General features: G+C 63.4%; 177 protein-coding genes, 1 tRNA gene, 2 other RNA genes, 2 pseudogenes and 1 riboswitch (2 of these 183 only partly in view). Of the genes and pseudogenes, 59 read left to right on the plus strand and 123 right to left on the minus strand.

The window, feature by feature from the left end; translation table 11 throughout:
- From H3T92_RS04690 to hisS, 7 genes are all read right to left on the minus strand, one after another.
- Nucleotides 1–1,184: the 5' portion of a DEAD/DEAH box helicase gene (locus H3T92_RS04690; protein ID WP_232342001.1), read on the minus strand. It extends 1,420 nt beyond the left edge of the window; 1,184 of the gene's 2,604 nt are visible here — the first part of the coding sequence; the start codon lies at nucleotides 1,182–1,184; its stop codon lies beyond the left edge, outside the window.
- 83 nt (nucleotides 1,185–1,267) lie between these two features.
- Nucleotides 1,268–2,458 (minus strand): amino acid ABC transporter permease, encoded by a 1,191-nt coding sequence (locus H3T92_RS04695; protein ID WP_198189447.1) that lies wholly within the window; start codon nucleotides 2,456–2,458, stop codon nucleotides 1,268–1,270.
- A gap of 6 nt (nucleotides 2,459–2,464) precedes the next feature.
- Nucleotides 2,465–3,142 (minus strand): amino acid ABC transporter permease, encoded by a 678-nt coding sequence (locus H3T92_RS04700; RefSeq protein WP_024627819.1) that lies wholly within the window; start codon nucleotides 3,140–3,142, stop codon nucleotides 2,465–2,467.
- Nucleotide 3,143: 1 nt separating this feature from the next.
- A complete protein-coding gene (locus H3T92_RS04705) occupies nucleotides 3,144–3,974 on the minus strand; it encodes a glutamate ABC transporter substrate-binding protein (RefSeq protein ID WP_186279459.1) in 831 nt (276 codons plus the stop codon).
- Between the two features lie 43 nt (nucleotides 3,975–4,017).
- A complete protein-coding gene (locus H3T92_RS04710; RefSeq protein ID WP_269748547.1) occupies nucleotides 4,018–4,833 on the minus strand; it encodes an amino acid ABC transporter ATP-binding protein in 816 nt (271 codons plus the stop codon).
- A 183-nt stretch (nucleotides 4,834–5,016) separates the two neighbouring features.
- On the minus strand, nucleotides 5,017–6,819 hold the full coding sequence (gene aspS / locus H3T92_RS04715) for an aspartate--tRNA ligase (RefSeq protein ID WP_144086050.1): 1,803 nt from the start codon (nucleotides 6,817–6,819) through the stop codon (nucleotides 5,017–5,019).
- A 39-nt stretch (nucleotides 6,820–6,858) separates the two neighbouring features.
- Complete coding sequence (gene hisS, locus H3T92_RS04720) at nucleotides 6,859–8,244, minus strand: histidine--tRNA ligase (RefSeq protein ID WP_198189448.1); 1,386 nt, start codon at nucleotides 8,242–8,244, stop codon at nucleotides 6,859–6,861.
- A gap of 84 nt (nucleotides 8,245–8,328) precedes the next feature.
- Here hisS and H3T92_RS04725 point away from each other — a divergent pair, with 84 nt between their 5' ends.
- On the plus strand, nucleotides 8,329–9,828 hold the full coding sequence (locus tag H3T92_RS04725) for a DUF349 domain-containing protein (protein ID WP_198189449.1): 1,500 nt from the start codon (nucleotides 8,329–8,331) through the stop codon (nucleotides 9,826–9,828).
- A gap of 185 nt (nucleotides 9,829–10,013) precedes the next feature.
- Here H3T92_RS04725 and H3T92_RS04730 read toward each other — a convergent pair whose 3' ends face one another.
- The 3 genes from H3T92_RS04730 to H3T92_RS04740 all read right to left on the minus strand — a co-directional run bounded on the left by H3T92_RS04730 (nucleotide 10,014) and on the right by H3T92_RS04740 (nucleotide 13,215).
- Nucleotides 10,014–12,374: a RelA/SpoT family protein gene (locus H3T92_RS04730; protein ID WP_232342002.1), complete on the minus strand. Its 2,361-nt coding sequence runs from the start codon at nucleotides 12,372–12,374 to the stop codon at nucleotides 10,014–10,016.
- Nucleotides 12,375–12,457: 83 nt separating this feature from the next.
- On the minus strand, nucleotides 12,458–12,922 hold the full coding sequence (gene dut / locus H3T92_RS04735) for a dUTP diphosphatase (RefSeq protein WP_144086008.1): 465 nt from the start codon (nucleotides 12,920–12,922) through the stop codon (nucleotides 12,458–12,460).
- Complete coding sequence (locus tag H3T92_RS04740) at nucleotides 12,922–13,215, minus strand: DUF4193 domain-containing protein (protein ID WP_101432216.1); 294 nt, start codon at nucleotides 13,213–13,215, stop codon at nucleotides 12,922–12,924. The genes dut and H3T92_RS04740 overlap by 1 nt, the downstream gene beginning before the upstream one ends.
- 167 nt (nucleotides 13,216–13,382) lie before the next feature.
- Between H3T92_RS04740 and sepH the strand changes: the two genes are divergently transcribed.
- Complete coding sequence (gene sepH, locus H3T92_RS04745) at nucleotides 13,383–14,417, plus strand: septation protein SepH (RefSeq protein ID WP_144086007.1); 1,035 nt, start codon at nucleotides 13,383–13,385, stop codon at nucleotides 14,415–14,417.
- On the opposite strand, the gene H3T92_RS04750 is transcribed toward sepH, so the two are convergent.
- On the minus strand, nucleotides 14,418–15,641 hold the full coding sequence (locus H3T92_RS04750) for an alkaline phosphatase family protein (protein ID WP_144086006.1): 1,224 nt from the start codon (nucleotides 15,639–15,641) through the stop codon (nucleotides 14,418–14,420).
- Nucleotides 15,642–15,755: 114 nt separating this feature from the next.
- Between H3T92_RS04750 and H3T92_RS04755 the strand changes: the two genes are divergently transcribed.
- Nucleotides 15,756–18,392: a DNA gyrase/topoisomerase IV subunit A gene (locus H3T92_RS04755; RefSeq protein WP_198189672.1), complete on the plus strand. Its 2,637-nt coding sequence runs from the start codon at nucleotides 15,756–15,758 to the stop codon at nucleotides 18,390–18,392.
- 17 nt (nucleotides 18,393–18,409) lie between these two features.
- Here the strand turns inward: H3T92_RS04755 and H3T92_RS04760 are convergent, their stop codons facing one another.
- From H3T92_RS04760 to H3T92_RS04775, 4 genes are all read right to left on the minus strand, one after another.
- Nucleotides 18,410–23,338 carry an ATP-dependent helicase gene (locus H3T92_RS04760; protein ID WP_198189450.1) on the minus strand — a complete coding sequence of 1,643 codons (4,929 nt, stop codon included), beginning with the start codon at nucleotides 23,336–23,338 and terminating at the stop codon, nucleotides 18,410–18,412.
- 39 nt (nucleotides 23,339–23,377) lie between these two features.
- Entirely contained in the window at nucleotides 23,378–25,726 is a 2,349-nt protein-coding gene (locus H3T92_RS04765) for a DNA gyrase/topoisomerase IV subunit B (RefSeq protein WP_198189451.1), read from the minus strand.
- A 131-nt stretch (nucleotides 25,727–25,857) separates the two neighbouring features.
- The gene (locus H3T92_RS04770) at nucleotides 25,858–27,258 is read right to left on the minus strand and encodes an RNA polymerase sigma factor (RefSeq protein WP_415873705.1); all 1,401 of its coding nucleotides are present in this window, start codon (nucleotides 27,256–27,258) and stop codon (nucleotides 25,858–25,860) included.
- Nucleotides 27,259–27,372: 114 nt separating this feature from the next.
- Complete coding sequence (locus tag H3T92_RS04775) at nucleotides 27,373–27,996, minus strand: DUF4192 family protein (protein WP_198189453.1); 624 nt, start codon at nucleotides 27,994–27,996, stop codon at nucleotides 27,373–27,375.
- A gap of 166 nt (nucleotides 27,997–28,162) precedes the next feature.
- Here H3T92_RS04775 and H3T92_RS04780 point away from each other — a divergent pair, with 166 nt between their 5' ends.
- Entirely contained in the window at nucleotides 28,163–29,389 is a 1,227-nt protein-coding gene (locus H3T92_RS04780; protein WP_198189454.1) for a polyprenyl synthetase family protein, read from the plus strand.
- On the plus strand, nucleotides 29,382–31,577 hold the full coding sequence (locus H3T92_RS04785) for a Stk1 family PASTA domain-containing Ser/Thr kinase (protein ID WP_198189455.1): 2,196 nt from the start codon (nucleotides 29,382–29,384) through the stop codon (nucleotides 31,575–31,577). Before H3T92_RS04780 ends, H3T92_RS04785 begins: the two co-directional genes overlap by 8 nt.
- A 12-nt stretch (nucleotides 31,578–31,589) precedes the next feature.
- Here the strand turns inward: H3T92_RS04785 and H3T92_RS04790 are convergent, their stop codons facing one another.
- A complete protein-coding gene (locus H3T92_RS04790) occupies nucleotides 31,590–32,288 on the minus strand; it encodes a lysophospholipid acyltransferase family protein (protein WP_101432207.1) in 699 nt (232 codons plus the stop codon).
- A 48-nt stretch (nucleotides 32,289–32,336) separates the two neighbouring features.
- Here H3T92_RS04790 and H3T92_RS04795 point away from each other — a divergent pair, with 48 nt between their 5' ends.
- Complete coding sequence (locus tag H3T92_RS04795) at nucleotides 32,337–32,882, plus strand: hypothetical protein (protein WP_198189456.1); 546 nt, start codon at nucleotides 32,337–32,339, stop codon at nucleotides 32,880–32,882.
- Nucleotides 32,883–32,978: 96 nt separating this feature from the next.
- On the opposite strand, the gene trpD is transcribed toward H3T92_RS04795, so the two are convergent.
- The 4 genes and pseudogenes from trpD to hpf all read right to left on the minus strand — a co-directional run bounded on the left by trpD (nucleotide 32,979) and on the right by hpf (nucleotide 38,192).
- Nucleotides 32,979–34,079, minus strand: coding sequence for an anthranilate phosphoribosyltransferase (trpD, locus tag H3T92_RS04800; protein ID WP_198189457.1), 1,101 nt, complete (start codon nucleotides 34,077–34,079; stop codon nucleotides 32,979–32,981).
- Between the two features lie 230 nt (nucleotides 34,080–34,309).
- Nucleotides 34,310–34,504: pseudogene (locus H3T92_RS08375) on the minus strand (SEC-C metal-binding domain-containing protein); the annotation flags it as partial.
- 206 nt (nucleotides 34,505–34,710) lie between these two features.
- Nucleotides 34,711–37,270: pseudogene (gene secA, locus H3T92_RS04805) on the minus strand (preprotein translocase subunit SecA); the annotation flags it as partial.
- 238 nt (nucleotides 37,271–37,508) lie between these two features.
- A complete protein-coding gene (gene hpf, locus H3T92_RS04810; RefSeq protein ID WP_045924169.1) occupies nucleotides 37,509–38,192 on the minus strand; it encodes a ribosome hibernation-promoting factor, HPF/YfiA family in 684 nt (227 codons plus the stop codon).
- Between the two features lie 177 nt (nucleotides 38,193–38,369).
- Here hpf and rnpB point away from each other — a divergent pair.
- An RNA gene (gene rnpB / locus H3T92_RS04815) (RNase P RNA component class A) lies at nucleotides 38,370–38,746 on the plus strand.
- Nucleotides 38,747–38,795: 49 nt separating this feature from the next.
- Here the strand turns inward: rnpB and H3T92_RS04820 are convergent.
- From H3T92_RS04820 to H3T92_RS04855, 8 genes are all read right to left on the minus strand, one after another.
- Nucleotides 38,796–39,848 carry a DNA-processing protein DprA gene (locus H3T92_RS04820; RefSeq protein ID WP_198189459.1) on the minus strand — a complete coding sequence of 351 codons (1,053 nt, stop codon included), beginning with the start codon at nucleotides 39,846–39,848 and terminating at the stop codon, nucleotides 38,796–38,798.
- A gap of 117 nt (nucleotides 39,849–39,965) precedes the next feature.
- Nucleotides 39,966–40,880, minus strand: a complete 915-nt coding sequence (locus H3T92_RS04825) for a regulatory protein RecX (protein WP_198189460.1) — start codon at nucleotides 40,878–40,880, stop codon at nucleotides 39,966–39,968.
- 4 nt (nucleotides 40,881–40,884) lie between these two features.
- A complete protein-coding gene (recA, locus tag H3T92_RS04830; protein ID WP_198189461.1) occupies nucleotides 40,885–42,039 on the minus strand; it encodes a recombinase RecA in 1,155 nt (384 codons plus the stop codon).
- A 228-nt stretch (nucleotides 42,040–42,267) separates the two neighbouring features.
- Nucleotides 42,268–42,501 carry a DUF3046 domain-containing protein gene (locus H3T92_RS04835; RefSeq protein WP_024627845.1) on the minus strand — a complete coding sequence of 78 codons (234 nt, stop codon included), beginning with the start codon at nucleotides 42,499–42,501 and terminating at the stop codon, nucleotides 42,268–42,270.
- 145 nt (nucleotides 42,502–42,646) lie between these two features.
- On the minus strand, nucleotides 42,647–43,165 hold the full coding sequence (locus tag H3T92_RS04840; RefSeq protein WP_415873706.1) for a helix-turn-helix domain-containing protein: 519 nt from the start codon (nucleotides 43,163–43,165) through the stop codon (nucleotides 42,647–42,649).
- Nucleotides 43,166–43,331: 166 nt separating this feature from the next.
- Nucleotides 43,332–43,901 (minus strand): CinA family protein, encoded by a 570-nt coding sequence (locus tag H3T92_RS04845; RefSeq protein ID WP_198189462.1) that lies wholly within the window; start codon nucleotides 43,899–43,901, stop codon nucleotides 43,332–43,334.
- A complete protein-coding gene (pgsA, locus tag H3T92_RS04850; protein ID WP_198189463.1) occupies nucleotides 43,898–44,503 on the minus strand; it encodes a CDP-diacylglycerol--glycerol-3-phosphate 3-phosphatidyltransferase in 606 nt (201 codons plus the stop codon). The genes H3T92_RS04845 and pgsA overlap by 4 nt, the downstream gene beginning before the upstream one ends.
- A gap of 107 nt (nucleotides 44,504–44,610) precedes the next feature.
- On the minus strand, nucleotides 44,611–47,301 hold the full coding sequence (locus tag H3T92_RS04855) for an FtsK/SpoIIIE family DNA translocase (RefSeq protein ID WP_198189464.1): 2,691 nt from the start codon (nucleotides 47,299–47,301) through the stop codon (nucleotides 44,611–44,613).
- A 101-nt stretch (nucleotides 47,302–47,402) separates the two neighbouring features.
- On the opposite strand from H3T92_RS04855, the gene H3T92_RS04860 reads away from it, so the two are divergent.
- Nucleotides 47,403–48,113, plus strand: coding sequence for a Fic family protein (locus tag H3T92_RS04860; RefSeq protein ID WP_198189465.1), 711 nt, complete (start codon nucleotides 47,403–47,405; stop codon nucleotides 48,111–48,113).
- A gap of 24 nt (nucleotides 48,114–48,137) precedes the next feature.
- On the opposite strand, the gene H3T92_RS04865 is transcribed toward H3T92_RS04860, so the two are convergent.
- From H3T92_RS04865 to miaB, 3 genes are read right to left on the minus strand one after another with little or no spacing between them, the layout of a single operon-like run.
- Nucleotides 48,138–48,659, minus strand: a complete 522-nt coding sequence (locus H3T92_RS04865; protein WP_198189466.1) for a MerR family transcriptional regulator — start codon at nucleotides 48,657–48,659, stop codon at nucleotides 48,138–48,140.
- A 34-nt stretch (nucleotides 48,660–48,693) separates the two neighbouring features.
- Nucleotides 48,694–49,698, minus strand: coding sequence for a tRNA (adenosine(37)-N6)-dimethylallyltransferase MiaA (gene miaA / locus H3T92_RS04870; RefSeq protein ID WP_198189467.1), 1,005 nt, complete (start codon nucleotides 49,696–49,698; stop codon nucleotides 48,694–48,696).
- Entirely contained in the window at nucleotides 49,685–51,103 is a 1,419-nt protein-coding gene (gene miaB, locus H3T92_RS04875; protein ID WP_232342004.1) for a tRNA (N6-isopentenyl adenosine(37)-C2)-methylthiotransferase MiaB, read from the minus strand. The genes miaA and miaB overlap by 14 nt, the downstream gene beginning before the upstream one ends.
- Nucleotides 51,104–51,236: 133 nt before the next feature.
- Between miaB and H3T92_RS04880 the strand changes: the two genes are divergently transcribed.
- Nucleotides 51,237–51,947, plus strand: coding sequence for a GTP pyrophosphokinase (locus tag H3T92_RS04880; RefSeq protein ID WP_045924161.1), 711 nt, complete (start codon nucleotides 51,237–51,239; stop codon nucleotides 51,945–51,947).
- A 120-nt stretch (nucleotides 51,948–52,067) separates the two neighbouring features.
- Here the strand turns inward: H3T92_RS04880 and H3T92_RS04885 are convergent, their stop codons facing one another.
- Nucleotides 52,068–52,907, minus strand: a complete 840-nt coding sequence (locus H3T92_RS04885; protein WP_024627855.1) for an aldo/keto reductase — start codon at nucleotides 52,905–52,907, stop codon at nucleotides 52,068–52,070.
- Between the two features lie 307 nt (nucleotides 52,908–53,214).
- On the opposite strand from H3T92_RS04885, the gene H3T92_RS08190 reads away from it, so the two are divergent.
- The 4 genes from H3T92_RS08190 (at nucleotide 53,215) to H3T92_RS04900 (ending at nucleotide 60,741) form a co-directional block, all read left to right on the plus strand.
- Complete coding sequence (locus H3T92_RS08190; RefSeq protein WP_229132988.1) at nucleotides 53,215–53,361, plus strand: hypothetical protein; 147 nt, start codon at nucleotides 53,215–53,217, stop codon at nucleotides 53,359–53,361.
- A 193-nt stretch (nucleotides 53,362–53,554) separates the two neighbouring features.
- Nucleotides 53,555–56,623 carry an InlB B-repeat-containing protein gene (locus H3T92_RS08315; RefSeq protein ID WP_332460643.1) on the plus strand — a complete coding sequence of 1,023 codons (3,069 nt, stop codon included), beginning with the start codon at nucleotides 53,555–53,557 and terminating at the stop codon, nucleotides 56,621–56,623.
- 514 nt (nucleotides 56,624–57,137) lie between these two features.
- On the plus strand, nucleotides 57,138–57,287 hold the full coding sequence (locus H3T92_RS04895; RefSeq protein WP_198189469.1) for a hypothetical protein: 150 nt from the start codon (nucleotides 57,138–57,140) through the stop codon (nucleotides 57,285–57,287).
- 238 nt (nucleotides 57,288–57,525) lie between these two features.
- Nucleotides 57,526–60,741 carry an RCC1 domain-containing protein gene (locus H3T92_RS04900; protein ID WP_332460644.1) on the plus strand — a complete coding sequence of 1,072 codons (3,216 nt, stop codon included), beginning with the start codon at nucleotides 57,526–57,528 and terminating at the stop codon, nucleotides 60,739–60,741.
- Between the two features lie 290 nt (nucleotides 60,742–61,031).
- Here the strand turns inward: H3T92_RS04900 and H3T92_RS04905 are convergent, their stop codons facing one another.
- On the minus strand, nucleotides 61,032–61,271 hold the full coding sequence (locus H3T92_RS04905; protein ID WP_198189471.1) for a hypothetical protein: 240 nt from the start codon (nucleotides 61,269–61,271) through the stop codon (nucleotides 61,032–61,034).
- Between H3T92_RS04905 and H3T92_RS04910 the strand changes: the two genes are divergently transcribed.
- The 7 genes from H3T92_RS04910 (at nucleotide 61,266) to H3T92_RS04935 (ending at nucleotide 73,741) form a co-directional block, all read left to right on the plus strand.
- Entirely contained in the window at nucleotides 61,266–61,412 is a 147-nt protein-coding gene (locus tag H3T92_RS04910; protein ID WP_198189472.1) for a hypothetical protein, read from the plus strand. The genes H3T92_RS04905 and H3T92_RS04910 overlap by 6 nt on opposite strands.
- 112 nt (nucleotides 61,413–61,524) lie before the next feature.
- The gene (locus H3T92_RS04915; protein WP_232350340.1) at nucleotides 61,525–64,482 is read left to right on the plus strand and encodes an InlB B-repeat-containing protein; all 2,958 of its coding nucleotides are present in this window, start codon (nucleotides 61,525–61,527) and stop codon (nucleotides 64,480–64,482) included.
- Between the two features lie 490 nt (nucleotides 64,483–64,972).
- The gene (locus tag H3T92_RS08205; RefSeq protein WP_232350341.1) at nucleotides 64,973–65,119 is read left to right on the plus strand and encodes a hypothetical protein; all 147 of its coding nucleotides are present in this window, start codon (nucleotides 64,973–64,975) and stop codon (nucleotides 65,117–65,119) included.
- A gap of 181 nt (nucleotides 65,120–65,300) precedes the next feature.
- Nucleotides 65,301–68,549 carry an RCC1 domain-containing protein gene (locus H3T92_RS04920; protein ID WP_232341933.1) on the plus strand — a complete coding sequence of 1,083 codons (3,249 nt, stop codon included), beginning with the start codon at nucleotides 65,301–65,303 and terminating at the stop codon, nucleotides 68,547–68,549.
- Nucleotides 68,550–69,064: 515 nt separating this feature from the next.
- On the plus strand, nucleotides 69,065–69,208 hold the full coding sequence (locus H3T92_RS04925; protein ID WP_198189473.1) for a hypothetical protein: 144 nt from the start codon (nucleotides 69,065–69,067) through the stop codon (nucleotides 69,206–69,208).
- A gap of 236 nt (nucleotides 69,209–69,444) precedes the next feature.
- A complete protein-coding gene (locus H3T92_RS08320; RefSeq protein ID WP_332460633.1) occupies nucleotides 69,445–72,609 on the plus strand; it encodes an RCC1 domain-containing protein in 3,165 nt (1,054 codons plus the stop codon).
- Between the two features lie 328 nt (nucleotides 72,610–72,937).
- Entirely contained in the window at nucleotides 72,938–73,741 is an 804-nt protein-coding gene (locus tag H3T92_RS04935) for a Bax inhibitor-1/YccA family protein (RefSeq protein WP_198189475.1), read from the plus strand.
- Between the two features lie 50 nt (nucleotides 73,742–73,791).
- Here the strand turns inward: H3T92_RS04935 and acnA are convergent, their stop codons facing one another.
- The 12 genes from acnA to H3T92_RS04995 all read right to left on the minus strand — a co-directional run bounded on the left by acnA (nucleotide 73,792) and on the right by H3T92_RS04995 (nucleotide 91,208).
- Nucleotides 73,792–76,521, minus strand: coding sequence for an aconitate hydratase AcnA (acnA, locus tag H3T92_RS04940; protein WP_198189476.1), 2,730 nt, complete (start codon nucleotides 76,519–76,521; stop codon nucleotides 73,792–73,794).
- A 110-nt stretch (nucleotides 76,522–76,631) separates the two neighbouring features.
- Entirely contained in the window at nucleotides 76,632–79,100 is a 2,469-nt protein-coding gene (locus tag H3T92_RS04945; RefSeq protein ID WP_198189477.1) for an HAD-IC family P-type ATPase, read from the minus strand.
- Between the two features lie 14 nt (nucleotides 79,101–79,114).
- The gene (locus tag H3T92_RS04950) at nucleotides 79,115–79,729 is read right to left on the minus strand and encodes a substrate-binding domain-containing protein (protein ID WP_198189478.1); all 615 of its coding nucleotides are present in this window, start codon (nucleotides 79,727–79,729) and stop codon (nucleotides 79,115–79,117) included.
- 1 nt (nucleotide 79,730) lies between these two features.
- Nucleotides 79,731–81,017 carry a class I SAM-dependent RNA methyltransferase gene (locus H3T92_RS04955; protein ID WP_198189479.1) on the minus strand — a complete coding sequence of 429 codons (1,287 nt, stop codon included), beginning with the start codon at nucleotides 81,015–81,017 and terminating at the stop codon, nucleotides 79,731–79,733.
- A complete protein-coding gene (locus tag H3T92_RS04960; protein ID WP_198189480.1) occupies nucleotides 81,010–81,711 on the minus strand; it encodes a DUF3159 domain-containing protein in 702 nt (233 codons plus the stop codon). The genes H3T92_RS04955 and H3T92_RS04960 overlap by 8 nt, the downstream gene beginning before the upstream one ends.
- Nucleotides 81,712–81,715: 4 nt before the next feature.
- On the minus strand, nucleotides 81,716–82,534 hold the full coding sequence (locus H3T92_RS04965) for a DUF3710 domain-containing protein (RefSeq protein ID WP_198189481.1): 819 nt from the start codon (nucleotides 82,532–82,534) through the stop codon (nucleotides 81,716–81,718).
- Nucleotides 82,535–82,571: 37 nt separating this feature from the next.
- The gene (locus H3T92_RS04970; RefSeq protein WP_198189482.1) at nucleotides 82,572–84,569 is read right to left on the minus strand and encodes a dipeptide ABC transporter ATP-binding protein; all 1,998 of its coding nucleotides are present in this window, start codon (nucleotides 84,567–84,569) and stop codon (nucleotides 82,572–82,574) included.
- Between the two features lie 11 nt (nucleotides 84,570–84,580).
- Nucleotides 84,581–85,570: an ABC transporter permease gene (locus tag H3T92_RS04975; protein ID WP_034524826.1), complete on the minus strand. Its 990-nt coding sequence runs from the start codon at nucleotides 85,568–85,570 to the stop codon at nucleotides 84,581–84,583.
- A 31-nt stretch (nucleotides 85,571–85,601) separates the two neighbouring features.
- Entirely contained in the window at nucleotides 85,602–86,528 is a 927-nt protein-coding gene (locus H3T92_RS04980; protein WP_024627150.1) for an ABC transporter permease, read from the minus strand.
- A 190-nt stretch (nucleotides 86,529–86,718) separates the two neighbouring features.
- Nucleotides 86,719–88,380, minus strand: a complete 1,662-nt coding sequence (locus tag H3T92_RS04985) for a peptide ABC transporter substrate-binding protein (RefSeq protein WP_198189483.1) — start codon at nucleotides 88,378–88,380, stop codon at nucleotides 86,719–86,721.
- A gap of 78 nt (nucleotides 88,381–88,458) precedes the next feature.
- Complete coding sequence (locus H3T92_RS04990; RefSeq protein WP_198189484.1) at nucleotides 88,459–90,138, minus strand: peptide ABC transporter substrate-binding protein; 1,680 nt, start codon at nucleotides 90,136–90,138, stop codon at nucleotides 88,459–88,461.
- A gap of 137 nt (nucleotides 90,139–90,275) precedes the next feature.
- Complete coding sequence (locus H3T92_RS04995; RefSeq protein ID WP_144085531.1) at nucleotides 90,276–91,208, minus strand: tyrosine recombinase XerC; 933 nt, start codon at nucleotides 91,206–91,208, stop codon at nucleotides 90,276–90,278.
- A 103-nt stretch (nucleotides 91,209–91,311) separates the two neighbouring features.
- Here H3T92_RS04995 and H3T92_RS05000 point away from each other — a divergent pair, with 103 nt between their 5' ends.
- Nucleotides 91,312–91,584, plus strand: a complete 273-nt coding sequence (locus tag H3T92_RS05000; RefSeq protein WP_144085577.1) for a DUF6725 family protein — start codon at nucleotides 91,312–91,314, stop codon at nucleotides 91,582–91,584.
- On the opposite strand, the gene H3T92_RS05005 is transcribed toward H3T92_RS05000, so the two are convergent.
- The 14 genes from H3T92_RS05005 to msrB form a co-directional block, all read right to left on the minus strand.
- Nucleotides 91,574–92,611, minus strand: a complete 1,038-nt coding sequence (locus H3T92_RS05005) for a prephenate dehydrogenase (protein WP_186279402.1) — start codon at nucleotides 92,609–92,611, stop codon at nucleotides 91,574–91,576. The two genes, H3T92_RS05000 and H3T92_RS05005, sit on opposite strands and share 11 nt — an antisense overlap.
- A gap of 65 nt (nucleotides 92,612–92,676) precedes the next feature.
- Nucleotides 92,677–93,663, minus strand: coding sequence for a prephenate dehydratase domain-containing protein (locus tag H3T92_RS05010; RefSeq protein WP_144085529.1), 987 nt, complete (start codon nucleotides 93,661–93,663; stop codon nucleotides 92,677–92,679).
- Nucleotides 93,660–94,124, minus strand: coding sequence for an alcohol dehydrogenase (locus H3T92_RS05015; protein WP_198189485.1), 465 nt, complete (start codon nucleotides 94,122–94,124; stop codon nucleotides 93,660–93,662). Before H3T92_RS05015 ends, H3T92_RS05010 begins: the two co-directional genes overlap by 4 nt.
- A 71-nt stretch (nucleotides 94,125–94,195) precedes the next feature.
- A complete protein-coding gene (gene typA, locus H3T92_RS05020) occupies nucleotides 94,196–96,115 on the minus strand; it encodes a translational GTPase TypA (RefSeq protein ID WP_024627158.1) in 1,920 nt (639 codons plus the stop codon).
- Between the two features lie 77 nt (nucleotides 96,116–96,192).
- Nucleotides 96,193–96,855: an SMC-Scp complex subunit ScpB gene (gene scpB, locus H3T92_RS05025; RefSeq protein WP_144085527.1), complete on the minus strand. Its 663-nt coding sequence runs from the start codon at nucleotides 96,853–96,855 to the stop codon at nucleotides 96,193–96,195.
- Complete coding sequence (locus H3T92_RS05030; RefSeq protein ID WP_144085526.1) at nucleotides 96,852–97,655, minus strand: segregation and condensation protein A; 804 nt, start codon at nucleotides 97,653–97,655, stop codon at nucleotides 96,852–96,854. Before H3T92_RS05030 ends, scpB begins: the two co-directional genes overlap by 4 nt.
- Nucleotides 97,652–98,491 (minus strand): ParA family protein, encoded by an 840-nt coding sequence (locus H3T92_RS05035; protein WP_101432174.1) that lies wholly within the window; start codon nucleotides 98,489–98,491, stop codon nucleotides 97,652–97,654. Before H3T92_RS05035 ends, H3T92_RS05030 begins: the two co-directional genes overlap by 4 nt.
- 45 nt (nucleotides 98,492–98,536) lie before the next feature.
- On the minus strand, nucleotides 98,537–99,466 hold the full coding sequence (xerD, locus tag H3T92_RS05040; RefSeq protein WP_198189486.1) for a site-specific tyrosine recombinase XerD: 930 nt from the start codon (nucleotides 99,464–99,466) through the stop codon (nucleotides 98,537–98,539).
- A 103-nt stretch (nucleotides 99,467–99,569) separates the two neighbouring features.
- Complete coding sequence (locus tag H3T92_RS05045) at nucleotides 99,570–101,195, minus strand: spermidine synthase (protein WP_332460632.1); 1,626 nt, start codon at nucleotides 101,193–101,195, stop codon at nucleotides 99,570–99,572.
- A 261-nt stretch (nucleotides 101,196–101,456) separates the two neighbouring features.
- The gene (gene rplT / locus H3T92_RS05050) at nucleotides 101,457–101,840 is read right to left on the minus strand and encodes a 50S ribosomal protein L20 (protein WP_015021618.1); all 384 of its coding nucleotides are present in this window, start codon (nucleotides 101,838–101,840) and stop codon (nucleotides 101,457–101,459) included.
- A 48-nt stretch (nucleotides 101,841–101,888) separates the two neighbouring features.
- Nucleotides 101,889–102,083 carry a 50S ribosomal protein L35 gene (gene rpmI, locus H3T92_RS05055; RefSeq protein WP_015021617.1) on the minus strand — a complete coding sequence of 65 codons (195 nt, stop codon included), beginning with the start codon at nucleotides 102,081–102,083 and terminating at the stop codon, nucleotides 101,889–101,891.
- Nucleotides 102,064–102,735, minus strand: coding sequence for a translation initiation factor IF-3 (infC, locus tag H3T92_RS05060; RefSeq protein ID WP_029676114.1), 672 nt, complete (start codon nucleotides 102,733–102,735; stop codon nucleotides 102,064–102,066). Before infC ends, rpmI begins: the two co-directional genes overlap by 20 nt.
- A gap of 236 nt (nucleotides 102,736–102,971) precedes the next feature.
- Nucleotides 102,972–104,861, minus strand: a complete 1,890-nt coding sequence (asnB, locus tag H3T92_RS05065) for an asparagine synthase (glutamine-hydrolyzing) (RefSeq protein WP_198189487.1) — start codon at nucleotides 104,859–104,861, stop codon at nucleotides 102,972–102,974.
- 136 nt (nucleotides 104,862–104,997) lie between these two features.
- On the minus strand, nucleotides 104,998–105,975 hold the full coding sequence (gene msrB / locus H3T92_RS05070; RefSeq protein WP_198189488.1) for a peptide-methionine (R)-S-oxide reductase MsrB: 978 nt from the start codon (nucleotides 105,973–105,975) through the stop codon (nucleotides 104,998–105,000).
- A 175-nt stretch (nucleotides 105,976–106,150) separates the two neighbouring features.
- Here msrB and H3T92_RS05075 point away from each other — a divergent pair, with 175 nt between their 5' ends.
- The 5 genes from H3T92_RS05075 to gap all read left to right on the plus strand — a co-directional run bounded on the left by H3T92_RS05075 (nucleotide 106,151) and on the right by gap (nucleotide 109,732).
- Nucleotides 106,151–106,888, plus strand: a complete 738-nt coding sequence (locus tag H3T92_RS05075) for an AzlC family ABC transporter permease (protein ID WP_198189489.1) — start codon at nucleotides 106,151–106,153, stop codon at nucleotides 106,886–106,888.
- On the plus strand, nucleotides 106,885–107,241 hold the full coding sequence (locus H3T92_RS05080; protein WP_198189490.1) for a branched-chain amino acid transporter permease: 357 nt from the start codon (nucleotides 106,885–106,887) through the stop codon (nucleotides 107,239–107,241). The genes H3T92_RS05075 and H3T92_RS05080 overlap by 4 nt, the downstream gene beginning before the upstream one ends.
- Before the next feature lie 41 nt (nucleotides 107,242–107,282).
- Nucleotides 107,283–108,041, plus strand: a complete 759-nt coding sequence (locus H3T92_RS05085) for a thiamine diphosphokinase (protein WP_198189491.1) — start codon at nucleotides 107,283–107,285, stop codon at nucleotides 108,039–108,041.
- 41 nt (nucleotides 108,042–108,082) lie between these two features.
- The gene (locus H3T92_RS05090; protein ID WP_198189492.1) at nucleotides 108,083–108,487 is read left to right on the plus strand and encodes an arsenate reductase family protein; all 405 of its coding nucleotides are present in this window, start codon (nucleotides 108,083–108,085) and stop codon (nucleotides 108,485–108,487) included.
- A gap of 189 nt (nucleotides 108,488–108,676) precedes the next feature.
- Nucleotides 108,677–109,732 carry a type I glyceraldehyde-3-phosphate dehydrogenase gene (gene gap, locus H3T92_RS05095; protein ID WP_198189493.1) on the plus strand — a complete coding sequence of 352 codons (1,056 nt, stop codon included), beginning with the start codon at nucleotides 108,677–108,679 and terminating at the stop codon, nucleotides 109,730–109,732.
- 71 nt (nucleotides 109,733–109,803) lie between these two features.
- On the opposite strand, the gene H3T92_RS05100 is transcribed toward gap, so the two are convergent.
- Complete coding sequence (locus tag H3T92_RS05100) at nucleotides 109,804–110,403, minus strand: DedA family protein (protein WP_198189494.1); 600 nt, start codon at nucleotides 110,401–110,403, stop codon at nucleotides 109,804–109,806.
- A gap of 76 nt (nucleotides 110,404–110,479) precedes the next feature.
- On the opposite strand from H3T92_RS05100, the gene ybaK reads away from it, so the two are divergent.
- Nucleotides 110,480–110,986, plus strand: a complete 507-nt coding sequence (gene ybaK / locus H3T92_RS05105; protein ID WP_101432160.1) for a Cys-tRNA(Pro) deacylase — start codon at nucleotides 110,480–110,482, stop codon at nucleotides 110,984–110,986.
- 20 nt (nucleotides 110,987–111,006) lie between these two features.
- On the opposite strand, the gene H3T92_RS05110 is transcribed toward ybaK, so the two are convergent.
- Nucleotides 111,007–112,074 (minus strand): 4-hydroxy-3-methylbut-2-enyl diphosphate reductase, encoded by a 1,068-nt coding sequence (locus H3T92_RS05110; RefSeq protein WP_198189495.1) that lies wholly within the window; start codon nucleotides 112,072–112,074, stop codon nucleotides 111,007–111,009.
- A gap of 172 nt (nucleotides 112,075–112,246) precedes the next feature.
- Here H3T92_RS05110 and H3T92_RS05115 point away from each other — a divergent pair, with 172 nt between their 5' ends.
- Nucleotides 112,247–113,215 carry an aldose 1-epimerase family protein gene (locus H3T92_RS05115; RefSeq protein ID WP_198189496.1) on the plus strand — a complete coding sequence of 323 codons (969 nt, stop codon included), beginning with the start codon at nucleotides 112,247–112,249 and terminating at the stop codon, nucleotides 113,213–113,215.
- A gap of 85 nt (nucleotides 113,216–113,300) precedes the next feature.
- A complete protein-coding gene (locus H3T92_RS08380) occupies nucleotides 113,301–113,375 on the plus strand; it encodes a 50S ribosomal protein bL37 (RefSeq protein ID WP_099327425.1) in 75 nt (24 codons plus the stop codon).
- A 155-nt stretch (nucleotides 113,376–113,530) separates the two neighbouring features.
- Here H3T92_RS08380 and H3T92_RS05120 read toward each other — a convergent pair whose 3' ends face one another.
- Both H3T92_RS05120 and H3T92_RS05125 read right to left on the minus strand, forming a co-directional pair.
- A complete protein-coding gene (locus tag H3T92_RS05120) occupies nucleotides 113,531–113,818 on the minus strand; it encodes a hypothetical protein (RefSeq protein WP_198189497.1) in 288 nt (95 codons plus the stop codon).
- Between the two features lie 39 nt (nucleotides 113,819–113,857).
- A complete protein-coding gene (locus tag H3T92_RS05125) occupies nucleotides 113,858–114,478 on the minus strand; it encodes a sigma-70 family RNA polymerase sigma factor (protein WP_198189676.1) in 621 nt (206 codons plus the stop codon).
- Between the two features lie 153 nt (nucleotides 114,479–114,631).
- Between H3T92_RS05125 and H3T92_RS05130 the strand changes: the two genes are divergently transcribed.
- The 4 genes from H3T92_RS05130 to H3T92_RS05145 all read left to right on the plus strand — a co-directional run bounded on the left by H3T92_RS05130 (nucleotide 114,632) and on the right by H3T92_RS05145 (nucleotide 119,205).
- Nucleotides 114,632–115,390 (plus strand): exonuclease domain-containing protein, encoded by a 759-nt coding sequence (locus tag H3T92_RS05130; protein ID WP_198189498.1) that lies wholly within the window; start codon nucleotides 114,632–114,634, stop codon nucleotides 115,388–115,390.
- A gap of 175 nt (nucleotides 115,391–115,565) precedes the next feature.
- Nucleotides 115,566–117,134: a Mur ligase family protein gene (locus H3T92_RS05135; RefSeq protein ID WP_198189499.1), complete on the plus strand. Its 1,569-nt coding sequence runs from the start codon at nucleotides 115,566–115,568 to the stop codon at nucleotides 117,132–117,134.
- A gap of 86 nt (nucleotides 117,135–117,220) precedes the next feature.
- Entirely contained in the window at nucleotides 117,221–118,465 is a 1,245-nt protein-coding gene (locus H3T92_RS05140; RefSeq protein WP_198189500.1) for a carboxylate--amine ligase, read from the plus strand.
- A complete protein-coding gene (locus H3T92_RS05145; RefSeq protein ID WP_198189501.1) occupies nucleotides 118,462–119,205 on the plus strand; it encodes an aspartate/glutamate racemase family protein in 744 nt (247 codons plus the stop codon). The genes H3T92_RS05140 and H3T92_RS05145 overlap by 4 nt, the downstream gene beginning before the upstream one ends.
- Here the strand turns inward: H3T92_RS05145 and smc are convergent.
- Both smc and H3T92_RS05155 read right to left on the minus strand, forming a co-directional pair.
- Nucleotides 119,138–122,776 carry a chromosome segregation protein SMC gene (gene smc / locus H3T92_RS05150; protein ID WP_198189502.1) on the minus strand — a complete coding sequence of 1,213 codons (3,639 nt, stop codon included), beginning with the start codon at nucleotides 122,774–122,776 and terminating at the stop codon, nucleotides 119,138–119,140. The genes H3T92_RS05145 and smc overlap by 68 nt on opposite strands.
- Entirely contained in the window at nucleotides 122,776–124,197 is a 1,422-nt protein-coding gene (locus H3T92_RS05155) for a bifunctional folylpolyglutamate synthase/dihydrofolate synthase (RefSeq protein ID WP_198189503.1), read from the minus strand. Before H3T92_RS05155 ends, smc begins: the two co-directional genes overlap by 1 nt.
- A gap of 206 nt (nucleotides 124,198–124,403) precedes the next feature.
- Between H3T92_RS05155 and H3T92_RS05160 the strand changes: the two genes are divergently transcribed.
- On the plus strand, nucleotides 124,404–125,954 hold the full coding sequence (locus H3T92_RS05160; protein ID WP_332460638.1) for an aminopeptidase P family protein: 1,551 nt from the start codon (nucleotides 124,404–124,406) through the stop codon (nucleotides 125,952–125,954).
- A gap of 2 nt (nucleotides 125,955–125,956) precedes the next feature.
- Complete coding sequence (locus H3T92_RS05165) at nucleotides 125,957–126,493, plus strand: NUDIX hydrolase (protein WP_144085508.1); 537 nt, start codon at nucleotides 125,957–125,959, stop codon at nucleotides 126,491–126,493.
- Between the two features lie 46 nt (nucleotides 126,494–126,539).
- Here H3T92_RS05165 and H3T92_RS05170 read toward each other — a convergent pair whose 3' ends face one another.
- The gene (locus H3T92_RS05170; protein ID WP_144085507.1) at nucleotides 126,540–127,775 is read right to left on the minus strand and encodes an ROK family protein; all 1,236 of its coding nucleotides are present in this window, start codon (nucleotides 127,773–127,775) and stop codon (nucleotides 126,540–126,542) included.
- 195 nt (nucleotides 127,776–127,970) lie between these two features.
- Here H3T92_RS05170 and H3T92_RS05175 point away from each other — a divergent pair, with 195 nt between their 5' ends.
- Nucleotides 127,971–129,476 (plus strand): xylulokinase, encoded by a 1,506-nt coding sequence (locus H3T92_RS05175; protein ID WP_144085506.1) that lies wholly within the window; start codon nucleotides 127,971–127,973, stop codon nucleotides 129,474–129,476.
- A gap of 19 nt (nucleotides 129,477–129,495) precedes the next feature.
- Here H3T92_RS05175 and H3T92_RS05180 read toward each other — a convergent pair whose 3' ends face one another.
- The 9 genes from H3T92_RS05180 to H3T92_RS05220 form a co-directional block, all read right to left on the minus strand.
- Complete coding sequence (locus tag H3T92_RS05180; protein WP_420809428.1) at nucleotides 129,496–132,792, minus strand: glycoside hydrolase family 2 TIM barrel-domain containing protein; 3,297 nt, start codon at nucleotides 132,790–132,792, stop codon at nucleotides 129,496–129,498.
- 55 nt (nucleotides 132,793–132,847) lie between these two features.
- Nucleotides 132,848–133,924 carry a LacI family DNA-binding transcriptional regulator gene (locus H3T92_RS05185; protein WP_144085572.1) on the minus strand — a complete coding sequence of 359 codons (1,077 nt, stop codon included), beginning with the start codon at nucleotides 133,922–133,924 and terminating at the stop codon, nucleotides 132,848–132,850.
- Nucleotides 133,925–134,247: 323 nt separating this feature from the next.
- Nucleotides 134,248–135,540, minus strand: a complete 1,293-nt coding sequence (locus tag H3T92_RS05190) for a glycoside hydrolase 5 family protein (RefSeq protein WP_144085505.1) — start codon at nucleotides 135,538–135,540, stop codon at nucleotides 134,248–134,250.
- A 7-nt stretch (nucleotides 135,541–135,547) separates the two neighbouring features.
- Entirely contained in the window at nucleotides 135,548–136,387 is an 840-nt protein-coding gene (locus H3T92_RS05195; RefSeq protein ID WP_101432146.1) for a carbohydrate ABC transporter permease, read from the minus strand.
- A complete protein-coding gene (locus H3T92_RS05200) occupies nucleotides 136,384–137,331 on the minus strand; it encodes a carbohydrate ABC transporter permease (RefSeq protein WP_144085504.1) in 948 nt (315 codons plus the stop codon). The genes H3T92_RS05195 and H3T92_RS05200 overlap by 4 nt, the downstream gene beginning before the upstream one ends.
- Nucleotides 137,332–137,333: 2 nt before the next feature.
- Complete coding sequence (locus H3T92_RS05205) at nucleotides 137,334–138,635, minus strand: ABC transporter substrate-binding protein (RefSeq protein ID WP_101432144.1); 1,302 nt, start codon at nucleotides 138,633–138,635, stop codon at nucleotides 137,334–137,336.
- 101 nt (nucleotides 138,636–138,736) lie between these two features.
- Nucleotides 138,737–141,886 carry an alpha-mannosidase gene (locus H3T92_RS05210; RefSeq protein WP_144085503.1) on the minus strand — a complete coding sequence of 1,050 codons (3,150 nt, stop codon included), beginning with the start codon at nucleotides 141,884–141,886 and terminating at the stop codon, nucleotides 138,737–138,739.
- Between the two features lie 200 nt (nucleotides 141,887–142,086).
- Entirely contained in the window at nucleotides 142,087–143,430 is a 1,344-nt protein-coding gene (gene xylA / locus H3T92_RS05215; protein ID WP_144085502.1) for a xylose isomerase, read from the minus strand.
- 134 nt (nucleotides 143,431–143,564) lie between these two features.
- Nucleotides 143,565–146,027, minus strand: a complete 2,463-nt coding sequence (locus H3T92_RS05220; RefSeq protein WP_144085501.1) for a glycoside hydrolase family 2 TIM barrel-domain containing protein — start codon at nucleotides 146,025–146,027, stop codon at nucleotides 143,565–143,567.
- 297 nt (nucleotides 146,028–146,324) lie between these two features.
- Between H3T92_RS05220 and H3T92_RS05225 the strand changes: the two genes are divergently transcribed.
- Together H3T92_RS05225 and H3T92_RS05230 are read left to right on the plus strand one after the other, a co-directional pair.
- Nucleotides 146,325–147,602, plus strand: a complete 1,278-nt coding sequence (locus tag H3T92_RS05225; protein ID WP_144085571.1) for an ROK family transcriptional regulator — start codon at nucleotides 146,325–146,327, stop codon at nucleotides 147,600–147,602.
- Nucleotides 147,592–148,491, plus strand: coding sequence for a carbohydrate kinase family protein (locus H3T92_RS05230; protein ID WP_144085500.1), 900 nt, complete (start codon nucleotides 147,592–147,594; stop codon nucleotides 148,489–148,491). The genes H3T92_RS05225 and H3T92_RS05230 overlap by 11 nt, the downstream gene beginning before the upstream one ends.
- Nucleotides 148,492–148,581: 90 nt before the next feature.
- Here the strand turns inward: H3T92_RS05230 and H3T92_RS05235 are convergent, their stop codons facing one another.
- Nucleotides 148,582–150,057 (minus strand): DASS family sodium-coupled anion symporter, encoded by a 1,476-nt coding sequence (locus H3T92_RS05235; protein WP_144085499.1) that lies wholly within the window; start codon nucleotides 150,055–150,057, stop codon nucleotides 148,582–148,584.
- A gap of 302 nt (nucleotides 150,058–150,359) precedes the next feature.
- Between H3T92_RS05235 and H3T92_RS05240 the strand changes: the two genes are divergently transcribed.
- The 5 genes from H3T92_RS05240 to H3T92_RS05260 all read left to right on the plus strand — a co-directional run bounded on the left by H3T92_RS05240 (nucleotide 150,360) and on the right by H3T92_RS05260 (nucleotide 154,440).
- Entirely contained in the window at nucleotides 150,360–151,982 is a 1,623-nt protein-coding gene (locus tag H3T92_RS05240) for an NAD-dependent malic enzyme (RefSeq protein WP_144085498.1), read from the plus strand.
- Nucleotides 151,983–152,215: 233 nt separating this feature from the next.
- A complete protein-coding gene (locus tag H3T92_RS05245) occupies nucleotides 152,216–153,160 on the plus strand; it encodes a LysR family transcriptional regulator (RefSeq protein ID WP_144085497.1) in 945 nt (314 codons plus the stop codon).
- A 113-nt stretch (nucleotides 153,161–153,273) separates the two neighbouring features.
- Nucleotides 153,274–153,672, plus strand: a transfer-messenger RNA (tmRNA) gene (gene ssrA, locus H3T92_RS05250).
- Between the two features lie 242 nt (nucleotides 153,673–153,914).
- Entirely contained in the window at nucleotides 153,915–154,169 is a 255-nt protein-coding gene (locus tag H3T92_RS05255) for a type II toxin-antitoxin system RelB/DinJ family antitoxin (protein WP_101432134.1), read from the plus strand.
- On the plus strand, nucleotides 154,162–154,440 hold the full coding sequence (locus H3T92_RS05260; RefSeq protein ID WP_045924101.1) for a type II toxin-antitoxin system RelE/ParE family toxin: 279 nt from the start codon (nucleotides 154,162–154,164) through the stop codon (nucleotides 154,438–154,440). Before H3T92_RS05255 ends, H3T92_RS05260 begins: the two co-directional genes overlap by 8 nt.
- A 319-nt stretch (nucleotides 154,441–154,759) precedes the next feature.
- On the opposite strand, the gene H3T92_RS05265 is transcribed toward H3T92_RS05260, so the two are convergent.
- Nucleotides 154,760–156,286 (minus strand): FtsX-like permease family protein, encoded by a 1,527-nt coding sequence (locus tag H3T92_RS05265; protein ID WP_144085496.1) that lies wholly within the window; start codon nucleotides 156,284–156,286, stop codon nucleotides 154,760–154,762.
- Nucleotides 156,287–156,552: 266 nt separating this feature from the next.
- Here H3T92_RS05265 and H3T92_RS05270 point away from each other — a divergent pair, with 266 nt between their 5' ends.
- From H3T92_RS05270 to dtd, 3 genes are all read left to right on the plus strand, one after another.
- Entirely contained in the window at nucleotides 156,553–158,160 is a 1,608-nt protein-coding gene (locus H3T92_RS05270; RefSeq protein WP_144085495.1) for a hypothetical protein, read from the plus strand.
- A gap of 221 nt (nucleotides 158,161–158,381) precedes the next feature.
- Nucleotides 158,382–158,445, plus strand: a riboswitch (guanidine-III (ykkC-III) riboswitch).
- 8 nt (nucleotides 158,446–158,453) lie between these two features.
- Entirely contained in the window at nucleotides 158,454–158,771 is a 318-nt protein-coding gene (locus H3T92_RS05275; RefSeq protein WP_198189505.1) for a DMT family transporter, read from the plus strand.
- A gap of 163 nt (nucleotides 158,772–158,934) precedes the next feature.
- Entirely contained in the window at nucleotides 158,935–159,435 is a 501-nt protein-coding gene (gene dtd, locus H3T92_RS05280) for a D-aminoacyl-tRNA deacylase (RefSeq protein WP_198189506.1), read from the plus strand.
- Here dtd and H3T92_RS08325 read toward each other — a convergent pair.
- The 12 genes from H3T92_RS08325 to mraZ form a co-directional block, all read right to left on the minus strand.
- Nucleotides 159,428–160,690, minus strand: a complete 1,263-nt coding sequence (locus H3T92_RS08325; protein ID WP_332460631.1) for a cell division protein FtsQ/DivIB — start codon at nucleotides 160,688–160,690, stop codon at nucleotides 159,428–159,430. The genes dtd and H3T92_RS08325 overlap by 8 nt on opposite strands.
- Nucleotides 160,687–162,297, minus strand: a complete 1,611-nt coding sequence (murC, locus tag H3T92_RS05290; RefSeq protein ID WP_415873701.1) for a UDP-N-acetylmuramate--L-alanine ligase — start codon at nucleotides 162,295–162,297, stop codon at nucleotides 160,687–160,689. The genes H3T92_RS08325 and murC overlap by 4 nt, the downstream gene beginning before the upstream one ends.
- A 99-nt stretch (nucleotides 162,298–162,396) precedes the next feature.
- On the minus strand, nucleotides 162,397–163,629 hold the full coding sequence (locus H3T92_RS05295) for a UDP-N-acetylglucosamine--N-acetylmuramyl-(pentapeptide) pyrophosphoryl-undecaprenol N-acetylglucosamine transferase (RefSeq protein WP_198189678.1): 1,233 nt from the start codon (nucleotides 163,627–163,629) through the stop codon (nucleotides 162,397–162,399).
- Between the two features lie 70 nt (nucleotides 163,630–163,699).
- On the minus strand, nucleotides 163,700–164,923 hold the full coding sequence (locus H3T92_RS05300; RefSeq protein ID WP_198189508.1) for a peptidoglycan glycosyltransferase FtsW: 1,224 nt from the start codon (nucleotides 164,921–164,923) through the stop codon (nucleotides 163,700–163,702).
- The gene (murD, locus tag H3T92_RS05305) at nucleotides 164,907–166,346 is read right to left on the minus strand and encodes a UDP-N-acetylmuramoyl-L-alanine--D-glutamate ligase (RefSeq protein WP_198189509.1); all 1,440 of its coding nucleotides are present in this window, start codon (nucleotides 166,344–166,346) and stop codon (nucleotides 164,907–164,909) included. The genes H3T92_RS05300 and murD overlap by 17 nt, the downstream gene beginning before the upstream one ends.
- Nucleotides 166,347–166,425: 79 nt before the next feature.
- Nucleotides 166,426–167,529, minus strand: coding sequence for a phospho-N-acetylmuramoyl-pentapeptide-transferase (gene mraY, locus H3T92_RS05310; protein ID WP_101432127.1), 1,104 nt, complete (start codon nucleotides 167,527–167,529; stop codon nucleotides 166,426–166,428).
- Between the two features lie 74 nt (nucleotides 167,530–167,603).
- Nucleotides 167,604–169,130, minus strand: coding sequence for a UDP-N-acetylmuramoyl-tripeptide--D-alanyl-D-alanine ligase (locus H3T92_RS05315; protein ID WP_198189510.1), 1,527 nt, complete (start codon nucleotides 169,128–169,130; stop codon nucleotides 167,604–167,606).
- Nucleotides 169,131–169,139: 9 nt separating this feature from the next.
- Nucleotides 169,140–170,021: a UDP-N-acetylmuramyl peptide synthase gene (locus tag H3T92_RS05320; protein WP_101432126.1), complete on the minus strand. Its 882-nt coding sequence runs from the start codon at nucleotides 170,019–170,021 to the stop codon at nucleotides 169,140–169,142.
- 46 nt (nucleotides 170,022–170,067) lie between these two features.
- Complete coding sequence (locus H3T92_RS05325) at nucleotides 170,068–171,849, minus strand: peptidoglycan D,D-transpeptidase FtsI family protein (protein WP_198189511.1); 1,782 nt, start codon at nucleotides 171,847–171,849, stop codon at nucleotides 170,068–170,070.
- Entirely contained in the window at nucleotides 171,846–172,337 is a 492-nt protein-coding gene (locus H3T92_RS05330; RefSeq protein WP_198189512.1) for a hypothetical protein, read from the minus strand. The genes H3T92_RS05325 and H3T92_RS05330 overlap by 4 nt, the downstream gene beginning before the upstream one ends.
- Nucleotides 172,334–173,425 carry a 16S rRNA (cytosine(1402)-N(4))-methyltransferase RsmH gene (gene rsmH / locus H3T92_RS05335; RefSeq protein WP_198189513.1) on the minus strand — a complete coding sequence of 364 codons (1,092 nt, stop codon included), beginning with the start codon at nucleotides 173,423–173,425 and terminating at the stop codon, nucleotides 172,334–172,336. The genes H3T92_RS05330 and rsmH overlap by 4 nt, the downstream gene beginning before the upstream one ends.
- A gap of 11 nt (nucleotides 173,426–173,436) precedes the next feature.
- The gene (gene mraZ / locus H3T92_RS05340; RefSeq protein WP_198189514.1) at nucleotides 173,437–173,919 is read right to left on the minus strand and encodes a division/cell wall cluster transcriptional repressor MraZ; all 483 of its coding nucleotides are present in this window, start codon (nucleotides 173,917–173,919) and stop codon (nucleotides 173,437–173,439) included.
- 277 nt (nucleotides 173,920–174,196) lie between these two features.
- Between mraZ and H3T92_RS05345 the strand changes: the two genes are divergently transcribed.
- Entirely contained in the window at nucleotides 174,197–176,431 is a 2,235-nt protein-coding gene (locus H3T92_RS05345; protein WP_198189515.1) for a HelD family protein, read from the plus strand.
- Nucleotides 176,432–176,535: 104 nt separating this feature from the next.
- Here the strand turns inward: H3T92_RS05345 and nrdR are convergent, their stop codons facing one another.
- On the minus strand, nucleotides 176,536–177,018 hold the full coding sequence (gene nrdR, locus H3T92_RS05350; RefSeq protein ID WP_024627226.1) for a transcriptional regulator NrdR: 483 nt from the start codon (nucleotides 177,016–177,018) through the stop codon (nucleotides 176,536–176,538).
- Nucleotides 177,019–177,175: 157 nt separating this feature from the next.
- Nucleotides 177,176–177,604 (minus strand): LysM peptidoglycan-binding domain-containing protein, encoded by a 429-nt coding sequence (locus H3T92_RS05355; protein ID WP_198189516.1) that lies wholly within the window; start codon nucleotides 177,602–177,604, stop codon nucleotides 177,176–177,178.
- A gap of 88 nt (nucleotides 177,605–177,692) precedes the next feature.
- On the opposite strand from H3T92_RS05355, the gene lexA reads away from it, so the two are divergent.
- Nucleotides 177,693–178,535, plus strand: a complete 843-nt coding sequence (gene lexA, locus H3T92_RS05360; RefSeq protein WP_415873698.1) for a transcriptional repressor LexA — start codon at nucleotides 177,693–177,695, stop codon at nucleotides 178,533–178,535.
- Between the two features lie 3 nt (nucleotides 178,536–178,538).
- On the opposite strand, the gene H3T92_RS05365 is transcribed toward lexA, so the two are convergent.
- From H3T92_RS05365 to hflX, 3 genes are all read right to left on the minus strand, one after another.
- Nucleotides 178,539–179,468 (minus strand): cation diffusion facilitator family transporter, encoded by a 930-nt coding sequence (locus H3T92_RS05365; RefSeq protein WP_198189517.1) that lies wholly within the window; start codon nucleotides 179,466–179,468, stop codon nucleotides 178,539–178,541.
- Between the two features lie 71 nt (nucleotides 179,469–179,539).
- Nucleotides 179,540–180,502, minus strand: a complete 963-nt coding sequence (locus H3T92_RS05370) for an L-lactate dehydrogenase (RefSeq protein ID WP_024627229.1) — start codon at nucleotides 180,500–180,502, stop codon at nucleotides 179,540–179,542.
- A gap of 99 nt (nucleotides 180,503–180,601) precedes the next feature.
- On the minus strand, nucleotides 180,602–182,068 hold the full coding sequence (gene hflX, locus H3T92_RS05375; protein ID WP_332460636.1) for a GTPase HflX: 1,467 nt from the start codon (nucleotides 182,066–182,068) through the stop codon (nucleotides 180,602–180,604).
- A 222-nt stretch (nucleotides 182,069–182,290) separates the two neighbouring features.
- On the opposite strand from hflX, the gene H3T92_RS05380 reads away from it, so the two are divergent.
- Genes H3T92_RS05380 through H3T92_RS05390 form a run of 3 tightly spaced genes read left to right on the plus strand, consistent with a single transcriptional unit; the run spans nucleotide 182,291 to nucleotide 187,901 of the window.
- Entirely contained in the window at nucleotides 182,291–182,953 is a 663-nt protein-coding gene (locus H3T92_RS05380; RefSeq protein WP_232341931.1) for a class I SAM-dependent methyltransferase, read from the plus strand.
- Entirely contained in the window at nucleotides 182,950–187,017 is a 4,068-nt protein-coding gene (gene hrpA, locus H3T92_RS05385; RefSeq protein WP_198189519.1) for an ATP-dependent RNA helicase HrpA, read from the plus strand. Before H3T92_RS05380 ends, hrpA begins: the two co-directional genes overlap by 4 nt.
- Nucleotides 187,014–187,901, plus strand: coding sequence for a hemagglutinin (locus H3T92_RS05390; protein WP_198189520.1), 888 nt, complete (start codon nucleotides 187,014–187,016; stop codon nucleotides 187,899–187,901). The genes hrpA and H3T92_RS05390 overlap by 4 nt, the downstream gene beginning before the upstream one ends.
- A gap of 9 nt (nucleotides 187,902–187,910) precedes the next feature.
- Here H3T92_RS05390 and glnA read toward each other — a convergent pair whose 3' ends face one another.
- The 16 genes from glnA to H3T92_RS05470 all read right to left on the minus strand — a co-directional run bounded on the left by glnA (nucleotide 187,911) and on the right by H3T92_RS05470 (nucleotide 206,251).
- Nucleotides 187,911–189,248, minus strand: a complete 1,338-nt coding sequence (gene glnA / locus H3T92_RS05395; RefSeq protein ID WP_121914009.1) for a type I glutamate--ammonia ligase — start codon at nucleotides 189,246–189,248, stop codon at nucleotides 187,911–187,913.
- Nucleotides 189,249–189,294: 46 nt separating this feature from the next.
- Nucleotides 189,295–190,026 (minus strand): bifunctional 1-(5-phosphoribosyl)-5-((5-phosphoribosylamino)methylideneamino)imidazole-4-carboxamide isomerase/phosphoribosylanthranilate isomerase PriA, encoded by a 732-nt coding sequence (priA, locus tag H3T92_RS05400; protein WP_198189521.1) that lies wholly within the window; start codon nucleotides 190,024–190,026, stop codon nucleotides 189,295–189,297.
- A gap of 1 nt (nucleotide 190,027) precedes the next feature.
- On the minus strand, nucleotides 190,028–190,777 hold the full coding sequence (gene hisH, locus H3T92_RS05405; protein ID WP_198189522.1) for an imidazole glycerol phosphate synthase subunit HisH: 750 nt from the start codon (nucleotides 190,775–190,777) through the stop codon (nucleotides 190,028–190,030).
- A 31-nt stretch (nucleotides 190,778–190,808) separates the two neighbouring features.
- Entirely contained in the window at nucleotides 190,809–191,561 is a 753-nt protein-coding gene (locus tag H3T92_RS05410; protein WP_198189523.1) for a hypothetical protein, read from the minus strand.
- On the minus strand, nucleotides 191,558–192,160 hold the full coding sequence (gene hisB, locus H3T92_RS05415) for an imidazoleglycerol-phosphate dehydratase HisB (RefSeq protein WP_024627238.1): 603 nt from the start codon (nucleotides 192,158–192,160) through the stop codon (nucleotides 191,558–191,560). The genes H3T92_RS05410 and hisB overlap by 4 nt, the downstream gene beginning before the upstream one ends.
- Before the next feature lie 98 nt (nucleotides 192,161–192,258).
- Nucleotides 192,259–193,407, minus strand: a complete 1,149-nt coding sequence (locus H3T92_RS05420; RefSeq protein ID WP_198189524.1) for a histidinol-phosphate transaminase — start codon at nucleotides 193,405–193,407, stop codon at nucleotides 192,259–192,261.
- Entirely contained in the window at nucleotides 193,404–194,801 is a 1,398-nt protein-coding gene (hisD, locus tag H3T92_RS05425) for a histidinol dehydrogenase (RefSeq protein ID WP_198189525.1), read from the minus strand. Before hisD ends, H3T92_RS05420 begins: the two co-directional genes overlap by 4 nt.
- 82 nt (nucleotides 194,802–194,883) lie before the next feature.
- Nucleotides 194,884–198,441 (minus strand): DNA polymerase III subunit alpha, encoded by a 3,558-nt coding sequence (gene dnaE, locus H3T92_RS05430; RefSeq protein ID WP_101432112.1) that lies wholly within the window; start codon nucleotides 198,439–198,441, stop codon nucleotides 194,884–194,886.
- A gap of 43 nt (nucleotides 198,442–198,484) precedes the next feature.
- Nucleotides 198,485–199,414 (minus strand): RluA family pseudouridine synthase, encoded by a 930-nt coding sequence (locus H3T92_RS05435; RefSeq protein WP_198189526.1) that lies wholly within the window; start codon nucleotides 199,412–199,414, stop codon nucleotides 198,485–198,487.
- The gene (locus H3T92_RS05440) at nucleotides 199,411–199,941 is read right to left on the minus strand and encodes a signal peptidase II (RefSeq protein WP_198189527.1); all 531 of its coding nucleotides are present in this window, start codon (nucleotides 199,939–199,941) and stop codon (nucleotides 199,411–199,413) included. Before H3T92_RS05440 ends, H3T92_RS05435 begins: the two co-directional genes overlap by 4 nt.
- A 12-nt stretch (nucleotides 199,942–199,953) precedes the next feature.
- Nucleotides 199,954–201,261 carry a DivIVA domain-containing protein gene (locus H3T92_RS05445; protein ID WP_198189528.1) on the minus strand — a complete coding sequence of 436 codons (1,308 nt, stop codon included), beginning with the start codon at nucleotides 201,259–201,261 and terminating at the stop codon, nucleotides 199,954–199,956.
- Nucleotides 201,262–201,352: 91 nt separating this feature from the next.
- Complete coding sequence (locus H3T92_RS05450; protein ID WP_198189529.1) at nucleotides 201,353–201,637, minus strand: YggT family protein; 285 nt, start codon at nucleotides 201,635–201,637, stop codon at nucleotides 201,353–201,355.
- A gap of 41 nt (nucleotides 201,638–201,678) precedes the next feature.
- Nucleotides 201,679–202,146 (minus strand): cell division protein SepF, encoded by a 468-nt coding sequence (locus H3T92_RS05455; protein ID WP_029677902.1) that lies wholly within the window; start codon nucleotides 202,144–202,146, stop codon nucleotides 201,679–201,681.
- Between the two features lie 18 nt (nucleotides 202,147–202,164).
- Entirely contained in the window at nucleotides 202,165–203,337 is a 1,173-nt protein-coding gene (ftsZ, locus tag H3T92_RS05460; protein WP_045924073.1) for a cell division protein FtsZ, read from the minus strand.
- 231 nt (nucleotides 203,338–203,568) lie between these two features.
- Nucleotides 203,569–204,747, minus strand: a complete 1,179-nt coding sequence (dusB, locus tag H3T92_RS05465; protein ID WP_198189530.1) for a tRNA dihydrouridine synthase DusB — start codon at nucleotides 204,745–204,747, stop codon at nucleotides 203,569–203,571.
- Nucleotides 204,734–206,251, minus strand: a complete 1,518-nt coding sequence (locus H3T92_RS05470; RefSeq protein WP_198189531.1) for a glycine--tRNA ligase — start codon at nucleotides 206,249–206,251, stop codon at nucleotides 204,734–204,736. The genes dusB and H3T92_RS05470 overlap by 14 nt, the downstream gene beginning before the upstream one ends.
- A 198-nt stretch (nucleotides 206,252–206,449) precedes the next feature.
- Between H3T92_RS05470 and H3T92_RS05475 the strand changes: the two genes are divergently transcribed.
- The 4 genes from H3T92_RS05475 (at nucleotide 206,450) to H3T92_RS05490 (ending at nucleotide 210,993) form a co-directional block, all read left to right on the plus strand.
- Nucleotides 206,450–206,785, plus strand: coding sequence for an MTH1187 family thiamine-binding protein (locus H3T92_RS05475; RefSeq protein WP_101432104.1), 336 nt, complete (start codon nucleotides 206,450–206,452; stop codon nucleotides 206,783–206,785).
- Between the two features lie 61 nt (nucleotides 206,786–206,846).
- Nucleotides 206,847–207,920: a LacI family DNA-binding transcriptional regulator gene (locus H3T92_RS05480; protein ID WP_198189532.1), complete on the plus strand. Its 1,074-nt coding sequence runs from the start codon at nucleotides 206,847–206,849 to the stop codon at nucleotides 207,918–207,920.
- Nucleotides 207,921–208,126: 206 nt separating this feature from the next.
- A complete protein-coding gene (locus tag H3T92_RS05485; RefSeq protein WP_101432102.1) occupies nucleotides 208,127–209,419 on the plus strand; it encodes an MFS transporter in 1,293 nt (430 codons plus the stop codon).
- Between the two features lie 50 nt (nucleotides 209,420–209,469).
- A complete protein-coding gene (locus tag H3T92_RS05490; protein WP_198189533.1) occupies nucleotides 209,470–210,993 on the plus strand; it encodes a glycoside hydrolase family 32 protein in 1,524 nt (507 codons plus the stop codon).
- 241 nt (nucleotides 210,994–211,234) lie between these two features.
- On the opposite strand, the gene H3T92_RS05495 is transcribed toward H3T92_RS05490, so the two are convergent.
- The 9 genes from H3T92_RS05495 to H3T92_RS05535 form a co-directional block, all read right to left on the minus strand.
- Nucleotides 211,235–212,431, minus strand: a complete 1,197-nt coding sequence (locus H3T92_RS05495; RefSeq protein ID WP_198189534.1) for an MFS transporter — start codon at nucleotides 212,429–212,431, stop codon at nucleotides 211,235–211,237.
- Nucleotides 212,432–212,522: 91 nt separating this feature from the next.
- Nucleotides 212,523–213,953 (minus strand): amidohydrolase, encoded by a 1,431-nt coding sequence (locus tag H3T92_RS05500; RefSeq protein ID WP_198189535.1) that lies wholly within the window; start codon nucleotides 213,951–213,953, stop codon nucleotides 212,523–212,525.
- Nucleotides 213,954–214,119: 166 nt separating this feature from the next.
- Entirely contained in the window at nucleotides 214,120–214,914 is a 795-nt protein-coding gene (locus H3T92_RS05505; RefSeq protein WP_198189536.1) for an isoprenyl transferase, read from the minus strand.
- A gap of 3 nt (nucleotides 214,915–214,917) precedes the next feature.
- Nucleotides 214,918–215,640, minus strand: coding sequence for a DNA repair protein RecO (gene recO / locus H3T92_RS05510; RefSeq protein WP_198189537.1), 723 nt, complete (start codon nucleotides 215,638–215,640; stop codon nucleotides 214,918–214,920).
- A gap of 15 nt (nucleotides 215,641–215,655) precedes the next feature.
- Entirely contained in the window at nucleotides 215,656–217,308 is a 1,653-nt protein-coding gene (locus tag H3T92_RS05515; RefSeq protein WP_198189538.1) for an alpha/beta hydrolase family protein, read from the minus strand.
- Between the two features lie 101 nt (nucleotides 217,309–217,409).
- Complete coding sequence (ispG, locus tag H3T92_RS05520) at nucleotides 217,410–218,639, minus strand: flavodoxin-dependent (E)-4-hydroxy-3-methylbut-2-enyl-diphosphate synthase (RefSeq protein ID WP_180335377.1); 1,230 nt, start codon at nucleotides 218,637–218,639, stop codon at nucleotides 217,410–217,412.
- Nucleotides 218,636–219,910 (minus strand): 1-deoxy-D-xylulose-5-phosphate reductoisomerase, encoded by a 1,275-nt coding sequence (dxr, locus tag H3T92_RS05525; protein ID WP_232341930.1) that lies wholly within the window; start codon nucleotides 219,908–219,910, stop codon nucleotides 218,636–218,638. Before dxr ends, ispG begins: the two co-directional genes overlap by 4 nt.
- Nucleotides 219,907–221,580: a DivIVA domain-containing protein gene (locus H3T92_RS05530; protein ID WP_198189539.1), complete on the minus strand. Its 1,674-nt coding sequence runs from the start codon at nucleotides 221,578–221,580 to the stop codon at nucleotides 219,907–219,909. The genes dxr and H3T92_RS05530 overlap by 4 nt, the downstream gene beginning before the upstream one ends.
- 100 nt (nucleotides 221,581–221,680) lie before the next feature.
- Nucleotides 221,681–221,754: transfer RNA gene (locus H3T92_RS05535), tRNA-Val, on the minus strand.
- Nucleotides 221,755–221,885: 131 nt separating this feature from the next.
- On the opposite strand from H3T92_RS05535, the gene H3T92_RS05540 reads away from it, so the two are divergent.
- On the plus strand, nucleotides 221,886–223,430 hold the full coding sequence (locus H3T92_RS05540) for an MDR family MFS transporter (RefSeq protein ID WP_198189540.1): 1,545 nt from the start codon (nucleotides 221,886–221,888) through the stop codon (nucleotides 223,428–223,430).
- A 118-nt stretch (nucleotides 223,431–223,548) separates the two neighbouring features.
- Here H3T92_RS05540 and H3T92_RS05545 read toward each other — a convergent pair whose 3' ends face one another.
- Together H3T92_RS05545 and H3T92_RS05550 are read right to left on the minus strand one after the other, a co-directional pair.
- A complete protein-coding gene (locus H3T92_RS05545; protein ID WP_024627263.1) occupies nucleotides 223,549–223,965 on the minus strand; it encodes a DUF3052 domain-containing protein in 417 nt (138 codons plus the stop codon).
- A 51-nt stretch (nucleotides 223,966–224,016) separates the two neighbouring features.
- Nucleotides 224,017–224,883 carry a S16 family serine protease gene (locus H3T92_RS05550; RefSeq protein ID WP_198189541.1) on the minus strand — a complete coding sequence of 289 codons (867 nt, stop codon included), beginning with the start codon at nucleotides 224,881–224,883 and terminating at the stop codon, nucleotides 224,017–224,019.
- Between the two features lie 94 nt (nucleotides 224,884–224,977).
- Here H3T92_RS05550 and H3T92_RS05555 point away from each other — a divergent pair, with 94 nt between their 5' ends.
- A complete protein-coding gene (locus H3T92_RS05555; RefSeq protein ID WP_198189542.1) occupies nucleotides 224,978–226,615 on the plus strand; it encodes a zinc-dependent metalloprotease in 1,638 nt (545 codons plus the stop codon).
- 45 nt (nucleotides 226,616–226,660) lie between these two features.
- On the opposite strand, the gene H3T92_RS05560 is transcribed toward H3T92_RS05555, so the two are convergent.
- Nucleotides 226,661–228,151 (minus strand): ATP-dependent helicase, encoded by a 1,491-nt coding sequence (locus tag H3T92_RS05560; RefSeq protein WP_198189543.1) that lies wholly within the window; start codon nucleotides 228,149–228,151, stop codon nucleotides 226,661–226,663.
- A gap of 103 nt (nucleotides 228,152–228,254) precedes the next feature.
- Between H3T92_RS05560 and H3T92_RS05565 the strand changes: the two genes are divergently transcribed.
- Nucleotides 228,255–229,889 carry a phosphotransferase gene (locus H3T92_RS05565; RefSeq protein WP_198189544.1) on the plus strand — a complete coding sequence of 545 codons (1,635 nt, stop codon included), beginning with the start codon at nucleotides 228,255–228,257 and terminating at the stop codon, nucleotides 229,887–229,889.
- Between the two features lie 89 nt (nucleotides 229,890–229,978).
- Nucleotides 229,979–230,218, plus strand: a complete 240-nt coding sequence (locus H3T92_RS05570) for a DUF3107 domain-containing protein (protein WP_144085453.1) — start codon at nucleotides 229,979–229,981, stop codon at nucleotides 230,216–230,218.
- Nucleotides 230,219–230,282: 64 nt separating this feature from the next.
- Here H3T92_RS05570 and H3T92_RS05575 read toward each other — a convergent pair whose 3' ends face one another.
- Nucleotides 230,283–230,686 carry the 3' end of a PHP domain-containing protein gene (locus tag H3T92_RS05575; protein WP_198189545.1) on the minus strand. The gene runs 484 nt beyond the window's last position, so only the last 404 of its 888 coding nucleotides appear in the window; the start codon falls outside the window, past its right edge; the stop codon is at nucleotides 230,283–230,285.

The raw sequence follows: 230,686 nt of genomic DNA on the forward strand, positions 1-230,686 counted from the left end.
GCCTCGGCCACGACCAGCCCGCTGGTATCGAAGCCCATGCGCCCGGCCCTGCCAGCAATCTGGTGGAATTCCCGAGCCCTCAGGCGACGCATCCTGTAGCCGTCGAACTTGGTCAGCCCGGTCAGCAGGACCGTGTGGATGGGCACATTGATGCCGACCCCCAGGGTGTCCGTGCCACAGATGACCGGCAGAAGGCCATCCTGGGCCAGCTGCTCCACCAGACGCCGATACCGGGGCAGCATGCCCGCATGGTGGACCCCGACCCCGGTGCGCAACAAGCGCTGCAGAATCCTACCGAAGGCCGTGGTGAAGCGGGTGCCGGCCATGGCCTCCTTGATCCGGTCCCGCTGTCCCCGGTCGGAGACCCCCGTGCTGGACAGGGCCTGGGCCGTCTCCAGGGCGGCATCCTGGGAGAAGTGAACAATGTAGACCGGCGAATCCCCATCGGCCAGCAAGGACTCCACAGTGTTGGGCAATGGGGTGTCCACATACCGGTAGTCCAGAGGCACCGGTCGTGGGGCATCGGCGACGATGTCCACACCCACCCCGGTTTTGCGCTCCAGGTCCACGGCGATCTGATCCACGTCGCCCAGGGTGGCCGACATGAGCAGGAACTGCACATCGGGCAGGGTCAGCAGGGGCACCTGCCAGGCCCAGCCTCGGTCCGGGTCCCCGTAATAGTGGAACTCATCCATGGCCACGCAGCCGATATCGGCATGGCGACCCTCCCTGAGCGCCTGGTTGGCCAGGATCTCGGCAGTGCAGCAGATGACCGGGGCATCCGTGTTGATATGGGTGTCGCCGGTGATCATGCCTACCCGGTCGCGGCCCAGAACCGAGACCAGGTCGAAGAACTTCTCGGAGACCAAGGCCTTGATGGGGGCCGTGTAATAGGAGCGCCGCCCTGTGCACAGGGCGATGAAATGCATGGCCAGGGCCACCATGGACTTTCCCGAGCCGGTCGGGGTCGACAGAATCACATGGTCGCCAGAAACCAGGGAGAGGACGGCCTCCTCCTGGTGCGGCCAGGGGGTGATGCCCCGGGAAGCCACCCAGGAGAAGAAGCGGTCGTAGATCTGATCCTCGGTCAGGTTGCGGGGGCCTCCCGCCTCGGGGACCAGGTCGCCCAGGGAGGGAGGCTGGTCGGTTGGGGCGGTTGAGGAATCAGCATGTTCTTGGACCATGTCCACCAGTCTATCCGGCAAGGCACACAAGTCCGGCCGGAGGCCGGCTCCGTCCAGGCAACAAAGCGGCCGGGAGCTCTTCGTCAGCTCCTGTTCCTGCTGTCTTTGTCGCTACCGCCTTTCCCGTCCTTCCCGGTCTTGTCTTCGGCTTTCTGCTCGCCACCGGAGCGGTTGCCGCGTCCGGGCTTGAGGAAGTCCGGAATCTCCAGGCTCGCCTTGTGCGGATCGACCAGCGTGTCGGGCTGGGTCCGGTCATAGCCCTGGATGTAGCGGGTCTTCCTCCAGTGCTGGATGGAGGCGTTCGATCCACGGTGATGGGCGTGGTACTGCAGCGGGGCGCCGCCGTACCGGTCCTCGTCAACCTCCTTGGCCACGGCTATCTGGTTGACGTTGGAGGGATCCATGATGGCCACCGGCGCCGCCGGCTCCACAAAGTCGGCTGGGGCGGCAGTGCGCTCCTGCATCTTCGTGGGCAGCCAGCGGGCGAAGTGGGACAGCAGGAAGCAGACGAAGAAGTAGACCACCGAGGCCACCACCAGGGTCTGCAGGATGTTGAAGTACATGGAACCCAGACGACGGGATTCCTGCAGCAGATCCGTGTACATGATGATGGAACCCAGTGCCGTATCCTTGAGGACCACGACCAGCTGGGTCACAGCCGCGGGCAGCATGGCGTAGACGGCCTGGGGAACCTCGATCTGCATCAGCGACTGGGTCCTGGTCAGCCCCAGAGCCAGGGAGGCCTCGCGCTGGCCGTTGGGCAGGTTGCCCACGCCCGAACGGATCAGCTCAGCCACCACGGAGCCGTTGTAGAGAATCAGGCCCAACACGACGGCCCAGTAGGAGGCCTGGCTGATTCCGGCAAAGGCAAACCAGCGCCAGAAGAAGATCATCATCATCAACACCGGAACGGCCCGGCAGAACTCCACTATGATGCCTGAGACTGCCCTGACCAACCCGTTGGGCAGCAGACGGCCGATGCCGAAGATGAACCCGAAGATGACCGAGCCGATCACTGCAACGACCGAGGCCTTGATGGTCAGCCAGAGCCCGGGCAGGTAGAAGTCCGACCAGGCTTCATAGTCCAGGGCCGGGCGCCAGAGCTCCCAGCTCAACTGGTTCTCCCCGTCCGGGGGGTTGTGCAGCCGCATCAGCACCAGGATGACCACTACGGCAAAGATGATGGCGGCTATCCAGTTGGCGATTCGTATGGTGCGCCGGCCCTTGGGACCGGGCTGATCGAAGAGCAGCGAGCTCTCATTGTCCTGTGCCATGGCCGCTCACCTCCTCACTGCCAGCTTGTTGGACAGGTACGTGGTCAAAGCCCCGATGGGCAGAACCAGAATCACGTATCCCAAGGCGAAAATCAGGAAGATGGCCACGATGGCGTTGGCGTGGAACTCGATCATCTCACTCATCAGGGAGGAGCTCTCGGAGGCCACGGAGGCCGCTGCGGCAACGGTTGAGTTCTTCAACAGGGCGATGAAGGTGTTGCCCAGGGGCGCCACCGAACCGCGGAAGGCCTGGGGCAGAATGATCTGTGAGGCCGACTGGAAGAAGCTCAGCCCCAGGGCACGGGCCGCCTCGGCCTGGCCCAGAGGCACCGTGTTGATGCCCGAGCGCAGGGACTCGCAGACAAAGGCCGCCGTGTACAGGGACAGGCCCGTCACCGCCAGCCAGAAGAAGTTGACGGAGAATTCCGGCGAGAAGCTGATCTTGAGCTGGGCGAAGGCCCCCAGGACCATGAAGACCATGATGATGGTCAACGGCATGTTCTGGAAGAACTCCACGTACCCCCGACCGACGGCCCGCAGGGAGGAGATGGGCGAGATGCGCATGATGACCAGGATGATGCCCAGGATCAGCGAGAAGAGGGCCGACCAGAGGGTCAACTGGATGTTGACCCAGAAAGCTGCCGGGATGTCGTAGTCGGAAAACAGTTCGATGATGGTTGACATCTCACTCCCCTTCCGTGGGCTTGGGCGGATTGAACCGCGGGTCGGGTTTGTAGTGGGTGCCCCGGGTGTTGTTTTCCAGCGCCCGCTGCCAGGAGCCGTTGGCCTCCATGTCGGCCAGGGCCGCGTTGATCTTGTGGGCCAGCTGGGTATTGCCCTTCTTGATGCCCACGCCGTAGTACTCCTGGGTGAAGGGCTTGCCCACCAGCCGCAGCCTTCCCCGGGAGGCGGAGGCCAGCCCGGCCAGGATGATGTCGTCAGTGGTGACCGCATCGACGATGCCGGAGAAGAGGGCTGTGGCGCATTCGGCGTAGCCGGGCTGCTCCATCAGCTGGACCTCCTTGGCAAACTTTTTCTTGACGGTGACGGCCGAGGTGGATCCGGTCACTGAGCACAGCCGCTTGCCGTTGAGGTCCTCGGGGCCGCGGATATGGTGGTCCTCCTTGCGCACCAGCAGGTCCTGGCCGGCCACGATGTAGGGCCCAGCGAAGGAGACCGCCCGCTTGCGCTCGTCCGTTATGGAGTAGGATGCCAGGATCATGTCCACGTCGCCGTTCTGGAGCATGGCCTCCCGCTGCTTGGAGGGGGCCTCCTTCCAGACGATGTCGTCGGCGCTGTAGCCCAGCTTGTCGGCGATGTAGGTGGCCACGTCCACGTCGAAGCCCACATAGGTCCCGGCCTTCTTGAAGCCCAGACCGGGCTGGTCGAACTTGATGCCTACCCGGATCTTGCCTGCCTCCTTGTCGGAGCCGCAGGCCGCCAGGGAGACCAGGCAACCCAGAGCGCACAGGATCGCGGTCAGATTCCTGGCCAGCCGTTTCAGCGGCCGGCCCATGCCATGCATGCTTGCATTCATGCGGATACGCTTCCCTCCTGCTTCAGTGGGTCAGAATTTTGGACAGGAAGTCAGCGGCCCGCTGGGTCTTGGGATGGTCGAAGAAATCGTCGGGATCGTCCTTTTCCAGGATCCGCCCATCGGCCATGAAAACGATATGGTCGGCCGCCTGACGGGCAAAGCCCATCTCATGGGTCACGCAGATCATGGTCATGCCCTCCTTGGCCAGCTGGATCATGACATCCAGCACCTCGTTGACCATCTCAGGATCCAGCGCTGATGTGGGCTCGTCGAAGAGCATGATCTTGGGCTGCATGGCCAGGGCGCGGGCGATGGCCACACGCTGCTGCTGCCCGCCGGAGAGCTGGGAGGGCATCTTGGAGGCTTGGGATTCCACGCCCACCCGGGCCAAGAGGTCCATGGCCAGGTCCTCGGCATCCTTCTTGGGCATGTGGCGCACCTTGATGGGCGCCAGGGTCATGTTCTCCAGGATGGTCTTGTTGGCGAACAAATTGAAGGACTGGAAGACCATGCCCACCTCGGCCCTGAGCCGAGCCAGGTCGCGTCCCTCCTGGGGCAGGGGCTCCCCCTCGATCCTGATGACGCCGGAGTCGATGGACTCCAGACGGTTGATGGTCCGACACATGGTGGACTTGCCGGAGCCTGAGGGTCCGACCACCACCAGCACCTCGCCGGTGTCGACCTGCAGGTTGATGTCCTTGAGGACGTGCAGGCTGCCAAAATGCTTCTCGACGTGGGCCAGCTCGACCAGCGGCCCGGACTTGTCCTTGACGGGGCGATCCGAGGCGGGTTTCTCCGGCAGAATCCGCTCCGACGGCTGTTTGGTTGTTTCGCTCATATTGGGCAGTTTACTCATCCTTTGTTGCAGAACGGCCATAGAAACGGTTCTCATGAAAAGCTGAGCCTTGGCCAAGCGCGACCGATTGACCCGATAATGCATAGAAGGGCAGAAACAATAAGGGCCGGTCTCCCGCAGGATTCCAGCCCTTTACGACTCTCGTCGATCAGCGGCGGGATGCGCTCAATCGGCATCCTCCTGGTCTGGCTCCCAGTCTACGCCGGTCTCGGCGCGTTGCTGGTCGGAGATGGGCGCCGGAGCCCCGGTCATGGGATCCTGGCCGCCGCCGGACTTGGGGAAGGCGATGACATCGCGGATGGAGTCGGCTCCCGTCAGGATCTGTGCGGTCCGGTCCCAGCCGAAGGCGATGCCCGCGTGGGGCGGAGCGCCGTACTTGAAGGCATCCAGCAGGAAGCCGAACTTCTCCTGGGCCTCCTCGGGGCCGATGCCCAGCACCTTGAAGACCCGGTCCTGGATGTCGTCGCGGTGGATACGCACCGAGCCGCCGCCCATCTCCTCGCCGTTGCAGACGATGTCGTAGGAGTCGCTCATGGCATGCTCGGGATCCTTGTCGAAGCGGTCGATCCAGTCGGCCGAGGGCATGGTGAATGGGTGGTGCATGGAGGTCCACTTGGAATGACCCACAGCCACATCGTCGTCATCCGGGTCGTCGGTGGGCTTGAAGAGCGGGAAGTCCACCACCCAGGTCAGGGCGAATTCGTCGGGCTTGAGCAGCCCCTGGCGGCGGGCGATCTCCACGCGGGCCGCACCCAGCAGGGTCTGCGAAGCCTCACGGGGACCGGCTGCGAAGAAGACGGCATCGCCATCCGAGGCACCCACGGCCTCCTTGAGGCCTTGGCGCTCGGCATCAGACAGGTTCTTGGCCACAGGGCCCTTGAGGGTGCCGTCGCCGGTGAACTGGACGTAGGCCAGACCCTTGGCACCCCGCTGGCGGGCCCATTCCTGCCAGGCATCGAACTGCCTGCGGGGCAGGTTGGCCGCACCCTGGTAGACCACGGCGCCCACGTAGGGAGCCTGGAAGACGCGGAAGGGGGTGTCCTTGAAGTACTCGGTCAGCTCGACGATGGGGTTGCCGAAGCGCAGGTCTGGCTTGTCTGAGCCATACTTGTCCATGGCCTCCTGCCAGCTGATCCTGGGGATGGGCAGGGCGACCTCGAATCCTGCAGCCTTCCAGACCTCGGCGATGACCTGTTCGGCCATGGCCATGACGTCCTCCTGGGAGGCGAAGCTCATCTCGATGTCCAGCTGGGTGAACTCGGGCTGCCTGTCGGCACGGAAGTCCTCGTCCCGGTAGCAGCGGGCGATCTGGTAGTAGCGCTCGAAGCCGCCCACCATCAGCAGCTGCTTGAGCAGCTGGGGGGACTGCGGCAGGGCATACCAGGATCCGGGCACCAGACGGGCCGGCACCAGGAAGTCACGGGCACCCTCGGGGGTGGACTTGATCAGGGTCGGCGTCTCGATCTCGCAGAAGTCCATCCTGTCCAAGGCGGCACGGGCGGCACGGTTCATGGCGGCCCTCAGGCGGATGTTGCGCTGCATGGAGGGGCGGCGCAGGTCCAGATAACGGTAGCGCAGCCGCACATCCTCGCCGGGCAGCTTGTTCTCGGCCTCGTTCTCCAGGGCGGTGGACACCTGGAAGGGCAGGGCGGCCGACTTGGCCAAAACCTCGATCTTGTCGGCCACGATCTCGATGTGCCCGGTGGACAGATGCTCGTTGTCATTGCCCTCGGGGCGTTCGCGGACCTTGCCGGTGACCTGGATCACGTACTCGCTGCGCAGGGGGCGGGCCTCTTCCTCGTCGTAGATGACGATCTGCACCAGACCGGAGCGGTCACGCAGATCGATGAAGGCCACGCCTCCGTGATCCCGGCGACGATCCACCCATCCGGCCACCGTCACCTGGCGACCGACCATATCCTGCGTGACATCCGTGGCGTAGCTGGTTCTGTAAGCCGACTGGCCCATGCTTTCCTGTACCTCCATAATGCTCGGCCTGCCCCTGCGTCAGGCCTGGTATTCCACACTCTGCCGGGCATACAGGCTATCCGGCGTCCACGACACCAGGTCGGCCGGAACCTGTTCGCCGGTAATGATGTTCTTGACCTGGTCGCCCTCCTGCTGGCCCTCCTTGGCCGGGAACCAGACATAGGGGATGCCCAGGTGGTCGGCATAGCGGATCTGCTTGCCGATCTTGGCTGCGGTCGGAGCCACATCGGCAGCGATCCCCCTGGCCCTCAGGTCCTGGGCGATGTGGTTGCTGGCGGTGCGATCCTCCTCATCCCAGACGGCGACCATGACCGCCGCTGGGGAGACCCGGGAGGCCTGGGCCCCCTGGGCCAGCAGGTAGGAGAGCAGGCGCGAAAGTCCGATGGACAGCCCCACACCCGGGTAGGTGCGGTTGCCCTGGCTGGCCAGGTTGTCGTAACGGCCGCCTGAGCAGATGGACCCCAGGGATTGCGCCCCCTCCAGGAAGGTCTCGTAGACCGAGCCGGTGTAGTAGTCCAACCCGCGGGCGATCTTCAGGTCGGCGATGACCGAGCCCGGCCGGATGCGCGCGGCCTCGTCGATGATCATGGCCAGCGTCTCCAGACCCTCAATGGCCAGGGCATACGCAGGAGACTCCTTGTCGATGCCAACCTTGTCGACCAGGGCGTCGAAGCGCTGGCGCAGCTGCTCGCCATCGTCGGCGGTCAGCTCGGCTAGCTCCAGGCAGGCCCTGGCCTGGTCCTGGTTGGCGCCGCACTCACTGACCAGCAGACTGGCCACCTCGTCAGGGCCGATCTTGTCCAGCTTGTCGATCTCGCGCAGAACGCCTTCGATGTCCTCCAGGCCCAGACCCCGGTAGAACCCCTCGGAGAGCTTGCGGTTGTTGGCGTGCACGGTGGGCTTGGGCAGGCCGAAGGCCCGCAGCTCCTCCAGGGCGCTCAGCATGACCAGGGGCACCTCGACCTCGTAGTGGTCGGGCAGCTCCCCGTTGCCGATCACATCAATATCAGCCTGGACGAACTCCCTGAACCGTCCCTCCTGGGGGCGCTCCCCTCGCCAGACCTTCTGAATCTGCCAGCGCTTGAAGGGGAAGGTCAAGTCGTTGCTGTGCTCCACCACGTAGCGGCTGAGCGGCACAGTCAGGTCGAAATGCAGACCCAGCCGGCGCTCCACCGGCACATCCTTTTCCTGGCCCAGATCCTGCAGCCGGGAGAGCAGGTAGATCTCCTTGCTGGTCTCCCCCTTCTTGAGCAGGCTGGAGCCCTCTTCGACGGCCCTGGTCTCAATGCCGATGTAGCCGTTCAATTCGAAGACCTTGCGGAGCGTGTCGATGATGCGCTGCTCCACCACTCGTTGTGAAGGAAGCCATTCAGGGAAACCGGATAGAGATGTGCCTTTTGCCATAAGAACCTATACTATAGGAGGTCAAGGAAAATGGTATTGCCATATTTTGCGATCTCTCCAACACACAAGCCTAAGGAGCTGGCCATGGCCGACAACACCGCCATCACACCCGAGAACACCTCGACACCGCAGGAGGACCACACCGTGGATGCGGCTGGCCAGGTCGCCGCTGCGCCGGCACCAGAGGCCGCACAGGAACAACCTGCTCCCACTGAGGATGCACCGACCCAGAGTGCACCGGTAGCGCCTAAGCCGGCAAAGCCCAAGGCAGTCCCCTCCCCTGCGGCTCTGGCCCACAAGGCCCCTCACGTCAAGGCCGCTCCGGCCGCTCCCACCTACAGCCAGGAGGAGATCGACAAGGCCGAAGCCTTCGGACGGGTGGACGAGCAGGGCAACGTCTTCGTCCGCGAGGACGACCAGGAGCGCCAGGTGGGTCAGTTCCCCAACGCTGAGGCCAAGGAGGCACTGAACCTCTATGCCCGCCGATACCTGGACCTCAAGGAAAAGCTGAACCTCTTCGCCTCCAGGCTGCGCAGCCCCAAGATCAAGGCCCACGAGATCGACGAGTCCCTCACCTCACTCAAAGAGGAGACCAAGCAGCCCGAGGCCGTCGGCGACCTCGCCGCCCTGCGCACACAGCTGGATCAGCTGGCTGAGCAGGGGCAGGCGCGCAAGGCCGAGTTGGCGCAGGCCCGCAAGGACGCCATGGCCAAGGCCATCAAGGAGCGGACTGCCATCGTGGAGAAGGCCGAAGAACTGGCCGCATCCCTGGGCGACTCCACCAACTGGCGTTCCACAGCGGACAAGTTCCGTTCCCTCTTCGAGCAGTGGCAGCAGCACCAGCGCACCACCATCCGCATCGACAAGGCCGACGCGGACGCCCTCTGGAAGCGCTTCTCATCCGCCCGCACCACTTTCAACCAGGCCCGCCGCAAGTGGGCCCAGCAGCGTGATGCCCAACGGTCCGAGACCAAGCGGATCAAGGAGGAGATTATCGCCGAGGCTGACCAGATCAAGGACTCCACCGACTGGGGACCCACCTCCCACCAGTTCAACGAGCTCATGGACCGTTGGAAGCAGGCCGGAAGGGCAGGGCGTCAGGATGACGATGCCCTCTGGGCCCGGTTCCGTCAGGCCGCGGATGTCTTCTTCAACGCCCGTCAGGCAGACCGGGACAAGACCTCGGTCAACGAGCGCGAGAACCTGACCAAGAAAGAAGCCCTGGTGGCCAAGGCCGAGGCTCTGCTGCCCGTCAAGGATGCCAAGGCCGCCAAGCAGGCGCGGCAGGAGCTGGCCAAGATTCAGGAGGAATGGGACGGCATCGGCTTTGTCCCCCGTGACGACGTGCGCCGGATCGAGGGCAGGATGGATGCTGTGGACCGGCAGATCAAGGCGGTGGAGGATGCGGCCTGGAACCAGTCGGACCCCGAGGCCGATGCCCGCGTCTCCAGCTTCGAGCAGCAGCTGGCCGCCCAGCTTGAGGACCTGGACCGTCGGATCGCCGCCGAGCAGGATCCGGCCAAGAAGCAGGAGTTGGAGGCCGAGAAGGCCACCAAGGAGCAGTGGATGAACGCCGTGCGCTGATCGCATCTGTTCCACCAGGACCCCCGACCTGGTCATCGACCACCGGGGGTCCTTTCGTATCCATCCATGAGACCTTGTTCCAGCAGGACTTCCAGACAGACAGCCACCGACTGGAACAGCATGCAGAGATCACAAGCCGGAAAAGCAGGTCAGGGAAAGGGCTCTAAGCCTGGTTGCAGAGGAGGTCAGATGGCCCGCATATGGGGGCTGGCCGAACCCTTGGCTCCGGTCAGACGGTAGGCATCGAAGACCCCGTCAATCTTCCTGACGGCCGACAAGAGGGTGTTCAGATGCTGGGGATCGCCCATCTCGAAGACGAACTGGCTGACGGCTACCCGGTCACGGCCTGTGGACTGGCTGCCCGACAGGATGTTGACGCCGTGGTCGGACAGCACCTGGGTGATGTCAGAGAGCAGGTGGGGCCGGTCCAGGGCCTCCACCTGGATCTGGACCATGAAGGTGCCCTGTTTGCCCGTCCAGGAGACCTCGATGATCCGTTCGGGCTGCTTCTTGCGCAGGTCCAGAAGGTTCTGACAGTCGGACCGATGGACCGAGACGCCCTGGTTGCGGGTGATGAACCCGGTGATGGGATCTCCCGGCACTGGGGTGCAGCAACGGGCCAGCTTGACCCAGACATCGTCCACACCCTTGACCGAGATCCCCTGGGAGGTCTCCGGACGGCTGGATTTGGCCACCCGCTGCAGAGGTATGGCCTCCTGCTCCACTTCGTCCTCGAGGGCTGACCGGCCGGCGTCATGAACCAGCCGGGAGATCACGTTCTGGGTGGAGACCTGTCCGTCGCCAATGGCAGCGTAGACGGCCTTCTCATTGGGATAGTTGAGCTCGTCGGCGGCCCCCACCATGGCTTCGGGGGTCAGCAGGGTGGCCACTGGCAGGTTCCGCTTGCGCATGGCGCGGATCAGCTCGTCCTTGCCCTCCTCGATGGTCTCCGAACGGCGCTCCTTGCTGAACCACTGACGGATCTTGCTGCGGGCGCGGGGGCTCTTGGCGAAGCTGAGCCAGTCGCGCGAGGGCCCATCGGTGTCCGACTTGCTGGTCAGAATCTCCACCGTGTCCCCGTTGCGCAGCTTGGTGTCCAGGGGGACCAGACGGCCATTCACCCTGGCGCCCATGGTTCTGTGCCCCACCTCGGTGTGGACGGCGTAGGCGAAGTCCACGGGGGTGGATTCGGCCGGCAGGGAGATGATCTTGCCCTTGGGGGTGAACACATAGACCTCGGCCGAACCCAGATCGTCCTTGAGGGAGCCCAGGAACTCATTGGAGTCAGGGGTCTCGCTGGTCCAGTCAGCCAGCTGCTGGATCCAGGTCAGGTTGTCCTCCTGGCTCAGCTCCCCCTCCTGGCGCTCGCGCTTGACGTCAGCCTTGTCAGGCTGGGAGAGTTCGCGGCCGGCAGACCCGTTCTCCTTGTACTTCCAGTGGGCGGCGATGCCGAACTCAGCACGACGGTGCATCTGCCAGGTGCGGATCTGGATCTCCACCGGCTTGCCGCCCGGGCCCACCACCGTGGTGTGCAAGGACTGGTAGCGGTTGGTCTTGGGCATGGCGATGTAGTCCTTGAATCGCCCAGGCACCGGGCTCCAGCGTGCATGGACGGCGCCCAGGGCCGCATAGCAGTCGCGGATGGTGTCCACGATGATGCGCACCCCGACCAGATCGTAAATGTTAGCGAAATCGTGTCCGCGCACGATCATCTTCTGGTAGATGCTGAAGTAGTCCTTGGGCCGTCCGGTCACCTGGGCCTTGATGCCCTGGGCATCCAGATCCTCGTGGATCTCGTCCAGGATCTGCTTCAGGTAGACCTCCCGCTGGCCCGCCCTGCGGGAGACCAGCACTACGATTTCGTTGTAGATCTTGGGATAGAGCGTCTTGAAGCTGAGCTCCTCCAGCTCGGTCTTGATGGCGTTCATGCCCAGACGGTTGGCAAGAGGGGCGTAGACATCGAGGGTCTCGCGGGCCTTACGCTGGGCTGATGAAGCCTTGACGTAGCGCCAGGTGCGGGCGTTGTGGACCCGGTCGGCCAGCTTGACCACCAGGACGCGCACATCCCGGCTCATGGCCACGATCATCTTGCGGATGGTCTCGGCCTGGGCCGAATCGCCGTAGTCCATCTTGGATATTTTGGTGACCCCATCCACCAGGCCGGCCACGGTATCGCCGAAGTCATTTCTGCACTGCTCCAGGGTGTAGTCGGTATCCTCCACCGTGTCGTGCAGCAGACCGGCCGAAACCACCGTAGGACCCATGCCCAGGTCGGCCAGAATCTGAGCGACAGCCAGTGGATGAATGATGTAGGGCTCGCCGGACTTGCGCCTTTGGTTGGCATGCTGGACTACAGCCCGGTCATAGGCGCGCTGGAGCATGGACAGGTCCTCGCCGGGATGGTGGGCGGCGCAGATCTCCCGGATGGGCATCAGGGGGTTGAGCGGATCGTCGCTGATTTCGCAGCCCAAGGCTCTGGAGGACAGGCCGGACGGGGCCTGCTCGCCGACATCATTGCTGCAGACGCTGCCCTCCGGAGTGACCATTCAAGCCTCCAATGTCCTGATATAATGCACCAATCCTACACTTGCGCCTGACCCATTCAGGCCGTCCGTGTCCGAAGGATGCCTCAGCGGCCAGTCGAGCCGAATCCGGCATCCGAACGCACCGAGCCAGGCAGACGTTCTGCGGGCACGAAACGGGCCTGTACGTAACGCTGGATGACCAGCTGGGCAATGCGCTCCCCAGGCTCGAAGTGAACCGACTCATGCGGATCCAAGTTGATCAGCGGCACCTTGATCTCGCCCCGGTACCCGGCATCGATGGTTCCGGGCGCGTTGAGCACGGTCACCCCCATCTTGACTGCCAGCCCTGAGCGTGGGTGAACCAGGCCGACGTACCCGTTGGGCAGAGCCAGAGCGACACCAGTGGGAACCAGGGCCCGCTGGAAGGGGGCCAGGTCCACGGCCACCCTGGCTCGCAGATCAGCCCCCGCATCGCCAGGCATGGCGTATTCCGGCACCTCGGCCCCATCCAAGGATTTGAACAGGACCTCGACCGTTTCCGGCTCGTTGTAGGACTCGTCGTAGGCCATCAGGCGGCGCACTCCTTGCAGACGGGCTTGCCGTCGGGAGTCATATAGGCCAGCTGGCTCCGGTGTTTGACCAGGAAGCAGTTGGAGCAGATGAATTCATCGCCCTGCATGGGGATGACGGTCACCGAAGAGTCCTCATTGCTCAGGTCAGCGCCCGGCAGCTCATAGTCCTCGGCGATGGCGTTCTCGTCGTCGTCCAGGTCGGCCCCGGCATCCTGGCCGCTTTTGCCCAGCTCCTGCAGGGATTCCTCGTCTTCGTCCTTGTCTCGCGGGGTATCGTAATCCTGTGCCATCGTGTACCCTTTCCTTGTTCGACCAGCCACCTCGTATGCCGGTCATTTCACACGATATGTACTGCGCATAGGATACACGATTTCAAAAGCACGTAAAATACGAACCATAGGGCACAATGGAAATACCTGAGGCCGTGTAAAGGAACCGTAAGAGGATAGGGGCGTGCATGTCTGAGAATGGGACCAGGGTGGCCAGCTTTGACCATGTCGACGACAGGGGCGATCTGGTCTTCGTCTGTGACCACCGGCACTTCGCCGTAAGAGTCGACGATGCGCTTGATCGCGCCATTCTTGAGGCCAAGCAGGTCAAGGAGGAAGAGGACGTGGACCCCCAGACCGGCAAGTCCAAGCCCCTGCCCGTCTCAGCGATTCAGGCCGCTGTGCGCGCCGGCGCCCGCCCCGAGCAGGTGGCTCAGCAATACGCTGTCAACGAAGCGCTGGTACGGCGTTTCGCGGCTCCTGTGGAAACCGAGAAGAAGTACGCCATCGAGCAGTTCCTGACCATGCCGGCACCCAAGGGGTCGGGGGGACGAAACTATCAGGAACTGATCGGCAAGGTGCTGGCCCGTGCGGGGGTCAGCCTGACCCAGGTTTCCTGGCAGGCCACCAGACGAGGGTACGAACCCTGGAACATCAACGGCGTGTTTACGCTGGACAAGCGGATTTTCAACGCCCGCTGGGCCTGGAACATGCATGACAACACCGTGACCTGTTTGAACGGGGCGGCAAGGATGCTGCTGGACGATTCCACAGACGACCACGGACAGGAGCGACCCGCTGGAGACCAGGGACCCGCCGAAGAAATCGACGATCAGACCGACAGGCGGCCCCCAAGCCAGCAGGATACCGTTGCCCCAATCGAAGAAGAAAACGGTGAACGCCAGGCGGCACTCACGGCCTGGCTTTATGGCAAGCCCAAGGAAGGCCAGGAGCGGACAGCCGACCGAGAGCCCAGTCAACCCCGTGCCGAGCTGAGCGAGGATCCCGATACGGCCGAGCATCCTCCCATCAGAGACAACGAATCCACCATGGTCCTGCCCGTGCAGAACCATGGGCAGCACCAGCAACAGGATCAAGGCGATGATGCCGGGCAGGACGAGCAGGAGGATCAGCCCAAGGAGGGCCGCCGCAGCAAGCGGGCCAAAAAGCACTCCGGGCGGTCGGCCGTACCCAGCTGGGATGAGATCCTCTTCGGCAAGTAGTCAGACCAGATCGATCAGGCAGGGGATCTGCGTCTCCAGACGGGTCCAGGAGCCATGGACGCCAGGCAGCCTGGTCGCTGCATCGGTCTGATCAGCCGAATTCACTAAGGTGATCCGATCGCCGGCCAGCACCAGAAGGTCGCCGATCATGGGTCGAATCCGGGCATCCACAGGACCGAAGATTCCCCGTTCGATGGCCTGGTCCCGGGTCAGCACCCAGGCTCGCTCCCCCAGACGCCCCCGCCAACGGGCGGCCACGACCTGGGGATCCGCCCTCTGGTCCAGATAGAGCATGACCGCCCTAGGCTCGCCGCCCACCAGTCGCACATCCCGGCTCAGCTCCGGGTCCTGGGCGATGTCAATGCGCTGGTTCGGATCGGACTCAACCATGCCATGATCGGCCACGATCACCGTCAGCGTCCCGGCGGGCAGGCGGCGATGAAGCTCGGCCAGCTGTGCATCGGTCGCTTCCAGAGCGGCCACCCATTCCTCGCCCTCCCAGCCGCTGTGGTGGCCCACCTTGTCCACATCGCGGATATAGAGGTAGGTCAGCCCCGGCTGGCGGGCAGCCTGGCAGGCAGCCAGAAGACGCTGACGGGAGTGATTGTGGGCCAGGTACTCCCCGCCGCGCAGAGCCGCACGGGTCAGGGCTGAGTCGCGAAAACGCGGCAGGCCCGAGGAGGTCACCCGGACCCCCTGCGCCTGGAGAGTCTCGAAGACCGTGGGACGGCGTTGCAGACGCTCGGGATCCTGAGCCCCCCTGAATTGGATCATCTGACCCAGCTGGCCGGTGTCCGGGTTCAGCTGGGTGTAGCCGGTCATGCCGGTCAGCCCCGGGCTGGTTCCGGTGCCGAAGACTCCCATGGCCGCCACGGTCGTCGAGGGCAGACTGGTGTAGAGGGGACGCTGGTTGATGGGTTCGGACAGCAGCGAGCGCAGGTAGGGCACATGGCCCTGCCGGCTGACCAGATTCCAGAATCCCAGCCCATCCACCAGGACGACGACCGCCGACCGTGCCTCCGGCAGTCCCAGGGCCTCCTGGAGGGCCTTGGCGGACGGATGGACATCAGTGGCCACAGGCGTTCCCAGACAGGCGCTCAGGGCCGGCAGGACGGCGGACAGATGCCTGGCCCCGCCAACATGGTTATTCCCCGCCTGGTCCCCGTATTGGATAGGCAGACTCGGCTGCAGCAGTTCCTTCATGTCAGGTGTATCCAGACCCATGCCTTCCATTCAAGCACGGTCAGACCCCAGGCCGACACCGCATGCCTGCTGCGAATGCTTTGGCGGACCGTCCGGTTATCATAAGGCGGAACGTGAAGGAGCAGGAGCTTGAGCATGGCAACTCATCGCAGGAGCAAGGCGGCGGGATACGACCCCCGGCAGGTCAAGGAGCACATCGTCGAAACCCCTCTGAACGAGGAGATGAGCAAGTCCTTCCTGGAATATGCCTACTCGGTCATCTACGCACGGGCCCTGCCCGATGCCCGCGACGGACTCAAGCCTGTTCAGCGGCGGATCATCTACCAGATGGGCCAGATGAACCTCAACCCCGACCGCCCCTATATGAAGTCCGCCAGGGCGGTGGGCGAGGTCATGGGCAAGCTGCACCCCCATGGCGACTCTTCCATCTACGAGGCCATGGTCCGGCTGGCCCAGCCCTTTGCCATGCGCCTGCCCCTGGTCGACGGCCACGGCAACTTCGGCTCCCTGGACGACGGACCTGCCGCCTCCCGCTACACCGAGGCCAGGCTGGCTCCTGCGGCCCTGGGCATGAACGCCGACATCGACCAGGACACGGTGGACTTCTCCCCCAACTACGACAACAAGCTCAAGGAGCCCCAGGTCCTGCCCTCGGCCATCCCCAACCTGCTGGTCAACGGGGCCTCGGGCATCGCCGTGGGCATGGCCACCAACATGATCACCCACAACCTGGGCGAGGTGGTGGCCGCCGCCAAGTATCTGATGGCTCACCCGGACGCAGGGCTGGACGAGCTCATGCGCTACGTGCCCGGCCCGGATCTGCCCGGCGGCGGAGTCATCGTGGGACGGGACGGCATCCGCAAGGCCTACGAGCACGGCCGAGGGGCCTTCGTGACCAGGTCCGTCACCCACCTGGAGAACGTGACCGCCCGCAAGAAGGCCATCGTGGTCACCGAGCTGCCCTTCATGGTGGGCCCTGAGCGGGTTCTGGAACGCATCTCGGATGGGGTGCGCAACCACAAGCTGGAGGGCATCTCCAGCGCCATCGACCTGACCGACCGGCACAACGGGACCCGCCTGGTCATCGAGATCAAGACGGGATTCGACCCGGGCAAGGTGCTGGGCAAGCTCTTCAAGTACACGCCCCTGGAGGACTCCTTCACCATCAACAACGTGGCCCTGGTCCATGGACGGCCCAGAACCATGGGGCTCAAGGAGCTGCTGGAGGTCTGGGTGGAGCACCGACGCACGGTCATCCATCGGCGCAGCGAGTTCCGCCGCAAGAAGGCCCTGGAGCGTCTGCACCTGGTCGAGGGGCTCCTGCTGGCCCTGGTCGACATCGACGAGGTCATCCAGGTCATCCGCAGCTCGGACGACGCGGATGCGGCCAAGACCAGGCTGATGGCGGTCTTCGATCTGGATCAGACCCAGGCCCAGTACATTCTTGACCTGCGGCTGCGGCGGCTGACCAAGATGAGCCGGATCGAGCTGGAGGGCGAGCGTGACGAGCTCAACAAGCAGCTGGAGGAGCTGGAGCGGATTCTGGGCTCCTCGGCCGAGCTGGACCGGGTGGTCATCCAGGAGATGGATCAGGCGGTGGCCCAGTGGGGCACGCCCAGGCGCACGGTCATCCTGGACCAGGAGCCTTCCGGCGACCTGGCCCCCGTGCAGTCAGCAGCAGCTGGCGATCAGCAGACCACTCAGCAGACCTCCGGCAAAGTGGGCGCTGGGTCGCAGGCTGCGCTGGTAGCCAGCGGAGGAACCAGCCGCGGCAGTGGCGACGGCGACCTGCACATGGAGGACAAGCCCTGCACGGTCATGATGAGCGCCACCGGCCTGCTGGCACGCAGCACCCCGGGCGCCCTGGATGCCTGGCGGTCGCGCCCGCGCAACCAGGACCGGGGGCATGACGACCAGATCATCGCCATATTCGCCACCACCACCCTGGCCACCTACGGCCTGGTCACCACGGCCGGACGGCTGATCACCGCTCCTGTGGCCGACCTGCCGCTGATCCCGGCCACCGCCAACCCCAACCTGGGCGGGGGCATCGTGGCCGACGAGCTTCTGGGCGGGACCGCCAGCACCGAGCCTCAGGCCGACGAGCACGCCGTCACCGTCATCGACATGGCCGACACCCGCCCCTTGGCCCTGGGCACCCGACAGGGCACGGTCAAGCGCTGGAACCGCGAATCCCCGACCACCATGGACTCATGGCTAGTCATCGACCTGAAGGACGGCGACCAGGTGGTCTTCGCGGCCCCCTGCCAGGACGGGGACCGCATGGTGCTCATCTCCTCGGATGCCAGCCTCTTGACCTTCACCGGGGACAAGGTTCGACCCCAGGGCCGCAATGCGGCCGGCATGGCCGGCATCCGTCTGGCCCAGGGCTGCCAGGTCGCCGCCTTCGCGGTCGTGCCGGCCGGGGAGATCGGCTGGACCTACCAGGAGACCGGCGAGGATGGCATGAGCACCCAGGCCGGGGCCGTGGTCCTGACCGTGGCCGGCGACTCAGAGGCCCTGCCCGGCACTGAGAACGGATCCGCCAAGCTGACCCCGCTGGAGATGTATCCAGTCAAGGGCCGTGGAACGAAAGGCGTGCGCTCCCAGCGCTTCCTCAAGGGCCAGGACAGCCTGCTGCTGGCCCGGGTGGGCGCCTGGCCCCTGCACGCCAGCACCGCTGCCGGTTCTCCGGTCGAACTGCCCGATGTGGACATGCGCCGGGATGCCTCCGGCCAGGAGCTGGCAGCGCCCATCGCCTTCGTGGCCTGAGGGCGCTCAACAAAGACTCAGTAGAGGGCCATGCCGCCCGGCCCAGCCGTGAATCCGGCGGCGGCCAGGGCCATGCCCACCGGTTCGCGCATGGTCAGGGGCCGGCCATTGGAGTCACTGAAGAGGATGCGTCCCTGTCCGCCCCGCCTCAGCCAAGAGGCCAGCTGGGCGAAGGCGGCCTCCAGCAATCCACGCTCGGGCTCACCGAAGACCAGCAGATGATGCCCCTTGGGCGCCGCGTAGACCAGGGCGCGGCCTCGATTCTGCACCAGGAGGTTCCCCATGCGCCGAATGGGACGACCGCTGCCGTCCCCTGATGCGGCCGGCCATGCTAGGGCCGTGCCATAGAGGTTGGCAGGATCCGTCACATCCATGACCACGGGCTCGGGCGGCCGCTGCTTCGATCCGCCTTCGCCATCGTCATTGCGCTCATCCTCTTGGAAGCCTCTGAGCTGGTCAATCACCTCCCGGGGGGCGAACTGGGCGCCGCCGAAACCGTCGACGATGACCCCACGCGTCAGCTGGCCGGCCTCCTCCATGCGTCTGCAGACCTGATAAAGGGCCGAGAATCCGCCGGGCAGGGATCGCACTTCTGGCAGGACCGGGGCCAGGAGCCCATAGCGGCCCAGAATGGCCTGCTCGTCGTGGACCAGGCGGACGGTCCGCTGCCGGTCATCATCCTGGCCACCGCTGAGCTTGTGGTTTGCATCAGCCATGCCAGTCCCCGCTGCACCTCTCGCTGCTCCGCGCTCTTCCGCAACCAGGGTCCAGAATCCCTCCGTCGCCGCTGACAGCGCTGACGAGCCGGCCGCCCGAGCCAAGGCAGCGCGCGCCAAGGACCTGCCGTGTCCACGCAGACCATGGGGCAACCGGCGCGTCCTACCCGAGGTCGGTGAGCCTGATCCTCGAACCAGGCGCCGAACCGGAGCCAGGGAGGCATTGGTGACCAGCCCACGCCTGACCAGGCCCCAGAGCGACCGGGCCATGGCCTCCTGGTCGGGGGCTTCAGAGACAGGGGACTCGATGTCATCCCCGCCCCGACTGGCGCAGGCGCGCAGAAGGCGATCGAAGCGGTAGGCTCCCCCATCGGCCAGCACACCCAGCAGGACCTTTTCCAGATCGCCCGCCTTGCCCGGGTGGCTCGGGTTGCCGGTCCCATTTGTGGCTGACGGAGGGCCGGCGGATTGTGCTGGAAGCTCCTCGTCCAGGTCCTCGGCCAGATAAAAGGTCATGGCGCCCAGCGGGCCCTCCCCTTGGTCGGACCCCACCCAGACCACCTGGCCCGAGGCCAACAGGTCGTCCATCAATGCCGGGCCGTAATCACGCACCCTGGCCGGGAAGATGGCCGACTCCCAGAGTTCGGGCGGCAGAGCCAGCCCCTCCAGCTGCCCGATCACCTCCAGCAGTCCTTCGGTGCCCATCAAGGGCTCCTGGCCCAGGGGCGCCAGACCCTGCCGGTGAAGAAGAAAGTCGCTGTAGACATGGCCGGGGACGGGACTGGCGGCCTTGCTGGCCTTGGCCAGGGACCGCGAGCGCAGCCGACGGAAGACCTCGGGATCCAGCCATCCTCGGCGGGGTTCGCCTCCCTCCCATCCGGGCTCGCCATAGGCGCTCAGGTCGGGACGGGGGAAGACCCCGGTCATGAGCAACTCGCGTGCGACCAGGGAACGCAGCCTGTCCTCCAATAGAGCACCGCCCAGACCCAGGTGGCCGGCCAGGTCCTCGGTGGTGAACGGCCCATGGACTGCGGCGTATTGCCTGACCAGCTGGTCGAAGGCCTCGCTGTCTGATTCCGATTCCTTTGTCGGCTGGGCGGATGGCTGGATGACGCCTGGGCCCAGGACCGCCGTCAGCCGTCCTGCCTGGCCGGCCCATACCCAGCAGTCGCGAGTGCCTAACCTGACCGGAACCACCCTGGACTGGGCCTGCAGCCCCTCCAGCATGGCCCGGACCTGTGCCTGCGTCACCGGTTCGTCCTCCTGACCGCGCATGCGCCGACCAATGCCGGCCAGGTCCATGGGACCCAGGGTGCGCAGCAGGTCGGCCAGTCCTTCGGCCCCCCTGGCCCGGGTCTTGGGCGAAAGCCGCTGCAGGTCAGCAGTCACCTGATCGACGGTCTCCTGGTCCAGGAGGTCAGCCATGTCCACTTGGCCGACCATCTGCTCCAGCAGGTCGGAGTCGATGGCCAGCATGGCGGCGTCGCGCTCGGCCTTGGGCATGTCGTACTGGTACATGAAGGTCCCCAGGTAGCCGAAGAGCAGTCCTGAGGCCATGGGCGAGGGGGTCTTGGTGGAGGCCGGGACCAGACGGACGCTCCCCTGCTCCAGGTCGGTCATGAGCTCGCGCAGGGCAGGCATGTCGTAGACATCCTGCAAGCATTCGCGCATGGTCTCCAGAACCAGGGGGAAGTCGTCCTCCTTCAGGGCCGCGTCCAGCAGACGGGAGGCCCGCAGACGCTGCTGCCAGAGCGGAACCCTGCGGCCCGGCTCCATCCTGGGCATGTAGAGCGAGCGGGCTGCGCACTGGCGGAAGCGGGCCTGGAAGAGCGCCGAGCCGACCAGATGCCGGCGGACCTCACGCTCCGCCTGATCGGGGGTGAATCCGAATATTCGCTGGTCTTCCAGGAAGGCATCGGTACCCGGAATCTGCACGACGATGCCGTCCTCCCCCGCCCAGACGGATCCGTCATAGCCGCGCTCACGGGAGAGCCGGGCGGCGATGGCCAGGGCCCAGGGCTCGTTGACCCTGCGGCCGTATGGCGAATGGAGGATCAGCCTCAGATCGCCCTCCTCGTTGGGGCAGCGCTCGACCACCAGGTGACGGTCGTCGGGCACCCGGCCGGTGGAGGCCTGCTGTTCGGCCAGAAAGGCGGCCAGATTGTTGATGGCAGGACGGTCCAGCCCGTCCCCCAGCAGACGAGCACAGACGGGTTGCGTGAAGCCCGGCCGACCGGAGGCAGTCTGGACTGCCGGTATCAGGCCCTGGGACAGTTCCCTGGCCAGCCTGCCCAGACGACGGCCGAAGACAGGGTCACGGCCGGTGCCCTCCCCGTGCCAGAAAGGCAGTCTGGCGGAGCGTCCCGGAGCGGGCACCACCACCACACGGTCGCGGGTGATCTGCTGGATCCTCCAGGAGGTGGTGCCCAGGGTGATCACGTCCCCCTTGCGGGACTCGTAGACCATCTCCTCGTCCAGCTCCCCCACTCGTCGTGGCTTGCCGCCGGCGGCCTCGGAGGGCATGACCACGCTGTAGGAGCCACGGTCGGGAATGGTGCCCCCGGAGGTCACCGCCAGTCGTTGCGCGCCGGGGCGGGCCGTCAGGATGCCGGTCTGGTGGTCCCAGACCAAGATGGGGCGGAAAGCGGTGAAATCCTGGGAGGTGTAGGCGCCGCTGAGCATGCCCAGCACCGCCCGGTAGACCTGCTGATCCAGGTGGGCGAAGGGCGCGGCCCGTCTGACCGTGGTCAGCCAGTCCTGCTCCTTGAGCGGCCCCATGGCGGCTGCGGCCACCGTCTGCTGGGCCAGAACATCCAAGGGACTGCTGGGCATGATGGTCGGTTCGATGTCGCCCTGGACCATGCTTTCCATGCTGGCTGTGCACTCCAGGATCTGCTCGCGGGTCAGCGGGAACAGCCTGGCCTGCGATACCCGACCGACCTGGTGATCGGCCCGGCCCACCCGCTGCAGTCCCGAGGCGGTCGACAGCGGGGCGTTGACCTGGATGACCAGATCGACCGAGCCCATATCGATGCCCAGCTCCAGGCTGGAGGTGGCCACCACACAGCGCAGTCTGCCGGCCTTGAGGTCATCCTCCACCTGGCGCCGGCGTTCCTTGGACACCGATCCATGGTGGGCCATGGCAATGGGTTGGTCGACAGTTTGGCCAGAGGTTCTCTCGGAGGTGGACCCGGTGGCCGAATCGTAGTGGGCGGGCTCCCTGGCCGGCTCGGACTTGTCAGAGGGACCTGACCGGTCACGCCCGTTCCAATACCGGCCGCCCTGGCTTACATCGGCTTGATGCAGGTCGTTCAGCCGGGCGGTCAGGCGTTCGGCGAGCCCTCGGGAGTTTACGAAGACCAGGGTGGTGCGGTGGGACAGCACCTGATCCAGAATGGCCCGCTCGATGGCTGGCCAGATGGATCCGCTTCTTTGGTCGCCCTCCTGACCCTCCTGACCGGGCTCGCCGGGCGGCGCCGCCAGATCGGCCATGTCCTCCAGGGGCTCGATCAGGCGCAGGTCCATGGCTGTGGACGACTTGGGCTGGATCAGACTGACCGGACGGCTGCCACCCAGGAAACGTGCCACCTGCTCGGGCGGGCGGACCGTAGCCGACAGGCCTATCCGCTGCACAGGCCCTCCGACCAGGTCGTCCAGGCGCTCCAGGCTCAGGGCCAGATGAGCCCCGCGCTTATTGCCCGCCAAAACGTGGATTTCGTCCACAATAACGGTTTGCACGTTCTTCAGCGTGCTGGCCGTCTTGGAGGTCAGCATCAGATAGAGGGATTCAGGGGTGGTGACCAGAATGTCCGGCGGATGGGCGGCCAGGGCCCTGCGGCCGCGGGCATCGGTGTCTCCGGTGCGGATGCCCGTCCGGACCTTGGGTGCTTGGCGTCCCTGCTGTTCAAACCGCTCGGCGATGCCTTCCAGCGGAGCCTGCAGGTTGCGGGCCACATCCGTCCCCAGGGCCTTCATGGGCGAGATGTAGAGCACGGCGACCCCAGGCTTCCGGGAGCGCCGGGGCTTGGTCATAAGCTCGTCGATGGCCCAAAGAAAGGCGGCCAGGGTCTTGCCCGAACCGGTGGGCGAAATGATCAGCGCATCGCCGCCTGCGCGGATGGCCGGCCAGGCCTGCACCTGGGTCGGCGTGGGCCCCTCAGGAAAGGTCTGGCGAAACCAGTCGGCCGTCTGCGGGGAAAAATTGTCCAAGGGATCGCCCATATGCGTCATACTCCCCTCCCCGCCCTTCTGGGCCTTGCTGAAAGTCGATCAGGTGTCGATCTTGCTCCGGTCGAAGTCGTCGGCATTGTCCACGATGAACTGCTTGCGCGGCGGCACGTCGTCCCCCATGAGCAGGGGGAAGATGCCGGCCGCCTGTGCGGCATCCTCCATGCGGATGCGGCGCAGCATGCGGGTCCTGGGATCCATGGTGGTGTCGGCCAGCTGGTCGGCGTCCATCTCGCCCAGACCCTTGTAGCGCTGCACATCGGGATTGTAGTCGATGTGCTTGGCCTGCAGGTCGGCCAGCTTGCCCTCCAGCTCATCGTCCGAATAGGTGTAGATGAACTTCCCCTTGTTCTTGCCTGCCAGGGCGATTCGATGCAGGGGCGGCACGGCTGCGTAGACCCGCCCGTTCTCGATCAGGGGCCGCATGTAGCGGTAGAAGAGGGTCAGCAGGAGGATGCGGATGTGGGCGCCGTCCACGTCGGCATCGGTCATCATGATGACCTTGTTGTAGCGGGCCTGGTCGATGTCGAAGCTGGCTCCCGAGCCGGCGCCGACCACCTGGATGATGGAGGCGCACTCCTTGTTGGTCAGCATCTGGGACAGGGAGGCCTTCTGCACGTTGAGGATCTTGCCGCGGATGGGCAGCAGGGCCTGGAACATGGAGTTTCGTGCCGCCTTGGCCGTGCCCAAGGCGGAGTCGCCCTCGACGATGAACAGCTCGGCGATATCGTCGTTGCCGGGCATGGAATCCGAGAGCTTGGAGGGCATGGAAGCCGATTCCAGGGCGTTCTTGCGCCTGGTGACCTCCTTGGTCTTGCGTGCCTGGACGCGGGCGTGCATCTCGCCCACGATCTTCTCCAGCACCTGGCCGGACTGCTCCTTGAAGCCGCGCTTGGAGCCGCTGATCATCTGGCCGAACTGGTCGTCGGTCATCCGGGTGACGATGGGTTTGACCTGGGCCGTACCCAGCACGTCCTTGGTCTGGCCCTGGAACTGCGGCTCGGCGATGCGCACGGTGACCACGGCCACCAGCCCGGCCAGGACGTCGTCGCGCTCCACCTTGGTATGGGAGTCCTTGAGGTTGACCTTGAGGCGGCGGGCGTTGGCCTCCACGGCCTTGCGCACCTGGCGGGTCATGGCGTTCATGAACCCGTCCACGTGCATGCCTCCGCCAGGCGTCTCCACCACATTGACGAAGCTGCGGACGACAGAATCGTAGTCGTTGACCCAGCGCAGGGCGATATCCACACCGCAGACCCGTTCCACCTGCTCGGCATGCAGCTCCCCGTCCGAGCCCACACGCTGGGTCTCCTCCTGGTAGGTGTCCTGGCCGCTGATCCGCCAGATGTCGCTGACCGGCTCGCCCTTGGACAGGAAGTCCACGAAATCCGTCACCCCGCCAGTGTGCAGGAACTCCTCCACCCGTTGATGGCCAGACTCGTCCTCCGGCTGCAGCATGGCCCGGTCGGCCTGCTCGGTGGCCGAAAGGCTGACATCGTCCGCCTGCGCGTCTTCGGCACCTTCTTCTACGGCATCTTCTTCAGGGAGGTCGCCGCTGCCAAGCGATTCGCGAAGGCTCCCGTGATCGTCCTGGCCGCTCGACTCCGCAGCGGGTTCGCCGTCAACCTCCAGGCGCAGATCCTGCTCGGCGCTTCCTGTGGCGGGGATGCGGTCGTCGACCACGGTGATCTTGAGGCCGGGCACCAGGAAGCTGGTCTGACGCACCCGGTCGATCAGCTGAGCGTAGCTGAACCGGGCCGTTGAGTTGAAAATTTCCGGGTCGGCCCAGTAACGCACCCTGGTGCCGGTCCGGGACTTGGGCACGCTGCCCACCACCTCCAGGGGCGTAGGCCGGTTCTTCCTGGTGCGTTTGAAGGGCGAATCAGGCGAGGGATGCTCCGGATCAGGGTCCTGATAGGTGCCGGGATGGCCCTGGTGGAAGCGCATCCGGTGGGTCTTGCCGTCCCTGTCCACCTCCACGTCCAGTCGGGAGCTCAAGGCGTTGACCACCGAAGAGCCCACGCCGTGCAGGCCGCCAACAGCCGTGTATGAAGAGTTGCCGAACTTGGCGCCGGCATGAAGCTTGGTCAGAACCACCTCCACGCCGGTCAGCCCGGTCCGCGGCTCAGTATCGACGGGGATGCCTCGGCCGTTGTCGTCCACCTCGATGGAGCCGTCCCTGTGCAGGATGACCTTGATGTGGTCGCACTGGCCGGCCAGGGCCTCGTCCACGGCGTTGTCGATGATCTCCCAAAGGCAGTGCATGAGCCCCTGGCTGTCCGTGGTTCCGATGTACATGCCTGGACGCTTGCGCACTGCGTCCAAGCCATCCAGAACCGTCAGACTGCCGGCACCATAGGACTTTCCCGTATCAGGCTTTTTCGCCACCATTTACCTCGCCGTTCACCTCATGGCGCCCAAGGGGGACAGGGATCCCCGCATGGGCGGTCGCTTACGCACCGATGACCATTTCTAGCAAGGAGGCCTCGACAGCATCAGGGCTTCCCCGTCGGGCGCAGAGGTCACTGGTCCAGGAAGTCGCGCAGGGTCTGCGAGCGCGAGGGATGCCGCAGCTTGGACATGGTCTTGGACTCGATCTGGCGGATGCGCTCACGGGTGACCCCGTAGACGCGGCCGATGTCGTCCAGGGTCTTGGGCTGTCCATCCTCCAGGCCGTAGCGCATCTTGATGACGCCGGCCTCGCGGGGGCTCAGGGTCTCGAGAACCTGCTGGAACTGCTCCTGCAGCAGGGAGAAGGCCACAGCATCCGAGGGGGCGATGGCGTCGGTGTCCTCAATAAGGTCGCCGAACTCCGAGTCGCCGTCTTCACCCAGTGGGGTGTGCAGGGAGATGGGCTCGCGGCCGTACTTCTGGACCTCCTGGACCTTCTCGACCGGCATGTCCAGTTCCCTGGCCAGCTCGTCGGGGGTGGGTTCGCGGCCCAGGTCCTGCAGCATCTGACGCTGGACGCGGGAAAGCTTGTTGATGACCTCGACCATGTGGACGGGCACGCGGATGGTGCGGGCCTGGTCGGCCATGGCGCGGGTAATGGCCTGACGAATCCACCAGGTGGCGTAGGTGGAGAACTTGTAGCCCTTGGTGTAGTCGAACTTCTCCACGGCGCGAATCAGACCCAGATTGCCTTCCTGGATCAGATCCAGGAAGAGCATGCCCCTGCCGGTGTAGCGCTTGGCCAGGGAGACCACCAATCGCAGGTTGGCCTCCAACAGATGGTCCTTGGCCTTCTTCCCGTCGTTGGCGGCCCACTTGAGCTCGCGGCGACGCTTGAAGTCCATGTCCTCGCCCTCGGTATCCAGCAGATGCTGGGCGTAGAGGCCGGCCTCGATGCGCTCCGAGAGATCCACCTCCTGCTCGGCGTTCAGCAGGCTGACGCGGCCGATCTGCTTGAGGTAGTCCTTGACAGGATCGGCAGTGGCGCCGGCGGTGACCACCCGACGCTTGGGATTGCCTGAGGGGGTGACATTCTCATCGTCGTCGGAGTCGTCGACGACGAAAGCGCCCTTGACCTTGGCTGCTAGGGCATGGGCGGCCTTGCGGTCCTCCTCGGCCTCATCCTGGACCTGGGAGGCCTCGTCCTCCTCCTGATCGTCCTCGTCGGGCTCGTCCTCCAGCTGGTCGTCGTCCTCCTGATCGTCAAGCAGATCCTCGTCGGGCTCCTGCTCATCCTGCTGCAGGATGGGCTTCTCTTCGACCTTCTTGGCGGTCTTGGAGGCCGGACGGCGGTTCGTCTTGGTCGCCGAGGTGCTCGTAGTGGCGCTCTTGCGGGACGCGGTCTTGCGGGACGCCTTGCTGCTGGTCTTGGACCTGGTGGCGGTCTTGGTCTTGCCGGCAGTTGAACTGGTCCGGCCCTTTGCGGTATCCACTGCGGCTGTCTTGGCTGACTTGGTGTCCTTCGTGGCCAAATTCTCCTCCTGGATCATCCCACCCGCCGACACTGCTTTTAGGGCACAGCTCTGGCAAGGTCAAATCGTAGACTCATTAAAGTGAACCACCCCAGGGGGACGATTATTCCCGATTCAGCTCAATTGCCTCCAGGCCGGGTCGATGCCGCGGCCTATCAAGGCCAGGACGATGGCGGCCAAGGTGCAGGAACGGTCCTCTGCCAAGGCTTCCTCGGCAAACCCCGATGCTCGGGATCCCCCACTCCACCAGTCGACATAAGCCGCGACCGCCAACGGCTGGGACCGAAACCCCGGCGGAACCTGATCTGCCAGCGCTTCGAGCATGGCCAACCCAGCATGGCAACGGGGCTGGTCCGGCCGCGTCGCAGGATCCTTGAAGACCGCATCCAGGATGCTGCAGAGCGCCGTCACATTCGATGGATCGTTGGGACGAACACACAGGTCCATCAGCCGATCGCTGTCCAGACCAGGCTCAGGTGCCAGAATCGACAAAATAAGCCCGTCGCGTATGGCCAGTGTCTCCTTAATGGCCACGGCCAGGCTGTCGGCCGAGTCGGCGTCCAACTGCTGGTGCGTCTGCGGCCCTTGCAAGCCAGCAGTCCAATCTGTCAGAGGTTGCTGGAGCCATCGTCTGTCGGCCTCTTCCACGCCCCATCGTCGCCGGCCCTCTCGGTAGTGCTCCACCAGTTCTTTCATGCCGTCTTCATGCGCATCGTCCATGCCGTCATCGCCTCCCATCCGCTCCCGGTATGAGGACCGGGAGCCTTGGTACCATCCTGATCCAGCGGGAACCGTGAGGAAGGCCGCAACCGATCATGTGGTCAAATGAGGCCATCCATCCACCATGGTCCTGGCAGCCTGTCCGCTGGGCAGATATGCGGATAGGCTCTAAGGCATGAAAAGCGTGACTGCAGCACGGGTCGAACAGCGCATGGAGGAACTGCTCCAGCGCCGTTGCGACCACCTGACTGCTCCAGAGCCCGGAGCGGACTCACCCCTGGATCAAGACCCCTCCCGGGAGGCTTTGCAGGAGGTCATCCTGCAGGCAATCGAGGCTGGCCGCGGCGGCAAACGCCTGCGTGCCCTGCTGCTCTGCGACGTCTGGCGGGCTCTGGAGTCCGAGCAGCATCCTGACCGTGAACAGGCGGTAGTGGATCTTGCCTGCGCCTTGGAGGTCTATCAGACCAGTGCGCTGGTCCATGACGACATCATCGACGGCTCCCCCCGTCGTCGGGGCCGCCCTGCCGCCCATCTGGCCCTGAGCCGGTCGGTTGCCGGCAACGGTTCGAGCGGCCGGGCACCCGCAAAACCTGATGCCCGCGGCACCGGCCTAGGCATCCTCCTTGGCGACCTGCTGGCTTCGCTGAGCACGGACATGGCCCTCCAGGCGGCTGCCAAACTGCCTCAGGGGCCGGCCATCGGCAGAACCTTTCAAGCCATGCAGACGGCTGTGGTCACCGGCCAGGTCCTGGACATGGGCATGGAGGAGGCCTGTCTGGACGATCCGGAACGCCTGCGCCGCCAGGCCCTGCACACCATGGCCTGGAAGACCGCCTCCTACACCACCCTGGCCCCGCTGGCTCTGGGCCTGCTGGCCTCTGGAGCAGACCTGGAAGAGCATAAAGCATCAGTGCGCGCCCTGGGCCTGGACCTGGGGCTGGCCTACCAGCTGGCGGATGATCTGCTGGATGTGACAGGCGACGACCGACGCACCGGCAAACCTGTGGGTGGCGATATCCGCGAGGGCAAGCGGACCGTCCTCCTGGCCGACACCCTGGCCATGGCCGATCCTGATCAGGCCAAGGAAATCCGCCGACTGTACGGTTCCCCCTCCCAAGGCCGCAACGACACCCAGGTGAATATGGTCCGCGACCTGATGCAGTCCTGCGGGGCCGTAGAAGCCAGCCGCCAACGCATGGCCGACCTGTCCGTCCGGGCCCAGGCCCAGGCCCAGGCCCTGGCCGATCATCTGCATCTGTCGACAGGGGGCCGAACCATATTCCTCAAGGCCTGTCGACGCTTCCTGCCGCTTGCCACCACCGCCGGGTATCATGAACGTGTATCTTCCATTGATGCTGAGGCCGGTCAGGCCTCCGAGGTGCAGAGGGCCGGACAAGACGAGCATGAGTGAAGCGGACGAGAGGACCAGCGACCGGATCATCGACGGGCGCTACCGCATTCTGCGTGAGATCGCGCAGGGTGGCATGGCCACGGTCTACGAGGCCTTGGACCAGCGGCTGTCCAGGCATGTGGCGGTCAAGATCATGCACACCATGCTGGCCCAGGGGCCGCACAGGGCCCAGTTCGAGGAGCGCTTCCGCCGGGAGGCCAGGTCCGCGGCCGCCATCGCCAACCCCCACATCGTCCAGGTCTACGACACGGGCGTCGATCAGGGGCTGGATTACCTGGTCATGGAGTATGTCCACGGCATCAGCCTGCGGCGGGACATGGCCCGGCAGGGCGTCTATCCCCTGAAGGAGACCCTGCGCATCGTGGGCGAGATCCTGGACGGCCTGGCCTCCGCCCACCGAGCCGGCGTCATCCACCGCGACATCAAGCCGGAAAACATCCTCATCAACGACCGCGGCCACGTGGAGATCACCGACTTCGGCCTGGCCCGCGCCGCCGCCCAGGCCACCCTGTCCTCGACAGGCATGCTCATGGGCACGGCCGCCTACCTGGCCCCCGAGACCATCGAGAACAATGAGGCCTCCCCACAGAGCGACCTCTACGCCGTGGGCATCATCGCCTACGAGATGCTGACCGGCACGGTCCCCTTCGCCAGTGACAATCCGGTGACCATCGTCTTCAAGCACGTCCACGAGGATGTCCCCTCCCTGGCCAGGGTCTGCCCGGGAATCGACCCGTCTGTGGCCGCCTTGGTCTCCGAGATGACCGACCGCTCCCCCGAGCATCGCCCGGATGACGCCGGCAAGGCCCAGGAGAGCCTGAGGAAGGTGGTCAAGGGACTGGACCGACAGGCCATGGACTATGTGCTGCCCGCAGGGGCCGCAGCGGCCGCAGCCGGCGGACAGCCCGAATCCGCCATCGCCGGAACCGCTGGGCACGACCCTGAGGTGACCGGGTCGCCAAGGCAGACGGCGGCAGCTGCCAATGACGACGAGGAGGCGGCCAGAGACCCGGAGAATTCGGACACGGTTCTGTCTGTGCCCGTCCCGCCCGAAACCGATGCGAGCGCAGCGACCAGACGCTATCAGCTCAACGACGTGGACACCCCCTCCCGAGCCGAGACCACGACCGTTCTGCAGCCTCAGGATCCGGCAGCATCTTCCGCCGATGCAACGACCATGCAGCAAGGCGCTGAAGCGGCTCAACCCAAGCACCGGCATCGTGGCTTGATCATTGTGCTGGCGGTTCTGCTGGTGCTGGCCCTGGCCGGAGGCGGCGGTGGCGCCTGGTGGTACTTCCTGGGTCCGGGCAGCTATGTCGCGCTGCCCAAGCCGGATGACATCTCCTGCGCCGAGAACCAGGAGTGCAAGGTCATCGGCGCCGACTTCGCCAAGTACGTCCGTACACTCAAGGTCGCCGGCATCGAGGTCGACACGGCCTATGACTTCAGCGACCAGGTGGCCAAGGGAGCCGTCATGGCCGCGGATCCCGATACCGTCGGAGCCCATATCAGCAAGAGGGGCGGCAGGCTCAAATTGACCGTCTCCAAAGGGGTGCGCCAGGCCACGGTGCCCAAGGACATCCTCACGCCGGACACACCCAACGGCAAGGATCCGGTGCAGGCTCTGAAAGCAGCCGGGTTCGACAGGATCGACCACGACGCGTCCAAGGACCAATACTCCATGAACATCCCCGAAGGAGCGGCCATTTCAGTGGATCCGGCCCCAGGGACCAAGACCCGTCATGATGCCAAGGTCAGCCTGGTCCTGTCCAAGGGTCGAATGCCCGTGGCCATGCCCGATATCGTCGGCAAGGCGAGGGATGAGGCTCAGGCGGCCCTGGAAGCCCTGCGACTCAAGGTCAGCTACAGCGAGGACTGGTCCGACAAGGTGCCGCGCAACCAGGTGATCTCCGCCTCCCACCAGGCCCAGGAGCAGCTGCATTGGGGCGACGCCGTCAACGTGGTGATCTCCAAGGGGCCGCAATCCATCACCATGCCCGACGTGAAAGGCAAGAGCCAGGACGAGGCCACCCGGATTCTGGAGGGATACGGGCTCAAGGTCAACATCTCCGCTCCCTTGGGCAATCTGACCCACACGGTGCGCATCCAGGACCCCAATCCTGGCAGTCAGGTCAAGGTGCTCAACGATGACGGCTCTCCGGCCGTCGTGACCCTGACCGTGGTCTGAACCCCTGGGAAGTCAGTCCAGCTCCTGGTTGTTCTCATGGTTTTCATGCGCCTTGATGACCTGGGCATACACGTCCACGTATCGTTGCCCGCTCATTTCCTGGATCTCCTGCATGATCCGGTCGGTCAGATTGCGGATCTCCTCGTGGGTGAGGCTGTTGACCGGAACGCAGGGCACGGTGATGGGCTTGCCGTAGATGACCTTGGTCCGGCCCTTATGCGGAATCACATGGCCGGGCTCCTGAAGCTGCCTGGTGCCGATGATGGCTGCCGGCACCACCGTCGTCCCGGTCTCGAAGGCCAGCCGCGCCGCCCCGGTATGCCCCCGGTAAAGCCTGCCGTCAGGGCTGCGCGTGCCCTCAGGATGGATGCCGAAGATGTGCCCGTGCTCAAGGATGGAACGAGCCGTTTCCATGGCGCCCAGCGACTTGGAGCCGCCTGACCTGTCCACGGGGAAGACACCGACCGAGCTGAACCACCACTTTTTGAACTTGCCCTTGATCCCCTTGCCGTTGAAGTACTCGGCCTTGCCCATGAAGTGGATCATCCTAGGGCAGGTGATGGGCAGGAGGGCGTCGTCGATGACGGCCAGATGGTTGGAGGCGATGATGGCAGCCCCCTGCTTGGGAATGTTCTCCGTGCCCTCAACGGTCGGTTTGAACCAGGTACGCGCCAACGGACCGAGCAGTTTGACGAAGAACCAGTACAGCACAGAGACTCCTTGGTAGCGAATGCGTGCGGCCGAGGTTACGATGGTTCTATGACCGAGCACAAGCATAACGACGCCGGGAAACAGTATAACAGCGAGGCGGGAACCGGGTCCCCACAGGGGGACGAGGAATGGGCGGACTTCCTGAACTCGCACGCTGACGAGCTGGGTTCCCTGGAATCGTCCAGGACGGCCAAGGAATTCGAGAAGAAGGCTCGAAAGTCCGAGAAGAAGGCGGCGCTGAGGGCCGAGGACTTGAAGCGCGACTCTTTCGTCGGCGGCTCCGGACCGCGCGATTTCCAAGGCAGCAGCTGGCTGGACACCGACGAGGTCATGGACCGGTCGTCGAACTTTGTGCCGCCCAACCCCGATCTGAGCGACCTGGGCGGAAGGCGGGTGGCCTTCATGATCATGACGGTGCTGGGCCTGGTCTGCTTCTTCCTGACCATCTTCCTTCCCCGCTGGTCCGGCTTGACCGGCCTGCTGGCGGGACTGCTCCTGCTGATAGGCATCGCAGGACTGATCATCGACCGGAAGAATTTCCGCGACGATTCAAGCGGACTCTTCGATGACGACGAACGGCACTACCGGCGATAATGCCATGTGCCGCCATTGGTGAGCCGCCAAAAGAGTCGGGCCTCGCTGGCAGAAACATCAGTCAGCGAGGCCCGAACAGGTTTGGCAGCGGCGAACTTACACCAAGACCGGACGGCGTGTCCGATGCTCTTGCTGGCAGCGGGACTGCGCTTCCTGGGCTCCGTGGATCCAGGCTGCCAGCAGGTCGGCGGCCCTGCCCTGATCCACAACCTCGGTGGCCAGTTGATAGGCCTGGGCAAACCGCACGTTCAGATCAGCCTCGGGACCGGCGTCGATCTGCGTGCCGTCGGCCACGATGGCCGAGGCCGCATTGAGCAGGGCCGTGGAGCGGGAGGGAACCGACTTTCCAGCCAGGAAGTCCCTGACGACGCTGGCGTTGAAGGCGGGGTCGCCGCCGCGCAGGTCATCCAAATCCACCGGGTCGATGCCCAGTTCACGAGTCGGGTCGAAGGAGCGTTCCTCCACCTTGCCCTGGTGGATCTCCCAGATGGAGACCGGCCCGGTCGGGGCCATCTCGTCAAGGCCTTCGGCCGAGGTGTAGACCATGCCCTCCTGGCCGCGTGAGGCATAGACCTGGGCCAACATGGGACTCAGCTGGCGCTGGGCGCATCCGATGGCCACATAGCGGGGGTTGACCGGATTGGTCAGGGGTCCCAGGAGGTTGAAGACGGTCGGAATCCCCAGCGACGAGCGGACAGGCCCGGCGAACCGCATGGCGGGGTGGAAGGTCTTGGCGAAGACGAAGGTGATGCCGTAGCGGTCAGCCATGGCAGCCACCTCCTGCGGCGGCAGATCCAAGGGCAGGCCCAGCTGCTCCAGGCAGTCGGCGGTGCCGCTCTTGCTGGATGCGGCCCGGTTGCCGTGCTTGACGATCCTGACCCCTGCAGCTGCAGCTACGATGGCGCCCATGGTCGACAGGTTGACCGTCGCTGCCCCGTCGCCGCCGGTGCCGACGATGTCGGTCACGTCACCGCTGACCTTCAGCGGTACCGCATGGCCCACCATGGCCTTGGCGGCCCCTTCGACCTCCGGGCTGGTCAGCCCCAGGGTGGATTGCATGGACAGGGCGGCGCCCACCTGCACCGGGTCGGCATTCCCATCCATCAGGTCGTTCATGCACCACTCGGCCTCATCCGCGCTCAGGTGCCGACCGGACACCAAGGAGTTCAGGACGGATTTCCAGCTAAGTGGCCGCATGATGACTCTTTTCCTTTGAAGAAGCGGGGCCGGATGCCCCGCTGTTTGCTCTAGGTTTACTGCCCTGCCCCTCCCCTGCACAAGGCCATCCCATATTTTGGTCATTTTGCTACCAATATATGAAAGAAGGCAATCCACTATATGGAAACGGCCACCGCCCTGGTGAGCGATGGCCGTCAATCAGATCAGCAACCCTATCTGCAAAAGCCGCTACTGATTACGCGTACCTGTCATTTCTTCTCGTTCTGACCGTGGCACATCTTGTACTTGCGCCCAGAACCGCAGGGGCAAGGCGCGTTGCGAGGCGTGCCCGGGAAGGTGCGGCCGTCGGCCCAGGGCGAGTGGTCCTCTACGGCCTTGGGCCTCTTATTGGCAGGAACCTTGCCCTCGGCATGGCTGATGGGCGCAGGCCCCACCGGAGCCGGACTCGAAGCGTCGGGAGCTTCCGAGTCCTCGGCGGACGTGCTCAGACCCGACTGGGCGTCATCGGCTTCCTCGTCGGAGTCCTCCTGGACGCTGCCCGCCGGAGCATCCTCATCACGCTCCTCGGCCGTCTCGTCGATGTCGGTGGTCTCATCCTCGGCGTCAGGCTCTTCAGGCGCCTGGTAGTTGACCTCTTCGGACTGGCTGGCCTCGTTTTCTTCGCGTTCTTCGCGGGCCCGCCGCTCGTTCTCCTGGCTGGCCGCAATTTGCTTGAGGTCCACGTTGAAGAGCAGCTGCACGGTCTGCTCCTTGATGGCGTCGATCATGGAGTTGTACATCTGGTAGCCCTCGCGCTGGTACTCGACCAGGGGGTCGCGCTGACCCATGCCGCGCAGGCCGATGCCGTCCTTGAGGTAGTCCATCTCGTAGAGGTGCTCGCGCCACTTGCTGTCCAGGACGGAGAGGACCACCTGGCGCTCCAGCTGCCTTGAGCCCTTCTCGCCCAGTTCATCCTCGCGCTCCTGGTAGATGGACTCGGCGTCCTCCACGATCTTGTCCGCCAGGGCCTTGACGGCCTTGTCACCCTTCAGAGACTCCAGGGAGTCCATGCTCTCGTCCTGGTCGAGACTGATCGGATAGACGGAGGCCAGCGCCTTCCAGAGCCCGTCAGCATCCCAATCCTGAGGCTTGTCCGAGCCGTTCTGCGCCCCACGAATGTATGAAGTCACGGTCTCACGGATGAAGCGGAGGATGTCCTGGTGGATATCCTCGCCCTTGAGCACGGCTTGACGCTCGCCGTAGATGACCTGACGCTGCTTGTTCATCACGTCGTCGTACTTGAGCACGTTCTTGCGGATCTCGTAGTTGCGGGATTCAACGGACTTCTGCGCATTGCGCACACCCTTGGAGACGCTCTTGGTGCCGATGGGCTGACCTTCGGGCAGGCTCTTGGAGGACATCATTCGGGCCACCAGCTGGGTGTTGAACAGGCGCATCAGGTCATCCTCCAGGCTCAGGTAGAACCTGGACTCACCGGGGTCGCCCTGACGGCCGGAACGGCCGCGCAGCTGGTTGTCGATGCGGCGGGACTCGTGCCGTTCGGTGCCCAGCACGTAGAGGCCGCCCAGCTTGACGACTTCCTCATGCTCATCCTTGACCTGTTCCTTGACGGAATCCAGCATCTTGGGCCAGCGCTTCTCATACTCCTCAGGGGTGTCGTCGGGCGAGTAGCCCTGCTCCTTGAGCTTCTGATCGGCGAGGAACTCCACGTTGCCGCCCAGCATGATGTCGGTGCCGCGCCCGGCCATGTTGGTGGCCACGGTCACGGCCCCCTTGCGCCCTGCCACGGCTACGACAGCAGCCTCGCGCGCATGCTGCTTGGCGTTGAGCACCTGGTGGTCGATGCCGGCCACATCCAGCAGGGAGGAGACCACCTCGGAGGACTCCACGGATGCAGTGCCCAGCAGGATGGGCTGGCCCTTGGCATGCCGCTTGGCTACGTCCCGGACGATGGCGGCCAGCTTCTCCTTCTTGGAGCGGTAGATCAGATCGTCCTGATCCTTGCGGATCATGGGCTTGTTGGTGGGGATGGGCAGCACACCCAGCTTGTAGGTGTTCATGAACTCGGCGGCCTCGGTCTCGGCCGTTCCGGTCATGCCCGCCAGCTTGTCGTACATGCGGAAGTAGTTCTGCAGGGTGATGGTGGCGAAGGTCTGGTTCTCGGCCTTGACCTCCACGCCCTCCTTGGCCTCGATGGCCTGGTGGAGGCCCTCGTTGTAGCGGCGGCCCTTGAGCAGACGGCCGGTGTGCTCGTCCACGATCAGGACCTCGCCGTTCTGGACCACGTAGTCGCGGTCGCGCAGGAAGAGCTCCTTGGCCTTGATGGCGTTGTTCAGGTACCCGATCAGGGCGGTGTTGGCGGGCTCGTAGAGGTTGTCGATGCCCAGGTAGTCCTCAACCTTGGTGATGCCGGGGTCCAGAATGCCGACGACCTTCTTCTTCTCGTCGACCTCGTAGTCCTCGTCCCTGGTCAGCTTGGGGACCAGCTTGGCGAACTGCCGGTACCATCGGGTCACGTCGCCCTCGGCGGGTCCGGAGATGATCAGAGGAGTTCGTGCCTCGTCGATCAGGATGGAATCCACCTCGTCCACGATGGCGAAATGGTGGCCGCGCTGGACCAGCTCGTCCTTGTCCCAGGCCATGTTGTCGCGCAGGTAGTCGAAGCCGAATTCGTTGTTGGTGCCGTAGGTGATGTCCGCCTGGTACTGCTTGCGGCGCTCGTTGGGGCGCTGGTCGGTGATGATGCAGCCCACGCTCATACCCAGGAAGCGGAAGATGCGCCCCATGAGCTCGCTCTGATAGGAGGCCAGGTAGTCGTTGACCGTGACCACGTGCACGCCCTTGCCCTCCAGAGCATTCAGATAGCTGGGCAGGGTGGCCACCAGGGTCTTGCCCTCGCCGGTCTTCATCTCGGCGATGTTGCCCCAGTGCAGGGCCGCGCCGCCCATCAGCTGGACGTCGAAGTGCCTCTGGCCCAGGGTGCGCTTGGAAACCTCGCGAACCGTGGCGAAAGCTTCGGGCATCAGTGAATCGAGGGATTCGCCGTTCTCCAGTCGCTGCTTGAACTTGGGCGTCTGCGCCTTGAGCTCCTCATCGCTCATGGCCGAGATCTGATCCTCGAAGGCGTTGGTCGCCTTGGCCACCCCCTGAAGCTTGCGAATCTGACGACCCTCGCCCATACGGAGGACCTTGTCCAAGACTGCTACCACGTTGCGCTCCCTACCGTTCTTTTATGGCCTTCGCACGCCCTCAGCTGACGTAGGCCCAGACCTTGATTATCTTACGCGAATGCACCGATTTTCTCGAAACCGATTATTCCATAAACCCAACTGCGGCCTTGGCAGCCGGACAGGGCATTGAAGAAGGGCGATTCTCCGCACGTCAGGCCAATTTGCCGCCGGGGAATCGCCCCACAGTTCAATATCCGCTCGTCTATCCGTTTTGCTGTTACTTCTTCTGGCCTACATGCTCAGGCGTATCGATCTCGAAGACGCCGTAGCTCCATCCGTGCCGGCGATAGACCACCGACGGCCGTTGGGTCTCCTTGTTGACGAAGAGGAAGAAGTCGTGGCCGATCAGCTCCATCTCGTAGAGGGCCTCGTCGATGCTCATGGGCTCGGCGATGTGCAGCTTGCGGCGGATGACGATGGGGGTGTCCCCCACCTGCACCTCGACCGACTGGCCCGGAGCCAGGTCCGAGGCCACGGCGCTCTGGGCGCTGTTGTCGGGGTTGGACTCCTGGCCCTGGTCTCCCTGATCGCCCTCATCGCCTGTCTGGTCATCCACGGGCAGGTCGGCGGGCAGGGGCGGATGCTCAAGTCCCCGGCGGTGGTCCTTGCGGCGGTCGCGGACCCGGCGCAGACGCTGGGTCAGCTTGTCCAGGGCCATGTCCAGTGCGCTGAACTCGTCGGCGCTGGAGGCCTCGGCGCGGATCACGGTCTTGCCGGCCTGGACCGTGAGCTCCACCCTCTTGGCGCTGTCAGCCTGGCGGGGATTGCCTTCATGTGTCAGAACGACCTGGATGCGCTGGGCATCGGGGGCGATGGCCGTCACCCTGTTCATCTTGCTGTCCACAACATCGCGGAACCGCTGCTTGATTTGGGTATGTCGACCGGTAATGACGATCTCCATGGGAATCTCCTTGCACTTGTGAGCGGACGAACCGCTGGTGCGATGGCGGACTTGGTCACCATCGACTGTGCTTCCGATTGTATCCGAAGAGCGGGGCTGACTCACTGATTGAGCTTGAGGCCAGAGCGGGATCCTGGCCGTTGGTCCGGTCGTTCAGTTCCGCTATGCTGAATCCCCGAGACCTCTCGGATGGCCGCGGCCCCTCCTCCTGGGAGGGGCTGAGGAACTTCCGGGCTCCACAGAGCACGATGGCGGATAACGTCCGCCCAGGGCGACCTGAGAGATAGCGCAACAGAGAACAGACCGCTCGCCTGGCAAAGGCGGGCAAGGGTGAAACGGCGGTGTAAGAGACCACCGGGTCGACGGTAACGCCGACCGCATGGCAAGCCTCATCGGGAGCAAGGCCAAGCAGAAGGCATTCAGGGGCTGCTCGTCCCGCCTTCGGGTAGGCCGCTAGAGCCTGGCGGCAACGTCAGGTCGAGATGGATGGCCATCCGTCGTCCGGATTTTATCCGGTCGATGACAGAACCCGGGGTATATGAGAGGTCTCATTTTCTTCCCCTCAGCAACTTGATGCTTGCGATCATTAAAGGTCGGCTGTAGTCAGACCAATAAGACACGTTTGGCATAGGCACTGGCTTGGGCAATTAGACCGTTGATTGCGTCTCGTAACTCACCATTGACCCTCTGTATCGAGTTGATGGCCCTGGCCACATCATCCACGTTGGATACGACGTAAACATTGGGCTTATGGGCCAAACGATTGCCCCATTCCGTATGGTCAACTACAACGTCGCGAATTATGATCGGCCGGCCATGATGCTGAGCCTTCCGAGCCTGAACACGGGTGCCGGAATACTCATGGGCTTCAACAATGACCGTAGCGATACCGTAGCCGCTCATGGTGGCATTACGCGCAGGAAAGGTCCACTTTGCGGGCCCCTGCCAGGGCCAGAACTGCGAAAACACCTGCCCTTTACGTTCGATAAGATCCTGCAATTGGCGATTTTTTGCAGGGTAGTACTTCCCTATGCCCGTACCGATGAAAGCCACCGTACGGCCATGCTCCTGAAGAGCACGATGATGGGCCTCAGCATCCACACCCAGGGCCAAGCCGGCGATGACAGTCAGGCCTTTGCTCACGAGCATTGTTGCGACATCAGAAGCGAAATGCAAAGCCTCCGATCCTGCATTGCGCGAACCGACCACGCTGACACCCATATCCTGTTGATTGGGGCTGAGGAAACACCCCTTGGAAAACAGGAACGGAGGCATATCGACAACTTCACGCAGGCTCAACGGATACCGTTCGTCGAGGACCGACACCATATCCAAACCCTGCTTATGCCAATCGTGAACCAAGGCTTCTGCCTCTTTGCGGGCCTGCAGGAGCTGTACACGACGTTGTGTGGTAATCGGTATGTCATCCTCTCCCAACAGGGTCGACTGAATACGGTATTCATATTCGTCATCCTCATCGGGGTCATCCAGCCGATGGTGCTGCGGGTCAAGCTCATGTTCAAAAACTTGAATAGCGCTACCCCGGCGTACAACCTTCTCAGCGATGGAGCTCCAGGTGTCATGAGATTTGCCAATGGTTCTAAGAAGGGCTACCAGTGCTGCATTTTCCTGCAGAAGTTCACTCTTTTTGAGCATCCGACACTTTCACCTTCTAACCGATCTAGAACAAGAGCAGCAGTTCAGGGAAACGGCCATAGCCGCATATTGCTTTGCCTTCCTTCACTGTGAAAACCGATAAGTTAATGACACACCTCAATCGAGAGGGTCGTCAGAGATGAAAAGGTCGGCTGCCACCTGGTTGAGGAGACCGGGAGAGTGGCCCTTGCGGGATCCAGCACTCCAGAATCGCCGTTTGCGCACCTTGAGATCAAGTCCGGCTGTCTTGCGGGCCACCTTGCGACCGAGCTCGTAGGCGGAGTCGACGAAGAGCCCCTCACGGGAGGCCTGGGCCACCACCTGCGCAGCCAGTCCCGGATCCAGACCCTTGCGGGTCATCTCCGAGAGCACGCCGCGCTCCCCCATGGTGCGATGCAGACAGGAGCGCAGAAGATCCTGGGCATAGGCCTGGTCATCCAACAGGCCCAGCTTGGTCAGCCGGTCGATCACTTGATCGACCACGTTCGTATCAAACCCCTTGTCGACCAGGCGACGGGCCAGAGCCCCGCTTGAACGCGCTGCCGCATCCAAAAGGGTCAGAGCAGCCTCCCGGCAAGCATCCGCATCTTCAGCATCCGCTCGCGGAGCTGCAGGCGGGGAACCTCCGCCGAAGCCGCCTGCGCGTGGACGACGGCCACGGCGGCGGGTCCTTCTGTCGGAACCCCGGGCGGAGCGGTGCCCACGGGAATGGTGACCTGCCAGAGATTCAGCATCAATATCCGGATTGGCAGCACTGTCTGTATCTTCCAGACTGCCTCCGAATCGGGCGCCATGCCCAAGACCCAGGACAGGAGACTGCACCAGGCGGCTGTCCTCCTTGAAGCTGTCATCCTTCTGCTCAAGGGCAGGATCAAGGACTGACACCGACTTTGCTGGAGCAGGCGCACCCGCAGAGTCTGGCTGCAACTGGTCCGACCGAGGATTCTTCGACTCTGTGCTGGAGTCGGCAGGATCCCCGGTCTGCGCCAGTCGGACCGGATTTTCCTTGAGGAAGTCCTCGGCCGAGATCATCGGGTCATGCAGCCTGGGCCGTGGGCACAGTGCTGTTGATGTCGACAGGAGCCGAGTCGTCTTCCTTGCTGTCTTGGTCAGCATCAGCCTGATCGGCCTTGTCGTCCTCGGAAGGAGCAGGGATAAGGCCGAAGGCGACCTTGACCTTATCTTCGATCTCCTTGGTCAGGCCGGGGTTGTCCTTGAGGAACTGACGGACGTTCTCCCTGCCCTGACCCAGCTGATCGCCCTCGTAGGTGAACCAGGAGCCCGACTTCTTGACAATGTTGGTCTGCAGGGCCATGTCCAGAACCGAACCCTCCTTGGAGATGCCCTCTCCGTAGAGAATGTCGAACTCAGCCACCTTGAAGGGCGGGGCCATCTTGTTCTTGACCACCTTGACCTTGGTGCGGTTGCCCACTGCCTCGTCGCCGTTCTTCAGGGTCTGGATGCGGCGGATGTCCAAGCGGACCGAGGCGTAGAACTTCAGGGCCTTGCCGCCGGTGGTGGTCTCCGGGCTGCCGAAGAAGACGCCGATCTTCTCCCTGAGCTGGTTGATGAAGATGGCCGTGGTGTTGGCCTGGGACAGGGCGCCGGTCATCTTGCGCAGGGCCTGGCTCATCAGCCTGGCCTGCAGACCCACGTGGCTGTCGCCCATGTCGCCCTCGATCTCGGCCTTGGGCACCAGGGCGGCCACCGAGTCGATGACGATGACATCCAGGGCGCCCGACCGGATCAGCATGTCGGCGATCTCCAGCGCCTGCTCGCCGTTGTCCGGCTGGGAGACGATCAGGGAGTCCGTGTCCACGCCCAGCTTCTTGGCATACTCAGGATCCAGAGCGTGCTCAGCATCGATGAAAGCGGCCACTCCACCGCCGGCCTGTGCATTGGCCACCGCGTGCAGGGCCAGGGTGGTCTTGCCCGAGGATTCGGGACCATAGATCTCGACGATGCGGCCGCGGGGCAGTCCGCCGATGCCCAGGGCCATGTCCAAGGCCAGGGACCCGGTGGGAATGACCTCCACATCCTGGGCGGGCTTGTCGCCCAGGCGCATGGCCGAACCCTTGCCGAAGCTCTTCTCCACCTGCGCGAGGGCCGTGTTCAAGGCTGCCTGGCGACGGGGGTCGATCCCGCCCTCCTCTTCCTTCTTCGCCTTGCCACTGTTGCTCTGACGTGCCATATGGCTCTCCTTCTTCGTAACCGACCTCACGATGACGACATCCTGATTGACGACCTCACGATTGACAGCCTATCCGCCGTCGGAACCTGTCTGCGGTCCCGGCGCCCGATGTGGTCAAACGTGCCGATGGTCACCGGACCATGGGTATCAGTATACCCGACTATGCGAACAAATGTTCGAAAATCACCTGGAATGGGCAATAAATTCGCGGAGGATAAAACCCGCCGATCAGGCTGCCGGCAGGGGCGGCGCATTGTGGTCCTTCCCCCAGCGCCGGGAGTCGGGAATCTCCATCTGATCGCAGAGCACATTCCAGACCACGCGCGGCTCCACGCCCGCATCCAGGGCCTCTATTACGGTCATGGCATCCAGGGCGGTCAGCCTCTGGTCACGGGCCAGACTGCGTCCGTAGACCCGGCCGAAGACCTCCTCCAGCAGCTGCCAGAATTCCCGTTCACGCACCCGACATCACCTTTCGTCCAAGACCCACCCTGTCACACCCCTTCTACGGTAGCAACCGACAGTCAGCAGAAGAGGGCGCCTGGTTCCTCAGAACCGGACGCCCTCAAGAACGGTCCGCCGATTCAACCGGCGGAACCTGACATGCTTACTCCTGAGTGGACTCCAGGTAGTCCGCCACCATCCGCAGGGTCTGCGGCACACCCAGGCCCAGCGCATCGGCGATGGAGCTCAGCAGTTCGGAGCTGGCCTCCTTCTGGCCGCGTTCCACCTCGGACAGGTAGCCCAGGGACACGCCGGCCTTCTCGCTGACCTCACGCAGGGTCTTGTGATCGTTGGTCCTCAGCTCGCGCAGCACGTGGCCCAGGGCCTCGCGCAGGGAGACGCTATGAGTGACGGCCCGGCCGTCGTTGTTGGAGGCTGCCCGCTGACGGCTGGCTTCCATGCCGTCCTCCTCCATCCACATCTTGTTCAGGTTGGCCTGGCGCTCCTCCTTGGCCTTCTTGGCGGCCTTGGCACGGATCACCTGCTGCTGGGCGAAGACGACGGCACGACGCTGGGCGGGCGTCAGATCACGAACCCGCGCATTGCGCTCCACTCCGGGTGCGGCCGGCTTGACATCATAGGTATCGTTGGTTCGAGTCATCACGGTCTCGGTGCTGGCCATAGCAGCCCCTTTCGCCATTATCGTGTTCAACTTCTTACACAGTGACCAACAGACGAGCCAGTGGATTATTCCAGGGGAGGAACCCGAAAGGCCCGCTTTGTGACCAAGGTCACGTATGCACAAGGTCCGGCAGCGGTCAGTGAAAGCGACTCACCGCATCAGGCCGTCAGCCGCGCGAGTGCAGGGCCCGATCCAGCTGGTCCAGAATCCGCATTACCGTGCCCCGGCGCACCTGTTCGCGGTCGCCATCCAGGTGCAGCTCGTAGGCATAGGTCCGGTAGGCGTGGGACTGCAGGCCGGTCTCAATACGCCGACCCATCACCCGGACGGGCAGGGCCAGACCGATGTAGACCAGCCCGGCGGGATCATCCCCGTCAGGCCCCGGACCGGCCACACCTGTAGTGGCCATGCCGATGACCGTGTCCTCATGACCCGGCCTGGTGTAGAGCCTGGCCGTGCCCTCGGCCATCTCCTGGGCGACCCGTGGATGGACCGCACCCTGGGTGGCCAGCAGGTCCTGGTCCACCTTGAGAATGGCGGCCTTGGCGGCGATGTCGTAGGTGACGGCCGAGCCAAGAAAGACGTCTGACGCACCGGGAATCCTGACGAAGGCATCGGCCAGCAGCCCACCGGTCAGCGATTCGGCGGCGGCCAGCAGCAGGCCCGAGTCACGGCAGGTGTCGATGATCCGTCCAGCCAGGTCGTCGCAACGGCCCTGCACGCTCTTGCCGATCATCGCCGCATCCCTATCACGTATTCCGCTCCCGAGTAGAGGCAGAGGGCCAGGGCCACCAGGATGACCACACGAGTGGCCACCAGGTACCAGGGCCAGACCGTCGACAAAGGCACCATGAGCATGCCCAGGCCGATGCACTCAAACAAGGTCTTGTACTTGCCAGCCTGGGAGGCGGCGATGACCCGCCCTTGCTTGTTGATGACCAGGACCCGCAGCAGGGTGATGCCCAGTTCCCGCACCAGGAAGAGCAGGGTGACCCACCACCAGAGCTCGCCGAAGACGGAGGCCACAATCAGCGCCGAGCAGATCAGCAGCTTGTCGGCGATGGGATCCATGAGCTTGCCCAGCTCGGTCACCTGGTTGTACCGGCGGGCCAGCCACCCGTCCAGCTTGTCGGTCGAGGCGGCGAGGATGAAGAGCACAGCGGCGGTCCAGCGCATGCCAGGCCTGCGTTCGCCCCAGGGACCGGCCATCAGATCCAAGGCGATGAAGACCAGGACCAGGAGGATACGGGTGTAGGTGACCAGGTTTGGGGGTGAATTCCATCCTTCGAGAAGCCTGCGCCTCTCACGACCGGTCTCTGACTCGGCATGCTCCTGCATTGCCACTCCTTATACGCGATACTCGTGCGCTCGGGCCGTCCAGCAAGAGATGCCGGGCGGCAGTTTCATCATAACGGTAGACCAGGCCCAGCTTTTTGGGCCGATGTTCAGCCCTGCGCTTGCTCATCCGGGGCGGGATCCATGGAGGAGGCGTCGCCTCGGATGAAGGCCAGGGCCTGCTGCAGCTGCGGCGGCTGGATGAGCACCTCGCGGGCCTTGGAACCCTCCGACGGCCCAACGATCCCCCTCGACTCCAGCAGGTCCATCAGCCTCCCTGCCCTGGCGAAGCCCACACGCAGCTTGCGCTGGAGCATGGAGGTGGATCCGAACTGGGTGGTCACCACCAGCTCGGCCGCCTGGAGCAGCTCGTCCATGTCGTCGCCGATCTCCTCCTGGATCTCGTTCTTGTGGTCGGCCTTGTCGGCCATCTGCTCGATGTCCTCACGGTAGTGGGGCTTGCGCTGGGTGCGCACATAATCCACCGCCTTGCGGATCTCGGACTCGGAGACCCAGGCCCCCTGGACGCGGGTGGGTTTGGCCTGGCCCATGGGCAGGAAGAGGGCGTCGCCCTGGCCGATCAGGGTCTCGGCGCCGGTGGCATCCAGAATGACCCGGGAATCGGTTGAGGAGGATGTGGCAAAGGCCAGCCTGGAGGGGATGTTGGCCTTGATCAGGCCGGTGACCACATCCACCGAGGGCCGCTGGGTGGCCAGGACCAGGTGGACGCCGGCGGCACGCGCCAGCTGGGTGATCCGCTGGATGGAGCTCTCCACGTCATTCTTGGCCACCATCATCAGGTCGGCCATCTCGTCGACCACCACGACCAGGTAGGGATACGGGGCCACCTTGCGGTTGGAGCCGGCGGGGGCGTGGACCTTGCCCTCGCGCACGGCCTTGTTGAAGTCCTTGATGTGCCGGAATCCGAAGAACTGCAGGTCGTCGTAGCGGGCGTCCATCTCCTTGACCACCCATTCCAGGGCCTGGGCGGCCTTCTTGGGCTCGGTGATGATGGGCGTGAGCAGGTGGGGAATGCCGGCGTAGGCGCTCAGCTCCACGCGCTTGGGGTCCACCATGATCAGGCGGACCTGTTCCGGCGTGGCCCGCATGATCAGCGAAACCAGCATGGAGTTGATGAAGCTGGACTTGCCCGAACCCGTGGCGCCGGCCACCAGCAGGTGGGGCATCTTGGTCAGGTCGGCGGTCACATAGTGGCCCTCCACATCCTTGCCCACGGCGGTCATCATGGGGTTGTCGTCCTGCTGGGCCTTGTCGGAGCGCAGCACGTCGCCCAGGTGGACGATCTCGCGGTCCACGTTGGGAATTTCGATGCCGATGGCCGACTTGCCAGGGATAGGCGACAGGATGCGCACGTCCGAGCTGGCCACCGCGTAGGCGATGTTGCGCTGGAGGTTGGTGACCTTCTCCACCTTGACGCCCGGGCCCAGCTCCACCTCGTATTGGGTGACCGAGGGGCCGCGCAGGAAGCCGACCACCTTGGCATCCACGTCGAACTGCTGGAAGGTCGATTGCAGGGCCTTGATGACCGCATCGTTGGCCGAGGTCCTGACCGCGTGGGGCTTGCCCTTGACCAGCAGGTCCGTGCTGGGCAGCACATAGGGCCGGCTCTCGTCCACCTGGCGGTCGTCGGAGGAACCTGACGCTTCTGCAGCCTGGGTTCCGGCAGCCTGGTTCCCTGCGGCCGGAGCGGGCTGGGCATCCATCTGCACGGTGTCGGCAGCGGCTGCAGCAGCGGCCCAGGGGTCCGAGGCCCCCACGCCGGACAGGGCAGCCGGATCCACCTTGGGTTGCCCCTGCTCCCTGGCATCCACGAGGGCGGCAGTGGCAGGGGCCTCCACCGCGGGCATGTTCTGCGTGGGCACCTGGTCACCCTGGTCGGCCTGGTCAGCCCCCTCCAGCGAGGCCGCCTGGGAGAAGGGCTCGTCAGCCTCGTAACGCTCAAGATGGGTGTCCGTGTCCTTGCCGATGCGGCCATGCAGCAAGCGACTGAACCAGCCGGCCACCCCGCCTCGGCCGGAATCCCTGGCATCCTCCTGGTCCGACTCCTGGTGGGCGGGCACGCCGGGCGCCAGAGGCAGGGTGTCATCCCCCAGCCTGACCTCGTTGGGAGCGGTCTGCGCCTGAGCCGAGCCGGAGGCATGAGTCCTCTTGCCGCGCAGCAAGGCGACCAGGTCGCTCATATGGAATCTGAAGGTGATGAAGAGGCCGAAAATCGCCACGAGGACGAAGATGATGACGGCGAAGACCTTGGACAGCCCCCAGGCCAGAGGCGACCCCAGGAAGAACCCCAGAAGGCCGCCTGAGCCGCTGATGGCCCTCATGTCGAAACCACGATGGTCCGAAGCCATGAGCACGTCCAGAATGGAGCAGACCGACCAGAGCACTACCATGAGGCCGCCCACCACAGGCAGGTTGCCGGCCTCGCGCCCGGTGTAGCAGACCAGCCGGAAGGCCGCGAAGAGCAGGACCACCGGCAGGATGATGCTGCAGAGCCCCAGAACGCCCGCAGCCAGGGCATGCAGCCCCCGCCCCAGGAAACCGTTCACGCGGAACCATTCGCTGGCACTGAAGAGCACGGCCAGGATGACCAGCACGAAGCAGAGCCCGTCCTTGCGGTAGGCGGAGTTGTCGCCGTTCTTGCCGGCCACGGCGCGCACCAGGGACCCCAGGCCCCGGGGCAGGGCCAGCAAGGCCTTGTGCCAGAAGGGTTCCGGGTCTTGGCTGTCCTTGGCTGCGGTCCGGCCGCGACCGCGTGCGTCTGCTTGCTGCTTACGTGTCATAACCCTTTCAGCCTACCCAGAACCCCGGTCCGCGCCGGGCCCGCCGGGTCAGTGTGCACAACTCTTTCAGACGGTGGGCCGCCAGGGCTAGCATCGTTGGCATGACACCAGCCGAACGTCAGAGCGCCGTGGCCTTCGCCCTGCGCAACCTGCTTCTGGATGACCGTCATCCCAGTCCTTCGGCCCTGCAGGCAGCCAGCGACTTTACGGCGGGCAGGAAGCAGACTGAGGCTCTGGCCGACCAGGCCCGGCGCTTGGAGGCCAAGGCGGATGCCCTGACGGATGCCCTCTTTCTGCGGACCATCCTGGTCTGTCAGCGGCCTTGGGCGACCGAGGGCGATCTTGCAGAGCTGCGGGCCATCCACCGCCGGCTGCTGCCCAGCCTGCCGGAAGAGCAAGCGCTGCGCCGACCTCAACCAGACGACAACACCAGCCTGTACCCGGCGGCCATGCTGGAGCAGGGAGCTGCGGCCATCGGCCAGGAGCTGGCGGCCGAACGCAACCTGGCCAGCCTGGACCGTCCGGTCTTCGTGGAGCGCCTGGCCCATTACTACGACGAGCTCTCCTGCCTGCACCCCTTCGCCGACTGCGACGGCATGACCCTGCGCATCTTCCTCTCACGCCTGTCCCACGATGCAGGCTGGGACCTGGACTGGGGACGGGCTGATCCGACCGCCCACCGCCGGGCCCTCCAGCGGGCGCTCCGGGGCAACACCGACGGCCTGCAGGCCCTGATCGCAGGCATGGTCCGCCCGGTCAACCCAACCAGGATATTTCTGATCGCCGGATGGGACCAGGGCCCAGCCCACTGAGCCGACACCCTCAGCCCGGCAGCCTCAGCCTGCCAGCCGCTCGTTGCCGCTGCGCTTGGCGGCCTCGATGATCTGGGCACTCTGGTTGATCAGTTCTGTCGCCCCGGCCTGGTCGTGGTCGCGGACGTGACCCCAGTATTGTATTTTGAGCTGCACATAGCGCTTCCGCGCCTGCAGGTCGGCCATCCGCTGGTCCAGCCGCCGTCCCTGCTCGTCCAGGAGTTCGATCTGCCGTCCGGCGGCCTGGGCTCCCCCAGCGCGGTTGCCCAGATACTCCCGCATGTGCTCCAGGGACATGCCCGTGGCGCTCAGGCAGGAGATGGTCTCCAGCAGATCCAGATCCTCCTGGCTGTAGCAGCGGTGGCCGCTCGAGGGATCCCTGGCGATGGGCGGAATGATGCCGATGGTCTCGTAATAGCGCAGGGTGGTCTCCGGCATCCCCGACATGAGCGAGGCCTGGCGGATGGTGTACCAGGGCCCTGATTCCTGGTCGGGCTGGCTTTGGGCGGTCTGGGTTTCAGCCTGGGGCTGCGTGATGGTGGTCATACCCGTCCAGCCTAGGAACTTCAAGTACTTGAAGTCAAAGCGCGCCCAGATGGTGTCGGGTCACCCTCCCCTGGTCCGACTGGTCGGCCTGGGCGTCCGCCTGGTCGAAGCAGCCTTGGTCGGCCTGGTCCACCAGGTCCAGGGCCTGCCGGGCCAGGTCCGGGGCCAGGGCATTCAGCCAGTGGATGCGCGGATCCCGGCCGAACCAGCCCATCTGCTTGCGGGCCAGGCGCTTGGTCTTCTGCGCTATCAGCTCGAAGGCGGCATCCAGGTCGGTGCGGCCGTCCAAATAGTCCAGAATCTGCTGATAGCCCAGGGCGCGTGAGGCCGTGGTTCCCAGGCGGTTGCGCAGCCCGCTCACCTCATCGACCAGCCCCTGGTCCCGCATGGCCTGGGTGCGTCGGTCGATCCTGCGGTCCAGCTCCTCCCGGGGCAGGTCCAGCCCCAGCTGCAGGGCGGGCAGCAGGTAGCGGTACCGGGGCAGACTGGCCGAATAGGGCCGTCCGGTGATCTCCATGACCTCCAGAGCCCGCACGGTCCGCCGCACATTCCGAGGGTCCATCCTGGCCGCAGCCTCCGGGTCCCGCTCCTCCAGCTGGCGGAAGAGCAGCCCGGGGCCCTCCTTTTGGGCCCGCTCCTCCAGCCTGGCCCTGACCGCCGGGTCGGTGCCGGGGAAGGACAGATCGTCGATGACCGCCCGGGTATAGAGCCCGGAGCCGCCGACGAGAATGGGCCGGATTCCCTGCGCCCGCAGGTCGGCTATCAAGGACCGGGCCATGGCCTGGAAGCGGGCCACGCTCATGGCCTCCTCCGGCTCGATGATGTCGATCAGGTGGTGGACCACCGCCTGCCGCTCCCCTGCCGAAGGCTTGGCCGTGCCCACATCCATCCCCCGGTACATCTGGTAGGCATCGGCATTGACGATATGAGCCTCCTGCCCGCGCGCCTGGAGAGCCTGTGCCAGGGCCACGCCCAGGGCCGTCTTGCCCGAGGCTGTGGGACCCACGATGGAGACGATGCGGGGTTCAGCGGATGACATAGACCTGCCCCGCCCGGGGATCCGGGTCAGCGATCAAATAGTGGGGCCCGGCCTGGGTGACGGTGCAGGTGACCAGGTCCCCGGGCTTAGGCGCAGGCATCCCCTGGGGCACGCCGACGTGGACCAGCACCCCAGTGCGCTCATGCCCGGTCACCCGATGGGTGCTGCCGTCGTGCCGACCGTGCCCGTCGCCGATCAGCACTTCCACCTCTTTGCCCAGAAAGTCCTGCATGTGCTCCATGGTGATGGACTCCTGCAGGGCCTGCAGCCGCTCGAACCGGTCCTGGACCACGGCCTTGGGCAGCTGGGACATGCGGGCGGCCGGCGTGCCGGGCCTGGGCGAATACTCAAAGATGAAGGCCGACGAGAAGCGCGCCCGGCGCACTACATCCATGGTGGCCTGGAAGTCCTCTTCGGTTTCCCCGGGGAAGCCCACGATGATGTCGGTGGTGATCAGGGCATCGGGCATGGCAGCCCGCACCTTGTCCAGGATCTGCAGAAAGCGCTGGGACCGGTAGGAGCGCCGCATAGCCCGCAGAATCCGGTCTGAGCCCGACTGCAGGGGCATGTGCAGCTGGTGCATGACCGTGGGCGTCTCGGCCATGGCGGCGATCACATCGTCGGTGAAGGCCGCCGGATGGGGCGAGGTGAAGCGGATCCGCTCCAGCCCGGGCACCTGTCCGCAGGCCCGCAGGAGCCGGGCGAAGGCGTAGCGGTCCCCCGTGGACCAGCCGTAGGAGTTGACGTTCTGCCCCAGCAGCGTCACCTGGCGGGCACCGGAGCGCACGCAGTCCTCAACCTCCTGCAGGATGTCGTCCATGGACCGGTCCCGCTCCCGCCCGCGCACCGAGGGCACGATGCAGAAGGTGCAGGTGTTGTTGCAGCCGACCGATATGGACACCCAGGCCTGCGAGCGCGAGGCCCTGACCGCCGGCAGCCGCCCGGGCAGATCCCGCAGTTCCTGCGTAACCCCCACCTGGGGCCGCCCGTCCTTGCGGGCCTTGTCCAAAAGCCCGGGCAGTGAGCCGATGTCCCTGGTGCCGAAGACCGCATCCACCCAGGGCGCCGCCTTCACAATCCGCTCCCGGTCCTTCTGGGCCATGCAGCCGCCCACGGCGATGCGCGTGTCGGGCTTGTGCTGCTTGAACCTGTGCCAGCGCCCGATGGTCCCGTACATGCGCTGGGTGGCGTTGTCGCGCACGGCGCAGGTGTTGAGCACCATCACGTCCACCTCGCGCGCGCGTACCTGCTCGGGCGTGGCCTGCTGGTAGCCCTGGGCCCGGAGCACCCCGGCGATCCGCTCGGAATCGTGCTCGTTCATCTGGCAGCCCAGGGTCCGCACATAGTAGACGCCCCTGCTGTCCTTACGCTGAGCGGTCACGCTCATGCCCTCGCCTGCTTCCATAAGCCCTGATTGTATGCGCAGGTCGGGTCCCGCGGCCATCGGGGCCTGTGCGTACCATGAGTCATGGTTACGAACGGCAGCATGGGAGGTTCATGTGATACTCGACCGTAACAGTGCCATGAGCGCATCCGAAATGAAGCAGCGACTGTCGGACTTGGACGAAAAGGACCGTCCCAAGCTGGACATCGACGAGATAACGGAATTCGTCAATCTCATGCAGACCTACGAGGGGGCCATGTACGAGATTTCGACCAAGCTGGACGTACTGGACACGGAATTCCAGGTCCGTTTCAGCCACAACCCCATCCACCACATGGAGCGCCGGCTCAAGAGCGTGGACTCCCTGATCGGCAAGCTGCACCGCAAGAACCTGCCCGTCACCATCCCCTCGGTGCGCGATCACATCTTCGACGTGGCCGGCGTGCGCGTCATCTGCAACTACCGGGACGACGTCTACTCGGTCTCCCGCTACCTCTCCGACCAGTCGGACATCCAGGTGCTGAGGGTCAAGGACTACATCCGCAACCCCAAGATGAACGGCTACCGCAGCCTGCACGTCATCTACGCCGTGCCGGTCTTCCTGACCTCGGGCCCCCACTACACGCCGGTCGAGGTGCAGTTCCGCACCATCGCCATGGATTACTGGGCCTCCCTGGAGCACCAGCTGCGCTACAAGTCCGACCTGCCCGACGCCCGCCTGGCCGAGCATTCGCAGACCCTGCTGGACTGCGCCCGCTCCCTGCAGAACATCGAGGTGCAGATGCAGTCCATCCACCGCGACATCTCAGGTTCGCCCCAGGAGCAGGAGGCCGACGACGAAGCCATCAGCGGCAATGCCGATTAGCTGAATCGTCACAAATCCTTTACCATAGAAACCAGGCCAGGTGGAAGGGTTGGGGCTTCCGCCGGGTCCCAGGAGGAGGCCCCGCCTGCAAGGTCGGGTCTCCTCCTGTACCACCATCCTTCAGAAGTCGAAGTTGTCGGGATCCGCACCGGTGCGCTCGTCCCTGTTCATGGCGGTGATGGCCTTCATATCCTCATCGCTCAGCTCGAAGTCGAAGACCTGCGCGTTCTGCTCGATCCGCTCCTTGTGGGTGGACTTGGGGATGACGATGACCCCGCGCTGCAGGTGCCAGCGAAGCACGATCTGCGCCGGGGAACGGTCGTAACGCTCGGCCATGGCCTTGAGCCTGGGGTCGGCCAGCAGGTTGCCGCCGGTGCCGCCCAGGGGGCTGTAGGCCTCCACATCCACGCGCAGGGTGCCATGGCAGTAGTCGATCAGGTCGTCGTTGACGAACTGGGGCGAGGACTCGATCTGGTCGACCGCCGGCTTGGTGCCGCTGATGGTGTGCAGCTCGTCCAGGTGGTGCTTCTGGAAGTTGCAGACCCCGATGGCCCGCACCCGCCGCTGGGTGTAGAGCTCCTCCATGTCCTCCCAGGCCTGCTGCCAGCCCTTGGCGGGCCAGTGGATCAGGTAGAGGTCCAGGTAGTCCACGCCCAGCCGGTCCAGGCTCTCCTTGAAGGCTTCCTTGGCCCGCCCTGCACGGATGTCGTCATTCCAGAGCTTGGTGGTCAGGAAAACATCCCGCCGGTCAACCCCGGAGCGGCGCAGACCCTCCCCCACGGACTGCTCGTTGCCGTAGATCATGGCTGTGTCGATGTGGCGATAGCCAGCCTGCAGGGCCCAGGTGACGGCCTGGCTGGTGGCCTCGCCATCGGGTGTTTGGAAGACCCCGAGCCCCAGCTGGGGAATGCTGACCCCATTGTTGAGGGTGATGACGGTGTCGGTAACGTTTCCGGTCATATAGTCATGCTCCTTATCGGCCGATCAGCGGCCGTGACGTATTGTCTATTCATTCTATCTGCCAGGCAAGATGGGAGGAGCTGTTGCTTAGGCCTACCGCTGTGCATTTGCATCTCGTGTGTTGTTTTCTGGCTGGGTGGTAGGGTGAAAGGCGGGGGATGTCGAGAAGACGGCTGGCTTTTGTCGTGACTCATGCAGTCTGTTGCACGGGCTGGTATTGAGCAATAGGCGGCTTTCCGACAAGAAGAACTTTGTTATGCAAGCGGCGTTGATACCGTTTGGTGTTTGGTGAAGGGGTTTTGGTTTCATGCATCTGGTTTCCCGTCTGCGCCGCATCCTGGCGATGACGACCGTCCTGCTGGGAATGCTGGCCGGCCTGGGCGTCGCATCCGCCCAGGCGGACGCTCCCATCCTCACCGGGGGGGGGGGGTCGTCAGACCCCTCGCGTAGCTGAGCAAACCCCCGGCATTCCCCCCAGCAACACTCCAGAAACCCCGCTATCCTCGCCATCGCCGATACAAGCTGCCACACCGTTAAACCCAACAGCAAATCCAGGAACCCCATCATCGACGACGGGAACACCTGGCAGCACAGATGCCGCCCAGGCCAAGCCAGCCGAAAAGAGGGATGGTCAGGCTTCGCACATAGTGCGTTTCGACCCGGCCGACGGCAGCAAACCCACACAGTCAACCGTGAAAACCGGCACCCTCGCCACACCCCCGCAACAGAACCCAGTGCGTGATGGTTTCCTGCTTGACGGGTGGACGCTCGACGGCCAGCCTTTCGACTTGCAGACCCCCATCCTCCAGGACACGACCCTGAAAGCCCAGTGGACCAAGACCACGGACTGGACGCTGAACCCGGACCACGGGCCCGCCACCGGCGCCCGGCTGACCATCAGCCCGCCCGACAGGCAGGAACCTCAGTTCACCAGCATCCAAGCCGCTGGAGACCGGTTCCTCGGCCTGGCCGGCGACGGGCGGATCTACACCTGGACGCAGGACAGCACACCCAAACCAGTTCCCTCCCCCACCCAGGCCCCCGACGGGTTCCACTACCTGCAGGCCGCAGCCGGCAGCCGCCGGCAGGCCGCGATCGGATCCGACCAGCGGATATACACCTGGGACAGCGGACAAGCAACGCCCGCCATCCTCGACACCGGCAAGGATGCCAGGTTCACCAGCATCAGCCTGAGCGACGACCTGCTGCTGGCGGTGGACCGGCAGGGCCGGGTCCACGCCTATCAGGCCAGCAAGGCCGACAGCCAGAACCCGGAACTTATACAGCAGGCCGCCATCAGCCTGCCCGGAAAGGCGCAGGCCGTCACCGCCGTCGCCTCCGCCAGCCGGATCCTCATCGTGGACGCTGACGGGCTAGCCTGGACCTGGGAGATGAGCAACCTCGGGAAAGCCAAGCCCGCACGCGTCAAGCAGGACCCGGGCATGCGCATCGTCCAAGCCCAGGCCCTCAGCCAGGGGTTCCTCCTCCTGGACGCGGACGGGCAGGCCCGGTACCTGCCAGACGGCACTGCCGCCATGATCCAGCTCAGCCTGCCGGACGGCGCGCAGGCCAGCTCGACCGCCGCCAACAAGGACCAGGCCGTCATCACTGATGCGGACGGCCACGTCTGGGCCTGGAAGCCCGGCAAGACCCCCAAGCGCGCGGACAGCAGGAACCAAGCCTACGTGCAGGCCGCCGCTGCCGGTAGCAGGATCAGCGCCATCAGCAGGCAAGGCGGCATGCTCGCGTGGAGCCTGGACGGGCAGGGCCAGGCAGGCCAGCCGGCCAGGATCGACACAGCTACAGCGCCCATCCTGGAATCAGCCAGCCTGGACGGCCAGGCGTTGCCGCTCACCAGGAGCAACGGCTCCTTGCGGGCGGACATGCCCGCCCGCAAGCCAGGGCCGGCCGCCATCCTCATCACGGGCAGGCAGGACGGGCAGCCTTTCGCCAGGAGCCTTGCGTACACGGTCGACCAGCCGCCGGCACGGGCTGCGGAACCAGGATCCGCGTTCACGGTCCGCTTCGACACAGGAGGCGGAAACCCCAAACCAGCAGACCAGACTGTCCCCGCCCCGTACGGCAGGGCGAAACGCCCCTCCCCCGACCCTGTACGGGAAGGCTACCTGTTCGACGGATGGTTCACCGGTCAGGTCGCCTATGATTTCAGCAGGCCCGTCGACAAGGACCTGACCCTGGCCGCCCACTGGACGCCGGCAAGCCGGAACAGCAGGTGGAGCATCAGCCCCGACAAGGGCAGCCAGCTGGGCAGGGAGCCTGCGACCATCACCCCGCCCGACAGCGCCAGCCGGGGCATCAGATTCAGCCAGGTCAGCGGATCAGCAAACTCCAGCTCTGGTTTTTCCTTGGCGGTGGGCAGCGACGGCAACGCCTACGCCTGGGGATACAACGGCAATGGCCAGCTCGGCGACGGGACGAGAGACGACAAGCATGCGCCGGTCAGGGTGAGGACGCCCGACCGCAACACGTACCCGGACCTGCCAGCGGACTTCACCTACATGCAGGCCAGCGCCGGAGGCTATCATTCCCTGGCCGTGGGCAGCGACGGCAACGTTTACGCCTGGGGATCCAACTACAATGGCCAGCTCGGCGACGGGACAACCGTCAGCAACCGGTACACGCCGGTCAGGGTGAAGACGCCCGACCGGAAGACCTACCCGGACCTGCCAGCGGACTTCACCTACCTGCAGGCCAGCGCCGGAGCCTATCATTCCCTGGCCCTGGGCAGCGACGGCAACGCCTACGCCTGGGGATACAACGGCAGTGGCCAGCTCGGCGACGGGACGAGCACCACACGGTATGCGCCGGTCAGGGTGAAGACGCCCGACCGGAAGACCTACCCGGACCTGCCAGCGGACTTCACCTACCTGCAGGTCAGCGCCGGATACCTGCATTCCCTGGCCCTGGGCAGCGACGGCAACGCCTACGCCTGGGGAAACAACGGCAGTGGCCAGCTCGGCGACGGGACGAGCACCACACGGTATGCGCCGGTCAGGGTGAGGACGCCCGACCGGAAGACCTACCCGGACCTGCCAGCGGACTTCACCTACCTGCAGGTCAGCGCCGGAGGCGATCATTCCCTGGCCCTGGGCAGCGACGGATACGCCTGGGCATGGGGATGCAATTCGTCTGGTAACCTCGGCAACAACAGCTACAGCGAATCGCATGTTCCTGCGCGCGTGCGCGACCCCGCCAGCCCCACCGACACGAGCCAAGGACTGCAAGCCGAACAGGTCAGCGCCGGATACCATCATTCCCTGGCCGTGGGCAGCGACGGGAACGCCTGGGCATGGGGAGACAACACCTATGGCCAGCTCGGCGACGGCAGCACAAACAGCAAGTCGGCTCCTGTGCCGGTGTCGTTCAACCTGGCTCTGGTGATCACCGGCGTCAGATTCGACCAGACCCCCGCATCAGGGCTGACGCGCGGCGACGGCGGCAGCGTGAGCGTGTTCACGCCCGCGCACCAGCCGGGCATGGTCACGGTCAGCGTGGACTACACGCTGGGCGGCACACCCCAAACGCCGGACACTACCCTCAGGTACACATACCTGCCAGCAGGCGTGCTCCCCAAGGCAGGCGGGGAAGGCATCCTGCTCGCCCTGGCCACCGGCATGACCGGCATGGGCGGAGTGCTGGCATCCCGCCGCCACCGGAGGGAACAACACCAACTGTCACACGCTTCGCACGAGTAAGAACGGCCGGGCGGCGTATCAATCCCCCCGCCCCCGGCCCACATAGGGGAGCAGGGAGGACAAGTGCCACACAAGGCTCAACCCCAAGAGAGCCCGACACTTTCCTCCCGCGCCCCCACCACACTCCGCCCAGCCTGCAAAGTCTGGACGGCACATCAGGAGAGGGGGCAACCGCCATGGCGGGATACGGGCATGCAACCACCCCGCCATGGCGGCCATCCCCGCCTGATCCTAGCCAGCCCCTTTCATGCAATCTCATAATTGCCCTACGCAGCCGACTATGCCCAATTACTGCAATCACAGCCGTAGGGCGTTCGGATCCGGCTTGTGTGTTGCTTGTCAAACCGGTGGTATGGTGAAAAACAGGGGTAACGGGAAGACGGCTGGCTTCCGCCACAGTTCCTGCAATCCGGTGCAGGTCCGGCGTTGAAAGACAGGACGGCTTTCCGGCAAACAAGACATTGATCAGCGGGCCGCTGGCTCCGCTTGGTGTTGGTGAAGGGGTTTACGAGTCATGCATCTGGTTTCCCGTCTGCGTCGCGCGTTGGCGATGATGACCGTCCTGCTGGGCCTGCTGGCAGGCCTGGGTGTCGCGTCCGCCAATGCGGCGGACACTCCTGTACTCACCGGGGGGGGGGGGTCGTCAGACCCCTCGCGTAGCTAAGCAAACCCCCAGCATTCTCCCCAGCAACGCAAAAAACACTCCACTGCCCTCGCCATCACCGCTGACACCTTCCTCGCCACTGAGCTCCACGACACCAAGCCCAAATGCCCCGCAATCATCAACAAGCAGTCCGGACAACACAGGATCCGCTTCAACCAAGCCATCCGATACCGATGATCACACTTCACACATAGTGCGCTTCGACCCTGCTGACGGGAACGCGCCTACTCAATCAACCGTGAAAACCGGCACTCTCGCCGCTCCCCCGCAACAGAACCCAGTGCGCGAGGGCTTCCGGTTCGACGGGTGGACGCTTGACGGCCAGCCCTTCGACTTACAGACCCCCATCCTCCAGGACACGACCCTGAAAGCCCAGTGGTCGAAGACCACGGACTGGACGCTGAGCCCGGACCACGGGCCCGCCACCGGCGCCCGGCTGACCATCAGCCCGCCCAGCCCGCAGGAACCCTACTATGTCAGCGTCCAAACCGCAGGAGACCAGATTGTCGGCCTGACCGGCGACGGCCGCATCTACACATGGCCGCAAGGTGGCACACCCAAACAGGTTCCCTCCCCCGCGCAGACTCCTGCCGGGTTCCACTACCTGCAGGCCACGGTCGGCAGCCGATCGCAGGCCGCATTAGGATCCGACCAGCAGCTCTACACCTGGAACAGCCAACAAGCGACACCCGTGATCCTCGACACCAGCCAGAGCAGCAGGTTCACCAGCATCAGCATGAACGATGACCGGCTCCTGGCCGTGGACCGGCAGGGACAGGTCCACGCCTTCCAAGACAGCCAGACCGGCAGCCAGAATCCGCACCAGAAGCCCGTCGAGCAAACCACAACCAGGCTGCCGGGGCAGGCGCAGGCCGTCCTCGCCGCAGCCTCCGCCAGCCGGATCCTCGCCCTGGACGCAGACGGGCAAGCCTGGACCTGGGACAAGAACAACACCGGAAAAGCCGAACCCGCACGCATCAAACAGCAGCCCGGCATGCGCACCGTCCAAGCCCAAGCCCTCAACCAGGGGTTTCTCCTTCTGAACGCGGACGGGCAAGCCCGGTACCTGGCCAACACCGCAGCCGATTCCACTGCCGTCAAGCTGCCAGAAGGCATGAAAGCCAGCTCGGCCGCCACCAACAATGACCAGGCCATGATCGTCGGCACGAACGGCCGCCTCTGGGCCTGGAAGCCCGGCGAAGCGCCCATGCGCACGGACAACGGGAACCAGCAGTTTGTGCAGGCAACAGCTGCAGGCAACAGGATCATTGCTATCAGCAGGCAGGGCCACATATACAGGTGGAGCCTGGACGAGCAGGGTCAGCCCGGCAAGCCAGCCAGACTCGACACCAGCACCTCCCCCATCCTGGAATCAGCCAGCATGGACGGCCAGCCACTCACGCTCGGCAAAAATGAGAGATCATGGCAGGTGGAAATCCCCGCACACAAACCGGGACTAGCCACCATCACCATCGCCGGCAGGCAGGACGGCCAGCCCTTCACCAGAAGCCTCAACTACACGGTCGACCAGCCGCTGACACGAGTCGACCAGCAGGGCACGACCCACACCGTCACCTTCAATGCGGACGGAGGAAGCCCCGAACCCGCAGCCCAGACTGTCTCCGCCCCATACGGCAGGGTGAAGCGCCCCACCCCCGACCCGGCACGCGACGGCTTCCAGTTCGACGGATGGTTCATAGGCGAAGTCGCCTACGACTTCAGCAAGCCCGTCACCAAGGACCTCGCCCTGACCGCCAAGTGGACCGAAAGCGGGAACGACAAGTGGAGCATCAGCCCTGACAAGGGCAGTCAACTGGGCAACGAATCCACCACTATCGCCCCGCCAAACACCAGCCGGGGCATCAGGTTCAGTCAGATCAGCGGATCAAAATACGACGGTTATTACTCCTATGGTTTTTCCTTGGCTGTGGGCAGCGACGGGAACGCCTACGCATGGGGAAACAACGAATATGGCCAGCTCGGCGACGGGACGAAAACCAACCGGACCACACCGGTCATGGTGAAGATGCCCGATCGCAAAACGTATCCTGACCTGCCGGCGGACTTCACCTATGTGCAGGTCAGTGCCGGATACTATCATTCCCTGGCCGTGGGCAGCGATGGATACGCCTACGCATGGGGAAACAACGACAATGGCCAGCTCGGCGATAAGACCAGCGGCGGGTATTCGACTGTCCCTGTGCGCGTGCGCGACCCCGACAGCCCCTACGATAAGAGTAAAGGACTGCAAGCCGTACAGGTGAGCTGTGGAACCTATCATTCGCTGGCCGTGGGCGCCGACGGGAACACCTACGCGTGGGGATACAACAGCTCTGGTCAGCTCGGCGACGGGACGAGCAACAACTATCGGTATACGCCGGTCAGGGTGAAGACGCCCGATCGCAAAACGTATCCTGACCTGCCGGCGGACTTCACATACGTGCAGGTCAGTGCCGGATACGAGCACTCGCTAGCCGTGGGCAGCGACGGATACGCCTACGCATGGGGAAACAACGAATATGGCCGGCTTGGCAACAATAGCAACGATTACTATGCAGATTCGTCTGTTCCTGTGCGCGTACGCGACCCCGCCAACCCCACCGATACGAGTAAAGGACTGCAAGCCGTACAGGTGAGCTGTGGAACCTATCATTCGTTGGCCGTGGGCAGCGACGGATACGCCTACGCATGGGGAGACAGCAGCAATGGCTCCCTCGGCAACAACAGCAGCGTTCATTATCCGAATCCTGTTCCTTTGCGCGTGCACGACCCCGCCAACCCCTACGATACGAGCAAAGGACTGCAAGCCGTACAAGTGAGCGGCGGATACTATCATTCACTGGCCGTTGGCAGCGACGGATACGCCTACGCCTGGGGATACAACGCCTTTGGCCAGCTTGGCAACAGCACCAGCAACTCTTCAACTGTTCCTGTGCACGTGCGCGACCCCGCCAACCCCACCGACTCGAGCAAAGGACTAAAAGCCACACAGTTCATTGCCGGAGACCATCATTCGCTGGCTGTGAGCCCAAACGGATACACATACGCCTGCGGATACAACGCCTTTGGCCAGATCGGCGACCGCTCCACCTATAATGCATATGTTCCTGTGCCGGTGGTGTTCAACCTGCAGCTGGTGATCACCGGCGTCAAATTCGACCGGACTGTCGTATCAGGCCTGTCGCATGGCAATGACAACAGTGTCAGCGTGCTCACACCTGCACACGTGCCGGGCACGGTCACAGTCAGTGTGGACTACACGCTGGGCGGCATACACCAGAAGCCCGATACTTCCCTCAGATATACATATCTGCCTGCAGGCGTGCTCCCAAGGGCCGGCGGGGAGGGCATCCTGCTCGCCCTGGCCACCGGTTTGACCGGCATGGGCGGGGTCCTGGCCTCGCGCCGCCACAGGAGGGAACGGCACAGGCTACTGCATACTTCGCACGAGTAAGACAGGCCGGAGGCGGATCAATCCCCCCACCCCCGGCTTACAACGGGGGCGCACGAAGGAATGCCGCATACAAGGCTCATCCCCAAGGGAGCCGGCACTCCTCCCGCGCCCCCACCACCACACTACTGTCGACTGCCGCTGACAGGAGTCGACAGCAGGCATGCATGCCCCCGTCTCCGCCCTCGAAAGGGAAACTCGGGCACGCCGACCAGGGGGCTTGGACCCCAAGTCCGCTTGGGCTTCATCTGTGCTCCCAGTTCCGGATGATCGCCAGAAACACACGCTTTTGCTCAACCAAACAATTCATTGTCATCGGTGACCGGCTTGGCCCGTGTGTGTTGTCTGCAGGCTGGGTGGTAGGGTGAAAAGCGGGGGATGTCGCAAAGACAACCGGCCTCGGCCATGATTCGCATAATCTGTTGCGCGGACTGGTATTGAGCAACGGGCGGCTTTCCGACAAGAAGAACTTTATTATGCAAGCGGCGTTGATTCCGCTTGGTGTTTGGTGAAGGGGTTTTGGTTTCATGCATCTGGTTTCCCGTCTGCGTCGCATCATGGCGATGATGACCGTCCTGCTAAGCCTGCTGGCAGGCCTGGGCGTCGCATCCGCACAGGCGGACGCTCCCATACTCACCGGGGGGGGGGGGTCGTCAGACCCCTCGCGTAGCTGACGGAACCCCCGGCACTCTCCCCAGCAACGCAACCAGCACACCACTTCCCACACCCTCACCAATACAAACCACCACACCATTAAACCCCACGTCAGGCACTCCGTCATCACCTATGGGAAACCCTGACAGCGCAGGCTCCGCTCCTGCTAAACCAGCCGAAAAAACAGATACTCAGGCTTCGCACATAGTGCGCTTCGACCCGGCCGACGGCAGCAAGCCAACACAGTCAACCGTGAAAACCGGCACCCTCGCCGCTCCCCCGCAACAGAATCCTGTGCGTGATGGCTTTCTATTCGACGGATGGACTTACGACGGCCAGCCCTTTGACTTCCAGACCCCCATCCTTAAGAGCACGACCCTGAAAGCCCAGTGGACTAACGTCACAGACTGGACGCTGAGCCCGGACCACGGCCCTGCTTCCGGCGCACGAGTGACCATCAGTTCACCCGGTAGACAAGAGCCACGTTTCAGCAATATACAGGCCGCAGGAGAGCAGACAGTCGGCCTGACTGGCGACGGCCGCATCTACACCTGGACACAAGACAACACACCCAAGCAGGTTCCTCTCCCCGACCAGTCTCCCGACGGGTTCCGCTATCTGCAGGCCGCAGCCGGCAGCCAATGGCAGGCCGCATTGGGCTCCGACCAGCACATCTACACCTGGACCAGGCAACAGACTGAACCCATAACTCTCAACACCAGCACGAACACCCAATTCACGAGCATCAGCATGAACGACGAGCGTCTCTTGGCAGTGGACCGACAAGGTCGGGTCCATGCACTCCAAACCGGCCAGACAAGCAGCCAGAACCTGAACCCGAAACTCACCGAGCCGGCCACGACCAGACTGCCCGGACAGGCACAAGCCGTCCTCGCCGTCGCATCCACCAGCTGTACCCTCATCGTGGACGCGGACAGGCAAGCCTGGACCTGGGACACGAGCAACACCGGAAGAGCCGAGCCCGAACGCATCAAGCAGGACCCGGGCATACACATCAGCCAAGCCCGGGCTCTCAGCCAGGGGTTCCTCCTCCTGGACGCGGACGGGCGCGTCTATCATCTGGCCGACAACATGACCAGTCTTACAGCCGTCAATCTGCCAGAAGGCATGAAAGCCAGCAGGATCACCGCCAACAAGGACCAGGCCATCATCGTCGGCAAGGACGGCCAGGTCTGGGCCTGGAAGCCGGGCGAAGCGCCCAAGCGCGCGGACAATGAGAATCAGTTGTACGTGCAAGCTGCAAGCACTGACAGTAGGATCATCGCCCTCAGCACGAAAGGCGACATGTTCACCTGGAGCCTGGATAAGCAGGGCCAGCCCGGCAAACCGGCCAGACTGGACACCGCACAGGCGCCCACTCTGGAATCAGCCAGCATAGACGGCCAAGCATTGGCGCTCAGCAGGAACAACGATTCATGGCAGGCGGACATGCCCACCCACCAGCCCGGACCAGCCGCCATCACCATCACCGGCAGGCAGGACGGGCAGCCCTTCACCAGGAGCCTTATGTACACGGTCGACCAGACGCTGACCAGAGGCGCCGAACCAAGATCCACACTCACAGTCCGATTCGACACAGACGGCGGAAACCCCGAACCAGCAGACCAGCAATTCTCCACCCCGAACAGCAGGGTGAGGAGGCCCTCCCCCGACCCGGCGCGCCAAGGCTTCCTGTTCGACGGGTGGTTCATCGGGCAGGCCGCCTACGATTTCAGCAAGCCCGTCGACAAGGACCTGACCCTGACCGCCCACTGGTCGCCCGCAGGCCGGAACAGCACGTGGAGCATCAGCCCCGACAAGGGCAGCCAGCTGGGCAAGGAATCCACCACCATCACCCCGCCTGACAGCGCCAGCCGGGGCATCAGATTCAATCAGGTCAGCGGATCAGAAAACCAAGGTGACAGTCCCTATAATTTTTCCTTGGCTGTAGACAGCGACGGGAACGCCTACGCCTGGGGAAACAACCAGTATGGCCAGCTCGGCGACGGGACAACCTCCTATCGGACTACGCCGGTCATGGTGGGAAATCCTGACCGCGAGACGTATCCGGATCTGCCACAGGATTTCACCTACGTGCAGGTCAGCGCCGGACAATATCATTCACTGGCCCTGGGCAGCGACGGCAACACCTACGCATGGGGACGGAACGACTATGGCCAGCTCGGCGACGGGACAACCACCGAACGGCATACGCCGGTCAGGATCAACAAGCCTGAAGGCACGCCTGCGGATTTCACCTACGTGCAGGTCAGCGCCGGATGGTATCATTCGCTGGCCCTGGGCAGCGACGGCAACGCCTACGCGTGGGGATACAACGGCAATGGCCAGCTCGGCAACGGGACGGGCACTCAACGGAATACACCGGTCAGAGTGAAGACACCCGACCGCAACACGTACCCGGACCTGCCCACGGACTTCACCTACCTGCAGGTCAGCGCCGGATGCACTCATTCGCTGGCTGTGGGCAGCGACGGATACGCCTACGCCTGGGGAAACAACAGCGATGGCCAGCTCGGCAAGAACACCACCAGGAATTCGTCTCTTCCTGTGCGCGTGCGCGACCCCGCCAACCCCACCGACAAGAGCAAAGGACTGAAAGCCGTGCAAGTCAGCGCCGGATTCCATCACTCGCTAGCCATGGGCACGGACGGGAACGCCTACGCCTGGGGAGCCAACGGCTATGGCCAGCTCGGCGACGGCAGCACAGACAGCAAGTCGGCTCCTGTGCCGGTGTCGTTCAACCTGCAGCTGGTGATCACCGGCGTCAGATTCGACAGCAATGCCGGCACGAACCTGACCCGCGGCGATAGTAATAGCGTGACTGTGCTCACGCCCGCGCACCAGCCGGGCACGGTCACCGTCAGCGTCGACTACACGCTGGGCGGCGCACCCCAAAACCCGGACACCTCCCTCCGATACACGTACCTGCCCGCAGGCGTGCTCCCCAAGGCAGGCGGGGAAGGCATCCTGCTCGCCCTGGCCACCGGCATGACCGGCATGGGCGGGGTCCTGGCCTCACGCCGCCACCGGAGAGAACAACACCAACTGTCACATGCTTCGCACGAGTAAGAGCGGCCGGGCGGCGTATCAATCCCCCCGCCCCCGGCCCATCAAGGGGGAGCAGGGAGGAAAAGTGCCACTTAAAGGCTCAAACCCCAAGAGAGCCGACACATCCTCCCGCGCCCCCACCACACTTCTGCCTGTGGGGATACAGGCAGACCTCTCTTGTTTCCGCCCAGGAAGGAAGATGAACACAGCAGGGCAGGCAATAGGGCTTGCAACTCGAGCCGGCCCGGACGCTGTCCGTGTTCCTGTTCTCAAATAACGCTGTCAACAACGACTCTTCTTGACCGAGAGGATCACTGCCGCCAAGCAACTACCTCTGGTTCGTGTGTTGTCTACTGACCGGGTGGTAGGGTGAAAAACAGGGGATATCGAGAAGACAGCTGGCTTCCGTCACAGCTTGTGCAATCCGATGCAGGGCTGGCGTTGACAGATAGAACTTTAATAGGCAGCGGTGTTGATACCGCTTGATGTTTGGTGAAGGGGTTTTGGTTTCATGCATGTGGTTTCCCGTCTGCGTCACATCCTGGCGATGACGACCGTCCTGATCAGCCTGCTGGCAGGCCTGGGCGTCGCATCCGCCCAGGCGGACGCTCCCATACTCACCGGGGGGGGGGGGTCGTCAGACCCCTCGCGTAGCTAAGCAAACCCCCGCCACTGTCCCCAGCAACGCAACCAGCACACCACTACCTATACAAGCCACCCCACTGTTAAGCTCAGCAGCGCCGAGTCCAAGCACTCCGTCAACGTCGACGAACAATATAGACAGCACAGAACCAGCTCCTGACAAACCAAATAATAAAACGGATGGTCAAGCCGCACATATGGTGCGTTTCGACCCGGCCGACGGCAGCAAGCCAACACAAGCGATCATGAAGACCGGCACACTCGCCACTCCCCCGCAACACAATCCTCAACGTGATGGCTTCAGGTTCGACGGATGGACACGTGACGGCCAGCCTTATGACTTCCAGGATCCGATCCTCCAGGACACGACACTGACAGCCAAATGGAGCAAGGCTACGGACTGGCGGCTGAGCCCGGACCATGGGCCCGCCTCCGGCGCCCTGCTGACCATCACCCCGCCCGACAGGCAGGAACCCTATTACACGGGCATCCGCACGGCAGGAGACCAAACCGTCGGCGTGACCGGCGACGGCCGCATATACACATGGAAGCAAGGCAACACGCCACAACAGGTTCCTACCCCCGCCCAAGCATCCGGCGGGTTCCGCTACCTGCAGGCCGCAGCCGGCAGCCACTGGCAGGCCGCGCTCGGATCCGACCAGCACATCTACACCTGGGCCAGCCAACAGCTCGTACCCACGCTCCTCCACACCGGACAGGATGCCGAGTTCACCAGCATCAGCATGAACGGCGACCTGCTCCTGGCCGTGGACCGGCAGGGACAGGTACACGCCTATCAAGCAATACAGGCCGACAGCCAAAACCCGAACCCGAAACCCGCAGCACAGGAAGCCATCAGCCTGCCCGGTCAGGCGCAAGCCGTCCTCGCCGTCACATCCGGCAGCCGAATCCTCATCGTGGACACAGACGGGCAGGCCTGGACCCGGGAGACGAACAACACCGGAAAAGCCAAACCAGAACCCATCAAACAGGAACCGGGCACGCGCATCGTCCAAGCCCAAGCCCTCAACCAAGGAGTCCTTCTCCTAGACGCGGACGGACAGGCCTATCACCTGGCTAACAGCAAGACCAGCCTTACAGCCGTCAACCTGTCAGAAAGCATGAAAGCTCGCTCGATTGCCACTAACCATAGCCGGGCCGTCATCACCGACACAGATGGCCGCCTATGGGTCTGGCAGACCGGCGATAAACCCATGCGCGCAGACAAGGGAAGCCAGCCCTACACACAGGCCGCCGCTACAAGTGACAGAATCATCGCCTTGGACAGGCAGGGCTACATGTTCACGTGGAGCTTGGACGAGCAGGGCCAGCCCGGCAAACCGACAAGGATCAACGCCACCGTGACGTCCACCCTGGAATCAGCCAGCATGGACGGCCAAACATTGACACTCAGCAAGAAAGATAACTCCTGGCAGACGGAAGCTCCAGCCCATAAGCCGGGACCAGCCGCCATCACACTCGCCGGTAGACAAGACGGCCAGCCCTTCACCAGGAGCCTCAGCTACACGGTCGATCAGACACTGACCAGAGACGACCTGCAAAGATCCACTTATAAAGTCACTTTTAATGCGGACGGAGGAAACCCCGAACCAGCAGATCAGAATTTCTCCACCCCAAACAGCAGAGTGAAGCGGCCCTCCCCCGACCCGACGCGCGAAGGCTATCTGTTCGACGGATGGTTCACCGGCGAAGTCGCCTACGACTTCAGCAGGCCCGTCACCGAAAACCTCACCATCACCGCCAAATGGACCTTCAAAGACCCTAACAACACGTGGAGCATCAGCCCCGATAAGGGCAGCCAGCTGGGCAACGAGTCCACCATCATCACCCCGCCTGACATCACCAGGCGAAACATCAGGTTCAGCCAGGTCAGCGGATCAAAAAACGACAGTAGTACTACCTATGGTTTTTCCTTGGCTGTGGGCAGCGACGGGAACGCCTACGCATGGGGAGACAACAGGTATGGCCAGCTCGGCGACGGGACGACCACCGAGCGGCATACGCCGGTCAGGGTGAGAACACCTGACCGCGAGACGTATCCGGACCTGCCTGCGGATTTCACCTACGTGCAGGTCAGCGCCGGAAGCTATTACTCGTTGGCCTTGGGCAGTGACGGATACGTGTACGCCTGGGGATACAACCACTATGGCCAGCTCGGCAACAAGACCAAGTCCGATTCGTCAAAACCAATACGCGTGCGCGACCCCGCCAACCCTGATGACGAGAGCAAAGGACTGCAAGCCACCCAGGTGAGCGCCGGATACTCTCATTCGCTAGCCGTGGGCAGCGACGGATACGCCTACGCCTGGGGATACAACGAATATGGCAAGCTCGGCAACAACACCAGCGATGATTTGTCTGATGTTCCCGTGCAAGTGCGCGACCCTGCTGACGTAAGCAAAGGACTGCAAGCCACCCAGGTGGATGCCGGATGGCGGCATTCGCTGGCCATCGGGACTGACGGATACGCCTACGCCTGGGGATACAACAAAAATGGCCAGCTCGGCAACGGGAAGACCAGCAGCACTAACGCGAACCCTGTTCCTGTGCACGTGCGCGACCCCGCCAACCCTGATGACGAGAGCAAAGGACTGCAAGCCACACAGGTGAGCGCCGGATACTCTCATTCGCTAGCCGTGGGCAGCGACGGATACGCCTACGCCTGGGGATTCGACTACTGTGGCCAGCTCGGAAATAACAGCACAACGGATTCGACTGTTCCTGTGCACGTGCGCGACCCCGCCAACCCTGATGACGAGAGCAAAGGACTGCAAGCCACACAGGTGGACGGTGGATACGAGCATTCATTGGCCCTGGGCAGCGACGGATACGCCTACGCCTGGGGAGAGAACGATAAGGGCCAGCTCGGGAACAATACAACCAGCGGCTACTATTACCCTGTAAAGGTGCTCGCCTCCGAACAGTCCACAAGCAAGGCCGGCCCCTGGCTGCACGCCGTGCGAATAATCGCCGGTGACCAGCATTCGCTGGCCATCGACACGGACGGGAACACCAAAGCATGGGGACGCAACGACTCTGGTCGACTCGGCGACGGCACCACAAACAACAAGTCGGCTCCTGTGCCGGTGGTGTTTAACCTGCAGCTGGTGATCACCGGCGTCAGATTCGACCAGACCCCCGTATCAGGCCTGACACGCGGCGATGACGGCATCGTCACCGTGCTCACGCCCGAACACCTGCCGGGCACGGTCACGGTCAGCGTCGACTACACATTGGTTGGCGCAACCCAAAAGCCGGACACCTCCCTCAGATACACGTACCTGCCTGCAGGCACTCTTCCTGAGGCGGGCGGGGAAGGCATCCTGCTCATCCTGGCGGCAGGCACAATGGGCATAGGCGGGGTGCTAGCATCCAGCCGCCACCGGAGAGAACGACACCAGCTGCTTCACGCTTCGCACGAGTAAGACAGGCCGGTCGGCGTATCAATCCCCCCGCCCCCGGCCGATACAGGGGGAAGCAGGGAGGAACGTGCCACGTAAGGTTCAACCCCAAGAGAGCCGACACCCCTCCCGCGCCCCCACCACACTTCCGCTTGCCGAAGTTCAAGGCATGCATGCACACTCGCATTCAGGCGAAGAGAGAAAAACGGCTAGGCCGACACAGGGATCTTGCAGCCTCAGTTAGGCCAGCCGCTGTTCATGCTCCCTGCACCTTCATAATTTGGTAAGCAGCCGCCCTTATTTAGACGCCGGGGTCAATGTCGCCGAACGGCTGACTCTAACTTGTGTGTTGTCTGTGGGTCGGGTGGTAGGGTGAAAAGCGGGGGATGTCGAAAAGACAACAGGCTTCTGTCAGGATCCGCGCAATCTGTTGCACGGTCTGACCTTGAGCATTGGGCAACTTTCCGACAGGAAAACGTTAAGGCTATAGGCAGGCGGTTCTGATACCGCTTGGTGTTTGGTGAAGGGGTTTTGGTTTCATGCATCTGGTTTCCCGTCTGCGTCGCATCACGGCGATGACGACCGTCCTGCTGGGCCTGCTGGCAGGCCTGGGCGTCGCATCCGCCCAGGCGGACGCTCCCATACTCACCGGGGGGGGGGGGGTCGTCAGACCCCTCGCGTAGCTGACGGAACCCCCGGCACCCTCCCCAGCAACGCAACCAGCACACCACTACCCACACCATCACCGATACAAACCACCACACCATTAAGCACCACGCCAGGTACCCCATCATCGACGACGAGAACACCTGACAGCGCAGACTCCGCTCCAGCTAAGTCAACAGAGAAGACGGACGATCAAGCCACACGCACAGTGCGCTTCGACCCTGCCGACGGCAGCAAGCCAACACAATCAACCGTGCAAACTGGCACTCTTGCCGCTTCCCCGGAAAAGAACCCGCAACGTGAAAGCTTCCGCTTCGACGGATGGACATACGACGGCCAGCCTTTCAACTTCCAGACCCCAATCCTCCAAGACACAACCCTGAAAGCCCAGTGGACGAAGATCACAGACTGGACACTGAGCCCGGACCACGGGCCCGCCTCCGGCGCAAGGCTAACCATCAACCCGCCCAACCAGCAGGAACCTTACTACGTCAGTGTCCAAGCCGCAGGAGACCAGGTTGTGAGCCTAACCGGCGACGGCCGCATCTACACATGGACGAAAGACAGCACACCCAAACAGGTCCCCTCACCCGCCCAGGCTCCCGACGGTTTCCACTACCTGCAGGCCACAGCCGGCAGCCAACGGCAAGCCGCACTTGGATCCGACCAGCACATCTACACCTGGACCAGCCAACAATCAACGCCCGCCATCCTCGGCACCGGCCAGGATGCCGTGTTCACCAGCGTCAACATTAACGACGACAGGCTCTTGGCGGTGGACCGGCAGGGACAGGTCCACGCCTTCCAGGCCAGCCAGAAAGACAGTCAGAACACGAAGCCTGACGAGCAGGCTACGCTCAACCTGCCCGGAAAGGCGCAGGCCGTCACCGCCGGCGCCTCAGCCAGCCGTATCCTCGCCCTGGACGCTGACGGGCAGGCATGGACCTGGGACGCAGGCAAGACCGGAAGCGTCAAACCCGAACGCGTCAAGCAGGACCCGGGCACGCGCCTCATCCAAGCACAAGCCCTCAGCAAGGGATTCCTTCTATTGGATTCAAAAAAACAGGCCCGGTACCTGGCCGACAGCACAACCAGTCCCACAGCCGCCGGCTTGCCGGACGGGGTGCAAGCCAGACATATCACCGCCAACAAGGACCAGGCCATCATCACTGACGAGGACGGCCACGTCTGGGCCTGGAAGCCCGGCAAGGCACCCATCCGCGCAGATAACAGGAGACAGGCCTACGTGCAGGCCACCGCTGCCGGCAACAAGATCACCGCCATTGACAGTAAGGGCAGCATATTCACGTGGAATCAGGACACCCAAGGCAATCAAGGCAAGCCAGCAAGAATCGACACCACGCACGCACCCACCCTGGAATCAGCCAGCATGGACGGGCAAGCATTGACACTCAACAAGAAAGACGACTCCTGGCAGGCGGACATACCCGCCAGCCATCCAGGGCAGACCACTATTCACATCGCCGGCAGCCAGGACGGCCAGTCCTTCACCAAAAGCCTCGGCTACACGGTCGACCAGGCACTGACCAGAGAGGTCCAACAGGGCTCCGCCTACACGGTCCATTTCAACACGGGCGAAGGAGGCCCGACCCCCCAGGACCAGAGCATCCAGCCAGTCTACGGCAGGGTCCAGCGACCCTCCCCCGACCCGACGCGCGAAGGCTACCAGTTCGACGGATGGTTCACCGGCGAAGTCGCCTACGACTTCAGCAAACCCATCACCCAGAACCTCATCCTCACCGCCAAATGGACGCCAGAAAACGCAAGCAACACGTGGAAGATCAGTCCCAATAAAGGCAGCCAGCTGGGCAAGCAACAGACCACCATCACCCCACCAGCAACGAGAAGCGGCATCAGGTTCAACCAGGTCAGCAGCGGAGGGTACACCATTGGTGATCTGACGGGGTATTCGCTGGCTGTGGGCAGTGACGGGAACGCCTACGCATGGGGCAACAACAAGTTCGGCCAGCTCGGCAACGGTACGACCGCCCAGCGGAACACGCCCGTCCCGGTGCCAAAGCCTGCAGGCGCGCCCGCGGATTTCACCTACGTGCAGGCCTATGCCGGAGGCTATCATTCGCTGGCCATCGGCAGCGACGGGTACGTGTACGCCTGGGGGCTCAACGACCACGGGCAGCTCGGCAACAACACCAAGTCCAATTCATCAACACCCGTGCGCGTGCACGGGCCCGGCAACACCGGCGAAGGGCTGAAAGCGATTCAAGTCGCCGCAGGAGCCTGGAACTCCATGGCATTGGGCGCCGACGGCACCGTATACACCTGGGGCAGCATATCCAAACAAGTCGGTGATGACTACTCGAGCCCGCAGACTGTCCCATCTGCGGTCAAGGACCCTTCGGATGCCAGCGGCGTCTTCCACGCCGTGCAGATCAGCACAAGCTGGTCCTTCGACATGGCCATCGGCCAGGACGGGTACGCGTACACCTGGGGCTACAACTTCCTGGGCCAGATCGGCAACAACACCAACGACAATAGTTTCCACCCCACGCCCAGCCGCGTGTTTGCCACCGGCAAGTCCACGGCTGCGGCAGGCCCCTGGCTGAAAGCCGTCCAAGTGAGCGCCGGAAGCTGGTTCGCATTGGCTATCGACGAGGACGGGAACACCTGGGCATGGGGACAGAATACGTATGGCGCACTCGGCAACGGCACCAGCACCGGGAGTGATCAAATTCCGAATCCTCTTCCCGTGCGAGTGCGATACCCCGCGAATGCGGGCACAGTGATAGCCAGGCAAATCAGCGCCAGAGGTCGACATTCGCTTGCACTTGACAAGGAGGGGAACGCCTGGGCATGGGGATGGAACTCCTATGGTCAGCTCGGCGACGGCACCACGAACAATCGGACTATCCCGGTGAAGGTGCTAGCGTCCGCGCAGTCCACAAGCTCGGCCGGCCCCTGGCTGCAAGCCGTGCAAATCAGCGCGGGCTACCATTGTTCATTAGCGATCAGCATAGACGGGAACGCAAAAGCCTGGGGACGGAACTTGTATGGCCAGCTCGGCGACGACACCACAAACAGCAAGTCGGCTCCTGTGCCGGTGTCGTTCAACCTGGCTCTGGTGATCACCGGCGTCAGGTTCGACCAGACCCCCGCATCAGGGCTGACGCGCGGCGACGGCGGCAGCGTGAGCGTGTTCACGCCCGCGCACCAGCCGGGCATGGTCACGGTCAGCGTGGACTACACGCTGGGCGGCACACCCCAAACGCCGGACACTACCCTCAGGTACACATACCTGCCAGCAGGCGTGCTCCCCAAGGCAGGCGGGGAAGGCATCCTGCTCGCCCTGGCCACCGGCATGACCGGCATGGGCGGAGTGCTGGCATCCCGCCGCCACCGGAGGGAACAACACCAACTGTCACACGCTTCGCACGAGTAAGAACGGCCGGGCGGCGTATCAATCCCCCCGCCCCCGGCCCACATAGGGGGAGCAGGGAGGAAACGTGCCACTGAAGGCTCAAACCCCAAGTGAGCCGACACTTCCCTCCCGCGCCCCCACCACACTCCGTCCATCCCGCCAAGGATGGACGGCACATCAGGAGAGGGGGCAACCGCCATGGCGGGATACGGGCATGCAACCACCCCGCTATGGCGGCCACCCCCGCCTGATTCCAACCAGAGCAAACACCTGTTATATGGCCAAACCGGCCATGTAGAATTGAACAAGACGACCATCCCGCCATAGACGGGAAGACAAGGAGGAGCAGATGGCTTTCAACGGGAATCCGCGGCCGCAGGCCCCATACGGTCAGTACACACAACAGCCTATGCCGACCATGCAGAGCGGTGAGCCCTACGGCATGGGCTCGCCCATCGACACCAGCGCAGCATACAGCTTTGAAAAGGCGGAGCGGGTCTCCATGTCCCGCGCCTATGCGGAGATGGCCGTCGGCCTGCTGGTCACCGCCCTGACGGCCTACCTGACCGCCCGGACCGGACTGCTCCTGGCCTTCATGCAGGCCACGGGCGCCCTGGGCTGGATCGGCATGGCCGTGGTCCAGGTGGCCTTCGCCATGATTCTGAGCTTCCGGGTTATGCGCATGCGCACCTCCACCGCCCGGGTCATGTTCTACCTCTATGCGGCCCTGATGGGCTTCACCCTGAGCACCATCTTCATGACCTACTCACTGCCCTCCATCATGCTGACCCTGGTAATCACCGCAGGCTTCTTCTTCGTCCTCAGCATGCTGGCGCTGACCACACGGCGCAACATGCTGGGCATGGGTTCCATCTTCATGGCCGGCCTGCTCATGCTGATCCTGGTCGAGGTGGTCATGCTCTTCGTGGCCCCCTCCAACACGGCCCTGCGCGTGGTCTCGGCCATCGGCATCATCCTCTTCGCCGGCCTGACCATGTATGACGCCCAGCAGACCAGGGTCATCTTCGCCACCTACCGCAGCCAGGGGCCGGAGGCCATCAAGCGGGTCTCCATCCTCTGCGCCCTCAACCTCTACCTGGACTTCGTCAACCTCTTCCTCTACATCCTGAATCTGGTCGGCGACCGCAACTGACAAAAAGAAAATCCCCGCCCCTGGCATTGGTGGCGGGGATTTTTGTATCTTCAGGCCTCCTGGTCGGCCCTGGCCAGCAACCCGCGCAGCACGTACTGCAGGATGCCGCCGTTGCGGTAGTACTCGGCCTCGCCAGGAGTGTCGATGCGCACCTTGGCCGCAAACTCCACCCTGCTGCCGTCGGGCCGCTGGGCCCGTACCTGGACCTGCTCGGGCAGGGAGTTGTTCAGAGCATCAATGCCAACCAGGTCATAGGTCTCCTGGCCGTCCAGCCCCAGGCTCTGGGCCGACTGACCCGCCGGGAACTCCAGCGGCAGCACACCCATGCCGATCAGGTTGCTGCGGTGAATGCGCTCGAAGGACCTGGCGATGACGGCCCGCACGCCCAGCATCCTTGTGCCCTTGGCCGCCCAGTCCCTGGAGGAGCCCGTGCCGTACTCGCTGCCGGCCAGCACCACCAGGGGCGTGCCCTGCCTGGCATAGTCCTGCGCCGCCTCGAAGATGGTCGTCTCCTGGCCGTTCAGGAAGTCGTAGGTGAACCCTCCCGGCCGCACGTCCAGCCCCACCGAGGCCAGCAGCTGGTTGCGCAGGCGGATGTTGCCGAAGGTGCCCCGGACCATGACCTCATGGTTGCCGCGCCGGGAGCCGTAGGAGTTGAAGTCCCTGGGGGCTATGCCGTGCTCCTGCAGGTAGCGGCCGGCCGGTGCGTCGGCCTTGATGGCCCCTGCGGGCGAGATGTGGTCGGTGGTGACCGAATCCCCCAGCAGGGCCAGCACCCGGGCCCCGTGGATGTCCTCCAGTGGGTCGGGCTGGGCCTTCATGCCGTCGAAGAAGGTCTGGCGGCGGATGTAGGTGGAATCCTGGTCCCAGTGGAAGAGCTCGCCCTCCGGCACCTCCAGCTTCCGCCAGCGCTCGTCCCCGCCGAAGACATCCGCATAGTCGCGCAGGTACATGTCCCGGTCCAGGGCGGTGCCCACCACGGACTCGATGGCCTCCTGGGAGGGCCAGATGTCCGCCAGCATGACCGGCTTGCCCTGGCTGTCCCGGCCCAGGGGGTCGCGCCAGGGGTCGAAGTCCATGGTGCCGGCCAGAGCGTAGGCCACCACCAGGGGCGGCGAGGCCAGGTAGTTCATCTTCACATCCGGGCTGATGCGGCCCTCGAAGTTCCTGTTGCCCGAGAGCACGGCCGTCACCGTCAGGTCGTGGTCGGCGATGGCCTGGTGGATGGCCGGGTCCAGGGGTCCGGAGTTGCCGATGCAGGTGGTGCAGCCGTAGCCGACCAGCTCGAAGCCCAGGGCGTCCAGGTCCTTGCTCAGGCCGGTCCGGTTCAGATAGTCCGTCACCACCTGGGAGCCGGGAGCCAGCGAGGTCTTGACCCAGGGCTTGGGCTTGAGGCCCCGGGCGCGCGCCTGGCGGGCCAGCAGACCGGCGGCCACCATGACCGAGGGGTTGGAGGTGTTGGTGCATGAGGTGATGGCCGCGATGACCACATCCCCGTCCCGCAGGCTGAACTCGCTGCCGTCGGCCTTCTTGACTGGCACAGCCTCGCCCTTGTCCCTGTCCTGGTCGCTGTAATCCTTGAAGTCCCGATGGAAGGTCTGCTGGGCCTGGTCCAGCAGGATGCGGTCCTGGGGCCGGCGGGGGCCGGCGATGGACGGCCGCACCGTGGACAGGTCCAGCTCCAGCACCTGGGAATACTCGGGCTCAGGGCAGTCGGCATCCTCCGGGTCCATCCACAGCCCGTTGGCCTTGGCATAGGCCTCCACCAGGCGCACATGCTCGTCGCTGCGGCCGGTCAGACGCAGGTAGTCCAGGGTGATTCGGTCGATGGGGAAGATGGCGCAGGTGGAGCCGAACTCGGGGCTCATGTTGCCCAGGGTGGCCCGGTTGGCCAGGGGGACCTGGGCCAGGCCCTTGCCGTGGAACTCCACAAACCGGCCCACCACGCCCACCTCGCGCAGCATCTGGGTCACGGTCAGCACCACGTCGGTGGCGGTGACCCCCTCGGGGATGGATCCGGTCAGCTTGAAGCCCAGGACCTGGGGCACCAGCATGGAGATGGGCTGGCCCAGCATGGCAGCCTCGGCCTCGATGCCGCCCACGCCCCAGCCCAGCACGCCCAGGCCGTTGACCATGGTGGTGTGGGAGTCGGTGCCCACGCAGGAGTCCGGGTAGACCAGGGCCGGCCCCTCCCCTTGGGTCCTGTCCCTGCGCATGACCACCTGGGCCAGGTACTCCAGGTTGACCTGGTGGATGATGCCGGTGCCCGGGGGCACGACGCGGAAGTTTTGGAAGGCCTGCTGGCTCCAGCGCAGGAAGCGGTAGCGCTCACTGTTGCGCCGGTATTCCATGTCCATGTTGTGTTCCAGGGCGCCGGGCACGCCCGAGCTGTCCACCTGGACGGAGTGGTCGATGACCATCTGCGCGGGGATGAGCGGGTTGACCAGGGAGGGGTCGTCGCCCAGGGCCTTGACGGCATCGCGCATGGTGGCCAGGTCGACCATGCAGGGCACGCCGGTGAAGTCCTGCATGAGCACCCGGGCGGGACTGTACTGGATCTCCCTGTCGGGCTGGGCCTTGGGGTCCCAGTCCAGAAGCTGGTCCAGCTGGTCCCGGGTCACCGTGGTCCCGTTCTGGTGCCGCAGCAGATTCTCGGCCAGGATGCGCAGGCTGTAGGGCAGGTGGTCGATGCCCGGCAGGTCGCTGATCCGGTAGTATTCGAACTCCTCGGAGCCCACCTTGAGCTTGGAACGACCTGCATCTTGTGCGGATTCTGACATGCACCACCCCTTCCTTGGACGCTCGGGCCCTGCCCTGGCGCCCATGTGGACCGGCGGCGGGAGGACCCCAGGCCGTCAGTGACGCTTATCTGTGCTTGTGAGGTTCATTCTTAGCGCCCATGTGTTACCTGACGGATGTAACGTGCGCATGCCGGATAGCCCAGGACGGCCAGGACCATGAGCAGGGCACCCGCCAGGGCGAAGGCCACGGTGGCGGCCAGGGCAGGACCGGTGGGCAGGCTGATGGCGAAGAACCGCGCCACCATGGGAATCAGGGCCCCGATCACCCCGGCTGCGGCGAAGCAGAGGACCAGCAGGCCCCTCCAGGAGCGCAGGGGCCGGGCCACCTGGGTCAGGACCAGCACGCCCATGCAGAAGAGGACGATGGCGCAGACCGAACGCCAACGCCCCAGGTCGCCGGGCCGGGCCAGGTCCAGGCCCAGCAGGCCGGGCAGGCTCCAGGCCGCCGCCAGCACAATCAAGGCCGTGGCGATGCCCGAGGGCAGGGCGAAGGCGACCACACGCTTGAGGAAGCCGGGCCGGTAGCGCCTGGTGTTGGGGGCCAGCGCCAGGAAGAAGGCCGGTGTGCCGATGGTCAGGGCGCCGATGTAGGTGATGTGCCGGGGCAGGTAGGGGAAGGGGATGCCGGTCAGGACCACGCCCAGGGAGATCAGGGCCGAGTAGACGGTCTTGACCAGGAAGAGGCCGGCCACACGCTCCATGTTGGCCATGACCTGCCGGCCCCGGGCCACCACGTCAGGCAAGTGGGAGAAACGCGAATCCACCAGGACCAGCTGGGCCACGGCCTTGGTGGCGGCCGCCGCATTGCCCATGGCGATGCCCAGGTCCGCCTCCTTCAGGGCCAGGGAGTCGTTGACCCCGTCGCCGGTCATGGCCACCGTGTGACCCTTCAGGTGCAGGGCCTGGACGATGGCCTTCTTCTGGTCGGGCAGGACCCGGCCCAGCACGTCCACGTCCTCCAGCACCTCGGCCAGGGCTGCGGTGTCCTCGGGCAGCTGCCGGGCATCCATGGCCCGGGGCGCCCGGTCGCCGGTCAGGCCCACCTTGTTGGCGATGGCCGCCACCGTGGCCGGGTTGTCGCCCGAGATGACCCGGCAGCGCACGCCCTGCTGGCGGAACCAGGCCAGGGTCTCGGCAGCGTCGTCGCGGATGTGCTCCGAGCAGGTGATCAGGGCCAGGGGCTTCAGGTTCCCGGGCAGGTCGGGGCTGCTGGTGAAGTAGTCGGGCCGGTCGGTGCTCGGGTACCCGTCGGGGGCGGCCAGCATCAGCACCCGGTAGCCGCGGTCGGCCAGGTCGGCCACCTGCTGGTCCACCTGGGGCCAGCTGCCCGCCTGGGATGCCAGGAGCACCTCCGGGGCGCCGAAGTACCAGATTCTGCCGGACTGGTCGGCCACGGCGCTCCACTTGCGGGCTGATGAGAAGGGCAGGCGGCTGACGGCCCTGCCCGGGTGCAGGTCCTCCATCCCCTTGAGGATGGCACGGCCGGTGGCGTTGGGGCTCTCCTCCGCGCAGACGTCCACCAGGGCCTGCCGCAGCTGCTGGACCGGCAGGTCCTCGGCCAGCGGATGCAGGTCGTCGTAGACGATGCCCCCGTCGGTGATGGTGCCGGTCTTGTCCAGGTTCAGGGCATCCACCCGGGCAAGGGTCTCCACGGACTCCATCTGCTGGACCAACGTTTGATGCCGGGCCAGGCGGATGGCGGCCAGGGCGAAGTTCAGGGAGGTCAAGAGGACCAGACCCTCGGGGATCATGCCCACGACCCCGGCCACGGCGGACACCACGGCCTGCCGCCAGGCTCCGGTGGCCAGGGCAGTCTGGAAGCCGCCCACGGTCCGCATCTGTGTGAAGATGAGCAGCAGGCAGAGGGGAATGACCACCACGGTCATGACCTTGAGGATGGTGTTGATGCCCTCGTTCAGGTCGGAGTGGACCTTCTTGTAGACCTTGGCCTTGGCCGTCAGCGTGGCGGCGTAGGAGTCGGCGCCCACGGCGGTCACCTGGGCCAGGGCCATGCCCGAGACAGCCGTGGAGCCCGAGTAGACCTGGTCCCCCGGCTTGTGCTTGACCGTGCGCGATTCGCCGGTCAGCATGGACTCGTCCAGCTCCAGGCCGTAGGTGTCGATGATCTGCGCGTCGGCGGGCACCTGGTCCCCGGAGCGGATCCAGAGCAGATCCCCCTTGACGATGGCATCGTGGGGCACGGTCAGGTTGCGCCCATCCCTGCGCACCGTATAGTCGGAGGCCACCAGGATGGACAGCCCGTCCAGGGTGTGCTTGGCCTTGAGTTCGGTGGCCACGCCGATGCCGGTGTTGATGATGATGATCAGGCCGAAGACCGCGTCCTTCCACTGCCCGGTCAGCAGAACCACCACCATGGCGGTCAGGATGATGCCGTTGAAGAGGGTGAAGACGTTGTCGCGGATGATCTGGCCCAGGCTGCGGGAGGTTTGGTCCTGGGAGACGTTGACCAGGCCCTGTGCCTTCAGCCGCTCCACCTCCTGGGAGCTCAGCCCCGGCCGGTCGGTCTCCGGAAAGCCTGTGTCCGCCGTTGTGCTCATCCTTGGCCCCCCTCTCAGTCGGCGCTCAGGCGCACGGCCATGATCCTGGCATGCGGTCCGTCGTCCACAATGGTCTGCAGGGCGTCGGCCAGCAGGGGCGCGTGCGGATGCCCGGCAGGACCCACCGGATGGACCGTAGCCGCATAGTAGAGCCTACCCGGGTCAGGGGTCCAAGCCTTGGCGCTTTGAGCGAACTCTACCACAGGGATGCCCGCCTTCCGGGCTGCCTTCAAGGCGGGGGTCCAGTCGCCGGCGCCGGGCCGACGGATCAGAATCAGGCTGACTCCGCGGTTGACGGCATCCTGCACCCCATCCTGCTGATCGCTGGTGGACTGCGCCGAGGAGAAATAGCCCTTCATGCGCTCGGCCTTCAAGGATGCCAGGATGCGGCTGTCCAGACCGGCATCCGGGTCTTTTTCGCCCTTCTGCGGGCAGCCAATCAAAGCCACGAGCGTGTCGGAGCGATCCACGCCGTCGTGGGGCACGGTGCCCTCGTGCCAGGAGTCGCCCACGGCCCTGTCCTTGGGGGCGCATCCGGTCAGCGTGGGCAGGCCTGCCAGCAGGGCGACCGCCAGCAGCAGACCAGCCAGCCGCCTGACCACTGCCAAGACCCGCCCGGTGCGGCTCATGTCAGCGCTGCCTTCCCGCCGTGCGGGTGAAGACCGCCACGGTCTCCACGTGGTGGGTCATCGGGTAGATGTCAAAGGCCTCAAGGTGCTTGGGGCTGTAGCCCAGGGAGATCAGGGTGGCCGTATCCCTGGCCAGGCTGGTCGGATCGCAGGCCACATAGATGATGGTCCCCGCCCCGCTGGCGGCCAGCAGTCGGCAGACTTGGGCCTTGGCGCCGGCCCTGGGCGGATCCAGCAGGATCAGGTCGGGATGGCCCAGCCCCTTGGGCGCACCGCCAGCCAGGACCTTGGCCACGTCCCCTCGACGCAGGACCACCCGGTCCAGTCCGGCCTGCTTCACGTTGTGTTTCGCGCTGGCAATGGCTCCGGCGGATCCCTCCACAGCCAGGAGCCGGGCCCGTCCGTCGGCCAGAGCGGCCAGCGGCAGGGTGAAGAGCCCTGATCCGCAGTAAAGATCCCAGATGACCGGTTCGGCGACCCCATCCAGAGCCTGCCTGGCCTGGTCCAGGACCACCTTGGTCAGCACGACCGGTGCCTGACAGTGGACCTGCCAGAATCCGTCGGCCCGAACCTGGTACTCAGGTCCTGCTCCGGCCTCCAGCCGCTCCGTCAACAGGCGGCTCCCCTGGCTCAGGCGGCCATCCACCAGCAGGGCGAAGTTGTCGCCGACCGGTCCCCCGTCGCGCGGCTGGGGCACGGCCAGGCGTATGCGGGCACCGGCGGGCAGGCCGCCTTCCCAGATGCCCAGGTCGTCGGCCAGATCCAGCAACTCCTGGGTGGCCAGGGGCATGGTCTGGATCGGCAGGCGGTCATGCGATCCCCGCCGACGCATGGAGGGGCGGCCCTGATCGTCGGCCACCAGCTCGATTCGGGTCCTCCAGTGCAGGCCGCCCAGCTCCTCATCACCCGGAACCCGGGCCACCGGCACCTGGACGTCCACCCCGCCCAGGCGGGACATCTGCTGGCCAATCAGATCAGCCTTCCAGGTCAGCTGACCGGGCAGGCTGACGTGAATCAGATCGGCCCCGCCAAGGCCTCCTCCCCAGGCCAAGGGTCCAGCCAGGGGCCAGGCGGGTTGGCGGCGGTCAGGGCTGGCCTCCAGCACCTTGGTGACCTCGCCCGTGGCGAACCTGCCGGCCCGGCCGTGAGGCTCGTCCAGGAGGACCTCCACCAGCTCCCCGGGCAGGGCGAAACGGACGAAGACCACCCGCCCGTCCTCCAGGTGGCTGACACAACGGCCTTGGTCGGCGTAGCGTTCGATGCGCAGACGAACCCTGGTTTCAGTCATGATCAGCGTGAACCTCCTGGTCGGTCTGCGCCTGGTCGGCCTGGCGACGATGGTAGGGGCCCCCGATCAGCAGCCAGCTGATCCAGATGCCCAGAGCAAACAGGGGCAGGCCCAAAATCAGGCGTGCGGCGCCCAGCAACCCTACGGAACCGGCCAGGTAGAGCGGCACTTGAACCAGCAGGCGCAGCGCGAAGACGGCGATCCAGACCAGAGTGGCCTGGGTATAGGCCCGTGCCAGTTCTGGCTCGCCCCGCCAGGAGGCCAGCCACTGCCTCCAGCCTGAGACGACGGGCCGGCGCAGGTACTCCACCAGCAGGCCTATGCCGGGCATCCGTGCCAGCAGCGAGGCGACGAGCACGATGATCCAGAATCCGTTGGTCAGGAATCCTGGCAGATAATAGTTGCGGGCATCCCGGGTCAGCCATGCGGCCACCAGGCAGATGCCCACCGAAAGCAGGCCGGTCAGCGCCCCCAGAAAGGACTGCCGCTGAACCAGACGAATCAGGAGCTGCACCAGGGCCAGCGCCGCCGAAACCGCCACGGTCAGCCCCAGACGGCCGGTGACCAGGAAGACAACCAGAAATACCAGCCCCGGCAGCAGGGACTCGACGATCCCCCGCCATCCGCCGATGGCCTCCATGACGGAGAAATCGTCGTCGGCCAGCGCTGCCAGCCCGGAGTGCTTCTGCTTCACAGCCTTAGCGGACCTCCGAGAACATGGGTCCGCGCGACAGTGTGGTCTTCACCTCGGTCTGCTGGTCCGAGTCGAAGGGGCCCTCGGGCCTGCCGGGGATCTGCGCACTCTCATCGTCCTTGGACTCCGAGTCTTCGGCTTCTCCGCGACGCTGGTTGGGGGTGATGGGCGCATGCATGGGCACCAGGTCGCGGGGGGCCAGGGGCTCATCGCCACGGACCACCACCAGGTCGGCCAGGTAGCCGTCGAGCACATCCTTCTCTTTGCCGCCCTTGGCTGCCGGGCCGGAGAAGATGCCTCGCAGCATCCAGCGGGGTCCGTCGACGCCCACCACACGGGTCAGCAGGTTCTTGCCCTTGACCTTGACGGGCAGGGTCAGCTCCTTGCCGAAGACGCCGTCCACCTCCTTGCAGGAGGGGTTGGCCTTGAGCAGGTCGGCCCGGACCTCGTCCCAGAGGCCCAGGGACTTGGGGGCCGCGAAGGGCTCCAGCTCCAGACTGGAGGACCCGTAGGTGATGGTGGCCCCCAGCACGTCGCCGGTCTGCGAGTTGGCCTTGAGCCTCAGCTCGCTGCCCTTGAGGAAGGGCAGCATCAGGGCGCCGATGTCCAGGTACTCATCGGTGTCGGGAGCCTCGGAATCCAAACTGTCCCAGGGGCCTTTCCCGCTCTGCTCGGCTTCGTCCTGCTCCGCAGCCGTCTCATCACGGTCAGCCTGAGAGGTCTGGTCTGATTTCTCCGTGGACTTTTCAACGTCCTTGGACTCCTCGACGGCCTCCTCAGCCTGCTTCTTGGCGCGTTTCCTGCCGAAACCGAACAATCCCATGATGCCTCATTTCCTTGTGAGTCTGTGCAAAGGATACCTAGTCAAGACCCAGGCGCAGCTTGCCGCCGGGGATGGCGTCCAGCAGATCCTTGGTGTACTGGCGTTGCGGGTGGTCGAAGACCTCGTCGGTGGTGGCGTGCTCCACCAGCCGGCCATGCTGCATGACCACCACCTCGTCGGCGATCTGCCTGACCACGGCCAGATCGTGGGTGATGAACAGGTAGCTCAGCCCTTGCTCGGCCTGCAGGTCGTTGAGCAGCCGCAGCACCTGGTCCTGGACCAGCACGTCCAGGGCGGAGACGGCCTCGTCGCAGATGATCACATCCGGATTCAGGGCCATGGCCCGGGCGATGGCGATGCGCTGACGCTGTCCGCCGGAGAGCTCGTTGGGGTAGCGCCCCATGACCGACTCGGGCATCTCCACCATGTCCAGCAGCTCCTTGACCCGCTTCTGCCGGGACTTGGCGTTGCCGATCTTGTGGATGCGCAGGGGCTCCTCGATGGAGCGGTAGATGGAGTACATGGGGTCCAGGGAGCCGTAGGGGTTCTGGAAGACCGGCTGCACGTGCCGGCGGAACTCCATGAGCTGACGGCTGCCGAAGCCGGCGATGTCCTGGCCCTCGTAGGTCACCAGGCCCGAGGTGGGCTTGAGCAGGTGCAGGACCATGTTGGCCACGGTGGACTTGCCGGAGCCGGACTCCCCCACGATGGCCAGGGTGGTCCCCCGCTTGACCGAGAAGGAGACGTCGTCCACGGCCTTGAACATCTCCTTGCGCCGGGGCAGCCTGAACTCGCGGGTCAGGTGCTCCACGGTGATGACATGCTCGCTGCGCTCCAGTGTGCTCTCGCCCTTGACGTGATGCTCCAGCAGGTCTTCGGCATCCTGGCCGCGCTGCTTGGCGGAGATGATGCGCTGGGAGGCCAGCGAGGGCGCGGCCTGGACCAGCCGCTTGGTGTACGGGTGCTGGGGGTGCTGCAGGACCTCCAGGCTGGGCCCGGACTCCACCACCTGGCCCCGGTACATGACCACGATGTGCTGGGCGCGCTCGGCTGCCAGACCCAGGTCGTGGGTGATGAAGAGCACGGCGGTGCCCAGGGATTCGGTCAGGCTGCGCAGGTGGTCCAGAATCCGCTTCTGGACGGTCACATCCAGGGCGCTGGTGGGCTCGTCGGCAATCAGCAGGTCGGGCCGCGAGGCCAGGCCGATGGCGATCAGGGCGCGCTGGCGCATGCCGCCGGAGAACTCATGCGGATACTGTCGGGCCCTGGTGGCAGCCTCAGGCAGCCCGGCCTCAGACAGCAGGCCGGCGATGCGGTCGTCCATGTCCGAGCCGGTGACATGCTCCTTGGCCAGCGTCCAGGCCGCATCGTCATCCACACCGGCGTCGATCAGGGACTTGGCCACGCCCCAGCGGGTCTCGGAGCCCACATCCCACTCGGCCTTCAGGGCCTCCATGGTCTGGTCCACGTCGGCGACCCCGGCATCGCTCAGGGCCTGGCGGGCGGCCTGGAGCAGGCCGGGCAGGTCCTTGGAGGAGATGAAAAGCTCGTCGTCCGACTTCTTGAGCGTCACCTCTTCGTCGCTGGCCAGGGCCTTGGCCAGCCGGGAGCGCTTCTCCCGGGAGACATCCATATGGTTGGCGGTCAGCGCCTCCTTGACCTGGGAGCCGATGCGCCAGACCGGGTTCAGATTGCTCATGGGATCCTGCGGGACCAGGCCCACCTGGGAGCCGCGCAGCGCCTCATAGTCCTTGCGGTCCAGGCCCACCAGCTCGCGGCCATTGAGCCGGATGCTGCCGCCGGTCACCTTGCCGGTGCCGGGCAGAAGGCCCAGCACAGCCATGGCCGAGGTGGACTTGCCCGAGCCGGACTCCCCCACGATGGCCACCCACTGGCCGGGATAGACATTGAAGGAGGCGTCGCGAACTGCGTGGACGGTGCGCCCATCGGCGGTGAAGTCCACCTGCAGGTCCCGCACGTCGAGCAGAGGCTGCTGCTCCTGATTGGTGGTCATGTTCTTGTCTGCTTCAGTCATGCTTCCTCCGCTCAGGCCGTTCTGCTCTTGGGATCCAATGCATCCTTGACCGCGTCGCCCATCATGATGAAGGCCAGCACGGTGATGGCCAGGGCTGCGGAGGGATAGAAGAGGACCGAGGGGTTGGTGGTCAGGAGGTTCTGGGCCGTCGAGATGTCCCCGCCCCAGGAGACCACGGTGGAGGGCAGGCCGATGCCCAGGAAGCTCAGCGTGGCTTCAGAGACGATGTAGGTGCCCAGCGACATGGTGGCCATGACGATGACCGGGGCCAGGGAGTTGGGCATGATGTGCCGGAAGAGGTTGCGCAGGGGCGTGGAGCCCAGGGCCGTGGAAGCGGTGTTGAACTCCAGGTTCTTGGCCTCCAGGACGGCGCTGCGGGTGATGCGGGCCATGTTGACCCAGCCGAAGAGGGTCAGGGTCAGGATGATCTTCCACAGGGAGGTGGAGGTGCGGAACATCTGCAGGAGCACGATGGCGCCCAGGATCATGGGGATGGCGAAGAAGATGTCGGTGATGCGGCTGAGCACGGCGTCAACCCAGCCCCCGAAGAATCCGGCGATGGCGCCGATGAGGCCGCCGAAGACGGTGACCAGGATGGTGGTCATGATGCCGATGGCCACCGAGGTCCGGGCCCCGTGGATGACGCGGCTGTAGACGTCGCAGCCCTGCAGATCGAAGCCGAAGGGATGCCCGGGCCGTCCGGGCTCCAGGGAGTCGGACAGGCTGCAGGCCATGGGATCCTGCCTGGCGAAGAGGTTGGGGAAGAGGGCCACCAGGATGACCACGATAGCCAGGATTGCGGAGATGATGAAGAGCGGGTTGCGCCTCAGGGTCTTCCAGGCGTCGGCCCACATGCTGGTGGGCGGCACGTCCTCATCCACCGAGTCCACCTCGCGCAGGGGCGTCTCGTCGATGGGGGCCACGAACCGCTCCTGGCCCGGCAGGGGGTCGGGGAAGTAGACGCGGGCCTGGCTTTCGTTCTGTTCGCTTGACTCGTTCATTGCCGTTTCACTCATAGTCGGTCCCTCTCCCTCACGCATACCGGATCCGCGGATCGAGCACTGCGTAGAGCAGGTCGACCAGGAGGCTGGTGATGACGAAGATCAGGACCAGAATGGTCACGATGGAGACCACCAGGGTGCCTTCGCCCCTCAGGATGGCCTGGTAAAGGGTGTTGCCCACGCCCTGGATGTTGAAGATGCGCTCGGTGATCATGGCCCCGCCCATGAGTCCGCCGATGTCGGCGCCCAGGTAGGTGACCACAGGGATCAGGGAGTTGCGCAGCACGTGCCGCACGATGACGGACCGGTTGCTCATGCCCTTGGCCCGGGCCGTGCGCACGTAGTCCTCGGAGATGTTGGAGGTGATCTCCGTCCTGGTCAGACGGATGATGGAAGCCATGGACACCGACCCCAGCACAATGGCCGGCATGAGCAGGTCAATAAAGCCCGGATTGGCCCCGGCGGTGGCTGGCAGCAGATGCCATTTGACGCCGAACAGGTACTGCAGGATGAAGCCGGTGACGAAGGTAGGCACCGAAATCAGCAGCAGGGAGAGGACCAGGATGATGTTGTCCGACCACTTGCCCTTGGTCAGGCCGCCGATGATGCCGAAGATCACGCCGAAGACGCCCTCGAAGACGAAGGCCATCAGGGCCAGCTTGATGGTCACCGGGAAGGCCCTACCGATCACGCTGATCACGGGCTGGCCGGCGAAGGTGTTGCCGAAGTTCAGGGTCAGCGCGTTCTTCAGGAAGAGCACGTACTGCACGATGAAGGGCTTGTCGAGATTGTATTCCGAACGTATCTGTGCGGCAACGGCCTGATTGACCGGCTTGTCCCCGAACATGGCGGCCACGGGGTCGCCGGGAAGCGCGAAGACCAGCGCGTATATCAGCAGTGTCGTGCCGAGAACGACGGGGATCATCTGCAGAATACGTCGCAGAAGATATTTTCCCATCGGCTATTCTCCTTTGTCATCCGCGACCGGGATCGGCATGGGGATCGGGGCCGCCGCAAAAATTCTTGTTTGAGTCTACCAGCACACCTCAACAGAGGTGCAAAGACACCAAGGCCGGCGCGGAGTGGATCCTTCCGTGCCGGCCCGGGCGATGTCAGCTGTCAGGTGCGGGATTCAGGCTCCCGTCACCTCACTTGCTGATGTTGTAGTAAGCAGGGACGCCCTTCCAGGTGAAGGAGAATCCTTGGATGTTCTTGGCGGCCACGCCGTTGGAGTTCTGGTAGTAGAGCGGGACTGCGGGCAGATCGCGGAAGAGCAGCTCCTCGGACTGCTGGTAGATCTTGTTGGCCTCGTCGATGCTCTTGGCGGAGGCTGCCTTGTCCATCAGGCCGTCGAACTCGGGGTTCTTGTAGTCGCCGTCGTTGGACCCGTTGCCGTTGGCTGCCGAGCTGGCGAAGTTGCTGGACAGGTAGCTCTCGGGCGAGGGGTAGTCGGGCTGCCAACCGGAGCGGAAGGCCGAGTCGGTGAACTTGCGGTTCTGCACGTTGGAGCGGAACTCGCTGAAGGTGGGCAGAGGGTTGCCCGAAGCCTGGATGCCCAGGGCGTTCTTGATGGAGTTGGTGACGGCGTCATAGATCTCCTTGTGGGCGCCATCGGCGTTGTAGGCGATCTTGAAGCTGTCGCCCTCGCCCCAGGGGGAGATCTTGTTGGCCTCGGCCCAGAGCTCCTTGGCCTTGGACGGGTTGTACTTGAGCACGTCGGATCCCTTGATGCTGGTTGAGTAGCCGGGGATGACGGGGGCGGTGAAGTCGTGGACCTCCTTGGCGGTTCCGGACAGCACCTTCTTGATGATGGTCGGCCGGTCGATGGCCATGGAGATGGCCTGGCGACGGAGCTTGCCCTCCTGATCCTGGCCGAAGTGCTTCATGTAGGTGGGGATGGTGAACATCTGGATGACCGAACCCGGATCGTTGATGGCCTGGACCGTGTTGTCGGTCTGGAAGGTCTTGCGAGCCGAGGCCGGCAGGGTGTCCAGCACGTCCAGGTTGCCGGCCTGCACATCGCGGTAGGCTGCGGTGGCATCGGTGTAGGAGCGGAACTCGACGCCGCCGTTCTTGACCTTGATGCCGCCCTTGTAAGCGGGATCCTTGACCAGCTTGATGGCCTTGTTGTGCTCCCAGGACTGGAACTTGTAGGGTCCCACGGTCACCGGCTTCTCGCCGAAGGCCTTGGTGTCCTTGTAGAAGGACTCGGGCAGGGGCGCAAAGGCGGTGTAGCCCACCTGGATGGGGAAGGTGGAGGAAGGCGAGGTCAAATCAACGGTGAAGGTCTTGTTGTCGATGACCTTGAGGCCGGACAGCTGGGCATCGCCAGGGGTGCCCTCCTTCTGCAGGTCGTCATACCCCTTGATGTTGGCGAAGAAGCTGGAGCCCAGCTGCTTGTTGGCGATGTCGGCCGCCCAGGACCAGGCCTTGGTGAAGGACTGTGCGGTGACCGGGGTGCCGTCCGAGAATTTCCAGCCGTCGTTGATGGTCACGGTGTACTGGGTGTTGTCCTCGTTGGCCTTGATCTGCTTGGCGATCTCGTTGACCGGCTTGCCCTTGTCGTCAAAGCGGACCAGCTTGGAGAACATGACGTCGATGGGGTTGCCACCCCCCACCTCGTTGGTCATGCTGGGGATGAGCGGATTGGCCGGCTCAGGGTTGAAGACCGAGATGACGGCGTTCGAGCTGCCGCCGTTGCTCCCCTGGGCAGAGGAGCCGGATCCGCCGGATCCGCCGCAGGCGCCCAGCGTGAGCGCCATGACGCACAGTCCGGCGCCCGCAATGGTCAGGGCCGATTGCTTCTTCATATATCTTGCTCTTTCCTTTGGTTGGTTTCCCGAACCGCCAGTCATCGACGGCGGTTTATGCCGTTTCCGGCACGATCATTACTGGTCCTTGGACAGCTCCGAGAAGATCGGATAGCCATCCCAGCCCAGACGCATCCCATGAACCTTCTTGGCGGACGCGCCGATGTTGTTTCCATAATAGAGCGGAACCGCCGGCATGTCCTGCAGAAGGATCTCCTCAGCCTGCTGGAAGAGCCTGTTGGCTTCATCGGTGTCCTTGGCCTTGGCAGCCTGCTTCAGCAGGGCATCGAACTTGGGGTTCTTGTAGTCGCCATCGTTGGATCCGTTGCCGTCGGCCGCCGAGCTGGCGAAGTTGCTCATCAGATAGCTCTCAGGCGATGGGTAGTCGGGTGACCAGGAGGATCTGAAGGCCGCATCCGCGTAGAGGCGCTTTTTGATGTTGCCGCGGAACTCGCTGAAGGTGGGCACAGGAGTGGCCTCGGCCTTGATGCCCAGCGTGTTCTTGATGGAGTTGGCCATGCCGTCGTAGAAGTCCTTGGCGCCGCCATCCGAACTGTACAGCATTTGGAAGCTCTTGTCGGCTGGCCACTTGCTGATGGCATCGGCCTTGGCCCAGTACTCCTTGGCTTTCCTGGCGTTGTACTTGAGGTTGTCCGAACCCTTGAGATCCTTGGCATAGCCTGGGATGGTCGGCGCGGTGAAGTCGGTGGGCTGCACGCCCAGACCGCCCAGGACCTTGTCGATCAGCATCTTCCGGTCAATGGCCATGGAGATGGCCAGGCGGCGCAGGTGGCCCTCCTGGTCCTGGCCGAAATGCTCCATGGTGGCAGGAATGGTGAACATCTGCAGGGTGGAGCCAGGCTTGTTATAACTCTGCACCATGCTGTCGGTCATGAACGTCTTGACAGCGGAGGTGGGGATCCTGTCGATCACATCCAGGTTGCCCGCCTGCACATCGGAATAGGCAGAATTCAGGTCAGTGTAGACCTTGTAGTCGATGCCGCCGTTCTGGACCTTGACCTCCCCGCCGTAGTCGTTGTTCTTGCGAAGCCTGATCATGGCGTTGTGCTGCCAGGACTCAAACGTGTAAGGACCCGAGCTGACCGGATTCTCCCCGTAGGCCTTGGGATCCTTGTAGAAGGACTCAGGCAGGGGCGCAAAAGAGGTATAGCCCACCTGAATGGGGAAGGTGGACGAGGGCGAAATGAGGTCTACGGTGAAGGTCTTGTCATCGATGACCTTCAATCCGGAGAACTGGGCATCCGCAGGCACGCCCTGCTTCTGCAGGTCATCAAAGCCCTTGATGTCAGAGAAAAAGCTGGCGTTCAGCTGCCCGTTGGACACGTTGGCGCTCCAGGACCAGGCCCTGGTGAAGGACTTGGCGGTGATAGGGGTGCCATCCGAGAACTTGCGTCCGTCAACCAAGGTGACCTTGTACTGGGACATGTCGTCGTTGCCCTTGATCTCCGCGGCCAGATCGTTGTGGGCCTTGCCCTGGTCGTCGAAGCGGATCAGCTTGGAGTTGATGGCATCCACGACCTGCCCGCCGCAGCTTTCCGCAGTGCTGCTGGGAATGAGCGGGTTGGCCGGCTCGCACCCACGGACCGACACCACGGCGTTGCTGCTGGGCTGGCTGCTGGACGACTGCTCGGCACCCTCGGTATTGGTGCTGCTGCCTCCACTGCCGCAGCCGCTGGCCAAGAGCGCCAAGGCACAGATGGCGGCTGACGCCACCGTGAGCTGTGAACTCTTCTTCATTCCTGCTGCTCCCTTTGGCTGGTTGCCAACATTGCGCCTATGATCCCGAAAGTCTTTGACTGATGTTCCAGCTCGAATACGCCATATTCTGATACCAGGATGTTTCCCGAGACAAGTCGTATCTCATTTACCGGATCTCATGCCCGGGGAAAAGCCTGCCTGTACCGGGCCCGCAGCTGCTCGATGGAGACGTGGGTGTAGCGCTGGGTGGTCCGCAGGGAGGAATGGCCCAGCATCTCCTGAACCTCGCGCAGGTCGGCTCCCCCATCCAGCATGTGCGTGGCGGCCGAGTGCCGCAGGGCATGGGGGGCGATGTCGGGCACCCCGGCCTGACCGGCCGCCTGATGGACCACCTTGCGGACCTGCCGTTGGCCAACCCTGCCGCCAAGCTGACCCAGGAAGAGGGCCTGACCTGCCTTGCGGGCCGATCTGGCCCTTGAGCCCGCCAGGACCGGCCGCCCCTCCCCCAGCCAGCGATCCAGAGCACGATCGGCGGGCAGGCCATAGGGCAGGACCCGCTCCTTGGAACCCTTGCCCAGAACCTTTACGGTGCGGCTGTGCCGGTTCACGTCATCCAGATCCAGCCCGCAGAGTTCGGCCACACGCATGCCCGTGGCGTACAGCAGCTCCAGCATGGCCGCATCCCGGACCTGCAGGGCCGCCTGGACTTTCTGGTCCTCCCGGGGCTCGACCGGATCCTGGTCGACCGTATCCATCAGGGTGCGGGCCTGGTCGTGCGTCAGGATCCGTGGAAGGTGCTCGGACTGCTTGGGGCTGCTCAGGGCCAGGGTGGGGTCGGTCTTGATCCGGCCGTGCCGGCTCAGCCAGCCGAAGAAGGACCTCAGTGCGGCCGTCTTCCGGGCCATGGTCGAGCGGGCGTGGGTGGCGGATTCGTGAGCCAACCAGGACCTGATGGCGGCCAGGTCGATCTGCGCGGGGTCGTCGAAGCCGTGCAGATGCATCAGGTGCAGAAAGCCTGACAGGTCGGCCCGGTAGGAACGCACGGTGTTGGGACTCTTGCCTGCCACCCGGGAAAGATAGTCGGTGAAGTCCTGCAGATCCTGATCCACCGATGGCGCTCCCTTCGCTTGACTGTGAGTATGTGCAATACAGTTTAGGCGCTTTCACCCTCGTCGCAGCCGCAGGCGATACTGGCCCAGGAGGTGGATGGCCATGCGTTTGCCAGCAGCCATACCGGCCGGAGCGCGGCTGGTGGTCAGGATTGCCTTGGGACCGGATCCGGAGGACGGAAGGCCCAAGTTCCGCGACTACGTGGGCCATGTGGTCGACTGGAACGGACGGCGGCTGATCCTGGACAGGGACCCGGCGGCCAATGGGTCGCGTCCCGGGGAACGGGTGACCCTGCAAGCAGAAGACATGGTGGCCCTGAAGCCGGTCCCGGAACGCCGTTCGCCCCGTCCAGACCCACCTGATCTCAGTCGATGACCGGCGGGTGCAGCACCCGGGCACGGCTGGTGGTCAGGAAGGCCGAGACCTGCTCGCCGCGCAGGGCTGAATCCAGCAGCTCCTGCCGCCAGTTGCCCTCCTGCGGATCCAATTCAAGGTCGGTGGTGGGCATCGGCTCCTGGCCGGCCAGGGCAGCCTTGTAGCGCCGGAAGGGATCGGCTTGGAGGAAGAAGTCCCGGCGCTTTTCATCGGACGCCGGCTCCTGGTCCCGCAAGAGAGAGGCCATGCCCTGCAGATTCTCGGCCAGGGCATCCAGAAGGTCGGCCACCTGGTCGGCGTTCTCCTCCACCATGGCCCGGGTCCGTTCCGGATCGGTCAGGGCCACCCGGGTCATGTCCCGCCAGGATCCGGCCGCCAGGGCCGAGGCCACTCGGCGGTCAGGCGACCTGGTCAGCATGTTGGCCAGGGCGGTGGCCACCACATGGGGCATGTGCGAGATCAGTGCCGCAGCCCGGTCATGGGTGGCATCGTCCAGGGCGATCAGCCGGTTGCCCAGACCCTGGGTGACCATGTCGGCCACGGTCAGGAATCGGCTGTAATCCGTTTGTTCATCGACGCAGAGAGCCCAGAGGGCATCATCCAAGAGGGCCGGGTCCGAGTCCTCGTAACCTGAGCCCTCGCTGCCCGCCATGGGATGGGCGCCCACATACCGATCAGCCAGACCGGCCTGCTCGACCTGACGGCGGACCGGCCCCTTGACACTGCCCACGTCGGTCAGGGTGGTGCCCCGGGTCAACACCGGAGCCAGGGCCTTGAGCACCTCGGGCATGGCCCGCAAGGGGGTGGCCAGCACCAGCACGTCTGCCTTGCCCTTGGCCAGCTCTTCCAGGGTGTCCACACAGTGAATCCCCTGGCTGCGGGCCTGCTCATAGGGACGGTCATTGTGGTTCCATGCGATCACGAACCGGCCCCGGGCGGCCAGGCGGCGGGCCAGCGATCCGCCGATCAGACCCAGCCCTGCCACGGCGATCTTGTGGGCCGAGGTCAGCACCGGCGAGGCGGCCATGCCTGCCATGGGGTGCATGTGCTCGGGACCTGACAGGTCCATGTGTGGAAAGGGTGCGGATTCATCTACCATAACAACTCCTTGCTGATCGTCTCGGTATCGGGGTCCTCACCCCGGAAGGCCCCCGCCCTGGGCAGCATCCATTCACGGATGGGGGGCGCCGGATGCGGGGTGCGCGGATGGACCGCCAGGGTCTTGAGCCAGTCCCCCCTGTCCAGCAGGTCGGCCAGCACCTGATGCAGACCCTGCTGCCAGGGTGCGGCGTCGATGCTGGCCACGAAGCTGTAGGTCCCGTCGTGCCCCTTGATGGGCCGGGACATGAATGAGGTCATGTTCAGGCCCGCATCGCGCAGACGGTCCAGCAGGTTGGCCAGCACGCCCGGCCCGGTATTCAGGGGAATGAAGGTGACGATGGACTCGAAATCCCCGCCCGGCGCCAGGCGGCGTGCCAGCCGGGCGGCCCGATCTCGGGGAGCCAGCAGAAGAAAGTCGGTACGGGCCCCCTGATAGTCCTGCACCTCGCGCCGGTAGGTCTCCAGTCCGTAAAGGCTCCCGCATATGCGCGGCCCCAGAGCCACCTGGTCGGGGCCCAGATCACGGCAGGCCGCGGCGTTGGAGTTGGTCGGCACCGGATTGAGGCCGGTCTCTGTGATGAAGCCCTTGCACTGGGCCAGTCCATGGGGATGGGCGCCGACCTGGCGCAGGGGGCCATGGTCGGCCCGGACGAAGGCGTCAAAGACGATGGGCAGACGGACCATGCCGAAGCCCGCTACCGATTGAGCATCGATCAGGGCATCCATGTTGGGCACCACATGGCCCTCCACGTTGTTTTCCCAGGCCAGCACTCCCCAGCCTCGGCCCTCCTCCACGGCGGCCACGATGGCCGCCGCATCCGTGCAGGGCTTAAGTTCCGCCTGGCAGCCCAGCCTTGTTGCCATGAGGCTGGCGGCCTCAAGGGCGGCCTGGTGGGTGAAGGTCCCCTCGGGACCCAGGAAGTGCAGGGGAATTCGGTCGGGTTCAGTCGCCGGTGATTCTGACGAGTCCTGGCTCATGCGGATCGCCCCTGACGACGCAGGGGGCCATCGGCAAACCAGGAGGCCGGCAGGCAGATGGCCAGGGTCTGGATCAGGACCAGCCCGCCCATCCAGAGGAAGACCGCATACTTGGCAAAGAATGTAGGGAAATTGGCATAGGGCATGAGCACGTCGCCGCCCGGCCCCCTCATGGAGAGCAGCCAGACCGTGACCGTCGAGGCCACCAGATGCAGGGCCAGCCCCATGGTGCCGCTGTCGCAACGGACCCACCAGGCAGCCAGGGCCACCAGCAGATAGGCCAGGACCATCCCCCAGGGCAGACCCTGAGCGGCCCCGGAGCGCTGGACCAGGGTCCCCAGCACCCCCACCGCCAGGCCGATGGGCAGGCCCAGCAGGCAACGGAAGGCGCTGGCCTTGCCAGACTCCCCCGTCGAGCGGGAGGGGGCTTGGTCCTTGGATTTGGAAACCTGAGACTTCATGGGTTCCAGACTAGTCCGACCCGGTCACCGTGGGGCGGCCGGGTCGGACTGGTCTGATTGCGAGAACAGGATTACTTCTTGTTGGCCCTGCGCTGGCGGGCGTTCCACTTGTACCAGGCATCCCTGTCCAGGATGATCTTGCGCACGCGGATGGACTCGGGGGTCACCTCCACGCACTCGTCATCGTTGGCGAAGTCCAGGGACTCCTCCAGGCTCATGTCGATGGGCGGGGTCAGGGTCTCCAGGACGTCGGCGGTGGAGGAACGCATGTTGGTCATGTGCTTCTCCAGGGTGATGTTGATGTCCAGGTCGCCGGGCTTGTTGTTGATGCCCACGATCTGCCCCTCGTAGACGGGCGACTGGGGCTTGACGAAGAACTCGCCCCGGGCCTGGAGCTTCTGCATGGCATAGGGGCTGGCCTTGCCGGAGCGGTCGGAGACCATGGATCCGTTCTGCCGGGTCTTGATGTCGCCCGCCCAGGGGGCGTAGCCGGCGGAGATTGAAGCGGAGATGCCGGTGCCGCGGGTGGCGGTCAGCAGGGCGGTGCGGAAGCCCAGCAGGCCACGGGAGGGCACGGTGAACTGCATCCTGACCCAGCCGGAGCCGTGGTTGGTCATGGTCTCCATGCGGCCCTTGCGGTCGGCCATGAGCTGGGTGACCGCGCCCATGTACTCCTCGGGCACGTCGATGGTGTCGGACTCCATGGGCTCCTGAAGCTTGCCGTCCACGGTCTTGGTGACCACCTGGGGGCGGCCCACGGTCAGCTCGTAGCCCTCGCGGCGCATCTGCTCGGCCAGGATGGCCAGGGCCAGCTCGCCACGGCCCTGAACCTCCCAGGCGTCAGGCCGGTCGGTGGGCAGCACCTTGATGGAGACATTGCCGATCAGCTCGCGGTCCAGACGGTCCTTGAGCATGCGGGCGGTCAGCTTGTGGTCCTTGCCCTCGGTGCCGGCCAAGGGCGAATCGTTGGTGCCGAAGGTCATGGAGACGGCCGGGTCGTCCACGTGGATCAGCGGCAGGGGGCGGGGGTCGTCCTGGTCGACGATGGTCTCGCCGATCATGATGTCCTCCACGCCGGCCACAGCAACGATGTCGCCGGGGCCGGCCTCCTCCACAGGGAAGCGCTGCAGACCCTTGGTGCGCAGGATCTCGGTCAGTTTGAAGTTCTCGATGGATCCGTCCACGCGCGACAGGCCGTACTGGCGGCCCTTGGTCAGGGTGCCGTTGTAGATGCGCACCAGGCCCAGACGGCCCAGGTAGTCGGAGGCGTCGATGTTGGTCACATGGGCCTGCAGTGGGGCGCCCTCCTCATACTCCGGGGCGGGGATGTTGGTCAGGATGGCCTCGAAGAGGGGCTCCAGATCGTCGTTGTCAGGCACGGCGCCGTCAGCGGGCTGGTTGACGGAGGCCTTGCCGGCCTTGGCTGCGCAGTAGATGACCGGCAGGTCCAGGAGGGAATCCAGATCCAGGTCCACTCCCTCCTCGCTCACGTCCTGGGCCAGGCCCAGGAGCAGATCGGTGGACTCGGAGACCACCTCGGAGATGCGGGCATCGGGACGGTCGGTCTTGTTGATGACCAGGATGACGGGCAGCTTGGCCTCCAGGGCCTTGCGCAGGACGAAGCGGGTCTGGGGCAGGGGCCCCTCGGAGGCGTCCACCAGCAGGACCACGCCGTCGACCATGGAGATGCCGCGCTCCACCTCGCCGCCGAAGTCGGCGTGGCCGGGGGTGTCCACCACGTTGATGGTGATGCCGTCGGGCTCGCCCAGCTTGGCTGCCAGCGGGCCTGTGTACTTGACGGCGGTGTTCTTGGCCAGGATGGTGATGCCCTTCTCCTTCTCCAGGTCGTTGGAGTCCATGACCCGGTCGGGCACCTCCTCCCGCTCGGAGAAGACGTGCGACTGCTGCAGCATGGCGTTGACCAGGGTGGTCTTGCCGTGGTCAACGTGTGCCACAATCGCCACATTTCGTATATCGCCGCGTACCGCCATCAAAACCTCATTCTCGTGAATGCTATCCCGGAATTGGACAAACAGAGACAAGTGTAACCGCCTTGTGTGACAGGCGTTCACTCCTCCTCGCCCTGGGGCGAACCTTGGACTGGGTCCGGAGACTGAACCTGGTCGGACAGCTCCTGGCGGGCCTGGGCCAGAGCCGAGTCCTCGTCGGGCAGGAAGGGGGCCAGGGAGGGCAGATCCTCCAAGGATTGCAGGCCCATCCGCTCAAGGAAGAGGTCGGTGGTGACCAGCAGCGCGGCGTGGGTCTGCTCGTCCAGGCCCTCCTCGCGGACCAGGCCGCGCACCAGCAGGGCCCGGATGACCCCGTCCGAATTGACCCCGCGGATCTGCCCCACCTGGGCACGGGTCATGGGCTGGCGGTAGGCCACGATGGCCAGGGCCTCCAAAGCCGCCTGGGAGAGGCGTGCTGTCTGGCCGTCCTTGACGAAGGCCGCCACCACGGGCTGGTAGGCGGTCCGGCTGGTCAGCTGCCAGCCCCGAGCGGTCCGACGCAGTTCGAACCCTCGGTCGCTATAGGACTCAGCCAGCGATTCCAGGGCGGCATTGACCGGGCCCGGATCCACGGCCAGCACCCGGGAGAAGTCCTCTGCGGTCAGCGGCCGGTCCGTGGCCACTAAAATGGCCTCCAGACAGGCGGCCAGTCCGCCGGGAAAGTCCTGTACGTCGAAGTCCACATATTCGGGACGGGTGTCGGGAGCCGAGGATTGGCTCATGCGAAATCCCCCTCACTGATCAAGGCCGTTTCCGGCTCCTGGGTCGGCCCTACCCAGCGCAGGTAGAGCGGCTGGTATGGGCCATCCTGACGGTACTGGATCAGCTCCTGCCTAAAGAAAATCAGCACGGCCAGGAATCGGGCCACCACCTGCGCCCGGCCCTGGGACGAGGCGACCAGATCGGCGAAGGCCACCGGCTGCCCGGGCTGTGCCAGCAGGGCCTGGCGAACCAGGTCGGCCTCCTTGTTCAGGTCGACCAGGGGCACGTGCAGCTGATCCAGCCGGACCTGGGAGGCCGGAGCGTTGACCAGGGCGTTGGCACAGAGCAGGGCCAGATCCTCCGGCTTCAGGGTCCAGACCAGATCAGGCAGCAGATGGGCCAGCTGGGGCTCCAGATGGCCGGGATGCGGGTAGCGGCCAGAGTTGGCGGCCAGCCTGGCTCGAAAGTCCTGCCCCGCCTGCTTGAAGGCCCGGTACTGCAGGAGCCTGGCGAAGAGCAGATCACGCTCCCGGAGGGCATCCATGGAGGCCTGGTCGCGCATGGACTCGTCCTCCACAGGCAGGAGGGCAGCGCTCTTGGCCTCCACCAGAACCGAGGCCACATCCAGGAAGGCGCTGGCCTGGTCCAGTCCCTGGCTGAAGTCCAGGGTGCGCACGTAGTCCAGAAACTCCCCGGTGATGGAGGCCAGCGAGACCTCCGTCAGCGAGAGCTTGCGGTTGGCCAGCATGCCCAGCAGCAGGTCGAAGGGCCCCTGGTAGACATCCAGGTCGACGGCGAAGCCGTCCGATGATCCGCTCACGCCACGATGCCGCGGGCGATCAGCTCCCGGGCGACCTCCCGATACTCCTTGGCGGTCTTGTGCTCGGGGGCGAACATGGTGATGGGCTCGCCGGCCACCGTGGCATCGGGCAGCTTGATGGACCGGCTGATGATGGAGTGGAGGACCTTGCCCTTGAAGGCCTCGTAGATGCGCTGAAGCACCTCGTCCGAATGCAGGGTCTTGGTGTACATGGTGACCAGCACCCCGTAAATCTGCAGGTCGGGGTTGATGCGGCTGCGGACCTTCTCGATGGATTGCATGAGCAGGGCCACGCCGCGCAGGGCGAAGAACTCGGCCGCCACGGGAATGATGACCCCGTCCGCAGCAGTCAGCGCGTTGACGGTCAGCAGGCCGAGCGAAGGCTGGCAGTCGATGATGATGGCGTCATACTCCTGCCGCAGGGGCCGGATGGTGGCCGCCAGGGCCTGTTCCCTGCCGACCTCGGTGACCAGCTGAATCTCGGCGGCCGACAGATCGATGTTGGCCGGGATGATGTCCAGGCCGTCGAAACGGGTGTGCCGGACCACCTCGTGAACATCCAGGGAGGTGTCGAACATGGCGGTGTAAATGGTGTTGTCCACGCTGTTGGCGTTGATGCCCAGGCCCACGGTGGCTGCGCCCTGGGGGTCGAAGTCCACGATCAGCACCCGGCGCCCATACTGGCACAGGGCCCCGGCGATGTTGATGGATGAGGTGGTCTTGCCTACGCCGCCCTTCTGGTTGCACATGGCGAGAACACGGGCCGGGCCGTGCTGTTTCAAAGGCTCCGGGGCAGCGAACGTCTCATACTCGCGCCCTAACAAATCCGTAGGCATGCTTCTACCCTATCAAGTTTCCGGCCGCATTCGCGGGTTGGCGGGTCAGCGGGCGCGGGGATGGGCCGTTTGGTAGGTCTCCATCAGGGCCTGGGGGCTGACGTGTGTGTAGATCTGCGTCGTGGTCACCGAGGCGTGGCCCAGCAGCTCCTGGACCGAACGCACATCGGCGCCTCCCTCCAGCAGATGAGTGGCGAAGGAGTGCCGCAGGGTGTGAGGGTGCAGGGGTCTGTTCAGCCCTGCCCGGCGGCCGGCATCCCTGACCACCTGCCAGACCGTCTGCCTGGTCAGCCGCTTGCCCCGTTTGTTCAGGAAGACGGCACGCAGCTCCCTGTCCTTGGTAGCCCGATTGCACAGGCTGGACCGCCCCAGATTCAGGTAGGCCTGCATGGCCTGGCAGGCGTAGGAGCCCATGGGCACCAGACGCTGCTTGTCGCCCTTGCCGGTCAGGCGGACCACCCGCTCATTAAGGTTCATGTCTTCCAAATCGGTGCCGACGGCCTCCGAGACCCGGCAGCCGGTGGCGTACATGAACTCCAGCAGGGCCTTGTCCCGCAGGACCACCGGATCCTTGGACCCGCCCATGGCGGCCACATCCAGCAGCCGGGTTACCTGGTCCACGTCCAGCACATCGGGCAGGGCCGAGGTGCCCTTGGGAGCCTTGACGGCACGAGAGACATCCTGGTCGGTCACCCCCTGCTTGAGGGCGAACCGGTGCCACTCATGGACGGCGGCCATCCTTCGGGAGCGGCTGGCTGGGCTCTCGTCGGCCAGGTGGGCCAGGAAGCCCTCCACATCGGCGGTGTGAATCTGCTCCAGGCTGGTGATGCCACGACCTGACAGCCAGTTGATGTACATGGTCAGATCGGACCGATAAGCCTTGACCGTGGCGGGGGCCAGACCCCGCTCCAGACCGGTGTAAGCCAGGAACTGATCCAGCAATGCAGTCAGCCCCTCCTGATGATCACCGTCCACTACTGCTTAACCTCCGGTTCTCTTCATCAGTGCTGGTCTTTAGGCCATATTCTAGCGCTCAGCTCCCCTCTTCCCGTGCTTCCAACGCGCCTGGGATCGAGAATCAGGAGACCTCCTGGATCAGCCCCTGGATCCCTTTTTGCTGGAGAATCCGCCGGTAGGGGCCGGCCTCCCTGCTGATGATTCGGTCGATGGCGTGCATGCCCAGCAATTCGACCGGCGCATTGTCATCGGTCAATACCCTCCCCTTGGCATCCCCAACCGTGCTCAGTCGGAAGCTGACCTGCTCCATCATCTGGGACAGGTCCGGATCAGGGCTGACCCTGGCGGCCGCCTCCGCCAACAGGTCGGAACCCGGGTAGTCCCCCATCGCCGCCTTCTTGCCCTGGGTATCCACTCCTGATCCCGAGCAATTCCCGGAAGAGGGGCGGCGCGCAAAGAGCTCGCGGTTGGTGGTCTGGGGCACGTCGGCCGTCAGGATGGCATCGGATCCGAAGACCCTGGTGATGGTATTGGTCAGGGCCGCATTGATGGACCCCTGACCGTCGTCGATCATGTTCATGTTGACCACCATGACCCCGCCCGGATTCAGGTGGTTCCTGACCAGGGCGAAGAACTCGGTGGAACTCATCTGGAAGGGTATGGTGATGTCCTGATAGGCATCGACCATGATCAGGTCGTAGCGCTGGCCACTGGCCGCCAGCCAGGCCCGGCCGTCATAGGTGGAAACCGGAATATCGGCGGGCTGATCAAAATACTTGATGGCCAGGTTGCTGATGGCCTGGTCGATCTCCACCCCCTGGACGGCCATCCGTGGGTAGTATCGCCTCAGTTGCCGGGCGTAGGTCCCGGTCCCCATGCCCAGGATCAGGGCCGAGCGGGCCTGATCAGCCATGAGCGGCGCCGCCAGGGCCGTGTCGTAGTACATGCCGGTCATCCCGGGATGCTTCATGGTGACCGACTGAACGCCGAAGAGGACGTTGGTGGAAAGGATGGTCCTGTCCGCCAGGGTTTTGACCTGCAGGTAGTTGTAGATGGACTCGCCCTCGTAGGCCAGGCCCTTCTCCCAGAAGGCGAACCCCGTCATCGGCGACAGGGCTGCCGAGACCACAAAGGCCACCGTGGCTAGAAGGCAGGCCAGGCGGTGGGCATGGGAGGAAAGGAAGTAGATCAAGGCCACCAGGAGCAGTATCCCGGAGAAGATCAGAAAGGTGACGAAGGTCCCCACGGCCGGGATGGTCACAAAGGTGGGCAGGAAGGTGCCCAGGATGGATCCTACGGTATTGCAGGCGCTGAGCCGGCCGACCACCGAAGCGTTGTCGTCCAGAGAGTCGGTGGCGCTCTTGACCAGGCCGGGGGTGATGGTCCCCAGAAGGAAGAGGGGCGGGACAAAGATGATCAGGCAGGAGATGAAGGCCGCCAGGACCAGGAAGTTGGTGGAGACGGCCACGATCAGCAGCCCCGAGATCAGGATGATCAGATACTTGCCGACCAGGGGGATCAGGGCGATCCAGACCGCCGCGGCCATAATGCACAGGTAGAGCCTGTCCGGGTCAGGGTTCCGGTCGGCCCAGCGGCCGCCGACGACGGCCCCTAGGGCCAGGGCGATCATGATGGTCCCGATGATGATGGTCCATACGATCTGTGAGGACGAGAAGTAAGGAGCCAGCAGGCGGGAGGCCCCCAGCTCGGCGGCCATGACGGCCATCCCCGAGAAGAACTCCGTCACATAGAGAAAGATCCGAGACCGCAAAATAGGGCGCGACTGATTGATTCTGGCCCTTTTGGATGTACCGCTGCTCGGTGACTGACTGGCCTGACCTGCCGATGCTGGCGAGACAGCCGATGCGTCTGCGCTGTGATCACTGTTCATGGCGGCTCCCGGCATCATTGTCGTCAATCAACTTACCGTCCCCATGAGGAATGGTCAAATATGCAAAGAACCCCGCGAAAGGCGAGGTTCTTGCAGTAGGGTGTTCAGGTCCGCTGATCAGGCAGCGACCGGAGCGTTCACATCGGCAGGCAGGGCCTTCTTGGCCTCAGCCACGATGGCGTTGAAGGTGTCGATGTCGTTGACGACCAGGTCGGCCAGGGCGCGGCGATCCAGCTCGATGCCGGCCAGGCGCAGCCCCTGGATAAAGCGGTTGTAGGTGATTCCCTGGGCGCGGCATCCGGCGTTGATGCGCTGGATCCACAGCTTGCGGAAGTCGCCCTTGCGGGCCTTGCGGTCCCGGAAGTTGTATGTATATGAATGAAGCAGCTGCTCCTTGGCCTTGCGGTAGAGACGGGAGCGCTGGCCACGGTAGCCTGACGCCCGCTCCAGGACGACCCGACGCTTCTTATGCGCGTTGACTGCCCGCTTGACTCGTGCCATAGATATTCCTCAGCTTTCTAAAATCTCACTCGACGCGACAGCACCCGCTCAGCGGGCCAGCATCCTCTTCATGTTCTTGGACTGGGTCGGAGCGAGCACCTCGTCAGTGGACAGGTGACGACGCTTCTTGGCCGACTTGTGCTCCAGATTGTGGCGCATACCGGTCCCGGCGTGCATGAGCTTGCCCGAACCCGTGGTCCGGACGCGCTTGGATGCGGCGGAGTTACTTTTCATCTTCGGCATTGCTGCCCTCCTTGGATTTCATCTGCTTGGGAGAAGTATTGTTGTCGGCCTTGGCAGCCAGATGGGCCGCCTGACGGGCCTTGCGCTCGGCACGGGCCTGGCCGCCCCGCCGACGCTGCTCGGACTGGGTATGGACCTTCTTGCCCTTGGGCGACAGGGTCATGATGATGTTGCGCCCCTCCTGCTTGGGAGCGAACTCGATGGAGCCCAGATCCGCGACGTCGTCAGCCAGCTTGCGCAGGAGCTCCACGCCGCCGATGGGCCGGGACTGCTCACGCCCACGCAGCATGATGGTGACCTTGACCTTGTCTCCGGCGGACAGGAAGCGGCGCACGTGCCCCTCCTTGACCTCGAAGTCGTGGTCGTCGATCTTCAATCTGAAGCGGATCTCCTTGATCTCCGACATGCTCTGATTGCGGCGCGCCTCACGAGCCTTGATCTTCTCGTTGTATTTGAACTTGCCGTAATCAATGAGCTTGGCGACCGGAGGCTTGGCCTTGGGCGCAACCTCGACCAGGTCAAGGTTGGCCTCCTTGGCCAGGTTGAGGGCGACGGAGGTCGCAATGATTCCCACCTGCTCGCCGTTGGGCCCGATCAGGCGTACCTGAGACACTCGTATATCGTCGTTAATCCTTGGTTCGTCGCTAATGATGACTCCTTCTCAAATACCACAACATCCACTGCCAGGCGAAGAACCCATAGGTTTCGAACATGACTGCCGCTGCTGTATGGCAACGAAACCGCCAATGCCTGCACCGTACGTGATGACGGGCAACCGTCATCGGCACAGGTCGAACCCGAAGCCATGGAAGGCTCCCAGGTGGGATCATCCGCTTTCTTGATTTCTCAAGCCGAATAGCAGTATAACACAGGCCTCAGGACAGACCCCTAGGCTTGAAGGTCCAGCAGCTCCGGCTTGGTTCCGTCGTGGACGAAGTAGACGTCATACCAGGTCAGGAAGGAATAGACGGTCCAGATCTTGCGGCGGGCGTCGTTGCGCTTGGCGTAGTTGTCGTCCAGCATGCGCAGCAGGGCCTCCTGGTCGAAGAACTCGGACACCCAGTCCTGCTCGAACATGCTGCGGACCAGCCGGTAGTAACGCTCCTGATGCAGCCAGTCCCGGATAGGCACGGGGAAGCCCAGCTTCTCCCTGGCGGACCACTCCCGAGGAATATGACGGTCGGCAGCCTTGCGGAAGGCGAACTTGGTGTTCTGATCAGTGATCAGATATTTGGTGGGCACCTTCTCGGCCACATCCATCAGCTTGCGGTCCAGCAGAGGCACCCGCAGCTCCAGGGAGTGGGCCATGGTCATCTTGTCAGCCTTGAGCAGGATGTCCCCGGGCATCCACTGATGCATGTCCAGGTACTGCTTCTTCTTGAGCTCGGACAGGCTGCGCCCCTTGAGCCGGGCATAGATTCGCCCAGTGATCTCAGAGACACGGGGAGCCTTGCGGTAGGCCGGCTTGAGCAGCCTGCCGGCCTCGTCCTCGTCGAAGACCTTGGCCTGGCCGATGAAGCTCTCCTCGGCGGGGGCCAGGTTGGCATACAGGTGCCAGGCCCCGTGGAAGTGCTTGCCCTTGGCCCAGCGTCCGATGGCATACCGGGCCTTGCGCGGCAGACGGCCCAGGAGACGGGTGACATCCTTGATGATCCGCGAGCGCGTATGCACGCCGTAGTCTACGTAGCCTGCGAAGAGCTCGTCGGCGCCCTCCCCGCTCAGGACCACGCGCAGGTCCCGGCTGGCCAACTCGGAAAGGAAGAAGAGCGGCACGCAGGAGGGATTGGAGTCCGGCTCGTCCATATACCACTGAATCTGCGGGAAGTAGCTGAAGGCCTGGTCGCCGTCCAGGGACTCGGTGGTGTTGTTGAGCTTGAGTATGGAGGCCAGCTCGCCAGCCTGGTCGGACTCGTTGTAGGTTCCCTTGCCGAAGCCGATCGAATAGGTGTGCCGGGGGCGTGCCAGGGCGGCGACATAGCTGGAGTCCACCCCGGAGGAGAGGAAGGAGCCCACCTCCACATCGGCCACCTGGTGCGCCTTGACCGAATCCTGGACGGTCTGGTCGATGGAGTCGACCAGGTCCTTCAGATCCTGCTTGCTCTCCCCAAAGGCCGGGTCATAATACTGGTGGATGTCCATCTTCCCGTCCCGGAAGGTGAACCAATGGCCCTCGGGAAGCTTGAATACGCCCTTGAAGAAGGTCTCCGGAAGCGCCGGGTACTGGAAGGTCATGTAGGGACGCAGGGCCTGGGTGTTGAGCTCCTTGTGGAAGTCCGGATGCTGCAGGAGGCTCTTGATCTCCGAGGCATACATGAAGGTGCCGCCCATCCGGGCGTAATAGAAGGGCTTGATGCCGAAGTGGTCCCGGGCCCCGAACAGCTCGCCGCGTCCCCGGTCCCAGATGACGAAGGCGAACATGCCGCGCAGGCGGTTGACCACCTGGTGGCCCCACTGCTCGTAGCCGTGCAGGATGACCTCGGTGTCGGACTCGGTGGAGAAGGTGTGCCCCAGGTCGATCAGCTGGCGGCGCAGTTCACGGTAGTTGTAGATCTCCCCGTTCATGGTGATGGCCATGGAGGAGTCCTCGTTGAAGATGGGCTGGTCGCCGCCCTGCAGGTCGATGATGCTCAGGCGCCGAAAGCCCAGGGCCACCCGCTCATCGACGAAATGCCCCTCGTTGTCGGGGCCTCGGTGGGCGATGATGTCCGTCATCCGCTTGAGCACGGCCGTTTTTTCCTCGGCAGAGGTGTCGTTGACGAACCCAGCAATTCCGCACATTGGCATGACTCCTTATCAATCCACCAGCAGTCCACAATAGCCCAAAAGGGCAACAGGGAACAGACCGGCCTCATGCGTGGACTGCGCCGGAACCCCATGGGTCAGAAGCTCCGGCGTGTCACTGGATGCAGAACGGTCAACGGCTAACTTGGTCTACCAAGGGCAGGTAGTCCCCATAGCCCTCCTCCTCCATCCGGTCCCGCGGCACGAACCGCAGGGCGGCGGAGTTCATGCAGTAGCGCTGCCCGCCACGGTCGGCAGGACCGTCGTCGAAAACATGTCCCAGATGAATGCCGGTCTGTGCCGTACGCACCTCGATCCGGGGCCGGCCCAGCAGCTTGTAGTCCTTGCGGTTGACCAGCAGGTCGGGATCGATGGGCTTGGTGAATGCCGGCCAGCCGCAGCCCGAGTCGTACTTGTCCGCCGAGGAGAAGAGCGGCTGCCCGCTGACCACGTCCACATAGATGCCCGGGCGGAACTCCCCGTCGTAGGCATTGGTGAAGGGCCGTTCGGTGGCCGAGTGCTGGGTGACCTCGTAGCTTTCAGGGTCCAGGGACCATATGCGCTCGATGTAGCGCTGGCGGGAGGCGGCGTTGGCGATGGCCTCCAGAGGGATGTGGCAGTAGCCGCCGGGGTTCTTGAGCAGGTAGTCCTGGTGGGACTCCTCCGCCGGGTAGAAGTTGATCAGGGCCTCCACCTGCACAGCGGGATGACGGCCGGTCCTGTGCTCCAGCTCCTCCAGGGCGCGGCGGAAGACGGGCTCCTCCTGCTCGCGATGCTCGGGATCCCAGTAGAGGCCGCTGCGGTACTGCCGGCCCCGGTCGTTGCCCTGCCGATCCACCGAGAAGGGGTCGATCAGATCCAGCAGAAGCAGGGTCAGGGTCCGCAGACTGACCGTCTGGGGATCATAGGTCAGCCGAACGCTTTCCACGGCGTCGGTGACACCGCTGCAGACCTGCTCATAGCTGGGGTCGGGCACTGTGGACTGGGCGTATCCCACCTGGGTGTCGATGATCCCGTCCACCTCCTGGAAGAACCGTTCGATGCCCCAGAAGCATCCCCCCGCCAGGACGACCGTGGCCGGATTGTTGGTCGAAATCTTGTTCTTGTCCATGATTCCTCCTCACATACCGGTGCCTATCGCTAGGTTCAACAGGAGCGGGAGAGCGCCTATTCCGTTCCTGCCCCGTCTTGACAGCCTTCTCACATTGTCGACCGGCCTATCCCTGCGGCGCGAGAGGGGATTATCATTGCTGACCATTCCCCAAAACGAAGTCAGGAGGCGGGTCATGCAGCAAGCGCAAAAAGACGCTGACGAAGATGCGGAGTCCTCCGGGACCATCCTGGGCTCCCTGGCTGCGGCCTTCCCACGGACCCTGCCCATCATGGCCGGATTCCTGGTGCTGGGGATCTCCTACGGCTTTCTGATGACCAGCCGTGGCTTCCCGGTGATCTATCCGCTGGCCATGAGCGCCCTGATCTACGCCGGTTCCATGGAGTTCGTGACCGTAGACCTGCTCATGTCCACCTTCAATCCCTGGGGCGCGCTGATGCTGACCCTGATGGTCAATGCCCGCCACCTCTTCTACGGCCTGGCCATGCTGCCGGTCTTTCGCGGGACGGGCCGGAAGAAGCCCTACCTGATCTTCGGCATGTGCGACGAGACCTTCGCCCTGGAGTCCGCCGACCCCCACCCGGCCGGGACCGACAAGGGCTGGTACCTCTTCTTCGTCACCCTGCTCGACCAGATCTACTGGGTGGGCGGCGCCACCCTGGGCGCTGTGCTGGGCAACCTGGCCAACTTCGACACCCGGGGGCTGGATTTCGTGCTGACCGCCATGTTCCTGGTCCTCTTTCTGGAGCAGTGGCGGCAGGCCGAGGCCCGCCTGCCTGCCATGATCGGTCTGCTGGCCTCCCTGGCCTGCCTGCTGGTCTTCGGACCCGACCGGTTCATCATCCCGTCCATGGTGGCCATCCTGGCCATCTTCATCCTCTTGGACTTCCACAGCCAAAGGGAGGCCTCATGACCACCACGCAGCAACTGATCACCATAGGCATTGTGGTTCTGGGAACCATGGCCACCAGATTCCTGCCCTTCATCATCTGGCCGGAGGGGCGTCGGCCGCCGGCCCTGGTGACCAGGCTGGGACGTCTGCTGCCCGCCGCCGTCATGGGGCTGCTGGTGGTCTATTCGTTGAGGCACACCAACCTGGTCGGAGGCGACCACGGGCTCTACGAGGCCCTGGCGCTGCTGGTCACAGCCCTGGTCCACCTGCGCTGGCGGAACATGATGGTCAGCATCGCCTGCGGCACACTGACCTACATGGCCTTGGTCCAGGGGTGGCTGACCTTCCTGGTCGGTCTGGCTGGTCTGGGATGATGAAGACGCCTTCAAGGGACAAGCGCAGAAAGAAGAATCGCATGCAGGATGACGGCCAGTCGGGCGAGAATGTCCAAACACCGCTCTGCCGGATCTGGGGCGCAGGACAGTACTTTGGCGAAGAGACGGCACGCGGCGGACAGGCCCTGGTCATCGCAGCGGACGGAGGGCTGGAGCCGGCCCTGGAGCACGGGGACGAGCCCGAGCTGGTCGTCGGCGACTTCGATTCCCTGCCCGCCGGCAGCCGGAAGCTGCGCACGGACATCCCCCGCCGCGTCCTGCCTGCCGAAAAGGACGACACAGACCTGCTGGCCGCGGTCAAGGTGGGCTGGCAGCACGGTTGCCGACGGTTCCTTATATATGGTGGCCTGGGCGGACGCATGGACCACACGCTGGCCAATCTGAACCTGATCCATCTGATCGCCGCCAGCGGGGGCCGGGCCGAACTCTGGGGTCAAGGGATGCTGGTCACGGCCCTTGGCCCTGGAAGCCTGGACTTCCCCGCCTGGGACTGCCCGCCCAGGTCCATGCTCTCCGTCCTGGCAGCCGACGACCAGGCTCTGGGAGTAGTCGAGCAGGGCCTCAAATACCAGACGGATGGCATGACTATGACCAACCAGCAGGTGACCGGCGTCAGCAACGAGTTCCTGCCCGGCAGACCGGCCCACATAGGTCTGAAACAGGGAGCGGTATTCGTCACCTACCCCACCTCGGCGCCTCAGCCGGCCTGGAGCACCAGCCTGGAGCCCAGGGCCGACCTGGGCTCCCTGGAGACGCGGCCCTCCCGGCGGCTGGCCTGAGCCCCTTTTTGACTTGAAACCCCACTTGGAAAGGAAAAACTATGACAGCATCACCTACAGCCCAGCACCCGCTCTTCATCTGCTACAGCCGCTGCTCAACCTGCGCCAAGGCCCGCACCTGGCTGCGCGACCACAATGTGGACTTCACCGAGCGCGACATCAAGGAGGACCGCCCCACCCAGGAGGAACTGACCGTCTGGCTGGACATGAGCGGACTGCCCGTTCGACGATTCTTCAATACCTCTGGTCAGGCCTATCGCAGCCAAGGCTTAAGCAAACGCCTGCCACAGATGGACACAGAGCAGGCTCTGCAGCTGCTGGCCACCGACGGCATGCTGGTCAAGCGTCCCATCCTGCTGGATGGTCGGCGTGTCCTGGTCGGATTCCGTCAGCAGCAGTGGGAGGATTGGCTGGCCGATACGAACGAAAATTCTCACAATTCATGATCGTTTTGTTGCGCAAACACACAACAAAACCTACCAATTTTTTTGTTCGTTTTTTCCTTGGCAGAACCCGCGTTATCGCTTGCTATAAGTACACAGGGTTCTATAAACTGTGAGATGTTATCAGTAATCGGCCATATACGGTCCGGTAATTTTTGTGCTGTATACGGCCAATCTCCAAGGGAGAATTGAATGACAGTAAAGATTGGCATCAACGGATTCGGACGTATCGGTCGTCTGGCCTTTCGGCGCATCTTTGAGCTCCAGGCCCGTGGCGGCGACGCCTCCAACATCGAGGTTGCCGCCATCAACGATCTGACCACCCCGGCCATTCTGGCCTATCTGCTCAAGTACGACAGCACCCAGGGCACCTTCCGTCACGACGACGGCACCAATGTCTCGGTCACCTCCACCGACACCGCCATCGTGGTGGACGGCAAGGAGATTCCGGTCTACGCCGAGAAGGACGCCAACAACATCCCCTGGGTCAAGAACGACGGCGTGGACTACGTGCTGGAGTGCACCGGCTTCTACACCTCGGCCGAGAAGGCCCAGGCCCACCTGAACGCCGGAGCCAAGAAGGTTCTGATCTCCGCCCCCGCCAAGGACGACACCACGCCCACCGTGGTCTACGGCGTCAACCAGGAGACCCTGAAGCCCTCCGACAAGATCATCTCCGCCGGATCCTGCACCACCGGCTCCCTGGCCGCCATGGTCAAGATGCTGGATGACAACTTCGGCATCCGCATCGGCTACATGACCACCATCCACGCCTACACCGGCTCCCAGATGCTGCTGGACGGCCCCAAGGGCAACAAGCCGCGCAACACCCGCGCCGCCGCCATCAACACCATCGAGCACTCCACCGGCGCCGCCAAGGCCATCGGCAAGGTTGTTCCCTCCGTTGACGGCAAGCTGCAGGGCCATGCACAGCGTGTGGCCGTTCCCTCCGGCTCCGTCACCGAGCTGACCTGCGTCCTGGACAAGAAGGTCACCGTCGACGAGATCAACGACGCCGCCAAGAAGGCCTTCGAGGGCAAGGACTACTTCGGTTACAACGACGAGGGCATCGTCTCCTCCGACGTGATCGGCGACACCCACGGTGGCATCTTCGATCCCACGCAGACCGATGTCAACACCTACGGTGACGACCAGCTGGTCCGCACCGTTGCCTTCTACGACAACGAGTACGGCTTCACCAGCAACATGATCCGCACCCTGCTCTACTTCGCTGAGTTGGGCGACTGAGCATCCGGCCGGTTTATCCGGCCATAGCGATTATGGGGTCCGCCTCCCTACGGGGGCGGGCCCCTTGCTTATCATCGGCGCTTCCGTGTGAGCGCCCGCATGGCCAGATCGCAGACCAGCCCGACGGCCATACCCGCCAGAAAACCAATGGCCATGACGGCCAGAGGGTTGTTTTCCAACCAGGAGGCGGCCAGGTACCCCAGGGTCCACATGTAGATGGACCAGAGCAGACCGGCCAGGGCAGCCAGGGGCAGGTAACGGTTGAGCGGATACCTCGCCGCCCCGGCCGTCAGATTGACCACGGTCCGGCCTGAGGGCACGAAGCGCGAGGCCAGGGTGAAGAAGCCGCCTCCCTGCAGCAGGGCCCGGTGGGCCCATGAGGTCACAGCCTTGCCTGCGGCACCCCGGAAGACGGCCAGACGATTCAGCGGAACCATCCTCCCCAGCCCATAGGTGCAGGCGTCGCCGCCTGCGAAGGCCAGGGCGCATACCAGAAAGACCAAAACGGGCAGGGGTCGTCCCGAGGCCCGAAAGGCCGAAGCCGTAGCCAGGACCATGAGCTCCGTGGGTATGGGAATGATCAGCGCATCCAAAAAGGCGGCCAGGAAAAGCACAGCCAGCCCCCAGCCACCCGTCACCGCATCAAGCAGCCAGGCATTGACAGCGATCATGGACCACCCTTTCCGCGCGATGGCGCCAAAGACACCCCTCAGCCTCCCTAAACGGTCAGTACCTTAGCATGGAGTCATGAGCAAGAAGAAGCGGGCGGACTCGGATGCCGCGACCCCGGCCATGGCCCAGCTGGAGCGTCAGGGGGTCCCCTTCACCATCCACGAGTATCAACACAACGCCGACCATATGGACCAGGGATACGGCATCGAGGCCGCCAAAAAGCTGGGCCTGGACCCGCGCACGGTCTACAAGACCCTGATGGCCGACACAGGCAAGGAACGGGTCATCGGCATTGTGCCGGTGACCGGCCACCTGAACCTCAAACACCTGGCGGCTGCCGTGGGCGCCAAGAAGGCCCGCATGGCCGACAAGGCCCAGGCCGAGCGGGAGAGCGGATATGTCCTGGGCGGCATCTCACCCTTCGGCCAGCGCACCCAGCACCTGACCGTACTGGACCAGGGCGCCCTGGAATTCGACACCATCATGGTCTCCGGCGGCAAGCGCGGGATCAGCCTGGGTCTGGACCCGCGGGATCTGATCCGTGTTCTCAAGGCCAAGACCGCCCCGCTGGCCACCGACTGAGGGATCTTAGCCCTGGAAGCTCAGCCCTGCGGCTGTGGAAGCTTCCTGGATGACCGTGCGGAGCGCAGGGCCGCAGGCAGTACGAAGTGCATGTGCTCGTCAACCGCCCGGGCCCGGGTCATCTGGGTGAACCCTCGGGAGGCCAGGGTCTCCAGCACCCCCTGAACCAGGTCTTCGGGAACCGAAGCACCCGAGGTGAGCCCTACCGAATCCATGCCCTGCAGCCAGGCGGGATCCAGCTCGCCCGCATCGTCGACCCGGTGGGCCCTCTGCTCGCCCTGACCGGGAAAGCGCTCATCCAGGGCCTGACGGGCCACCTCGACCAGACGCACCGAATTGGAGGAGTTGGCCGACCCCACCACAACCATGCAGTCTGCTTGACCGGCCACCAGCTTGACCGCCTGCTGCCTGTTCTGGGTGGCGTAGCAGATGTCGGAGCCCGGCGGCTCCTCTATCCAAGGGAAGCGTCGACGCAGGGCCGCGGCCAGGTCGGCGGTCTCATCCAGGCTCAGGGTGGTCTGGGTCAGCATGACCAGCGGGGTGTCGGGTCCGAAGTTTAAGGCCTGAATATCGGCCTCATGCTCGACCAGATGAACCCGGTCCGGGGCCTCCCCCATGACTCCCACAGCCTCGTCGTGCCCCCGGTGGCCTATGTAAATAATCCGGTAGCCGTCGCGAACGAAGCGCTGGACCTCCCGGTGAACCTTGCTGACCAAGGGGCACGAGGCATCGACCACACGCATTCCCCGCCGCTGGGCCTCCTTGACGACCGAGGGGGCGATGCCATGGGCCGAGAAGACCACAGGAACCCCGGCACGGACGGCCTGATCGGGAATCTGATCCAGCTCGTCCACGAACACGGCCCCTCGCCGGGACAGGTCCTCGACCACATGGCGGTTGTGGACTATCTGCCGGCGCACATAGACCGGGGGCAGATCCTGGTGGGGGTTGTCCGCATCCAGGATGGTCTGCACGGTCTGGATGGCACGGTCCACCCCCGCGCAGAACCCACGCGGATCAGCCAGGATGACCCGCCCATGCCCCTGCGTGGTCGGCTGTTCGCACACGGTGGTCCGAAATACTGCCACTGCCGCTCCTTATCAACGTCCATCCGGGCGGTCCCGGACATTGCAAGACCATGGTAGAAAGCCAGAGCCGCTCCCGGTAGTCCATCCGCCACTCTTTCACCAAGAAGCCAAGACCACCCAGGCGCTAGGATGGTGGCGTAGCAAGCATCAACGGCACTATGGAAGTGGGAGCATGCATACGAACGAGATGATGGGCGGGGCCGTGCCCCGGACCGGACAGCAGTACAGCATCCGTCATGGGGACTACGAGGCGGTAGTGACCGAGCTGGGAGCCATCCTGCGCGTCCTGAAATACCGAGGCAAGGACCTGCTGGCCTCATTCGACGCGGATGGAACCGTACCCTGCAGCAACGGGAACGTGCTGGTCCCCTTCCCCAACCGGATTGAGGACGGCACCTACGACTTCCAAGGCCACACCTACACCCTGCCCATCGATGAGCACGACCGGCGCACCGCCATCCACGGCTACGGCTACCGCGCCTACTGGCACCTGCAGGCCCTGGCTGAAGACTCCGTCAGCCTCTCCTGGCGGGTGCCCGACATGGCCGGATACCCCTTCGACGTGGTGGTCACCGTCACCTACACCCTGGACGACCAGGGGCTGACCATGACCACCCGGGCCCTGAACCTGGGCGACGAGGCCGCGCCCTGGGCCTTCGGCATCCACCCCTGGCTGTCCAACGGCAAGCAGGGCGTCGGTGACCAGATTCAGAAGGACAACGCCCCCTGCACCCTGTCCATCCCCTGCCGCACCCACGTAGTGGTCGACCCGGACAGGCTGCTGCCCACCGGCACCGAACCTGTCCAGGGACGAACCGATCTGCGCCAGGGCCCTGTGTTGGGCGAGGATACGGCTTTCGACGACGCATGGACCGATGTGGAACGGGACGACGACGGCACCTGCTCGGCCTGGTTCACCAGGCCGGATGGCATCCGCATTCAGCTCTGGGGCGATGAGACCATCACCTCCTGGCAGGTCTGCACCGGAACCGGCTTCGACGCAGGCATGCGCCCGGCAGGCGTTGCCGTAGAGCCTATGACCGCCTATGCCAACGCCTTCCGGACAGGCCGGAACCTGGTCATTCTGCAGCCTGCCGCTACATACACCACCCAGGTGGGTTACCGGGCACAACAGCTCTGAGCGGCCTGGCTGGTCGACAAAGGTCAGCCCGGTGTGCGATAATCGGCAAGGCTTATCGGATCATCAGTAGCAAAGGAGTCCAATCATGGGCATGCGCGGACGCAAGCGCAGGGATCGCCGCAAGAAGGCCGCCAACCACGGTAAGAGGCCGAACACCTGATCGTCTGCCCCGGCACCAACGGTGCCGGGGTTTTGCATATATGCATAAAGAAAAACCATGGCTGCATTCGCATGACCATGATCTGTGCAATAGCCTGAATAGCCGGACAGAAGCGATCCTCTGCCAAGAAACAGGCTGGATCTGCTTGACCTTATCTACTTGTCCGTAGCGCGATCCGGGGTTCCCTGCTCCAGTTCATCCATCTGATCGAACATGTGCCTGAGCCGATCCAGCAGACAGTCCGGTGCGCATTCGGGGCGCAGATACCGGCGCAGCTCCTCGATGACCATGCGCTCCCGATCGTCGCAGCAGGATTCCGGATCGAAGCAGTCGCTGGGATCCACACAGGAGGCATCCCGATAGATGCGCAGGCTGGTGTGGGACACCCTGACAGAGCCGCCGTCATCGTAGGCGTAGTGACTCATCTCCACGCGTCCGTCCATGCTCCTGCCCGCTTCCTGATACCCGATCTTCGGGGGCCCTCAATGCCCCTTGTTGCTGATCTCTTTTTTTATACTAGGCCTGGCAGCACCAGTGCCATGGTGTTCCGCTGAGGGCTTGCCTGCAGCCTCACGCTCCTGCTGGTAACCGCGCTCCTGGGCATAGCGCTCCAGCTCCTGGCGCAACTGCGAGCGCGCACGGTTCAGCCGGCTCATGACCGTGCCGATCTTGATGCCCTCCTCGTCGGCCACCTGCTGATAGCTCTTGCCGTCGATGGCAGCATCGATGAAGACCCGTCGGCGTTCCGGGCTGAGCCGGTCCAGGGCTGCCATGATCTCCTCGGGGGCAAAGGTCTCCATGTACTCCTGCTCGGCGGATTTGAGCCCTTCGGACCCGTGCTCCGAGGCCGAATAGATGTCCCAGTCGTTGTACTCGCCGGTCGAGTCGTTGGCCCTTTGCGGGCGCCGCTTGGCCTTGTGGTACTGGTTGAAGTAGGCGTTGCGCTCGATGGTGGTCATCCAGGCTTCGAAGTTGCTGCCGGGCTGGAAACGGTCGAAGGCCTTGAATCCGCGCTCGAAAGTGTCCTGAACCAGATCCTGGGCATCGTCGGGGTTGTTGGTCAGGCGCATGGCCTGTCGGTACAGCACATCCACCGCAGGCATGGCCAGGGCCTCGAATTGACGTTTTCTGCTTTCGAGTTCGCTGGTATCTGCCACACCCCTATTGTGCCATCCCCCCTCGCCCGTGGCGGTTTCGACCCGGTCGCGGGCCGGTCGGTCCTCGGTTACCATAATGACGAAGGAGAAATCACGCTTATGGAAAACACCGAGTACACGAGCATGGAGCAGGCGCTTGCGTCCGCCCCGGAACAGGAGGGGTCGACTCGCCTAGGGGACTCCTGGCTTCTGGGGTTCGACACCGAAACCACGGGCACCAGACCAGGCAAGGACGGCATCGTCTCGGCCAGCCTGGTTCTGCGCGACCCGAGCAAGGGCTACTCAGGGGATGTCGTAGCCACCTGGATAGTCAATCCGCACCGGCATATCAGCAAGGGGGCCAGCCGGGTCAACGGGTTCACCGACCAGCAGCTGGCCGCCGAGGGCATGGAGCCTGAGCTGGCCACCGAGCAGATGGCCGGGTTCATCGCCCGCGCCCAGGACAAGCGCATCCCCCTGCTGGCCTACAACGCCCCCTTCGACGTGCAGATGCTGGACGGGGACATCGCCCACTGGTGCGCAGAGTCAGTCAAGCCCTTAAGCGAGGGGGATCTGCTGGTGGTGGACCCTCTGGTTCTGGACAGGGAGATCTCCCACCGGTCGGGCCGCCGGACCCTGGGGCTGACCAGTGAGTACTACGGCGTCATCCCCCATGGCAACTTCCACAATGCCACGGCGGATACGGTGGCGGCCGTCGACCTGATCAAGCCCATGACCACCCTCTTCCCCCAAGTGGCCCGAATCACCATGGACTCCCTGATGGACTGGCAGCGGCAGGCGCAGGCCAAGTGGCGGGAGCAGTTCAACCAGCATCTGATCTCACAAGGCCGTCGCCCAGTCACCGACTCCTGGCTCTGAGGCTCAGCTCCAGGGCCGATCCGCTACCTGCTTTTTGCCCATTCAGTCAAGGGGTCGTCGGATCCTCCTGCCCTGGCCTTGAGGCGGTTTAGACTGGTATCTGGTCTCGCTCGGGGGCACCGATCGGGACGGGAACCATTGAAGTGACGAACCTACAGACAAGGGGGAAGCCGGCATGGCGCTGACGATGGCTTCAACTCTGGAGCTGCTGCGCAACCATCATCAACTGCGCGAGGTGATCCAGGGCGACCAGTGGACCTTGCATACTCCAGAAGACACCGAGTCATCCAAGCCCTTCACCGACATCACCTACGACACCCGCCAGGCTGGACCTGGCAGCCTGCTCTTCTGCAAGGGCCACTTCCTGCCCAAATATCTGGATGCCTGCGATCCCGAGGGTCCACAGGCCTACGTGGCCCAGCAGGATCTGTCCGCCCATACCAAAGCCCCGGGGATCATCGTCAACGACGTGCGCAAGTCCATGAGCCTGCTGGCCGCGGCCTTCTACGGGTATCCCCAGGAGCAGCTGACGCTGGTGGGCATCACCGGAACCAAGGGCAAGACCACCACCGCTTACTTCCTGCAGGCCATGCTGTCCAGGATCTCCGGAGGTCGCGCCGCCCTGCTCTCCTCGGTGGACAACTGCCTGGACGGCCGGCACTACCAAGAGTCCCAGCTGACCACACCCGAATCGCTGGATCTCTTTCGGATGATGCGCCAGGCGGCAGACGCCGGCATGCGCTACCTGGTCATGGAGGTCTCCTCCCAGGCCTACAAGGTGGACCGCGTCTACGGGTTGACATTCGACATGGGGGCATTCCTGAACATCTCCCCCGACCACATCAGCCCCATCGAACACCCCAGCTTCGAGGATTACTTCTACTGCAAACGCCGCATAACCTACAACAGCCGGCAACTGGTTCTGGGAGCCGATGCGCGCGGAGCCGACCTGATCCGTCAGGATGCCCGCGACGTCAACGTCCCGGTGACCACATTCGGCGATGGAACCCGGCAGGCCGATTTCCTGGTTCGCAAGGCTCCCGGCCAGGGCGACGACTACCTGATAGGACCCGCCGGCGGAGCCATGAGGCCGGTCAGCCTGTCCATGGACGGGGATTTCAACGCCCTGAACGCGGCCGCTGCCCTGGCCATGCTGACCCGTCTGGGTCTGGAGCCCGATGCCGACGCACTCCGGGCCATGGGGAGCGTCAGGATCGCCGGCAGGATGGAACGCTTCAAGGCCGACAACCGAGTGGTCTACGTCGACTACGCCCACAACAAGGCCTCAGTCACCGCCCTGCTGGATTTTGTGGACGAGCGTTACGGCGAGCGCAAGCCCCTGATTACCCTGGTCTCCGGTTCCGCTGGCGGCAAGGCCATCGACCGCAGGGAGGGCATCGTCGCCGCCGCCCAGGACCGCGTCGACCGGCTGATCCTGACCGCCGACGACGAGGAAGGGGAGAGCGCGGACCAGGTGGATCGCCAGATGCTGGGCTTCGTGACCAACCCAAGCCTGGATGCCAGCATCGTTCCGGACAGGGCCCAAGCCATCCGGCAGGCCTTGGGAGACCCGGGCCTGCCAGGGGAGCGTCTGCGCGTCACACTGGTCATCGGCAAGGGTGAGGAACGTTGGTTCAAGACGGACAGCGGCCACGTGCCCTATGAGGGCGATGACCACGTAGTGGCGCGCCTGCTGGGCACGGAAAGCTACGACCTGGGAGCCACCGGCGCAGCCCAAGGATGACGATCCTGACAGGACCCTAAGATGGAAAGCCAAATGCCCCGCGGCAGGGCGGAGCGCACGAGCATATAGTAGGTGGTTTCATACAGATGCAAGAATTCCAACCGGTCATACTGGGCAGCGACATCAACGCCTACGGCATGGCGCGCGCTTTTCATGAGGCCTATGGACTGGTCTCCACCGCCTTCGCCCACCAGCAGCTCTCCCCCACCAAGTACAGCAGGATCATCGACGTGCACCTGGTGCCGGATTTCACCAATCCCCAGGTCTTTGTGCCGTCTCTGAACGTCTGGGCCGATGCCTATCACCGGGATCACCCAGACGTCACCCTGCTCCTGCTGCCCTGCGGGGACACCTATGCCAACCTGTTGGACGAGTTCGGTGACCCCCTGCGCGAACGGTTCGTCTTCAACGCCATCGATGCCAAGCTCAACCGCGCCCTCTCACTCAAATCCTCCTTCTATGAGCTCTGCGACCGCTATGACCTGCCCCACCCAAAGACCGTTTCAGTGAATGCCGATGACGTGAAAGCCGGACGCCACCGGAACCTGCCCTTCGACTACCCGGTGGCCATGAAGCCAGCCGACAGCGACGAATGGCTGGGCATCGACTTCCCCGGGAGAAAGAAGGCCTTCATTTTCAGCAACCCGGAGAAGCTGGACACCATGATCCGCAGGTCCTACCAGGCCGGGTACACCTCGCAGATGGTCATCCAGGACTTCGTGCCTGGGGGCGACGACCACATGCGGGTGCTCAATGCCTATGTGGACCGCCACCACCGGGTGCGCATGATGTTCCTGGGGCACCCGCTGCTGGAGGACCCCACCCCCGAGGCCGTGGGCAACTACGCAGCCATCATGCCCGACTACAACCAGGACATCTTCGACCGGATCAAGGCCTTCCTGGAGGACATCAACTACAGCGGAGTGGCCAACTTCGACATGAAGTACGACCCGCGCGACGGCGTCTACAAGCTCTTCGAAATCAATCTGCGCCAGGGCCGCAGCAGCTACGTGGTCACCTTGAACGGCTTCAACCTGGCCCGCTGCTTCGTGGAGGACCTGGTTCTGGACACCCCCTTCAACGGACGCACCGTCTTCGGCCGGGGGCATCGCCTCTGGATGGAGATTCCCAGGGACATCTTCCGCACATACTGCGCCGAATCCGAGGACAAGCGACAGGCCATGGCCATGATTCGCCGCGGAGACTGGGGCACCACTCTGGAGTACAACAAGGACCGCAGCCTGCTGCGCTGGCTGATGATCCGGCACATGTTCGCCATCTACCGGCGCCGTTACCGGCGCTACTTCCGTGACAAGGGGGAGCTGGCATGAGGAACTTCTTCGTCGTCCTGGGCGGCATGGGCACCCTGGCCACCGAAAGCTTCGTGCGGGTGCTGGACCGGATGACCGGGGCGCACCGGGACCAGGACTTTCTGGACTATGTGGTCTTCAACCACGCCACCGTGCCGGACCGCACCGAATTCATCCTGGGCCGCAGCAAGGATGATCCCTTCCCCTACCTGGCCGAGGATGTGCGCCAGGCCACAGCCATGGGCGCCTCCTTCATGGTCATGGCCTGCAACACCGCCCATCAGATTCTGCCCAGGCTCCAGGCCTTGACCCCGGTCCCTATTTTGGACATGCCCCAGGCCACCATCGACTGGGCCGACCGGCACTATCCGGCGAAAACCCATCCTCGCATGGGATACATGGGCACCGAGGGGTCCCGCCATGCCGCCATCTACCAAGGTCCGGCCGGCAGCGCCGGCTACCAGCTGGTGGATCCGGACCAGGCCCTGCAGGACCGTGTGAGCGCGCTGATCTACGACGACGTCAAGGAAGGGCGACTGGACAAGGACCGCTACCTGGGCGTTCTCAACGCCTTCCTGAAGGACTACCGCTGCGACTCGGTCCTGCTGGGCTGCACCGAGCTCTCGGTGCTCAACGAGGTCTACCCCATGCCACAGCTGCCCATCGTGGACTCACAGGCCGTTTTGGCAGAGGTCACCCTTGATCGGGCTCGGGCTCTTCGCGGCCGGAGCGATTCGGATCCTTCAGCCGCTGGGAAATGACGGCCGTCACCCCGTCCCCCCGCATGGTGACCCCGTAGAGGGCGTCGGCGATGCCCATGGTCCGCTGCTGGTGGGTGATGATGATCAGCTGGGCATGCTCCCGCAACTGCTCGAAGGCCTTGAGCAGCCTGGTCAGGTTCACATCGTCCAGGGCGGCCTCGACCTCGTCCATGACGTAGAAGGGGCTGGGCCGGGCCGTAAAAATGGCCAGAAGCAGGGCCAGGGCCGTCAGCGACCGCTCCCCGCCCGAGAGCAGGGAGAGCCGACGGACCTTCTTGCCGGCCGGGCTGGCCTCGACCAGAACGCCGGTGGTCAGCAGGTCGTCCGGGTCCTCCAGCCGCAGCCGCCCGCGCCCGCCGGGGAAGAGGGTGGCGAAGATGCGTTCGAAGGCCTGGGCGGTGTCGTCGAAGGCCTCCTTGAAGACCGTGACCATGGTCGAATCCAGATCCTTGACCAGGGCCATCAGATCGTCCCGGGACCCGATCACATCCTGACGCTGCTCGTGCAGGTAGCGGTTGCGGGACTCCAAGGCCTCGTATTCCTCGGTGGCTAGCGGGTTGACCTTGCCTAGAGCGGCCAGGTCCCGCTTGGCCTTGGCCAGCCGCTTCTGCTGCTCACCGCGCTTATAGGGCACCGTTTTGAAGGCTGGCGAATCACCGTCTTCCTCCGTCGCCTCCTGATCCAGGGGCACCGGATTGCCCTCGTCATCCAGGACGGGCACCGGACGATCGGGGCCGTATTCGCGGATCAGCTCCTCAGGTTCCATGCCCAAGTCATCCTGGATGCGCTGGCGCAGGCGACCATCTTCGCCAGCCAGGCGCTCCCGCTCCAGATCCAGACCGTGCTCATCCTGGCGCAGATCGGCCACCTTGGGTTCCATATCGTCCCTGCTGGCCCGCAGATCGGTCAGCTCCTTGTCGTGGGCCGAAGCCTTGGCCCTGAGCTGATCCCGGCGGCGGGCCGCATGCTCCATCCTCCCCTTGATCAGCTGGGCCAGCAGGTCGGCCCTAAGCGCGATCAGCCCCAGGGAGGCCATGCCGGCCTTGCGACGACGGTTTTCCTCGCCTATCCGCTGACGATGACGCTCGGCCTGGTCGGCCTGATCCCGCAGCAGATCAATCTGCCGCAGTAGGGAGACATGCCGCCGGTCGCTCTCCGTCCAGGTCAGCTTGGCCTCCATCTCGGCGGTGCGGGCCTGGTCCAGGGCCGTCTCCAATTCATGCTGCCGGTCTTCCATACCCTCCGGGTCATCCGGATCAGAATCCCCATCCTCCTGGGCACGGGCCAAGCCGGCTTTCAGATCTTCCAGTTTGAGTTCGTGGGTGCGCACCTGATCACGCACCTGGGTCAGCCGGTCATCCAGATCCTTGACCCCGGCCTGGGCTCGATCGGATTCCTTGCGGGCTGCTGCCAGCTCCCGGGCAGCCTGCTCGGCCCTGACCCGGGCCTCGGTGCACTGGTTGCGCGCCTCCTGCAGCTGCTGCTCGGCCTGCTCAAGGGCGGCACGGGCCGCATCCATCTGCGGCTGCAAAGTCCGGGACTCCTCCTGGAGGGTCTCCACCTGTGCCAGGGCCTTATCCCTGCGTGCGGTCAGCGCCAGGTCGCTGGTGGCCGGGGCGGATCCGCCAACCGCACCCACCCGATCGTAGAGGTCGCCCAGGCGGGTCAACGCCTGCTGCCATCCGTCCTCCAGGGCACGGCGGGCCTGATCGGCGTCCTCGACGGCAGCTGTAGAGGCCAGCAGACTGCGGACAGCCGTCAGCACCCCCTGGGCCCGGTCAGGATCAGCAGGATGCTCCCGCAGGGCCACCAGGTCGGCAGCTGACCGCCAGGGGCCATCGCCGGGCCTTACACCGGCGCCTTCGAGTGGGTCTGATGCTGAGATCAGCGCGGCGCGTCCCAGACGGTCTCGGCGGGCCCGCTCCAGGGTCTGGTCGACCGCCTGGCCATCCCTGGCCACCAAGGCCGAGGCATAGTCGTGCAAGGCCTGGGCCAGGGGCTCCTCCCAGCCCTCCTCTACTCGGACGAAGTCGGTCAGTACACCCAGCAGGGCCGTATCCCCCGCCTGTGACAGGGCCTCGCCGGCGCCGCGATGATCCAGCGTGTCCGCCAGGGCATCGGCCTTGGCCTGGGCCGATATGGCATCGGACTGGATGCGGCGTTCGCGCTCCTGGAGGTCGTTGAGTCTGCTGCGGGCCTGATCCCTGACCTGACCTGCCTGCTCCAGCGCCTGTCTGCCATCCTGGTCAGAATCTTCTTCCTGGCTGTCCAAGTCCCGCACCCGGCTCCTGGCTCGTTCAAGGCTCTCCTTGACTTGATCCTGCTGACGGGTCAGGTCACGCTCGCGCTGCCTGGAAAGTTCCAGGGCCGATTCCTCCTTGGCCACCAACTGCGCCAGGTCGCCCAGCCGAGCCTGCCGCTTTCTGGCCGCCTGCCGCAGCTCGGTCATGGTCTGCCGGTGGGCGGCCAGCCGCCGCTCCAGATCCGCACGGGCCTGGACGCAGCCGTCCAGGGCGATCCGGTCGGCGCCGACCTGGCCCTCTTCCTGGTCGGCCTGGCCCTTGAGCTCGTCGGCCCGCCGCCTGAGCACCCCAGGATCCTGACCCTGGTCGGTCACCATGCCAGCCTCCAGCGAACGGCCCCGCTCCCTGGCCAAGGATGCCAAGGATCCGGCCCGCTCACCCAGCTTGGTCAGGTCGTTCCACTGCTGGTTGACCGCCTCCAGAGCCGGGCTGGACTGTCGGTCCAACCCCTCCAGCTGTTCGATGCGCAACTTGACCCTGGTCAGATCCTCCTGCCCGCGAGCCAGCTGCCCCCGAGTCTCTGCCATCTGCGAGCGCAGGTTCTCTAGCTTCCTCTGCGAGGTCAGAGCATCGTCGGCATGGATGCGGGCCTGGGCATCCCGCAGGCTGACCTGAATCATGTCGGCACGGCGGGAGACCTTGGCCTGGCGGCCCAGCGGCCCCAGCTGCCGATGAATCTCGCCGATCAAATCGTCCAGGCGGGACAGATTGGTCTCGGTGTTGGCCAGCTTGTGCAGGGCCCGCTCCTTGCGCTTGCGGTGCTTGAGGATGCCGGCCGCCTCCTCGATGAAGGCGCGATGGCCGGCCGGATCAGCCCGCAGGATGGCATCCAGCCGTCCCTGGCCGACGATCACGTGCATCTGCTGGCCCAGCCCGGTGTCGCTGAGCAGCTCCTGGATGTCCAGCAGGCGGCAGTCGGACCCGTTGATGGCGTATTCGGACCCCCCGTTGCGGTAGATGGTCCGGCTGATGGTCACCTCGGTGTAGTCGATGTCCAAGGTCCGATCAGTGTTGTCGATGGTCAGGGTGACCTGAGCCCGGCCCAGTGGCGGCCTGGAAGAGGTGCCGGCGAAAATCACGTCCTCCATGGATCCGCCGCGCAGGCTCTTGGCTCCCTGCTCGCCCATGACCCAGGCCAGGGCATCGACGATGTTGGATTTGCCTGATCCGTTGGGGCCCACCACAGCGGTGATACCCGGCTCGAAGCGCAGGGTGGTGGCCGAGGCGAAGGACTTGAAGCCCTTGAGGGTCAGCTCCTTGAGGTACATCAGGCGCGCTCCGCCTTAGGTTTGGCCAGATCGGGATTGGGACGCTCGGCCAGCAGGGTACGGGCGTCGCCGGCGGTAACGAAGCTGCCGCAGATCAGCACTCCCCGGCCATAGCCCACGCCGGTCTGGTCCTCGCTGTCGACCATGTCGACGGCCGTCTGGATGGCATCGGGCATCCGGTCGCGCCTGACCACCCTGTCGGGTCCGAAGACCCGCACCGCAACCCGTTCCAGATCCTCGGCCGGCATGACTCGGCCCTTCCAGGAGTTCTCGGTGACCACGACGCTGTCCAGCACGGGTTCCAACAGTCCCAGATAATCCTCCACCTGTTTGTCGGCCATCATGGAGATCACACCCACCAGCTGCTTGAAGTCGTAGTTCTCCTCGATGGCCGCACGCAGGGACTGGGCCGCGTTCAGGTTGTGGCCGCCATCGATGATGATGGTGGGCGAGGTGCGCACCTGCTCGATCCGTCCGGGGATGCGCACCTGGCTCAAGGCCTCGGCCACCAGATCCTGGTCCAGGGCTCCGTTGACGGGGATGACCGTCTCGGCCGCAGCCAGGGCAGCCAGAGCGTTGTGGGCCTGGTGCTCGCCGAACTTGTCGATGGGCACATCCTTATAGAGCCCCTGTGGGGTGCGCAAGGTGGCCACCTGGCCGCCCACTGCGGGCATGCGCGAGACCACCTCCAGCTCGCTGCCATCCCTTAAAAGGGTGGGGGCGCCCTGCTGGCGCACGGCCTGCTCGATGATGGGCATGACGGCCTCCTCATGCGGCTGGGCGCCGACGATGACCGTGGACTTGGGCTTGATGATCCCGGCCTTCTCCCCTGCAATCTGCTCGACCGTATCCCCCAGCCACTGCATATGATCCATGTCCACCGGGCCGATGATGGCGGCGTCGCCATCGAGGACGTTGGTGGCATCCCAGCGGCCGCCCATCCCCACCTCGACGATGGCCACGTCCACGGGGGCATCGGCAAAGGCCCAGACAGCCATGGCAGTCAGGACCTCGAAGAAGCTCATGGGAGCCCTGCCTTGCTGGGCGAAGCGGTCGTCCACCATGGCGATGAAATCCTCGATCTGCTGGTAGAGGTCCACAAAGTCCTCGTCCGAGAGCTCCTGGCCGTCGATGGCGATCCGCTCGTTGATCCGCTCCAGGTGGGGCGAGGTGTAGAGCCCGGTGCGCAGACCGTAGGCCCGCACCAGAGCCTCGGCCATCCGCGCCGTGGACCCCTTGCCATTGGTCCCGGTGACATGGATGACCCGGAAGCTGTGCTCGGGGTGGCCCAGCAGGTCCAGCATCATCCCCATCCTGTCCAGGTCCAGGTTGGGGCTGTCATGCTCGGCGGGACGCGCCATGATGGCCCGCTCGACATCGCGAATATTCTGACCCTTGCTGTTGGGGTGTTCGAATGACATATTCTGCCTGCGCCTCCTGCTGGCTGTGGATGCTTCCCGCCCATTCTATGCGCCACCGACCCCGATTGAGGGCCGGAACAGCCGACTGTTACATCGGCCGAACGCACTACCATGGAACCAACATAGTCAGAACCGGAATCTCAAGGAGGCTGGACGTGACCGCATCTGCACAGGAGCATCTACAAGGAGACACTGATCCCAAGAACGTGGACCTGGATGAGCAGAACATGGAAGACCGGGTGAACAACCGCACCCTGCGCCCCAACTCCCCCGCCTTCCAGAAGTTCATGACCACCGGGTGGCAGGCCCAGGAGCCGCAGATCGAGCCGCTGGAGTCCAGCAAATATACTGAGCGCCGCCTGCGTGAACTGGGTCAGCGTTTCCCTGGCGAACGACTGGTCATCCCTGCCGGATCCTACAAGACCCGAAACAACGACAACGACTACGCCTTCCGCCCAGACACCACCTTTGCCTACTACACGGGCCTGGGCGAGGACTACGAACCCGGAGCCATCCTGGTCCTTGACCCGGTGGACCCCGACAGCCCGGAGGCCGCCAGGGGCCTGACCCATACCCCCGAGCTCTTCGTCCATCCCCGGGCCGATCAGTCCACCCGTGACTACTACCGTTCCTCCCAGTATGGGGAATACTGGGTAGGTCCCCGGGCCGGGCTGCGGGAGCTGGCCATCATGACCGGCATCCCCACCAAGGACATCGCCTCCTTCCCTGATGCCATCGCCAAGGATCTGGGGCCGGACCAGGGAGCGGTCAAGCTGCGAGTGATCCGCACTGCCGACCAGGAGGTCCTGAACCAGGTGGAAGCCGCCCGCAAGGCCAATGGCATCGGCGGCCCTGACCGTAATGAGGAGGCCGACGACAAGCTCGAGGAGTTCACCTCCGAGGCCCGCATGATCAAGGACGACTACGAGGTCAGCGAGATGCGCAAGGCCATCGCTGCCACCAAGGACGGGTTCGACCGGGTTCTGACCCACCTGCCCCAGGTGGTAGGCAAGCCCCGTTCCGAGCGGATGCTGGAGGGCGTCTTCAACGCCAACGCCCGCGAGAAGGGCAACGACGTGGGCTATGGGTCCATCATCGCTTCGGGCAAGCATGCCCCTATCCTGCACTGGATGCGCAACGACGGGACAGTCCAGAAGGGCGACCTGCTCCTGATTGACGCCGGCGTGGAGGTCAACAGCCTCTACACGGCCGACATCACCCGCACCTTCCCCGTAGGCGGCACCTTCAGCCCCCTGCAGAAGCGGATCTACCAGACCGTGCTCAAGGCCCAGCAGGCCGGCTTCGAAGCGGCCAAGCCCGGAGCCACCTACTCGGACATCCACCATGCCGTCATGCGGGTGCTGGCCGAAACACTGCACGAGTGGGGCATCCTCAAGGTCAGCGTGGAAGAGTCCCTCTCTCCCCAGGGTCAGCAGCATCGCCGCTGGCACGCCTGCGGCTGCGCCCACCATCTGGGTCTGGACGTGCATGACTGTGCGGAGGCCAGGTACGAGTCCTACCAGGGCGCGCCCATCACCCCTGGAATGATCTTCACCATCGAGCCCGGACTCTACTTCAAGGAGAACGACCTGCTGGTGCCTCCGGAGTTCCGCGGCATCGGCGTGCGCGTAGAGGACGACGTGCTCATGACCGAGCATGGACCCCAGTGGCTGTCTGCAGGCATCCCCAAGACGGTGGAAGAGGTGGAGGCCTGGATGGCGCAGCGGGCTGCGCTGGCCGACCCGGACCGGGACTGACTATGCCCACACCTGACTTCGTGCTCAAACTGCGCCGGTCCATAGGCCATGACCTGCTCTGGCTGAACGGCGTAACGGCCTTCGTCACCGACGACCAGGGCCGGGTCCTGCTGGGCCGGCGCTCCGACACTGGCCAGTGGGCCCTGGTCTACGGGATCAACGAACCGGGCGAGGATCCGGCTGACACCGTGGTCCGCGAGGTCAAGGAGGAGACCGGGGTGGATGTGATCGTCACCGACCTGGCGGCAGTCACATCCTCCCAAGAGGTGATCACCTATGCCAACGGGGACCGGACCATGTATATGGATCATCTGTTCATCTGTCGGCCTGACCCCAGCGGCAACACCGACCCCTTTGTGGGTGACGAGGAGAGCCTGTCAGTCGGCTGGTTCGACCCCGATCAACTCCCCTCTCCGCTGGCCCAGACCACTGTGAAACGCATGGCCCGAGCCCGAACCTATCTGGAACGCCTGCATGGCGGAGATGCCCACGCCTTCTTCAAGGTTGGCGGCAGGGAGCTGCCCGCAAATCCCGACTAGTCTCAAATTGACCATTGGGCCCTTGGACGGCTCAGTCTTTAAAGGCTCAGTCCTCGAAGAAATCCAGCGGATCATCGATGAATCGGCGCAGGCCTACCAGGGCCGCCCCCTTGAGGGCCGGATAGTCGGCCTGGGTGGGGATGAGCACGCGAATGTCCACGGCATCCCGGCCCAGGGTCAGCTGATTGAGCCGATCCTGCAGACGCTGGGCCAGGTTCCCCCCGAAGTGCGACCAGAATCCCCCCAGAATGACCGTATCCACGTCGACAATATTGATGGCTGAGGCGATGACCGAGATCATGGCATCGAGCCCGCGGTCGATGGCGTCTACCGCTTTAGCATCGCCCTGCTGCCAGCGCTGGTAGAGCTCCTCCATGGCCTGGGGTGTGACCGCCTCGGCTCCGGTGGCGATGTCAGCCGCCTCAACCAGAGCCCTACGCCCGGCGTAGGTCTCCAGGCACCCACGGCGGCCGCAACGGCAGGTTGGGCCGTTCAGATCCACCGAGGCATGCCCCAATTCACCAGCGAACCCATGGTCTCCGGTCTCGACGGCCCCGCGACGCACCACAGCCCCGCCGATACCGATGTCAGTGGAAATGTAAATAAAGGAGTCGGTGGGCGAAAGTGGCCCCTCATCTCCGCCCGCAGGACGCTGGGCAGCGTAGCCGGGAATCTGTGCAAGGGCTGCCAGACGCGCCTCATTGCCCACTCTGGGAGCTAGTCGACGGACCAGGGGAAATTCCTGCAGATCCAGACGTTCCCATCCCAGGTTGCGGGCCATGAGCAGGGTGGTGTCGCCACCGACCAGGCCGGGCAGGGCCAGGCCCGAACCCACTGTGCGGTAGTGCCGACGGGACAGCTTGCGTTCGATGGGCTTGGCCAGCTTTTCCAGGTTGGCAAAGACCAGATCGGGTTCCGCCTCATGCATATCGTCCTTGATCCAGGCCGAATCGATCAGGGTCCCATCCAGATCCATGGCCAGACACCCGTAGCCATCGGTGTTGATCTGCAGGCCCAGACCGGCCCACCGTCCGTGCGCGATGGACAACGGGGTGCTGGGTCGGCCATGGCTGCTCTGCGAAGTCTCAGGCTCCTCCTCGCGCACCACCCGATTCCGGATCAGAAGCCCTGCCAGGAGCGACATAGTAGCCTTGGTCAGCCCGGTGGCCTTGGCCAGATCCGCTCTGCTCAGCGAGGTAGGCGACCTCAGAATGGTGTCGATGATGACCGAGAGGTTGTGGTTCCTCAGATCATCCTGATTGATAGAGCGCAGGGCAGTCACGGTTCAATAACCTTTCATGAAGGAACACAGGCCCGCAGAATCCTGGGCCTTCTTCAACATCTTACGTTCCAGCCTAACGGCAGGTAAACAAATAAGGGTCACTCAGACCAAGGTCATTTAGTTTATCGATTTAATAATTGAGATACTATTATGGAGTATTCCAATGACCGGAGTGGAGAAAGCAAGGAGGCTGACATGAATGAGATCCTGGTGGCCGGAGTGGACACTTCGACCCAGTCCTGCAAGGTGAGGGTGACCGAAGCCCGGACCGGTCGGCTGGTCCGCTTCGGCAAGGCCCCTCATCCGGCAGGCACCAGCGTCGATCCCATGGCCTGGTGGAAGACATTTCAGGAGGCTTCAGCCCAGGCGGGCGGATTGGACGATGTCTCGGCCCTCAGCGTGGGTGGCCAGCAGCACGGCATGGTATTGCTGGATCGCCAAGGGCGAGTAATCAGGGATGCCTTGCTCTGGAACGATACGCGTTCGGCTCCTGATGCCGACGATCTCATCATCCGGCTCGCCAAGTCCGAAACCGGCGGGCCAAACAAAGACCCGGACCCGGACCTGGCCATGCAGGGCAAGCAAGCTTGGGTACGGGCTGTGGGATCCTCCCCGGTAGCCTCGCTGACCATCACCAAGGTGGCCTGGGTCAGCCGGATGGAGCCGGATCATGCCAAGGCCATCGCGGCCATATGCCTCCCCCATGACTGGCTGAGCTGGGTCATCGCCGGTCATGGGCCCGCAGCCGACCCGGGGACCGAACCCGGGCTGGAGGATCTCTTCACCGATCGCTCTGATGCCTCAGGCACCGGCTACTACGACCCTGCCGCCGACAGCTACCGGCGTGACCTGCTGGCCATGGCCCTGCCCGACGGGATGGCCGAACAGGTCATCCTGCCTAAGGTTCTTGGCCCTCACCAGGTCGGAGCCAAGGCCGACCCCCGCATCGCCGGCAGGGACGTGCCCGGCGGCTGCATCATCGCACCGGGCGGTGGCGACAACGCCATGACGGCCCTGGGCCTGGCCATGCAGGTGGGCGACGTCTCCATCTCCCTGGGAACCTCGGGGGTCGCTGCAGCGGTCAGCCCGGTCCCCGCCTATGACATGAGCGCCTCGGTCACCGGATTCGCCGATGCCACCGGCCACTGGCTCCCTCTGGCCTGCACCATCAACGCATCACGCATCCTGGACGCGGGCCTGGCCGCCCTGGGGACGGATTACGACGGTCTGGCCAATCTGGCAGAGCAGTCCTCACCAGGAGCCGAGGGCATCACCCTGATCCCCTACTTCGACGGCGAGCGCACCCCGAACCGCCCTGACGCCCACGCCAGGCTGGAGGGACTGACCCTGGCCAACACCATGCGCACCAACCTGGCCCGAGCATTCGTGGAGGGCCTGCTCTGCTCCCAGCGTGACTGCCTGGAGCTGCTGAAACGGCTGGGCACCACGGTCTCCAGGATCCTTCTGGTCGGCGGCGGCGCCAAGTCCCCAGCGGTCAGAGCCTACGCACCTGGGATTCTGGGCATGGATGTGCAGCTGCCCCGGCCGGACGAGTATGTGGCCATCGGTGCTGCCCGCCAAGCGGCCTGGACTCTGACTGGGGAAGAGGAGCCCCCCGCCTGGCCGGTGGACATCGAGACCACCCTGACGGGAGCCCCCTGCGAGCAGGTCTACCAGCAGTACCTGCGCTGGCGGGGATGAGGGGCCCCGCCAGCCAGGGTCACTTGGAGCGGACCCGCAGATGCAGTCCGAAGACCAGATCGGTTTCATCCAGGCGGTAGGCGGGATCCAGCTCCGGTCCGCAGCTGTTGGAGCCTATGCCGCTTGTGGCATAGTCCAGACAGAGCACGGTCGATCCGCATTCCTCCAGCTCATGGTCGTGCCCCTTGGCGGCCAGCTCCTCCTGCGTATACGGTGAGCAGTTGAAGCTGATGGGCCCATCCCCCGCCGCCTGCAGCAGGGAGCGGTCATCCTCCACCAGGACGTAGTCGCAGCCATAATGGGAGCCGTTCTCCTGGGGCCGCAGGTAGTGCTCGACCATGCCTGATGCGGTGTCATGGAAAACGCCATAGTGGCTGGCGCGGTGCATGTCCCGGTAGCTCTCGTAGGGCCCATAGCCGCAGTAGGTGACCCGCTGCAGGCTCTTGGGCAGGAAGAGCCGTAGACCGAACCTGGGCAGATAGGGGAACTCGGGATCCCGATGCAGCTCCATCTTCAGGTCCAGTCCACCCTGGTCGCTCAGGGTCCAGGTGGCGTTGATGCTGCCCATGGGCTGAATGAAGGGGGCCACCAGGGACAGTTCGGTCTTGATTGTGGTCAACCCCCGTTCCTGATCGGTCTGCAGCTGGCAGGAGAGGGCCCTGGTGCCAGCCCGGTCGTATTCGGCCTTGCGCCATTCCTCCTTGATGGTGGCATCGTTGTCAGTGGGCGCCCGCCAGAGGTTGACCTCCACAGGGGCGGTCAGCAGGGCACGGTTGTCGACGCTCATGGATTCCACCATGCCGGTACGGCGGTTGAAGACGTAGCGCCAGTCGGCCCCCTCCACGTCGAAGCGGGCATCAGTCCGCCTGACCACCGGCCGGTGGGCGCCCCGTGCTCCGCTGCCGGGATCGGCACGGATGACCCTGGCCACGCCATTAGGACGTTCAGGCATTCCCATGTCCGCGGCTTCCAGCTGATCGAAGCCCAGCGGATGCCCTTGGGGAAGCGCCGGATCGGCCTTGGCCAAGACGTACTCCACCAGCAGGGTCAGACGGCCATGCTCGGGTGGATCCATGGGCGGCAGACCCACGGTGCCTTCAGCATGAGGGGCGATATGCAGGCCGGTCCCCCGGTCGAGCTCCGGCGTCCCGGAAGCCACAGGCTCCCCATCACATAGAAGGGTCCACTTCAGGCTGAGATGTTCGTCCAGGAAGGTGAAGTCCAAATAGTTATGCAAGGTGAGCAGCCGGGTCTGGGGATCGTAGCTGACCAGGCGGGCCGGACGGAAGACGTTCTTGAACTCCCTGAGTCCAGTGTGGGGCCGCCGGTCGGGATAGACCAGGCCATCCATGCAGAAGTTGGCATCATGGGGGTACTCGCCATAGTCTCCCCCATAGGCATAGATCCGACGGCCCTTGCGATCCCTGCCCTGGTCGATGGCATGGTCGGCCCACTCCCAGATGCAGCCGCCCAGGAGCCCCGGATGAGCCTGAATGACCCGAAAGTAGTCCTCCAGATCCCCTGGGCCCAGCCCCATGGCATGGCAGTATTCGCAAAGGAAGTAAGGCTTCCGGCCCCCGTCTCCGTCATCCCCGTGGCTGCTGATGCCGTGAGGGCCCTCCGGCCTGAAGTAATCCTCGATTTGCTTGATGGAGGGATACATCCGCGAAGTGATGTCCAGATTGCTATAGTCCAGATCCTTACGGGGCGAGCCGTGGATGGCCGACTCGTAGTGGGTCAGACGGGAGGGGTCCCGGGACTTGGTCCAGGCCAGAGCCGCCTCGATGCCGCAGCCGTAGCCGCTTTCGTTGCCCATGGACCAGATCAGGATGGAGGGGTGGTTCTTGTCCCGCTCCAGACTGCGCTGGACCCGGTCGACAATGGCCTTGGTAAAGAGCGGCTCGTCGGCAATGCGGCCGTTCCAGTAATCGGGCTCCTTCCAGTCCGGACCATGGTAGAGGGCCTCGATGCCATGGGCCTCCAGGTCGGCCTCGGCGATCAGGTAGAAGCCCAGCTGGTCGTAGAGAGCGTAATACTGGGGGCTGTTGGGGTAATGGGAGGTGCGGATGGCGTTGACGTTGTGCTCCTTCATCAGGGTCAGGTCGCGCATGATCTGCTTCTGGTCGATGGCGAAGCCGGTGCGCGGATCCCCGTCATGGCGGTTGACCCCGTGGATCTTGATGGGGCTGCCGTTGACCTTGACCACCTGGCCGTCCACGCTGATGGTGCGCAGGCCGATGTACTCGGTGACGACCTCATCCGAGTCGCCGGAGCCGGTTGAGCTGGCCCTGGTCGACAAGGTCAGCCGGTAGAGTTGGGGATCTTCGGCATTCCAGAGGCGAGGATGGCCAACCTCCATGACAAACTGCGCGGGCTCCTTGCAACCCGTCAGCTCGGCCCGGGCCACTTCCACACCATCGGGGTCGGTCAGCAGAGCCTGGATGTCCAGAGCGGCATCGTCCTGGCCCGATACGCCAGTCGGATCCAGATCCAGGGTCACACTGGCATGGCTCATGTCCTCATCGAGGTTGGTGTGGACGAACCAGTCGCGCAGACGGGCCTTGGGGCGACGCAGGATGTAGACATCGCGAAAGATGCCGCTCATGCGGAACTTGTCCTGATCCTCCAGATAGCTGCCATCGCACCACTTGAGCACCAGGACGGCCAGCTGGTTGCGGCCTCGCTGCAGGTGGTCGGTCACGTCGAATTCGCTGGTGGCATGAGAGACCTGGCTGTAGCCGATCAGATCCCCATTGACCCAGAGATAGAAGCAGGAATCCACCCCCTCGAAATTGAGCAGGGCCCGGGGCGCTGAGGGTTCGGGCTCGTAGTCGAAGGCGCGCAGATAGATGCCGCATGGATTGTCGGCAGGCACCCTGGGCGGATCGAAGGGGAAGGGGTAGCGCACGTTGGTGTATTGGGGGCTGTCATAGCCCTGGGTCTGCCAGACTCCTGGTACATGGATGGGCTGGTACGCCCCTCGGCCCGCATCCCTGGAAGGGCTGTAGTCGGCTTCGAAGAAAACCGGATCCTCGGCCTCGACGGCGGACTGGACCTCGGCATCCAGCTGGTCGATGCTGGCGTAATAGCGAAAATCCCAGTCCCCATCCAGATCCAGGTACCGGTCGGAGCGCCTGCGCAGATCGCCACGCGTGTCCATGGGGGCGCCGGCTGGCACGCAGTAGGCACGGTTGGGCTCGGTCCCCACATGCAGCGTGGCTGGATCCTCGTAATAACGTGGTATGAACATGACTATTCCATCCTCCTCGGTGGCCATGGCAGCAGACGTTTCACAGGCGTGACTGTTTACGCTCACATGCGTCCATGATACCGGGGCCATAGCACAGAATTCCCGCCGGTTGTCACAGGCGTCAACGCACCGGACGCGCCGTGCTCTCACGGATGACCAGCTTGGGGGTCAGGATGCGGCGGTTGCCCCCCACATGCTCCCCCCGGAAGATCTTCAGAAGCAGGTTGGCCACCTTGGTGCCGTAGAGCCCGGCATCACGATGAACCGACGTGATGGAGGGATAGGTGCTCTGGCAGATGAAGCTGTCCTCGAAGCTGACCATGGCTGGCAGGCCCCTGCAGGCCAATGCAGGAGCAGCGGTCTTCTCATCAGACCCTTGCACTGCCATGGATGCCGTCCTGCTTTCCAGCATCGCTCGCAGACTTGCTGCAGCCATGATCTCGTTCTCGTAGATAAAAGCCGTATACGGGTTCTTCCCCGATGACAGACGAAGGGTGAAGGCGGCGGCCTTGTCCGGCGTGAAGTCCGTGAACTCCACTTTCGGCTCCCCCAGGTTCTTACGACTGACGAACTCCTTGAAGGAAGAGACACGGGCGCGGCTGTAGTCAAGGTTCTTATCCCCCGACAAGTAGGCGATCCGGGCATGCCCGCGCGAACTCAGATGGTCCATGATCGTCGTCATGGTTCGGGAATCGTCGATGGACAACGAAGGCAGGTAGTTATCCGAGTCAGGTCCTCCGGCCAGGACTGCGGGCAGACCCAGATTGTGCAGGAGCCGAGGCCTGGGATCATCGGAGAGAAGATCCACCAGCACCACCCCATCGACCCGCTTGCGCCGGGCCCAGTCCCGATAGGTGTCCAGCTCCTCATCCAGAGTGGCGCATGGGCGGAAGAGCAGGCCATAGCCCGACCGGCTCAAGGAGGCGTGGATGCCGGCCATGAAATGCAGCATGAATCCCTCGGTCTGGAAGGCATCCATGGACCTGGCCGGGGCGAAACCCACTGTCATAGTCTTGGAACTGCCCAGTGCCTGGGCGGCATATGCAGGTTTCCAACCCATTCTTGCCGCCGCTTCACGAACCCTGCGCTTGGTCTGGATGGAGACTCCGGGCTTGTCATTGATGGCGAAGGAGACTGCGGTCTGGGATATCCCCAGTTCGTTGGCTATGTCCTTGAGGTTGACCCTGGCATCGTCCATCTCCTTATGAACAGACGAGTCCGTTCTGGCTTCTGTTTCTCCGCCAGTGGACTCGCCGCCCATACGCCACCTCATATCAACCATCCTCGTCGACGCCCATGATCCGGCTCGGCCTGCTCGTCAAACAAGACTGCCTGCCACACGCTTTAGGCATATAAGAATATCGACCTTTAACCCTAACTTAGACCCTCATCCACACAAACCGTGGTCGACAACACATACGGCTGCCGTCAACCGGGTTTGAAGTCAAAGACCTTGTTATCGCTCACGCTCTAGCCCCTGATGGGAGCTAAAGCCTAATATGGCGGCTAGTTATGCCGCAGTCAGGCCTTTTTTCGCAGGAGGGAGGGGTCGGATACGGCGTTATAGGAGCTTCCGCCAACAGGTTTGACGGCGATGCACTCGCTGATGCCCCTGTCCTGCAACCAGCCGCTATCCGCCGCGTGCAGGGATGTGACTAAGGCTGGCCTTGCACCTTGACGACTGAGTTCCATCCACTTGTTGAAGATAGACCCGCCGGGCGCGCAGGCAGATCTGAGCAAGGGATCATCGTGCTGGTCCACATCCACGACAAGAGCCGTGGACCTGGGCCGAGAATCCTCCTTGCCGGAGCAATCCTTCACCGCCTGGGCGAAGGCCTTGCCTATGGGCTTGAGGTGCTTCTCTTGGTCAAACAGACCCAACTGATGCTCAAAGGGAGGAAAATCGCCGAATTGCTGGTCGACATCATGTGAACACCACCAGGTGATGCCGAACATGTCGCTGCAATCGAGAGCATGTTCCACTGAAGATCTGCAAAAGTCGGCAGCCTGCCCTGCGCCCATTACATTGAGCGGGGCACCGATCTCCTGCAGCCAGACCTGCCGATGAGGCTGACTGGCGAAGGCCTTCGACAGCTCCACCAGGTATTCGGCATGCCGCGTGCTCTCCTCGCCCAAGGGGCCGCGCTCCTGAGCGGCGCCGTTGAAAACCCAGGAATGAATGCAGGTCATGTCGCCGATGTTGGACGCATACCGGGGAAGAAAAGCGTGGCCGTCTTGATACCAAGCCGCATCGTTTTCGGAATGCAGGAGCACGCGGCCTTCCTGGGCCGCCCTCTCCCTCAAAGGGGTCAGCAGCTGCAGCAGCCAGTCTTCTGCCTGCTTGGAGGTAGAGGGCATTCGACGCGGATGGACACGGTCGGTGAACTGGTTGCATTCGTTCCCTATGGTCAGACCGCGGAAATGCGGCAGGTCCGCCAAGGCTTCATAAACCGAAGCGACCAGACGGGCCTGCGCCTGAATTGCGTCCGGATCCGTGAACATATTGGTTTCATGCCACGAGACCAGCCAGGACGGCACGAAATCAAAACTGGACATGTGTCCTTGAATCACATCCGAATAGACATCCAACCCTCGCTCATCCGCCAGGGCGGCCATATGCCTCAGGTCGTCCAGGGCGGCGCCGTTGATCCATGTTCTGTTGGGCTGGAGCAGCGTCCACAGCGGGAAGATGCGGATATGATCCAGCCCAATGGAAGCAATGTCGTCAAGATCTTTGGCGACAGCATCCCAATCCGGATGCAGCCAGAAATAGAACCAGTTGTGAGAGGGGGTGTAATTAACTCCAAATTTCATGATGTTGCTATTCCTTGATGCCACCCTGTTCCAGACCACGGAAGAAGTAGCGTTGGAAGCAGGCGAAGAAGACCAGGATCGGTATCAGGGAAACCAGGGCCCCCGCTGCTATCAATCTGGGATCCGAAATGAACATGCCCTTGAGTCGGTTCATGCCCAGTGTGAGCGTGTAGTTTGACTCGTCGGAGATGACGATCAGGGGCCAGAGGAAATCATTCCAGGCGCCCACAAAGGCGAAGATGCCAACGACGGTCATGGTGCCTTTGACCTGGGGCACGCAGATCCGGTAGAACCGCTGCCAAAGATTGGCGCCGTCCACCTCGGCAGCCTCTTCAAGCTCGTCTGGGATGCCCTTGAAGGCATTGGTCATGAGCAGAATGTTGACGGCACCCACCATGCCTGGCAGGGCGACAGCCAAAAGGGTGTTCTGCAGGCCGACACTTCTGACGATCAGGAACTGGGAGATGACCACACCCTCGACGGGGATGACCATGGTACCCATGAAAATCGTGAAGAGCAGGTTGCGCCCGCGCCACTTGAGCCGGCCCAGCGCATATCCGGCCATGGTCGAGAAGATGACGTTGCCGCCTATGGAAAGGATAGCGACAATCACCGTGTTCAGCATGTACCGGAAGACCGGAACCTGTCTGAAGACGGATAGGTAATTATCCCAGGTGGGCGTCTTCGGAATGATATAGGGCGGAACCGCATAGACGTTGTCACCCTTGCCCTTGAAGGACAGCGACAGCTCCCAGACGAAGGGCCCCACCAGCAGGATAAAGACCAGTATGAGCACAAGGTACTGGACGACCTTGCCGACAGTGACCTTGGAGTGACTATTTTTCATGAGTCCTCCCCCCGCTTCTGGATGATCTGCTGCAGAATCAGCATGGCTCCGACCACAATCAGGACAATCAGCGACAGAGCACTGGCGTAGCCGGTCCTGGCCTGGATACCCGTGCCCTCCTTCTGGATGAGCATGGACATGGTGATGTCTTCGCCGCCGGGGCCAGCCGTGCCGTTGGTGAGCACGTAGATCTCGTTGAACACGCGGAAGGCTGCGATGGTGGATAGCATCATGATCAGCACGATGGTGGATCTCACGCCGGGAATGGTGACATACAGGAATTGCCTTACCGGGCCTGCCCCATCCAGTGAGGCGGCCTCGTACAGGGAGGCGTCAATGTTGGCCAGGGCGGTCAGATAGATGACCATGTAGTATCCCAAGCCCAGCCAGATGGTGACGAACATGGATGTGAACAGTATCAGCCAGCGATCACTGAGGAATGGGATCGGGCTGTGGATGATGTGCAGGGACTCCAGGACCGAGTTGACCAGTCCCTTAGGATCCAGCAGGTTGGTCCAGATCATTCCCACTACCACGGCCGACATGACCACGGGAGTGTAGAAGGAGGTTCTGAAGAACCCCATGATCCTGGAGTTCCCCTTGACCAGGTTGGCCAAGATCAGAGGAAGAATCACCATAAAGGGGACCACGCAGACCACGTACAAGGTGGAATTAAGCAGCGCGGTCCAGAAATAGTCGTCATGCACGATCGCTACGAAGTTCTGGATGCCGATGAACTTGCCCGGTCGCAGCAACGTGGAATCGGTAAAGGCCAGCCGACAGGTATTCAGCGCCGCGACGATGACGAAGATGAAGACAATGGCAAAGGCCGGGAAGACGAACAAGTAGGGGGCCAGGGTCGTGGTCCAATGGGTTTGAGGCCCGCCGTGCCGGCCGAGGGCGGAAGCCTTCGGCCGGATGGCGGAAGAGTCAACGCGGCTCATAGTTACTGCAGCTTCTCGTTGGCGTACTTGACGGCCTTGTCCAAGGACTCCTTAGCAGTCTGCTTGCCTTGCAGGGCCAGAGCGGCCTGCTGTTGCAGGTAGTCCTTGCCATTGGCATCGGTGAACTCAGCAGGACGGCTTGAGTACCCGGTCTTTACGGAGTTCAGCGTGACCTTCAGCGCCTTGCCTTGAACATCACTGGTGTCGATGTTGGCGTAGTAGGGATCATCAAGACCACCCTTGCTGGAGGGGAAGGTGTTGGACTTCTTGGCGAATGCCAGCTGGTTCTTGGCATTGGTCACATATTGGACGAAGTCCAGGGCGAGCGTCTTGTTCTTGGTCTGCGCGTTGACGGCCAGCATCTCATAGGCCAGGCTGGCGGACTTGCCTTGATCGCTGATCTTGGTGCCCACAGCCAGATGCTTGTAGAGGTCAGGAGAGTTCTGCTTGAAGTCCGCCGCCGAGTAGGCGCTGCCGCCCATGGCCACGATGGAGCCCTTCTGGAAGAACTCGCCCTGCTGAGACCACTGCGCGCTCAGGGCCTCCGGCGGGATTCCCTTCTTGTTGAACAGGTCGACGAAGCGCTGCAGGTGCTTGACAGCCTTGGGTGAATTGAAGATGTACTTGGTGTGATCCTTGTTCATGATGGGAATGCCGGCCGATGCATAGTCATCGACGGCACCGCCCAGCATGGTGGACATGTAGGCCCCGCAGCCGCTCTTGACCATGGTGTCCGCCTGGGAGAAGTAGTCATCCCAGGTCACAGGCAGCTTATTTGGATCCAGCCCGCACTTCTGCATGAGCTCGGTGTTGTAATAGGTCGGTCCATCGTTGACGTACCAGGGGAAGCCGTAGGCACCCTCCTCGATGTCCTTGCCCTTGAAAGTCACCGCATCCCAGGCATTCTTGTAATAGTTGTTTTGGGCCTTGGGAGCCTCCTTGCTGATGTTCATCAGGGCCCCGGCCTTGGCCAGGCCGTACATCAGTGAGGGGCCGGCATCGATGATGTCAGGTAAGGAGTTGGCTGCTGCGTCGGCGGACAGCTTCTGTTCATAGTTGTCCGAGGGCTGATCGATCCACTTGATGGTGGTGCCGGGATGTGACTTCTCGTAGGCCGAAATCAGGTTTTTGAAGTACGGCGTGTACTTGTCGTTTTTCAGATTCCAGGTCTGGAAGGAGATCTCGCCTGACGGCTTACCGTCCTTCGACCCGCCTGAACTGCTGTTGCTTCCACCGCATGCCGCCAAGGAACCCGCCATGGCCGTGGCGCAGATCAGTACTGCTACCTTCTTCAGTGCTCTCATCGGAGCTTCCTTTCTTTTTTACTACTCACTTCTTTGTGGAGCTTCCGGCCGATCCAAATAGCCGAACGAACCGGCCGGACAGACACCCATGGTCAGGCGATTCAGCGCCTGGAGAGTCTCAAGGTGGTGAATTGGAAGGGAACCAGATCCAACAGGGCCCCGTCGGCTTGCGCCCCCTGCTCGGAGCACAGGCCTGGCCGCACACCCTCGGGCACAGGACCGTCCTCCAGGGAGTTGGTCTCTTTCACAGTCGCCCCCTGAAGGACGGACCCTGTGTGCAGCCTGGCCTTGGAAGGCGAAGAATCCGGATTGTAGACCCTGACAATCACATCGCCGCTGTCGTCATCAGCCGTCTTGATCCAGTCGATGACGGTGGTGCCCTGAATATCCTCGACACCAGCCAAGGGCTCAACGGCAGGCAGTCCATGATGGAAGACCGGCGCGTTGAGGGCATAGGCTGCTTGCAGAATGTCAGCCTGGGTGTCCCCAGGGACGATGGACCAGGCAAAGCTGTGCTTGCCCCTGTCGGTATGCGGATCGGGAAAGACCGGAGCGGAAAGGAGGGTCAGCCTGACCAAGGTGCCTGCCTCTTTGCCAGCCTTCTCGTCGTAGTGGATCGGTGTGGTGTCGCCGCCGTATGTCGAAGCGTTGACCACGCCAACAGCAAGGTCGTCGTCGCTGATCCTGACGAATCGGTGCGTGCAGCTCTCGAACTGAGCCTCTTCAGCGGCGTTGTTCTTCTGAATGGGCCTATCGATAAAGCCGTATTGGCACTCGAATTGCGCGTACCTGGCCTGAACGGCGACGGGTATGTCCACCTTGAGCAGCTGCTCATCCTGGTGCCAATCCACGTCAGCAGTGAAGTCCAACTGCCTGCCGCCGGGAGTCAGCCCAACCGTGGTGACGATTGTGGTCTCACCATGCCGACGCGATACCCGAACACCGGAATCCAAGGCCTCCATGGTGACTGGGTCATCGACCGGAGCAGCGGTCAGCAGGGCATCACGCTCCAGATCCCAGGCATCCCACATGTAGGGTTCGTCCTTGAAGAGCTCGTATCCGCCCACCGAGGAGCCTTGCGGGACCAGATCCCTGCCAGAAGTCCTGTCAAGAATGGAATGAACCTCGCCATCCGAAGCGACGACGGCACGGATAAGTCCGTTGTCCACGACGAATCCGCCGCCTTCTTGACTGACTTGAACGGGCCGGATGCGCTCGGGGCCTTCCTGGGCCTGAACTGGCCCGACAGCCTCCCAAGCCGTCTGGCCCCTGCCGTCCATGGGTACCAGCCGAGCATCGGATACCATGGGAGCCTGCCGCTGGGCGGAAGCTATGACGCGGGCAGCCTTATCGCCGATCTGCTCAAGACGGGCGATGTCCCTGCGGTAGTCCTCCCTGGCCAGTCTGTGTACCCAGGAGATGGCGGACCCTGGAAGAATGTCATGGAACTGGTTGAGCAGCAGCGTGCGCCAGATTTGGTCCAGCTCCTGACGCGGGTAGGCGTATGAGTCATCAAGCAAGCCGGCGTAGGCGCACAGGTATTCGACCGTGCGCAGCATGGCCTCCTCTTGACGGCAGCCTCGCTTCATATCCTGCTGGGAGGTCAGGGTCTTACGGTGCAGTTCCAGATAGAGTTCACCCTTCCAGACGGGCATTTCGGAACCGGCCTCCGCGCGGATCTCTTCCTCGGACTGGCGGAAGAAGTCTGCAGGAGCCTGATACCGAACCTTGGCCGATCCCTCCACGTCGTGCAGGCGCTCATAGCGTCCCAGCATTTCCCTGGTGGTGCCGCCGCCACCATCGCCATAGCCGAACAGCACCAAGGCCCTGGTCGAGATGTCCTTGTCTTGGTAGTTTTCTTGGGAGTGGTTGAGCTCGCGGGCCGTCATGCTGGAGGCATAGGTATCCATGGGAGGGAAATGCGTGAAGATGGCCGTTCCGTCAATGCCCTGCCAATCAAAGGTATGATGCGGGAATTTGGTTGTATCATTCCAGGAGATCTTCTGCGAAAGGAAGGAAGTCATGCCTGCACGGCGGGCAATCTGCGGGAACTGGCCCGTATAGCCGAAGCTGTCCGGCTCCCAGACCACGGTCGTATCCACCCCCAGATGCTCCCGATAGTACCGCTTGCCATAGGTGAACTGACGGGTCAGCGACTCCCCTGAGGGCAGCATGCCGTCAGACTCCACCCACATCCCTCCGACGGGGATGAACCTGCCTTCTTGGATGCGTTGCTTGACGCGGGAGAAGAGATCGGGATGATCCTCCTCCAGCCATGCATACTGCTGGGGCGAACTCATGGCATAGATGAATTGAGGATCGCGCTCCATCAGCGCGAGCATGTTCGAAACAGTCCGCGCCACCTTGCGTCTGGTCTCCCGCTTGGGCCAGAGCCAGGCGGAGTCAATATGGGAATGACCCACTGCCGCATGGTCCAAGGCACTGGGGGTCGCCGGCACTGCCAGCACACCTGCCAAGGCCTGTCGAGCCGGCCCCAGTGTGGCCAGGTCACGCTCATCATAAATATTCAGCGAACGCTGCAGGGCTTTGCCCAAACGCCAGTACCGCGGCTGGCTCTGGTCGCACTCGCGGATCAGCTGGGCAGTGACCTCAAGATCCATGTAGTAGTTCCATGCCTCATGGTCAAAATGGCAGACATCCATCTGCTTGAGGACATTGGGCTCATCGGCACGACCGGTCGTTCCCTCCCCCAGCTGCGTCTCCACGAATGCGGGGGTGCCGAGCAGGAGCGGATTACAGGCCGCCTCCAGATAGATGGTAAAGGTTCCGTCAGGGTTGATGACCGAAGCCTCGTCACGGGTCGGATTCCCGTCCAGGTCGGTGCCGTCGAGCGGAATCCAACGGTTGCGGGGATTGACCGCCTTGATGATCGATCCATCACTCCTGTAGGCCTGGGCTTCAAAATGACCGCCGGGCGCATCGGGATGCCAGCCCAAGTCGACCACCAGCTCGATCGGGGCCCTGGTCGCCCAGTCGGCATCAACGCGGCCGGTCACCTCCATCCAGGTGGTCCCCCAGGTTGTGCCCCAAGTATCCCCTAGGGAGAGAGGCTGGAAATCCACGTTCTTGCTCTGTACTTTCCCGAAGAACTCCGATGATGGCATCGGTTCTCCAGAAATGACGAAAGAGCGGACTTGGACCTGGCCCATAGGCCGCTCAATCTTCGGTAGCACGCGTTGACGCATGACACGGTCGCACTTGTCAAGCACGCGTTCTATCTTCAGCTGCATCCTCACAACCTCCTCGTAGGCCCGCTTCGCAACTCTACTAAAGCGGTTTAGTTTGATTATACTCCCCTCCGTTCCAAGCAATAGGGGTCGGATACAATTGGCGTGTCCTGCCTGGCAAACATGCCTGCATTGATCCGCACACACAAAAAAGCCCCGCGGGCTTTCACTCGCGGAGCTAGGAAACGACAGCCGTCTAAAACTCAGGCCTGGGCCAGAGCCTCGACGATGTAGTTGTTGATGGTGGCCTTGACGACCTCAAGATGGTCGGACTTGTCAGCGGCAATGAGTTCTGCCTGCGGCTTGTCAAGGCTGTACTCCTCCAAGGAGGCCAGTGTGGCCGTGCCATCCTTGACCGTCGAGCCGATGCCGGATTCGAAGGAGGCATAGCGATCCTGCTGCAGCTGCTCGATGTAGCCGTCCTCGTGCATCTTGGCCGCGACCAGCAGACCGGCGGCGTAGGTGTCCATGCCCACGATGTGGGTCCTGAAGAGGTCCTCAGGCAGGAAGGAGGAGCGGCGCGGCTTGGCATCGAAGTTCAGGCCTCCACGGGGCCCGATGCTCCCGTTGGCCAGCACCTCCCACATGACAGCGGTGGCATCGTAGAGGTCCGAGGGGAACTCGTCCATGTCCCAGCCGATCAGCTTGTCGCCCTGGTTGGCGTCCAAGGATCCCAGGAATCCAGTCTCGCGGGCCACGCGGACCTCATGCTGATAGGTGTGCATAGCCAGGTTGGCGTGGTTGCCCTCGATGTTGAGCTTGAAGTTATCCTGCAGGTCGTAGGTGCGCAGGAAGTTGATGGTGGTAGCCGCGTCGTAATCGTACTGGTGGAGTGTGGGCTCCTTGGGCTTGGGCTCGATCAGGAACTGCGCGTCGAAGCCGATCTCCTTGGCGTAGTCCACGCACATGTGGAAGAGGGCAGCCATATGGTCCTGCTCCTCCTTCATCCGGGTGTTCCAGAGGGATTCGTAGCCCTCGCGGCCGCCCCAGAAGACGTAGTTCTCGGCGCCGAGCCGCTTGCCGATCTCCAGGCTGTGCTTGAGCTGGCCGGCCGAGTAAGCATAGATGTCAGCGAAGGGCGAGGTGCCGGCGCCGGCCTCGAAACGAGGATTGGTGAAGAGCGACGAGGTGTTCCAGAGCAGCTTGACGCCCGTGTCCTTCATGGCGGCCTCGATGCGGTCAACCACCTTGTCAAGATTGGCATCGCTCTCGCGCAGGGTGTCGCCCTCGGGAGCCAGGTCACGGTCGTGGAAGCAGAAGAAATCAACCCCCAGCTTGGTGAAGAGCTCGAAGGCGTAGTCCACCTTGGCCAGCGCCTGATCCATGGGATCGGTGTAGCGGTAGTAGGGCCTCTGCGCAGTGGGATCGCCAAAGGGATCCACCAAGCCCTGGTTAAAGGTGTGCCACCAGGCCACAGCGAAGCGCAGCCAGTCCTTCATGGGCTTGCCGGCCACCACCTTGTTCTTGTCGTAGTAACGGAAGCCCAGGCCCTCCTTGACGCCTTGGCGACCCACGTATTCGATCTTGTCAACGTCCCACAGACCCATAATGCTCCTTTGCTTAATGCATTTGCCTTTACAGCGTTCACAGGGGAGGAAACCAGTTCCTGCCTCCTGAGCACTAAGCGTAGAGGGACGGATCGATTTTGTCAATTCGTTGAATTATATAGATGACGATCACGTCACCTATGGATTGGAAGGCGCAAAGCAGCCTTGCGATGACCGTCGGAAACCTTGAGTTCAAGCTGCTTGGGTACGTCCGAGCCGTCTGAACCTGCTGACCGATCCGCCTGCACCACTGCCAAGGCTTGGCCGTAATAGGTGCGCGTATGCCCGGTCAAAAACCCTTCGGGATTGTATGGGGCGGCACACCCAAAGGCCAGCAGTCGGCCACCCTCTACCTGAGCAGTCAAATCTCCTGATGTCATGGGTTTGTCAATGCCCTGCTGGTCGGTATACCTTGCCCTCACAAAGCATAACCCTCCCGGGCGAACGGTGCTCCGATCGGCCTCCAGCTTGACCATGGTCTGGGGAGCGGCTGACCGCAACCGACTCCGTCCAATCAACCTGCCCGAGCTGTCGTAGGCCAAGGCCTCCAGCAGGCCGTGTTCATAAGGACAGGAGAAACGGAAACGAGTGCTACCCCGCCAACGCGAACGGCCAAGGCAACGGCCATTCAGCATCAGCAGGACCTCATGAGCCCGGGCGTAGACCTCCACCTGGGCGGTCCTGCCCTCGCAGCCGTCCCAAGACCATGAGTCAAGGGCATCTGTCATCTTCCAGGCGCTGGGAGAATGCCTCTCCCCCGAGTGATTGACGGGCCGCACAGCCAGATAGGGCCCGGCCTCGCCCCCTAACGCCACCCGTGTGTACAAGGCCTCGCCCAGCGGCCTGCCTGTCAGATCAAGACGGCCGGAACCAGCAGTCAGCCAGCCCAGCCCGCTGAACCGTGGAACTTCCTGTCGATACTCCCAAGCGCCCACGCCGACTTCGCCCAGATAATCCATACCTGCCCAGACGAAGTCTCCGATCAGGCGCGGGCAACGGGAGGCCAGACGCATGAACTCGTCGGCATCGCTGCAGAAGGTCTCCGTCCCCAGGATGAGCCGATGGGGGTATCTGCGGAGGTCTTGAAGGTATCGTTTGATTCCATAGTTGTATCCGGCCACGTCCATAAGTGCGAAGGCATCACGGGTCAGGCGGTCGCAGGAGGGCAGGGTGGCACCCTTCTTCATGAAGTCCGCTCCCATGATTCCGGCCATTTCATTGAAGAATCGGCTCCCTACAGATCCATGGCGCTTCATTGAAAGCGACAAGCTTCTCTTTCGCCCATCGTGCGCCGCCTGCTTGGCCGCTTTCCTGCTCGAATACACCCCGAGCCCGATCGAACTCAGGAAGTTGAAGAAGATGTTGACCCCGCAGGTAACCGGACGACTCGCATCCTGACCGTGGAGGAAGTCGACCATGCGCCTGGTCAGTTCCACCCCCTTGGACTGGGCGGTTTCGCTGACCTCGTTGCCGATGGAGTACATGATGACTGATGGATGGTTGAAATCCTTGGCAACCATATCAGCCAGATCACTGCGCCACCATTTCGGGAGGTATTGTGCATAGTCGTGGATGGTCTTGTGGATGTACCATTGGTCGGCATATTCATCCAGGACCAGCATACCCAGACGGTCGCAAGCCTCCAGAAGACTTTTCGAACAGGGGTTGTGGGCGCTGCGAATGGCGTTGTAGCCATTGCGTTTCAGCAACCTCACCTTCCGCTCCTCGGCCTCGGGCCAGGCGCAAGCGCCAAGAATCCCGTTGTCATGGTGAACGCAGGCACCCTTGAGAATCCTGCGGACACCGTTGATGAGCAGCCCCTGATCCCCCCAGGCAACCGTTCGTATGCCGAATATCGCCTGAGCCTGGTCATGGCAGCCCGAGGAGGAGACGAAGAGCGCCTGGCATTCATACAGCGTCGGGCTTTCCGGACTCCATGGCTGGGCGCCAGGAAGGTCGATATCGACCTGGGCTCTGCCATCGGAATCCACAGGGACTGCAACCTCAGCCAAGGACCCCGATTCATCCTTGTCGTGGCGCATAATGCGAACCCGCGCAGTCCCGCCTGATGATGCCCGCAATGAGACCCGGATGGCACAGGGATTGACTCCGAGCGTGGAGACCCTGACGCCGTCCGGGTACAGATACTGGGGGCCAGCACTCCAGAGCGTGACGGGCCGGTAGATGCCTGCTCCGGAATACCAACGCGAATTGGGCTGCTGGGCGTTGCGGGCGACAACACGTATCACGCCCGGTTCCCCCGGTCGGATTTTCCCACTCAGGTCGACAAAGAACCCCGTGTATCCATAAGGGTGAAAGCTCAGGCGTTGGTCATCCAGCCAGACCTCGCTGTGTTGGTACACGCCCTCGAATTCCAGAATCATCGAATCGTGCTGCCCAAGACCGTCAACACATACCTTCTTGCAGTATTCGTAATCGCGCCCGACGAACCATCCACTGTTAGCCTCGCTCGGAGCATCGGCCCTTCTGGGTTCTGCCAACATGGCATCGTGAGGCAGCTCAACGGGCTTCCAGGGTTCCTTTGACTCCTGCAAATGTCGATAGCGCCAACCTTGGTTCCAATCCGTTGCCTGCATACCACTCCTCCGCCATCGTTTATGATCACCAGTGCATAGCCGTCCCAATCAACATCGATGGATAGAAGACCAGACTACCCCCGCCTGGATAGTTCGACCTTGGCTGCCAGCCGAAACCCTGCCCCTTGAGCAGCCAAGCTCGACTGCGGCCGATGGCAATCCCTTCCTCGGCACCTTGAACAGTTTTGCAACCGTTGGAGGTGTTTGCGAGCAGATATTAAACAGTGTTAATATATAAACGCTGTTCATAAAGTGCGCGAGGATCGCGTGACGGAACCACTCAAGGAGGAGGTTGATATGCGCAGCAGCACCTACGCCAGCACGCCAAAGGCCCTCTCCGAGCTCAACCAGTCTCGCATCGTCCAGTATCTGCACCAGCAAGGCACCAGTTCGCGAGCCCAAATGGCCCGGGACCTCGATCTGACACCGGCAGCCGTAGGCAAGCTGGTGGCCCGTCTGATGAGTCTGGGCCTGATCAGCGAGACCGGCAGCATGGACTCTGAGGGCGGCCGTCGATCCATCGGCCTGGCCCTGAACGCCGACCGCTACCAGGTCATCGGAGTCAAGTTCGCTCGCAGCCTGGTCAGCATCGGACTGTTCGACATCAGCGGTCGCCTGCTGGACTCGGAGGAACTGCCCCCCGTCGACCCCGGCAACATCCCAGGTGCCGTAGCCGATGTCCGAACCCGAGTGGCAAGACGACTTGAGGCGAACCCCGCCATCGTGGCTGTAGGCATGGCCGTGCCGGGCCCTTATCTGCGCGAGAGCGGACGCATCGCCCTGGTCACCAGCATGCCCGGCTGGCGCAGCGTGGACTTTATCCACGAATTCGGTCAGGCCTTCCGCGTACCCACCTTCATCGAGCAGGACGCTCGGGCCGGGGCACTGGCCCAGAGCCTGTTCGACCCCCGCGTGAGTGCATCCAGCATGGCCTACTTCCTGGTGGGCGAAGGCGTAGGGCTGGGAGTCATAGACAGGGGTGCCCTGGTGGACGGCAGCCAGGGAGCGGCCACCGAGATCGGCCACGTCAGCATCGATCTGAACGGCCTGCCCTGCGAGTGCGGCAACCGTGGCTGCCTGGAATGCTACTGCTCGGCGGTAGCCATCCACCGCCGCATGTGTCAGCCGGATGTGCGGAATCACTTCCCCGGAGTCGAGGCCATGACCCACGCCAAGGCATGTGCGAGCCTGTTCGACCGGGCTCGTTCTGGTCAACAGGCCGCCCAAACTCTGGTGGATCAGATAGCCGACTACGTGGGCTATGGCTGCGTGACCATCGTCAACGCCTACAACCCCGCCCAGATTGTCATCGGAGACATGGTGGCAGCTGCCGGAAACCGCTTGCTGGAACAGGTTCGGTCCATAGTCTCCCAGCGCGCCCTGCCTGGCCTGCGCGAACACACACAGATCCTGCTTTCCCGCCTTCCCATCGACGCCACGCTGACCGGCGCTGCGGCAGTGGCGGCCAACCAATTTTTGGAGCACCCGGCCAGCATGGGCCGTACAGCTGTGAAATCAACAAGCACAAGGCGGGCGCATCACCCGTCATCAGGAAAGGAACACCATGACCAGTAAACCCATGGTCCTCAGCATCGGCGAGATCCTCTGGGACGTCCTGCCTACAGGCAAGCGGGCCGGTGGTGCACCGGTCAACTTCAGCTACCATGCAGCCAAGAACGGAGCGGAAGGCTATGCCATCAGCGCCGTAGGACGCGACGACCTGGGCCGGGAGCTCGAAGAAGCTGTTCACCAGGCTGGCGTCGATGCCGTGCTGCAGCACAACGACCACCCCACCAGCACCGTCGAGGTTCAGCTGACCGAGGGCATCCCCCAGTACGTCTTCAAACCGGATGTGGCCTGGGATCATCTGGAGTACACGGATGACCTGGCCGGACTGGCCAGCAAGGCCGATGCCGTCTGCTATGGCACGCTGAGCATGCGCAACAGCAAGTCGCGCGAGACCTGCCTGCAGGTGCTGCGCCACACCAAGAGCCATGCCATGCGCTTCTTCGACATCAACCTGCGTGGCACCTTCTACAGCAAGGATCTGATCCAGGAGCTGCTGGACATGGCCACGGTCTTCAAGCTCAACGACGAGGAGCTGGCCACCCTGCGCGACATGTTCCACGTTCCCGGAGCCACCGACGACGAGCTCTGCCGCTGGTTCATGGATCAGTGGCACTTGGACACCATCGTGCTGACCGCCGGCAGCGACTACAGCACGATCTACCTGGCGGACGGCCAGTCCTCACACCTGCCTACGCCTGAGATCACCGTGGCCGACACGGTCGGGGCCGGCGATGCCTTCTCCGGCACCTTCGCCATCAACCGTCTGCTGGGGGCCTCCCTGACTCAGGCCCACCGGGCTGCCGTCAACACCGCCGCCTTCGTCTGCACCCAGCAGGGCGCCTGGCCCGAATATCCCGAGCATATCCCCGACTATCTGGGCCAGCAGGGTCAGTGATCCCTCGCTTTTAAACATGATTTGGTCCCGCCCGGTCGAGCTGTCAATGCCGACTGGACGGGACCAAACATATATCTACTGAATCGGGATTTACCAGATGCCGATGAGCCGCCACCAGCCCAGACCCACGGTCAGGAAGATGGCCACGGTCACCAGTCCGCAGATCAGGCCGATCCGCAGGAACTCAGAGGTCTTGACGTATCCGGCACCGTAAATCAAGGCCGCCGGTCCGGAGGCGTAATGGGTCATGGCGCCAATCAGACCGCTGGCGCATCCCAGCATCAACGCTGCAGGCATGGCGGGAACCCCGGCAGCCACGGCCACGCTGACGAAGAGCGTGTAGATGGCCGCCACCTGAGCCAGCTCGGAAGCGAACATGTAGTGGATGAGGAAGTAGAAGACCGTCAGAATGACCAAGACCAGCACCCAGGGCAGGCCCTTGACCAGTCCGGCAATGATCTCCCCCGCCCAGGTGGTGACACCCAGGGTGTTCAGCGGTTCCGCCATGCCTACCAGGACGCCGAAGAAGATCAACGTGGACCAGGCGGACTTGTTAGCGACCATATCCTGCCAGGTGATGATCTTGGTGCACAACAGCACGGCCACGCCCAGGAAGGCCACGGTGGTGGAGTTGATATGGATCACCGAACCGGTCGCCCAGAGGACCAGCATGACCAGGAAGGTCACGGTCATAATCCACTCGTGCATGCTCAGCGGGCCCATTCCCTTGAGCTCGTCCTTGGCATCCTCCTGAGCCTGAGGAACGTTCTTCAGAGTTGGCGGGAAGATGCGGTAGATCAGGGCGGGGATGATGATCAGGCAGATCAGGCCAGGCACGATGCCGGCCAGGGCCCAGGTACCCCATCCGATGTCCACATGGAACTTCTGGGCCAGCTGTCCGACAACCGGGCCGGCCGCCATGGCCGTGAGGAACATGGCCGATGTGATGGCGTTGACGTTGTTGGCCGTGATCGCCAGGTAGGCGCCGATGCGCCGCCGGGACTCGTCAGTGTCCGGCTTTGAACCCTGCACGTCGCTGATGGAGGTGATGATCGGAAATAGAATGCCGCCCAGACGAGCCGTGTTTGACGGGGTGGCCGGGGCCAGGACCAGGTCGGCGGCCGAGAGCCCGTATGCTGTGCCCAGGCTGGACTTGCCTAATCGAGATAGAAAGACCAGAGCAATCCTACGGCCCAGTCCGGTAGAGACAAAGCCCTGGGCGATGAAGAAGGCCGCCACAATCAGCCAGATGGATGCGCTGCCAAGTCCGTTGAAAGCCGCCTTCTTGGGATCCAGGGCACCGGTCAGCATCCCCACGGTCATGCCGATGATGGCCACTGCTGAGGTGGGCAGAGGCTGCAGAATCAGCCCTAGGATGGTGCCTACGAAGACTCCCAGCATGTGCATGCCCTGGGCGGTCAGCCCCTTGGGAGGCGGAATCAGGAAGATGACCAACCCTACCGCTACACAGATCAGAGCCTTGACCAGCTGGCTCGTATTGAAAGGCTGGCTGGCCTCTGCCTGGGGGTCTCCCCTGCCCTCACGTGTTCGTACTGTTTCACCCATCATTGCTCCTTCGCTCATGATCCGGCGTATGACCGCCTGGAAACCACCGACCTCTTCGTCGGCTTGCTCATGTGGACTTATGCTATGCGGCAGGCGGCAGGGGCGACAAATAAGCATTCCCTATATGAAGGAGCGCCATACCTGGCGGCCGTCCATGACCTCCAATGCCCGTCAAAGAGCGGCAAAAGGGGCTTAAGTGCATATAGATTCTGCTTATTTGCCGGTGTGTCCAAGGCTTTTCTAGGCTGATTGCAGAGGTCCGGCAACGCGGCCGGCCCCGATCGTGAAGGACAAGTGAGACCATGACAGGATTCGATACCATCAACGATTCCTATGCCAACCGGGGACTGGGATTCAACTATGAGCAACGGCGCGAGCTAAAACTGGACGGGCTGCTGCCTGCTGCCGTACAGGATGACGAACAGCGCGAGCGCATCGTTTACCGCCGCTTCCTGGCCCAGCCCACCGATCTGGACAAGCGACTCTACCTGATGAGCATCTGCCGTACCGACCGTCGGCTCTTCTACAGGAGCATGGACAAGCACCTGACCGAGTACATGCCCATCGTCTACGCCCCCACCGTGGCCCAGTCCATCCAACGCTACGACGAGTTCTATTCGGGCAGCGATGTGGCCTACATCTCCATCGATCATCCCGAGGGGATCGGCGATGCCCTGGACCAGTACGCCGGCGATCGGCCCATTGACCTGGTGGTCTGCACAGATGCGGAGGGCATCCTCGGCATCGGCGACTGGGGCGCTCAGGGCGCTGAGATCCTGACAGGCAAGCTGGCGGTTTACACCGCTGCTGCCGGCATTGACCCTTCGCGCGTTCTGCCGGTGATGGTAGATGTGGGCACCAACCGCCAAGCCCTGCTGGACAATCCCGACTACGTGGGCAACCACTTCGCCAGGGTCAGAGGCCAGCGCTACGACGACTTCATCGATGACTTCGTCCAACAGGTCCTCCAGCGCTATCCGGAGGCCCTGATCCACTGGGAGGACTTCGGCAGGCCCGAGGCCGCGCCCGTCCTCAAGCGCTATCAGGATCGGATCCTGACCCTGAATGACGACATCCAGGGCACTGGCGTGACCGTCCTGGCCGCACTGATCGCCGCCAGAAAAATCGCCGGAACCGACCCCAAGGACACCAGGATCATGGTCTTCGGCGCAGGGACCGCCGGCGTGGGCATCGCCGACCAGATCGTGGACGACCTGATCATCCGCCAAGGCATGGATACCGAGACCGCGCGCAGCAGGGTCCTGCTCTTCGACCGTCAGGGTCTGATCGAGCAGGGCCAGGATGATCTGACCGAGGGCCAAACCCGTTATGCACGCAAGCCAAATGAGTTCGCTTCGGTCACCGACAAGACCTCGCTGGCGCAGGTTGTCGACGCCTTCCAACCCACGGTGCTCATCGGCACCTCGACCAAGCCTGGAGCCTTTGACCAGAACGTTGTGGAGGCCATGGCCAAGCATGTGGAACGGCCGCTGCTCTGCCCCATCTCCAACCCCACGGAACTGGCCGAGGCCAAGGCCGCCGACGTGATCGCCTGGACCCACGGCCGCGGCTTCGTCATCACCGGCACCCCCTCAAAGCCTGTTGACTACCAGGGTGTCACCTATGCCATCGGACAGGGCAACAACGCCCTCATGTATCCCGGCATCTGCTTCGGGGCCATCGTCGCCAAGGCACGGCTGGTCACCAAGGGAATGTTGTTGGCCGCAGCCTATGCCATCTCCGACATGATCGACGTGGACAAGCCCGGAACCGCCGTGCTGCCGCCGGTGGCCGACCTCAAGGAGATCTCGCGCCGGGTCGCCACTGCTGTGGCTGAACAGGCGGTTCAGGAGGGTCTGAACCGTGAGCCGATTGAGGATGTGGACGCCGCCGTGGCCAAGGCCCAGTGGCACTATGATGCCTGAGCGAAACCAGCGCCTTCGCTTCCTGCAATATTGAGATTGTGGTCCGGCCAGCACGATTTATGAACGACGATCGTGTTGGCCGGACCACAATCATGAGCCAAGCCGTATCAATATTCCCCAGGTGTCAATCTTCTTAAGTCCAGTCGACAATGATAGGGTGGTGGTAAGTAGTCTTTCGCCAAAGTTGACGGATAAGCAATACTAATCTGAGCAACAATCAAGGGAAGCGGCTCATGACCTATATGGATAATGTCCGCGACCTCGAGCTGCTTACCATGCTGGCCCGGTACGGCAGTTTCACAGACGTCGCGTTGGAGGCAGGCATCTCCCAGCCTGCGGTCTCGCAGGCCATCAGAAGGCTGGAAAAGCGCCTGGGAACCAGGCTGGTTCTGCGGCAGCGCTTCGGCGCTGGCGACGGCACACAGCTTACCCAATCTGGAAGAACAGTGGTGGATCATGTCAGCCAGGCCCTGGACCTGATCAACTCCTTGCCCGAGGCCTTGGCTGCACGAACCGGTATTCGACGGCGCACCATCGGCCTGCCTCCCATCATCTCATCGCTGCTGAGCTCCGGACAAGGGCAGCAGAAGCAGTCCGAACCAGACAAGAACACGACCGTAGAAACCATAGGATCCCAAAAGTTGCTGGGCCAGATAGAGGCCCACCGCGTGGACTACGGGGCTGTTGCCAGCGTTGACGAGTCACTGAGCGTGGATGGCGTTGAAACGACCAAGCTGGCATCCTTCCCCTTCGGTATGGTCTGCACCCAGTCCATGGCCGAACGTTTGGGCACAGCAGGAATGACCAGCCTGCACCCCGAGGACCTGGCCATGCTTCCCGGGGACGTTCCCTTCGCCACCCTCAACCGTGATTTCGTCCATGCCCAGGCAGCTGAACGGCTGATTCACCTGTCTGAACCTGTCAGCCACCTGATCGAGGTCTCCGACGTGGAAACACTGAAAATGGTGACTACATCCAGCCTGGTCTGCAGCCTGATCACCTCAGCTGGCGTACACCCTGGCGAAGGTCTGCGCTTCATCCCCTTTGCCGGTGATGACATGCCCCGCTTCAATATCTACCTCTTTAACGACACGAAGCGGGAGGCCTTTCACGAGGACGTGGAGGAGGTGCACGCCTTCAGCGACTACGCCACCAGCCGACTGGGCTCTGTGGCTTGACCAAAATGCAAGTCAATGCCCAGGGAGAAGCGGGAATACCCGCAGCGTCCATCTGTTGTATACTGACGAGGCCGGTCCGTAATGGCACCGGCAGAGCTTGATAATTCAAGATTGGGGCTGATCGGTTTCGACGGTGACCTGTTCGTCGCAGGGAAGCGTGCCGAGAACGCGGGGGTCCGCTCGTTAATGTCCTCCCGCAAACAACAAGTGCTAAATCTAACCGCACTGAGTTCGCTCTCGCTGCCTGAGCTTCGCGCCAGGATTAACCAGTGAGCAGCTGCTCCGTTCACTCCCCTTCGCCTTCGGGGGGATGCTGAGCGTCATTAAGAAGACTTGCCTGAACTGCCGCGCCACAGGGCGGTTCGGGGACTTTTACTGCGGCTATGCCCGCCACCGGTTGTCTGCGACACAGGTGGGGGCAGACAGATAGCCACAAAGGCCAGCAGACTACGCACGTAGAAGACTGAGGGTGCGGTCACCGGACCGGGGTTCAATTCCCCGCAGCTCCACAGAACAAGGGCCGGCCGAGGCAACTTGGCCGGCCCTTTTCATACCGCCTTTACGGTTCAAGAATCCAACTCCCCGCATTTTTTAGTGCGTCACATTGTCAAAAACCTTGTTCATGAATCTCAAGTCATGCTCATTTCTTCACTCGTGGAGTTAAAATAACTCCAATATAACTCCATTCGGAGCACAAATGATATAATTTTGGAGCTAAAGAAGACAAATAGAGCAATCGAAGCGGGTGAAAGTAATGAAAGAGACAGCGAGAATTCAAATTCGCACCAGCGAGGATATGAAGCGTCGGGCCTCACAGCTTTTCGAAGATCTAGGCCTTGATCTCGGCACAGCAATAAACATGTTTCTTTCTCAGTCTTTGCGCGAAGGGGGACTTCCATTTCGCTCCCAACTTTCCAATTTTGACAGGGAAATGGAGGAAGCTCAAGCTTCACCGGTCACTCACGTGGGTGATGTAGAGGATATGAAAGACATCATCCATCATGTATGAGTTTGCATATACGCAGAAATTCCTGCGTGATGTCAAGAAAATCAAGAAGAAGCATTTCGACTTAAGCAGGCTCGATCAAGTGCTCGACGACTTGGCTGATTACAATTCAGCACTGCTTAAACGTAAATACCGAAATCACCAGTTGAAGGGACGCTGGTCCAAATACGAGGAGCTACATGTCGACGCAGACTGGCTCCTGGTGTACAAGCGCGATAAAAATCGAATGATTCTCACTTTGATGACCACTGGCAGCCATGACCAAACACTGTGACATAAGTGAAGTCTGAGTAATCGAGTCTTGTTCAGACTGACACGAATCACTGTACCCAATACACAAATTTGACCGCCAACTGTTTATCTACTTCTCAGTTAAAAGTTAATCGTCAGCGGATCTCCTCAAGATGGACGTGTCATAATGACGATACCCATTTTCAAGCAGCCAACATCCATTTGCCGTATTGACCAGCGCTGGTCAATACGGCAAGGAACTGCAGGTTGATGAATATGTCACACAGCCATGGCCGAGATCAATGCTCGGCAAGACCGCTCAATTACGCACCACGGATCCAGGAGTAAAAGTTCATTGTCAATCATTCACCTATGGCCCCTTGCAGAATGGCTATGGGCGAGCGCATTAAAGCAGGCCGCGCCGTCAGCATGGTCGCCAGCGAGCCGACGACTATAATCGGCAACCCGCAGATAAGGAAAAACTGCCAGGGAAAAATTACGGACAGACTGTGTATAAGGGGCCAGTAGACCATAGCTGTGCTCAGCCCGACCAGTCCGGTGCCGCCCGCTGCGATGATAATGCCCGTAGTCATCACGATGGTGCCGTCCAATATGGATATAGCAGTCAGCTGCCGCGGGTTTGCGCCTGCAATTGACAGGAGCGCCAAATCTAGGTCACGATCCCGAGCGGCGATGGCGAACCCCGCAATCACGCCGACCAGGGCGACCAGCAGCGCTGCCCAGAAACCATAGAGCAACTCCAAGGTTCCACCCGATGTGACATTCTCTATTCCCGGTACCTTGTTCATGGCGATGGTACTGGTGCCTCCGGCAGCCAACAGACCACCAACCAGAAACATACAGGCAGTCAGAGCTATAACTGTTGAACCGAATGTCGTATCTCGACTCCTGGCCACAGCCTGTGAACGCGCTATCCGCCAGACAGCAGATGACGAGGGGACCAGAGCAGTCCAAAGTTGAGTGACCCTGCTTATAACTGGCCCACCAGAACGTGCCAAGGCAATCAGCAGCAAGAGAATAGCAAACAGCGGTCCACTTCCAACGGCACTTATGACCGCTTGGACCTGCTTAGGCTCTAAGGACCCAGAGCCGTTGCGCGAAAGATAGGCAAAGACAGGCAATGGCAATAGCAGCAAGGCCAGCCCAAGGAAAAGGGATACAAGACCGCGTCCATGTCGGGGCCGGTCAATCGATTCGCTCTCCTCAGCACGGCGCACCACCCGGACTGGTGTCATCTTCCCCAAATCCCGCAATGTCCGGCTGGTCGCCAAGACGGCCGTAGCCAGTCCCACTGCGAGACCAGTCAGGGCAGACCTGGGAAAACCGTGCCAGGTAAAAGCGAAATGTACCGGTATTCGCATTCCAGCGGAATACCAATCCAGGATCCTTCCAGCCAGCGCAGGTGAAAGAGCCACAGCAACGAGGGAGGCTGGTAGAACCAAAATCATCACCTGCAAAAGTGTAAGTACCAGGATCTGCTTAGGCGTAGCGCCCAGCAGTGAAAGAAGGGCCAGCCCCTGCCGACGTTGGCGAATCGATGCCTGCAGAGTCTGCTTGATCACCAGGCAGCCGAGCACAATGACTGTGAGGAAGATCAAACTCAGGGCCGAAGCCAGGCTCTTGACAGGATCCCTGGTCTTGGCCGACAAACCCTGGTAATAGCTGTTGACACCCATGCTCACGCTCATGGCACAGAGCAGGGTTTGGGTGACCACAAGAACGATAAAGACGCCAGCCCAGATGCCACCATTGGCTTTCAAATCACGTAAGGCCCAAGTCATGTTCCATTCACCTGCCACGTCCTCGTGCGTACACTCGACTACATTCCTCTGTTTATATAAATAGCCGACCGACGCGAAAGACAACATCCGGCAAACCCCTGAATCGACCCTGAATCAACCCTGATTCAACCTTATGATACCGAACTCATTGTGAGCGTATGCCTTACATCGTCTAGGCGTCACAGCATTAGAATGAAGCCCTTTAAATGGAAAGACCTAGCAAACAAGCAATTCCAACTCATTGGCCAATTCGATGGTCATCTTGTTTCTCGATCCACAACCATGACAGTATACAAACTACATGTCCTTTAATCATATTTATATTTAACTTTATAAGGTCACAATGAGAGACGATGATAGAGCGGGTTTCAATTATGTCCACTACAAGAGATCACTCGAATATAGCTCCAATATTCCATCCAGCAGAAAGCTGGCAAGCTGAAAATGTAAGGCAATTCTTTGCAGCGACAGCATACTCTTTCCTGCTTTTAGCATCAGGAATCGGTCTCAGGTTGGCAGAATATAACTTAATTGAAAATAAAGCAGAGCTAAATCGTTATAAGCAAAATACCTTCCTCCACAATTTCGTGCTTAACAATCCTTATAAAGACTCTGCAAATATGCTGCTGGCTTTGTGGACATTAATCATAAGCGTCATTATTGTCACAGCTTTTTTGGAAACAAAAACTCCTGAATCATCCAGCAAAGCGAGAGCATTCATTGTATTCGTCTGTTTCCTGTCATGTGCTATTAGCATTTTCACAGGCTACATATCCCCTGACATGTTGCAGCAGATCGATTTTGGTCTGAGCCTGTTATTGGTAATCGTCAGCTTCAATATCGCAGCCTTTGCTCTCAGCTATGGCGTAAAACAGGTCTTTTCGCTTCACATGATACAGGAAAACGAAATGCTGAGATCAGATCACCTCAATGAATATCAGTCATTAGCCAAGGGATCATTGGTCAGAAGACACCCGATAGTCGATGCTTTTCTTCGTATTACTTGCGGTTTGATACTCATGACTACACTTGCTGCTTTTATAACATATGGAATAGCAGCGCTATTCGCCAGAATGAACAATCACCCAGTAGCCTCTATAGGGACGTTTATTATAACTGTTGCTTTTGAGCTGGTTCCTTGCTTGTTAGATCCTCTGTTTATGCTATACATCGGCGTTGGCGGTCGCCCAAGTAGAAAGAACCTAAAACACTACAAGGGTCGCATGGTTTGTAAATGGATATATCGAGTCTTTACAGTATTGTCTTCCTGGCTCATATCGATATTTGCCTTTGCCATTGCCAGTGTATTGAATTCAACAACTGTGCCCATGTCCTTAAACACTCTTTTGGTGCCGATATTGATCGTCGTCATCTATCTGCTACCCTGCTGGAATTGGTTTTTAGCTCCTATTCATAAATGGTGGGTTAGCAATTTGATAAAAGATGACCAGCGTAATATTGAACAGATTCACTACGAAGCATTCACAGGAATTGCGGCGTCATACTTAAGCTCAGAATTATCTGTGGATACTCATCGCGAGTATCTGATGCATACCGTCATAAATCCCGCCGAAAAAGGAGAATGGGCAGAAATATGTGATCCCGCTTTCCGCACCACAATTCAAGTTCCCTTGCTTTCTTTATCAACTCAGGAACTTCAGAAAACCCTTGAATCTGATAACCTCAAACAGAAAAACGATATAAGTCCTGATGCAACAAAACGTCAACGCGCTATCACACGCTTGATAAATAAAATCGACACCAATGATCCAGAGTTCAATTGTTGCGACCTAGAGGACTGCAAAATCTATTTAGCTGCTATCTTCGATGATCGTCAGTACTTATCAACATCTATAAGCTCAGGGGCTGATAACGAGGAAAGACTACAAAAAATCATCACTCATAGTTTTTCCAGCTTCAAAGGAAGGTGGCAACTGATACTGACGCTAGTGAGGCGGTGAAGCCAAGACATGCGATGTAGCCATGTGTGCTTTTGACAGTTTTAATCGACCAGATCACCTAGGTTGCAGCGTTCCCCATTCCTCGTGGACAAACAGCAATGTAATCCCAAATGAGCAGGATCTCTGACGAATTGAATCAGCATTGATCATTTACTACCTTTGAACCGCCATGAATATATCTGACTCAACATCTTACGATTCAACCCGTGCTATTCTGATTTCCAGAATCTGATTCAGGTTCCCGGACGATGGTCAAGTACCCGGACAGCGACAAGACTTGCCGAAAGGGAGCCATGTCCTCGTGGATCATACTTATACTCGCTGGCGTCTGTGAATCGGTCTGGGCCACTGCGCTAGGTAAATCCCAAGGTTTTACCAAAATCGTCCCTGACATCGTATTTATTCTTGGATTGATTCTCAGCATGATGGGTCTAGCCTTTGCCATGCGCAACATCCCTACCAGCACGGCCTACGCGGTCTGGGTCGGTATCGGAGCTGCCTTGACTGTCCTATACGCCATGGCTACGGGCTCGGAGCCTATTTCACTCGCCCGCATTCTGCTCATCATCGGTTTGGTCGCCTGCGTGGTCGGACTCAAGATCGTCAATTGAGAGCGGTGCCCGTCATATTACCTAAGTAACACAGGCATAGCGGGCTTCGACCTGAAGCTGCCCACCGATCTTCAAACAGGTCTCCAGCCTGACCCTCACCAGGTGCCGGTCCAGCTGTACCCTGCGGCACTACAACAACGCCTGAAGTCTTTAGACTGAAAGCATGAGAATCGTCATACAACGGGTCAGCCGTGCCCGGGTCGATGTGGTCGACGAGCAGGGGCAGCCGGATCCTGATTTTAAACCCCAAAGTATCGGCACGGGTCTCTTGCTTCTGGTGGCCGTCCAGGATGGCGACGGCGATGCCCAAGTAAACTATGCCGTCCGCAAGCTGACCCGGATGCGCATCTTCGCTGACGAGGAAGGACGAATGAACCGGTCGGTCCTGGACTGCAGCGGCTCCGTCCTTTCCATTTCCCAGTTCACCCTCTATGCGGATCTGCATCGTGGCAATCGCCCCAGTTTCATGGCTGCGGGAGAACCCCAGCATGCCCAAAAGGTCTGGCAGGATCTAAACCAGGCCCTGGCTGCGACTGGTGTGCCAGTTGCCATTGGGCGCTTCGGCGCCCACATGCGAGTGGATCTTGTCAACGACGGACCTGTGACCATCCTGCTGGACACCGACAAACTGATGAAGCCGGCAGCTTCTACAGCGTCTATTTGACAATGGGCCGCAGAGGCGCCGATACATCCAACTGATGCTTGTCGCCGATCTTGGATGGATCGTTGATGATCTTGTCGACCACCGCCTGTTTGAGCTTCAGATCGGAGCCGTCGCCCCAGATGATGACATGTTTTCCCTGGTCCAGCTCGGTGGTGATGGAGTCCTGGGTTTCCGCAGTCACCTTGGTCACCGAATGACGCATGGCCTCGGGCATGGTCGACAGTATCCGCAGGGTCTGCCTGACCGCCTGATCCTGCTGGGCACGATTGACAGTAGACACCTGGATGACCGGCACTCCCTTCACCGGCTTGGACACAGTATTGAGCATCCTCCCCTGTCTGTCTACGGCCGTCAGTTTGTCCTGTGCATCCTTGAAGACCGCAGTGGGCTCCTGGGCATCGAAGGTCACCTCCAGGCCGTGCGGAAAACTCTTGCGGACCTTGGCATCGGTCACCCCGGCCATGCCGCTGATCTCCTCCTCGACTCCATTGGTGGAAACGAGCAGCAGCGAGCGATCCCCCTGATGGGCCACGATTGAGGCCACCCGATCGTTGGACACCCAGGCATTGCCGCCGCTGACATCGATCTTGTCAGTCTGCAGGCGGAAGACCGGCGAAAGAAAGAGCAGCCATGACAGTCCTGCTATCAGAGCCATGACCAGGAGGACGACAGCTGTCCGGATCAGGACCAGCCGGCGGCTGACCTTCTTCTTCTCACGCACCCGAGCCTGAAAGTCCAGCACCTTGGGCCGAACGAAGATCCCCAGCCCCTGATCCTCCTGGTCGGTGCCTATCCTGCCAGAAACGGGTCGGTCCGGCGGTATGGTCCGGGCATCGACGAATCCGCCGGCCGAACTCGTCGAACGAGATTCTGCAGACTTGGATGCCACAGACTTGGAGGCTGAGGCGCTGCTGCCTTTTACCAGAGAGCGGGAGGATGAAGAAGCCGATCTTGCGCCACGTGTCCGGGATCCTCCTGCATTCTTAGCCCGATTCGGACGAGCCTTGAGACGCCTGGACCGCTTGAGACGCCGGCCCTCGCCGCTTGTTTTTTCAGCCTTGGACCGGCGACCTGCCAGTCCCGCAGCACCGCCAACGGTCGACCTGCCCGATCTGGCGGTTCTGCCGGTCTGCGGTTCCTCTCCCAACGGCTTGGTACGCCCAGACCGGGCTGTCCGCGCGGCCTTGGCAGCCCGGACGGCCCTGGTCCTGGAAGAGGCTTTGCTGGAGGCGCTGCGACCCTTGCCGGTCTTCACTGCTCGTCCCGTTCAGCCAGCCTGTCCAGAATGATCGGCCCCATGGCGGTGACATCGCCGGCGCCCACAGTGAGGATCACATCCCCCGGATCCGCCCGTTCCGCCAGATCCAGAGCTGCCTGACGCATGTCCGGGCAGGCCCGGAAGACAGCTTCATTCGACCTTTTCCCGGAGTCCTGGGACTCCTGGTTCGATGCCTTGCGGGCGGCTGCGGGGATGGTCCCGGCATCCACACCCGGAAAATCGCTGGCCAGCTCGCGGGCAGGGAAGATGTCGGTGACGGTCACGTCGTCCGCCAGGGATAAAGCGACGGCGAACCGGTCGGCGAAGATGGCCGTACGCGAATACAGGTGAGGCTGGAAGAGCACCCTGATGGTCCGCCCCGGATAACGCCGTCTGGCGGCGGTCAGCAGGGCGGCGATCTCCGTAGGATGATGGGCGTAATCATCCACTACGGTGACCCCATGCTGGATTCCGCGGACCTCGAAGCGTCGGGAGGCCCCGCGGAAGTCGGCTGCAGAAGCGGCGGCCGTATCGGGATCCATCCCCAGCAGGATGGCGGCGATGATTGCCGCGGCGGCATTGCGGGCGTTGTGCATGCCGGGAATCGCCAAGTCCACCTGCAATTCGAGCGGCTTGCTGGCATCCAACCCTGCTGCCTGGAGCACCTGCGCCGGGAGAGCCAGGCGGCAATGCTCACGACCGCTGCCGCTGCTTTCTAACTCGGACTCGATGCGGACCAGGCCAAGGACCCCGGGCAGGGAGTCCATACTCAGCTGGGAATCTGAAGCATAGACGATGATCTTGGCCTGGCAGTCCCCGTCCAGCCGCCGCAGTACCTCCAGGGCGCCCTGATCGTCACCACAGACCACCAGGAAGCGGCGGGTATGTCGGGCGTGCTCCACGAAGGCCTGGTGGAAGGCATCAGCCGTGCCGTAGTGGTCCAGATGGTCGGGCTCCACGTTGGTGATGATGGCGATGTCGGGAGTGTACTTGCCAAAGCTGCCGTCGGACTCGTCCGCCTCGGCCACCAAGACCCGCCCGACTCCCACATGGCCTCCGTCCATGGGCCCCTGGCCGCTCTGGAGGCTTCCCCCGATGGCATAGCTGGGATCGGCTAGGTCCCCTTGGCCGCCCTTGGTCAGCAGGTGGGCCAAGAGTGCACTGGTGGTGGTCTTGCCATGGGCTCCAGCCACGGTGACCGAAATCCTGGAAGCCATGAGCAGGGCCAGAATGTCGCTGCGATGGACCAGCCGGGCACCAGCCTCCCGCGCTGCCAGAATCTCGGGATTGTCAGGCTTGATGGCACTGGACCAGACCACCGTGCGAGCCCCGGCCACGTTGCGGGCATCCTGGCCAATGGCGACACGGATTCCCAGCTGACGTAGACGGCGGGTCTTGTCCCCCTCGGCGCGGTCGGAGCCCGAGACCTGCACCCCCTCCTGGCGGAGCATCTCGGCCAGCACGCTCATCCCGGCCCCGCCGATGCCGATGAAGTGGGTAGGCCCTAGACCCTTGGGGTCGCGCACTCCGGCCTGGGCCAGGGCGGGCAGACAGGGGTCCAGAACCGGCAGTGACCGGTCACCGCCGTCCTGCCGACCGGGCACTGTATTCAATTCATGCTTGGGCACAGTAGTTGCATCTCCTCCAACAGTTCAGGACCATCCAGGACGGGGTCGCCCGTCGCCTGCCTCCATTATGCCCGATTAGGCCCTCCCAGAGTCCTTGCGGGCACGGTGTTGGTCGACCATGGTCAGGATCTGCTCGGCCATCACCTGGGCAGCGTTGCGAATCCCGTATTCCCAGGCCCGGCGGCGCATATCAGCAAGCCTATCCTTATCAGCCATAAGCGCAGGGACGTGCTCGGCCACCCATTTGGCGTCCAGTGCCGCATCATCGACCATGAGCCCTCCCCCGGCCCCAACGACAGGCTGGGCGTTGAACCGCTGCTCGCCGTTGCCGATGGGCAGGGGCACATAGACGGCAGGCACGCCCAGGGCGGCCAGCTCGCTGACAGAGCCGGCACCAGCCCTGCAGACCACCAGATCGGCGCAGGCGAAGGCCAGATCGATGCGCTCCAAGTATTCGGCCATGTGGTAGTCCCCTTGGCCCTGATGGGCCGAGTCCAAATCGTTGACGGCCGCTTCGCCCAGATCAGCAGCCACCTGGTATCTGACCTGGTCGGCCTTGCCACGGCCCGTCAGATGGATGACCTGGGTTCGATTCAATAATTGCCGGGCCGCGCCAGCCACCGCCTTATTCAGGCTGAGCGCACCCAGGGATCCCCCGGTGACCAGCAGGATAGGCCTATCGGGATCCAGACCCAGGGACCGTGCCGACTCACGACGAGCGCCCGAGGGGTCAGCCTCCAACTGCTTGGCCAGTCGGGCGATGGCCGGCCGCAAGGGCAGACCCACGCGGCGCACAGGCACGCCGGCCCGGGCTCGGATGCCGGTATCCTCATAAGCCGTGCCTACGAAATCAGCCCAGCGAGCACCCAGTTTGTTGGCCATGCCTGCCCGGGCGTTCTGCTCGTGGACGACGATGGGCAGACCCAGGTTCCGTGCAGCCCTGTAGGCCGGCGCCGAGGCATAGCCGCCAAAACCTACCACCAGGTCGGCCGACCGATCCTGCAAATACCCTCGGACACGCTTCACCTCATGCCGCCAACGCCGGGGGAAGTCCAGGGCAGCTTTATTGAGATGACGAGGGAAGGGCACCTTCTCAATCAAATCCAAGGGAAGGCCGGCGGCCGGTACCAGGTCATGCTCCAGCCCGACCGCGGTGCCGATCACGCTGACAGCAGCCTGGGGGCAGCGCTCCCTAATGGCCGCAGCCACGCTGAGCAGGGGATTGACATGCCCTGCCGTCCCCCCGCCGGCCAGCACCAGATGGGGACCAGCGCCCTTTTCGGCATGCTCCTGGTCGTCCCCAGGCATCCCGTTCTCGGTCCTCGTCGCTGTCGTCATCCGTGAATCCGCTTCCTTTCCGCCATATTCATGCCATATCTCAGGACCCGTCCGTGGCCGCCTTCACGTCCGGCTGAGTCCGAATCATCTGCAGGGCCACCCCGGCCGAAGCCAGGCAGGAGATCAGGGCGGTCCCTCCAGCCGACACGAAGGGCAGCGGCAGGCCGATGACCGGCAACAGGCCCAGAACCACACAGATGTTGACCAGGGCTTGACCCACCAGCCACACATCCAGGCAGATCAGCACCATGCCCGCATACCGGTTCCTGGTGGTCAGGGCGATCCTCAGCATGCACCAGCCCATGACCACGAAGACCAGAATAAGCATGGCCGCCCCTACAAAGCCCAGCTCCTCGCCGATGACGGCGAAGATGAAGTCATTGTGCGCCTCGGGCAGGTAGTTCCACTTCTCCCTAGAGTTGCCCAGCCCGACCCCGGTCAGACCCCCCGAGGCCATGGCATACAGTCCGTGGATGGACTGGTAGCAGACACCCTGAATGTCATCCGCCGAGCACTTGCCGTAGGCGGCCATGATCCGCTGGGTCCGGTTGCTGTTGCCGTAGACCGAAAAGCCGATGACCGCCGCCATCCCCAGGACTGCCAGGCTGAGCAGCCAACGCAGGGGGAAGCCCGAGACCAGGAAGGCCACAAAGCCGATGATGACGATGATCATGGCCGTGCCCAGATCCTTGCCCAGCATGATCAGCAAGAAACTGACCAGAAAGCCGACGGCCGGCCTGGCATAGGCCTTGGCCTGGCTCTTCAAGTCGGAATCCTTGCCAGCCTGCCGTTGGGCTTCGATCAGGGCCTGGGGCAGCCACAGGCACAGGGCCAGTTTGAGCAGCTCGGCCGGCTGCATGGAGATGCCCCCCACCGAGATCCACCCCTCATTGCCGTTGGCGGACCGCCCCAGCGGAGTACGCGTCAGCAGCTGAATACCCTGGCTGACAATCAGAAACCCGGTACTCCAGCTCCGGTAGCGGTCGATGCTGATCCTCACGGCCAAAAGGGCCAGCAACAGCCCCACCACGGCGTATATGCTCTGACGAATAACCTGGCTCCAGGGAGAGCTGCCCTGGGCCACCAGATCCACAGCCGAGGAGGAAAAGACCATCATCAGGCCGAAAACCGTGGTGGCGACGACCGTGGCCAAAAAGCCGTAGTAGCACCAGAGCGGGTTGAGGATGGCCCGCCAGCCCCGGTAGTCCCCCTTGCCGCCAGACCCCCGGGAGGGATCCTTGTGCGGATCAGTGTTGCGCTTCATGCTCGTGGACCCACTGTTCGGCCTGCTGGGCAAACTGGTCGCCCCGGTCGGCGTAGGAGGCGAACTGATCCATGGAGGCGCAGGCGGGGGCCAGCAGAATCACCTGGCCAGGCTGTGCATAGGAGCCAGCCGCACGGACGGCCCGGGCCATAACCTGATCGCCGGCACCAGGGTCGATCAGGGTAACCGGCAGATCGGGCGCCTGGTCCTTGATGGCTTGAACTATGGGCTGCTGATCCTGACCGATGACCACGGCTGCAGCCAGCTTGGACCTGCGGGACCGGACCAGATCGTCAAAGCGGGCGCCCTTGGCCAGCCCGCCGGCCAGCCAGACCACCTGGCCGTCATGGTAGCTGGCCAGGGAGGCCTCGGCGGCATGAGCGTTGGTGGCCTTGGAGTCGTCGACAAAACGGATGGCCTGCGAACCCTGGCCCAGGGTGGCCACCGTACTGATCCTGTGGTCGCCAGGGGTGAAAGCACGCATGGCTTCGATGGCCGCGTCGACCTTGGCCCCAGCACCCAGGGCCAGAGCCAGGGCGCAGAGGGCATCAGCCAGCAGATGGGGGTAGACCGTGCCGTCAGGCTCGCACAGATCCGTCAGGTCGGCCACCCGGACCAGCCTGACGCCCTCCTCAAATTCATGACCGGTCAATCCGCTGCGGTCTATGACCCAGCCATCCTCTACGCCCAACTGCCCAGGCTCGGGCCGACCCAGGGTGAACCCCACACGTCGGCAGCCTGGGGCTGGCTGCGCCTGCCTGGCCAGTTCAGAGACCCGGGAGTCGTCAGCGTTGTAGACCAGGGCCTTGCGCACGCCCCGGTAGATACGCGCCTTGTCGGCCGCATAGGCCTCGAAGCCCCCGTGCCAGTCCAGGTGGTCGTCGGCCAGATTGGTGATGGCCGCGCACTCCAGGGTCGGCGAAAAAGTGAAGTGCAGCTGGAAGGAGCTCAGCTCTACGCAGAGCATGTCGTTGTCGGAGTCCAGAACGGCTGTGGAGACGGCCTTGCCGATGTTGCCCACCGCAGGGGCCGTGAACCCGCTGGCCTGCATCATGGCGGCGACCATCCTGGTGGTCGATGTCTTGCCATTGGTGCCGGTGATTCCGATCCAGGGGGCTGGCCGGCCGGTCCGAGCTGCGGGCACCCGCAGCATCCAAGCCATCTCCACCTCGCTGACCACGGGAATGCCCCGACGCTGCGCCTCGAGGATAAATGGGGTGCACGGATTGAAGACAGGCGAAGCCATGACCAGGTCCACCTGGCTCCAGTCCACCTGGTCGAAGTCATGAAGATCGGCCTGCGGGGCGCGCTGGTCCACAGTGATCACCCCGGCCGCCCGGCCTCGCAGGGCTGCGGCCACGCTCCGTCCGGAAATGCCCAGCCCGGCGACCAGTACACGCTTCTGGCTCAAGTCCATATCCATGAACACCTCATTCCGCTAGCTCCGGCATCTGCTTGGCATGATACCGGCTGCCGAAGTCCGGTACCGTGAATGGACGCACTCAGATGGTCAGCCCGGAGCGGACCACCCAGTCTGCGTAGAAGCAGACCAGGGCCAGCAGGACGAAGATCAGGTCCACCATCCAGAACCGGACAACCACTTTGGACTCCTGCCAGCCCATCAGCTCGAAGTGGTGGTGGATGGGCGCCATCTTGAAGACCCGCTTGTGGGTGAGCTTGAAGTAGCCCACCTGGATGACGTCGGAGGCGGCCTCGCCCACAAAGAGCCCACCCAGGATGACCGCCAGAAGCTCGGTATGGGTAGCGATGGACAGGGCTGCGAAAAGCCCGCCCAGGGCCAAGGATCCGGTGTCGCCCATGAAGATGGAGGCCGGATTGGTGTTGTACCAGAGGAAGCCGAAGCAGGCCACGGCGGCGCAGCAGGCGATGATGGCCAGATCCAGGGGGTCGGAGACCGCATAGGCATGGCCGGGATGGCTGCCGCCTTTCAAGTGGTAGCTCTCCCAGAAGGCGATGACCGTGTAGCCCACGAAGGCGATCATGGAGGAGCCTGAGGCCAGCCCGTCCAGGCCGTCGGTCAGGTTGACCGCATTGCTCCAGGCCGTCATGAGCAGATTGACCCAGATGATGAACAGCACCACGGACAGGACGCTGCCTGCCATGCGGAAGTCGATGATGGGCTGCTCCACGAAGGAGATGCCCGCCTGGGCGCTGGGGTACCCGTTCTTGGTGGGCAGTTTCAGGGCCAGCACCGCATATATGGTGGCCAGAATGAACTGGCCGATGAACTTGGCCCTGACCGACAGGCCCAGGTTCTGCTTCTTACGCACCTTGGCAAAATCGTCAATGAAACCCAGAAAGCCCATGGAGAGCATGGCGAACAGCACCAGCATGGCCGACAGGGAGACGGATTCCCCCCGCGACAGGTAGCGGTAGAGCGCCGAGGCTGCCCAACCCAGCAGGATGGCCAGGTTGATGATCAGCCCGCCCATGGTCGGGGTGCCGCGCTTGACCAGGTGGGACTTGGGCCCGTCCTGGCGGATGTACTGGCCGTAGTGCAGACGGTGGACCAGCCGTATCAGCAGGGGGGTCCCTGCCAGCGTCACCACCAGGGCGACCAGGATTCCGATGATGAGGGCAATCACAGTGTGTACTCCAACTCTTGGATGCTGTCCTTGAACGTTCTACCCCGCTGTGGGGATGCCAGTAGATTCATGGCTCAGCCCTGCCACCGGTCGGCCAGACCGGACAGGCCGGACATGTGCGAGCCCTTGAGCAGGACCAGATTTTGCCGATCCGGATGCTTGGCGCATAGGCGGCGAACCATGTGATCGGCCTGGTCAGCATCCTGGGCGAAGAGGACACGCATGGCCCCAGGCTGTTCCTCGCTGGGATCAGACAGGCCGCCAGAGCCACGGACCAGGGCATGAACCAACTCGTCCATCTGCTGATCCTGGCAGCCCACCGCGACCAACGCATCAATGCCCAACCGACGGCAGTAGGCGCCGATGTCCTGGTGCAGCTGCTCCCCTCGATCGCCCAGCTCAAGCATGACCCCCAGGACGGCTATCCGATAGACCGGACCGTCGGATCCTTTCCAGGCGGCCAGAGCGTCCAGACCGGCCCGCACGGAGTCGGGATTGGCGTTGAAGGAATCGTCAATCAGGGTGAAGGAGGCATCCGGCAGCCGGACTGAAGACAGGGCCATTCGATGCGGGCTGATTTGCCGCTGTTGACCCAGCTCATCGGCGATGCGCCCTGCGTCCAGACCCAGAGCGTGGGCAACGGTGGCAGCAGCCAGGGCATTCATGATGTTGTGCCGTCCTGGAATGCCCAGACGCAGCCGAACTGGTTGCTGGCCACGCAGACGCAGCTCGAAGGCCGGCCTGTCCAGGCTGTCGCTGTCCAGGTAGTGAGCCGAGCCGTCCAGGTCGCGGTCCTGCCCGCCGTCATCAGCGGCCATGCCAAACCGCAGAACGGGCCCAGAGGCCAGATCAGCCATGGCAGCCACCCGGGAATCGTCGGCATTGAGCACGGCGGTCCCGCCCGGCACCAGGCCTTGCACGATCTCGCTCTTGGCCTGGGCGATGCGGCCCACGGAGCCGAATTCGCCCAGGTGGGCTACTCCCACCTTGAGGACCAGAGCCATGTCCGGGGGAACCATTGTGGTCAGCCGGGCGATCTCACCCACATGGTTAGCACCCATCTCGGCCACCAGGTAACGGGTGTCCGGCCCCACCTCCAAGGCTGTCAGAGGAAGGCCGATCTCATTGTTGAAGGATCCGACCGGAGCCACCACCGGACCCAGGAGGGCCAGCAGGGAGGCCAGCAGATCCTTGGTCGTGGTCTTGCCAACAGAGCCCGTGATGCCGATGACCGTGAAGGGGCTGGCGTCCTGACGCCGATGGTCTATGTTGGCCCGCGCCAGCAACCCCAGGGCGGCAACCGTGTCGTCCACAAGAATCTGCGGCAGGTCAGCGCCCGGAACGAGATGGTCGACCAGGGCCGCACGGCAGCCCTTGGCTCCCAGACCGGGGACATAGTCATGGCCGTCCACATGCTCGCCCTTGATGGCTACGAAGAGCCCATCGGCTCCCGCCTGCCGGGAGTCGGTCACCACCCGCATGCGCACGGACCCTTGGTCGGGTTTGCGGCCAGGACCGACTTCAACCAGCCGACCGTGCACATATTCGACGACCTCTTCCAGGGTCATGGGCATGGACCCGGCCCCTACAGACTGACTCATCCTCACCTCTCAGGACATTTCGCGGGAGACGCGCAGGGCGCTCCTGATGTTGTTGCGTTTGACGCCGGCGGCCATGGTCATGGCGATGCACAGGGACAGATCGTCGCTCTGTGCATCGGCAGGCAGGGACTGGCGGGCCAGCCCGTCGGATTCCTCGTTGCGCTTGGCCACGATGGTGTGCCCGCCCAGGTTGAACCCGTATCGGCGGGCCCTGGAGATCAGCCGTACGTGCCGCATGTCGCGGGTGGAGCCCTCCTGGGCACCCAGGGCCACCACATCCAGATCCACCGCCTGCAGGGCATCTCTGGCCAGGGTCTGTTCGTCCACGGAGATGACCACGGCGGCCGCCCCATCCTCCAGGGCGATGGACAGACTGCGCTGCACATCGAACATGCTCAGGGGATATTCCAGATCCAGTCGCCGGTCCAGCGAGTATGAGCCCTTGGCGCTGAGAATGCCGACAGGATTGCCCAGCACATGCAGGAAGTCGGCTAAGAGATCCACCTGCTCCTGCACCTGGGAACCAACCAACGCGAACACAGCCAAGGCCCCTGAAGGGTCACCGGCGGCATTGGCCAGCAACTGGCCCATCTGCCAGGCATGCATGGTGCCGAAGAGCAGGGGTATGCGGGCCCGGCCCACCTCGTGACGGGCCGAGGCCGGCAACAGGGCCGCATAGGCGCCGCGAAGCTCAGCCTCCTCAATCATGCCTTGGTCCACCTGCCGGTCTGCAGGCACGTAAAGGCTGCCTGGCCGCACTGAGGGCAGGTCGTCCACCAGTGAAGTCACCGTCACTGGTTCAGCGAAATCAGGGACCAAGGTCAGCCCGTAGCGCCCCTTGAGCTGACCCAGGGTCAGTCGTCGGGAGATTGATTCACTCAGCGCACTCATGCTGCAATCTCTCCTTCGTCCGGGAACGCCATGATGCCTGCCGGTATCACCATGTTACCGGGATAGCATCGGTTCTGGGCGGGGACGTGGGGACCTGGTATTTCTGCATAAGGAATTCACCGATCTGGGCGAAGATGGGACCGGCGGTGATGCTGCCGAAAACGCCATCGCTGCTGTGGGGGTTTTTCAGGACCACGGTGACCACAAAATGAGGGTCGTCAGCAGGCAGGATGCCCACCCAGTCGCTGATGATGCCACCCAGGCCGCCCGAGCTGTCGGCCACCTCGGCGGTACCGGTCTTGGAAGCCACCCGATAGCCCTCTACCTTGGCCGTATTCTGGTACTTTTCAGCCACCGACTCCATGCCGTTCATCACCGTAGCCGCCACCTTCTCATCCACGACCCTCACCCGATTGGCCTTGACGGCACCCTGATCGCGGATGATGGTCTGATCTGCCCGGACCCCCTTGTTGGCCAGGGTGGCGATGACGTTGGTCAGCTGGATGGCGTTGGTGGCATAGCCCTGGCCGAACAACACCGTGTTGCGGGTGCGCCGATCCCAGGTCTGAGGCGAAGTCAGCAGGCCCTTGGACTCCCCCGGCAAACCTAGTGCCGAAGCCTGGCCGATGCCGAAGCGGGTCAGATAGTCGTAGCGCTTCTGGTCCGGGTAGTGTTCGCCGGCCATGACCATGCCCACGTTGGAGGAGTTCTGCAGAATGCCGGCCAGGGTCCAGTGCTCCACGGGGTGGTCGAAGGCGTCCTTGTACTGCTGGTTGTCCACGGTGATGTGGTCGGGCACGGTGAAGCGGTCACTCATGGAGTGCACCTGCTCCTGAAGCATGCCCGAGATCGAGATGGTCTTGCCGATGGAGCCAGGCTCGAAGGTCTCCGCCACCGCCCGCGAGGAGTTGACCTTGGCCTGGTCGCTGCCAGCCTGGTAATCGTCAGTGTCGGCCAGGGCCAGGATCTCGTTGGTGCGGGTGTCCTGGACGACGGCCAGGGCCCAGTCGGCATGAAAGCGCTGGCAGCCCGACTTGAGGGCCTGACGGACGTACCACTGAACGTCCTGATCAACGGTCAGGGTCACATCCTTGCCGTTGACCGGATTGCGCTGACGGGTCACGGTTCCGGGGATCTCCTGGCCAAGCATCCCCTGCTGGTAGACCGTGTAGCCGTCAGAGCCGGTCAGCTGCCGATTCTCCATCTGCTCGATCCCGGCCACGCCCTTGCCGCTGTCGTCGATGCCCCCGATCAGGGCTCCCATCAGATCCGCATGCGGATACGTGCGTTCGCTGCTCAGCTCTGCCGTGATGATCCCCTGCAGCCCCAGCTTGTCGATGGAGCGCTTGACCTCGGGAGTCACCCGCTTGGCCAGCACCACGTACCGTCCAGGGACGCTGAGCTTGCCGCCCAGCTCCATGGCGTTCATGCCCAGAGCCGGCGCCAAGAGGCGGGCCACGCCGGCGGCACCGTCAGCGCCCACCGGATGACCCTTGATGCTGTGGCAGTCACTGCCTGTGCGCTTGGTGCAGTTGACAGGTATGAAGGATGCGGCCGCCTCGGGATCACCGATGATGTTGTATCGTTCCAGGCTCTGGGCCAGCACCCGGCCATTGACATCAAGGATGCGGCCACGCTGGGCCTTGATGGTGTGCGGCACCGTGCGGCCCGCCGCAGCGGCTTGCGCCATGGACCTTCCGTCGAAGAGCTGGATATAGGCCAGCTTGCCCAGGGCCAAGGCGGCCACCAGGACCAGGATCAGACCTACAGACAAGGAACGTTTGCAGAAGGACAGGTGCCATGAGCGTTTGGTTTCCTTGCCGCTCATGGATGTTCCGCCTTGCCCTGGGCGCCCTGAGGGGGCTTGTAGCCCTGCAGATCGATGGAGTTCAGGCCCTGCTGGGGCTGCATGCCCAACTGCTGGGCCTTGTCCGGCAGGGAGGCCTGGAGTTGGTCGAGCTTGTTCTGGTCATCCTGGACGTCCTGGGTCAGATTGCTGATTTCATGCTGGACCCTGGTGGCCTCGAAGGAGTCCTGGACCATCTGGGTGCGCAGCATCAGGGATCCGAACATGCAGGCGGCCAAAAAGATCACGGAGGCCATGATGCGCAAGAGAGGATTGCCGCGGGTCCGCGTCCAGCCGATCAGACGCCGGGCCCCCTCAGCCACTGGACCTCGTTCGGGACGGCGGGCCTTGCCTGCCTTGCCTGTGCCCTTGATCAGACTGAGCTCAGGCCTGGTGGGCATCTCCTGGATGCGAGGATGACCCTTGTCCGGAGAGGCCTTGGAACGGACTGAACGTGCTGGCATGGTCATGACCGGCGCCTCGATTCCGAACTGTAGCCGGCACGACGATGGCGACCTGCTGAGCCCTGCCCACGGGCCTCGGCCTGGAGCCGGCGACGACGCTCCTCCGGAATGTCTCCGATCATCTCAACAGCCCGCAGGCGCACTGAAGCGGACCTGGGGTTGCGTTCCCGCTCGGCAAGGTCGGCCTTGATGGCGCCATGAGTCAGATCCGACAGGTAGGGGCGGGCCTGATCCGGCACCACCGGCATGCCCGCCGGCAGATCCACGTGCAGTCCCGGCGCCATGAAGCGCTTGACCATGCGGTCTTCCAGGGAGTGATAGGACTCCACGACCAGACGACCTCCCTTGGCCAGCCGCAGCATGGCCTGGGGCAGGGTGCGCCTCAAACGATCCAGCTCTCCATTGACCTCGATGCGCAGGGCCTGGAAGACCCTCTTGGCCGGATTGCCCGGCGGACGATGGCCACGCGGCACTGCCCTATCCACCAGACGGTCCAGTTGAGCAGAGGTGGTCAGTGGCTGCTCCTGCCTGGTTTCGACGATGGCCCGTGCGATGCGGCCTGCATAGCGCTCCTCTCCGTACCGGGAGAAGATGTCGGCCAACTGGTCCTGGTCATACTCGGCCAGAACTCGTGCGGCCGTCAGCTCCTGGCTGGTGTCCATGCGCATGTCCAGCGGGGCGTCCTGCCGGTAGGTGAATCCCCTGTCGCGCTGGTCGATCTGCAGGGAGGACAATCCCAAATCCATGAAGACCAGGTCCACTTGCCCCAGGCCCAGGGCATCCAGCTGCTGGTCCAGCTGATCGAAGGGGGCGTGCACCGGCGTGAAGCGGTCGGCCAGACCCTCGTCGCGCATCCGGCCAGTGGCCAGATCCAGGGCCTGGCTATCCCTGTCTATGCCAATAAGACGGGCCTCAGGGCAGGACTTGAGGAAGGCGGTGGCGTGACCAGCCAGGCCCAGCGTGCAATCCACAGCCACGGCCCCCGGGTGCTCCAAGGCAGGTCGGGCCAGTGCAAGGCAGCGTTCCAGCAGGACGGGACGGTGGACCTTGCCGCTGTCCACGGCCTCCTGGTCGGGAGGATTGCGTTCTGACATCAGGGCCTCCATCAGCAATCCACCGCCGGAAGAACATCATCGGCAATGTCGGCATAGCCCTGCTCCTTGCTCTCCAGGTAGGCAGTCCAGGATTCCTGATCCCAGATCTCAGCACGAGTGCCCACACCGATGACCACGACGGGGCCCGTCAACCGTGCATAGGAGCGCAGCATGGGCGGAACCAGGATGCGGCCCTGCTTGTCGGGGACCTGGTCGACGGCGCCGGACAGAAATATACGCAGGTAGTCCCTGGCCGATTTGTCGCCCATGGAAGTGTGTTGGATGCGCACGGCCATCCGTCGAAATTCCTCGGTGGGCAGCAGGCTGACGCAACGTTCTTGCCCACGGGCCATGACCAGGCCCTGACCCAGCTGGGCGCGGAACTTGGCTGGCAGCGCCAGGCGGCCCTTGGCATCCATCTTGGGGGTGTAGGTGCCCAGCAGCATGGGCGGCAGGGAAGGCGAGGCGGCATCTGCGTCATATATATCGGCCATGCCCCACCTCCAATGCCAGTTTGGTAACCATAGGACGGCCCCATCGGGTAGCGTCCCCTACGCAGTGCTCCCCACTTTACCCCACTTATCCCCATTGCTCACCACCTTGACACCGCTTCAGGCCCAAATCCAACCATTCGCCTCGCCAAAGAATCCGCCTCGGCGTTTCGCCACTCGGCAAAGAGGGCGCGGCCAAGGGTCAGCAGGTCCGAAAAAGTAGAGGTCGAGCGGTATATTGGATCATCCGATTTTTGAACATTCCACAGAACGGACGCACATGTCGAGCTATTCCTCACAGCTGCATGAAGAGCAGACGGCGGTGGACAGGGCCTACGGCCGTCTGGACGAGCTGCGGGCACAGGCCAGGACCAGACTGGACGCGGTTCGGGCCGCCGGCTCCCACGGTTCACCCACCCAGCGTACCGAGCGGGATTCCTTCGCCAACATGTACGAGGATCGGCTCACCCAGCTGCGGGCCGTGGAGGACCGTCTGGTCTTCGGCCGACTGGATACAGCCCAGGGCGGCCGGCGATATATCGGACGACTGGGCCTGCTTGACAGCAACCATGAACCCATCCTGACCGACTGGCGTGCCGAGGCCGCACGCCCCTTCTATGAGGCCACCCCGGCGGACCATGGCGACATTGTCATGCGCAGGCACATCACCCTCAACTTCCGCCAAGTCACCGGCATCGAGGATGAGGTTCTGGACCTGTCAGCCCCAGAAGTGGACAAGGCGGCCCAGGGCGGCACCCTGGCCGGTGAGGGCGCGCTCATGGCATCCCTGTCCAGTCGCCGCACCGGGCAGATGACCGACATCGTGGCCACCATCCAGGCTGAGCAGGACCGGATCATCCGCTCCCCCATGACCCGTCCACTGGTGGTCCAGGGCGGACCTGGCACCGGCAAGACGGCCGTGGCTCTGCACCGGGCGGCTTATCTGCTTTACACCCATAGGCGTCGACTGGAGAGTTCAGGCGTGCTGATCGTTGGGCCCAGCAGCGCCTTCCTGCACTACATCGACCAGGTCCTGCCCTCCCTGGGCGAGACCGGAGTGCTCAGCCGCACCATGGGCGACCTCATCCCCGGCATCAGCACTGAACGCCAGGAGGACCCGCACGTGGCTCGTCTCAAGGGAGACATTCGCATGGCTGAGGCTGTAGCCAACGCCGTTGCCTCCCGGGAACGGGTGCCTGCCTCCCTGCCCACGGTCAAGGTGGACGGGGTGGCCGTCCCCATGCTGGCGGTCGACCTGGAGCAGGCCCTGATCGATGCCCGACGCAGCCACCAGCCCCACAACAAGGCCCGGAACACCTTCGTGCGCTCGGCTTTGAACGCCATGACCGCCCGTTATGCCGAAGGGGTGGACTATCAGCCCGGAGCCGAGGAACTTGCCCGGGTCACCTCCCTCTTGAGACTGAACGACCAGGTGCGGCGGACCCTCAATCTAGCCTGGCTGCCCATGAACCCCCGCTGGCTGGTCAATGACCTCTGGTCCAGGCCGGACCGTCTGCGCCGGTTCGCCCCCTGGCTGACCCCAGAACAGATTGATCTGCTGACCCGCCAGGACGGCGCCGAACTGACCGTATCCGACATCCCTATCCTGGATGAGGCCATGGAGTTGCTGGGCCCCGACCCCCGCCAGGCGGATCGCGACCAGGCCGAAAAGGCCCGCCGCGATGAGGAACGTCGCTTTGCCAGCGACACCTTGGCCCAGAATGGCATCGGCACGGGCATCGTAACCTCGCAGATGCTGCTTGATTCCATCAACGGTCAGGACGAGAACCAGGCAGCCACTCAGGCAGCCGCCGACCGTGAATGGGTCTACGGGCACATCGTGGTCGACGAAGCCCAGGAGCTGACGGCCATGGACTGGAGGATGCTGGTCCGGCGTTGCCCATCACGGTCCTTCACCATCGTCGGGGACGTGGCACAGACGGCTGCTCTGGGAGGCACCAGGTCCTGGGCCTCCACCATGGACGCGCTTTTCGGACCGGATGGTTGGGACCTGCGGCTGCTGACCATCGACTATCGCAACCCTCGTCAGGTATCCAACCTGGCCTCCTCATTCGCGGCCTCCGAGGGTCTGGAGGTTTCAACGCTCAAGGCCGTGCGCGAGGTGGAGGGATCAGTCAGCCATCTGCGGGCTGACGATCAGGCCAGCCTGCTGGACCAGCTGCCTGATCTAGTGGGCGAACTGTCGGAACGTCACCTAGGCAAGGACGGCACCGGACGCCTGGCCATCATCGTTCCTTGCGCCCTGGAAGCTGAAGTCAGCTCACGGCTGCATATTGATAAGGCTCAGGAGCATCAGATCACAGTCACGACCACAGGTCACACCAAGGGCCTGGAGTTCGACGCCGTGGTTCTGGTTGAGCCTGGCGCCATCCAGGATGAGGCTCCTTCCAGGCTGAGCGCAGCGGCCGACCTCTATGTGGCCATGACACGCCCCACCCAGGAACTGGTCATTGCCCAGACTTCCGGGGATCAGAGGTTGTTGAACCTGGGATGAAGTGTTAGCCACAGGCCAGCCCCGTCACACACTGACGGCAGCTGCCGGCCTGGTGGGGTGTGGGCCTGTTGCGGTCAGAATGGCCGGTGTCGGCATAGCCGAATTCAGGACTGTGCAGTGGCAGACTGCTCTTCAGCTGACTGGTCTTCGGCGCGCAGGGTGTCGATGGCCTGCTGGAAGTCCTCCAAGTTGCTGAAGTTGCGGTAGACCGAGGCGAAGCGCAGATAGGCCACTTCGTCCAGCTCCCTGAGAGGCTTCAGGATGGCCCTGCCGACCTCTTCCGAATCGACCTGAGCCAGGCCACGTGAACGCAGATCCTCTTCAACCTGCTGGCCCAAGAGTTTCAGGTCATTCTCGTCGATGGGCCTGCCTTGGCAGGCCTTCCTCACGCCAGCAATGACCTTGTCGCGGTTGAAGGGCTCGGCATTGCCTGAGCGTTTCATAACCAAGAGGATTGAGGTCTCCACCGTGGTGAACCGACGCGAGCATTGCGGACACTCACGGCGGCGTCTGATGGCATGGCCGTCGTCGCTGATTCGCGTATCCACAACCTTGGTATCGGGATTCTGGCAGAAAGGACAGTGCATATGCAACATCATAGCGCCTAAGAACCTCAAGACCCACGTATACCGGGCCTATCAGCGTATAACACTGGACAAACTCCTCGAATTCGGCTAGTACCTTTTTCCAGTCGACAGGCTATTGAAGCCCCATTGTTCATTCCCTGTGCCGACGATCGCTGCCTCACTCGTCGCTGGGAATGAGAATTCGGTCTCCGACGCGCAGATTGGGTGAGGACATATTGTTGATCCGCATGATGCGGTCTACGTTTTTCGTGACATCCTCGCCTTGCGGCGTGATTGAGGCCGCGTAGGACCAGACATTATCGCCTGGACGAACTGTACGGGTGACGACCTCCTGCGGTCCTGGAGCGGAGCTGGCCGGACGAGCCATCAATCCGACCCCAGCCAAGGTCAGGGCGCTCACTGCCAGAAAAACCGCGAATCTGCGTATGATGACACCCGCAAAACCATGTTCGGACAACCAAGCTGCTATAGCTCTGTGCAGACAAGCCATCATGGACGAGAACACCGCACTGACATGCACCCGGCAGGTCGAAAACACGTTCCAAGACGCAGACGTGCGGGAACTGGCACAGGTACGAACAGCCATGGCACACCTCTTTCGAACATTTGTTCTATCGAACAGATGTTCTCATTGTGACACCGCAACCGCTGTTTGGCAAGACCGATTCGAACATTTGTTTGATTTTTCACTCCCGGCAGGTTACACTGGGTTCAGTTTCCAAGGAAAGGAGCCATCCGTGAGCACCATCCCCTTTGCCGGGTCTGCGACCATGAGCTCCGCCAGCCAGTCCACCGCCACTAAGAACGCAGCCTCTCAGGAAAACGCCGCCAGCACCGAGAGTCCGGATCACGGATCCAGGCCTGAGCTGACCGATAGGCAAGCCAGGGTGCTGGAAGCCATCAAGCGTCATCTGTCAGAGCGCGGATACCTGCCCTCCTACAGGGAAATCGGAAGAGACGCGGGACTGCGCAGCACTTCTTCTGTCAAGCACCAGCTTCAGGTCTTGCAGGATTTGGGCTACATTCGTCTGACCGCCAATAAGGGCCGTGCCATTGAACTGGTCCAGAGCCATCCCGAGCCGAGCGCAGGAACCGCAAGAATTGTCCCTTTCCCTGACCCACAGGCCGACGAGGCCATCATGCAGTCGCGCGACGTACCACTAGTCGGCAGAATTGCCGCTGGCCAGCCCATTCTGGCCGAGCAGCATGTGGACGATGTCATGCGTCTGCCCGAACGTTTGACCGGATCCGGAGAGCTCTTCATGCTTGAGGTCCATGGGGATTCCATGGTCGATGCCGCCATCTGCGATGGAGACTTTGTCGTCGTCCGTCGCCAGCAGGAGGCTGAGAACGGGGATATCGTCGCAGCCCTGCTGGACGACGGGGCCACGGTAAAGACCTTCCGCCGCGAGGAGGGCCACGTTTGGCTGATTCCCCACAACCCGGCCTACTCCCCCATCGACGGCACCCACGCCGTCATCATGGGCAAGGTGGTCACCGTTCTGCGTAAGGTCTGAGGGCTACATGTCCAAATGCTCGCCGCTGCTGTCCCGGTGGCCTTGGGGCTCTATCTGAAAGGTCGTGTGTTCGACCGAGACCGGGAAATGATCGCGCAGGCAGCGTTGCATGCTGGTAAGAATGCGCTCGTTTTCGACAGCCGTCGTGCCCTGGCGCACTACCACATGCGCCGTCAGCTGCGGCAGACCCGTGGAAACACTGTTGGCATGCAGATCATGAACCTCTAGTACACCGGGCACGCCCTCCAGGTGCTTCCTGACCTTGGCCATGTCGAGCTCGGCCGGAGTCTCCTCAAGAAGCACGGAGACACTACTGGCCAGCAGCTTGATCGCACGGGGAATCATCAGCAGCGCAATAAGAGCTCCCGCCACGGCATCAAAGCCGGCCCAGCCGGTGATCATCATGACCACGGCTGAAACCAGAACCGCCACCGAGCCTAATGCGTCGTTGACCACTTCGAGAAAAGCGGCACGCATGTTGAGGTTGTCCTTATGCCCGGAGGCCAGGACCAGGATGGACCCTACATTGGCGGCCAGGCCCAAAATGCCGAAGAAGAGCAGCAGCCCCTGCTGATGGACCTGATCCCGCCCAGGTGACCAGAGTCGCAAAACGGCCTCCACAATGGCGTAGATGCCCACAACCAGCAGAACCAGAGCACCGCCAGCCGCCGTGATGACCTCCAGACGGGACCAGCCCCAGGTACGTCGGTTCGTGGGGCGACGCTCCATCAACACGGCAGTGACCGTGGATGCGATCAGCACAGCCATGTCCGTCATCATGTGCCCGGCATCGACCAGCAGAGCCAGGCTACGGGTGACCACGGCGCCGACAACTTCAGCCACGAAGACCGATCCCGTCAGCGCCAGGGTCATCAGCAACTGTCGACGATGGGCGGATCCGCCACCCCGGACACCACCTTCATGTGCGCTCATGCATACCCCGATTCATCAGTCACCAAAGTATGTCGCCAGGGGTCATAAGGCAAGAGTCTTCTGAGAAATACTCAGAAACCGAACTTGCTGGCAGTCTCCTTGAGAGTCTCGGCGGAGCGCTTCAGAGCGGCCAGTTCGCCGTCGCTCAGCGGAGTGTTGATGTGAGTGTTGACCCCGTCACGGTTGAGCACGCTGGGCACCGACATGCACACGTCCGATATGCCGTGGAAGTCCTCCAGCAGGGAGCTGACCGGCAGGATGCGATCGGTGCCGTTCAGGATGGACTCGATGATGTCCACGCCGGACATGGCGATGGCGAAGTTGGTCGCCCCCTTGCCCTCGATGATCTGGTAGGCGGCGTTCTTCACCTCCTGGTGGATCTCCTCGCGCTTGGCCGCGTCCAGAGGCTCATGGCCGGGCAGCTCCATCCAGTCGCACATGGGCACCCCGCCGATGGTGGCCGAGCTCCAGAGCGGGACCTCGGAGTCGCCGTGCTCGCCGGCGATGTAGGCATGCACATTCTTGACGTTGACACCGGTCTGCTGACCGATCAGGTACCGCAGCCGGGCGGAATCCAGGTTGGTGCCCGAACCGAACATCTGGTTGACCGGCAGCCCGGACAGCTCCAGGGAGACCCGGGTGACGATGTCGACGGGGTTGGTGATCAGCAGGAAGATGGCGTTGGGAGCCACTTCGACCATCTGAGGGATGATGGACTTCATCATGTTGATGGTGGCGCCGGCCAGGTCAAGCCGAGTCTGTCCCGGCTTCTGCCTGGCTCCGGCAGTGATGACCACCATGTCGGCATCGGCGCAGATCTGCGGATCGTCTGAGCCGTCGATGGTGACCGTGGGGTAGAAGCTGGATCCGTGTTGCATGTCGCGGACCTCGGCCTCAACACGCTGGGCGTTGATATCCTCAAGGACGATCTCCCGAGCCACACCGCGCTGGGCCGCCGAAAAGGCCAGAGTCGACCCCACGGCTCCGGCTCCCACGATTGCTAGCTTGGTTGGCTTGATTGATGATTCCGCCATAGTTTGATGGACCTCTCTTATCGGAACCCGGGAAACGGGTTTGCCGCTGACAACATACGTAGTCTACCCAGCATAGGTGACCTGGCGTGCGCATGCCCCTTAGGAGCTCAGCCCGGCTGATGGCGTGTCACCCGCTGGGGCCTGCAAGGGCTTCTGATCAATGGCCTGGTCAAGCACGGCAGCCGCCAGCCGGTCGTCCACATCAGCGCTCAGCGCAACCCCATCGGCCCGGTATTCCAATGAATTCACTCGTCCCAGCTGCCGTACCTGCTCCAGCAGGGAGCCACTGGTGTAGGGCAGGATGGCCTGGACATGCACAGCGGGGGCGGGCAGCAACTCCTCCACCCGTCTGCGCAGGGACTCCAGGCCCTGACCCTGCCTGGCCGAGACCAAAAAGGCATCGGGCTCAAGGTTGGCGAGCCGCTGCCGGGCATCCTGATCGATCAGATCAACCTTGTTGAAGACCAGCAGACGGGGAATGGACTCGGCGCCGGGGATGTCCGCCAGCACGGCATCCACAGCCCTGATCTGCCCAAAGGGATCGGGGTGGGAGCCGTCCACAACGTGCAGAATCAGGTCGGACTGCCCCACCTCCTCCAGGGTGGATTTGAAAGCCTCGACCAGCTGAGTAGGCAGGCGGCGGACGAACCCGACCGTGTCCACATAGACGTAGAGCCGGCCGTCAGCCGCCTTGGTGCGCCTGACGGCCGTATCCAGGGTGGCGAAGAGGGCGTTCTCCACCAGTTCCTCGGACCCGGTCAGCCGGTTGGTCAGCGAGGACTTGCCGGCGTTGGTATACCCCACCACGGCTACGGCCGGCAACTGATAGCGTCGCCGGGACCCACGCTTGACCTGACGAGAGGGGGCCATCTGGGCGATCTGACGCTTCAGCCGCGAAATCCGCCGCCGGATGACCCGACGGTCTGTCTCGATCTTGGTCTCTCCCGGGCCGCGGGAGCCTATGCCGCCGGCCTGCCCGGCAGCCTGGCCGCCGGCCTGGCGGGAGAGGGATCCGCCCCAGCCGCGCAGTCTGGGCAGCATGTACTCCAGCTGGGCCAGCTCTACCTGGGCCTTGCCCTCGCGGCTGGTGGCATGCTGGGCGAAGATGTCCAGGATCAGGGCCGTCCTGTCGACCACCTTGACCTTGGTGACATCCTCCAGGGCCCGCCGCTGGGAGGGATGCAGGTCGTCATCGGTGATGATGGTGTCGGCACCCAGCCGGGCCACAATATCCGCCAGCTCCCGGGCCTTGCCCGAACCCAGGTAGGTGGCCGGATCGGGCTTGACCCGCTGCTGGAGCAGTCCGTCAAGCACCTCAGCCCCGGCGGTCCGCGCCAGGGCGGCCAGCTCGCGCAGGGACTCCTCGGCCTGACCGACGGTGGTCCGCGAACCCGACCAGACGCCGACCAGAACCACCCGCTCCAGACGGACCTTGCGGTACTCCACCTCGGTGACATCCTGGAGCTCACCCAGTCCCTCGACATGGCGGAAGGCGTTGCGGCGGCTGCGCTCCTGCCACTCCTGATCCTGGCCCTGCCCGACCTGCCCTTCGCTGCCGGTCAGCACCTCGGACTTGTGGGCGAGCGGGTCCTGGTGGGCATCGACAGCTGCTGGGCTATGCTCTTGGGTCGGTTGTTCTTGGGTCAAAGGCACCTCTGCATCGATCTATGGACTAGGGAACGAATCCGGTGTAGGCGGAATCATGACACAGTCTTTATTATCATCTTCTTAGCAGACATCAGCGAGCGCCCGAGGGACGGGCAGGATTCAAAGACAGACAGGATGGACATGACGCACAGGGACCATGGCAGCAGCCGGGGGCAATCCTCCAGGACCGGGACGGATGGAGGCGAACAGTACTTCGTAGCCCGTCCGGCCTCCCCCGACCAGCGGCGGACCATCCAGGTGGAGCTGGCCGGCCGCACCTGCCAGGTGGAGGTCTCCCACGGGGTCTTCTCGTCGGGCAGGCTTGACCTGGGCACCTCGGTCCTGCTCAAACGCGTCCCCCAGCCCCCGGCCGAGGGCGACTTTCTGGACCTGGGCTGCGGCTGGGGGCCTATCGCTCTGAGCATGGCCATGCAGGCGCCCAAGGCCAACGTCTATGCTGTGGACACCAACCTGCGGGCTCTGGATCTGACTTCCCGCAATGCACAAACCCAGGATCTTGACAGGGTGCGCACCCTGACCCCGGAACAGGTGCCGGAGGATCTGCGCTTCGACCTGATATGGTCCAATCCGCCCATCCGGGTGGGCAAGGCGGCCCTGCACGACCTGCTGATGACCTACCTGCCCAGGCTGAAGCCCCAAGGCCGGGCCTACCTGGTGGTCCAGCGCAACCTGGGCGCCGACTCCCTGATCCCCTGGCTGGCTGAGGCCCTGGGCTCCGGCTGGACGGCGGAGAAGTATGCCTCGTCCAAGGGCTACCGGATCATCGAGGTGGGCCGGGCATGAGGTTCGAGTATCCTGCCGAGCTGCCCATCAGCGCGGCCAAGGAGGACATTGTCCATGCCGTGCAGTCCTCCCAGGTGGTCATCGTCTCCGGCCAGACCGGCTCGGGCAAAACCACCCAGATCCCCAAGATCCTCCTGGAAATGGGTCGCGGCGACCACGGGCATCAGATCGTGCACACCCAGCCCAGAAGAATCGCCGCCAGAACCGTGGCTGAGCGCATCGCCTCGGAGACGGGCACCAGGCTGGGCGACCAGATCGGCTACCAGGTCCGGTTCACCGACAAGTCCAGCCGCAGCACCCGCCTGCGAGTGGTCACCGACGGCATCCTCCTGGCGCAGATCCAGGGCGATCCCCAGCTGCGGGCCTACGACACCATCATCATCGACGAGGCCCACGAGCGCAGCCTGAACATCGACTTTCTGCTGGGGTATCTGACCGCCCTGCTGCCCAAACGGCCCGATCTGAAGCTGATCATCACTTCGGCCACCATCGATTCGGTCAAGTTCCGCGACCACTTCGCCAAGGCCCTGCACACCCAGGTGCCCGTGCTGGAGGTCTCCGGCCGCACCTACCCGGTCCAGACGCTCTACGAGCCTGCCGGATCGGCCCCTGCCCTGATGCGGCATGTCCCCGGGTTCGACTCCGATCAGGAGGGCCAGGACAGGGAGGAGCCGGACATCCCCCAGGCGGTGGCCCGGGCCTGCGCCGAACTGGTCATCCACTCCACCCATGTCGACGGCCCCAGGGACATCCTGGTCTTCGCCGCCGGCGAGCGCGACATCCGGGAGTACGAGACTGCCCTGCGACGGCACTTCGGCCCACGGACCTCCGACATGCGCCGCCCGGACGCCCTGGAGATCATCCCCCTCTTCGCCCGCCTGTCGGCCAAGGAGCAGCACCGGGTCTTCGAACACCATGGCCATCAGCGCATCGTCATCGCCACCAACGTGGCCGAAACCTCTCTAACGGTGCCGGGCATCCGCCATGTGGTGGACCCGGGACTGGCCAGGATCAGCCGTTACTCCAAGTCGGCCAAGGTCCAGCGCCTGCCCATCGAACCCATCTCCCAAGCCTCGGCCGATCAGCGTGCAGGCCGCTGCGGACGTGTGGCCGACGGCATCGCCATCCGCCTGTATGCCAAGGACGACTATGACACCCGTCCCAAGTTCACCGACCCGGAGATCCTGCGCACCTCCCTGGGCTCGGTCATCCTGCACATGCTCTCGGTGGGTGTGGCCCATACGGCCGAGGACGTCACCGACTTCGGCTTCATCGATCCGCCCGACACCCGAGCAGTCAGCGACGGTCTGCGGGAGCTGACCGAGCTGCAGGCCATATCCCGCCAGCAGGGCCTCATCCGGCTGACCAGCCTGGGACGACGCCTGGCCAGGATCCCCATCGACATCCGTCTGGGCAGAATGATCCTGCAGGCCGGCCAGGACGCCACCCCGGACACCCTGGCCGCCGTTCTGGTGGTCGTGGCCTTCCTCTCCCTGCAGGACCCGCGGGAGCGCCCTGAGGAGAAGCGCGAGGAGGCCGACCGGATCCATGCCCGCTACGAGGACCCCTCCAGCGACTTCCTGACGGCCCTGAACATCTGGAACCATTTCTTCCCGCAGGACAAGGAGCCCTCCAACGGGAGCCTGCGCAAGGCCTGCAAACAGGAGTACATGGCCTTCCTGCGCATGCGGCAGTGGCATGACCTTTACCGGCAGCTGGCCCAGATGTGCCGAGGCCTGCACATGAAGGTAGGCTCGCCTGTACCCGTCAAGGGACCGGATCAGGCCCTGCTGGACCTGCCTATGGGGCAGCAGGCGGCACACGCCCTGGTCTGCTCCTGGGACGACCAGGGCATCCACCGGTCCATGCTGGCTGGTCTGCTCTCCAGCATGGGCATGCAGGTGGTCCACGAGCCCAAGGCCTCCGATTTCGCCGGCCTGCATGGCGCGGCCCGGGCCAAGGCCATGAAGCGGGCGCGCCGGCAGGCCAAGAACGACTATCAGGGTGCGCGCGGCACACATTTCGCCATCTTCCCAGGCTCTGCACTCTCCAAGGCCAATCCGCCCTGGATCATGGCCGCTGAGCTGGTGGAGACCTCCCGGCTCTGGGCTCGCTGCTGTGCGGCCATCGATCCGGCCTGGGCCGAGCCCCTGGCCAAGTCCCTGACCAGGACCACCTACGCCGAACCCCACTGGTCGGCCTCCCGTGGTGCCGCAGTGGCGACCTCCAAGGTCCTGCTCTACGGTCTGCCCATCGTGCGCGACAGGACGGTCCAGTGGGCCCGGATCAACCCCGGCCAGGCCAGGGACATGCTGATACGCCAGGGCCTGGTCCAGGGTGACGTGCGCGAGCGCTTCCCCCATGACGGCTTCATCCAGGCCAACCGACAGGTGCTCAATGAGGCTGGCGAGCGGACCAGCCGAACCCGCCAGGTGACCGGCACGGTCACCGAGGAGGACCTCTACGATTTCTACCAGGAACGCATTCCCCAGGAGGCCACCTCCCTGGCCGCACTGGGCTCTTGGTGGCGGAAGCACCACGATGCGGACCCCCACCTGCTGGACTTCGACCCTGACAAGGTGGAGCGCCTGAACGACCAGTCCGCCTCCTACCGACCCGGAGACTACCCCGACCACTGGCACACCCTGGGCACCGACGGCCGGCCCATGGACCTGCCCCTGACCTACCGTTATCAGCCGGGAGAACCGGATGACGGCATCACCGTTCACATCCCCTTGCACTGCCTGAACCAGCTGACACCAGGGCAGTTCAGCTGGACCGTGCCCGGCCTCCTGGACGATCTGATCACGGCCACCATCAAGTCCCTGCCCAAGACCCTCCGGGTCCAGTTCGTCCCCGCCCCTGACGCCGCCCGGACCATCCGCGCCTGGATAGACGGCCACTATCCCCTGCTGCCCGGCGCCGATCCCGCATCGGCAGAGCAGGCCACCTACGGGTCGGCGGACCAGCCTGCGGACGAACGTGGACACGATGCAGGAAGCCTTCCCGCCGGAGGCTGGCCGGACTTCGAGCAGGCCTTCACCGCCGCAGCCATCGATACGGTCGGCGCCCAGCTTCACCCGGAGGTTTTCACCCAGGACAGGCTGGAACGACTGCCCGACTACCTGCGGCCCACCTTCCAGGTGGAGGAGAAACGGCGCCACGGCCATGCCAAGGTCCTGGGCCGGTCCAAGTCCCTGACCGACCTGCAGCGCGACCTGGCCGGACAGGCCCGGCAGTCGGCCCGGTCCCGGGTGGACTCCCAGGCCAGCAAGGCCGCCCGACAGGGCCAGGTGGTCAAGAGCGCCGACCTCCTCCACCAGTCCGGCGCCACGACCAAGCCACGCGAGGAACTGATTTGGCAGGCCGCCCTGGACAAGCTCCACCTGCCTGCCCAGAGGATCTCCTCACGCTGGCTGAGCCGGGAGGCCCTGATGCTGGCCTCGGCCCCCTACCCGGACACCTCCGCCTTGGCCGAGGACCTGCAGATGGCCGCTGTCAAGCGCCTGATCCCCCACACCGAGACCATCACCGACGACCGGACCCTGCAGGAGGCTGTGGCCGGCGTCAGCCAGGTCTACGAGGACACGGTGTATCAGGTGGCCAAGGATGTGGTCGCCATTCTGGAGACTTCGGCCCAGGTGGACAAGGCCGTATCAGGCCCGGCTGATCTGCCCCTGCTCTCGGTCCTGCAGTGGATACGCCAGCATTCGGCTACTCTGGTGGCCAAGGGCTTCATCGGCGCCGATCCCCCCTATGCTCTCCCCCGCCTGCGCACATATCTGAAGGCGGACCAGATGCGTCTGGACAAGGCCCGCAGGGACAAGGACCGTGACGTACGATGGGCCTGGCAGGCGCAGACCGCCCAGGATCTGGTGGACCAGGCGGCCAAGACGGCCCAAGCTCTGCCCGCCGGTCCCGGACGAGACCAGGCCATGGAACGTGCACGAAGGGGACGCTGGATGATGGAGGAGTACTTCGTCTCCATCTGGGCCCAGGAGCTGGGGACAGCCATCCCTGTCAGCCTGCAACGAATCAAGAAGGCGCTGGAAGGAAAACCATGAGCACAAGGCCATCGGGACGATCACGCAGGGGCGGCACCAAACGCGGACGGACGACCCTCCGCCGCGCGCAGACCCTGGGGGCCGCCCTGATGGCCATAGTCCTGGTGGTCGCCCTGTGCATCCTGGCTGTCCGCTTCGTCTCCTACCGGCTGATGGTAGGCCGCGTCATCCGCCACCAGGAGGAGCTGTCCCAGGAGTACGTTTTCAATCCTGGCAAGATCATCACCGATCACCGCTTCCATGACACCCTGGACATGAACGCCGACGACGTCCAGGCCTTTTTAAACAACCACGAGGCCTCATGCAACGGATCCACCTGCCTGCGCAGCCTGCAGATGGATGTTCCCGACCGTCCCGGTGACGGTCTCTGTGATGCCTACAAGGGCGGCAAGAAACAGAGCGCGGCTCAGATCATCGACGGGGCCGCCCGCTCCTGTGGAATCAGCCAGAAGGTCCTCCTGACCATGCTGCAAAAGGAGCAGCATCTCGTGGCCACCAATCATCCCCCCACCCAGGTCCAGCTTCGGTCGGCCATGGGCCTTTCCTGTCCAGATGATGCAGACTGTGACACCCGCTATGCCGGATTCTTCAATCAGGTCTACGGGGCTGCCCACCGATTCCGCTACTATCAGGCCCACCGGGACCAGTACGGCTACCAGACCAAGGCCCTGAACGATGTGCGCTTCAGCCCCGATGGCTCCTGCGGCAGCGGCAAGGTCTACATCGAGAACGACGCCACTGCCCTGCTCTATATCTATACGCCCTACCAGCCCAACGAGGCAGCACTGCAGGCAGGCGACGGCGAAGGCGACCGCTGCTCCAGCTACGGCAACCGCAACTTCGTCATCATCTACAACAACTGGTTCGGCCGATCGGACCAGTGAGTCCTGGTTTCAAAGTCTGGGCAGGTAATAGGCCAGCTCGTAGGGGGTGACCTGCCGGCTGTATCCGGCCCACTCCCGGTGCTTGTTGCGCAGGAAGTACTCGAAGGTCTGCTCGCCCAGCACCTGGGCCACGAAGTCCGACTTCTCCATGACCTTGAGCGCCGCGTCCAGGCTGTCAGGCAGGGGCTCGATGCCCATGGCCTGCCGCTCGGCGTCGGTCAGCTCCCAGACATCATCGCTGGTGGGCTCGCCCAGGGTCATCTTCTGCTCGATCCCGTCCAGGCCGGCGGCCAGCAGCACCGAGTAGGCCAGGTAGGGGTTGGCCCCCGGATCCAGCCCACGGAACTCCATCCGGGCCGAGTTGCCCTTGCCGGGCTTGTACTGGGGTATGCGCAGAAGCGCGGACCGGTTGTTGTGCCCCCAGCAGACGTAGCTGGGTGCCTCGGCCCCGCCCCAGAGCCGCTTGTAGGAGTTGACGTACTGGTCGGTCACCGCGCAGATCTCGGCCGCATGGGCCAGGATGCCGGCGGCGAACTGCCGGGCCGTCTGGGACATGTTGAACTCCTGCCCTACCTCGTAGAAGGCGTTGGTGTCCCCCTCGAACAGGCTCAGATGGGTATGCATGCCCGATCCCGGCTGGTCGGTGAAGGGCTTGGGCATGAAGCTGGCGTAGATCCCCCGCTCCAGGGAGATCTCCTTGACTACGGTCCGGAAGGTCATGATGTTGTCGGAGGTGGTCAGGGCGTCGGCATAGCGCAGGTCGATTTCGTTCTGCCCCGGTCCGGCCTCATGGTGGGAGTACTCCACCGAGATGCCCATCTGCTCCAGCATATTGACGCAGGCCCGTCGGAAGTCCATCCCCGGGCTGCGGGGCACATGGTCGAAGTATCCGCCCTCGTCGATGGGGGTCGGGGTCTGGGACCAGTCCTCCTGGTTCTCGAACAGGTAGAATTCGATCTCCGGATGCGTATAGAAGATGAAGCCCTTCTCCTTGGCCTTGGCCAGGGCCCGCTTGAGCACGTGCCGGGGATCCCCGCTGCTGGGCTCGCCATCCGGGGTGAGCACGTCGCAGAAGATCCGGGCTGTGCCCTGCGGTCCGCCCCTCCAGGGAAGGATCTGGAAGGTGGACGGGTCGGGCTTGACGATCATGTCGTCCTCGGAGACCCTGGTCATGCCCTCGATGGCCGAGCCGTCAAAGCCCAGCCCCTCCTCGAAGGCCACCTCCAGCTCGGTGGGCGCTATGGCCACCGACTTCAGGGTTCCCAAGACGTCGGTGAACCAGAGACGAATGAACCGGACATCGCGCTCCTCGACAGTGCGCAGCGCGAACTCCTCTTGCTTATCCATAGAGCTTATGCTCCCATTCCTATATTTCGCAGACTTGCTTGTAGCGTTAACAATGCCCCGAGACCAGGTCCAGTGCCTGCCCCAGGGTGAAGGCCCCCTCATAGAGGGACTTGCCCAGAATGGCGCTGTCCACGCCCCGATCAACCAGATCCAGGATGTGGCTCAGGTCATCCAGGCTGGATATGCCGCCCGATGCGGTCACCCTGGCCGGGGTCCGGTCAGCCACCTGGCCCAGCAGGTCCAGATTGGGGCCGGTCATCATCCCGTCGCGGGTCACGTCGGTAACCACGTACCGGCTGCACCCGTCCCGGTCCAGTCGCTCCATGGCCTCGAAAAGGTCCCCGCCCTGTCTGGTCCAGCCCCGGGCAGCCAGGGTGTGTCCGCGCACGTCCAGACCCACGCAGACCCTCTGCCCGTAGCGAGCCAGAACCTGGCTGGTCCACTCCGGATCCTCCAGTGCCGCCGTGCCGATGTTGACCCGGGTCGCACCTGCATCCAGGGCGGCCTCCAGGCTGGCATCGTCACGGATGCCGCCGCTCAACTCCACCTTGACGCGATCGCCTAGCTGGTTGACCAGGGCGGCCAGCTTGTCACGGTTGTCTCCGGTACCGAAAGCCGCATCCAGGTCGACCAGGTGGAGCCACTCAGCCCCCTGGTCGACCCAGGCCTTGGCTGCATCGGCAGGCTCGCCGTAGACCTTCTCGGAGCCGGAGACCCCTTGCTTGAGGCGGACCGCCTTGCCGCCACGGACATCGACAGCGGGTAGGAGCGTCAACATCTCATTCACCTTTCTCAGAGGGAAGTCCGGAAGCCCCGGGCAGGGTCCGCACCCAATTGGTCAGCAACCGTGCCCCGGCCTGACCGGATTTTTCAGGATGGAACTGGGTGGCGCTCAAGGGACCGCACTCATAGGCAGCAACGAACCTGCTGCGCCCATAAGTGGCCCAGGTAACCAGCGGTTCACCGAACGATGCACCCTCTGTTGACTCTGGCTGCCTGTCGCCATGCTCATTCAACGCCGATACTCGTAGGGCCAGATCGGGCTGTGCCAGGCCGGCACGGTCACCCCCCTGCACCGCCATGGCCGCATAGGAGTGGACGAAGTAGAAACGCTGGTCCTGGATCCCCGCCAGCAGTTGTGTCCCCTGAGGCGCCTGGACATGGTCCCAGCCCATATGGGGCACCACATCAGCGTCCAGTTTGGTCACCCGGCCGGGGATCAGGCCCATTCCGGGCTCGCTGCGGCCGTCCTCGTCCCCGAACTGGAACATGATCTGAAGGCCTATGCAGACCCCTAGAACCGGCAGGCCCTGGGCCAGACGGTCCAGGATGATCCGGTCGCCGCCGACGGCGCGCAACCCTGCCATGCAGGCTCCGTATGCTCCCACGCCGGGAATGACCAGGCCGTCGGCCTTCATGGCCAGGTCCGGGTCGGCGCTGATCTGCGCATCGACCCCCAGCTGGGAGAGGGCATGCACCATGGATCTGACATTGCCGAACCCATAGTCAAGCACCTGTATCCTGGTCATGTTCCTCCTAGCAGGTCTGTTGTCCCAACGACTACTCGACGCGACCCTTGCGGGTCGATCCTCCGGCCCCGAACCTGGTGTGCGAGGCGATGATGCCCATGGCCTTCTCGCGGTTGTACTCCCCCGAGTCGAAGATGGCGGCCCCATCCTGGCGCAGCCTGTCCACGGTGGTGGTCCCGATCATCAGGTCCTCCACGAAGTCGGCGGTGGCAGCAAAGAGGATGGGCGGCGCAAGCGTCTGCCCCGACTGCCCGCTGATCCAGAGGGTCACTTCGAGCTTGTCGGCCCGGTTGACCGCCAGGATGGCGCTGAGCCCGGATACGACCGTGGTCAGATCGCGGATGGCTGCCTCGGGTCCGTCACCGTCCAGGTTTCTCAGGACAGCCACAGCACCCTCACGGGCCTGGATGCACCAGGCCGAGATATCGGAGATCTGGCAGAAGGCCGCCAGAAGCTCTGCCGAAGCCAGACGGGTCACCATGACGGCGGCCTTGGCCCGGTTGCCGATCAGGCCTTCAAGCTCTTGGTCGAAATCGGCAGCAACGCCATCGGCCCCGTCTGGTTCCACCGACGATTCGCCAGTGGGCGCGGAATCCGAACCAGCCTCGTCATCCACGCCTGATGCAGACTGTTCAACGGGCTGATCCGCTTGATCCTGGCCCTCATTGAACTCGGCCTCAAAGCTGGCCAGGGCCCGCTCGACCTCCTCCTCGCTCAGATGATGGCCGGAATCCGGCAGGTCCTGATCCTTGCCGTCATTGTTATCGTGTTCATCAGCGCTCATAGCGACCCCTTGGTGCTGGGGATGCCCTTCACCCTGGGATCAGGCTCCACGGCGAAGCGCAGAGCCCTGGCCAGGGCCTTGAACTCAGCCTCGGCGATGTGGTGCGGATCCCTGCCCGACAAGAGTGTCAGATGCAGGCAGATGCCGGCATGCAGGGCGATGGACTCCATGACGTGCCTGACCAGGGAGCCGGTGAAGTGCCCGCCGATCATGGCGTACTCGAATCCCTCAGGCTCACCGGTGCAGACCGCATAGGGCCTGCCGGAAATATCGACCACGGCTCGGGCCAGGGCCTCGTCCAGGGGGACGGTGGCGTCGGCGAAGCGTTTGATGCCCCGCTTGTCGCCCAGGGCCTGGGCCAGAGCCTCGCCAAAGACGATAGCCACGTCCTCGACGGTGTGATGAACGTCGATCTGGGTATCCCCGCTGGCCTTGATGGTCAGGTCGATCAGGGAATGGCGGCCCAGGGCCGTCATCATATGGTCATAAAAGGGAACCGAGGTATCGATGTCGGTCACTCCGGTGCCATCCAGATCCAGACTCAGGCTCACCTTGGATTCACTGGTCTGGCGGGTGATGGTGGCTGTTCTGCCTGCCATTGCTGCTCCTCCGCTTTCTGCCGCGCACTCCGTCCGAACTAGGTCTTCTGCACGGCGTCTAGACCACCAGCATAGCCGTGCCGCTGGTCTGTATCCTCCTAGAACCGCTTGAGGACCTGGACCAGGGTTTGGCGGAATCGCTCCATCTCCGCGTCCGTGCCCATGCAGACCCTCAGGTAGCCCTCAGGGCCCACGGCCCGGATCAGCACGCCTTCATCCTTCATGGCCTCGAAGACGGCATCGCGGTCGGGGAAGGTGCCGAAGAGGATGAAGTTGGAGGCCGAGGGGACTACGGTCAAGGACTGGCCATGGAACTTCTGTCCGGCCAGCCACTTAGCGGTTTCCTGACGGGTCCGGCGGAGCTGATCCACCCGGGCCAGCTGGAGGTCGGTGTGCTCCAGGGCAGCCAGGGCCGCAGCCTGGGTCAGGGCGCTCAGATGGTAGGGCATCCGGACGATGCGGACCGCGTCGACTATCCCCTGGGATGCGGCCAGGTAGCCCACCCTGGCGCCGGCGAAAGCGAAGGCCTTGGACATGGTCCGGCTGACTGCCAGGTGGTCGTACTGCCCGATCAGGCTGACCGCCGAGGGCGTGCCCGGGTCGCGGAACTCGATGTAGGCCTCATCCACGACCACGATGGGTCGGGCGCACGGATCCGCGCCCGCTACAGGGACCTTGGAGCAGGCCTCAAGAAGTCTGGTCAGCTGATCCATGGGCAGGGGCGTCCCCGTGGGATTGTTGGGGCTGGTCACCAGCACCATGGCTGGCCTCAAAGCCTTGATGCGCTCGATGGTCGCATCCATGTCCAGGCTGAAATCAGGCAGCCGGTGGGCCAGCTCCCAGTCGGTGAAGGTGTCCCTGGCGTACTCGGGGTACATGGAGTAGGTCGGGTCGCAGCCCAAGGCGATCCTCCCCGGTCCACCGAAAGCCTGGAAGAGCTGGAGCATGATCTCGTTGGACCCGTTGGCCGCCCAGATCTGCTCGGGCTGGAGCGAGGTCCCTGATTCCCTCTTCAGATAGGCCGCCAGGGCCCGCCGCAGTTCCTCATGCTCCCTGTCCGGATAGCGGTTGAGACCGGGGGCTACCTGGCGCACACGCTGGCAGATGGCCTCGACCACCTCCTGGTCCAAGGGGTAGGGGTTCTCGTTGACATTCAGGCAGACCGGGACATCCAGCTGGGGGGCGCCGTAGGGCTCCTCCCCCACCAGATCCGTGCGGAGGGGCAGATCGGCAGGTATGGCACTCACCGCAGACCGGCCTTCTCTTCGTTGGCTTCCAGGTCAGCCTTGTCGTAGGGGTCGTCCAGGAACCGGCTCAGGATGCACTCGCCGTGGGCGGGCAGGTCCTCGGCTACGGCGAAATCGTTGATCTTGGCAGCGATGGGTTTGAGCCCCTCCTGGTCATATTCGATGACTTCGACAGGCTTCATGAAGGTGTGGACGCCCAGGGCCACGTCGAACCTGGCGGTGCCGCCGGTGGGCAGGACGTGGTTGGATCCGGACATGTAGTCGCCCAAGGGCACAGGAGAGTAAGGGCCGCGGAAGATGGCGCCGGCATTCCGGATCCGGTCGATGACGGCATCAGGATCGGCGGTCTGAACCTCCAGATGCTCGGCGGCATAGGCATTGGCCACGTCGATGGACTGGTCGATTCCGTCGGTCAGGATGATTCCCGACTGGTTGCCGCCCAGGGAGGTGCGCACCCGGTCGGCATGCTCGGTTCGAGGCACCCTGCGCTCCAGAGCCTCCTGAACGCCTTGGGCCAGATCCTGGCTGTCGGTGATCAGCACCGAGCCGGCCAGCTCGTCGTGCTCGGCCTGGCCGATCAGGTCCGCCGCAACCCAGTCGGCCTTGGCCTGGCCATCGGCAAGAATAGCGATTTCCGTGGGTCCGGCCACGGCGTCGATGCCCACCATGCCGGAGACCATCTGCTTGGCCGTTGCCACAAAGATGTTGCCCGGGCCGGTGATCTTGTCGACCGGGTCACAGAGAATCTCCCCATCCTGAGGCTCGGATCCCTTGGCCCCGTATGCGAACATGGCCACAGCCTGGGCACCGCCCACGGCATAGACCTCGTCCACTCCCAGGATGGCGCAAGTGGCCAGGATGATGGCCGCTGGCAGGCCACGGGGGTCGTCAGAGGCGGGCGGAGTGGCCACGGCCAGGGAGTCGACGCCGGCAATCTGGGCAGGCACCGCATTCATGATGACCGAGGAAGGATACAGGGCCTTGCCTCCCGGCACGTACAAACCCACCCGTTGAACCGGGATCCATCGTTCGCTGACCCGGGCGCCGGGGGCCAGGTCGGTGGCCATGGGCTTGGGCACCTGGGTGGTGCAGACCTTGCGGATGCGGGCAACGGACTCCTCTATTGCCGCCCTGACCTTGGGGTCCAGCCCATCCAAGGCTTCCTGCATGGCCGATGCCGGGACCCTCAGATCATGAGGACGCACATGATCGAACTTCTCCTCCAGGTCGCGCAAGGCGCCGGCCCCATGCTCACGCACCTGATCCAGTATGGGCTGCACCTGGGCGCTGGCCTCCCGGGTACCCATATCGGCTCGGGGCATGGCGGCGAGGAGTTGGGCGCGGGACATGGTTTTCCCGCGCAGATCCATGGTTCTCATCATGAGCTTTGACATACTTTGATGGTAGTGAACTTTTGTGTCCCCAAAGCCAGCGACTCACCACCGTCCCAAATGGTGAGACGGTTGCAGGCGCGTCCTAGGCTGACGGCAGACAGGAGGGTCCGAAAACGGACTTGATCTCAGCCATCATAGAGGTGTCGTGCCTGGTGCGGAATCCGTCGCCGAAGGTCAGCAAACGGACGTTGCCCCGATCATCGGTGACCGCCAGACGGACCTGGCAGTAGCCGGGGTGGGACTTGAGTATCCGGGCCAGCCGCTCCATGTGCCCCCGATCCAGGGCCTGCCTGGGCAGGGTGATGGTCAGAGGCCGCTCGTCCGCCGACTCCAAAACGGGCACCTCCATATCGTTGACGCGGATGTTGGTGGCCTCGTCCCGCAGCTCGACCACACCCTTCACCCGGATGACCGAGTCCAGGACCAGGTCGTCGGAGTGGGCGTCGTAGACCTTGCCGAAGAACATGCACTGGATGGAGCTCTCCAGGTCCTCGATGGTGACAATGGCCCAGGGATTGCCCTTCTTGGAGACCCGTCGGTCCACAGCCGTGACCAGCCCAGCCAGGGTCACCGCCTTGCCATCCATACCCTTGGACCGGTTGAGCAGCTGGGCGATGGACATGTCCCGCATGCCAGCCAGAACCGAGGTCATGCCGCTCAACGGATGGTCGGACACGTACAGACCCAGCATCTGTCGCTCGAAGTTGAGTTTGGTGGACTTGTCCCACTCGTCGATGTCAGGGACGGTCACCTGGGCGTCGCCCAAGGCATCCTGCTGGGGCACGTCGTCATCGGGGTCGGCGAAGAGATCGAACTGACCCTCGGCCTGCTTGCGCTTGATGGGCATGACCTGGTCGACGGCCTCGTCATGAATCTGGAAGAGGGCCCTTCTGTTGGGATCGATGCCGTCGAAGGCGCCGCCCTTGATCAGGGATTCCACGGTTCGCTTGTTGAGCACCTCCATGGGCACCCGCTTGACGAAGTCCATGAAGTTGACGTACTTGCCGCGTGGCCCCTGGCGCTCCTTGATGATGTCCGCCACCACCTTGTCGCCCACATTGCGGATAGCGCCCAGGCCGAAGCGGACCACGTCGCCGACAGCGGAGTACTCGGCCACCGACTCGTTGATGTCAGGCGCCAGGATGCGGATGCCCATCCTTCTGGCCTCACCCAGGTAGAGGGCGGTCTTGTCCTTGTTCGTCTTCTCGTTCTGCAGCAGAGCGGCCATGAACTCCACCGGATAGTGGGTCTTCAGGTAGGCGGTCCAGTATGCGATCAGGGCGTAGGCCGCAGAGTGCGCCTTGTTGAAGGCGTAGCCGGAGAAGGGCACCAGGACGTCCCAGACCGCTTGGGCAGCCTCCTGGGAGTAGCCGTGCTCCTTCATGCCCTGGAAGAAGGGCACCTGTTCCTTGGCCAGGACATCGGGCTTTTTCTTGCCCATGGCCCTTCTCAGCACATCAGCTCGGCCCAGGGAGTAACCGGCCAGAATCCGGGCCGCCGACTGGACCTGCTCCTGGTAGACGATCAGACCGTAGGTCTCGTCAAGCACGCCCGCCAGGGGCTTGGCTACCTCCGGATGAATGGGCTCGATCTTCTGCTGCCCGTTCTTGCGTTTGGCATAGTTGATATGCGAGTTCATATCCATGGGCCCCGGTCGGTAGAGGGCGATCAGGGCGGAGATGTCGTTGAAGTTGTCGGGCTTGAGCATGCGCAGCAGGGATCGCATCCCGTCGCCATCGAGCTGGAAGACGCCCAGGGTGTCGCCCCGGGACAGCAGTTGATAGGTCTCCTTGTCGTCCAAGGGGACTTTCTCGATGCTGATGGGCTCCTTGCCGTTGCGCTTGATGTTGGCGACCGTGTCCCTGATGACCGTCAGGTTGGACAGCCCCAGGAAGTCCATCTTGACCAGCCCCAGGGTTTCACAGGTGTGGTATTCGAAGGTGGTGGTCACCGTGCCATCGGTGCGCTCCATCAAGGGGGAGGTATTGGTGATGGGGTTGGAGGCCATGATGGTGGCGCAGGCGTGCACCCCGGTCTGGCGGATGATGCCCTCGATGCCCTTGGCCTCCTCGGTGATCCGCTTGACGTCCGGGTTGGACTCGTACAGATCGCGGAACTCCTTGGCCTCCGGGTAGCGCTTGGACTGGGGGTCGAAGATCTCCTTGAGGCTCATGTCCTTCCCGTTGACCGTGGGCGGCAGGGCCTTGGTGACCTGGTCGCCTACGGAGTACTCGTAGTCCATGATCCTGGCCGAGTCCTTCAAGGCCTGCTTGGTCTTGATGGTGCCGTAGGTCACGCACTGGGCCACCTTGTCGGAGCCGTATTTGCGGCCCACGTAGTCCAGGACCTTCATGCGCCCCTCGGGGTCGAAGTCCACGTCGATATCGGGCAGGGAGACGCGCTCGGGGTTGAGGAAGCGCTCGAAGATCAGCCCGTGCTTGAGCGGGTCCAGCTCGGTGATGCCCATGGCGTAGGCCACCATGGATCCTGCCGCCGATCCACGGCCCGGCCCCACCATGATGCCATGCTGCTTGGCCCAATTGATGTAATCGGCCACCACCAGGAAGTAACCGGTGAACTGCATCTGACAAATCACGCCGCACTCGTAGTCGGCTTGGTGGGAGACCTCTTCGGGCACCCCATCCGGATAGCGGTTCTTGAGTCCCTCGTCCACCTTCTTCAGGAAGAGGGAGGTCTCGTCCCAGCCCTCCGGGCAGTCGAAGCGGGGCATGAAGGCCCCGTCCTCGTGGTCGTCGAACATGACGTTGCAGCGTTCCGCGATCTCCAAGGTATTGTCGCAGGCTTCGGGGAACTCCTTGAAGATCTCGCGCATCTCCTGGGCCGAGCGGATGTAGTAGCCAGTGCCGTCGAACTTGAAGCGGCCGGGGTCGGTCAGCCGGGACCCCGAGTTGATGCAGAGCAGGGCATCCTGAGCCGAGGCGTCCTCCTTGCGCACATAGTGCGAGTCGTTGGTGGCCACCAGAGGGGCATCCAGACGACGGGCGATCTCCAGCAGTTCCTTGGTCACCCGATGCTCGATCTCCAGCCCGTGGTCCATCAGCTCCACGTAGTAGTTCTCCTTGCCGAAGATGTCCTGGAACTCACCTGCGGCACGCAGAGCCTCGTCGAACTGGCCCAGCCTCAGCCTGGTCTGGACGATGCCCGAGGGGCAGCCGGTGGTGGCGATGACCCCCTGGTGGTAGGTGGATAGCAGGTCCTTGTCCATGCGGGGCCATTTGCCGACCAGGCCCTCCAGGTTGGCCACCGAGGAGGCCTTGATCAGGTTGACCAGACCAGTGTCGTCGCTGGCCCAGAGGGTCATGTGGGTGATGAAGCCGCCGCCGGAGACATCGTCAGAACGCTGCTCGTCGGTTCCCCAGTGGACCCGGCTCTTGTCCTGGCGGGCAGTCTCAGGGGTCACGTAGGCCTCGATGCCGATGATGGGCTTGATGTCGGCATCCACAGCCGTGCGCCAGAGCTCGTAGGCCCCGTGCATGTTGCCGTGGTCGGTGATGGCCACAGCCGGCTGCCCCAGCCGCCCCACCTCGGCAACCAGGTCGGGGATCCTGCTGGCCCCGTCCAGGGTGGAATAGTGGGTGTGGGTATGAAGATGAACGAAGTCTGACCGGGTTGAGGACATATCTCCAACTTACCCAGGACCCTGGCCGAATCGCCGGAGTGCGCTAGTTGCGTATACCGGTGGCGCTCTGACGCTCGATCTGCAGGGAGCGGCGCAGGTCAGCCGGGTAGGAGGAGACCACCCGGGTCCAGATCTTGGTGCGGGGATGGCGGAATTCCAGGCGCATGGCGTGCAGCCACTGCCGCTTCAGGCCCAGCCTGTCCGCCAGGTCGGGGTTGGCCCCATACATGTGGTCGCCCACCAGGGGATGGCCTATGGAAGAGAAGTGCACGCGTATCTGGTGGGTGCGCCCGGTCTCCAGATTGACGCTGACCAGGGTGGCCGAGCCGAAGCGCTCCAGCACATCCCAATGGGTGATGGCCTCCTTGCCGGCAGGCGTGACCGTGAAGCGGAAGTCCGAGACCCGGGCCCGTCCGATGGGGGCCTCGATGGTGGCCTTGTCCTCGGAAAGATTGCCCTGAACCAGGGCGTGATAGATCTTGACCACCTCATGCCGGGCGAACTGACGACGCATCTCCTTATAGGCCAGGTCGGACTTGCAGACCAGCATGAGGCCGCTGGTGCCCGCGTCCAGGCGGGAGACGATACCCTGACGGCCCTGGGCACCCATGGAGGTGATGTGGGTGCCCCGCTGCAGGAGGCTGCCCAGAACGGTTGGGCCGGTCCATCCTATAGAGGGATGGGCTGCCACCCCCACTGGCTTGTCGACGACGACCACGTCCTCGTCCTCATAGACCACGGGCATGTCCTCGGCCACGGGCTCCACCTGCTTGGCCGGTTCGGGCTCGTCCAGCTCAATCAGATCGCCACTCATCAGGGTGGTGGCCTTGTTCACCCGACGGCCCATGATCCGCACATGGCCCTGGGCTACCAGATCGCTGGCCTTGGCCCTGGACAGGCCCAGCATCTTGGACAGGGCCATATCCAGGCGCCGACCCACCAGGGCATCCGGCGCGGGAAGAAGCCGGGTCACTTGGCCGCTCCCCCATGTTCTTTTGGCTTGTCCCTGTCGCTAAAGCGCACATTGCAGGCAATGAGCACCACCACGACAACACCGGCCAGAGTCAGATAGATGTCAGCCACATTGCCCACCGACCAGCCGTAGTCCAGAAAGTCGACCACGGCACCGTCAAGAAAGCCTGAAGCGTAGGCCACCCGGTCGATCAGATTGCCTGCCGCCCCGGAAAAGGCCAGGGACAGGGCCAGGGTCCAGACCATGGAGGTGGTGCGCAGAGCCAGAACAATGATGAGCAGACAGGCGGCCAGGGCGATCAGGGATATGACCCAGGTACTCCCTGACCCCAATCCCAGAGAAGCCCCGGGGTTGCGCACCAGTCGCAGACCGTGCAGGGGCCCCGGCAGAGCCACACTGACCCCGTTGCCCAGCCGGGCCAGGGCCAAGGCCTTGGTCACCTGATCCAGGGCTATAGCCACTGCCGCCAGAGCGACGAAGACGGCCACGCGCCCGCGCAGCCGTCTCTTGTATATGTTCTTGGTCATTGCCGGATGGAATCAGTGGGCCTGTTCGGACTTCTTTTCCATGGACTGGTAATTGCTGGTGTCCGAGATCTGGTTGATGAGCTGGTTGAGGAACTCGGTCAGCTTGCTGCGGTAGCCCGCCTCGAACTGCTTGAGTCCCTGGATGTTCTCCTCCAGGACCTTGGACTGATCCATGAGCTTGTTCTTGACATCGGCGGCATAGCGATCGGCGCTGTCGCGGGTGTTCTTGTCGTACTCCTGGGCCCGGGTCTGCACCTGGGTCTCGTACTCGTCGGCTTGGCTGTGCTGGCGCTTGGAATAGGCGTCGGCATCGGAACGGGTCTTGACCGAGTACTCATCGGCCTGGGAGCGTACGCGCTGTGAGTAGCCATCGGCTTCGGAGTGCACGCGCTTGGAGTACTCGTCCACCTCGGCGCGCGTCCTCTTGGAGTAATCCTCCGCCTTCTTGACGATGTCGTCGTGCTGGGCGTGGCCCTCGGCCACCAGCTGGGAGGCATTGGCCTTGCCCTTGTCAACGTATTGGTCGTGCAGCTGCATGGCCAGGGTGAGCATGGCGGTGGCCCTCTCGGGTTCGCTGCTGGCCTCGGCGCCAGCGCCTGCAATCCGCTGCAGGCTGCCCGTTTCTGTGGAGGGCTCGGCCTTGGAGACCTGCTGACGCAGCTGCTCCTCGCGCTTGCGGGACTCCTCCAGCTCCTTGTTCAGCTGCTCGGTGCGCTGTTGCTGCTCTTGAGAAGCCTTCTGGGCCTGGGTGACCTGCTGACGGGCCGTGGCCATGCTCTGCTGGGAGGCATTGAGCTGGTTGGTCAGCGCCTGGACCTGCTGGCGGGCCTGGTCGCGCTCCTTTTGCATGGCCGTCAGCTGGTTGGTCAGCGCCTGGGTGTTGTTGCCCGCAGCAGCCTGGGCGGTAAGCTGGTCGATTTGGGAGTTGAGCTGCTCGACCTGACGCTTGAGCTGGTCGTTCTGGGAGGCCAGGGTCTTGACCTGGCTCTGGGACTCGGCCAGAAGGCGCTTGGTCTGGGCATCCACGGCAGGCTGTTGCTGAGCGGCGGAGCCTTGGGCCTGCTTCAGGTCCCGGTTTTCCGTCTGCAGGGATTCCACCTGTGCCGTCAGATCGGAGATCTTGGAGTTCAGCGAGGCCACATCGGTACCCAAGGACTGGGTGGAAGCAGCATTGCCCTGCATGGCCTGCTTACCCAAAGCTTCAACCGTATCGGTGACCTGATCCAGGAAGTCGTCGACCTCGTCGACGTCGTAGCCTTCCTTAAACCGCACTGTCTGGAAGGTATGCTCCCTTATGTCATTAGGCGTCAATAGAGCCATATGTTTCTCCACCTCGCTTCAGGCCAACCAGCCCGATTGTGTTCTCTTACTGCATGCTAGCACGGAGTCTGCCGTGTCCGCGGTCTTGCGCTTACCCCAGCAGCACCTGGATGATGATCAGGGCGGCGTAGAGCACCATGAAGGAGACGTCAAGCTGGATCCTGCCCATGGGCAGAGGCGGAATATACCGACGCAGCCAGCGCAGGGGCGGCTCAGTCAGGGCATAGATGACCCGAATGAGCGAGGCCACGAAGCCACGAGGGTACCAGCGAGGCGACAGAACCAGGACCCAGTCCAGAATCATCCGCACGAAGAGGATCAGCAGGTAGGTCTCAATGCAGATGTCTATCAGATATCGAAGAAAAAGAACAAGCATGCGTCTTCAGGCTCCTGCGGACACGGCTGCCAGGGCATCGCTCACTGGGCGAAAAGCCCCTTGGCCGAGGAGCCTGACTCGGGCTCCTCCACCTTGATGTTGACCTGTGCAGGACTGAGCAGAAAGACCCTGGGAGTGACCCGCTCGATGGACCCGCGTACCCCGAAGACCACGCCTGCCGAGAAGTCGACGATCCTGTAGGCCACCGACTCGGACACACCAGTCAGGTTGAGGACCACCGGCACTCCGTCCCGCAGGGCCCTGCCGACCATCTGGGCATCCTCATAGGACTTGGGATGGATGGTGGTGATGCGGTTGATCCGACTCTGGAAGGGCGTGGACTCGGCCTCCTGGCTGCTGGACGTGGATTGCGGAGCCATGGGAGTCACAGAGTGATCGGTGTCGAAGCCATCGCGGGCCTCGTCATCGTCGGCCAGGTCGTCGTCATCGTCGTCCACGACGTCCGACATGCCGAAAAAGGACATTGCGTTCTTCATCAATCCTGCCATACCTGCTCCTTCGCCTGATTACCGCAGAAAGTCAGGGATATCCAGATATCCCGGGTCGGAGGTGCCGTCGTCGCCGGAAGCGGGGGGCACCACATCGTGTTCGGAGGTCTCATCTGACTCCGCCTGGGCGGAAGGGGTCGTCAGCGGCTGCTGGGGCTGCTGGACCGGGGCGGCCGCTGCTGGCGTGGTGGTCGTGTCCACTGCCGGAGCCGGAGTCTCATCCTTCTTAGGGGTGGGATCGAATCCGGCGGCGATGACCGTAACCCGCACCTCGTCCCCGTAGGCATCGTCCAAGGCCAGGCCCCAGATGATCTGCGCCTCGGGATGGATGGCATCCTGAACCAGCTGGGCAGCGGCAGATGCCTCCTGCATGCTCAGGTCGGTGGGGCCGGCCACATTGATCAGGGCCCCATGAGCACCCTCGATGCTCTCCTCCAGGAGCGGAGAGGAGATGGCGATCTCGGCGGCCTGGGTGGCTCGATCCTCGCCTCTGGCTGCGCCGATGCCGAAGAGGGCGGTGCCGGCATCCTTCAAGATGGCGGTGACATCGGAGAAGTCCACGTGAATGTAGGAGTTCATGGTGATCAGGTCGGTGATGCCCTGGACACCGGCCAGCAGGGCCGTGTCGGCGGTTTTGAAGGCATCCATGACCGAGACTGTGCGATCCGAGAGGTCCAGAAGCCGGTCATTGGGGATAACGATAAGGGCATCGACCTCCTTGCGCAGGTTCTCGATGCCCGATTCGGCGGAAGCGGAGCGCCTGGGCCCCTCAAAGGTGAACGGCCGGGTGACCACGGCGATGGTGAGCGCGCCTTGCTGACGGGCTGCGCGCGCCACCAGTGGGCTGGCGCCGGTGCCTGTGCCGCCGCCCTCCCCTGCCGTGACGAAGACCATATCGGCGCCCTTGAGCACCTCTTCGATGTCGGACTGGTGGTCCTGGGCAGCCTTGGCGCCCTTCTCCGGATCGGCGCCGGCCCCCAGGCCGCGGCTGTTGGCATCGGAAAGGGAGATCTTTACATCGGCTTCTGAGCGCAGGAGATCCTTGGCATCGGTATTGATGGCAACAAACTCGACATTCTGCAGACCCTCGGCGATCATGCGATTGACAGCATTGCCACCGGCTCCACCAACACCAACGACCTTGATGTTGGTCTTGTCGTTGAAATTGTCATTCTGGGCAATCTCGCTCACAGTATGCTCCCGTCACTCACGTTACGCTCAACTCTAGCGCAGGTCGTATACGCCAACACGCATTTGCCCACAGGCGTTCCGACCCTCCCTGACGGCCGTGGGCCTAGGGTCCGGGAGGACAGAGCCAACCGCCCTGGCCTTCCGAGAGAACCTCCACGCCGTTCTGTCCGTATTCTAAACCCTGATTCTAGACCCGGATGCGCACGGTTGGCGACAGGAATATTTCCGGCTTCAGTAGGAGGCATCCATGGGGTCGTTGCCGAAGAGCGTCTCGCGCTCCTGATGGGTGGTGGTCCGCGAATCCAGCCAGCCATAGGGAAGACGGACCTTCTTGGCATAGCGGACCCGGCCACGGGGCTTGCCGGCCACGGCTCGTGGATAGGGCATGTCCTGATCCAGATCGGCGATGCAGCGGTCCAGCTCCTCCAGGCTCTCGCAGGCCATGAAGTCGCGGCGCACCTGGCCTCCTACCGCGAAACCCTTCAAATACCAAGCCACGTGCTTGCGCATGTCGTGGACGGCCATGCGCTCGTCGCCGTCGTAGAACTCGGCCAGAAGCCGGGCATGGCGGGCCATGATGGCCCCCACCTGGCCCAGGGTGGGCTCCTGCCGTTCCGGGGAGCCAGCCAGGGCCGCCGCTATGTCGGCAAAGAGCCAGGGACGGCCCTGGCAGCCCCGGCCGATGGCCACGCCTGCGCAGCCGGTCTGGGCGAACATGTCCAGGGCATCCTCGGCGGTCCAGATGTCGCCGTTGCCGAAGACGGGGATATCAACGGCCTGGACCAGCTGAGCGATCCGGTCCCAGTCGGCATGGCCGCCATAGTACTCAGCCGTGGTTCTGGCGTGCAGGGTCACAGCGGCGCATCCCTCCTCCTGGGCGATGTGCGCCGCCTCCAGGAAGGTCTCGTGCTGGTGATCGATGCCCACACGGATCTTTGCGGTGACGGGGATCCCAGCAGGCGAGCAGACGGCGACCACCCGATGGACCAGTTCGGCGAAGAGGTCGGTCTTCCATGGCAGGGCGGATCCGCCGCCATGTCTGGTGACCTTGGGAACCGGGCAGCCGAAGTTCATGTCGATATGATCGGCCCAGCCCGCATCAACCACCATCCGGGTGGCCTGTTCCATGATCTGCGGGTCCACCCCGTACAGCTGCAGGGAGCGCACCTTCTCCTGCGGGGCGAAGCGACAGAGCCGGAAGGCCTTGGGGTTGCGCGCCACCAGGGCCCGGGCCGTCACCATCTCCCCCACATACAGTCCATCGGGTCCATACTCGCGGCAGAGCAGGCGGAAGGGCCAGTTGGTCACGCCCGCCATAGGCGAAAGCATGACCGGCACAGGCACGGTTATCGGGCCCAGCTGCACCGGGGCAACCTTCGGGGTCGGGCGATCAGTCTCAGTACCGGCCACCGGCCTCGGCCACCTTGATGGGTTCGCTCTCGTCCGTGCCCGGCTCGCTGGCCAAGTCCGTGTAGCCGTCAGCTGCACGCGCGCCGGTCAGGTCAGATGGGCCCATGGGGTAGCGCACCCGCCGCTCGCCGACGACCCGGCGCACATAGTCCTCCACCTGGTCCAGGGCCACCCGATCCTGCTGCATGGAATCTCGGTTGCGGATGGTGACCGCCTTGTCGTCCAAGGTGTCGAAGTCCACGGTGATGCACAGGGGTGTGCCGATCTCGTCCTGACGACGGTAGCGGCGGCCGATGGCGCCGGACTCGTCGTAGTCCACCATCCACTCGTTCTGGCGCAGGTCGGCAGCCAGGTCATGGGCGATCCGCTGCAGATCAGGCTTCTTGGACAGGGGCAGGACGGCTGCCTTGACCGGGGCCAGCCTCGGATCCAGGCGCAGCACGGTGCGCCGGTCGACCCCGCCCTTGGTGTTGGGGGCCTCGTCCACGTCATAGGCATCCACCAGGAAGGCCATCAGCGAGCGCGTCAGGCCGGCAGCGGGCTCGATCACGTAGGGAATGTAGCGTTCCCCGCTGGCCTGGTCGAAGTAGCTCAGATCCTCGCCCGAGTGTTCGGCATGGGCCTTGAGGTCGTAGTCGGTGCGGTTGGCCACGCCCTCCAGCTCGCCCCACTCGGAGCCCTGGAAGCCGAACCGGTACTCGATGTCCACGGTTCGCTTGGAATAGTGGGCCAGCTTCTCCTTGGGGTGCTCATAGTGGCGCAGGTTCTCGGGCTTGACGCCCAGGTCCACGTACCAGCGGGTTCTGGCGTCGATCCAGTACTGATGCCACTGCTCGTCGGTGCCGGGATGGACGAAGAACTCCATCTCCATCTGCTCGAACTCGCGGGTGCGGAAGATGAAATTGCCGGGTGTGATCTCGTTGCGGAAGCTCTTGCCCATGTTGGCGATGCCGAAGGGAGGCTTGGAGCGGGAGGAGGCCATGACGGACTTGAAGTCCACGAAGATGCCCTGGGCGGTCTCGGGACGCAGGTAGTGCAGGCTCTTCTCGTCCTGGACGGGTCCCAAATGGGTCTGCAGCATCATGTTGAAGTCGCGCGGCTCGGTCCACTGGCCCTTGGTGCCGCAGTCCGGGCAGGGGATGTCCTTGAGGCCGTTTTCCGGATCATGGCCGTGCTTCTCGACGTAGGCCTCCTCCAGGGTGTCGGCCCGGTGCCGCTTGTGGCAGTTCAGGCACTCGATCAGGGGGTCATTAAATACGGACACATGGCCCGAGGCCTCCCAGACCGCCGTGGGCAGGATGACCGAGGTATCCACGCCGACCACATCGTCGCGGGTGACCACCATGGATCGCCACCACTCACGCTTGATGTTGTCCTTGAGGGCCACGCCCAGGGGTCCATAGTCCCAGGCCGAGCGCGTCCCGCCATAGATCTCCCCTGCGGGAAAGACGAATCCTCGGCGCTTGGCCAGGGAGATGACCTCATCCAGTTTCGATACTGCCACTGATCACACCTTCTGCTCGGGAGCCCCTCCTGGGGACATACGACCTGATGACCGGCCTCCAGCATACCTTCGGCGGGTGACCTGCTGTCAGTGTAGAGGCCTACCATCGAAGCAGGTGCGGGAGGCCGCGCAGGTGACCGCAGGGGGACACCGGACGTCCTGCCTGCCAATCCCAGTCGACGAGGAAAGGTTCCCGATATGCCCAATGTGAACGATACATCCTATCTGAACACCGTAGCCGAGGTCACTATTGCGCCCTCCGGTCAGGGTGAGGAGCTGTCCACCTATGTGGCCCAGGTCATCAAGGTCATCAGGGATTCGGGGCTGCCCAACCAGACCAATGCCATGAGCACCGTCGTCGAAGGGGATCTGCACCGGGTCATGGAGGTCACGGAAGAAGCCACACGGGTCCTGGCCGAGCAGGGATACAGAACCGGCGTCAGCCTCAGGCTGGACATCCGTCCCGGCAAGCGGGATCAGATCCACGAGAAGGTGGAGCGGGTCGACCGGATCCTGGGCGGGGAAAGCCGCTGAAAGCTCCCTGTCACTGACGATCAGCCGGGCTGAAATCGCCTGAGCAAGTTAAGGTGTGCCCATGATCACGATGAAGCAGATCGCCGAACGCACAGGCGTGTCCGTCTCCACAGTCTCTCTGGTGCTCAACGGCCGCGACAAGGGCAGAGTCAAGTCGGAGACCGCCCGGAAAGTGCGCAGCACAGCCAAGACTCTGGGCTATCGGCCCAATCCCATGGCTCGGTCGCTGCGCACCAGCAAGACCGGCATGCTGGGCTTCATCAGCGAAGAAGTGGCCACTACGCCCTACGCGGGCGCCATTATTCGGGGCGCGCAGGATGCGGCAGCCGAGCGCGGCTATGTGCTTCTCACCGTCTCCACCGATGGAGGCATCCGGGAATCCGAGCAGATCCTGGCCTTGAAACGCTATGGGGTGGACGGATTCCTCTTCGCCAAGATGTACGACCAGGATGTTGACCTGCCCCAGGCTCTGCGCTCCTGCCCTGCCGTGGTGGTCAACGCGGCGGAGCGGGCCGACCGCTGTCCCAGCATCGCCCCTGACGAGTTTCTGATCGGCTACGATGCCACCCGCCATCTGATTGAATCAGGCTGCCGCCGGGTAGCCTACCTGGGCACCACACAGGATCTGCCGGCGCAAGAAGACAGAATGCGGGGGTATCAGGCCGCTCTCAAGGAAGCTGGGTTACCTGCAGGCCAGTCCTTGATCCGACTGGTGGGCTTCAACCAGGATGCCATGGATCAGGCGAACGACCTGATGGACGACCAGCATCCCGATGGGGTCTTCTGCTTCAATGATTCGCGCTCCATTTACCTCTACCAGGCGGCCGCAGCCCGCCATCTGGTCATCGGCAGGGACCTCAATCTGGTAGGCGTGGACAACCACCAGGTCATAGCCGAGACAATGGCACCCCCCTTGACCACGGTCGAACTGCCCCACTACGAAATGGGCTTCTGGGCGGTGCGGCGGCTGCTGATGCAGATCAATCCCCGTCGCGTTGCTCTACCGCTGCCTAAAACCCGTGCCGCCTTGCCGCCGCTTGATCAAGATGCGGGAGTGCGCATCCATTGCGCCCTGATCCGCAAGGGCTCCACCCGCCTCGATACCGCCTCAGCCCCGGTGCCAGCCAACCGCTAAAGCCAGGAAGGCATCTTCCCTGCTCCTGATTGCCAGATGGTGAACCATGATCGAAGACTGACGACGTTCAGACCAATCGTCAATCGTTTGACGTAAATCGATTGACGTCCTACTATACCTACCAGGATCCGCTCTGCGCACAGAAGGCACATCGGACCTGGAGGCACTGCGGAGAAGCAGTGCACAAATAGGGAGAGAGGGGCAGCATGGCCGTCAAATCGTCAGCATGGAGGAATCCATCATATTTGGAATCCTCCACCGGAATATTCTTCTTCTTCTGCGCCTGGGGCATCTGGTGGTCCTTCTACCAGCGATGGCTGGTAACGGGGCTTGGCATGACCAACACCCAAGTGGGCAACATCTACTCCATCAATTCCGTGGCCACCCTGATCATCATGTTCGTCTACGGGGTCATCCAGGACGAACTGGGAGTCAAGCGCCGTCTGGCCATTTTCATCGCCGCCATCGCCGCCCTGGTGGGGCCCTTCGTCCAATTCATCTATGCGCCGCTCATGCGCTCCAACATCATGCTGGGCGCTATGCTTGGCGCAGTGGTCCTCTCTGCCGGCTTCATGTCAGGCTGCTCCCTGATCGAGGCCATCACCGAACGCTACTCGCGCAAGTTCGGCTTCGAGTATGGACAGTCCCGGGCCTGGGGCTCCTTCGGCTACGCCATCGTGGCCCTGATCGCCGGCTTCGTCTTCAACATCAACCCCATGATCAACTTCTGGCTGGGGTCCGCCTTCGGCCTGTGCATGCTGCTGGTCTACGCCTTCTGGATCCCGGACGAACAGCGTAAGGAGATCCGCCGCGAATCGACCCCCGAGGGCGAGAAATCCCAGCCTTCACTCAGGGATATGCTCCACGTACTGGGTATGCCGGCCCTCTGGCTGCTGATCATCTTCATGATCTTCACCAACACCTTCTACACGGTCTTCGACCAGCAGATGTTCCCCACTTACTACGCCAACCTCTTTGCCACACCGCAGTTGGGCAACCAGGTCTACGGCGTCCTCAACTCTTTCCAGGTCTTCCTGGAGTCGGCCATGATGGGCGTCGTGCCCGTCATCATGCGCAAGATCGGTGTGCGGAACTCGCTCTTGCTGGGCGCTACGGTCATGTTCGCCAGGATCGGCCTGTGCGGTTTCTTCCACGATCCGGTCATGGTCTCCATCGTCAAGCTCTTCCACTCCATCGAGGTCCCGCTCTTCAGCCTGCCGGCCTTCCGCTACTTCACCCTGCACTTCAACCCCAAGCTGTCTGCCACCCTGTACATGGTAGGCTTCCAGATCGCCTCCCAGGTCGGCCAGGTGGTCCTGTCCACCCCGCTGGGCATGCTCCACGACCGGGCCGGCGATCGGGTCACCTTCTATACCATCTCATTGGTGGTGCTGGTCGCTCTGATCTACGGCATCTTCGTGCTCAAGCGCGACGACCAGCAGGTTGACGGCGATCCCTTCATCAGGGATTCGCAGAAGTCCGCCGTAACCCAGGGCTGAGCCCCACGTCAACCATCATCAGCACCCATCCAACCCGAAAGGATTCAATGATGAACCAGCCAGCAACCAAGGAAAACGCCGACATGAGCGCTCAGCTGGACAAGGCCCAGAAGAGCATCGACCGGCTCTTCGCCACCCGCAATGACCGCTGGTATCCCCAGTGCCACATCGCCTCCAAGGCCGGATGGATCAACGACCCTAACGGCCTGAGCTATTACAAGGGCCGCTACCATGCCTACTTCCAGCTCAACCCCTATGGGAGCGAGTGGGGAAACATGCACTGGGGGCACGTATCCAGCGCCGACCTGGTCACCTGGCGGCGCGAGCCCCTGGCCATGGCGCCCACCCTGGAGGTCGAGAAGGACGGGGTCTTCTCCGGATCGGCCGTTGTGGGTGACGACGGCCGCCTGACCATCTACTACACCGGTCACCGCTGGCGCAACGGGGTCAACGATGACGACGGCAACCTCCAGGAGCAGTGCATGGCTGTCTCCTCAGACGGGATCCACTTCGAAAAGAAGGGGGTCGTGATCCCCTGCCCGGACGACAAGATCCTGCACTTCCGCGATCCCAAGGTGTGGAAGATGGGCGGCCTCTGGTACATGGTCTTCGGAGTCAGCACCCCGGCCCATCGGGGCGAGATCTGGATGTACACATCCAATGACATGGAGCACTGGACCTTCGACCGGGTCATCTACCGGCACCCCGACCCTGAGGTCTTCATGCTGGAATGCCCCGACATGTTCCCCCTGGAGGACAAGTGGGTGATCTGCTACTCGGCCATGGGCCTGAAGCCCCACGGGTTCGAAGCCCGCAACCACAACAACGCCGGCTATGTGATCGGCAGCTGGCAGCCCGGCGGCGACTTCCATCAGGAGACTGAATTCCACCTCTGGGACGACGGCCATAACTTCTATGCCCCGCAGACCTTCCAGGCCCCTGACGGCCGTCGGCTGGTCTTCGGCTGGATGAGCCCCTTCACCGAGCCCATCCCCATGCAGGAGGACGGCTGGTGCGGCCAGTTCACGGTACCCCGCGAGGTCTCCCTGGCCGGTGATCATCTGCGCTGCCTGCCGGTGCGCGAGTTCTCCGACCTGGACCAGGACAGGCAGGACTTCGGTTCCATCGAGCTGGAGGTCAACGGCAGCCAGGATCTGGTTGACGACGCGCAGACCGCCGACATCACTATGGAAATCGACCTGGCCAAGTCCCAGGCAGAGCGCATCGGTCTGGAGATTCACCGGACTCAATCCGGCGACCACACGCTGGTCTGCTATGACGACCAGCTGGGCCGCGTGGTGCTGGACCGCCACTGCAACACCTACGGGGATCGGGGTTACCGCACAGCACCCGTCGACAAGTCCTCGGGCAAACTCAAACTGCGCATCATCGTGGACCGGGGCTCGATCGAGGTTGTCGTCAACGACGGGCTGGAGATCATGTCCTCCTACTCCTTCCCCGCCCAAGGACCGCGGGGCATCCGTCTGATCGCCGAGTCCGGCGAGGGCAAGGCCCTGATCGACTCCCTCGCGATCGCCAGGCTGGGCACCATCTGGGAAGAGCCGGATCGCTGATCCCGCTGTCCTGGTCGGCACAGGAAAGGCCTGCCCTCTGAATCACTCAGAGGGCAGGCCTTTTTGTTTTGCAAGCATCGCCTTCAAGCATCCATGGTCAGAACCGATGAATCGGAAATCCTAGAGGAAGTACCGGTCCTTTGGCACTGACTCCTTGCCGGAGACCGCCAGTCATGACTCGGTCTCAGGCCTTTGATCTGCGGGACCGGAAGCCATTGGTGCGGTCGATCCGACTTCGGCTTTACTTGTCGACCTTGACCAGCAGAGCCATCAGCCCGGAGGCAATGGCCGCCGCACCCATGAAGAGGAAGGCTCCGACGAAGGAACCGCCAGCCGCCTTGACCAGATAGCCGATGATCATGGGGGCCAGGAATCCACCCAGGGTGCCGCCGGTGTTGATGATGCCGATGGCGGAGCCGATGATATGCGGGTCCATGATCTTGTGGGGCCAGGTGAAGATGCCGGTGAAGGCCACCACGGAGACGCAGGATACAAGGATCAGCAGCAGGAGGGAGAGCCAGATGTTGCGCGAGAAGACGAAGCATACGACCAGGACGGCGCTGATCACCCCGGCGCCCAGGATAGCCAACTTCTCCCTGCCCAGGAAGAGCTTCGAGAGCAACTGACCGGCATAGATGGTGGCAACGGTCGAGAAGACCGCATTGACCGCAAGCAGGATGCCTGCCTGGCCGATCGAGAGTCCGAAGGTGTTTTTGATGAAGGTGGGCATCCAGGAGATATTGCCGTACAGGAGGATGTTCAGCAGCAGCATGGCCACGAAGAGGACCAGCACGTTCCGATTCTTCAGAACCTCGAGGAACCCTGCCCCCTTGGCTCCGGGCTTCTGGTCAGCCTCGGGCTGGCGGGGCTTGGAGGGCACGAAGATCAGGATGCAGACGAAGGCCAGCAGGTAGAGGGTGCCCAGCACAGCGTAGGCCAGGTGCCAGTTGATGGCGACCATGTTGGCGCCCAGGACGAAGGCCAGAATGCCGCCGATGCCCGAGGTCGACAGAATCAGCGACTGTACGAAGGTACGCCTTTCCTGGGGGAAGTTCTCCGCAATCGACTTGGAGCAGGAGGGTGGATAGCCGCCGTGGCCCATGCCAGCGAAGAACCGGACGATGATGAAGAAGGCCAGACCATTGGCCAAGCCGAACAGGTAGCTGAACAGACCAATGATGATCATGGAGGCCATCAGCACACGCTTGGCCCCAAGCCGGTCGGCCAGCCAACCGCTGGGTATCTGCATGAGCGAGTAGCCCAGGAAGAAGGCCGACATGATGATGCCTGTCTGCCCCGAGTCCAGGTGGAACTGCTCGGAGATGGGGATGATGGCGGTCGAGATCATGTTCTTGTCCATGTACACGATCGAGTAACCGGCCATCAGGGAGAAGATCAGCGTTCCGCTCGCCGTTTTTGAGGATTGCTTGATTGCCATTGGTCTGTCATCCTTCAGTAGAAACCGGCCGCCGCCGGGCAAGGTGATCCCGCAAAGATCACAGGGCCTGGCGGCAGCCGAACAGTAGAGGTCAGTGGGGCATCACATCGTCAGGAATGACGACCTTGTACTCCTGACCGGCGAAGGTCTTGTCGAAGTCCTCCTTGGCGGCCTTGACCAGATCCGGGTTGGTAAAGGCATCGTAGGCGGTCAGAGCCAAGGTCTTGCCCGCAGCCAGCAGGCCCTTGTGGGCCACTGAGGACTTGCCGTTGGCAGCCCACTGCCAGGAGTGAGCAGAGGTGCCCTGGGGCTCGAACCCGCCGCTGAACTGGGCGGTGGGCGTCTGCCAGCTGACATCGCCGACGTCGGTGGATCCCGATGCCGTATCGGTGAAGACCAGTGGATACTTCTTCAGGGCCATGGTCGACTCGGCCATCTTCCTGACTTCCTCATCCGTCAGATCAGGGAAGGCCTCCTTGGTGCGGCTGAGCACCCGCTGCTTGCCGGCCTCGGGGACCGTATCGGTGTAGCGGCGCTCGTAGTCCAACTCCTGCTGATCCAGGGGCAGGGGGCCGACGAGGTCCAGGTTCCTGTCTATGGCCTCGGTCAGCGGATGGTTGGGAATGAAGTTGTAGCAGGCCGCGTCGAACTCCTCCTTGACCTGGGTCTCGGTCATCAGGGCCGCACCCTGGGCGATCTTCTCAACACGCTTGAACAGATCCTGAGCCTGGTCCATCCTGGGGGCGCGCACGAAGTAGTAGAGCCGGGCATGAGACTGCACCACGTTGGCTGACTCGCCGCCTGCGTCGATGAAGGCGTAGTGCACGCGGGCCTGATCAATCATGTGCTCGCGCAGGAACTGCACACCCACATTCATCAGCTCTGCGGCATCCAGGGCGCTCCGGCCCAGCTCGGGGGCCGCAGCCGCGTGCGCCGGCACGCCGGTGAAGTCGAAGTAGGCCTGCAGGACCGCCAGGCTGGAGGAACCCCAGGCCTGGGTCACATCCGAGGGATGCCAGGACAGGGCCAGATCCAGCCCGTCAAAGACCCCGTCCCTGGCCATGAAGGCCTTGCCGTAACCCGACTCCTCAGCTGGGCAACCGAAGACCTTGATGGTCCCCTTGAGTCCCTTCTCCTGCATGAAGGTCTTGATGCCCACGCCTGCCGCGACGGCCGCCATGCCCAGGATGTTGTGGCCGCAGCCTTGCCCGTTGCCGCCCTCGACCAGGGGCTTATGCTCGCCCAGGTCGGCCACCTGGCTGAGTCCTCCCAGGGCATCGTATTCGCCGGTGATGCCGATCACCGGACGGCCCGAACCCCAGGTCGCCACATAGGCATAGTCCATATGGCCCACGCCCTTTTCGATCTCGAAGCCCTCCTGCTCCAGCACCTGGTAGTGCTGCTGGACCGACTCCTTGACTGCAAACCTGGTCTCGGGGGTGCCCCAAATATGATCGGCTGCCTCGATGAACTCCTGTGACTTGTCTTCGATGATCTGCATGATGCGTTGCTTGTCGTCCACGCCTGTCGACTCCTTCGTTTCGTTTGCTGCGCTGATTTCCACGGCGGACATGGCCTGCTCCGCTGTGATACGTCACAGACTACCTTTCATGGGCGTTACGAGAGTGTTCAGACCTGTAAATTTGGACTATTATGGCTAACCTCACAAAATTGGAAGCTCTGTCTTCTCAGGCATTCTCCACGCCGCCGAAGCGCCTGTCCCGGTGGATGTAATCGTCGATGGCGCGCCAGAGCACCTCACGCCCGCAGTCCGGGAAGAGCTCAGGGACGAAATCCAGCTCCGCATAGGCCGCCTGCCAGGGCAGAAAATTGGAGGTGCGCTGCTCCCCAGAGGTGCGCATAACCAGGTCGCAATCCGGAATGTCGGGGTTGTAGAGGTGCTGGGCGATCATCTTTTCGGTCACCTTGGAACCCTTGATCTGCCCGGCCGCAACTTCTCGGGCGATGTCTGTGGCCGCATCGGCCAGCTCAGCCCTGCCCCCGTAGTTGATGCAGAAGATCACATCGATTCTGCTGTTGTGCCGGGTGCGCTCCATGGCCGCTTCCAGCTCGTCGATGACCGACTTCCAGAGTCGAGGCCGACGGCCAGCCCAGCGCACGCGCACCCCCCAGTCATCCATTTGGGCCACCCTACGGTGGATGATGTCCCGGGAGAAGCCCATCAGAAAGCGGACCTCAGCCGGCGAGCGCTTCCAATTCTCCGTGGAGAAGGTATACAGGCTCAGGTACCGGACCCCAGCTTCAATGGCCCCGGCTATGGTGTCGAAGACCACCGGCTCGGCGGCCCGGTGACCCTGGGTGCGCTCCATGCCCCTCTGCTTGGCCCAGCGGCCATTGCCGTCCATGATCACACCCAGGTGCCGCGGGACTGAGCCCCTGGGGAACTGCGGGATACGCGCGGGATCGGAGAAGGGGGCTGCGGGCACATCCAGAGAAGTATAGTCGACGGGGTCAAAGCTCATGCTTCAAGAATCTAATAGCCGCAGAGATCTAATGGGCCGCTCCAGGTAATATTCGCCCCATTTCTCAACAAGACCGTCGCATAGGGGGGTGGAGCCCCTGCCGTCCAGCTTGGACCAGTCCCCGCTGCTCAGGGCCCGGAAGCGTGCCAGGGTGGCGGAATCCACCGCCACGGCGTCGGTAGGCCTGTCCCGGCTGCAGACCACCCCGCCGCCAGGCACCGAAAAGTGGGTCAGCTGGTCGGTCCGGCCGCAGACGATGCAGGAATCCAGCCGGGGCCTCCAGCCAGCCAGCGCCAGGGACCGCAGCAAATAGGAGGCACCGATATCCCGGGGATCATGCCGGTGACCAGCCAGGCTGGCCAGGGCGGAGGCCAGCAGACGGTATTGCTCAGGGGCCGGCTCATGCTCGCCCACCACCAGCTTGTCGGCGGTCTCAAGCATGACGCCCCCGTTGGCATAGAGGTCATAGTCGGCGCATATGGCATCCGCATAGGCGGCTATGCAGACCGCCTGGGAGACGATGTCCAGGTTGCGGCCGCGGGAGATGAGCAGATCGTCACGCATGAATGGCTCCAGCCGCGCGCCGAAGCGGGACTTGGTTCGTCGCACCCCCTTGGCCACGGCCCTGACCTTGCCGTGCCCCCTGGTCAGCATGGTGACGATCCGGTCGGCCTCGCCCAGTTTGACCGTTCTGAGGACCAAGCCCTCGTCACGATAGATGGCCACGACGGTCCCGTCCTTTCATTGGTAGATGAACAGACCCCAGAAGGCGAAGATCAACAGGACCCCGAACATAGCCAGGGTGGTGACGATGAAGAGGGCAACGCCAAAGCGGGTGGAGGCCAGCACAGGCCTGGGATCCATGTTCCGCATCTGCTGGCGCAGACTGGGGCCGCCGGCCTTGCTTGTGCGCACCTGGTCGGGCAACCGGTCCAGTCCCCTGAGTGAGGCGACCTCGACCATGCGGGCGAAGGTGCGCGACCAGGCCCAGATCACCAGGGCACAGACCACCTGGATGACCGGCCAGCTCCAGTAGCTGACCCCAGCCTGGTCGGGCACGCCGCCCCAGCCCAGGCGTACCACGGCCATGATGACCTGGCCCAGACCAGCTCCGAAAAGGATCAGGGTAGCCAGGGTGGTGCCGGTGATGGTGACCAAGGTGCCGCCGAAGCCATGGCTGAAGCCCAGGACCGGGTCCTTGCGTCGGCGCAGACGGAACAACTTCATCAGCCCGGCCACCAGGGCCATGACCAGGGATGCCAGCAAAAGCACCAGGGTCAGCAGGTGCAGGACCAGCATGTACACGGTCAGCGAGCGTCGCCCCCGCAGGTCAGTAGGCACGGCGATGGACTGGTGGATGGTGGCCCCACCCACGCTGGGGCTGGTCTGATGCAGGCCATGGACCTGACCCACCGCCCAGTCGACCATGTCCTGCTGGTAGTGGTCGGCCAGGGGCGTGCCGGTCCGGGCCTCATCTCCCAAACGCAGCACATGGTTGGAGACCGGGTAGGAACGCACAGTGACGTTCTCGTTGCCCGAGGCGTGGGCCTGGGCGAGCACGCGTTGCACCCCCTCCACCTGGGCGGTCATGACATCCTTGGCCCCGTAGGCCAGCAGGGTGGGAATGGCATAGGTGCTGCGGTCGGTGGGGTCGATGTCCAGATTGTTCAGACCCAAGAGGGAGGCATCGGTGCTGAAGAGCCGACGGACCACCGACTGGTAGCCCTGGTTGGCTCCGGCAATGGCGAAATCCTGGGCTACGAAGAAGCCCATGGCGTGCCGCGGCGAATAGACCATGGGGCTCAGCAGGATCTGGAAGGCGATCCGGTGGTCCATGGTCAGCAGCATGGCGGCGATCCAAGTGCTCTCGCTGGTGGCATAGATGCCTACCTTGGATGCATCCACATCAGCCCGGTCGCGCAGCAGATTGGCAACCCGCTCGTAGGCCTTGGCCGAGGCGGGATAGTCCCGGTCGGCATCATTGGTGGACCAGACCGGCTTGTCCAGCACGGCGGTGACGAAACCGGCAGAGGCCAGGGTTCGGGCCACATCCCCGAAGGAGTTGTCGCAGGTGCCGTAACCGGCGCCGTGCATGAAGACTACGGCTGGCCGATGCCCTGAGGCCTCCTTGGGGGCACGGATCAGTATTCGGATGCGTTGGTGCTCGCCAGTGGCTGGCCGTTCCACGCTCAGTTCCTGGTGACGGGATTCGACCTGGTACTGCCCCACGGCATCCCTGTCAACCCCGGCAGGCCAGTCGAAGGTGACCGCGGTGTCCGGAGTCAGTGTGGGAAAATTTTGATCCACTGGTTCGTATTTCCAGGGGACGGCGGTCAGGTGGGAGACGGAGGCCAGCAGACCCATGAGGATGATGAAGACGGGCAGGCTGGTCATGAGCCGCCTGACCCTGCTCCACCCGCTTGCAGGGAGGGAACGCTCAACCTCTTGGGACACGTCGGCCATTGTAGCCGGTGGCGGGGATGGCTCTTACGCCCTCAGCTGGCACGACCGGTGACCGGAACCACCATGGGCCCTGCCTCCGGCAAGGTTTCACCCTGGGCCGCCGCCTTGGCATCCATCTGGGCGGCGATTTCCTTGGCCCGTTCCAGCAGCGTGGGGACAATCTGATCCTCGGGCACGGTCTGCACCACCTTGCCCTTGATGATGATCTGGCCCTTGCCGTTGCCCGAAGCCACCCCCAGATCGGCCTCCCTGGCCTCGCCAGGTCCGTTGACGATGCAGCCCATGACGGCCACCCGGATGGGGGCGGTGATGTCCTTGAGCCCCTCGGTGACCTCCTTGGCCAGCTCGATCACATCCACCTGGGCCCTGCCGCAGGAGGGGCAGGAGATGATGTCGAAGTGGCGCTGGCGCAGCCCCAGGTACTCCAGGATCTTGCAGCCCACCTTGACCTCTTCCACAGGCGGTGCGGACAGGGAAACACGAATGGTGTCGCCGATGCCCTCGGCCAGAAGCGCGCCGAAGGCCAGACAGGACTTGATGGTCCCCTGCCAGGAGGGCCCGGCCTCGGTCACGCCCAGGTGCAGGGGCCAGTCGCCCTTGGAGGCCAGAAGCCTATAGGTCTGGACCGTGGTGACGGGATCGTGGTGCTTGACGGAGATCTTGAAGTCATGGAAGCCCACGTCCTCGAACATGTGGGCCTCTTTCAAAGCCGAGGCGACCAGGGCCTCAGGGGTGGGTCCGCCGTAGCGGGCGTAAATGTCCTTGTCAAGGCTGCCGGCATTGACCCCGATGCGCAGGGAGATGCCTGCATCGGTGGCGGCCTTGCAGATCTCGGGGCCGACCTGATCGAACTTGCGGATGTTGCCCGGGTTGACCCTGACGGCTGCGCAGCCCGCATCGATGGCCTGGAAGACGTACTTGCTCTGGAAGTGAATGTCGGCGATGACCGGGATGGGCGACTTCTTGGCAATGATGGGAAGCGCGTCGGCATCGTCCTGGCTGGGTACGGCCACCCGTACGATGTCGCAGCCGGCTGCGGCCAGCTCGGCGATCTGCTGCAGGGTGGCATTGATGTCAGCGGTGACCGTGTTGGTCATGGACTGCACCGATATGGGGGCTCCCCCACCGACCGGCACAGGCCCCACCATGATCCGACGGGAGCGGCGACGAGGATGCAGCGGAGTCTGGCTGATGGCCTGCTCGCCTGTCTTGCGGAACCCCTGAGAGGATGTTGACTGTTCGGTCTTGGGAATGCTACTCACGCTGTCATGTCTATCAAAGCATCAGCCCTTTGGCGTGCCTCATGCTCGACTTGCTCCATTACCTCCACGGATGTGAATGTTCCCGGAAGATGCGTTTCCATGGCATCCATGACCGAACGGATGGTTTCGACGATGCCCAGGTAGGGCAGCCGGTGATCCAGGAAGGCCCTGACCGCCTGCTCGTTGGCGGCATTGAAGACCGCGGTCATGGGCTCGCAGCTGCCCAGGGCCCGCCTGGCCAGGTTGACCGCCGGGAAGGCCTCATCATCCAGGGGCTCGAAAGTCCAGGTATTGGGCTTGGACCAGTCGCAGGCCGCAGCCACATGGTCGAGACGGACGGGCGCCGACAGACCCAGGGCGATGGGCAGACGCATATCCGGAGGGGAAGCCTGGCTTATGGTGGCCCCGTCCTGGAACTGGACCATGGAGTGGACCACGGACTGGGGGTGAACCACCACGGTGATCCGCTCGGGCTCGATCCGGAAGAGCCGGCTGGCCTCGATGACCTCCAGACCCTTGTTGACCATAGTGGATGAGTTGATGGTGACCACCGGACCCATGGACCAGGTCGGATGATTCAGGGCCTGCTCAGGGGTGACCTCGCGCATGGCTTGGCGGCTCCAGCCCCGGAAAGGACCTCCCGATGCGGTGACCACCAGACGGGCCACCTCTCCATGCTGCCCCGAACGCAGAGACTGCCAGATGGCTGAATGCTCGGAGTCGACCGGGTTGATCTGACCCGGCCGTATCTCGGCATCAAAGAGCAGATGGCCGCCGGCCACCACGGACTCCTTGTTGGCCAGAGCCAGCTGGGATCCGGCCTGCAGGGCCGCAATGGACGGGCGCAGACCGACTGATCCGGTGATGCCGTTGAGGACCAGATCACTGCCGGAGCCGGCCAGAGCCTGGACCGCCTCCATGCCTGCTTCTACTTGGATACCGGTCAGCCCCAGGGCCTTGAGCGCCTGCTGCAGGGCCGGAACCTGGGCCCTGTCGGCCAGAGCCAGACGGGTCACGCCAAAATCACGGGCTTGACGGGCCAGGAGCTCAACATGCGCACCACCAGCGGCCAATCCAGTCACCTGGAACCGATCCCTATGACGACTGATCAGATCCAAGGCCTGGGTACCGATGGATCCTGTGGATCCCAGGATAACCAGACTGCGAGATTGGTCGGCATCGTCCCTAGGCGACCAATCCGCCAGGGTACGTTCACGCTCGACCGGCAAACCGGCCTGCACGCCTTCGCTCATCACTGCCAACTGACTCATCGACCGCCTTTATCCTGCTCCCCCTCGTCGCCGAAGGCCGGGAATGAAATATCAGGGATGTCCAGATCCATCTTGGGCAGATCCTGGTTGAGCAGGGAGTTCAGGTAGGAATCCGGATCCTGGTCCTGCTTGTTCCCCTGCGTGTTTTGTGAGTACCGAGGCTTGGCCCAGTCGGGCGTATCCGTGCTGCTTTCGGCTGTTTCGGCCCAAGGACGCTCCTGGGTCTCAGGTGCTGCTGGTGCCGGCTCCTCGTAGCTGCCCAAGGGCCCGCCTGCGCCCAGAGGTCCGTCGACGAAAGGCGAAGAGATAACTGAGGTGGATCCTGGCACAGAAGAGTCTTCGGCGTCAGCCTCGTTCGAGGGGGACACCGGTGATTCCGGTCTTGTGGCGGGGGCGGATGCGGCAGGCGTCGAGGGGGTCGGCTGGAATACCGTCGGCTCAGGAGCCTGCGGTGCGGGGGAAGGCGAAGGAGAGGCCGTCGGGTTGAAAGGCACGGATTGTACAGCCGGCGCGGGTGCAGCCGAGCCTGCAGCGGAGACTGCAGGAGTATAGCTGGTTGGCGCAGAGGTGGGCATAACCGATTCTTGCCGACCGGAGACAGCCGGATTTGCAGGAGCAACGGCCGCTCCGCCGCCGACATCGACTGAGGATGCAGACCGGGCTGAAGCTGTTGAAGGTGTATCAACACCGGTATCCACAGCCGCTCCAGCGCCGTCCTGAGCCAGTCGCTGGTTGACCGCTGAAGCCAGGGCACCCAGGGAGCTGTTGGGCTGGGCCGTCGGCACCGTCTGCGTGCTGGCAGCGGGAGCATCGAAGATGGCCCGTTCCGCCTGATGCAGTTGAGCGAAATCGTCCTGACTGCTTTGGTCCTCCGCAACAGGGGAAGCATTGGGGATGCTCCAAGCGGGTTCCTGACTCTGTCCGATCAGCGGCTGAACGCCCGAGGCTGAAGAGTCCTGCACAGGAAGCTGCGGTTGCGCAGGAACAGCGGCAGGCGCCGTTGAACTCGCGCTTGCTCTCTTGGCCTTCTCGCTGACCCTGGCGAAGGACTCCAGCTGCTCCAGAAGCTCGACGGCCTTGGCCAAGAAGAAGTCCACCTGGCGCTCGTCATAACCCTTGGGCCCCCGCCGCTGGGTGAAGATGACGTTGGAGACGCGGTCAGCCGTGATGTCGGTGTTCTTCGACTTGCCCGAGTCCGTCTTCCGCCCCTCCTGCAGGTTGAGCTGGTCAGAAGTCTTGTTGAGGACCTGCTCGATCAGCCGCTCCACCTGCTTGCAGTCGTATGAGGGCATGCCGGGATCCCCGCGCTTGAAGACGCTGCCTGAGGGCCTGCCGGCATGAGTGGTCAGCTCCGATTGCAGACTGACCATTCTGGTCGTCCAACCATCCACGCCCACCCGGGCTATCTCCAAGCTGGTCTGCCTGTCGGAAATCACCCTCTCCAGTCGGGAGAGGGCTGCATCCACCTGGGTGATGATGTAGCCGTTCTTGCACAGGTCAAAGGAGGCGTTGGCTATCTCCTCCTGGGTCAGATCAGGATCCTGGCTCTCATAGAGCGAGTGCGCCCGCTCCAGGAAGGCGTCCACCTGCTTGGTGTCATACCCCCACTTGCGCTTGCCCGAGCGCGCGATGGTCGCCTCGGTTCCACGGGCATCAGGCTTAGCTGACATCAGGCATCGACCTCCTGACCTTTCTTGCCAACGATCGTCGTGCATCGATTCTACGTGAGCGCTAAGACGCGACTTCGGGCACGCCCCCCAAAAACCCCTGTGGTCCCGCCCGGACTCGAACCGGGGACATCCACCGTGTAAAGGTGGCGCTCTAACCAACTGAGCCACGGGACCAGCACACTACCTTAGCAGAATACACGGTGACAAGGCCGCACGGGGCGGCTATAATCCACTAGGAATTCGCGGGCCTTGTCCGCAAAAAGAAGAGAAACACACCATATACACCGTATAAAAGGGGGTTCGGATTGTCACAGACAGTCGATACAGGCAGCGGCAGGAAGACCAACCGCACCCTGGTGACGGTGGCGGTCTTCATCGCCACCTTCATGACGGCCATCGAGGGGACCATCGTCTCCACCGCCATGCCCACCATCATCGGGGACCTGCATGGGCTGTCCATCATGAACTGGGTCTACTCCATCTATCTGCTCATGACAGCGGTCACCACGCCCATCTACGGCAAGCTTTCGGACCGCTTCGGCCGCAAGCCGCTGCTGACCATCGGACTGCTGGTCTTCGTGATCGGATCCACCCTGTGCGCCCTCTCCCAGTCCATGCCCCAGCTGATCGGCGCCCGTTTTCTGCAGGGTCTGGGGGCCGGCGCCATCCAGCCGCTGACCTACACGGTCCTGGCCGACATCTATCCCCTGGACAAGCGGGCAGGCATGATCGGCCTGAACGGCTCGGCCTGGGGCATCGCCTCCATCATCGCCCCGCTGCTGGGAGGCTTCATCGTCCAGCAGATAAGCTGGCACTGGGTCTTCGCCATCAACGTGCCCATCGGCCTGCTGGTCATCATCATGATCCAGATTTTCCTGAGCGAGCATATCAAGGCACGTGAAACCCGCATCGACTACATCGGCATCGGGCTGCTCAGCGTCTGCCTGATCTGCCTGATGCTCTGCCTGCAGAGCCTGGGATCGGCGGGCGATACGCGAATTACCCTGATCCTGGCTGCAGCCACCGTGGTCACCTTTGCCCTGCTGCTTCATGTGGAGGGCCGCCAGGAGGACCCCATCCTGCCTCTGCGGCTCTTCCGCATCAGAACCTTTGTCATCCAAAACATCTGCATGCTCCTGGTGGCCGGATTCCTGATGGGCTTCGACACCTACATGCCCATCTGGATGCAGTCTGTTTTGGGAATGAACCCCTCCCTGGGCGGCTTTGTGGTCACCCCCTCCTCCATTCTTTGGCTCCTGGGCGCCTACGTGGCCGGACCGCTGACCATGCACCACCCGCCGCACCGGGCCACCAACATCGGCCTGGCCTTCATCCTGACGGCCTGCATCTGCTACATAGCCGTCCCCCAAGCCACCGCCTACTGGGTCTTCCTGGTCATCTCCGCCGTGGTCGGCTTCGGCTTCGGCCTGACCATCACCACCTCGACCATCACCGCCCAGAGCGTGGTGCCAGCAGGCGATGTGGGCGCCTCGACCAGCTTCAACACCCTGGCTCGCTCCCTGGGGCAGACCCTGATGGTCTCCATCTTCGGCATCGTCATGAACACGGTCATCGCCCGCGAGGTGCCTCAGCATAAGGGACTGACCGAGGACATGATGAACAGCATGATCAACCCGGCGACGGCAGGAAGCATTCCCTCGCGTCTGCTGGGCCCGGCCCGCACCATCGTCTTCGACGGCCTGCATTGGATCTTCCTGGTGGGCCTGGTCATTCTGATCGTGGCCCTGGTGGCCAACCTCTGCGATATCCGTTCGCGCACCCTGCTGGCCGAATATCAGAACAAGGCCACGACGGCTTCTCCGGCCATTGCTGAGAAGGGCGAGCAGTAATGGCTGCCGGCCAGATTGGATTCCTCAGGGAATCCCTGATGAAAGAGAGCGAGGTGGTGGGCACGGTTGATCCTGATGCCCACCACCTCGTTCATTGGCGCTTCTGCAGCCAGAAGTCTTACTTGCCCTTGCCGAAAGCCCGCAGCTGGGTGGCGTTCCAATCCTTGCTGACGGTGGTGGGCATCAGGGCATTCATGCCCGCGGTCTTGGCCGCATTGGAAACGACCCCTGGCGCCGATGCCCCCGGTCTGCCGGGTTTGGGAGTCAACACCCAGAAGGGCGCACCCTTGTTGACCATGGCCGAGGCATCCATGATGGTATCTGCCAGATCATCCTCGGCATCGCCGTCCCGCCACCAGATGATGACCCCATCCACGGCTGCGTCATAGTCCTCGTCCACCAGCTCTTCGCCGGTCAGATCCTCGATCCTGGTCCGGATCCCGTCGTCGACATCGTCGTCCCACATCCATTCCTGAACGATATCGCCGGGATGAAAACCGAACTCTTCCGCTGTATAGGTTGTAGTCTCAGCCACGGTTTCAGCATAACAAGACTGCCGGAATTCACCAATTGGACCGGCCTTGTCTTATCTGCCCTTGGTGGCTGTGCAGCGGGGCAACCCCTCCCCCTGGCCATGGCCGATGGCCACCAGGGCCTTGTAGGCCTCGTCCAAGGTGGATACCCGCACGTCGCGCAGTCCCTGTGGCACATGGCCCGCCACCTGTGGGCAATTAGCCGCCGGGGCCAGGAACCAGGTGGCGCCGTCCCGCCTGGCGCCCAGCATCTTCAGCTGGATGCCGCCGATGGCCCCGACCCGTCCCTTCTGATCCATAGTGCCGGTTCCTGCGATGGTCAGACCACCGGTCTCCTGCTCCGGAGTGATCTTGTCGATGGCTCCCAGGGTGTACATGAGCCCGGCCGAGGGACCGCCGATGTCGGCCACCCTCATGCTGAACTGCAGGCCCGATACGTCGTATCCTCGGGCCTTGAGGAAGGCCAGAGCCTGGGCCGAGGCAGCCTTCTGGGAGCCGTGCATATCACCCTGCTCCTGGCGCTTGTACTCCTCCACACTCTGCCCGGGAGGCACCACGGCCTCCTGGGGAAGCACCGTGGCGTGGGGGTCGGCCCAGCCCACCAGCGCATCCAGGTTGGAGGCCGGATAACCGGGAATTCCGCGGGCATTGACTGTGGTCATCAGCAGGCGGCCCTTGTCATGGTGGATCTGGCCGCCCTTGACCTTGATGACCGGTGAGCCTTTTGAACTTCCCAGCACGTCCTGGGTGGGTCCGGGCGTCTCGATGGTATAGGGCGAGGGGAGGAGAAGCACCAGGAGGGCCAGAATGATCAGAAGACCGCCGACCAGCATTTTGCGGGTGGGTCCGCCAAGCGTCCCGATTTGCCGTTCGGGTGCGCCTGTGGCGCAGTGATCCGATTTCCCGTGCGGAAGTGTCATAGCTCCAATATTATGGTTGATGAAGACGATAATCCCGGCAGACGTCAACCTCGATGGCGGACGGCCTGCCTTGGCGAGGACTGGAATCAAAGCAATGGACGAGAATGCAATCCACCAATGGCTCATCGAGTGCTTCGGCCCGGTGCAGGGCGAGCTGGCCTGGAGTCAGTTCTCACAGCTGCCTGAGTCCATCCGCTCCCAGATGGCGGCCCAGGGAGCCGATCAGCTGCCCAAACCCGCCGAGGTCCAGGCCCTGATTCAGGCTTTCACGGCCGGAGGGCTGAACACGCCGGCTGACATGCAGGCCCAGGCCGACCAGGGGCCCATCAACGTTGCCCTGGCCAAGAACATCGCCCTGGGACGCACCAGGGCCGACCAGTCCGATACCACCGTCACAGCCGAGGACAGCGAGCGGGTGGCCCGGGTCATGAGCGAAGCCAACCTCTGGCTGGACACCGTCTGCGCCTTTGACCCCGCCCCAGGCCAAACCGAAGCCTTGACCCGAGCCGGATGGATCGAGGGCAGCATAGACGCCTGGGTCCAGTTCGCCTCGCCGGTGGCCCAGGCGGTCAGCGAGGCCCTGACCTCCGTCATCAACCAGCGCTTCCAAGGTTTCGACCAAGGCGAGATTTCGGGAATGTTCGCTGGACCTGTGCCCATCCCCCTGCCCGACAATCTCAAGGATCCGACCACGCTGATGAAGCTGCTGGGGAACACCTCATTCGCCATGCAGCTGGGGCAAGCCGCTGGAGAGCTGGCCAAGGAGGTCCGCGGAGGATTCGATCAGGGCATCCCGCTGCTCAAGAATCCCGCCGGAGCCCTCATACCCCAGAACATCAAGGCCTATGCCAAATCCCTAGAACTGGATCAAGACGAGGTCACCCGCTACATGGCCCTCAAGGAGGCCGCCCACGCCCGGCTCTACGCCGCCGTTCCTTGGCTGATGCCGCGCTTCGAGGCCCTGATCGGCAAGTACGCCCGGGGGGTCTCCATCGACCTGGATGCGGTAGAAGATCAGCTGCGCGAAGCCGAACAAATCAACCCCGAATCCATCGCCGGCGCCATCAACCTCAGCAATGTCGGCATCGAGGACACCCCTGAGCAGAAGGAGGCCCTGCACAGCCTGGGCGACCTGCTGGCCCTGGTCGACGGCTGGGTGGATTGCGTGGTCTGGAACGCCGGCATGGCCCACCTGCCCCACCTGGAGCAGCTGAGGGAGATGACCCGACGCGAGCGCGCCGTGGGAGGGCCGGCCGAACAGACCTTCGAGTCCCTGCTGGGCCTGCATCTTCACCCCAAGCGGTTGCGCGAGGCCGCCGACCTTTGGGAGCGCATCACCGCCGAGGAGGGAGTTCAGGGCCGTGACGGCCATTGGTCCCATCCTGACCTGCTGCCCTCCCTGCCCGTCAAAGCGGAAGCCGATCAGGGTGGGGCATCGACCACTGCAGAGGGGCAATCCGAGCAGAAGGCCGACACTCCCGCCACCTCGGTGGACTGGGATGCCGAGCTGGACAAACTGCTGAACGCCGAGGAAACGGATTCCTCTGCTGATCCGGCCACCCCTGCAGACTCCGACACTGCTGATTCCAGCACTTCAAATGACCAGGAACATTCGGGCCAGGAAGCTCCGGGCAACCAGAAGAGCACCGGCAACGATTCCAAGGACACTGATGACGGTCATCCGGATCAGCACAACTCAGACAGCGGCGATTCGGACGGCGACCAGGCCTGAATCGCACTCGCTTTCCCCGCCTTCCAAGGGTCGAGACAATGGCACTCAGCGGTGGATGAACCGGCTGGGGGCGCGCCGGACGAAGGCGCTGCCGTCCTTGTGCTCCGCATAGGAAAGGTGCAGGGTGTCCTCGGCCCGGGTCACCCCGACGTACATGAGGCGGCGCTCCTCTTCCAGAGCGTCCCCCTCGGGCGGTGAGCCAAAGGGGATCAGCCCCTCGGCGCAGCCAACAATGAAGACATGGGCGAACTCCAATCCCTTGGCAGCGTGGATGGTGGAGACCGTGACCCTCCCCTGACCCATGCCGCCCTCCAGCTGTTCCAGCACTTCCTGCCTGCTCAGATCGACCGACTGGTTCTGCCAGCCCGACTCTGTACGCACCCTGTAGCCGATTCCGCACTCGTGCAGGGCACGGCAGATCAGGGTCTGCTGGGCGTTGATCCGCGTCAGGATTGCAAACTGGCCGGGCCGGGCCCCCCTCCGGATCATGGAGGATATACGGGAGGCCACGGCCCCAGCCTCATCACCATCGTCCTCGTAACGGGTCATCGCGACCCTACTGCCCTCCTGACGGGCCGAGGTCAGCTTCAGATAGTCGTCACGCACCGGCGAGCGAGCCAGAATGCCATTGGCGTAGTGAACCACCCTTCCCGTGGACCGGTAGTCGGTGGACAGGTCCAAATCGGCCTTGATGCCCGGGAATTCCTGGGGGAAGTTCAGCAGATAGTAGGAGGTGGCTCCAGCGAAGGAGTAGATGGTCTGGGCCGGGTCCCCCACCACGCACAGGTTCTGCCTGCCGTTGAGCCAAAGCTTGAGCAGGCGGTGCTGCAGGGGCGAGACATCCTGGTACTCGTCCACAGTCAGCCAGCCGATGCGGTCTCTAATGTCAGCAGCAGCCTGGCCGCCCTCTTCCAAAATGTGGCAGACCAGCAGAAGAATATCGTTGAAGTCCATCTGATTGTGAGCGGCCTTGGAGCTCTCGAAGACCGTGTACAGGTCGGCCATCCGATCAGCCTCCAGACCGGCCGGCGGCAGACGGTGGCTGGCCGCACAGACCCGAACGTAATCCTGGGGGGCGATCAGCCCCACCTTGGCCCAGTTGATCTCCGCAGTCAGGTCCCTGACCTGGCCCGGGTCGGCCTCCTGCCCGCAGACCCGCTGGTAGGCGGAGGACACCAGGGGACCCACATCCTCAATCAGGTCGGGAGGGTAGGTCTCGCTGACCTGGGGCCAGACCCGCCTGAGCTGGTGCAGGGCCGCCGAGTGAAAGGTCGCCGCCTGCAGAGAGGCCGACACGCCAAGCTTGGTGAGACGATCACGCATCTCGGCTGCGGCACGGACCGAAAAGGTCACTGCCAAGGTTCTGGAGGGCTCCCAGCTTCCACTGGCGCAGGCATAGGCCATCCGCCGGGTGATGGTCCTGGTCTTGCCAGCCCCGGCGCCAGCGACGATTCGCACAGGCCCGTCGAGCACGGTGGCCGCCTGCCGCTGGGCGGGGTCCAGACCCTCCAGCAATCGTTCCTCATCCTCTTGCACACCCCCATTGTGTCAAAGGCCGGTACCGGAACCGGCGGCGGCGTGCCCATGTGGTCAAGTGGACAACCATATCCACAACGGTCCTTGTATTATCCTTGAGAATGTGAGTGAACGAACGAAGCTGACCCTGGCCGCCCTGGCGTCGGCCGCCATGCCCGAGGTGCCCATGACCGGCGCGCGGGACTGCGACCAGCTCAGCGTCCTGGACCGTGCGCAGGGCGTGGACTGCGCCGTGGTCCAGGACGCGACCGGCAACGTCTACGACGTCTGGGCCACCAGCTCGGAAGCCGGCAAACGCCGGCTGGCCGCTCGGGTCAAAGCGGCTCAGGCTCTGGCCGATGCCAAGGAGATGGCGGCCATGGGCTTTAAGGTCGAGCACATCCTGGCCTACCAGCCCGGCGAGAAGGCGGACAGTCCGACCGGCACCACCGCTGTTGCCGTCATGACCCACTGCCCAGGCCGAATCCGTCCCCTCCACCTGCTGACCCTGAACGAATGCACCGCCGCGGGCACCGCCATCGGCGCCATCCACCGGGTGCGCCCTGATTTTCTGAAAACCCACGGCTATCCGGCCTTCTCCACTGCCCAGATAGCGGCCCAGCTGCGGGGATGGATCAAGCGGCTGCGCATGGATGGCCACGTGCCCAAGGAAATCACTGATTCCTGGGCCTCCATCGTGGCAACCGACGGGCTCTGGTCCTTTGAAACCTGCACCGTGCACGGAGGCTTCTCCGACGGCGATTTGCTCTACGCGGGCTCCGGACTCAGCGGGGTCTACGGCTGGCAGGACATGCAGGTCAACGATCCTGCCCGTGACCTGGCCTGGATCTTCGCCAAGCTGGACGGGTCCCGCCGCAACGCCGTCATCGCGGCCTACGGCAGGATGATGGGGGCCCGGCTGGACGACCTGATCATGCTCAGGGCCAACCTCTGGCTGCAAATGGAACAGGTGGGCGACTTCATCACCGCCCTAGATCATGCGGACAACGAACGGATCATCCAATTCAAGGCCCAGGTGGAGCGTCTGGCCCAGCAGCTGGGCGACCACGAGCAGGGCCAGCGCGCCCGCCGGCAGCAGCAGACGCCGAGTCCGTCACCCGCTGGCGCACCCTCCACCATCACCGTGGGCACCCTGCTGGGCGACGACAATGCCGAGAATCCGGCCTCAGCGCAGGGCCCCGCCGCGGCAGATGCAACTGCCCCGTCCAAGGAACCTTCCTTTGAACCCTCGGATGAGAGCTCGGCCACTATCGCCATCAGCAGGGCAGAAATGGCTGACCTGGCTCAGACCCAGACCGCCATGGACCATTCCGATGCCAGGAATAAGCCCAGCAGACAGGCCCAGAGCACAGACATCGGCACCGACGATCAATCCAAGCCACCAGCTGTGACCCCTACTCCCCGAGAGGGGCAGTCAGGCCTGAGCGATCACTTCCGCGGCATCGGCAACCCAGCCACGAGCGACGAGGATACGGATGGCGAGGCGAATCCGAAGGCCGCAATGGGCGACCCGTCCGCAGACAACCAGTCCTCGAACCCCGCTCAGTCAGGGGAGGCCGCTTCCCAGCAGGATGATGCCTCGTCAGCTCAAGCCCTCGCAAGCGATCAGGCTGAGACCGTCGTCATTCCCAGAAAGCCCTTGCCCGAGCAGACCCCGACGCTCACTGCAGACGGACAGACCTCGGCATCGCCGTCGGAACCCGGGTCTGCGCAAGAGGAGCGTCAGGGAGACGCTTAGAGCGTAATCACCCGGGCCAGCGAATAATGAGACCGGAAGATCCGTGAACCGGCCGGTCTGGGCGACGGAAAACAACCTTGGAGGTAGCAATGGATATCGAATTCGGCATCAAGAACGTGGCCCGCACGGTCAACTTCAGCACCAACGCCAAGGCGGATGAGGTGGCTGCACACATCGCCCAGGCCCTGAACGAGGGCGGACCCATCGATCTGGTGGACGACAAGGGCCGACACATCATCGTTCCCAAGGAGTCCTTGGGCTACGCAGTGGTCGGTTCAGACACCACCCATCCGGTCGGCTTCGGTGTCCTGGGAGGCTCCGCCGACTGAGACTGTGATCGCCTGACGGGGGCGGCTGGATCCTTGTGGTCCGACCGCCCCCGATCCGTATCCGCTAACCCTTCCAGGCCACCGGACGGCTCCCCCGGGCCTTGTCCACGATTTGGGCCACCACCTCGCCACTGGTGCTGTTCTCCCCCATGCGATTGGGCTTGCCTTGGCCGTGCCAGTCCGATCCTCCGGTCACCAGCAGCCCCCAACGTTGGGCCAGGGCCATGAGCCGTCGACGCTGCTCAGGCGGATTGTCCCGATGCCAGACCTCCAGTCCGCCCAGTCCCTCTCTGGCCAGCGTGGCAATCTGTTGGTCGGAGAGCAGGACGGGATTACGGTTGACCGCACCAGGGTGGGCGATGATCAGGACGCCGCCTGCGTGGTTGACGGCCGCCAACACCTGGTGGGTGGTCGGCGAGGGAGTAGGCAGGTAGTAGGCGCTCCTGGATGAGCAGACCCCGGCGAAGG

It is taken from the genome of Bifidobacterium sp. W8112 (genome assembly GCF_016101425.1).
In the GTDB taxonomy this organism is placed as follows: Bacteria; Actinomycetota; Actinomycetes; order Actinomycetales; family Bifidobacteriaceae; genus Bombiscardovia; species Bombiscardovia apousia.

Coding starts and splice junctions, on each gene's coding strand:
- H3T92_RS05380 (WP_232341931.1), top strand. CDS start 182,291: ATGACGCACAGGGACCATGGCAGCAGCCGGGGGCAATCCTCCAGGACC.
- H3T92_RS04985 (WP_198189483.1), bottom strand. CDS start 88,380: ATGAAGAAGCAATCGGCCCTGACCATTGCGGGCGCCGGACTGTGCGTC.
- H3T92_RS05355 (WP_198189516.1), bottom strand. CDS start 177,604: ATGGCTGTTCGTACCTGTGCCAGTTCCCGCACGTCTGCGTCTTGGAAC.
- H3T92_RS05240 (WP_144085498.1), top strand. CDS start 150,360: ATGACAGGATTCGATACCATCAACGATTCCTATGCCAACCGGGGACTG.
- H3T92_RS05205 (WP_101432144.1), bottom strand. CDS start 138,635: ATGAGAGCACTGAAGAAGGTAGCAGTACTGATCTGCGCCACGGCCATG.
- H3T92_RS05005 (WP_186279402.1), bottom strand. CDS start 92,611: ATGGCCGCCTCGCCGGTGCTGACCTCGGCCCACAAGATCGCCGTGGCA.
- H3T92_RS05130 (WP_198189498.1), top strand. CDS start 114,632: ATGGAAAACACCGAGTACACGAGCATGGAGCAGGCGCTTGCGTCCGCC.
- hisB (WP_024627238.1), bottom strand. CDS start 192,160: ATGGCAGGCAGAACAGCCACCATCACCCGCCAGACCAGTGAATCCAAG.
- hisD (WP_198189525.1), bottom strand. CDS start 194,801: ATGTCAAAGCTCATGATGAGAACCATGGATCTGCGCGGGAAAACCATG.
- H3T92_RS05275 (WP_198189505.1), top strand. CDS start 158,454: ATGTCCTCGTGGATCATACTTATACTCGCTGGCGTCTGTGAATCGGTC.
- H3T92_RS05515 (WP_198189538.1), bottom strand. CDS start 217,308: ATGACCAGCCTGCCCGTCTTCATCATCCTCATGGGTCTGCTGGCCTCC.
- H3T92_RS05200 (WP_144085504.1), bottom strand. CDS start 137,331: ATGAGCCGCGTTGACTCTTCCGCCATCCGGCCGAAGGCTTCCGCCCTC.
- H3T92_RS04855 (WP_198189464.1), bottom strand. CDS start 47,301: ATGACACGTAAGCAGCAAGCAGACGCACGCGGTCGCGGCCGGACCGCA.
- aspS (WP_144086050.1), bottom strand. CDS start 6,819: ATGGGCCAGTCGGCTTACAGAACCAGCTACGCCACGGATGTCACGCAG.
- H3T92_RS05235 (WP_144085499.1), bottom strand. CDS start 150,057: ATGGGTGAAACAGTACGAACACGTGAGGGCAGGGGAGACCCCCAGGCA.
- H3T92_RS05410 (WP_198189523.1), bottom strand. CDS start 191,561: ATGAGCGCTGATGAACACGATAACAATGACGGCAAGGATCAGGACCTG.
- H3T92_RS04865 (WP_198189466.1), bottom strand. CDS start 48,659: ATGACCACCATCACGCAGCCCCAGGCTGAAACCCAGACCGCCCAAAGC.
- H3T92_RS04880 (WP_045924161.1), top strand. CDS start 51,237: ATGAAGCAGCGACTGTCGGACTTGGACGAAAAGGACCGTCCCAAGCTG.
- H3T92_RS05125 (WP_198189676.1), bottom strand. CDS start 114,478: ATGCCTGCGGTGGATGTGCTGTACCGACAGGCCATGCGCCTGACCAAC.
- H3T92_RS05330 (WP_198189512.1), bottom strand. CDS start 172,337: ATGACCATGCCAGCACGTTCAGTCCGTTCCAAGGCCTCTCCGGACAAG.
- H3T92_RS04885 (WP_024627855.1), bottom strand. CDS start 52,907: ATGACCGGAAACGTTACCGACACCGTCATCACCCTCAACAATGGGGTC.
- miaA (WP_198189467.1), bottom strand. CDS start 49,698: ATGTCATCCGCTGAACCCCGCATCGTCTCCATCGTGGGTCCCACAGCC.
- H3T92_RS05345 (WP_198189515.1), top strand. CDS start 174,197: ATGTCGAGCTATTCCTCACAGCTGCATGAAGAGCAGACGGCGGTGGAC.
- trpD (WP_198189457.1), bottom strand. CDS start 34,079: ATGCGGCCACTTAGCTGGAAATCCGTCCTGAACTCCTTGGTGTCCGGT.
- hisH (WP_198189522.1), bottom strand. CDS start 190,777: ATGACCAGGATACAGGTGCTTGACTATGGGTTCGGCAATGTCAGATCC.
- ybaK (WP_101432160.1), top strand. CDS start 110,480: ATGAGCAAGAAGAAGCGGGCGGACTCGGATGCCGCGACCCCGGCCATG.
- H3T92_RS04945 (WP_198189477.1), bottom strand. CDS start 79,100: ATGAGCACAACGGCGGACACAGGCTTTCCGGAGACCGACCGGCCGGGG.
- H3T92_RS04845 (WP_198189462.1), bottom strand. CDS start 43,901: ATGATCGGCAAGAGCGTGCAGGGCCGTTGCGACGACCTGGCTGGACGG.
- rplT (WP_015021618.1), bottom strand. CDS start 101,840: ATGGCACGAGTCAAGCGGGCAGTCAACGCGCATAAGAAGCGTCGGGTC.
- H3T92_RS05225 (WP_144085571.1), top strand. CDS start 146,325: ATGCGCAGCAGCACCTACGCCAGCACGCCAAAGGCCCTCTCCGAGCTC.
- H3T92_RS05120 (WP_198189497.1), bottom strand. CDS start 113,818: ATGGACGGACGCGTGGAGATGAGTCACTACGCCTACGATGACGGCGGC.
- H3T92_RS04785 (WP_198189455.1), top strand. CDS start 29,382: ATGAGTGAAGCGGACGAGAGGACCAGCGACCGGATCATCGACGGGCGC.
- H3T92_RS04840 (WP_415873706.1), bottom strand. CDS start 43,165: ATGGCCAGCACCGAGACCGTGATGACTCGAACCAACGATACCTATGAT.
- H3T92_RS05165 (WP_144085508.1), top strand. CDS start 125,957: ATGCCCACACCTGACTTCGTGCTCAAACTGCGCCGGTCCATAGGCCAT.
- H3T92_RS05315 (WP_198189510.1), bottom strand. CDS start 169,130: ATGAGTCAGTCTGTAGGGGCCGGGTCCATGCCCATGACCCTGGAAGAG.
- H3T92_RS05190 (WP_144085505.1), bottom strand. CDS start 135,540: ATGAAATTTGGAGTTAATTACACCCCCTCTCACAACTGGTTCTATTTC.
- H3T92_RS04905 (WP_198189471.1), bottom strand. CDS start 61,271: ATGCATGAAACCAAAACCCCTTCACCAAACACCAAGCGGAATCAACGC.
- H3T92_RS05245 (WP_144085497.1), top strand. CDS start 152,216: ATGACCTATATGGATAATGTCCGCGACCTCGAGCTGCTTACCATGCTG.
- H3T92_RS05485 (WP_101432102.1), top strand. CDS start 208,127: ATGGCCGTCAAATCGTCAGCATGGAGGAATCCATCATATTTGGAATCC.
- H3T92_RS05530 (WP_198189539.1), bottom strand. CDS start 221,580: ATGTCAGCTAAGCCTGATGCCCGTGGAACCGAGGCGACCATCGCGCGC.
- H3T92_RS04990 (WP_198189484.1), bottom strand. CDS start 90,138: ATGAAGAAGAGTTCACAGCTCACGGTGGCGTCAGCCGCCATCTGTGCC.
- asnB (WP_198189487.1), bottom strand. CDS start 104,861: ATGTGCGGAATTGCTGGGTTCGTCAACGACACCTCTGCCGAGGAAAAA.
- H3T92_RS05220 (WP_144085501.1), bottom strand. CDS start 146,027: ATGCAGGCAACGGATTGGAACCAAGGTTGGCGCTATCGACATTTGCAG.
- H3T92_RS04695 (WP_198189447.1), bottom strand. CDS start 2,458: ATGGCACAGGACAATGAGAGCTCGCTGCTCTTCGATCAGCCCGGTCCC.
- H3T92_RS05270 (WP_144085495.1), top strand. CDS start 156,553: ATGATAGAGCGGGTTTCAATTATGTCCACTACAAGAGATCACTCGAAT.
- hpf (WP_045924169.1), bottom strand. CDS start 38,192: ATGGAGATCGTCATTACCGGTCGACATACCCAAATCAAGCAGCGGTTC.
- H3T92_RS05370 (WP_024627229.1), bottom strand. CDS start 180,502: ATGGCGGAATCATCAATCAAGCCAACCAAGCTAGCAATCGTGGGAGCC.
- xylA (WP_144085502.1), bottom strand. CDS start 143,430: ATGGGTCTGTGGGACGTTGACAAGATCGAATACGTGGGTCGCCAAGGC.
- H3T92_RS05035 (WP_101432174.1), bottom strand. CDS start 98,491: ATGCCTACGGATTTGTTAGGGCGCGAGTATGAGACGTTCGCTGCCCCG.
- H3T92_RS05550 (WP_198189541.1), bottom strand. CDS start 224,883: ATGACACTTCCGCACGGGAAATCGGATCACTGCGCCACAGGCGCACCC.
- sepH (WP_144086007.1), top strand. CDS start 13,383: ATGTCTGAGAATGGGACCAGGGTGGCCAGCTTTGACCATGTCGACGAC.
- H3T92_RS04975 (WP_034524826.1), bottom strand. CDS start 85,570: ATGAACGAGTCAAGCGAACAGAACGAAAGCCAGGCCCGCGTCTACTTC.
- H3T92_RS05475 (WP_101432104.1), top strand. CDS start 206,450: ATGCCCAATGTGAACGATACATCCTATCTGAACACCGTAGCCGAGGTC.
- H3T92_RS05155 (WP_198189503.1), bottom strand. CDS start 124,197: ATGTCATTCGAACACCCCAACAGCAAGGGTCAGAATATTCGCGATGTC.
- glnA (WP_121914009.1), bottom strand. CDS start 189,248: ATGGATAAGCAAGAGGAGTTCGCGCTGCGCACTGTCGAGGAGCGCGAT.
- H3T92_RS05230 (WP_144085500.1), top strand. CDS start 147,592: ATGACCAGTAAACCCATGGTCCTCAGCATCGGCGAGATCCTCTGGGAC.
- msrB (WP_198189488.1), bottom strand. CDS start 105,975: ATGGACAAGAACAAGATTTCGACCAACAATCCGGCCACGGTCGTCCTG.
- H3T92_RS05085 (WP_198189491.1), top strand. CDS start 107,283: ATGCAGGATGACGGCCAGTCGGGCGAGAATGTCCAAACACCGCTCTGC.
- rpmI (WP_015021617.1), bottom strand. CDS start 102,083: ATGCCGAAGATGAAAAGTAACTCCGCCGCATCCAAGCGCGTCCGGACC.
- H3T92_RS04755 (WP_198189672.1), top strand. CDS start 15,756: ATGGCAACTCATCGCAGGAGCAAGGCGGCGGGATACGACCCCCGGCAG.
- H3T92_RS05100 (WP_198189494.1), bottom strand. CDS start 110,403: ATGATCGCTGTCAATGCCTGGCTGCTTGATGCGGTGACGGGTGGCTGG.
- H3T92_RS05010 (WP_144085529.1), bottom strand. CDS start 93,663: ATGAGCCAGGACTCGTCAGAATCACCGGCGACTGAACCCGACCGAATT.
- H3T92_RS04740 (WP_101432216.1), bottom strand. CDS start 13,215: ATGGCACAGGATTACGATACCCCGCGAGACAAGGACGAAGACGAGGAA.
- dut (WP_144086008.1), bottom strand. CDS start 12,922: ATGGCCTACGACGAGTCCTACAACGAGCCGGAAACGGTCGAGGTCCTG.
- H3T92_RS05440 (WP_198189527.1), bottom strand. CDS start 199,941: ATGACCAAGAACATATACAAGAGACGGCTGCGCGGGCGCGTGGCCGTC.
- H3T92_RS04710 (WP_269748547.1), bottom strand. CDS start 4,833: ATGAGCGAAACAACCAAACAGCCGTCGGAGCGGATTCTGCCGGAGAAA.
- mraZ (WP_198189514.1), bottom strand. CDS start 173,919: ATGGCCGATATATATGACGCAGATGCCGCCTCGCCTTCCCTGCCGCCC.
- H3T92_RS08205 (WP_232350341.1), top strand. CDS start 64,973: ATGCATGTGGTTTCCCGTCTGCGTCACATCCTGGCGATGACGACCGTC.
- H3T92_RS05260 (WP_045924101.1), top strand. CDS start 154,162: ATGTATGAGTTTGCATATACGCAGAAATTCCTGCGTGATGTCAAGAAA.
- H3T92_RS04760 (WP_198189450.1), bottom strand. CDS start 23,338: ATGACGCATATGGGCGATCCCTTGGACAATTTTTCCCCGCAGACGGCC.
- H3T92_RS05320 (WP_101432126.1), bottom strand. CDS start 170,021: ATGAGTGCGCTGAGTGAATCAATCTCCCGACGACTGACCCTGGGTCAG.
- H3T92_RS05175 (WP_144085506.1), top strand. CDS start 127,971: ATGAATGAGATCCTGGTGGCCGGAGTGGACACTTCGACCCAGTCCTGC.
- H3T92_RS04920 (WP_232341933.1), top strand. CDS start 65,301: ATGGTGCGTTTCGACCCGGCCGACGGCAGCAAGCCAACACAAGCGATC.
- H3T92_RS05255 (WP_101432134.1), top strand. CDS start 153,915: ATGAAAGAGACAGCGAGAATTCAAATTCGCACCAGCGAGGATATGAAG.
- murD (WP_198189509.1), bottom strand. CDS start 166,346: ATGGATATGGACTTGAGCCAGAAGCGTGTACTGGTCGCCGGGCTGGGC.
- H3T92_RS04730 (WP_232342002.1), bottom strand. CDS start 12,374: ATGGTCACTCCGGAGGGCAGCGTCTGCAGCAATGATGTCGGCGAGCAG.
- H3T92_RS04915 (WP_232350340.1), top strand. CDS start 61,525: ATGGGAAACCCTGACAGCGCAGGCTCCGCTCCTGCTAAACCAGCCGAA.
- H3T92_RS05075 (WP_198189489.1), top strand. CDS start 106,151: ATGCAGCAAGCGCAAAAAGACGCTGACGAAGATGCGGAGTCCTCCGGG.
- H3T92_RS04765 (WP_198189451.1), bottom strand. CDS start 25,726: ATGGTGGCGAAAAAGCCTGATACGGGAAAGTCCTATGGTGCCGGCAGT.
- H3T92_RS04750 (WP_144086006.1), bottom strand. CDS start 15,641: ATGGGTCTGGATACACCTGACATGAAGGAACTGCTGCAGCCGAGTCTG.
- H3T92_RS05450 (WP_198189529.1), bottom strand. CDS start 201,637: ATGCTTGTTCTTTTTCTTCGATATCTGATAGACATCTGCATTGAGACC.
- H3T92_RS05265 (WP_144085496.1), bottom strand. CDS start 156,286: ATGTTGTCTTTCGCGTCGGTCGGCTATTTATATAAACAGAGGAATGTA.
- H3T92_RS04820 (WP_198189459.1), bottom strand. CDS start 39,848: ATGCTCAAAAAGAGTGAACTTCTGCAGGAAAATGCAGCACTGGTAGCC.
- H3T92_RS05090 (WP_198189492.1), top strand. CDS start 108,083: ATGACAGCATCACCTACAGCCCAGCACCCGCTCTTCATCTGCTACAGC.
- H3T92_RS04705 (WP_186279459.1), bottom strand. CDS start 3,974: ATGGGCCGGCCGCTGAAACGGCTGGCCAGGAATCTGACCGCGATCCTG.
- gap (WP_198189493.1), top strand. CDS start 108,677: ATGACAGTAAAGATTGGCATCAACGGATTCGGACGTATCGGTCGTCTG.
- H3T92_RS04950 (WP_198189478.1), bottom strand. CDS start 79,729: ATGAGCCGCACCGGGCGGGTCTTGGCAGTGGTCAGGCGGCTGGCTGGT.
- H3T92_RS04965 (WP_198189481.1), bottom strand. CDS start 82,534: ATGGGATTGTTCGGTTTCGGCAGGAAACGCGCCAAGAAGCAGGCTGAG.
- H3T92_RS04955 (WP_198189479.1), bottom strand. CDS start 81,017: ATGACTGAAACCAGGGTTCGTCTGCGCATCGAACGCTACGCCGACCAA.
- H3T92_RS04795 (WP_198189456.1), top strand. CDS start 32,337: ATGACCGAGCACAAGCATAACGACGCCGGGAAACAGTATAACAGCGAG.
- typA (WP_024627158.1), bottom strand. CDS start 96,115: ATGGCGGTACGCGGCGATATACGAAATGTGGCGATTGTGGCACACGTT.
- H3T92_RS05000 (WP_144085577.1), top strand. CDS start 91,312: ATGCGTTTGCCAGCAGCCATACCGGCCGGAGCGCGGCTGGTGGTCAGG.
- H3T92_RS05495 (WP_198189534.1), bottom strand. CDS start 212,431: ATGGCAATCAAGCAATCCTCAAAAACGGCGAGCGGAACGCTGATCTTC.
- rsmH (WP_198189513.1), bottom strand. CDS start 173,425: ATGTCAGAACGCAATCCTCCCGACCAGGAGGCCGTGGACAGCGGCAAG.
- H3T92_RS05505 (WP_198189536.1), bottom strand. CDS start 214,914: ATGAGCTTTGACCCCGTCGACTATACTTCTCTGGATGTGCCCGCAGCC.
- H3T92_RS05445 (WP_198189528.1), bottom strand. CDS start 201,261: ATGGCTCTATTGACGCCTAATGACATAAGGGAGCATACCTTCCAGACA.
- H3T92_RS05390 (WP_198189520.1), top strand. CDS start 187,014: ATGAGCACAAGGCCATCGGGACGATCACGCAGGGGCGGCACCAAACGC.
- miaB (WP_232342004.1), bottom strand. CDS start 51,103: ATGGAAGCAGGCGAGGGCATGAGCGTGACCGCTCAGCGTAAGGACAGC.
- pgsA (WP_198189463.1), bottom strand. CDS start 44,503: ATGCAGGAGCATGCCGAGTCAGAGACCGGTCGTGAGAGGCGCAGGCTT.
- recA (WP_198189461.1), bottom strand. CDS start 42,039: ATGGCACGTCAGAGCAACAGTGGCAAGGCGAAGAAGGAAGAGGAGGGC.
- H3T92_RS08190 (WP_229132988.1), top strand. CDS start 53,215: ATGCATCTGGTTTCCCGTCTGCGCCGCATCCTGGCGATGACGACCGTC.
- H3T92_RS05115 (WP_198189496.1), top strand. CDS start 112,247: ATGCATACGAACGAGATGATGGGCGGGGCCGTGCCCCGGACCGGACAG.
- H3T92_RS04935 (WP_198189475.1), top strand. CDS start 72,938: ATGGCTTTCAACGGGAATCCGCGGCCGCAGGCCCCATACGGTCAGTAC.
- H3T92_RS04980 (WP_024627150.1), bottom strand. CDS start 86,528: ATGGGAAAATATCTTCTGCGACGTATTCTGCAGATGATCCCCGTCGTT.
- H3T92_RS05015 (WP_198189485.1), bottom strand. CDS start 94,124: ATGAAGTCTCAGGTTTCCAAATCCAAGGACCAAGCCCCCTCCCGCTCG.
- hrpA (WP_198189519.1), top strand. CDS start 182,950: ATGAGGTTCGAGTATCCTGCCGAGCTGCCCATCAGCGCGGCCAAGGAG.
- H3T92_RS05195 (WP_101432146.1), bottom strand. CDS start 136,387: ATGAAAAATAGTCACTCCAAGGTCACTGTCGGCAAGGTCGTCCAGTAC.
- scpB (WP_144085527.1), bottom strand. CDS start 96,855: ATGAGCCAATCCTCGGCTCCCGACACCCGTCCCGAATATGTGGACTTC.
- H3T92_RS05185 (WP_144085572.1), bottom strand. CDS start 133,924: ATGGACGATGCCAGGGTCAACCTCAAGGACATAGCCAACGAACTGGGG.
- dxr (WP_232341930.1), bottom strand. CDS start 219,910: ATGAGTCAGTTGGCAGTGATGAGCGAAGGCGTGCAGGCCGGTTTGCCG.
- hisS (WP_198189448.1), bottom strand. CDS start 8,244: ATGGCAAAAGGCACATCTCTATCCGGTTTCCCTGAATGGCTTCCTTCA.
- H3T92_RS04970 (WP_198189482.1), bottom strand. CDS start 84,569: ATGACTGAAGCAGACAAGAACATGACCACCAATCAGGAGCAGCAGCCT.
- H3T92_RS05480 (WP_198189532.1), top strand. CDS start 206,847: ATGATCACGATGAAGCAGATCGCCGAACGCACAGGCGTGTCCGTCTCC.
- H3T92_RS05455 (WP_029677902.1), bottom strand. CDS start 202,146: ATGGCAGGATTGATGAAGAACGCAATGTCCTTTTTCGGCATGTCGGAC.
- H3T92_RS04910 (WP_198189472.1), top strand. CDS start 61,266: ATGCATCTGGTTTCCCGTCTGCGTCGCATCATGGCGATGATGACCGTC.
- H3T92_RS04775 (WP_198189453.1), bottom strand. CDS start 27,996: ATGGGAGGCGATGACGGCATGGACGATGCGCATGAAGACGGCATGAAA.
- nrdR (WP_024627226.1), bottom strand. CDS start 177,018: ATGCACTGTCCTTTCTGCCAGAATCCCGATACCAAGGTTGTGGATACG.
- H3T92_RS05300 (WP_198189508.1), bottom strand. CDS start 164,923: ATGAAGCGCAACACTGATCCGCACAAGGATCCCTCCCGGGGGTCTGGC.
- dnaE (WP_101432112.1), bottom strand. CDS start 198,441: ATGTCCTCAACCCGGTCAGACTTCGTTCATCTTCATACCCACACCCAC.
- H3T92_RS05365 (WP_198189517.1), bottom strand. CDS start 179,468: ATGAGCGCACATGAAGGTGGTGTCCGGGGTGGCGGATCCGCCCATCGT.
- H3T92_RS04725 (WP_198189449.1), top strand. CDS start 8,329: ATGGCCGACAACACCGCCATCACACCCGAGAACACCTCGACACCGCAG.
- H3T92_RS05140 (WP_198189500.1), top strand. CDS start 117,221: ATGCAAGAATTCCAACCGGTCATACTGGGCAGCGACATCAACGCCTAC.
- H3T92_RS05325 (WP_198189511.1), bottom strand. CDS start 171,849: ATGAGCGGCAAGGAAACCAAACGCTCATGGCACCTGTCCTTCTGCAAA.
- H3T92_RS05490 (WP_198189533.1), top strand. CDS start 209,470: ATGAACCAGCCAGCAACCAAGGAAAACGCCGACATGAGCGCTCAGCTG.
- H3T92_RS04895 (WP_198189469.1), top strand. CDS start 57,138: ATGCATCTGGTTTCCCGTCTGCGTCGCGCGTTGGCGATGATGACCGTC.
- H3T92_RS05135 (WP_198189499.1), top strand. CDS start 115,566: ATGGCGCTGACGATGGCTTCAACTCTGGAGCTGCTGCGCAACCATCAT.
- H3T92_RS05080 (WP_198189490.1), top strand. CDS start 106,885: ATGACCACCACGCAGCAACTGATCACCATAGGCATTGTGGTTCTGGGA.
- dtd (WP_198189506.1), top strand. CDS start 158,935: ATGAGAATCGTCATACAACGGGTCAGCCGTGCCCGGGTCGATGTGGTC.
- H3T92_RS05570 (WP_144085453.1), top strand. CDS start 229,979: ATGGATATCGAATTCGGCATCAAGAACGTGGCCCGCACGGTCAACTTC.
- H3T92_RS04860 (WP_198189465.1), top strand. CDS start 47,403: ATGACACCAGCCGAACGTCAGAGCGCCGTGGCCTTCGCCCTGCGCAAC.
- H3T92_RS04825 (WP_198189460.1), bottom strand. CDS start 40,880: ATGATCTCGGCCGAGGACTTCCTCAAGGAAAATCCGGTCCGACTGGCG.
- H3T92_RS04700 (WP_024627819.1), bottom strand. CDS start 3,142: ATGTCAACCATCATCGAACTGTTTTCCGACTACGACATCCCGGCAGCT.
- H3T92_RS04925 (WP_198189473.1), top strand. CDS start 69,065: ATGCATCTGGTTTCCCGTCTGCGTCGCATCACGGCGATGACGACCGTC.
- H3T92_RS05555 (WP_198189542.1), top strand. CDS start 224,978: ATGGACGAGAATGCAATCCACCAATGGCTCATCGAGTGCTTCGGCCCG.
- H3T92_RS05145 (WP_198189501.1), top strand. CDS start 118,462: ATGAGGAACTTCTTCGTCGTCCTGGGCGGCATGGGCACCCTGGCCACC.
- acnA (WP_198189476.1), bottom strand. CDS start 76,521: ATGTCAGAATCCGCACAAGATGCAGGTCGTTCCAAGCTCAAGGTGGGC.
- smc (WP_198189502.1), bottom strand. CDS start 122,776: ATGTACCTCAAGGAGCTGACCCTCAAGGGCTTCAAGTCCTTCGCCTCG.
- H3T92_RS05295 (WP_198189678.1), bottom strand. CDS start 163,629: ATGCCTGGGGACGACCAGGAGCATGCCGAAAAGGGCGCTGGTCCCCAT.
- priA (WP_198189521.1), bottom strand. CDS start 190,026: ATGTTGACGCTCCTACCCGCTGTCGATGTCCGTGGCGGCAAGGCGGTC.
- H3T92_RS05210 (WP_144085503.1), bottom strand. CDS start 141,886: ATGCAGCTGAAGATAGAACGCGTGCTTGACAAGTGCGACCGTGTCATG.